The following is a 228,045-nucleotide window of genomic DNA, read 5'->3' on the forward strand; positions in this document are numbered from 1 at the left end:
GGTAGCTCGTCGGGCTCATAACCCGAAGGTCGTCGGTTCAAATCCGGCCCCCGCAACCAACTTTCTGAAAGTTCCCTTCCTGTATTGCCAACCATTGAACAATCCTTCTTGATGCTCGTCACCATCTGGTGATTGCTGCTATTTCTGACGCTTTTTCAAGACCAAAACTGGTCGTATCAACCATTTGTTGGGTATCATCAGGTATCTCTTCATGGATGAGGCACGCGCCTGTGATCACTCCCTTCACCTATCTTCCTCCTGCTATTGAAAGCCGGGATGCCACGGTGGCCGAAGCCATTGCCCAAGGGCTGCCGTTGCAACTGCTGCTGATCGCCGAAGAGCAGAAGGAGTCCTTGCTTTCGCTGCCCGCCCTTGCGGGTCTCCAGACCCAGCTTGCGCTGGGGAAAAAAGCGCCCTTTACCCTGATGCATGGCAATACCCTGTTGCAGGTGATGTTTGTGGCCGGCAGTGTGACGCGGGATCACCGCCTCTATAAACAGATCCGAGGCTGGATTGCTCCTCTTTCTGGGCTCAATGTGGAGCGGCTCGGGTTGCATCTGGAAGGCTTTTCTCCCTCCGAGCGAGTGATGCTGGCCGAAGTGATGTTGTCAGCCCTGCTTGCTGCCAATATTTCGTTGCCCACCAGCAAGCGCCGCAGCGAAATCAGCTGGAGCTACCAGCAGATCAAGGTTTCACCCGCGGTGGTGCTGGACTTGGCGCGCCTTTACAGCGAAGCGGGGGGCAACGGGCTGGCTCGCCATCTGGCGGTGTTGCCTGCCTCCGAGCTGACGGCCGCCAGCTATCGCGAGTTTGTCAGCAAGCTGGCGCAAGATGAGGGGTGGCAGTGCCATCACTATGATCAGGCGCAGCTGGCCGAGTTGGGGGCGGGGGCGTTTCTGGCTGTTGCTCGTGGCTCGGAAGACAATCAGGGAGCCATGGTCAAGCTCAGCTACTATCCACCCAAACCGGTGCGTCGCATTGCGTTGGTGGGCAAGGGGATCTGCCACGACTCTGGCGGTTACAACCTCAAGGTTTCTGGCAGCATGTATGGCATGCATCTGGACATGGGGGGCAGCGCGGTGGCGCTGGGGGCTCTCTACGCCATCAGCCGAGCTCAGCTACCCTACGAGGTACACTGCTGGCTGGCCATTGCCGAGAACCATATCGGCCCTCACGCCTATCGTCCTGGCGAGGTGGTGACTGCCATCAATGGCACCTCCATCGAGGTGGTCGATACCGATGCCGAAGGGCGAATGGTACTGGCCGATACCCTGGCGATGGCGGTGCAGGATACTCCTGATCTGCTGCTCGATTACGCAACCCTGACCGGGGCCTGCAAACGGGCGCTGGGTAGCCGCTACAGCGGCGTCTTTACCAATCGCAGCGAATGGATTACATCGCTGGTCAATCTGGGTCAGCGCAGCGGTGAACGAGTCTGGCCCTTCCCGCTTGATGACGATTATGACGACAACATCGAAAGCGAGTGGGCCGATCTGTTGCAGTGTGCGCCGGGAAGTTCGCCGGATCACATTGATGCGGCCCGTTTCCTCGCCCACTTCGTGCCCGAGCAGACCCCCTGGCTGCACTTCGACCTGAGCGGTTTTCGCAACAAGGGGGGCAATGGGGTGGTCTCCAGCGAAGTGACCGGCTTCGGCGTGCGTCTCACGCTGGATCTGCTGGCCAGCCCGCTTGGCAGAGTCGGTCGCCAAGCCTCTGAACAATCTGAATGATAACAAGGAGTTCTGTGAAACAACCAAGCTATGACTGGGTGCTGTTCGATTTGGATGAAACCCTGTTCGATTTTCCGGTCGCCTCTGCGCTGACGCACACTCTGCAGATCTATGGCGTACAGGCTGATGACGCCAGCATGGCGCAATACCACGCCCTCAACCACGGGCTCTGGCAGCAGTACAACGACGGCGAGATCGATGCAACGGCGTTGCAGCAGACCCGCTTCTCTCTCTTTGCCCAGCAGGTTGCCGCCGATCCCATGGCGATGAACAACACCTTTCTGGAGCAGATCATTGCCCTTAGCATGCCTCTCGAAGGGGTGGTCGAGACCCTGCAGCAGCTGCGCAACAAGGTGCGGATGGGGATCATCACCAATGGTTTCAGCGTGCCCCAGCGGGGGCGGCTTGGCAAACTGGGCTGGAGCGAGTGGTTCGAGCCGCTGGTGATCTCCGACGAAATTCGGGTGACCAAGCCGGCACCAGCCATTTTCCAGCACACCCTCTCCCTGATGGGACAGCCAGATCCGGCCCGGGTGCTGATGGTGGGGGATAACCCGAAAACCGATATTGCCGGGGCGGCGGCGCAGGGGCTGGCAACCTGCTGGTACAACCCGGCGCGGCAAGCGGGCGAGTGCGATGCCACCCACGAGATCCACCACTTCGCCCACCTTGCCGACATTGTGCTGGGACGCTGATAGCCAGGCTTAACCCATCACGTTATCGGTGACCAAAACGTCCTGGCAAGTTGCAACCAGGGTTGTTTGAAACAGGATTGGGTTTGCTTGAGACTGCAAGGGGAGCAGATGCTCCCCTTACTTATGAGTGTTTTCCTGTGAATGCAGGGATCTGAACTGGTAGCGATCGAGGATCTGCTGATAGTCGGGGCTCTGTTTCAATTGATCGATAGCCTGATTGATCCGCTGCAGTTGCGCTTCTGTGGTGCTCTCTTTGCTCAGCATCAGGTGAACCGGTGTCAGTTCGATATGCAGTAGAATATACAGCTTGTCCTGCACGCCATCCTTACCCTGCCACTCCTGCAGTCCGTGGGGATCCAGAATAAACCCCTGGATCCGTCCCCCTTGCAACATCTTCAGCAGCTGATCCAGCCGCAGGCGCATCTGCAGACGGGGCTGCAGCTCGGGCCTTGCCATCAACTGACGGAAGGTATTGCCATAATCAAAGCCCTTGAGCACCCCGATATGGAAGTCGGGGGTGTTGATCAACTGCTCAAGGGTGGTGATCCCGCGCCAGCGATCGGCATCTTGCCGACGGATGACGATGGCCGTCTCCTCTTCCCGATAGGGGTGGCTGAAGCGGGCATATTGCTGCCGCTCGGCGGTGATATTGGCTGACATGGCCAGTTGAACCGTGCCGAATTTCAGCTCGTGCAGCACGCGAGCCCAGGGCATTTCACTGAATTTGGCCTGATAACCGGCCCGCAGGAAGATTGCGTTGAGCAGCTCCACATCCAGTCCGCGGAGCTGTTGCTGTTCATTGCGATAACTGAAGGGCTGCCAGTCGACCCAGCCCACGACCAATGACTCTTGTGCCGTAGCCTGGCAACACAAACACCATAACAACAAGAGTCTGTACACAACGCATACCCTCGAACAGGCTGATACGGTGAGTATTGGACAGGAACGACGGAGTAACCAGTGCTGAGGGTTGAGCGGATGCACAGATGTGCATCCCTCACAGTTCGTGGGCGTGGAATCCCTTGCGATAGCGGGCTTCGCAGCGCGGGCAGCGTTGCAGGGTCGGATCCTGTTCCAGCTGTTCGATGGAAAGCGGCTCTTCACAATCGGAGCAGAGGCCATAGAGGCCGAGATCCATCTGGCAGAGTGCCGCATCGATCCGCTTGAGGCGGGCCACGCTCTGCTCAACCTTCGGCAGATCCAGCCGGCTGGTCAGTTCCACCAGTTGATCCTGCTCGCAGTGACCGACCTGTTCGGCCCACTCGTCACGGCGGCAGGCTTTAAGCTGACCGATCAGCGTTTCTCTTACTTGGGCCCAGTCTGACAGCAGGCGATTACGCCAGACAGTCAACTGTGCTTGCGTCATTTCACACACATTATCCCCCACAGGACAGACGACAGATTCGGGGCAGTATAGGGATCCGATAACTCTATCAAGATGATATGCGTCAAGTTAAACGTGGTTAGCTGTGGCTTTTGGCTGCTTGCAGCAGGGCATCGCGGATCGGATCCGTCTCTTTGAGCACCCGGATCTCCTGAAACAGCAGGTCCGCTTCGGGATATTCCCGCTTGAGATAGCTGAACCACTGTTTGATACGGCTGGGGTAGTAGTCGGCTTTTTCGCTGGCCAGATCCTGCTCGGTATAGCTCACCATCAACTGCAGTACCTCGGCCCAGCTCATGTGCGGGCAGCCGGTTTTCATCACGTTGGCCAGATTGGGCAGGGAGATGGCGCCGCGCCCGACCATCAGGGAATCGCAACCCGAGACCCTGGCGCAGGCGAGGGCATCTTTGTGATCCCAAATCTCGCCGTTGGCCGTGACGGGGATTGGCAAGGCGCGGCGAATGGCATCCACATACTCCCAGTGGGCGGGCGCCTTGTAGCCTTCACGTTTGGTGCGGGCATGAACGGCCAGCTCGTTAGCGCCGCCTTGATGAACTGCCAGGGCGTTATCCAGATAGAGATCCTTGTCATCGTAACCAAGGCGAATTTTGGCGCTGACCGGCAGATGGGCGGGCACCGCGTCGCGCACTGCCTTGACGATGCGATAGATGGTCTCGGGTTCTTTGAGCAGCACTGCGCCGCCCTTGCTCTTGTTGACGGTGGGGGCGGGGCAGCCGAAGTTGAGATCGACCCCGGGGGAGCCCAGCTCGATAGCGCGCCTGGCGTTCTCGGCCAGCCATTCGGGATGTTGCCCCAGCAGCTGGACCCGTACCGGGGTTCCCGCACGGGTTTTGCCATCTTGCAGCAGTTCGGGGCAGAGGCGATAGAACACCTTGGCGGGCAGCAGCTGATCAACGACCCGGATAAATTCGCTTACGCAGAGATCGTAATCGTTGACGGAGGTCAGTACCTCCCGCATCAGGTGATCCAGTACCCCCTGCATGGGGGCCAAAATAACGCGCATAACTGCTTTCCGAAGAGATAAGGATAAAAAAGAGGGCAGATTGTAGTGGGGTTGCGGCCCGCTGTCAGCATCCGCTCAAACTCTGTTAGGCTAGAGGGAGATAAATCACGCAAGGAGACGGAATGAAGCGTTGGTGTCTGATGGCGCTCGGGTGGCTGGCATTTGCCACCGGTATTGTGGGCATTGTGCTGCCGCTCTTGCCGACTACCCCCTTCATGTTGCTGGCTGCCGCTCTGTTTGCCCGCTCGTCGCCCCGTTTTCATCGCTGGTTGCTGACCCATCCCTGGTTTGGCCCGCCCATCGTCGATTGGCAGCAGTATCGCGGTATTCGTCGCCAGGCCAGACGGCGCGCCATTATCTTCATTTTGCTCACCTTTTCGGTGTCGCTGGCGGTGGTGCCACTGCTGTGGGTCAAGGGGCTGCTGGTTATCATAATGGTGATCCTGCTCACCTGGTTAATGCGTCTGCCAGTGCTGGAGCCAGTTGCAATGGCGAAGTGAAGTCCCTAAGCTATTGCAGCAATAATGCTATGGAGTCGGCCTGTCATTTTTGCGTGACAGGCTTTTTTATTTCCCGCAGAAGGGAATTGAGAAAAAATGGCCACCCCTGGGTCAAAAAAATAAGCGGTCAACACATGAATCCGGAAACCCTGAAATTTATCGAAGCAAGCATCAAGACCATTCCCGACTATCCGAAGCCGGGCATTCTGTTTCGTGACATTACCAGCCTGATCGAGAACGCCGAGGCCTTCAAGGCCACCATCGATCTGCTGGCCAATCATTATCGTGATCAAGGGATCACCAAGATTGTTGGCACCGAAGCTCGCGGCTTCATCTTTGGCGCGCCGGTTGCCTATGCCATGGGACTGGGCTTTGTGCCGGTCCGCAAGCCGGGCAAGCTGCCGCGCGAAGTGATCGAGGAGTCCTATGCCCTCGAGTACGGCACCGACACCCTGCAACTGCACACCGATGCCATCGTGCCCGGTGACAAGGTGCTGGTCGTGGACGATCTGCTGGCGACCGGTGGTACCGTCGATGCGACCGTCAAGCTGATCCGCCGTGCCGGTGGTGAAGTTGCCGATGCGGCCTTCATCATCTCCCTGCCGTCTCTGGGTGGCGATGCCCGCCTGACTGCCGCTGGCATCAAGGTAGTCTCACTGGTCGAGCTGGCCGGCGAGTAATGCCTCTTCGGCCCGATCCTCTGCATCGGGCCTGCATTGAACCGGTGCCCGTGCGGGCATCGGTTTGAAAATCAAGCGATCCCTCCCGCTCTGACCGATAGCCGATACAGCCAGCCCGCCATTTGTGTTAGCATCCGGCCTCAATGCCCTGTCTTCCCTGCATGATGGATTTATGAGCTATCAGGTTCTGGCGCGTAAATGGCGCCCCCATACGTTTGAACAAGTGGTAGGCCAGCAACATGTGCTGACCGCCTTGACCAACGCCCTGGATCAGGGACGGCTGCATCACGCCTATCTGCTGAGCGGTACCCGCGGGGTCGGCAAGACCACCATCGCCCGTATTCTGGCCAAGAGCCTCAACTGCGAGAAGGGGATCAGCAGCCACCCGTGCGGCGTCTGTGATACCTGCCGCGAGATCGATCAGGGCAACTTTGTCGACCTGCTGGAGATTGACGCGGCGTCGCGAACCAAGGTGGAAGATACCCGCGAGCTGCTCGACAACGTGCAGTACCGTCCGGCCCGCGGCCGCTTCAAGGTCTACCTCATCGATGAAGTGCACATGTTGTCGCGCCACAGCTTCAACGCGCTGCTGAAAACCCTGGAAGAGCCGCCCCCCTATGTGAAGTTTCTGCTGGCCACCACGGATCCGCAGAAGTTGCCCATTACCATTCTCTCGCGCTGCCTGCAGTTTCATCTGAAGAGTCTGGATCAGACCCAGATCGCTAAGCAGCTCGAATGGGTGCTGGATCAGGAGGGCCAACCCTTCGAACCGCGCGCCCTGCTGGCCCTGGCCAAAGCGGCTGACGGCAGTATGCGCGATGCCCTGAGCCTGACCGATCAGGCGCTGGCCCACGGCAATGGTAGCGTGCGCCTCGACAGCGTGCTGGCGATGCTGGGCACGCTCGATCACCGCCATCTGCACCAGCTGCTGGAAGCCATTTTGCGGCAAGATGCCCCCGCGACCATGGCCAAGATCACCGAGATCGCCACCCTGGGCCCCGATTTTGATCAGCTCCACGCCGAGCTGGAAGGCTTGCTCCATCGCATCGCCATGGCGCAGCTGCTGCCTGCCAGCGTGCAGGAGCAGGGGGCGGATGCCGATGCCCTGCTGCAACTGGCCAAGGCGATGAGCCCGGAAGAGGTGCAGCTCTGCTACCAGATCGTGCTGGGTGGCCGTAAAGATCTGCCCTGGGCTCCCGATGGTCGCACCGCGCTGGAGATGACCTGCCTGCGGATGCTCGCCTTCTCGCCCCGGCGCGATGCCCTGCATCCGGCCAGCCTCACTGCGTTGCCCCCGTCAATGACGAGCAGTGTGGCGAGTAGTGCCATTCCGGTAGCCTCCTTGCCGGGAAAGCGCCCGGCCGCTGAATCGGCCGCACTGGCACCGATCAGCGGCGCCGTGCCCGCGGTTGATGTCTCCCTGCCTTCGATGACGGATGACATCGGCAACCCCGCCGACAGCGAGGAGGAGGCGCAAGCCGCCGAGCTGTTCAGCCAGCAGGATGAGCTGCTGCGCGAGGCTGCGGGCATGGGGTATCAACCCGAGCCCGCGTTGCCACATGCGCAGCCCGATGTGCCAGCGCACTCAGCCGAACAATCTGCTGATGCTGATGATCGAGCGTCTGCCGCAGCCGATACCGACTATTCCCGTGGCGAGCCGCTGACCGCCCCCTTCGAGCCCGCGCTCGAAGCGACAGCAACGCCTGTTGCCGCTGCTGAACCGGTATCAGCGGTATCGAGCATGCAGAGCCTGCTTGGCAAGCGAAACATGCTGCGCAGCCGCCAGCGTGGTCAGGATGCCCCGGCGGCGGCGCCGCGCGCGGTGCCGGTTGCGCCAGCTCGTCCTGTCGCGCCTGCTGCTGCACCGGCCGTCGCGCAACAGCCAGCTCCGGTCGGCCAACCGGCCGGGCAGGGGATGGCGGCGATGGGTCACTATGATGATCTGCCGCCAGTGGATCTCTATGGCGACGGTTACGAGCCGCAGGGTGACAACGGGGAATACGAGGAGTACCTCAATCAGGGCTTTGCCGAGCAGACTCAGGTGATGAGCCACGCCCCTGTCACGGCACCGGCCCAGCCAACCGATCTGCCACCTTGGGATCTCGACGGGCAGCCGAGCTATCGACCCGGCGAGCGCAGCGCTGCGGCGCCTGCGGTGACGCCCGCCCCAGCGACCCAGCCACCCGTTGCCACCACGGCGGTGGCTGCTACCCCTGTGACGCAGGATGAGCCCGTTCAGCCGGTGATGGAGACCATCGACTGGGATGAGCTCGAGAGCGACAGCGAGCCGCAAGAGGGAGAGGCGACCCGCCTTATTCCCTCCTCGCTGCTCAATGGTTGCGGCGACCCTTGGGCCGAGTTGATTGCTCACACTCAGGTGGGAGGGCGGCTGCGCCAACTGGCCATCAACTCGGTGATGACGCGAGAAGGGGACAAGGTACTGCTAACCCTCAAGCCCGAACAGCGCCATCTGGTGAGCGACAAGGCGCGCGCCGATCTGGCCGAGATCATCGGGCCAGCGCTGGGTCAACCGGTGCAGGTCGAGGTGACGCTCGGTGTAGTGCCTGACCAGGAGACCCCCCTCGAGATCGAACATCGCCTTTATCTCAGGGTGCGCGAGCAGGTGACCCGGGATCTGGAGCAGGATCCCAACGTACAGTTTTTAGTTCAGCGGTTTGGTGCCGTGCTCCATCACGAGAGCATCGAGCCCCTCAACCGCTAAATTCCGTGGCCGGGAGCTTGCTTCCGGTTGAAAAGCCGTTTGGCTGTCCCCATCTAGGACAGACAAGCCCACAGCCCGGCGCTGGATGCCGGATTTCAAGACGAGAGACGACATATGTTTGGTAAAGGTGGAATGGGGAACCTGATGAAACAGGCCCAACAGATGCAAGAGCGTATGCAGAAGGCGCAGGAGCAGCTGGCTCAGATGGAAGTGACCGGTGAAGCCGGTGCTGGCATGGTCAAGGTCACCATGACCGGTAGCCACAGCGTCCGTCGCATCGAGATCGACCCCTCCCTGATGGAAGATGACAAGGAGCTGCTGGAAGATCTGGTTGCCGCCGCATGCAACGATGCCGTGCGTCGTGTGGAAGAGCAGAACAAGGCCAAGATGGGCGAACTGACCGGTGGCATGCAACTGCCTCCAGGCTTCAAGATGCCGTTCTAAGGCGACTCTCCCCGCGCATTCTTGCTCCCTTGTCGCTGGCCATTCGGGCCACGGCAAGGGGGACGGCCGAGAGACCCAAAGACGCAGCCGTTATCGCCTAGGCGATACGCTGCGTTTTTTTGTGGGCGCCATGCTGGCGTGGACGAGTTCTACTTATCCCTTCTGGGGAGAGGTTGCCACAGCGCAGGCCGATTGCGCCATGAAACGCAGCCGCCTTGCCAAGGCGGCGCTATTTGTCGATACCCGCTATCGGATATCCCGGTTTGGCGTGGCCGGGCTGGATCGGCATAATGGCGGCTTGCCGTATTGAGGAGATTGTATGAAATATATCGGAGCCCACGTCAGTGCGGCCGGCGGGGTGGAGAATACCATCGCCCGCGCCCAGGCCATCGGGGCCAACGCGTTTGCCCTCTTTACCAAGAATCAACGTCAGTGGCAGGCGGCCCCCTTGTCGGATGCCACCATTCGTGCCTTCAAGGCGGCCTGTGACAAGGCCGGTTTTCTGCCGGAGCAGATCCTGCCCCACGACAGCTATCTCATCAATCTGGGCCACCCGGATCCCGATGGTCTGGCCAAATCCCGCGATGCGTTTCTCGACGAGATGAAGCGTTGCGAGCAACTGGGGCTTTGCTATCTGAACTTCCACCCCGGTAGCCATCTCAAGCAGATCCCTGAGGCGGCCAGCCTCAAGCTGGTGAGCGAGTCCATCAACTGGGCGCTGGAGCGCAGTGAAGGTGTGACGGCGGTGATCGAGAATACCGCCGGGCAGGGGACCAACCTCGGCTGGTCATTCGAGCACCTCGCCACCATCATCGAGGGAGTGGAGGACAAGAGCCGTGTCGGGATCTGTTTCGATACTTGCCACGCCTTTGCCGCTGGCTACGATCTGCGCACCGCCGAGAGCTGCGCTGCCGTCTTTGCCGAGTTCGACCGCACGGTGGGTTTTCACTATCTCAAGGGGATGCATATCAACGGTGCCAAGTGTACTTTCGGTAGCCGGGTCGACCGCCACCACAGCTTGCGGGAGGGCAATCTGGGGGAGGCAGTATTCCACCACATCATGCATGATGATCGCTTCGATCGCATTCCGCTGATCCTCGAGACCATAGACGAGTCTATTTGGGGCGAGGAGATCAGCTGGTTGCGCAGTCTGGCGAAGTGATACTCAGAAGCGAATCAAAGAGAGGGAGCCGTGGCTCCCTCTCTGCTTTTTCCGTTATTGGCGAGCGGGCCTGCCAGCGGCGCTCCGAGCGGGTGTTACTCTGCGCGGCTCACTTCGGCATTGTTCACCTGAGCCCGGCAGAAGTGGATAAAGTGGCGCAGGGAGGTGGAGTGGTACTTCTGCTTGTGCCAGATAAGGGAGAGCTGGCGCGGGAAGCGGCGGGAGAGGGGCAGGGCGATCAGCCGCCCATCTGCCAGGCGATCCGAGGCTGCCAGCCGGGAGATAAAGGAGATGCCAAGCCCCTTCTCCACCGCCAGCATCACCGCCTCCAGGGTGTTGAGTTCAAGCCCTGGTTGCCAGCGGGGCAGCTCGGGCTGGATCTGCTGGATAAACTGCTCGCGGCTGCCCGATTGCGCTTCACGCAATACCCAGGTCTCGCCCCCCAGTCGGGAGAGGGAGAGCTCCTTCTTGTTGGCAAGCGGGTGACCGGGTGGGGCCACCACCAGCATCTCGTCCTGCAGCCAGGGTTCGGCGAGCAGGTCGGGGTGGTGGTTCTCCCCCTCGATCAGTGCCATATCCAGCTCGAAGTTGGCCAGCGCATGGCAGAGCAGGTGAGTGTTGTTGATGGTCACCTTGGGGGGGAGCCCCAGCTCCTGTTTGCTGCTGGCGAGCAGGGTAGGGAGCAGGTAGTTGCCGATGGTCTGGCTGGCACCAAGGCGCAACTGGCCGCTTGGCTCGGCATCGGGACGAAACAGGTTCTCGATATCCTGCATCCGGGTCAGCAGTTCTTCAGCAGCTGGTTGCAGCAGGCGCCCCTCGTTGTTGAGCTGCAATCTGGGGTGAATGCGGTCAAACAGCGGGGTGGAGAGCTGGCGCTCCAGCTCCTGCAGCGACTGGGAGACGGCCCCCTTGCTCAGGCAGAGCTCGTTGGCGGCAAGGCCAAGGTTTCCATAGCGGGCAATGGTGGCGAACACTTTCAGCTGCTGCAGGGTCAGTTTCATCGTGTTTGGTTTTCCTGAATGATTGATTTAATTCATTTAGATATCGTAAACGATAAGGGACCATTATCCTATCGCCATAGTCATCAATAGAAAGGTGTCATCATGATCGCAAGAACCCGTAAATCACTGGCTGCCGCCCCAACCCCTATGGCGGGTCTGGCGCTGGGCATCGCCAGCCTTGGTTGGTGTTGGGAAAATGCCGGTCACTTCGATGGCCGGATGCAACTGCTGGGCGCTGCCATCGCGGCCGTGCTGCTGGTGATCCTGACCTTCAAGTTTCTGCTCCACCCCCGCCTGCTGTTGCAGGATCTCGCTCACCCCGTGGTGGGCAGTGTTGTTCCGACCTATGCCATGGGCACCATGGTGGTCTCCAAAGCGCTGGGTATGATTGCGCCGCAAGCGGGCGAGGTCCTCTGGCTGTTTGCCGTGGCGGTTCACCTGCTGTTCCTGGCCACCTTTATCTGGCATCGCGCCAAAGAGTTTGAAATCCACCACATGGTGCCGAGCTGGTTCGTGCCGCCGGTGGGGATCATCGTGGCTGACGTCGCCTTCCCGGGTGGTCAATTTGCCCCGCTGGCCAACGGTCTGCTCTGGTTCGGGATCATCTGCTATGGCCTGATGCTGCCGCTGATGCTCTATCGCCTGATCTTCAGCCATGAAGTGCCGGATGCCGCCAAACCGACCATTGCCATTCTGGCTGCCCCTGCCAGCCTCTCTCTGGCCGGTTACCTGACCGTCAGTCAGGAGCCGTCACTGCTGCTGGTGGCCGTGCTGTTGGGGATCGCCATCCTGATGACCGGTATCATCTATCTGGCCTTCATCAAACTGCTGCGTCTGCCCTTCTCGCCGGGTTATGCCGCCTTCACCTTCCCGCTGGTGATCGGTGCCACCGCTCTGTTCAAAGTGGCTCATCTGGTTGAAGGGTTTGCGCAAGGGAGTCACTACGTCGAGCAGATCAGTATGCTGGCTCACTTCGAGCTGGGGGTGGCTACCGTGATCGTCGGGTATGTGGCACTGCGTTACCTGATGTTTTTTCTGCCGCAGCGTGATACAGAAATGAACAACGGCATGGCCCGCCAGGGTGCTCACCGTTAAGTCTTGAAGAAGATGTGACATCGGGAAATGGATAAGCAGTGCGCTCCGAGAGCGACGGGATAAACGACCAGTCATACGATGGATGGACAAAGAGCCTCCACCCTGGTTGTGTAACGAGCAAAATGCCCCGCAGTGCGGGGCATTTTTTTATGGTTTTTTGATGTGGCGCCCGTGGCGGGCTATTTGCCATGGATTTAACTGGTATTACCTGTCAGGACGACTACAATGCAGCACCACTTTTTCGCTCGACCCCAATACATGTCGTCCCAAGATCCCGTATTTGACTCCTCTTTTGAAGCCCGTTTTCTACATCCCCGCTACTGGTTCAGCTGGCTGGCGCTCGGCGTGCTGATGCTGCTCGCCTTTGTGCCGGTGCGATTGCGCGACCGTTTGGCCGAAGCCTTGGCACCGCTGGTGTTTCGTATCTCGAAAAAACAGATCTATATCGCCAGAACCAATCTGGAGATCTGCTTCCCGTACAAGAGCCCGGAAGAGCGGGATGCCATTGCACTGACCTCGATCCGGGTCGGCCTCAAGAGTCTGTTGGGATTTGGCGAGTTCACCATGCGCAGCCAGCGTTATCTGATGAGCCGGATGCAGGTGATCGGTTGGGAGCATATCGAGGCGGAGCGAGCTGCCGGCCGTCCGGTGATCCTGGTAGTGCCCCATACCTGGCCGGTGGATGCAGCCGGTTACTGCTTCACCCAGCGCGGGGTGCCGATGTGCACCATGATGAAACGGGCGCGCAATCCGGTGTTTGATTGGCACCTCAACCGGGCACGGGCCAAGAACGGTTGCCGCGTCTATGAGCGCAGCGCCGGGATCAAGGCGGTGATCAGGACCATCAAGAGCGGTCGCAGCTTCTTCTATCTGCCGGATCAGGATCATGGCCGCGAGAAGAGCATCTTCGCCCCCTTCTTTGGCTATCCCAAGGCGACCCTGCCTGCTTTGCCCCGTCTGGTGCAGGTCAGCGGTGCCAAGGCGGTGCCGCTGCTCGCCTGCTATGACGAAGCGAATCACTGCTACCGGCTGGAGATTGAGGCACCGTTCGACAACTATCCCACCGAGGATGTGATGGCCGATACCTGTCGCATGAACGATATGGTGCAACAGCAGCTGACGCGCCATCCGGGCCAGTACATGTGGTTCCTCAAGATCTTCGATACCCGTGAAGATCAGGAGGGGCTGGATGGCCTTTACGAGGCGGGGATCCAGCGGATCCGCAAGGGATTGTCGCCCCACGGTTGACCCAGAATTTGGATTGATTGAAATGGCCCCAGGTGGGCCATTTTTTATGATAACTAGTCTGATCAGTGCCTTGCAGGCTGATGGCCAGCCTCCCCAGGGTAGAAAAAAATGTCAGGATAACTACAATAACCGTTTGTTTTTGATGACTTGATGGTCGCCATGTCTGCGTTAGATCCGGTATTTGATACCTCATTTCATAGCCGCCTGCTGCATCCCAAATGGTGGGGCAGCTGGTGTGCGCTGGGCCTGCTCTCCCTGCTGGCATTTACCCCCGCGAGACTGAGGGATCGCTTTGCCGATCTGGTCTCTCCAACCCTGCTGCGTTTTTCGAAAAAGCAGGCCTATATCGCCGATACCAACCTCAAGATCTGCTTTCCCGAGCTGGATGCCGCTGCACGGCAGGCGCTGCTGCTCAAATCGATCCGGGTCGGGCTCAAGACCTTTATGGGCTTTGGCGAACTCAGCTGGCGCAGCAAGGCGCGGCTGACCCGCCGCATCAAGGTCACCGGCTGGGAGCATGTGCAAGCGGAGCAGGCTGCGGGCCGTCCGGTGATCCTGGTGGTGCCTCACACCTGGGCGGTCGACATGATTGGCCGCTACTTCTCCATGATGGGCATCGAGATGTGCACCATGATGAAGAGTCCGAAAGATCAGGTGTTTGACTGGTACATCAACCGCGAGCGGGCCAAAGGGGGCAAGGTCTATGAGCGCAGCGCCGGGATCAAGCCGGCGATCAAGTCGATCCGCGCCGGCGCCAGTTTCTTCTACCTGCCAGATCAGGATCACGGCCGCGAGGCGAGCGTGTTTGTTCCCTTCTTTGGCCGCCCCAAGGCAACCCTGCCTGCGTTGCCCAAGCTGGTGAAGCTGACCGGTGCCAGAGCGGTGCCCATCTTCGCCAGCTATGACGAGGATGAGGGACGCTATCTGCTGGAGATTGAGCCGCCGTTTGACCCTTATCCCACCGCCGATCTGCTGGCAGACGTCAATGCCATGAACCGGGTGGTAGAGATGCAGGTGGCGCGCCATCCCGAGCAGTACATGTGGTTTCTCAAGATCTTCGAAACCCTGGAGCATCAGGAGGGGGATGACGGCCTCTATGAAGCGGGGATCCAGCGTATTCGTCAGGGCTTGCCGCCCGAACCTTGAAAATTGGCCCGCTTGCGGGCCATTTTTGTTGGCACAGGCGCCTTTCGTATTTGGTCTGCTGCTGGTGGTTTTTAAGGCGAACGGGTGGACAAAAACAGCGCAAACAGGGGATAACAGGGTGTCTTATGAAAGGGAGAGGCAGGTGAGCGTGCGCGGAGCTATCTTCGAGAGCGGAAATAGGGTAAAAGGGCGGCCATGAAAATTCCAAATCGAATCCAACCTCTGGTTGATGACGGCCTGGTCGATGAGGTCGTCAGCCGGTTGATGAGCGGCAAAGAGGCCGACGTCTATGTGGTGCGCTGCGGCGACGAGATCCGCTGCGCCAAAGTCTATAAAGAGGCGTCCAAACGCAGCTTCAAGCAGGCCGTGGTCTATCAGGAGGGGCGCAAGGTGCGTAACAGCCGCAGCGCTCGCGCTATGGAGAAGGGCTCCAAGTACGGCCGCAAACAGCATGAAGAGGTGTGGCAGAACACCGAGGTCGACGCCCTGTTCAAGCTGGCGGCGGCCGGTGTGCGGGTGCCACAGCCCTATGTCTGCCTCGATGGTGTCCTCTTGATGGAACTTATCACCGATGAGGATGGCAATGTCGCGCCGCGCCTCAACGATGTGGCACTCACCCCCGAGCAGGCGGTCATCGATCACCACAAAGTGATCCGCTATGTGGTGCGGATGCTCTGCGCCGGTCTTATCCACGGCGATCTCTCCGAGTTCAATGTGCTGGTGGATGAACAGGGCCCCGTCATCATCGACCTGCCCCAGGTGGTGGATGCCGCCGCCAACAACCAGGCCAAGGCGATGCTGGAGCGGGACGTCAACAATATGCGCAACTACTACGGCATGTATGCCCCCGAGCTGCTCAAGACCCGTTATGCCCAGGAGATGTGGGCGCTGTTTGAAGATGGCAAACTCACCCCCGATAGCGAGCTGACCGGTCACTTTGAAGAGAGCCGCGCCGCCATCGATCTCGAGTCGGTGCTGCAGGAGATTGAGAGCGCCGAGGAGGAGGCCTATGCCCGTCAGGCCCGGATGAAGGCGGAGCAGGAAGACAGCTACTAACGGTCTTGCCACGTTCGCAAAAAGAGCGCCTTCGGGGCGCCTTTTTATTGCTGCTGCGGCTATGGTCGGCTGGGGCTGGGGCTGGGGCTGGGGCTGGGGCTGGGGGCTAGCTGATACATCTCCAGCCAGTTGCGATCCCCCGGATGGAAGCGCCGTCCCAGCCACACGCCACCAGCGGCCGTAATGACCTTGCGGGAAGCCAGATTATCTTCGCCGCAGCTGATCAGCACCGGCTCTGCCAGTGCCTGCTGTTGCACCCAGCGCAGCAGCACGGTCGCAGCCCCTTCGCCACGGCGAGAGGGGCGGGTTTCGTAACCGATATGACCCAGCCACTGGCGGGTTGCCTCATTGTCACCGTGACGCAGACGCAGGGTGGCGATGATCTCCTCGCCATCAAGGGCAAAATAGGTGGTAGTCGGCAGGTATCCACTGGGCAAGTTGCGCCCTTCTGCGTGATCCAGCAGGCTCTGTAGCCAGCTGTCCGGGTCAAATTGCGCCACCTGATAGAGCGGTTGTCCGTCTTCGGCGCATTCGGTGACATAGCGACGGTAAGCCGGAGCATCTGCCAGTCTGGCCGGTCGGCATTGCAGAGCGAGCACTGCGCTCATGACAGGAGCGCGCAGGGCGGCAGCGGTTGCGGCTCGTTGTGGTGGAGCTCCTGTACGCAGGCCCGTTGCCTTCCAGCCTGTTTGGCGGCGTAAAGGGCCCGATCCGCGCGCAGGTAGGCAGCTTCAAACCCCTCGTCAGGGTGTAGCGAGGTGAGGCCGATGCTGAGGCTGATGGGGCCACCGGCCAGCGCCCGGGTCGCCTCAGCGATCTGCTGTTGCAGGCTGTGACAGTAGTCGGGCAGGGTCTGCGGGTCCGCCATCAGCAGCAGGGCCAGCTCATCGCCGCCAAGCCGACCGGCCATGCCCTCGGCAGGCAGGGTATTGGTGATCACCCGACCCACGGCCCGCAGCATGGCATCACCGGCGGGGTGGCCGTGGCGGTCGTTGATCTGTTTAAAGTTGTCCAGATCGATCAGCAGCAGCTGGGCGGGGCTTGTCACCTCGCGGGCGCGCAGGGTCACCTGGCGTTCGAAATAGTGGCGGCTGAACAGGCCGGTCAGCTCATCCTGATTGGCGCGCCGCTCCAGCTTGCGCTGGGTGGTCAGCAGGGCTTGCTGCTGGCGGGTGTGGACCAGGCTCAGCAGCAGATAACTGCGGGCGATGGTAAAGAGCAGGCTGAGCAGGATCACAGGCCCGAGCAGCGGGTCGGTGAAGGAGTTGGCCGCCAGCTCCGGCTGCCAGAGATGTTTGGCGATCCGCAGCAGTTGCAACAGCAGTTGCAGGCCGAGCAGCAGAATGGCAAAGCGCAGCACCCGATAGACAGGGGCCAGCCGCTGGTAGCGCCAGAGCTGCCAGATAAGCAGTGCAATCTGCAGCGAGAGCACGCCGGAGAGTACGATGATCCGGCTATGCACATCAAAGAGGGGTTGCTGCAGGGCGGTCAGGGCAAACAAAACGAAACCACCGAGGGTAACGGTGGGCAGCAGCCAGCCCAGTTGGTCGGCTTCACGGCGAAAGAAGTGGCGCATCCCCCGTTCATAGAGCAGGGAGGTCGACATCAACAGCAGGTTGGTGCAGAGAATATTGGCAAGGGATGCATTTCCCTCAAGAGGGCGCAGCAGCAGGCAGCAAAAAGCCCCTGCGATAACCAGTTCCCCTGCTGACCAGTAGAGCAATGCCCTGATCTGGCGATGGGTGTGCCACATGGCGGCGAAAATGGTGGCGACCCCCACATGTGACAGCGTGACGAACAGCACCAGACTCAACAACTGGGCTGAGGAAAACAGACTTGGCATCAAGGGGCTCTCTGGGAAGTCACCTGTGAACGAACAGGCGATGGGGTATCGCCCGCTGGCAGTGGCCGATCACAACATGAATCCAGCCTATTATCAATTGGTTAAATGGCCGAATGTGCTCACCTTCGACTTCTTGTACGATGGCAATTGCTGACTCGATTTATCAGCGCACAAGGGGCCATTTTATTGTCTTGTCAGTCAATTTCGCTGCGTGAAAGGTGGCTGTGTTGGCGGCAGGGTGAACCCAACCGCCAGACGTTGTGCTAATTGCAGGTTGCAGCAGGCAAGCGCATGACGATGGCCTCCCTGTCCAGATGGGTCAGCAGACGGCGCACGTCGTCGAGGCGGATGATCAGAGTCGCGGTGTTGACCAACGGATGGCACTGCACCTGTTCGGCCTGCCAGATGGCCTCGTCTACCACCAGCTCTACCGCTTTTTCCCTGTCGCGCACCATGGCGAGCAGGGTTACCGAGCCCGGGGTAAGGCCGAGCACCGCATTGAGTCGCTCGGGGGAGCCAAAGCTCAGCCGTTTGACCCCGAGCATGGCTGCCAGCGCCTTGAGGTCGACCCGGTTCTCCTCCGGACTCACCACCAGAAACAGCCGCTCGCTTTTCGGGTCGCGCAAAAAGAGGTTCTTGGTCTTGGCGGCGGGCAGGTCGGGCAGCAGCCTGCTCGCCTCCTCACAGGTATACACCGGGGGATGTTCAACACGCTGGTAGGGGATAGCCAGCTGATCCAGCAGGGAATAGATTGCCACAAAGACTCCTTTTGTCGGCGAAGAGTGGTCAGAACGGGATGGGCGGGAATAACGACCGGATCGAGCTTACCAGTTTGACTCCCGCCTCGCAGCCAGCGTGACGATTGCGAGCAGGTACTGTATGAACGTACAATGGTGCTATTCTCGGACAGCCCCTTTACGCTTCATGACTGCAACCCAGCCCACCGTACCCGCCACTCCGCCCCTCGACGGTTTTATCCTGACCCGCCACGGTCGGGACGTGCGCGGTCGCAACGGGCAGGCTGCAACCACCGAAATCGTGATGTGGCTCTGGAGCGCGCAGGGGCCGGTGCGGGTGGTGGTGCCGGGGCAGGAGCCGGTGTTCTTTTTGCCACAGAGCCATATGGCAGAAGCCGCCGAGCTATTCAAAGGGGCCGGGGTGAGCGGGCGGTTTCGCCGCCTGCCGATGCACACTTTCGATGGCCGCCCTGTGGTGGGCTGCTATTTCGCCACCCTGAGTGCCTTTCACCGCGCCATCGAGCTGCTGCTTATTCGCGGGCTGGAGCACTTTGAGGCGGATATCCGGCTGCCGGAGCGGTTTCTGATGGAGCGTTTCATCACAGCTGGTGTGCGTTTCGATGGCCGGGCGGTGAAGAAGGGAGGCAAGCAGGGCTACTGGGAGGTGAACGAGGCGCGCTGCGCGCCGCAGGCGGTGACGCCAACCCTCTCCTGGGTGTCCCTCGACGTGGAGTGCGCCATGGACGGTGCCCTCTTCTCGGTCGGCCTTTACAGTGAACAGGATGCGCGGGTCATCATGATCGGCACCCCAGAATCGGATGCCGAGAGCTGGGGCACTCAGGTCCAGTGGGTAGAGGACGAGAGCGCCTTGCTGAGTGCGCTGGAGAACTGGTTCAGCCTGCATGACCCCGACCTGGTGATTGGTTGGAACGTGGTCAATTTTGACTTTCGCCTGCTGCTACGCCGCGCCGAGCTTAACAAGCGGCGGCTGCGGCTCGGGCGGGGGCGCGAGCTCTGCTTCTGGCGCTCGTCACGGGGCGATCCCCAGACTGGCAACGTCATTATCCCCGGGCGCATGGTGCTCGATGGCATCGATACCCTGAAAAGCGCCACCTGGCAGTTTGCCAGCTATAGCCTGGATGCGGTGGCGAGCGAACTGCTCGGCCGTGGCAAGGATATCGAAGATGTGGCCAATCGGGGGGAGAAGATCACCGAACTGTTCCACTCCGACAAGGAGGCGCTCGCCCGCTACAACCTGGAAGATTGCAAGCTGGTGTGGGAGATCTTCGATTTCTGCCACCTCATCCCGTTTGCCATTGAACGCGCCTCCCTCACCGGCCTGGAGCTGGACAGGGTGGGGGGCTCGGTGGCGGCCTTTACCAACCTCTATCTGCCGCGGCTCCATCGCGGCGGCTACGTGGCCCCCAATCTGCCAGCCGACGGTGGGCTCGCAAGCCCAGGTGGCTATGTGATGGACTCCAAACCCGGTCTCTATCGCCATGTGCTTGTACTCGATTTCAAGAGCCTCTATCCCAGCATCATCCGCACCTTCTGCATCGACCCCATGGGGCTCATCGAGGGGCTGCAGCATCCCGAGCACGCTATTCCGGGCTTTCGCGGCGCCATGTTCTCCCGCGAGCGGCACTTCTTGCCGGAGCTCATCGCTACCTTGTGGGCGGCGCGGGATCGGGCCAAGGCCGCCAGCAACAAGGCGCTCTCCCAGGCCATCAAGATCATCATGAACTCTTTCTACGGCGTGCTGGGGTCGGGGGGCTGCCGTTTCTATGATCCGCGCCTTGCCTCATCTATCACCCTGCGTGGCCACAGCATCATGCAGCAGACCCGCGAGTGGATTGAGGCGAAGGGGTTCGAGGTGATCTATGGCGATACCGACTCCACTTTCGTTCATCTGGGGCGCGAGACCAGCCCCGATGAGGCGGACGAGATCGGCCAGCGACTGGCGCAAATGATCAACGATAACTGGGCTGCACTGATCAAGCGCGAGTTCGATCTGCCGAGCTATCTGGAGATCCAGTACGAGACCCACTACCGCCGCTTTCTGATGCCCACCATCCGCGGCTTGGAGAAGGGCAGCAAGAAGCGCTATGCGGGGCTGGTTGGCAAGGCCAGCGAGGGGAGTGAACAGCTGGTGTTCAAGGGGCTCGAATCGGTGCGTACCGACTGGACCATGCTGGCCAAGCAATTCCAGACCCGCCTCTATGAGCTGGTGTTTCACGATGAAGATCCCAGCGGCTATGTGCGCACCATGGTGGATGAGACTCGCGCCGGTCGTCACGACGATCTGCTCATCTACCGCAAACGGCTGCGCCAGAAGCTCGAGGAGTATCAGAAGAACGTGCCACCCCATGTGCGGGCGGCGCGGCTGGCCGATGAGGAGAACCTGCGTCGCGGTTTGCCCCTGCGTTATCAGCATCGGGGCTCCATCGCCTATCTGATGACCCTCAATGGCCCAGAGCCGCTGGAGTACCGGCGCAGCGCCATCGATTACGAACACTACATAGACAAGCAGTTGCGGCCCATTGCCGATGCCATTCTGCCCTTTATCGGCGAGTCGTTCGACCGGATCTGTGGTCAGCAGCTGGATCTTTTCTGATTGGTGCAAGATGGCACTTTACTTCCCATGAATACTGTATAAAAATACAGTTATAAATCATGGAGAAGTTTCCTATGCGTCTTGAAATCATCATCGACAGAAAACATCAGATCCCGACCTCGACCATGGAGGCGCTGCGTCAGGAGCTGCTCAAGCAGCTTGGTGAAAAATTCCCCGACATCCATGTGCGGGTCGCGCCGGGCAGTGCCATGGCTCTGACCGTCAGCCGTGCCAGTAAGGAAGACAAAGAGCTGGCCGAAGCCATGGTGCAGGAGGTGTGGGAGAACGCCGAGAGCTGGATGCCGGAAGAGAATGTCGCATCCTGATCCCGCTCGGTCAGTGGATAACACGGGCGTTGGATACATGGGCGGCGTATAAACGTGCATGCCCGATAACGCACCGTTGATCCTCGGATAACAAAAAACGCAGCCAGGTGGCTGCGTTTTTTGTGGGTGGTGAGAGGTTCGCGGTGGCTTGTCTGGCTCTGGGGTGAGCCAGGCCCGTTACAACCCCGCCCAGCTTTTCAGGCTCTGCTGCTGCACCCGGCGATTGGCTTCGCGGATCTCCCCTTTGGCGCGCAGATCCTTGATTGCGAGCGGCAGGGCTGCGCGTACCTCATCGCTGCTCATCCCGGCCTTGAGGGCTGGGTGATAGGCTAGCTTGAGCAGCACATAGTCGAGGCCGGTCAGGAAACTGTCGATGCTGTTGTCATTGAAGATGGAGGGAAACACCTTGTCCGAGTCGTTGGGTAGCCCCATCACCTGGGTGAACTCCTCCACCACGCAGTCGAGAAAGCGCCCCTTGGCCCGGCTGTAGTCTACCGGAATGATGATGGTGGCACGGCTGATCTCGTGTTTTGCATTGGTTGCAAAGTTGGCCAGGCAGAGTCCCTCCTTGAGTGCCATCCCGACCGACGGATCGCCCCCCATGGTGCGGTTGGCCCAGCTCTTCATCTTGCTGTAGTCGGTCATGATCAGGGTAAGGTTGGGCTTTGCGGTCACCATGCTGATGGGGTGGCCGGTGATGCGAGCCAGATGGGCCGCCTGTACCTTCACCACATCGGCCTGCAGGGGTTTGTCGCCCGACTCGTTGACAAGCTGCAGCCGGATCGGCTGTTGCCAGCGGGCAAAACGGGTCTGCCTGGCTTCGCCATACTCCCGCTCCATGGCGATGGCCATAAAGCTCTCGGTGAGATAGCTGTCGCTCTGCCAGCGCTCATCGGCCCAGGCGCTGTGTCCCGCGAGCAGAAGCAGCAGGGCCAGCAGCCCGCGTGACGCGCAGCGGGGATGGGCTGCGCGGCCCAAGCTGGTCATTACCAAAGTGGCAATAAAGCGGGTGGCGGCAAATGACATGTTTCCTCCCTGAAACGGGTGTCAGCCTAGCGGCTGGCCTTGCCGATATCGCGCCAGGTGAGCCAGAGCCTGAGATCAAACTCCAGTTGATGATAGTCCGGCTCCATATGCTGGCAGAGCTGGTAGAAGCTCTTGTTGTGATCCTTCTCTCTGATGTGGGCCAGCTCGTGCACCACGATCATTTTCAGAAACGGGGGCGGCGCCTCCTTGAACAGGGCGGCGATGCGGATCTCGTTCTTGGCCTTGAGCTTGCTGCCCTGCACCCGGCTGACGTAGGTGTGCAGGCCGAGTGCATCCTTGATGACGTTGATCTTGCCATCGAACACTACCTTTGACAGGGGCGCCGAGCTCTTGAGGTAGCGGTTCTTCAGCTCCATGGTGTAGGCAAGCAGCGCCTTGTCGCTCTGGATCGGGTGGCTATCCGGGTAGCGCTTGGCCAGCATCTCCCCCAGCTTGCCCGCCGCAATCAGCTGCTGTACCTGTGCCTTGAGGGGGTCTGGATAGCCGCCCAGATAAGTCAGTTCCGCCATAGTGTCACTCGTTACATCAAAAAGAGCGTCATTGTAGTTATCTCGGGCGGGCTTGCCTACTGCGGGCCGCTGCTGCAAGGGGCTTTGGCGCAAGAAAAAGGGCGGCCATTGCAACAATGGCCGCCCTGCGGGGCGTATTGACGATCAGCGTCGGCGATAGAGACCCGGATCCACCTCTTCGTAGTGGCTGGTCAGGTATTGATAGAAGGCGAGATGGGAAGGGGAGCTCGGTTTTTTCAGCTCCTCGCTCACCCGGTCCGGCTTGGCGATGATGAACTTCGGAGTCTGGCGCTGGATATCGGCCAGTACCCGCTCACGCACGTCATAGGGCGGATTGACGTTGGCAAAGAAGAGGTAGGCGGAAGCCGGCTGGCGATCGGTCCAGAGATAATATTGCGGTTGGATGCCATCGACCCAGATCTTGTCGCTCGGGACTGTCTCGGCTTTGATGCGATCAACCCGTACCTGCGCCGCCGGATTGAAGGGGCGACCCTTGAGGGTCCCTTCCCAGGCGTTGTTGATCATCAGCAGCAGCATGGCCAGCGTCGCCAGCCAGGGGGTGGCACTGCGCACATCCCAGGCGCGCCAGAGGGGGATGAGGATCAGCACCGGCAGCGCCCACAGCAGGCTGGTGCCGAGTACCTCGTTGACCCGCTCGAGGGACCACTCCTTGGTGCTCCAGCCAAAGGCGAGCTGCTGGGCCAGCAGCCAGCTGGCGGTGAGTACCACCAGCGAGATGCAGAGCAGGCCGATGGCATCAGCCTGCTGTTCGCTGCGATCCAGCAATACCGCCAGCGGTAGCACCGCCAGTTGCAGATAGAGCACGTCATAGTGATCGAACACATGGCCGGAAACCGAGTTGGCGATCAGGGTGAACAGCACCCCAAACAGGGTCGCCAGCAAGGCGGGCAGATACCACTCCTGACGGCGGCTCAGCATCAGAATGATAAAGGCGGGTAGCAGCATCACAAGGCCGGTACGCAGCAGGCCGACGGCGCCCACCATGGGTGAGAAGCCATTGCCGTAGCTCCCCTCGAAGAAGATGTCGAAGGCGTAGTATTTGAAGGCCGCCAGCAGATCATGTTGCTGGAAGTAGGCGTAAAGCGGGCCGCCAATCAGCGCCAACCCCAGCAGGCTGGAGATGAGCAGCAAGATGGCGTCACGCCACTTTTCGTGCAGGCACCAGTGGCAGAACAGCACCAGATACCAGGCCCCCCAGAAGGCGCCGTTGTTGGTGCGCATCCAGGCGACGATGGCGAAGGTGAGGGCCGCCACCAGCGCCGGCCACCAGCGAAATCCCTTGTCCAGCAGCAGGGTAATAAAGGCCCACTGGGCGATGAGGGCGAGGTGGAAGGTCCAGTCCTCAGTCATGTTGCCGTAGTAGTAACGGGTGCCGTAGAGAGCCAGCACCGCCAGCATGGCGCCAAGGCGCGCCTTGAACGAGAGTCCGAGCTGGGCAAAGGCCTGCCAGCTGGCCAGCAATCCGAGCCAGCAGAGCACCCACTCCAGTGTCCAGATCCCGACAAATCCCCCCATTCGATAACCCAGCGCGTCGAGAGCGAAGATCATCGGCCCCTTGATGTCGATCATGTCGCGATAGAGCACGCCCCCTTCGCTCCACATCTTGCCCATCACCGCGAACAGCGAGGCATCAAAGCCCGGCGCCATGGCGTGGAAGAGCGGGTTGCGCAGACAGAAGAGCAGCGCCAGCAGGGCGGTCAGCAGCACGATGGCTGGCTTGATACCCGGGTTGACGCGAGGGGGAGTGAAACGGATGGAGTGATTCATGAAGTCGCCTGTTCCTGCAGCTGGTCTTGAAAGCGGGCCTATCTTGCCGAGCTAGTGAGTGCGATGCAATGGGGCGGGCCCGTGTGGGGCAAATATTCTCGAAAAAGCCCGGTTCTTGCAGGGAACCGGGCGCTGGCTGCGGCAATATTGGCCGTCAGGGGGATGTGGCAAAGCCATTCCCCCTCTGCATCAATGGATGTACTCAAGCAGGGGCGGCTGCGCTTCCAGTGTCGGCAGGTGACGGGCCCAGCGGATAAAGGCGTCGGCCAGGGTGATGCCGAGCTCCTGATTGTGCTGGGTCAGGGTCCGCGCCAGTGCGGTGTAGCCCTCCTTGCCGGAGGCGGTATAGGCGCTCGACACTCCGCGATAGACCTGTTCGGCATTGACCGCTTGCCACTGGCCGGGGGCGGCTTCCCACTCCAGTCGGGTGATGCGCTGACCCTTGGGCCGATCGGCCTGATAGGTGAATCGCACCCCTGCGGTGTAGGGGAAGCTGCCGTTGCCATTGCCGACCACGCCGTTGTTGGTGGCGTTGTCGATGGCATTTTCCAGCGCTTCCGCCAACTCGTGACCGTGCACCCGATAGAGGGTGAGGGGAATGGCAAACGGCAGCAGGCGACCGGCGATATCTGCTTCGCTCAGGGGGCCCGGCTCCAGCGAGCAGCGCACGCCGCCAGCATTGTGCAGGGCAAAGTCCACCTCGCCTACCTGTTCACGAGCGGCGGTCAGCATGGCGCGGGCCACCAGCGGGGCGAGCTGGCTACCGTGGGGCAGGGTGGCATCCGGCAGCCGCTGATGGGGCAACGGCGCCGCAAGCCGGGTGACGATGCGCTGGCTCATGGTTTCAATCTCCGGCCGATAGCGTTTGGCCAGATGTTGTTCAAGCTGTGGGTCCGGATCGCAGAAGGTGAGCCCGACAGGTGGCGTGGAGGCAAATGGCCAGGGCTGCCAGGGGAGCCACTCCAGCTGTCCCTGACTCTGCACGACGCGGCCCGACTCATCGAAGGTGAGCTCGCAGACACCGAGGCAGAGGGCGCTGTGGCCAGCGTGCAGGATAGCCACCCCGTTGTTCATCAGCGGATAGCTGCCTTCGCTTGGCAGACCCAGCGGCGCGAGATCGCCGAGCAGGCTGTGGGTGTGGCCACCGATGATGAGGCTGAGTTCGGGGAAGCGCTCGGCCAGCAGCTTGTCCTGATCCAGCCCGAGGTGGCTCAGCAGCACGATATGCTGGATCCCTTCGCGCTTGATCTCCCGCAGCACCCGGGTGAGGGTGTCGGCGACCGCGTGGAAACGGGTGTGGGGATCCGGGTTGGCGATGGCAGCCATCTGGGCGAGGGTGATGCCGAGCAGCGCAAAGGGAACCCCGTCGATCACCCGACGATGCCAGGGCTGATGGGCGTCGTAGAGGTGGGGAATATCCCACAGCCCAAGCGGCGTGTCGGCTGGCTCCTGACTGTTGTCCAAATTGGCGGCCAGCACCGGAAAATCGAGCTGGCGCAAGAACTCCACCAGCGGGCCGTTGCCCAGATCGAACTCGTGGTTGCCGAGCACCATGGCATCGGGGGCCAGCATGGCGAGCAGGTCGGCGTTGGCGCGCCCTTTGAAGCGGTTGAAATAGAGAGAGCCCTGAAAGGAGTCGCCACCGTGCAGAAATAGAAAACGCTGGCTGGCTGCTGCGGCTTTTGCACGCAGTTGGGTCAGTCGGGTCAGGAGCCGGGCATAACCGCCGCACTGGGTGCGCCACTGGCCTTCACCGACAGGGGAGAAGCTCATGGGCGCGCCATCGAAGTGGGAGTGGCAATCACTGAAATGGGCAAGTTGAACCGTAATACTCATCTCGGTCCTCCTTAGGGGGAAAATGAGCACCGAGTCTACTGCAAAGGGGGGGGAGGATACCAGCCCGGCAGGGTGCCGGGCTGGTCAATGATCAGGCGGGTACCATGATCTGGGTGGCGACAATCACCACCAGCAGGCCGACGGCGACCGGCATACTGGTGCGCTTGACCACCTCGAACGGCGAGAGTTTGCCCATCCCGGCACAGGCGACCACCACCCCGGATACCGGAGAAATGGTGCGACCCAGGTTGGAGGCTTGCAGCATGGGGATCACCAGATAGGCCGGGTTGATGCCAAGGCTGCTTGCCAGGTTGGGGATCAGCTCCACGAAGGCGTAGAAGGGGGCATTACCCGAGCCGGTGGTGAAGGCGGCCAGGGTGGTGATCACCACCAGTGACAGCATCATGATCAGGCCGCCCGAACCGAGATCCTGCGCGTGAGCCAGCAGGGTGTCGATAAAGCCGATGGTCATCAGGCCCTGGGCAAAGACACCGGCACCGACCAGCAGCATGACCACACCGGCAAAGGCGTCAGCCATGTTGCGCCAGCAGACCTGCAGACCGTCCAGCAGCTCCTTGCCATTGCGGATCCGCACCAGCTCCAGCAGGCTGGCCAGCACCATGCACATGACGATGATGGTGACGATGTCCAGCTGTGGGCCCCATTTGCCGTCAAACACCAGCACCCCGATGATGGGGGTAAAGGGGAGGATGGCGTAGAAAGCGGGGGCGGTAGTCACCAGGTCACCCGGGGCGACCGGTTCGTTGTGCTCACCGGATTTCTGGTCAAGATAACGCTGCCAGAAGAAGTGGGTCACCGCCATGCAGGCGATCGCCACCAGCGAGATGGGCAGGGTCAGCTTGAAGGCAAAATCCAGCAGCGGCATGTTGGCGGCCTGGGCGGCCATCACCACGTCCCCTGAGGTCGGTGCCAGAATGATGGCGGCTGGCGAGGCGCACACGGCCGCCGCCGCGCCACGGGAGATCCCCATGTTGACCATTAGCGGGAACAGGGTTGCCATCAACAGCACGCCGAGGCCGGTGGCGGAGCTCACCGCCAGCGACATGGCGCAGGCCACCAGATAGGCAGCCACCAGCAGGATATAGGGGGACTTGATGATGCCGAGCGGTTTGCTGGCCAGCTTGACCAGAATGGTGTTGGCACCGATATGGCTCATGTAGCCGGCGAAGCCGCACAGCACCATGATCAGCATCCCCAGTCCACCGCCACGGTCATTGAGCAGGAAGCGGACGTATTCGAAGATATCGGTTGCGATATAACCGGTGCTGACCACCTTGCTCGGTAGTACCGGCTTGCCCATCATGGCGGTGATGACCAGCAGCAGCAAGCCGCCGCTCAGCAGCACCCCGGTCGCGGAGTATCCTTTGAAAATGGCACGGCCCACCACCAGGGTGACCAGGGTGCCAACGATGAGTTCCAGCATATGTTGCCTTCTGATTGGATGAGAGTGGAGGGAGTCTATTCCGATAGGGGTAGAGTGGCGACTGGAAACAGGATGTTGTGTGAGCTAAATCAACGTTTAACCCCATGAACAGAATTAAAGAAAGGTAAAGGTACTTTACCCAGCGGGTTTGGCTACCTACCCTTGCCAGCCTTGGTTGTCTTTTGAGGCTTTTATATGGCAATTGGTGATTTTTCAGGCATTAAACGCTCTCTTTTCCTGCTTTCGATGCTATTTTCACCTACTTGCGTGTTTGCGGTAACCAATGACGGTTTTCATCAAACCGGTCCTCATCAGGCGGTCGCCATGCGGCGTCTCATGGCTCCTCACTCTTACGGCGTACTGGTGGTGGCCGAGGGGAACAGACCCCGTTTTGCCGCGCTGGCATCCAAAACCACCGAAGCAAACTGCCTGGCCCGTCATGCCATCCGGGTAGATGGGGTCGCGCTGCTGGTCACTCCGAGATTCTATGCCAGAGAGGGAAAACGGGGACTTTGCGAGCTGTGGCTCAATGAGGGGGCAGATCAGGACTTTTTTGCCAACCGCCTTAAAAATGATCATTTTATTCAGATAGATGGTCATGACATCAATGTGAAAAACTATCACCTCGACTGGCAGCACATCAGCCGTCATGCTCAATAAAAATACAGTTTTGGCCTTGTGCCATACTCTGCTCACGCAACCTGTGAGCGTGCTCTGATTTCTGGGCGCATCATTGTATTGCGCCGCCTCGTCGTCACACATAGGCTATAGCCGTCATCTGTGTGGCGGTGGGGTTCACCAAGGTTGGTACTCCGCCCGTGCAATCAAGGAAGGTAGTCTGGCATGGTCAGCAAGGTTTATGGAGTAGTGGGGGTCGGATTGTTGCTGTTGCCCCTGATGAGTCAGGCTCAGCCGAGCCGGCCGCAAGTGGTGCCAGAGTCCCGCATCAATGTCCGTTTTTATGAGGTCAATGCAACCGGTCCGGAGCAGCTTGCCCGGGCGATTGCCCAGAGTGCTCCCAAGGTGAATGGCAAGCCCGTACTCGGCAAGGCGAGTTATCAGGTGGACTGGCAGCTGGATACCGAGCAGTTGCCGGGTCGCTGTCAGCTCAACCGGGTGACGGTGACCACCAACGCCACCGTGTTGCTGCCCCGCTGGCGTCAGAGTGCTAACAGTAACGATCCTGCCCGCCAGCGCTGGGGGCGGCTGCTCTCCAGCATGTTTGACTACGAATCCCGTTTCAAGGAGATGGTGCTGCAAGGGGCCAATCAGGTGGGGGGCGCTATTGCTGGGCTACCCGGACATGCAGATTGTCAGGCACTGCGCTATGCCGCGTGGGCAGCAGGTAGTGGCGAGCTGAGCAAGGTCAAGGGACGGCTCGACGGATTCCAGCGTCAGACAGGTTACGGCGAACAGCTTGGGGTGCACTGGCCCAAGTGAGCGCTATCTCAAGACGCAATATCCAGCATCGCACGATTTGATAAATAGAATGGCCGCCTGATGGGCGGTCATTCTATTTGTTTGCAGAGTCCGGTTCAGACTAGCGCTTTGCCCTTGAGCAGCTTGCGTACCCAGTAACGGGCAGGGTGGAGCGCTTCCAGCAGATCGGCGGCCAGCGGCAGGGGATCGCCGCAGATCTCGCTGGCGAGCAGCTCGCCACAGAGCGGCGCCGAGCAGAGACCCCGAGAGCCGAGCGCACCCAGCACATAGAGACCGAGGTGAAGGGGGATCTGCTGGGCGTTGTGCTGATCATGCTGCAACTGCGCATAGTGATCCGCCAGACCTTGCAATCTGGGCACTGGCCCCACCACCGGTAGGTGATCCCGACTGGCACAACGTACCCCCACGCGCGCCTCGTTGCCGCTCACATCCACTTCGGCGGGCCAGGTTTGCTCCAGCAGGCAGGCTTGCAACCGCACCTGATTCTGGATTTGCTCCTCGGCTCGAAACTCAAGGCTGCTCTGGTTGCGGCCATAACTGGCGCCGATGCAGTGTTGATCGTTGTGCATAGGTGTGAGGTAGCCATCGTAGCAGAGCACCGTGTTGAGCTGACTCAAGCTGGCTGAGGTTGGCACATGACTCACCTGACCGCGCACCGGATAGAGCGGCAGCTCGGCAAAGGGGAGCAGTGCTGGCAATTGGTGTCCGGCGGCGACCACCAGATTGGGGGCCTGCCAGTGGCGGCCATCCTGGCTCTCTACTTGCCAGCCATCGGCCTGCTTGGCAATGGCGACTACCTCGGTGCTGAACACCACCTCAAGCAGGCCGCTGGCTTGTGCTTCTTTGATAGCGGCGCGGGTGAGATCGGCCGGACAGAGCCAGCCCCCCAGTGGGTAACTGACGCCGCTGTGGCCGCAGGGCAGGCCAACCACCTGCTCTACCTCTGATGTAGAGAGGGGATGTATCAGCTCGGGTGGGAAGGGGCCCTGGCTCATTTTCGCCAGCTTGGCTGCCGTTTTGTCGTCATAGCCGAGCTGGGCCACTCCGCATAATTCGAAAGCGATAGGATGGCGTTCGGCCAACGCCAGCAGCCGTTGGCGGGCATAGCCAAAGGCGAGGGAATAGAAGCGTGACAGGGCATCGTGCTCGCCGTTAAGCAGTGGATAGAGGGCTCCTTGGCGGTTGCCCGAGGCGCCGGTGGCCGGTTCGCCATCTGCACACAGCAACGTCACCTTGCGACCCCGCTCCACCAGAGAGAGCGCCGTCATGGCCGAGGCGATGCCGCCGCCGATGATCACTACCTCGCCAGCGCGTCCGGCAGGACGGGCATACCAGGGGGCGATGGTCTGCTGCGGCTGCTTGTCGGTGCGATCCCCCACCAGCATCTCCCGCTTGCTACCGTGGCCCTTCACCTTCTTCATGGCAAAACCGGCGGCAATCAGGCCGCGACGGACAAAACCGGCACAGGTAAAGGTGGCGATGGAGCAATTGGGACGGGCGAGGCGAGCGAGACCCTCAAACAGCTCCTGTGTCCACATCTCCGGGTTCTTGGCCGGGGAGAAACCATCCAGATACCAGGCATCCACCAGACCTTCTGCCCGGTGAGGCACCTGCGGCAGCATATCCTTGATGTCGCCAAACCAGAGATCGAGGCGAATGCGGCCACCCGCAAAATGCAGGCGGTGGCAACCGGAGACCGGCAGCGGCCATTGGGCGACAAGATCCTGACTCAAGTGGCCAAGTTCAGGCCAGGCGGCCAGCGCCTTGCGCAGATCGTCTTGGGTCAGGGGGAATTTCTCGAAACTGATGAAGTGCAGACGGGAGCCGTTGCCGGATTGAGGCGCCTGTTCCAGGAAGGCTTGCATTGTCGCCAGAAAGTTAAGGCCTGTGCCGAAACCTGTTTCACCTATCACGAAACTGTCACTATCGTGGTGCGAAAATCGCGCAGGTAGCCGATTTTGCTGCAAAAAGACGTAGCGGGTTTCACTTAGACCGTTATCATTGGAAAAGTACACATCCCCGAAGTCACTGGAGACAGGAGTTCCCGCTTCATTCCAGTCCAATCGGGCATGATGTAAGGATGTTTGACTCACGTTTTCCTCGGCTCGCGTCACAAAATCGCGGGCATTCTACGTGAAAGCAGACCAGTTTGGCAGCCGAAAGCGGGTAGACTTGGCGCCAGTTTTTCCAGACGAGATGAATTAATGAGAAGAGCAGTGATCACCGGTATCGGCGTCATCTCCAGTATCGGCAACAACAAGGAAGAAGTGCTGGCCTCCCTGAAAGCAGGTAAATCCGGCATCACCTATTCCGAGCAGTTCGAGCAGCACAACCTGCGCAGCCGTGTCTGGGGTAACATCAAACTCGATCCGTCTGAACTGATCGACCGTAAAGTCATGCGTTTCATGGGCGACGCTGCGGCCTACGCCTACCTCTCCATGCAGCAGGCCATTGAAGATGCCGGTCTGGCGGAAGATCAGGTCTCCAACGAGCGTACCGGCCTGGTGGTCGGTTCAGGTGGTGCCTCCGGCAAGAACACCTCGGAATCTGTGGACATCGCCCGTGAGAAAGGGGTCAAGCGTGTGGGCCCTTACATGGTGCCGCGCACCATGTCTTCCACCACCTCTGCTTGCCTCGCGACCCCGTTCCAGATCAAGGGTGTCAACTACTCCATCAGCTCCGCCTGTGCCACCTCTGCCCACTGCATCGGTCACGCGCTTGAACTGATCCAGCTTGGCAAACAGGATGTGGTCTTCGCCGGTGGCGGTGAAGAGCTGGACTGGTCCTCTACCATCCAGTTTGACGCCATGGGCGCGCTCTCCACCAAGTACAACGACACGCCGGAAAAAGCGTCCCGTACCTATGATGCGAACCGCGACGGTTTCGTTATCTCCGGTGGTGGCGGCATTCTGGTGATCGAAGAGCTGGAACATGCGCTGGCCCGTGGTGCTCACATCTATGCCGAGCTGACCGGTTACGGTGCTACCTCCGATGGCTATGACATGGTCGCGCCGAGCGGTGAAGGTGCGGTGCGTTGCATGAAGATGGCGATGCAGGGTGTAGGCAAGGTTGACTACATCAACACCCACGGCACCTCCACTCCGGTCGGTGATACCAAAGAGCTGGAAGCTATCCAGACGCTGTTTGGCGCCAACGGTCCCAAGATCTCTGCCACCAAGGCGATGACCGGTCATGCGCTGGGCGCTGCGGGCGTGCACGAGGCTGTCTACTCCCTGCTGATGATGGAACACGGCTTTATCGCCCCCAGCATCAACATCGAGACTCTGGACGAGAAGGCTGAAGGTCTACCCATCGTGCGTGAGTACGAAGCGGCCGAACTCAACACCGTCATGTCCAACAGCTTCGGCTTTGGCGGTACCAACGCCTCTCTGGTGTTCAGCAAGTTCAAAGGCTGATTATCCGGTTGATATAAAAAAGCGCCTCAGGGCGCTTTTTTTGTCTTCGGGATCTACCATCACTCATTGCAGAGCAGAGCATCGGCCATTGTGGAATAGGAAGAGTGGGTTGGTGGCAGATTTCAGCTCAGATGGTGGGGGGAGGTGACGCCACACCAATGAACCTGATCTACATCTCTCTAGCGGGGCAGATAGCAAGAAGGGAGCCTGAGGCTCCCTTCTTTGTTAGCGGTAATGTGATGGCTGTTGGCTAGAACCAGAAGCCGATGATAAAGGAGCCCGCCAGGGTCAGCATCACGTTGGCCACCGCATAGGTACCGGCATAACCGAGCGCCGGAATGGAGCTGTTGGCTGCCTCGTTGACCACATCCATCGCCGGGGCACAAGTACGGGCACCTGTGATGGCACCGAGCAGCAGCGCCGGGTTCATCTTGAGCACCCAGACCCCGAACAGGTAGCCGACCAGCACCGGCAAGGTGGTCACCAGCATGCCGGAGAAGAGCACTACCGTACCCACCTCGCTGAGGTGGTCGAGGATGCCGCCACCGGCTTTCAGGCCCGTGCTCACCATAAAGACCGCCAGACCGAGATCCTTGGCCAATCTGAGCGCGCCGGGCGGCACATAGCCGACCGTCGGGTGGTTGGCCCGCAGGTAACCCATCAGAATGCCCGCCAGCAGCAGGCCGACGGCGTTGCCGAGACCGAATTCGATCTGACCGAACACCAGCGAAACGGAGCCGATCAGCAGACCGAGTACGAAGAAGGTGGTGAAAGCCACCAGATCTGTGGTCTGGCTGTGGATGCTGATAAAGCCGATCTTGTTGGCCAGCAGTTTGACCCGCTGCTTCTCGCCGCTGATCTGCAGTACGTCGCCTTTTTGCAGCATGATGTTGCGATCGAACGGCATCTCGATCTGGGAGCGCACTACCCGGTTGAGGAAGCACCCTTTCTCGGTGAGGTTGAGCTCCACCAGATGGCGGCCTACCACGGAGTCATTCTTTACCACTATCTCTTCGGTGACGATCTGCAGGTCAAGCAGGTTGCGGTCGAACACCTCTTTACCGTTGCGATAGTTGACGTCTAGCTTCTCGTGGCTCTCGGGATAGCCCACCAGAGCGATCTCATCCCCTTCCTGAATGACGGCATCGCCATCGGGACTGGCCAGAATGCCGTTGCGGCGGATCCGCTCTACATAGCAGCCGGTATGGGGATAGATGCCGGTCTCCCGCAGGGTACGGCCACCGATCCAGGCTGCCAGCTCGGGGCCAACCCGATAGGCGCGGATGATGGGCAGATAGGTCTTGCGACTCTCGCTGTCGGAGAGACCCCGCTCACGGGCGATTTTTTGCGCTTCGGTATTGAGGTCGAGGCGTGCCAGCGATGGGAGGTAGCGCACCACCAGCATCAGGCCCACCAGACCCACCAGATAAGTCAGGGCGTAGCCGATGCCCATGTTGTCTAGCACCGCCTGCATATCGGTCTGATGGGGCAGGTTGAGCAGACCGCTGCGCAAGGCATCCTGGGCACCCACCAGCGCCGGAGTCGAGGTGAGGGAACCTGCCAGGATCCCCGCCGCCATGCCCGGCCCCAGATTGAAGAACTTGGCCAGCCCCACCGTCAGCAGCAGGGCGGTCAGCAAGATCACCAGGGTCAGGGTGATGTAGTGGATGCCGTCGCGCAGGAAGACGCTGAAGAAATGAGGGCCCGCTTCGATCCCCACACAGAAGATGAACAGCATAAAGCCGACGTTTTCAGTGGTGGCTGCAAATTCGAAGCCCATCTGGCCGAACAGCAGGGCGGTAAACAGCACACCTATGGTGTTGCCAATCTGAAAGTTGCCAATTCGCACCTTGCCAAGCAGCAGGCCGAAGGCCAATACCACGAACAGCAGCAGGGAGTCGCTTTGATGTAGCAGTGTCACGAAATCTATGGTCATGCCCGGAAAAACCGAGGAAAAAAGTGGGGTCGATATTGTGCCGGATCTATCCCCAATAAAGAAGCGCAATGGAGCGATTAATCGGACGTTATCGGACGCTATTTGTGGAGCCTGCGGCGTGATAGGGAGACAAGCGGATGAAATCTGGCAATTTTTGCTGTAACCGCCGTTGTCAATTAGTGAAATCTGCTGCCCGCGACCGAAGTGCTCTGGCGCAGGCCGATATTTTAGATTCTGCTGTCCAGCCGCTTGGCGGGGATCAGTTTCAGCAGATTCAACCGATGGCCGCCATGGTTGGCTGAGGGGCAAGTCAGCTTGATATTTGCCCGTTCGCCCACGGGAAAAGGGTTGGCAAAAAGATGCCTCTGAAAAGTGCCAATAGAGCCTGTCACACCGCTGTTCCGGAGGGAGCAAAAAAACAGCATAAAATCAGGTTGGCCAGCTAAATGACTCTTCGCCGGGGGCCATCAAGGGCAATCCCGCGTCCTGACAGGGCTTGCTGCACTTACCCACAGAATCTGTGGATAACCCTGTTTATGAAACTTGTTCATCGCCCTGAAAGCCGCGCCAGTACTGGGATGTAAGGGCTGTTCAAAAAATACCGGAAGAAAAATGTTTGTATAAAAATCAAATAGTTAGGTGCGACAGGAGAAAACTCTGTCGAGCCGGGACGGGTAACAAAAGGGAGCGTCAGCAGCAAGAAGGATCTTGTGCATTAAAATTGGCAAGAGAGGGCACTAAAGTGGATAACTTGCACCGAGATGGTGAGGAATTGGCTCCCCCGACTGGACTTGAACCAGTGACATACGGATTAACAGTCCGCCGTTCTACCGACTGAACTACGGGGGAACATCAGGCAAGGAGGAGCATCATACAGAAGGTGTCCGAGGTGGTCAAGCCATTCGCGGGATGATGGCACGGGTGTACCGCTGCCAAACCCTCGGTTACACTGCTCCTCTGCTGTTTTGTGTCGGGAGTGTTCATGAGCAAATTGTTCAAGTTAGCCAGCCAGTTTCAACCCGCCGGGGATCAGCCCACGGCGATTGCCCAACTGCTGGATGGCATCGAGTCAGGGCTGGCCCATCAGACCCTGCTCGGGGTGACCGGTTCGGGCAAGACCTTCACCATGGCCAACGTCATCGCAACCCTGAACCGCCCGACCATGATCCTGGCTCCCAACAAGACCCTGGCCGCCCAGCTCTATGGTGAGATGAAGGAGTTCTTCCCCGACAACGCGGTGGAGTATTTCGTCTCCTACTACGACTACTACCAGCCCGAAGCCTATGTGCCGACCACCGACACCTTTATAGAGAAGGATGCCTCGATCAACGATCACATCGAGCAGATGCGATTGTCGGCCACCAAGGCGCTGCTGGAGCGGCGCGACGTGGTGATCGTTGCTTCGGTGTCGGCCATCTATGGTCTGGGGGATCCCCAGGCTTATCTGAGCATGATGTTGCATCTCAAAGTGGGGGATGTGATTAACCAGCGGGATATCCTGCGCCGTCTCGCCGAGCTGCAGTACACCCGCAACGACATGGCGTTCCAGCGCGGCACCTTCCGGGTGCGCGGTGAAGTCATCGATATTTACCCTGCCGAATCTGACAAGCTGGCGCTGCGGGTAGAGCTGTTTGATGAAGAGGTGGAGCGCCTCTCCCAGTTCGATCCCCTGACCGGCGCTATCGAGCAGACGGTAGTGCGCTATACCATCTACCCCAAGACCCACTACGCCACCCCGCGCGAGACCATTCTGGGGGCTATAGAGCATATCAAGGAGGAGCTGCGCAGTCGCCGCGAGCAACTGTTGTCTCTCAACAAGTTGGTGGAGGAGCAGCGCATCAGCCAGCGCACCCAGTTCGACATGGAGATGATGCAGGAGCTGGGTTACTGCTCCGGCATCGAGAACTACAGCCGCTACCTCTCCGGCCGTGCGCCGGGGGAGCCGCCGCCCACCCTGTTTGACTACCTGCCGGGGGATGGTTTGCTCATCATCGATGAATCCCACGTCACGGTGCCGCAGATTGGCGCCATGTTCAAAGGGGACCGCTCCCGCAAGGAGACCCTGGTGGAGTACGGCTTCCGGCTCCCCTCGGCGCTGGACAACCGGCCACTCAAGTTCGACGAATTTGAAGCGCTGATGCCGCAGACGGTGTTTGTCTCGGCGACTCCCGGCCCCTACGAGCTGGAGAAGTCCGGCGGCGATGTGGTGCAGCAGGTGGTGCGCCCAACCGGCCTGCTCGATCCGGAGATCGAGGTGCGTCCTGTGACCACTCAGGTGGACGATCTCCTTTCCGAGATCCGCAAGCGGGTCGCCGTCGAGGAGCGGGTGCTGGTTACTACCCTGACCAAGCGGATGGCGGAAGACTTGACCGAGTATCTGGCGGAGCACGACGTCAAGGTGCGCTATCTCCACTCCGATATCGACACGGTCGAGCGGGTGGAGATCATTCGCGATCTGCGCCTCGGCAAGTTCGATGTGCTGGTGGGCATCAACCTGCTGCGGGAAGGTCTCGACATGCCGGAAGTGTCGCTGGTGGCGATTCTGGATGCGGATAAAGAGGGCTTCCTGCGTTCGACCCGCTCGCTGATCCAGACCATAGGCCGGGCGGCGCGTAACCTCAACGGCAAGGTCATTCTCTACGGCGATACCATCACCAACTCGATGAAGGTAGCCATTGAGGAGACCGAGCGGCGCCGCGCCTTGCAGCATGCCCATAACCTCAAGCATGGCATCACCCCCAAGGGGCTCAACAAATCCATTGGCGATGTGATGGACATGGGGGGCAGCCGCACGGCAGGCAAACCAGGCAAGGGGATGCGCAAGGCAGCCGAGCCGCAAGGGGAATACCATGTCCGCTCAGCCAGCGAGATTGCCAAAGAGATCAAGCGGATGGAGGAACAGATGTTCCAACATGCCCGGGATCTGGAGTTCGAGCAGGCGGCGGCACTGCGGGATCAGATCCAGCGGCTGCGCAGCGAGTTGATCGAATCATGAGCCGCAAACGCTGGCTTGTTTGGCAACGACTTCGTCGTCTCTATCAGGGCTTTCGCCATCCCGGTACCCCCTGGTGGGCGAGAGCCCTGGTTATCCTTATCCTGCTCTATGGCATCAGTCCGGTGGATCTTATCCCCGACGTGGTGCCCATGCTGGGCTGGTTCGATGATGTGACCCTGCTGCTGGTGTTGCTATGGGGCTGGGAGCGTTGTCTGCCCCCCGCAGTGCGCAGCGATCTGGAACAGGCCTCCTAGTTCACCTTTTCAACACCACACTCGACATCACTTTTTGTGCCCCCACCTTCGAAGGAAGCGGAAAAACGGTTTCATTTGAAGGTGGGCGCTGCAGGATGAAAAAGAGGCTGGCCGGTGATTGTCGCCCGAATGGCATTGGCGTAGACTCCACGCCGTTCACTTTATGGGTATGGAAAAAATGGATCTGATCCTCTTTGCAATCGACTTTATCCTGCACGTTGACGTGCATTTGAAAGAGCTGTTCGAGAACTATGGCGTCTGGGTTTACGCCATCCTGTTTCTCATCATCTTCTGTGAAACCGGGTTGGTAGTGGCGCCGTTCCTGCCGGGTGACTCCCTGCTGTTTGCCGCCGGTGCGCTTACCGTGGGCAGCGTGCTGGACGTCCATACCCTGGCGGCCGTGCTGATCATCGCTGCCGTGCTGGGCAACGTGGTCAACTACACCATTGGTCACTTCTTCGGCGAGCAGCTGTTCCGCAACCCGGACTCCAAAATCTTCCGCCGGGATTATCTGGAGAAGACCCACGCCTTCTATGCCAAGCATGGTGGCAAGACCATCATCATCACCCGCTTCCTGCCCATCGTGCGTACGTTTGCGCCGTTCGTGGCAGGGATGGGGGCCATGACCTATCCGCGCTTCCTGGCGTTCAACCTGGTTGGCGGTCTGCTGTGGGTACTCTCTTTCGTCTATGCCGGCCACTTCTTTGGCAATCTGCCGGTGGTGCGTCACAACTTTACCCTGCTGATCTTCGGCATCATTGGTATCTCCCTGTTGCCCATGGTAATTGGCGCGGTCAAGGCCAAGATGAGCACTGCCAGGGCATAATCAGAAATACGGTCAACCAGAACGAGAAGGGGGAGCCATAATGGCTCCCCCTTTTTATCTCCACGCGGGCATGACACTCAGTTGCAGCAGCGCCCTTTCACCAGATTGCCGATGGCCACTACGGTGAAGACCAACAGGTAAGCGGCGAAGATGACGACCAGCCACTGGGGCATGGAGTAACCGAAGAACTGCCAGGTGATCTGGGCACAATCCCCTTCCGGCATAAAGAGCCAAGGGAGCCACTGATCGAGCGGAGCCCAGCTCGGGAAGTCGGCAAACGGGCTGCAGACGTTGAACGGGGAGGGGTTAACCTGATAGTCCACATGCTTGAGGGCCAGCTGGAAGCCACGGAAGGCACTGTAGCCCCACAGCAACATGGCACTCCAGCGAACATACCACTTATCCGGCGCCACCATGCCGAGCAGACCAGCGGCCAGCACACCCAGGGTCGCCAACCGTTCGTAAACACACATCACGCACGGGGAGAGGCCCAGCACATGCTGGAAGAAGAGGGCGCACAACTCGAGGAACAGGGCTGATGCTGCCAACAGACCCCAGGCCAGCCGATGGGCGGCGATACGGCGGAGAAACTCGATCATCTAATTGATCTCTCAGAAAAAACAGTGGCTGAATTAGAGCAGAGCGGAACCGAAAAGAAAAGGGCCCAGAAAGGGCCCTCGGAAACCATCTCAATGGATTAATGCAGCGCTGGCTGTACCGCTGGCAGCGCACTCTCCATCACCAGCCATCCGTGCTGATAGAACCACTCGGTGGCAGGGCCAAGCAGTAATTCGACAGAGAAAAAGCCGACCAGCCCCAGCACCAGGGTGTAGGGCAGCGCCATCCAGACCATGCGGCCATAGGAGAGGCGCAGCAGCGGAGCCAATGCCGAGGTGAGCATAAACAGGAAGGCGGCCTGACCATTGGGGGTGGCGACCGACGGCAGGTTGGTACCTGTGTTGATGGCTACCGCCAGCAGATCGAACTGGGCGCGGTCGATGGCACCGTTGAGCAGAGCAGTCTTCACCTCATTGATGTAGACGGTGCCGACAAAGACGTTGTCACTGACCATGGAGAGTAGACCGTTGGCTACATAGAAAAGCGCCAATTGTTGCTCTTGTTCCGCCGAAAGAACCCACTGGATCACCGGCTTGAACAACTGCTGATCGATGATGACGGCGACCACGCTGAAAAACACAGCCAGCAGGGCGGTAAAGGGCAGCGCCTCTTCAAAGGCCTTGCCCAGAGCATGCTCTTCGGTAATACCGGTGAACGAGGTTGCCAGCACGATGACCGAGAGGCCAATCAATCCTACCGCTGCAAGATGCAGAGCCAGGCCGACGATCAACCAGATGGCGATCAGAGCCTGTACCATTAGCTTGGCCTTGTCCTGCTGGGTGCGTTTGGCATTCTCATGCAGGTTGTACTCCTCCATGATGGCGCGCACCGACTCCGGCAATTTGGCTCCATAACCGAACCATCCCATCTTCTCGACCAGCACACAGGTAAGCAAACCGCAAATAAAGACGGGGAGCGAGACGGGGGACATACGAATGGCAAACTCGCCAAAGTGCCAGCCAGCCTGCTCGCCGATGATGAGGTTTTGCGGCTCGCCCACCAGGGTGCAGACACCACCCAGCGCGGTACCGATGGCGGCATGCATCATCAGGCTGCGCAGGAAGGCGCGGAACTGCTCGAGAGCCTGATAGTGGTCTTCCTTTACTTCCTGATCATGGGTGTGGTCATGTGCATGTCCAAATCCCTTGCCGGAAGAGACCTTGTGATAGATGGCATAGAAACCGGTGGCAACGCTGATCACCACGGCAATGACCGTCAGTGCATCGAGAAAAGCTGACAGGAAGGCGGAGACCAGACAGAAGGAGAGGGAGAGCAGGATCTTGGAGCGTACGCCGATCAGCAGCTTGGTGAAGACATAGAGCAGCAACTGTTTCATGAAATAGATACCTGCCACCATAAACACCAGCAGCAGCAGCACTTCGATATTGGCAACCAGCTCATGCTTGACCTGATCGGCGGAGGTCATGCCAATCAGCACGGCTTCGATCGCGAGCAGACCACCCGGTTGCAGGGGGTAGCACTTGAGGGCCATGGCCAGGGTGAAGATAAATTCAACGACCAGCAACCAGCCTGCAATGAAAGGATCAAGGTGGAAGGCGATCGGATTGATCACCAGAAATAGCAAGATGGCGTTTTTGTACCACTGTGGTGCATTGCCCAAGAAGTTCTTGGCGAATGCCTGCCCTAGGCTTATTGGCATGATAATGGGTCTCAACTTTGTTGTTAGGATCTGCTTCTATGCAGTCAAGGATGATTCGACCTGTGCCTCCGGATGTTGGCCTTTATCTGTCTGATTCCTCGTGATTTTAATCAAAAAGCGTGACGATTATAAATGATAGCCGATGGATCTTTGCCCATGTGTCTGTTTTATAACCACCTTGTCGGGGTTGGCTGGCTCCCTCGTGGCGATTAGATATATATTCCCAACACTATATTTGCCATATGTGAGCAGAGGACTGACCTTATGCTTGCCAGCCATCATCGCTTTGATATCATTCGTCAGCCTTTTTACGCATTACAACAGAGTCAATTCATGGTTATAAAAGCGCAGAGCCCAGCTGGGTTTGCCGAGGAATACATCATCGAGTCCATCTGGAACAATCGCTTTCCTCCCGGATCTATTCTGCCCGCCGAGCGTGAATTATCCGAGTTGATCGGGGTGACGCGGACGACCTTGCGCGAAGTGCTGCAGCGACTGGCCCGTGATGGCTGGTTGACCATACAGCATGGCAAGCCGACCAAGGTGAACAATTTCTGGGAAACCTCCGGCCTCAATATTCTGGAGACGTTGGCCCGTCTGGATCAGGACAAGGTACCTGATCTGATAGCTCAGCTGCTCTCCGCCCGTACCCATATCTGCACCATCTTTATCCGCGGGGCGATCCGTCACAATCCGGAACAGGCCGCCGAGATCCTGCGTGGCGCCGATGGGGTCGAGAACAACGCACAGGCTTATGCCGAGTTCGATTATCGCCTGCACCACCAGCTGGCGTTTGCTTCCGGCAATCCGATCTACGCTTTGATCCTGAACGGTTTCAAAGGGTTGTACAGCCGGGTCGGCAGCTACTACTTCTCCGACAAGCAGGCTCGCGAGACCGCAGATGCCTACTACAAGACCCTGCTCAATCTGGCGGAGACCAAGAACCACGAAGCTGTGTTCATGACAGTGCGTCAGTACGGTATCGAGTCCGGCAAGCTGTGGACACGCCTGCGTCAGGACATGCCAAGCGATCTGTGCGACAACTGATCCCTTGCCTGTGCTGTCCAGGAAACGCGCCATCCGGCGCGTTTTTTATTCTGCCGTGTTTGTGTCTATCCTTGACTGGCGGTGGTAATTGCTTGAACTACATGGATATTTGGCCAAAAAACTTGATCCAGCGCAAATGAACCCTGCATTTATCACTTTGGTGGCATAGGACCCAACCGCTGATTCAGGTCAAATGGAGGCATCAAGAGCGGAGCCAATATCCGCCAGAAGGAACACACCTTTCACCGGATGAAGGACACAACAATGAGTCTTCTTGAACACACCATCTGGACAGTACTGGGATACGGGGCCATGCCCTTTATCTTTCTGAGCGGATTCGTGGCGGTGGCAGTGACCTGTTGCATGCTGCTGAATGCGTTCGGGGTACAGTCCGCCGAGAAGTGAGTCGCTTCTCCATGCCGCCAAATGCCAGTCTTCGGACTGGCATTTGTTTTTTGTGTCTTTTAAAGCACTTATCCCGGCAGGGAAGGGGAAATCTTTGGTCAGGATGGTCGAACCTGCCGCCGATTTTGATTACACTGGCGCCCGTATTTCCCACTCACCCTTCTCTTATCAGGTGTTCAAGGTTTTCTATGGCTCTCAAGGCAACCGTATTCAAGGCCCAGATCAGTTTGTCTGATATGGATCGCAATCTGTATCAGGACTTCTCCCTCACGCTGGCGCGCCACCCCTCCGAAACCGATGAGCGGATGATGATCCGGCTGGCGGCTTTTGCCTGGCATGCCGCTGAACGACTGGAGTTCACCAAGGGATTGAGCGCCGATGACGAGCCCGAGCTCTGGTGCAAGAACTACTCGGACGAAATAGAGCTCTGGATCGAGCTGGGCCAACCCGATGAAAAACGGCTGAAAAAGGCCTGTAACCGTGCCCGTCAGGTGGTGCTCTACCTCTACGGCGGTCGTGGCACCAGCGTCTGGTGGAAGCAGAACCAGGGCAAGCTGAGCCAGCATGACAACCTCAGCATCATCGAACTCTCCGACAGCCAGACTCTGCCGCTGACCGCAATGGTCGAGCGCACCATGCAGCTCACCTGCACTATCTCCGATGGTCAGCTCTGGGTCAGTAACGGCGCACTGGAAGTGACGCTGGATCCGGTGGTGCTGATGGGCAAACCGGCCCGCGAACTGTAACGGACGCCGCCCATGTTCAGCGCCTTGCTCAATATCGTCATCCCGGTGTTCGGTGTGGTCGGGCTCGGCGCCCTCTACGGGCGATTGCGACCGGGGGCTGCGCTCGGTTACGTCAATCGAGCCAATATCGAGCTGTTTACCCCTGCGCTGGTCTTCTCCGCGCTGGTCAAGTATCCGCTGGCACTGGCGGAGCATATGCCGCTGATTGCGGCGGGGGCGCTGGTTATTCTGTTACCCGGTCTGCTGCTCGCGCTGCTCAAACTCAAAGGGATTGAGCGGGCAGCCCTGATCTTGCCCGCCATGTTCCGAAATACCGGCAATCTTGGTATCCCCTTGATGGTGCTGGCATTTGGCGAGCAGCAACTGGGGGCCATCGTGATCCTCTTTGTGCTCTCCAATCTGCTGCATTTCTCGGTCGGCATGTTTATCCTCTCGGCCAATACCTCCCGCTGGCTGTGGCTGCGAAGCCCTGTGCTGTGGGCCGCGCTGGCCGGTTTGCTGGTGGCCAACCTGCACATTATGCTGCCGGAATATGTTGTGACCACGGCCTCGCTGCTCGGCCAGATCTCGGTGCCCCTGATGCTCTTTGCGCTGGGTATTCGCCTGATGGAGGGGGAGCTTGATCACCTTGGCCTCGCGCTCAAGTGCAACCTGCTCTATCTGCTGGCGGGGGGATTGTCGCTGCTGCTGGCGATCTGGCTGTTGCCCCTCAAGACGGAGTGGATCCCGCTGTTGATGTTGTCGGTTTCCTTGCCCCCTGCGGTCTTGAATTACATGCTCTGCGAGCAGTATCACTGTCAGCCGGACAAGGTGGCCAGTATCGTGCTCGGCGGCAATGCCCTCTCTGTGCTGGTGATCCCGCTAGCGGTTTGGTTGGCACTTCATCTGCCTGGCTAAGTCAGATTGCATCGCTGCGGCGGTGCGACTCACTGGTCAATTGCTTGATCGAACCGAGTCACAGTCGTTTGCATCTCATCCTTGCAGGGGAAAGTTAGCCTATCAGGATCAGCAAGCTCTTCCATGCCATCTCTGTCCATCATTGCCTCCGTAATATATCTGTCGTCCCCGTATCCGACCCTGAGCCCCGGGCCTAACGGCGACAGCTATAGTTGAAAAAGAGCTGACTGACACTGTTTAACCAATGCCAGTGAGGGAAACCGGATGGGCACAAGTGAGCAATCTGATCCTGTGGGGCAGGCAAAATCGCGCTATGACCCGGCATTGCCTACCGGTTATGACTGGCGCAGACACCGCCGTTTTATACTTAGTGGCGGTGGTTACAAGGCGGAATGTCGCCGTCGCAACTGGTTTCTGGAGTTGCTCAATCCGGTGCCCTATGTGGTGGTGCGAGACATAGCCATCGGCGGCATCGGCATTCTTGGGGCCATACGGTTGAAAGAGGGGGATGAGCTGGTGATTACCATTCCCTCTGGCGAGAAGCTGCGCGGTCTGGTCGTGAGATCCCAGCCAGACCCACTCTTTCCCAAACTCTATCGCACCGGTATTCGTCTGCATCGTTATCCGACGGCCGAGCTGTTTGCCCGCTGGCAAAGTTACATTCAGCCGCAAGATAAAGCGGATTTCGACCATGAGTGCCAAGTCTTGAAACAGGTACGTGGTGCGTGAACCAGATGCCATTTCAGAGGTTGTTTTCCCCACATTCAGCATGATCTGTCGATGGACTTTGCGGATTAGCAGGCTTGGCTGGCCCAAGTGATTTATCTTGCTGCATGTGTTTTCATCTTTATGTTTTTATTGAATTTTATCTGTGCCTCTGAAGTCGCGGAGGATACGGATCATTTTCCCTTTTCGTGATCCCCCCCGAAGTAGTTCCCCCTGATATCCCTTAGTATCTGGCCAGCATGACTCCCTTTAGGGGGAGGATAACAAGAACAAAAAGGAACGATGGATGAGATCCGTGAGCAACCAGTGTCTGTTGATGCAGATCCAGCCGACCATCTTGCGCTTTGCCAAGATGCTGGCGAGTGTGCTGCAGCTTGAGGTCGAAATTGTGGATGCCGATATGGTTCGGGTGGCTGGCACCGGGCCCTATGGCAAGTTCTTCGGACGTCAGCTGGAGGGGGATTCCCGCCTGCTGCGCTATGTGATTGATAACCAGCGGGAGAAGATCGTTACCCACACCAGCGATGATCCCGTGTGTGACGGCTGTACCTGCAAGGAGAGCTGCCGTGAGCGCGCTTTCCTCGGGGTGCCCATCATGGTGGACGAGCGCTGCATCGGCGTGATCAGTCTGGTGGCCTTCAGCGACGAGCAGCAGGCGCGCCTCAACAACAATCTGCAGGATGTGTGTGACTATGTGCGTCACATCTCCACCATCTTTGTGGCCAAGTTGCTCGATTCGCGCGGGCTGTCGGACGGGGTCAACAAGGTGTTCCTCAATCTGATGACCAACATGGATCAGGGCTGCCTGCTGCTCGATGACAAGAGTCAACTGCTCTACGCCAACGAGGCGGCACTCCATCATCTGGGTTGCCAGCAGGAACAGCTGCAGGGGCGCGAAGTAGGGATCCGCCCGCTTACCTTCTCCCAACAGGGGCTGAGTGGTCATCTTCAGCACATCATCACCTTTGAAGGTCGTCAGGAGCTGATCATCGGCCAGCTACACCATGTGCAGGGGCAGCAGCTCTTTCTGATGGCCTTTCACCAGTCCCACTCCGGTCAGGTTCAGGAGCCTGATCCGGATGTGCGGATCGATCAGCTGATCGGCGAGAGCAAACCGATGCGCACCCTCAAGCGGCTGCTGCACCGCATCGCCCAGAGTCCCTCCAGCGTGCTGATCTGTGGCGAGAGTGGCACCGGTAAAGAGGTGGTGGCCCGCGCTGTCCATCGCCTGAGTCCCCGTCAGGACAAGCCTTTTATTGCCATCAACTGTGCCGCCATTCCCGAACAACTGCTGGAGAGCGAGCTGTTTGGTTATGTGAAGGGCTCCTTTACCGGTGCCTCCAGCGGTGGCAAACAGGGCCTGATCCAGGCGGCCCATCAGGGCACCCTGTTCCTTGACGAGATTGGCGACATGCCGCTCACCATGCAGGCCAAGCTGCTGCGGGTGCTGGAGCTGCGGGAGGTGACTCCCATCGGGGCCAGCCGACCGGTGCCGGTGGATATTCGCATCATCGCCGCCACTCACCAGCATCTCGATCAATACATCGCCGAAGGGAAGTTTCGTGAAGATCTCTACTATCGCATCAACGTCATCCCCCTCAACCTGCCGCCGCTGCGGGAGCGGGAAGGGGACGTGGAGCTGCTGACCCACTACTTCCTCAACCTGCACACCAGCCGCATTGGCATTGTCTATCCCGGTCTGGCACCCGAGGTGATGGCGCTGCTCAAGGGGTATCGCTGGCCGGGCAACGTGCGCGAGCTCAGCAACCTCATCGAATATCTGGTCAACGTCAGCCAGGCGGGCGAGGTGATTGACGCCAGCCTGCTGCCCCCCAACATCATCCGCAATCAGGAGCCCCATCGCGTGGTGGCCCAGTCGATCCCGGTGACCAATCTGGATGCGGCGTTCAATGTGCCTGCCACAGCTCCGCTCGCCGCCACGCCGGAGAAGCTGCCTGAACCCGTTCCGGGTGAGAGCGGCCTTGAGAGCATGGAGAAACAGATGATAGAAGAGACCCTGCAGCGGCTTGGCAACAAGAAACTGGCCGCACAGGCGCTGGGGATTGGGATTGCCACCCTCTATCGCAAGATAAAGAAGTACGAGATTGCCGTGCAGAGCTGAGGCGCTGGCGGCGTTTATCCGGCCCGTGTCATTCATCGGATGGCACGGGTTTTTTTATGGGAACAAGGCTCTGCGTTATTGCCGAATTGTGCTGAACGGATTGGCGGGGCAGGGGAGTGGCTAAATGGCAGAATGCAAAAAGCCCGCTCGATGAGCGGGCTTTTAAAATTTGGTGCGTCCTAGTGGATTCGAACCACCGACCCCCACCATGTCAAGGTGATGCTCTAACCAGCTGAGCTAAGGACGCAGGGTGCGCAATGCGACTTTCTGTTCTGCAGGGAAGTGGTGGGTTTAATTGGATTCGAACCAACGACCCCTACCATGTCAAGGTAGTGCTCTAACCAACTGAGCTATAAACCCACACCTGGAATATCTGCAAAGTTTTGAAACTGAATGGTGCGTCCTAGTGGATTCGAACCACCGACCCCCACCATGTCAAGGTGATGCTCTAACCAGCTGAGCTAAGGACGCATAATCAGTGTTCTGTAATGGTGCGTCCTAGTGGATTCGAACCACCGACCCCCACCATGTCAAGGTGGTGCTCTAACCAGCTGAGCTAAGGACGCATCACAGAAAAAGTGGTGGGTTTAATTGGATTCGAACCAACGACCCCTACCATGTCAAGGTAGTGCTCTAACCAACTGAGCTATAAACCCACTTTCTCTTACTTCACTACGCCAGCGCTGCTGACGTGGTCGGCATACTACCCATGCCCCCCAAGGCTGTCAACAGGCCATACGCACAAAGGAGACTGTTTGCCCAGTTCTTGCGCAGCCTGTTGATTTTGCAGGCGAGTTGCCGCTTTTACTGGGCCCGCGACAGGGTAGTGCACGCCTCCGGCGTCGCGAAGCGACCATAGATATGGCGCAGGCGAGCCCCCAGCATCAGCGCGGCACTGGTGAGGCCGACGATAAAGCCAATCCAGAAGCCTTGCGGCCCCATCCGCGGTACCACCCAGTCGGTGAGACCCAGGATCATGCCGGTCGGCAGCCCCAGTCCCCAGTAGGCGACGATGGTGACGTAGAAGATCGCCTGGGTATCCTTGTAACCGCGCAGCGCGGCGGCCGCGACCACCTGCACCGAGTCGGAGATCTGGTAGACAGCGGCAAAGAAGAGCAGCAATGCGGCCAGCGCAATCACCTGCTGATCATCGGTATAGATGGAGGCAATCTGCTCGCGCAGCAGTACCGTCAGGGCTGCGGTGAGGGCGGCAATGCCCATCCCCAGCAGCAGGCCGGTGCGGGCTGCCACCCGGGCGTGATGAGGCTGACCCTCGCCGATGCTGTGGCCGACCCGGATGGTGACACCCACCCCGATGGAGAGGGGCAGCATAAAGACCAGGCTGGAGAAGTTCAGCGCAATCTGGTGGCTCGCCACCGTCTCGGCGCCGAAGGGGGCCAGCATCAGGGCCACCACGGTAAACAAGGTCACCTCGCAGAAGATCGCCATGGCGATGGGGAAGCCCAAGCGGAACAAGCGCCAGATCCGGCTGCCGTTGGGGCGAGCCAGCTGGGAAAAGAGGCGGATCTCGGTGAAGTGACGGGAGAGCTTCACATAGAGGATCATCGCCAGCAGCATGGCCCACAGCACGATGGCGGTAGCGACGCCACAGCCGACACCGCCGAGCTTGGGCATGCCGAAGTGACCGTGAATGAAGATGTAGTTGGCGGGAATATTGACCGCCAGCCCGACAAAGCCGATCACCATGGTGGGCATGGTGTGGGAGAGCCCCTCACTGAAGTTGCGCAGCACCTGGAACATCACGAAGGCGGGCAGGCCCCACAGGATGGCGTGCAGGTAGCCGGTGGTCTTGGCCGCCATCACAGGCTCCACATCCATGAACTGCAACGCCAGCGGGCTGTAATAAAGCGCGATCATCGCCAGCGGGGTGACGATCAGTGCCAGCCAGAAACCCTGATGAACGGCCGGGCGAATGGCTTCGCGTTTACGGGCACCATTGAGCTGGGAGACGATGGGGGTGAGCGCCATGATGATCCCCTGCACCAGCAGGATCACCGGTAGCCAGAAGCTGGACGCCACCGACACGGCAGCCAGATCGACCGCACTCACCTGACCCGCCATCACGGTATCGACGAAGTTCATGGCGACCTGGGCCACCTGGGCGACCAGAATGGGGCTGGCTAGACGGACGAGCTGCTTCGCCTCGGACCAATAACGTTGCACTGACACCTCCGAGTGGATCAGATAAGAGTAAAAAAGAGCGGAAATCGGGAAGAGCCTTTGCACTTTCGGACGAAAGTGCAAAGGGTGGGGGAGGCATTCTAGCCTGAAATTCAGCCAGGACGAAATAGTTGCCGCCCCGGCAGCGGGATCAGGCGTCTTCGTGATCGCTGATCAGCAGGTTGGCAGCGGCATAGGCAGCCTGCTCGCGCAGTTCGGCGGGCACCCGTTCATCGGCGGCGACCGAGTTGAGGGCGCGGATGGTGGCGGCGATGGCCTTCGGCACATAGCCCTGCTCGCCGGAGCCAATCTGGTTATAGGCGATACGGATCGCTTCACAGCACTCATAAACCATCATGATTTGCTTCCTTGAAAGTAAAAAGGCGAGCAAATATAGCGGTTTTGCTCCCATTTTGTCATTCTCGCGGTTGTAATTTACGGCAAGCCCGTTAGTTTGATTACCCCCTTTTCCTGTTTCGGCCTCTTCGATGCTGCTCTCTTTGCGCAACTCACTGGCGATCTTTCTGACGCTGTTTGCACTTCTCGCCCTGACGCTTAAGGATGGCGCGGACAAATATCTGGTACTCCATGGCTACTCCGTGATGGAGATGGTCTGGTTTCGCTTCTTTGTTCCTTTCCTCGGTCTGCTGCTGTTGTTGCCAAGGCGCACCATGTCGGCGCTGCTGGCGGTGGATCGCTGGCTATTGTTGCGCTCGCTGCTGTTTCTGGTCTGTGCGCTGGTCTCGGTGATTGCGCTGGCCCATGTACCGCTCAACGTCTACACCATCATTTGTCAGCTCGGTTCGCTGGCCTTCGTGGTGGCGGGCGTGATCTTTTTCAGGGAGCGTCTGACCCGGACCAAGGTGGCGGCCGTGCTGCTGGGGTTGTTTGGCGTGCTGGTGGTGACCCATCCTGACGGGGGCGACGCGAACCTCTACTATCTGCTGCCACTGGTCATTGTACTGGCCAACACCGGCTACAACCTCATCACCAAGCTGGTGGATCCACGTCTGACCACCCTCGATATCCTAATCGTCACCTGCTTCATGCTGGGGATGGTGGCAATGGTCGCACTCTGCTGGCAGCCTGCACTGTGGCGCTTTCCGGCGCTTGCCGACTGGCCCTATCTGCTGGCGCTACCAGTGGTGACCCTGCTCTCCCAATATTGCCTTATCAAGGCGATGCAGTATGCGCAGGCCTCTACTCTGGCGCCCTTCTTCTATTTCCAGATCTTTTTTTCTACCCTCTGCGGCTATCTGATGTTTGGTGAAATGCCGACCCTCAGTAGTATGGCGGGGTGTCTGCTCATCGTGCTGGCTGGCATAGTGGTCATCCATTCCCAGCACCGGACTCGTGTGCTGGCGCGGTCTGAGGCGGCGGAGCAGGTGTGACAGTTTGTACGAAACGAATTGTGTAAAAAACGGATTATGTAAAAGAAGCGGCCACAGGCCGCGATAAAAAACAGAGCGTGTTACCAGAAACAAAGAGGTGATGATGTTTACCGGAATTGTGCAAGGTGTGGCCGAACTGGTCGCCATCGAAGAGCAACCCAACTTCCGTACCCATGTGATCCGCATGCCAAGCCCGGTGTGGGGGGAAGGGTTGGCCCTCGGCGCCTCGGTCGCTCACAATGGCTGCTGCCTGACCGTCACCCGGGTCGAGGGGGAGCTGGTCAGCTTCGATTTGATGCAGGAGACCCTGCGTCTCACCAACCTCGGCCTGTTAAAGGTGGGGGACAAGGTCAATGTGGAGCGGGCTGCCCGCTTTGGTGACGAGATCGGCGGTCATGCCATGTCGGGCCACATTATCGGGATGGCGGAAGTAACCTCGGTGATCGACACACCCAACAACCGTCAGGTGTGGTATCGCCTTGCTCCCGAGCTGATGAAATATGTGCTGACCAAGGGATACATCGGCATCGACGGCATCAGTCTGACCATAGGTGAGGTGCGCGAGCGGGAGTTCTGCGTCCACCTGATCCCCGAGACCCTGGCTCGCACCAACCTGGGGTGGGTCAAGGCTGGCTGGCAGACCAATATAGAGATCGATCCCCAGACCCAGGCCATCGTCGATACCGTGGAGCGGGTGCTTGCGGCACGCGGGGGTAACTGAAAGGAAACGGCTCGGTTTCAATCCACTCATAAGCAAGGGCCTGCAGTGTGCAGGCCCTTGTTATTTACATGGTGAAAATATCCACTCAACTTTTTATGGCTCGCAGTCACAACATCTGCTCAGCTCTTTGCGACTTGCATGCAAAACAGCTGCTCGGCCTTTTGTGACTCGCAATCAAAACAGTTGCTCGTCGTCGGCATCCACAAAGAGTTGCAGGCAGTCGCGGGCTTCGTCGCGGTGAAGCCGCAGGTGGATCGGATTGCAACAGGCCATGCAATCTTCGTAAAACTCCTGATCGCCCTGGCTGGCATCCAGCTCGACCCGGGTATGGTGACCGCAGTGGGGGCAGACGATGCGCTTGCTGGTGTACTCGATCATGATAACCTCCTCGGGCCCTGAGGCCGCCTATCTACCCTGATTCTAGTCGGGTTGCAGGGGGTTAACCGCGAGCAAACGCACGTTTATGACAGAGATCAAGCCTGAGGGATGGCAAGGTGAAACCGGCTGGACTGGTCGTGTGCGATAAGCACAATCCGGTTGTGATTGACGGGTGAAAAGAGGGGAATTGCCAACGGTTGTTTGGCAATAACAGGGGGCTGGAGCCCCCTGCGGATATGAGAACGCGAGCACAGCAAGACGCCGACAGGCGCTACTTGACCCAGCTGGCCAACATGTCGGCATTGAGCTCAGCTAGCGAGCCGAGCTGGTAGTTGGCGATGGCCAAGCGTGGATCACCCACTAAAGCGGGATCCGGCACGATCAGCGCAGTCATGGAGGCCGCCTTGGCCGCCAGCAGGCCGGTAAAACTGTCTTCGATGGCCAGACAGTGTACCGGTTCCACCCCCAGCTTCTCGGCGGCGTGGATATAGACATCCGGGTGCGGTTTGCCGAAACGCTCGATTTCAGCGGAGTGCACCGCCATAAAGCGATCGCGGATGCCGAGTTTGCCGAGCACTGCTTCTACCATCGCAAAGGGGGAGGAGGTGGCCAGACCCACTTTCAGGCCGCGCGCTTCGATAAGGTCGAGCGCCTCCAGCACGCCGGCTTTGGCCTGACCTTCGGAGAGGATCAGGGTGTTGACCTGATCCAGAATGCGCTGTACCACCTCTTCCTGAGTTGGGCCGCTCCACGGGCGCAGGCGATACCAGTGGGCAACCAGCTGATCGATGCGCACACCGATGGTCGACTCACAATCCTCGACGGTGTGGGGGTGACCCAGTTCGGAGAAAACGGCGATCTGGGCCCGTTGCCAAAAAGGTTCCGAGTCGATCAGAACACCATCCATATCGAAGATCACGGCAGCTAACATCTTGTACTCCTGACAAATTTGAAGAGGGGATTATAAGCCTGACGGGGAAATGCAAAAGGGGCATTGCCATGCCCCTTGCGCCCGATCACATCGGCAAACGTTTGTTTTGCTGTGACAAAAAAAGCCCTTAGAACATCACTTCGACCTTGGCGGCCACGGTTTTGGCTTTTTCCACCGCATCCTGGCAATCCTCTGCGCGGGCCAGCGCCACGCCGAGACGGCGGCGACCGGCGATCTCCGGCTTGCCAAATAGCCGCAGCTGGGCGCCCGGCACCAGCGCCAATGCCTCACCAATTCCCTGATAGCGGATATTCTGGCTGTGCCCTTCGCGCAGTACCACGGCAGAGGCGCTCGGCCCGTACTGGGTGATGGTGCCGACCGGCAGCCCCAGAATGGCGCGCACGTGGAGGGCGAACTCGGAGAGATCCTGAGAGATCAGGGTCACCATGCCGGTATCGTGGGGGCGCGGCGAGACTTCGCTGAACCACACTTCATCGCCTTTTATAAAGAGCTCGACTCCGAACAGGCCGTAACCACCGAGGGCCTCAACCACCTTGGCCGCTACCTCTTTGGATCGGGCCAGCGCCAGCTCGCTCATCACCTGCGGCTGCCAGGATTCGCGGTAGTCGCCATCTTCCTGACGGTGGCCGATCGGCTCGCAGAAGTGAATGCCATCGACGGCGCGTACCGTGAGCAGGGTGATCTCGTACTCGAAGGGGACGAAGCCCTCGACGATCACCTTGCCACGACCGGCGCGGCCGCCTTCCTGGGCGTAGGTCCAGCTCTCATCGAGCTTGGCGAGATCGCGCAGTACACTCTGCCCCTTACCGGATGAACTCATCACAGGTTTCACCACGCAGGGCAGGCCGATGGCCTCGACGGCGGCAACGAACTCCTCTTTGCTCTGGGCAAAGCGGTAGGGGGAGGTGGGCATACCCAGGGTCTCGGCGGCGAGGCGGCGGATCCCTTCCCGGTTCATGGTGAGCTGGGTAGCGCGGGCGTTGGGCACTACCCTGACCCCTTCTTGCTCAAGGGCAGCAAGGGTATCGGTGGCAATCGCTTCAATCTCGGGGATGATGAGGTCGGGTTTGACCTCGGCGACCAGCTCGCGCAGGGCGTTGCCATCGAGCATATCCAGCACATGGGCTTTGTGCGCCACCTGCATGGCGGGGGCATTGGGGTAGCGGTCGGCGGCGATCACTTCGATGCCGAATCGTTGCAACTCGATGGCGACCTCCTTGCCAAGTTCGCCGGAGCCCAGCAGCAGGGCACGGGTGGCGCCGGGGCGGGTTGCGGTTCCAAACATACGATCTCTCCTGATGTCGATGGTCATTGTTGATGATCGCTATCGCACGAATAGCGGACAAAAAAAGAGGCACGCATGGCGTACCTCAGGAAACGGGTTTGTGAGCGCGCTGCTCCAGATGGGTCAGCAAGGTAATGGCGCCAATGATGATAGTGGCGCCAAGCCACAGACGGCCGGGGGGCGCCCAGCCAAATACCAGCCAGCCCGCCAGCACGTTCATCGGCAGCTTGGCAAAATCGAAAGGTTGTACGAAGGAGGCCTCCGCCACGCTGTAAGCGCGAGCGATGGACATCTGGGCCAGCGCCGTCAGCACGCCGGAAGCGGCTACCAGCAGCCACTGGCTCTCGCTTGGCCACTGCCACTCCGGCAGGGCCAGCATGACGTTGAACGGGGTACTGAAAATAAGCAGGTAGACCACAATGGTGTGGGATGATTCGTTGGCCGCCTGATAGCGCACCATCAGGGAGTAACCTGCCCAGAATAGCGCCGCCGCCACCGGCAGCAGGGAGGCCCAGTTGAACTCGTCAGTCCAGGGGGCAAGGATCAGCATGGCGCCGGCAAAGCCCGCCAGGGTGGCCAGAATGCGGGGGCGGCTCACCTGCTCCTTGAGCAGCAGCGCGGAGCCCAGGGTGGCAAACAGCGGTGAGGTCATCAGCAGGGCGATCCCCTGCCAGATGGGGACGGGGTACGCCAGTGCCCAGAGCCAGAGCTGGATGCCGATCACCGCCAGCAATACCCGCAACAGGTGCAACCGGAACTGATTGGTCATCAGGGATTGGCGCAAGCCATGGCGAACCAGCCAGGGCAGCAGGCAGATCAGGGCGATCAGGTATTGATGGAAGGCGACCTGGGTAGAGGCAAGGCCGAGTTTGAAGCTGACATACTGGCTCAGGCTGTTGACGGCGGCGAAGCAGAGTCCTGCCACCATCATCCAGACTGCACCGGCCAGAGGAGAGTGCCTGCGCGAGGGTATCATGGGATCCGGGTCGCTGGAAAAAAGTGCGGCGGATCATAACGGCAATCGTTTGTTCTGCCAAGGGTTGAAGCGCGGCCGCAGGGTTGGCTGGCGAGGAAGTGGCCTTGCATCAAAAAATTTGAACAAGTTGAGCATCTATTTTCGCTATCAGCAAATAAGCACAATGTTTAGAGTGACCTCCATCGACAGCAACGCTGTTCAACCGACAATCAAATGGAGTTTCACCATGGCCAATATCCTCGTACTCAAATCCAGCATCCTGGGTCAATATTCCCAATCCAACGCCCTGATCGACGGCTTCCTAGCTGACCATCAGGATGATGTCGTCACCGTGCGTGATCTGGCAGCCCTCAACCTGCCGGTGCTGGATGGCGAGCTGGCCTCCGGCCTGCGCGGTGGTGATAACCTCAATGAGCGTCAGTTGGCGGTGATCGCCCAGTCCGACGAGCTGATCGCCGAACTCAAAGCAAGCGATCTGGTGGTGATTGCGGCCCCCATGTACAACTTCAACATCCCGACCCAGCTGAAAAACTGGATCGATCTGGTGGCTCGCGCTGGCGTCACCTTCCGCTATACCGAGACCGGTCCGGTGGGTATGGTTGAAAATACCCGTGCGTTGGTGATCAGCCCCCGTGGCGGCATGCACGTCGGCAGCGCCACCGATCTGGTCACTCCCTACATGCGTACCGTGCTCGGTTTCATCGGTATCAAAGAGGTGGATTTCATCTACGCCGAGGGGATGGGGATGGGCCCGGATGCCCAGAGCAAGGGGATGGAAGCGGCCAAAGCGCAGCTTGAGGCTCTGGCTATCTAAGGGCTCTCTTTTATAAGGGCTCTCTATCCCGTCAGGGGTTATCTCTTCAAGGGGTTGCCCCACCAGATACAAGAACGCAGCCATCAGGCTGCGTTTGTTTTTTGGCTGGATGTGATTGCGACAGATGTTGCTGCTACCGAGAGTATCGCGGCAAGCTGTCGGTATAGACGTTCCGGCGGAGTCACTACTCCATCATAAAGCGGCGACAACCACGCACCAGCATCAATGCCACCGCGACCAGCAGGCCAAGCAAGAGGGTGGTCAGCCACTGTTCGGTACTTTGCGGCATGTGGGGCGTGAAGAGGCTGATCATCAACAGGGTACAGAGCGTGATCAACAGGCTCTGTCGGGTCATCAATATCATGGGGTCATCCTTGGTTTGCTCACCTGAAATGATTTTAATGCCCTCTTGTGACAGGGTGATGTATCCGTGCATCACCCTGTTGGGGCTCTTCAGACCATATCAGGTTTTTACCGCAGAGCCAGCGCCATCACTGGCGCTGTGATCCCGATCCCGCTAGCTCTCTTTATCTGAACTGTTTCTGTGCTGGCTGATAGTGAAAATCGCCGCTGGCGAGCCGAGCTTCCAGTGCAGCCTGATCGATCTCCTGCGCCTTGCAGAGATCATCCAGATCGTCATAGCGATCACGCAGCTGCATATTGACGACGCTCAGCAGCATGTTGATGTCCATGGTGGCGAACTTTTTCAAATCCATGATTATTTCTCCCGATCCAGTGATTGCAGCTGCTCGATGGCGGCGCTGACGCTGTGCAGATGCTGGCGGATCGCCTCGCGGGATTCGCTCGGCAGATAGTCTGTCAGGGTATGTTGCCAGCTGCCCGCTTCACTCTTGAGCTGCAGGAAGAGGGCGAGCCCGGCATTGGTGAGGGAGACCAGGCTGATGCGTTTGTCCTGCTCGCTGCTCTCGGTAAAGATGATCCCTTTTTCGACCAGACGGCGGATCTCGCGGGAGATGCGCACCTTGTCCATGCCGCTCGCCTCGACCAGCTCTTTCTGGCTGATGGGGTAGTTGGGGCCGAGCACCATCATCAGGCGCCATTGCGGCACGGTCAGCTGGTAACGTTGCTCATAAAACTGTTCGAAGGTATCCCGTAGCATCTCGGCGGCATGTACCAACTGATAGGGCGGGTAGTGAGCGAGTAACGCTATGATTTTTGACATATTACACCCTGCTGTGACGGCTGCATCAGATGCAGTTTCTTTTGATACTTTGACATTGATGATACGAAACTCAAGCTGATTTGTCTGACCCGGTTGCGATGAAATGTGCGGTGGCGCACGCCCTCAAGGAAAAACCGGGTCTGACCGACGGGATTTTAAGCCAACGCTGTTCAGCCTTTACGCAACCAGATGAGGGCGTTCTGCTTGAGCCAGGCCTCGCGAGTGTGGATAGCGTAGAGCGCGGCCTCGTCGCGGCTGCCCGCTTGCCAGCTTTGTGGCTCCTGTTTGGGCAGCTTGCGCTGACCCAGCAGGCAGGCCGGAATGTGCGGGTTGGCCTCGATGGCGACCAGCAGATGGGGCTTGGCTGCCTCGGCTCCCTCGGTAGCAAAGACCATCAGCGCCTTGTTGTAGAGCAACCAGCTGGAGGCTTCATCGAAGCGCACCAGCAGGGCGGCCAACGCCTGCCAATCCCCTTGCAGTGCATAGAGGGTGGAGAGGTTGTAGCGGCAACCCAGCTCATCGGCCATGCAGATTGTCAGCAGCGCCAGATACTCCGCTTTGGCCTCGTCCAGCTTGCCAAGGCGCAGCAGGCAGTCGGCACGGCCGGCTCTTGCGGCCAGCAGAGGACGCAGCTCGGGGGCACTCCAGCCGTGGCCGGCGATTTGCTGCCAGAAGGCTTCATCAAAGAGCGGAGTGGCATCGGCGATGATCTTCTCGAACCAGCCGAGGCGGGCCTGATGATCGCGGCAGCTGTCGGCCAGCTCGAACCAGGTCTGCCACTGTTGGGCCTGCTCGCTATTGAGGGCCACATCAGCGCTGGGGGCGGCCTGATACTGGTCGAGGTTGAGCAACTGGTTGAGGGCGGTTTTCATATTCTGGCGCTGTCGTTTGCAGAACTCGACAAAGGGGAGTTCGCTGGCGGCGGCGCTATAGAGCATCTGGGCCATCTGCTTGTCGCGAAACAGGCTCAGCTCGGCGGCCAGACTGAAGCGGTACTGGGTGGTCGGGTCGTTCAAATCCTTCGGCTTGGGCCAGGTGGCAAAACCCATGCTGAAGCCATAACACCATTGACCGAGGGGGTGGCTCTGTTCGAACACCTGCTCGGGGTTATCGCTGGGCAGGCGGCACTGGCTGGGCAGGGCCAGCTGGGCGTCGTCGGCTTGGGATTCCAGCTCGGCGATCAGGTGGTTGAGGGCTTCTGCGCTTTTTTCATCCAACTCGGCATCCTGTTCCAGCAGACCAGCCAGCGGGCGTTGCCAGTCAGGGGTCTCTGGCCCCACCAGACGAGCACAGAGAAAACCGTGCAGGGCCGGGTAGGTCATGTCCTGATCGCTGTGGCTCTGGATCCATTGATTAAGATGGCGGGTACGAGTGGATGGGTTCATCGACAGTTCCTCTGGATTTGAACAGCCGCGAAGTCTACCTAAAAGTGGGGTTATTTGCAGCAAATGGCCGCCTGTTTGGCGATTTAATCACCATTGGCGGATAAGATAGGGGCGAAAGGGCGGCTCGTGGTGGCTTGGGGACTAGGCCGGATCACCGCTCTTGAGGTAACATGCGCGCCCATAGGGGCCATGTTCAGTTGGCCCATCCGGGTAATGAAAAAAGAGAGCACCATGATACAGATTGGCAAGATGAACACCCTCACCGTTGTTGAACTCGAAGACCGTGGCGCCTGGCTTGCGGCCGATGAGTACGGTGAACTGCTGCTGCCCAAGCGTCAACTGCCGGAAGGGGTGAAAGAGGGGGATAGCGTGCAGGTCTTCCTCTATCTGGATGCCGATTGCGAACCGGTGATCACCACCGACAAGCCATTTGCCATGGTGGACGAATTTGCCGGTCTGAAAGTGGTCAATGCCAACAAGATTGGTGCCTTCCTCGACTGGGGCATGAAAAAGGATCTGTTTGTGCCCAGCCGCGAGCAGAACAAGCCGATGCAGGTGGGCCACGTTTATCTGGTGCGTCTGCAACTGGATAACGAAGGGCGCATGGTCGGCACCAGCCGCATCGAGCGTTTCCTGACCCCGGCCGGCAGCAACTTCAAGGTCGGTGACGAAGTGACCGCGCTGCCGGGGGAGCACTCGCCCCTTGGCATCAAGGTGATCGTCAACGGTCAGTATCCCGGCATGCTGTTCAAGAACGAAGTGTTTGGCCGGGTGATGACCGGTCGGCCGCAAACCGCTTGGGTCAAGCAGGTGCGCGAGGATGGCAAGCTCGATCTGACCTTGCAAAAGCCGGGTCTGGCGCGGGTTGATGATGCCGGTGAACGTATTCTGAGCCGGATGAAAAAGCAGGGCGGCAGTCTGGCGGTGGGTGACAAGAGCGAACCCGAGCTCATCTACAAGCTGTTCAGCATGAGCAAGGGTACCTTCAAGAAGGCGATCGGCGGCCTCTACAAGCAGGGCAAGATCGTCATCGAAGATAACGCCATCACTCTGGTGGCCACAGAGACCGACTCGGCCGTGGATAGCGAATAAGATGCCGAGCCCCTGTGTTGGCCTCTGCAAGGCGAAAGACGGGCTTTGCCTTGGTTGTGGCCGCACCCTGAGCGAGATCGGCCACTGGTCGGCGATGGATAGCAAGGCCCAGCTGGCGGTGATGGCCGAGCTGAATGGCTCGAAAAGCACCCACTGCTGTCCGGGTTGTGGCGAACCGGCCTATTGCGCCGTCTCCGCCGGTCAGACTATTGCGCAGTGCTGGTGCAGCCAGTTGCCGGTATTGCCGATGCAGGAGGCCAGCGCTTGCTGGTGCCGCCGCTGTCTGGCCAAGGCCATCGCGGCGCAGGATTAGCAGAGAGCAGAAATAAAAGAGAATACAGAAACAAGAAAGGCGCCGATGGCGCCTTTTTTATGCCTGCTGCTGGCGATGCCAGCGCACATGCACTTGATCTTCGGTCAACAGACGGGGCAGCAGGAAGGTGGCGAAGATCACCTCAAACTCATCCTGATGATCCAGCAAACCGACCCACACTTCGACCCAGCGCTCCATATCGACCGGCTCACCCAGCTCGGTCGACCAGTCGGCATTAGGCAAGGTTGCCTCCACGGCGCCACGCTGCTCAAACTCCAGGGTGATGTCGACTATTTGTTCGGGGGCCAGCATATCGGCGGCCTGCTCAAGAAACTGATCATAGGCCCATTCGACCAGCTGATCCGGGGTACGCTGTTCCATGAAATCACTCCAGATACATCGAGGTTCGCTACTGTAACAATTATTGGCTGTGGCGGCCAGACCAGTGCGCCGGGCGTGGCTGGCCTGTCCAAGTTGCCGTTGGGGGAGTATGGTTAAGGCGCGGATCATCTGGCAGGGAGTAAGGGGATGAAGCAGCGGGGACGGCGGCAACAGATCAAGCGACGGCGCGAGGCCTGGTGGTGGCACTATCTGCCACTCCACCGCGAGACGGTGGGCGGCCATCTGGGCCCACCGGAGAAACCCGATGAGCCCTGAGGATCAGTCGGCCTGATGCACCCGATTGAGGGTGATCTGGCCAAGTTGCCCCATCTGACGGCGGATCCAGACCGAGCGCTTCTGCACATAGGGTGAAGGGGGCTTGACCCGATAGCGCCACGGGTTGGGCAGGACGGCGGCCAGCAGGGATGACTCGTAGCGGGTCAAGCGGCTGGCCGGTTTGCCAAAGTAGGTGCGGGCCGCGGCTTCGGCGCCATAGATGCCGGGGCCGAACTCCACGATATTGAGATAGACCTCGAGAATGCGGGCCTTGTCCCAACCCAGCTCCATCAGCAGGGTAAACCAGGCCTCCAGCCCCTTGCGCAGGAAGCTGCGATCACTCCACATAAAGAGGTTCTTGGCGGTCTGCTGGCTGAGGGTGCTGGCACCGCGCACCCGTTCGCTGTGCTGGTTGTGCTTGAGTGCGGCGTTGATGGCATCCATGTCAAAGCCGTTGTGATCGGCAAAGCGCTGATCCTCGGCGGCGATCACCGCCAGTTGCAGCTCCTTGGAGATGGACGCCAGATCTACCCATTGATGGCGTACTTGGGTGATCTTGGCGGGCGGAAAGAGGGCCCGCTCGATACGCCAGCTCCACATCGGCGGATCGATAAAACGCAGCAAGGCGACCGAGCCGACCGAGCAGAGCAGCCCGGCCAGCGCGATCTTGCCTGCCCACCTCAACACCCGGCGCCCAAGGGATGCAGATGGGCGCACAGGGGCCACGGCAGCAGGGGCTGACTCCCACTGATAGTGGCTGGGATCATCGGGATCCGGAATTATTGGGGCAGCCATTCGATGTGGCAGAACTTCTCGTCAACACGGCGGGAGAGCAGCATGCGGGCAAACAGGTGCTCATACTCTTGTTCTTCATTGCCAAGGCCTACCCAGATCTCGGCATAGTCGGTGTCGCTCACCGCAAAACCCACGTCCGCTTCCCAGTCATCGGCCGGGTCGGTTTCGGCCAGCAGGCCGCGGTCGTTGAACTCCTGATTGAAACGGGCGATCTCCTGCTCCGGCAGGTTGTCAGAGGCCAGCTCCATAAAGAGTTCGAGGGCGGTATCGAGCAGTTCCTCGACGCTGTGCATTTCGTCATTCATAGACATAAGCGGTCTGTTCCAGAAAAGAGAAAAAGGTACCAGCACAGACACTGTCTGCGGGGCGGCGCTATTCTAGCGGTCGGCAGACCCCTTGGCGAGATGAGGCGAGCCGCTGTGACCTGTTTTTGTGCCAATAAAAAACCGGATCCTGCCAGGGGATCCGGTTTCATTGGGGGAAGGGGTCACGCATAGGGCGTCAGCTCATCCCTTCTTGTTGTCATCGGCGAAGGTGATGTTGAGCTCCAGCACTGACAGCTCATCACTCTTCTGATCCAGTTGAACGGTTATCTTCTCCGGATCAATGTTGACGTATTTGCGGATCACATCGAGGATATCCTGCTTGAGCTGGGGCAGGTAATCCGGCCCCCCTCTGGATGAACGCTCGTGAGCAACGATGATCTGCAACCGCTCTTTGGCCAGTTGTGCGGTGTTCTGTTTCTTGTTGGAACGAAAATAATCCAATAATGACATGTTTAACTCCCGAACAGTCGGCTAAAGAAGCCCTTCTTCTCTTCTTCCAGAAAACGAAATTCCTTGGTGTCACCGAGCAAACGGGAAACCGCATCGTCATAGGCCTGACCGGCATCGGACTCCTTGTCCAGAATGACCGGTTCGCCGGAGTTGGAGGCGCGCAGCACTGCCTGGGACTCAGGGATCACCCCGAGCAGCGGAATGGCCAGGATCTCCTGCACATCCTGCACGCTCAGCATGTCGCCACGGTTGACCCGGGTCGGGCAGTAGCGGGTCAGCAGCAGGTGCTCCTTGATGGGGTCTTCGCCACGCTCGGCACGGCGGGATTTGGAGGCCAGGATGCCGAGGATGCGGTCGGAGTCACGTACGGAAGAGACTTCCGGGTTGGTGGTGACGATCGCTTCGTCGGCAAAATAGAGCGCCATCAGCGCGCCCGCCTCGATCCCGGCCGGGGAGTCGCAGACAATGTAGTCAAACTTCATTTCGGCCAGCTGATCCAGCACCTTCTCGACACCCTCTTTGGTCAGGGCATCTTTATCCCGGGTCTGGGAGGCGGGCAGGATAAACAGGTTCTCGCAACGTTTGTCCTTGATGAGCGCCTGATTGAGGTTGGCTTCACCGTTGATGACGTTGACGAAGTCATACACCACGCGTCGCTCACAACCCATAATGAGGTCCAGATTTCGCAGACCGATGTCAAAATCGATGACCACTGTTTTGTGGCCACGCTGGGCTAAACCGGTACTCAGGGCTGCGCTGGTTGTGGTCTTGCCAACGCCACCTTTACCCGATGTAACGACTATGATTCGCGCCATTCTCGCTTCCTTGTAACTCTATTTGATACGGTCTATACGGAGTTGTTCATTATCCAGCCGGATATGAACCGGTTGCTGGATCAGGCCTGCCGGCAACGCATCGCTCAGCTGGAAGGTGCCCGCGATGGAGAGCAGTTCGGCCTGTAATTGCTGGCAATAGATCCGGGCTTGGGTGTTGCCCCGGGCGCCGGCAATGGCTCTGCCACGCAGGGTGCCATAAATATGAATGCTGTCGTCGGCGAGCACTTCGGCTCCCGGACTGACGGAGCCCAGTACCACCAGCGAGGTGCCGGCGGCGTAAATCTGCTGGCCGGAACGAACCGGTCCCACATGTACCTTGCTCGGGATCAAGGGGGCGGGTTCGGGAACCACCTCAGGCGCGGCTGGCGCGGGGGCAGGCTCGGGTTCCGGTTCGCTCTTGCGACTCTTGCCCGAGGCCATCACGGCCAGTCCCACCGCCTTGGCGGCTGTCTTCATCTCTTCACTGCGTGCCCCCGTGATGCCGACCAGCACAAACTCTTCGGACTCCACCAGCTCCTTGAGCTGTTCGAAATCGGGAATATGTTCCAGTCGGGAAACATTGATCACCAGCGGTGCGCAATTAAAAAAGTAGGGTGCCTGGGCCACTTTTTCGGCCAACAACTGACGTATCCGCTCAGGCTCGCCATCGCTGATATGCAACACAGAAATAGTGAAGGTGGTCCCTTTCAATTCGTTATCGCGCTCAACCATGAATCTTCCCCGAGGCAGAGATGCTAATCCGTTATTGTTATTCAATTCCTGATGTTATAGTTTGCCCCCATCAGAGGCAATAAACTCGTCGGATTATATCAATTTCCATGTTGTGTGCAGTCTATAAAAGTCGCAAAAAAGCCGAGACCTACCTTTTTGTTGAAAAAAGAGAGGATTTCTCCCGTGTTCCCGAGCCACTGCTGAGCGCATTCGGGCGTCCCGAGCTGGTGCTGATGACCAAGCTGGATCCGGCCAAGCCCTTGGGGCTGGCTGATGTCGGCAAGGTGATGGCCGCGCTGACCAACCAGGGGTTTTACCTGCAGGTGCCGCCGCCCCCCGAAAATTTGCTGGAGCAGCACAAGGCCAGCCTGAAAAAACCAGCCTGAATATCCAGCCCCGTGGTGCGTTCTGCCCAGCGGGGCTAATTCTTTGTGACTCTGCATGACGCATTCCGGCCCCGGAGAGGTGGCCTGCGATAATCCCGTGACAGGATCTGGCCAAATTAAACCCTCCCTTTGGTGATATTCACTTTTCGCTGTTTAAATAGAAAGTCAATCTGCTCCCAACTCCATATCCTCAACCTTTGCTGGCGCTCACAAAAATAGCGAGTGGCGCACGCTCATATCCTCCATTTCAACGGCTATTGGCCCATTCATCGATTATTTTCAGCCTCTTCCTTGGGCGCTTTTGGCCTCCACTGCTCGATGCGTTTTACATCAAATAGGGAGTAAAGAGGGCGATGATAACTGTGCTAAAACCAGTTTGCGCGATGCGCTGTGACCACAGTGATGAGCTAACCCCCTGTTTGCGTACTTGATTGTTTGCCCTGATCTCGAAAGTGCCACACAGATGGCTATCAGCATGTACTTCGCAAGGGTGAGCGGTAACCGCGTCTTGCCAAACAAGGGTATGACCAAAGGGGGGATATTGAGCTGAGGGGCCATCTCGATATCGATTAGTTGTGAAATCGTGACCGGGGCAAGATAGCAGGTACAGGTTTCATGTCGGGGCGTAATGTCTCTCTCAATGCATTGAGAAGAGTTAATCAAGGTATGTAATTAGAGAGGTATGCAGACAAGGCAATCCGCATTGCGGTGGTGTAGCAGGGGTATATCAGCGACAGCCCTGCTGTGAAATGGTCGGTATGCCGGTATAAGTGCCCGGCATTCCATTCGGGCAATAAAAAAGGCGGGATATCCCGCCTTTGTTCAGATGAGGGTCGTAACCCTTATTTATTCGCAGGCAACCTGCATCACCTTGATGGCCAGACCGCCACGGGAGGTTTCACGGTACTTGGAGTCCATGTCCTTGCCGGTGATGTACATGGTCTCGATCACCTTGTCCAGGGAGACGCGCGGCTTGGAGGTACGACGCAGGGCCATACGGGAGGCGTTGACTGCCTTCATGGCTGCGATGGCGTTACGCTCGATGCAAGGCACCTGTACCTGACCGGCAACCGGATCACAGGTCAGACCCAGGTTGTGTTCCATGCCGATTTCGGCAGCTTCACAGACGTGCTCCGGGCTACCGCCCATCAGCTCGGTCAGACCGGCAGCGGCCATGGAGCAGGAGACACCTACTTCACCCTGACAGCCCACTTCGGCGCCGGAGATGGAGGCGTTCATCTTGTAGAGGATGCCGACGGCACCGGCAGCCAGATAGAAACGGGTGTACTCGTCGCGGCCAACCGGCTGGATGAACTTGTCGTAGTAAGCCAGTACGGCCGGGATGATACCGGCAGCGCCGTTGGTCGGTGCAGTGACCACGCGGCCACCGGCAGCGTTCTCTTCACTCACGGCCAGAGCGAACATGTTGACCCAGTCAACGATGTTCATCGGATCGCTCGAGAGGTTCTCGTTGGTGTTGAGTTGGCGATAGAGCGGAGCTGCACGACGGGGTACGCGCAGCGGGCCGGAGAGAACACCTTCGGTACGGCAGCCGCGCTCGATACCTTCACGCATGGTGTTCCAGATCTTGCCGAACTTCTTGTAGATCTCTTCCGGAGTGTTGAAGCACTTCTCGTTTTCCATCATCAGGGCAGAGATGGAGAGACCGGTCTGGCTGCAATGGGCAACCAGCTCGGCTGCGCTCTTGAACGGATAGCGTACGGACATGTCGCCGCTGTCAGCCTTGCCGAAGTTCTCTTCGTCAACGATGAAACCGCCACCGATGGAGTAGTAGGTCTTGCTATAGACCACTTCATCTTCGATCAGGGCAGTCAGCTTCATGCCGTTTTCGTGCAGCGGCAGGGCTTCGTCGTGGAATACCATGGCGTCACGCGGGAAGCTGACGGTGTGGCAGTGCAGGCCGATCGGCAGGCGCTCGGTCTGCTCAACACGGGAGATAAACTCGGGAATGGCATCGATATCGACATTTTCCGGCAGGTTGCCAGCCAGGCCCATGATGATGGCGGTGTCGGTATGGTGGCCTTTGCCGGTCCAGGAGAGGGAGCCGTAAACATCGACATTGATCCGGGTTACATCGCGGATCTTGCCGCCCGCGCGCAGCTCGTCAACAAACTGTTTGGCCGCTTTCATCGGGCCAACAGTGTGGGAAGAAGAGGGGCCTACACCGATTTTGAAGATATCAAAAACGCTGATCATGTCACTATTACCTCAGGGTAGAAGGGGGCGGCATGCCCACTCACAGAAATTTGGGAGATCCATGGAACGCGCTTGTCAGCGCAGGTCACAGAACCAGATAACCGTAGTGTAACGGCTCCAGGCCTAAAAAAAGTTGAAATAGATCTATTTTTGTTGAATCTGAGACGCGAGTATAAAATTTATTTTTGTGCTTATCCATTTTGTTAAGCGTTTGCCCATAAAAATACCCGGCGATGCCGGGCATTTCGGAACCAAATGGAGTCATTTGCCGTTTTTTAACATTCGGTAATGTTAACGGCGAGGCCGCCACGGGCCGTCTCCTTGTATTTGGTCTTCATGTCGTTGCCGGTCTCCCACATGGTCTTGATCACCTTGTCGAGCGACACCTTGTGCTCGCCGGTGCCGCGCAGGGCGAGGCGGGCGGCATTGATCGCCTTGACCGCCCCCATGGCGTTGCGCTCGATGCAGGGCACCTGCACCAGTCCGCCTATGGGATCGCAGGTGAGGCCGAGATTGTGCTCCATGCCTATTTCGGCGGCGTTCTCCACCATGGCCGGGCTGCCACCCAGCAGTTCGGTCAGCGCGCCAGCCGCCATGGAGCAGGCAACCCCAACTTCCCCCTGACAACCCACTTCGGCGCCGGAGAGGGAGGCGTTCTTCTTATATAAGATGCCGATGGCAGCCGCGGTGAGGAAGTAGCGGATCAGCGTCTCGTCATCCACCTTGTGAACGAAGCGATCGTAGTAGTGCAGCACGGCGGGGATGATGCCCGCGGCGCCATTGGTGGGTGCGGTCACCACTCGTCCGCCTGCCGCATTCTCTTCGTTGACCGCCAGCGCAAAGAGATCGACCCACTCCATCACCATCAGCGGATCCTTGTTGAAGTTAGTCTCGCAGCTTAACTGGCGGAACAGCCCCGGGGCGCGGCGCCGAACCTTGAGGCCGCCCGGCAGCACCCCTTCGCTCTTGCAGCCACGATCGACGCAGCCTTGCATCGCCTGCCAGATCTTGCGCAGCCCCGCTTTTATCTGCTCATCGCTGCGAAAGACCCGCTCATTGGCCAGGATCAGCCCCGAGATGGAGAGGCCGCTCTCCTGACAGTGGGCCAGCAGTTGGGCGCCGCTGTCGAACGGGTAGGGAACTGGGTGTTCGGCATCGGACTTGGCAGCCTCTTCTTTGGCCGTGGCAAAGTGGCTCTCTTCAATGATGAAGCCGCCCCCGATGGAGTAGTAGGTCTGGCTGAAGCGCAGGTTTTCCTCTTTATCAAAGGCGCGCAGAGTCATGCCATTGGTGTGGGCCGGCAGGGTTTTGCGGCGGTTGAAGATGATGGCACCGGTGCGCGGAAAATGGCTTGGTTGCTCGCCTGCCAGCTGCAGGTTCTGCTCCTTTTCCACTCGAGCCAGAATGGCGGGAATCGCATCGATATCGACCGACTCCGGTTCAAAGCCCGATAACCCCAGAATGATTGCCTTGCCGGTACCGTGCCCTTTGCCGGTCTGGCCCAGCGAGCCGTAACACTCCACTTCGACCCGCGTGACCTGTGGCAGATGGCCTTGCAGCTTGAGCTGCTGGACGAAAGCATAGGATGCACGCATGGGGCCGACAGTATGGGAAGAGGAGGGGCCAATTCCGATGGAAAACAGGTCAAACACGCTGATCATGACATCAATCCGGTGATGGTTTATGTCTGTTTATTCTAGGATTTTTGACGTGGATGGAAAGCGGGGATGTGCGGTGCTGTGACATGGACACAGATAATGGGGCTGGGGATTGCCCAAGAAGGTTGAAGGGGCTGATCCCCTTCAACCGGCCTGATCAGTCGAGAAATTCGCACAGATAAGCTGTGGGGGTTTTCACTTCCAGTTTGAAGGAGGAGTGACCGGCTACCAGGAAGGATTCACCCTGGCTGTAGGTGTGCCACTCATCTTCATCAGCCAGCTGGATGGTGAGGGCGCCCTTGATCACTGTCATCCGTTCGGGGGCGGCGGTGTTGAACAGGTAGTCACCGGCGTTCATCACCCCGACGGTTGATTTCTCACCTTTTTGTTCGAAACCGATGGATTTTACATTTCCGTCGAAATACTCGTTAACTTTCAGCATCTTTACATCCCTGTGTGTACGTTTGTGCAGCCAAACTAGCACAATCTTTTGCCAGTTGTCATGGGGGATGAGGTAAAAATCGCCGAGACCGCTTTGAATCTTCACTTTTTCGCAAACTTATTAATAGCCAAGGTTAATGATTTGCTGATTTAAAACAGCAATTAAATGTGAGATAACACGCGCAAACAGGGGAATGGGCAGCCGCTCATTCCCCTGTTTGGTTAATTGCACTGGGAAAAGTGTGAATTTTGCTACATAAAGGAACATATCGTGTTAACTAAAGGACTCATTAAAAACATCGGCTTCCAGGTTGTGGTCGCCATGGTACTGGGCGCAGTGGTCGGCGCGTTCATGGGTGAACAAGCCACCGTGTTTGCACCGCTCGGTACCCTGTTTATCCAGCTGATCAAGATGCTGGTGATCCCGCTGGTGGCGGTAGCCATCCTCTCCGGCGCCGCCAATCTGGGCGCCAGCCCGGCTGCGGGCAAGATCGGTGCGGCTACGCTGGCCTTCTTCCTCGTGACCTCAGCGTTGGCCGTGTTGCTGGCGCTGGTGATGGGGCAGATCTTCAAGCCGGGTGTCGGGGTCGATTTCGCTTCCGTCGCCTCCATGTTTGGCGGTGACTACGCCGATAAAGGGGCGCTGCCGGATGCAGTCGCCACCTTGCTTGGCATGATCCCCACCAACGTCTTCAACTCCCTCAACGAAGCGAACATCCTGCAGATCCTGGTGTTCTGCATGTTCCTCGGCATTGCGCTGGCCAAACAGCCGCGCGAGCGGGCCAAGCCACTGGTCGATGGGCTCAATACCCTGGTGGATGCCTTCGTCTGGATGATCAACAAGGTGATGATCATCGCGCCGCTCGGGGTGTTCGGTCTGATGGCGGAAGCCATCGGTACCTATGGCTTCGATGTGCTGACCCTGGTGCTCAAGCTATTCGTGGTTTATGTGGCTGCCATCCTTATCTTCGGCTTCGTGGTCTATCCGCTGCTGGTGATGATGTTCTCCAACACGCCGGTGATGAAGTACCTCTCTGCCATGAAGAAGCCGCAGATCGTGGCCTTCTCCACCGCCTCTTCCATGGCGACCCTGCCGGTCAATATGGAGACCTGCGAGCATGATCTGAAAGTGACCAACGCGACCGCTTCCTTCGTGTTGCCGCTGGGTGCCACCATCAACATGAGTGGCAACGCCATCTATTACGGTCTGGTCGCCATCTTCTTCGCGCAGGTTTACAACATCGATCTGAGCGTCGGTGCCTGGGCGGCCATCATTGTGACCTCTACTCTGGGGGCGATCGGTCAGGCCGGTGTGCCGGGCCCAAGTTTCCTGGTGGTTGCCGTGCTGCTGGCGGCCGGGATCCCCATCGAAGGGTTGCCGCTGCTGTTCGCGCTGGATCGTCTGTTCGACATGATCCGCACCTCCCTCAATATCACCGGTGATGCGGCCTGTGCTGTCATTGTTGACCGCTACAGCCCGGAATATGACCCAGAGCGCTGGAACAAGGCATAACTGCTTTGGGCTGGGCTGAGATATAACAGCCTTAAGCTGACACTGCGTAACGCGAGCCCCTGCCATGATGGCGGGGGCTTTTTTATATCTGCCGGACAAGTATCAGAGCAAAGGTGTGCACAAGAGATTGCTGACGGATGTAGCTGTGTTGAATGGAGAGTACAGGAGGGGAAAACATCAGTTGTGGGCATGGGCCGTATGGCGTCAACCGGTCTGTTGTAGATGCCGGGGTAGGGGATTGTCAAACGGCGGGTAACAAAAAGGGGAGCCTTGCTCCCCTCGGATATGATCTGCTGCTGGTTCTATTCCATCGCAACAGAGTGCGGTTAAACCATCCTGGTTACACCCTTGTGGCGAAAGAAACAGCGTCAACGTGATGAAATCATATCTATGTTGACCATCTCGGCATTATTACTGAAAAGCACCAGTTGATGGCGATTAAACAGACATGGCAAAGAGGGTCGGTCCGGATTGATGCCTCTCTATCCGGCTCAGAACTGTGACAGTGAGGGCAGAGAGACAGCAACCAGGGTGAAAAACACCGTGAAAACGGCAGTAACGACAAACTCTTTCATTTTTCTCTCCCTAAGTTGTTGGTTGATGTAGTCAAGATACCATAACAAGGGGGTAAAACAAGGTGTGAATTGATAAAACAGCTGTTTTGTGTCTTCGGTTTGTTGAAATGGCTATTTTTGTCATATTGAGCTGATTTTATCACCTCATCTGGCGGGGTTAGCATTCAAGATTCTGTTTTTATGGTTATTTCATTTAAATTCAATTGGTTAATGAGCTGCTGGTTGGTTTGGTGGTGGGTTTTGTATGGGGCTCAAATGGCGTTTTATAAGTTTTCACCCTCGTAATAGTGTCATTAAGGCCATAAAAAGTGTGCAAGGCAATGATTTGACGATTCCTGACGTAGATAGCCCATCCAAAAGAAGTCTATGGAGAAAGTCTGGTTACCAACCCTTGTCACACCATCACTTTATCAGTCCGGAGTCTCCGCATTTTTACAGTAATACACTGGGTTAATAGGGAGGAGAGCGGTGCATCGGGGGGATACAGAGTGGCAGCTGGCTGTTTTATCACCGCCAATTTCCCCGTTGGCCTCGGAAGAGACATGGCCGCAGCAAGAGTGAGGTGCGCAATAGAGCAGAGGCGTATTCTCTGGCTGGGCTGGGCTGGGCTGGGCTGGGCTGGGCTGGGCGCGAGCAGCGATCTGCGTGGCCGGTGCATCTGCGTGAGTCATGTGATTGTAATTCGAGAGCAGGGCCGGAGCATGGTTGGGTAAGATATCTGAATCCCCTCTACAAGATTGAGATATAAAAAGCGGCGTATGACGAGGAGGCTGAACAAGCTCGTTTCAGGGTCGACAGAGCACAGGTTAACGCAATCCGGTTCGCAGTGATAAAACATCCACGGCAATATCGGAACGGTATCTTTGGCTGAGATCGGTTGGTGCGAGGAGGTGGACGTTAACGATCAGTCAGATGGCGCAAGGGTTGGTAATCAGGCAACCCGTATGGTGAGGGCCACACAGCGTACCGATACATCAGTTTTTGTAAGATATAAAAAACCCTCCGACGGAGGGTTTTTGTCATCAACAGCCGGTTAAACGCCGCGTGGCTTAGAACAGGGTGGTGGAGAGGTTGTACAGCTCCTGATCGAACGGACGCTTCATGTTCTCGATGCAGTCGATGATGTCGTGGTGTACCAGCTCGTTGCGCTGGATACCGACGCAGCGACCACCGTGACCAGCCAGCAGCTGCTCAACGGCGTAAGCACCCATACGGCTGGACATGATGCGGTCACGGGCAGTCGGGGCACCGCCACGCTGAATGTGGCCCAGGATGGTGGCGCGGGTTTCACGACCGGTCAGGGCTTCGATGTCCTTGGCCAGTGCGTTCACGTCGGTAACGTGCTCGCAGATGGTGATGATGGCGTGCTTCTTGCCCTTGGCTTCGCCTTCCTTGATCTGCTTGAGCAGCTTCTCTTTGTCGAAGGCGACTTCCGGCACGATCACATATTCGGCACCACCGGCAACGGCTGCGGACATGGCCAGATCGCCACAGTGGCGGCCCATGATCTCGACCACGGAGATACGGTGGTGGGAGCTGCAGGTGTCGCGCAGACGGTCGATGGCGTCAACCACCACGTTCAGAGCAGTATCAAAACCGATGGTGAAGTCGGTACCGGCGATGTCGTTGTCGATGGTGCCCGGCAGGCCGATGCAGGGGAAACCCTCTTCGGTCAGCTTTTTGGCACCCATGTAGGAGCCGTCACCACCGATGACGACCAGCGCATCGATACCGTGCTTTTTCAGGTTTTCGATCGCTTCGGCGCGCACTGCGGGGTCTTTGAAGGCAGGGAAACGGGCGGAGCCGAGGAAAGTACCACCACGGTTCACCACGTCGGAAACGCTGTGACGCTCCAGCTTGACGATGCGATCCTGGTGCAGACCGAGGTAGCCATCATAAATACCGTAAACTTCCAGGCCATGATGCAAACCGGCGCGAACCACGGCGCGAATGGCTGCGTTCATACCCGGTGCGTCGCCACCACTGGTCAAAACACCAATACGTTTGATTTGTTTGGTCATGAGTGCCTCTGGATCTGAGTTGTCAAATACGAATGTTTAAATAGACAAGCCACTTTTACTATATCGGCTTTCATATGGGATGCGGGGGCCACCATAGGAAAAGCGATACAAGAGAGGGGACGAGCCCCTCTCTTTGCCGTAATCAGCGATTACTTGGCAGCGCCAGCGATGATCTGGGAGAAGTCGTCCACTTTCAGGGACGCACCACCGACCAGGCCACCGTCGATGTCCGGCTGACCGAACAGGTCGGCTGCAGTGGCACCAGTGACGGAACCGCCGTACAGGATCTGTACTTTGGCAGCAACGGCGCCATCAAAACCGGCCAGGTACTGACGGATGTGAGCGTGAACGGACTGAGCGATCTCCGGAGTGGCAGTCTTGCCGGTACCGATGGCCCATACCGGCTCGTAAGCGATAACGGCGTTGTTGAAGGAGGCGATGCCGCAACGGTCGATAACGGCTTTCAGCTGGGTCTCAACCACGTTCTTGGTCACGCCGGCTTCGAACTGCTCCAGAGTTTCACCGATGCACAGAACCGGCACCAGGCCGCCTTTCTGGATCGCTTCGTACTTGGCAGCAACCACGTCGTCAGTCTCTGCGTGCAGGGTACGACGCTCGCTGTGGCCGACCAGAGAGTAGGTGCAACCAAAGGCTTTCAGCATGGAGGGGGCGTTTTCGCCGGTGAAGGCACCAGACTCGTGAACGTCAGCGTTCTGGGCACCGTAGGCAATCTTGCTGCCAGCGGTCAGTTGCTCAACCAGACCCAAAAAGATAACCGGCGGGCAGACGGCGACTTGCACAGAAGGATGAGCGGCAGCAGCCGGGGTCAGTCCTTTGATCAGAGCTTCTACAGAAGCTTTGGTGCCGTTCAGTTTCCAGTTACCCATTACCAGGTGCTGTCTCATCTTGTATATCTCCTAGGCATTTGATTGCGCGACATTATATGAATTGAACCGAGCCCAAGATAGCTGACCCGGCGGCAAATGACGTAATTTTTTTTCGCTTTCCTGATCCAAATCAGGAATGAAACGCTTGATCGCTCATTCGTTAACCTGCCCCCGCAAGCGAGCCCACCATACCCCAATCCATTCGTGGATGGCAGCTTCGGAATACATCAAATAACGCCCTTTGGGTAAATAACTGTAGAGCGGCTGGGGTACCTGGCTCTGCTTGGCGGTGTAGTCGGTGGGGGCTGGCACGGCCTTGAGTCCCTGACCCTGATAGAGGGCCATGGCACGCGGCAAATGAGTGGCCGAACTGACCAGCGCCACCTCTTTTCCCTTGAGGTGGCGGCTGATACTGACCGCCTCATCATGAGTGTCTTTGTTGTTTTCAAACAACGTCATTCGCGCGCGGGGAATGCCGAGGCTCTCGGCCATCCGGGCATTGACCTCGGCATTGGAGAGGGGATCCCCCGACACATAGCCGGAGAAAACCAGCTTGGCGTCGGGATAGGCCTGGGCGAGGCGCACCCCTTCGAGAGTCCGTGCCAGCGAGATATTGTTCTGCCAACTGCGCATCGGCACCGCCGGGTCGCTGACATGACCATTGCCGAGCACCACGATGGCGTCGATGTTGGGATGCTGGCTCACCTCGAACGGCGGGAAGGTTTGCTCCAGCCCGCGGGCCAGTTCATAGCTCATCGGCCGCATCCCCATCAGCGCCACAATGAGCAGCGAGAGAGTGGCCAGCAGTTTGCCGGTTTTCTGAAAACGGGTGAACCAGAGTAGCAGCAGGGCAAGCAGCAGCAGGGATAGGGAGAAGGGGAGCGGCATCAACAGCTGACCCAGCCACTTTTTGAGCACAAACACGGCAGACACTTCCTTGAGTTTTCAGCAAATTCGGGATGTGACAGAATACCTCTCTTTTTTGGGATGGCCACAACCCTGTGGCGCTAATGTTGAGTTTCTCCTTGAAGCACGATCAGAGTTTTGACGGGCGCGCCGACAAGTTCGCCCGTAACATTTACGACTCCACCAAGGGGCGCATCCGCACCACCATTGTCTGGAGCGACATCGAAGCCTGCCTGGCCCGACTTGGCAACCGACCGCTGCGCATCCTCGATGCGGGGGGCGGTTTTGGCTATTTTGCCCAGAAGCTGGCGGCCATGGGCCATCAGGTGGAGCTGTGCGATCTGTCAGCAGAAATGCTGGAACTGGCCCGCAGCCAGATCGCCGAGAAGGGGCTGGAAGACAAAATTCGTCTCATCCATTGCCCCATTCAGGATCTGAAGCAACACGTGACCGGGACCTTTGATCTGGTGCTCTGCCATGCGGTGCTGGAGTGGCTTGCCGAGCCGCGTCAGACCTTGCTGGGTCTGTTCCCTTTCGTCAATGCCGGGGGCATACTGTCGCTGCTTTTTTACAACCGTCATGGTTTGCTGTTCCAGAGTCTGGTGGTGGGCAATTTTGACTATGTGCGCCTGGGTCTTCGCAAGAAGCGCCAGACTGCGCTTACGCCCACCAATCCCCAGCTGCCGGAGCAGGTCTATGACTGGATTGGTCGCGGGGGGCTGCGCATCATCGGCAAGACCGGGGTGCGGGTGATCCACGACTATATGCGTCACAAGCAGGATCAGGTGGAGAAGTTCGACGATCTGCTGGCCATGGAGCAGCAATATTGCCGTCAGGAGCCTTTTGTCTCCCTCGGTCGCTATATCCATGTGATGGCCCAGAAGCCGACCAGCTGATTGCTCGCTGTTCACGTCGATGTGAACCATGTTTTCGATGCTACCGGATGTAGCCGCGCGCACGATTTTGCGCCCAATACAACAACGAGATGACAACATCATGATGAGTACATCCCGTACCCTGCCAGAGCGTTCTTTGCCGGAGCTAGTAGGGTGGGTCAGGCAGGAGGGGTTGGCGTTGAGCCTGCCGACCGACCGGCTGGCCTTTCTGATTGCAATCAAGACCCTGTCCGAAGATGAGTCGGATCTGTCGGAGGCGGCGCTGCACGACGCCTTTGGCTATGTCAGCAGCGCCTTCGGCCAGATGGACGAGACCCTCACCGGTCGCGCCAACAACGCCATCAACGATCTTATTCGCCAACAACTGCTGTCGCGTTTCAACACCGACATGGTGGCGGGGGAGAGCCTCTACCGCCTGTCGCGCTTGGGTGTGAGCATCGTCGACTTCTTTATGGATCAGCGTCAGGTTGACTCCATCAAGCTCTCCATTCTGCTCGAACACCTGGCTGCCGAGCTCGACACCGCCCGCAAGGCGGCGCTTGAAACCAACACCCGCGAGCAGTGGGATGCCGAGGTGCTGCCGCGCCTCACCTTCTCGCTGGAAGAGACCCTGGGGCGGATCGACCTCACCCAGCGCGCCATGGATGAACAGCAGAATCAGGTCAAAAGCGAAATCGCGGCCCTGCTGACCCAGAACTGGGTCGATGCCATTCACAGCTGCGAGAAGTTGCTGCACGAGACCGGCCAGACCCTGCGCGAGCTGCAGGATACCCTGGACGCTGCCGGCCACCGCCTGCAGGCGGGGCTGCTCAATATTCAGGAAGCAGCGCAGGGGCGCGACGATCTGTTCCACGTCGAGGAGCTGACTCACGCCTTGCAAGGGCGCCTTGACGTCATCACCAGCTGGGGTCAGCAGTGCATCGAGCTCTGGTCCCGCTACGACAGGCACGTCCACAAATTTATCCGCAACGCCATCGACATGGACAAGAACCGCGCCTTCAGCCAGCGGCTGCGCGAGTCCATCCGCAATTTCGAGCAGCACAACTGGCAGCTGCGGGTGGCCGAAGAGCCCCGTCTGCTGGAGCTGCGCGACGAAACCATCGCCATCCACGACGAGGAGGTGACCGGTGAGGTGCCCCTCGAGATGGAGTACGTCGAGATGGTGGATATCAACCAGGAGCTGGCAGAGCGTATCGAGCGCTATCTGGCCCGCTACCCCGAGCAGGGCCAGCAGCTGGACTTGGCCGATGTGCTGCGGGAATACCTGCTGGATTACCCGGCCCATGCCCACTTCGATGTGGCGCGTCTTCTGATCGACCAGGCCGTGCGCCTGGGCCATGCCAGCGGCGAGCGCGAACTGCATCGCCAACCCGCATGGAAACCCATTAACCAAGCTGGATCCAAGGTTCAGGCCTATGTCATTGATCAATACTGAGTTTCCCTTGCCGCTGCGGCTTGCAGAGGCGATTGCCAACCCCTTGTTTCCGCGCATCGACACCGCCTTGCGCTCCGGTCGCCACATCAGTGCCGACGAGTTCGAGCAGCATTCGGCGCTGGTCGAATATCACAGCGAGCTGGAGATCTTCTACGGCCGCTATCAGGTGGAGCTGATCAAGGCGCCGGAAGGCTTCTTTTACCTGCGCCCGCGCCCGAGCTCCGACATCGGCACCACTGTGCTCTCCGAGCTCGATATGCTGGTGGGCAAGGTGCTCTGCTACCTCTACCTGAGCCCGGATCGTCTGGCTTCCGAAGGGGTATTCGCCATGGCCGAGCTGCAGGAGGAGGTGCTGAGCCTCGCCGACGAGAAGCAGCTGCTGCGGATGGTCAACAGCCGCTCCGGCGGTACCGATCTCGACAAGAAGAAGTTGCTCGAAAAGATCCGCACCTCCATGCGTCGTCTGCGCCGCCTTGGCATGATCACCGCCCTTGGCAACGGGGATAAATTCCGGGTCAACGAATCGGTGTTCCGTTTCGCCGCTGACGTGCGCTCCGATGAAGATCCGCGCGCCGTTCAGCTGCGGATGATCCAGGAGGGTGAAGCCATCTTCCACGACGACGAAATGCCGAGCAGCGACTCGCTCTTTGATGACATCGAGGCGGATCTCGATGAAGAACAACTGGATCTGGAGGTATAACCGGTGCGAGGCAAGTTCAAATCCCTGACCATGGTCAACTGGAACGGCTTCTTTGCCCGGACCTTCGATCTCGACCAGCTGGTCACTACCCTTTCCGGCGGCAATGGCGCGGGCAAGTCCACCACCATGGCGGCCTTTATCGCGGCGCTCATCCCCGACCAGTCACTGCTTCACTTCCGCAATACCACGGAAGCGGGATCGAGCAGCGCCTCCCGTGACAAGGGGCTCTACGGCAAGCTGCAGCGTGGCCACTGCTACTCCCTGCTGGAAGTGATGAACAGCCGCGAACAGCGGATCTGGGTCGGCGTGCACCTCGAGCAGGTGGCCAACCGTGACAACAAGGTCAACATCACCCCGTTTGCGCTGGTGGATGTGCCGGAGAATCTGGCGCCGACCGACCTGCTGCTGGAGAAGCTCGATGACGGCAAGGGGCGGGTACGCGCCTTTACCGATCTGAAAGGGGCGGCCGCTGAGCTGGGGGCGCTGAAAGTCGCCAAATTCAATACGGTGACCGACTATCACAACTTCATGTTCGAGTTCGGCATCACCCCGAAGAAGCTGCGTGATCAAAAAGATCGCGGCAAGTTCTATCGCCTGATCGAAGCCTCCCTCTACGGCGGCATCTCCTCGTCCATCAGCCGTTCCCTGCGCGAATACCTGCTGCCGGAGAACTCCGGGGTGCGCAAGGCGTTTGCAGACATGGAGGCGGCCATCTATGAAAACCGCCGCACGCTGGAAGCGATCAAGGAGACGCAAGGTCAGCGGGATCTGTTCAAGAACCTGATCACCGAGACCACCCACTATGTGGCGGCGGACTATGTGCGCAACGCTGCCGAGAAGAGTCGCCTCTCCGAGCTGGCCCTCAAGGCGCGCCAGGAGCTGGCCGACAAGCGCCGCATTCTGGCCGAAGAGAAGCAGCGCGCCATCTATCTGGCCGACGAGGTGGAGCAGCTCACTAATCGCGAGAAACTGCTGACCGACGAGCTGGAGTCTGCCTCCGAGCATCTGGCCAAGGTGATGGCAGCCGTCAGCTTGCAGAAGAAGATCGAGATGTACCGCGCCGATCTGGCGGATCTCTCTGACAAACTCGAGCAGCAGCAAGCGGTGGTGGAGGAGATCCACGGCCAGCTGCTGGAAGTGGAAGAGCGCAAGGAGCTGGCACAGGCAGAAGTAGACAGCCTCAAGACCCAGCTGGCCGACTACCAGCAGGCGCTCGATATCCAGCAGACCCGCGCCATCCAGTACCGTCAGGCGGTGCAGGCGCTGGAGGCTGCCCGCGAGCAGTGCGAGCTGCCGGGGCTGACCGCCGAACAGGCGAGCGACACCCTGCACCAGTTCCGCGCAGCCGAGCAGAGCCTCACCAGCCGGGTGCTGGGGGCCGAGCAGCAATTGGCGCTGGCCAAGGCAGCAGTGGCCGAGCACGAAGCGGCGCTGGCGCTGCTTTTGAGCATCGCCCCCGAGACAGTGCGCGAGGCCGCCTGGCCTACCGCGCAGGCGCTGCTCAAGCGTCATATCGAAGACAAGGCTCGCATTGCCCAGGGGCAGGGGCTGCGCGCCGCGCTGGCTCGCCTCGAGAAAGAGAGCGAAAGCCAGAAAAATCTCTTCAAGCTGCGTGACGAGCTGCAGCAGGCCTCTGGCCAGCTGATTGCCAGCAGCGATGAGCTGGAGATCTTCCTCGAAGCCCAGCGCACCCGTCAGGAGGAGCTCTCCGAGCAGCAGGCCGAAGTGAACCAGCGCCGCGCCAGCCTCGAGCATCAGGGCGCCCAGCTCGGTCGCGATATTGCGGAGCTCACCAAGCTGGCGCCGCGCTGGCTCAAATCCTTCGAAAAGCTCGAGCAGCTGCGTGAACAGAGCGGTCTGCCGCTGACTACCGCCGAAGAGCTTTCGGCCGGCATGCAAACCGTGCTCGACAAGGAGCGCGAGTTCGAGCAGGAGAGCAACCGCATCGCGGCGCAGAAGCAAGCGCTGGAGCTGCAAATTCGCAATCTACAGCTGGGGGCAGGCGAGGCGGATCCGCGTCTTGCCCGCATCGCCGAGCAGGTGGGGGGGGTGCTGCTCTCCGATGTCTACGACGACATCTCCATCGACGATGCCCCTTACTACTCCGCGCTCTACGGCCCGGCTCGCAGCGCTTTGGTGGTGCTCGACCTTGAGGGGGCCATCGAGCGGCTGAAAAAGCTGGAGGATTGCCCGGAAGATATCTACCTGATTCAGGGCAACCCCGACTCCTTTGACGAGGATCTGGTGGAAGCGGACGAGCTGGGGGACGCCGTGCTGGTGCGGACCAGCAAGCGTCAGGTGCGCTTCTCCCGCTACCCCGAGCTGCCGCTGTTTGGCCGCGCCGCCCGGGAAAAGCGGATCGAGCAGCTCGACCTTGAGCGCGAAGGGCTCATCGAGGGTTACGCCAAGGCCGCTTTCGAGCAGCAGAAGTACCACCGTCTCTACGGCCACTTCCGCGACTTTATCGGTCAGCATCTGGATATCGCCTTCCGCCCCGACCCGGAAGTCGAAGTGCAGGCCAAGCAGGCCGAACTGCGCGCGCTGCAAGGTGCCATCGGCGAGTGCGACAAGCAGCTGGCCGAGGCCAAAGCGGCCGCCGCCCAGCTGACTCGCCATATCCAGCTGGTGCAGGGGATGCTGCCCTTTGCCCACCTGTTTGCCGAGACAGAGCTGGCGGCTCGCCTCGAGGCGGCACACGCCGATGTGGAAGCCCTGAAACAGGCCGAAGCCTTTATCGCCAAACACGGCAAGTCGCTGGAAAAACTGGAAACCATGGTGCAGGTGCTGCGTCAGGATCCGCAGGATCTGGCCGCGCTGCAGGCTGCCTATGATGAGGTGAGCGACCTGCTGGCCGAGCAGAAGCGCCGTTGCTACGCCCTCGATCAGCTGGTGGCCCGTCTGCCGCACTTTGCCTATCAGGATGCACAAGACCTGCTGGGCAAGGCCTCCGAGATGAGCGAGCGACTCAAAGAGAAGCTGAAAGCGGCCGAGCTTGCCGCCCGCACCGCTGGCGAGCAGCACAAGCAGATTGCCCAGCGTCACACCGAGGCGTTGCAGCTGCGCACCGCGCTTAACTCCAGCGTCGAGGCCAAGCGCCAGACCCTGACCGAGTTCGAGCAGGAGCTGGCGGCCATGGGGCTGACCCTCTCTAACGATATGGAAGAGAAGGCGCGTGCCCACAAGAAAGAGATTGAAGAGCTGCTGATCCGCACCCGTTCCCGTCGCACCAGCGCCGAGGCCCAGCTGCAGGTCACCAAGCGCGAGATCGAATCCCTCGGTGGTCGTCTCAAGCTCGAAGGCAAGGATTACTACAGCGCCCGTAAATCTCTGGTGGGTCACAAGGCGAGCTGGTCGCGGGTGGTGCGACTGGCGCGGGAGACCGACGTCGAGAAGCGCCTCAACAAACGCGAGCTGGCCTACCTCGACAGCGACGAGCTGCGCTCCATGTCGGACAAGGCCCTAGGCGCCCTGCGGGTGGCGGTGGCCCACGACGAGGCTCTGCGCGATGCGCTGCGTCTCTCCGAGGGCAACCGCAGCACCGAGCAGAAGGTCGCCTTCTACGTGCAGGTCTACCGTTACCTCAAGGATCGCATCCGCAACGACATCATCCGCTCCGATGATCCGGTCGAAGCGATCGAGGAGATGGAGATCGAGCTGGCCCGTCTGGCAGACGAACTCAAGCAGCGGGAAACCCATCTGTCGCTCTCCTCCCATGAGGTGGCGGCCAAGATCACCAACATCATCCGCCGCGAGCAGAACCGCATTCGGGTGCTCAACCAGGGCTTGCAGAACATCGCCTTCGGTCTGGTGCGCGGGGTGCGCCTCAACGTCAATATCCGCGAGGCCCACACCCGTTTGCTGACGGCGCTGGCCGATCAAACCGCCATGCACAACGATCTGTTCGCCGACAAGGAGCTCAGCTTCTCCGAGGCGATGGCCAAGCTGTTCCAGCGCCTGAACCCGCAGATCGAGCAGGGGGATCGCAGCTATCAGGTGATGGGCGACGTGCTGCTCGACTATCGCAACTATCTGGAGCTGGAGATCGAGGTGCAGCGCGGGGCCGATGGCTGGCTGCGTGCCGAGAGCGGTGCGCTCTCTACCGGTGAGGCGATCGGTACCGGTCAGGCCATCCTGCTGATGGTGCTGATCAGCTGGGAGGAGGAGTCCCGCCGTCTGCGCGGCAAGGATATCGCCCCCTGCCGTCTGCTGTTCCTCGACGAAGCGGCCCGTCTGGATGGCAAATCCATCGCCACCCTGTTCGAACTGTGCGAGCGTCAGGATATGCAGCTGCTTATCGCGGCGCCGGAGAACATCAGCCCGGAGAAGGGCACCACCTACAAGCTCATCCGCAAGGTGCAGGGCAAGCACGAGCACGTGCATGTGGTGGGTCTGCGCGGCTTCGGCTTCGCCGACGACAAGCTGATCGCCTGACTCTGATGGGCAAATAGCTGGAGAAAAGGGAGGCATTCGCCTCCCTTTTTATTGGAAAAATATGGCAAAGTAGCGGCGCAGCCTGCGATGGGATAAGGCAGCGGATGAACGGGCTTGCCCGGTTCTGGTTAATAAGTATCCCTCTTGTTGTGCTGCGTTGCGGACGCAGATCGGAGGGTGTTTGCGTGCTCTTGTTGGCAAACGAGAGCAGAAAAGTGGCCCCTTGATTGTCTCTTGGGTGCAACAGTGGTGATTTAAAGCCTGTGTTTATTGCAACAATCGCGGTGACCACTGCGTTGGCAACAGGGCTGGGCGCCATGATGGCAAGGGGCCGCCTACATTGCGGTGGCTTGCCGGTATGGGGAGAATCTCCCCGTTACTGCGACGCGAGATGATCAGCCGGGCTATCTATCCGGCAAGGTGAGCGAGGAGAAGTAGATGCGCGGCATCGGGAGAGAGGGAGTGGTGCAATCGGCCTGCAAAGGGGGGCTGTTGTTTGTCTGCCTGCTGCTGGCAGCCTGTAGCAGCCGCTATGACGAGAGCCACGGCGGCAGCTGGCGCGGCTATAGCGAGACCGGTTATGCCAGCTATTATGCCGACCGCTATCACGGTAAAAAGACCGCCAGCGGCGAGCTCTATCGCAACAATCTCAATAGCGCCGCCCATATGGAATTGCCCTTTGGTTCCATGGTGCGGGTGACCAACCTCGCTAACGGCAAGAGCGTAGTGGTCAAGGTCAATGATCGTGGCGCCTTTAAAAGCGGGCGTATTATCGATCTCTCCAAATCTGCCTTCAGTTCCATCGCCAATATTCGCGAAGGTGTTATCAAGGTAAAGGTTGAGGTGTTGTGACCGCTCGTGATGTTTCAGAATCTGCAGCTGTTTGGAAAAATCGTAATAGGGTGATTGTGCGCTAACAGGGTATCCAAAATGGCTTGAGCAGGGAAAGAGATGGATATTGAGCTGATTGATGTGTCGCAAAATGAATTTGAGCAGGTCTTTACTGCCGTCAAAGAGGGAATATTTCCCTATGTTGAGTCGCTCTTTGGCTGGGATGACCAATTTCAACGCGAGCGACTAACCAGCTCATATCTGCCGCAATGGTTTTCGTGGATCCTGCATGGGGGAGAACGCATTGGTCTGTTATGTCGCAAGCCATATGAGGATGCCCAGCATGTTCATCTGCTGATCATTTTCCCTCAGTATCAGGGGCGGCAGCTTGGCGCTGCCGTGATGGAACGGCTTCATCAGGAGGCTGAGCGTGAGGGCAAATGCCGGGTCACCTTGTCCAGCTTCACAGACAACCATGGGGCGATACGGTTTTATGAGCGCCTTGGTTACAACGTGGTCGAAGAGGATCAGGCGTTTGTCTCCATGTCCCGGCCGTTGGGCTGTGACCTCGGATTGAAAAAAGTGGTTAATGGAGAGTTGTGATGGCGATTTTGAATATTTTGACGGCTCCCGACCTCAGGTTGAGGATCAAGGCCGAGCGAGTTGAGGATATCGCTGCCGTACAGGGGCTGATCGATGACATGCTGGCAACCCTTTATGCAACGGAAAACGGGATTGGTTTGGCCGCGACTCAAGTCGGGCGTAAAGAGGCCGTCGTTATTATCGACTTGTCCGAGAGCAGGGATCAGCCGCTGGTTTTGATTAATCCACAAGTGATAAGCGGTACTGAAAAGGTGATTGGACAAGAGGGCTGTCTCTCCGTGCCGGATTACTACGCGGATGTCGAGCGTTACAGCTCGGTGGTGGTATCTGCTCTGGATCGAAAAGGCAATCCGATCACCATCGAGAGCAGCGATTTTTTGGCCATTGTCATGCAGCATGAAATTGATCATCTGGATGGCAACTTGTTCATTGATTACCTGTCACCGCTCAAGCGGCAGATGGCACTCAAACGAGTTAAAAAATCGCTCAAGTCCGCCAGCTAATGTCTGCGGATAGTGGCTGGCCGTTTTAGTTATGTGGAGAGCAGGCAGAATGAAAGTGGCAAGATGGAATGTCAGGGCACTGTTTGGCCGCAATAGCAATGAGGTGCGGGGACGTTATGGGCTGAAGGCCCTGCTGTTGCTGGGAACATTGTGGGTCGCTCTCCCCGTATCAGCCGACGAAGAGCAGTTGCCGGCCGAATATCGCCCCTTTGTGCAGCAGTTGGTCGATGCGGCAGAAGGCCGGGATCATCAGGCCCTTGCCAACCAGATGAAGTACCCCTTCAAGCAGGAGTATCCCATTCCTGCCATCAAAACCCCGGCGGAGATGCTGACCCGTTTCGACGAGGTATTTGATGACGCCATATTAAAAAGCATCGCTACCTCCCGGGTCGGGCAGGATTGGCAGACTATGGGCTGGCGCGGCATCATGCTGGGCAGTGGCGAGGTCTGGATGGATTTTGATGGCAAGGTCATCGGTATCAATCATCAGACGGCGCAGGCCGCCAAATTGAAAGCCGAGCTTATCGCCAGGCAGAAGAGCGGTCTGCATCCCAGTGTGCGGGAGTACAAGAGCCCCGCGTTGATGTGGCAGACCGAGAAATTTACCATCCGCATCGACGAGCTGGACGATGGCCACTATCGCTACGCCTCCTGGGCCAGGGGCAAGACGCTCGCCGACAAGCCGGATCTGGTGCTGAAAAATGGCACCGTCAGGGTGGAGGGGACGGGGGGAAATCATACCTACCTCTTCACGAGCGGCCCCTATCGCTACGAGTGCGTCGTCACCGTGCTGGGTGAGCGAGGCGTGCCACCGGGTGAGCTGGTGGTCTATAAAGACGACGTCGAGATAGTGCACCAACCGGTGATCAAGGTGCTGTGACAGCAAATCCACATAAAGAGAGATCAAAGAGCGGCCAGGTGCCGCTCTTTTGCTTTCACACACAGAGGGATGAGCTGCGCTAGCTTTGCGGCACCCTGACCCCTTTATCGAGATAGAGGCTGCTGTAGTTGGCCCTGTGGGTGACAAACATCACCTGATGGCGGCTACCGTCGGAGAGGATAAGGAAATCGCCCGCCTGGGCAGGGCTTTGCAAGGAGACCTCCTGCTCGGGGGCGGTCAGGCGGTCGACATCATCCTTGAAGGTGAGGGTGTAAGAGAACATATGGCGCTCCACTGCTGGCTCATATCAAACACTCCGTTGAAGGTAGTTGTTGGCAAGGGGGCGCGCGGCGCCCGATTGGCGCTGTTAGACCAAATAGCGGTGATGAGAACGTGCGTGGTTTCAGCTGGGTTGTTCTGCTGAGTTGCGCTTGAGGCGTTTACATCAAGGTCATTGGTATCAAAACGATGGTAAAGGGGCGAAAAGGAGGATGAAAAAACCGCCTTTTGGCGGTTTCTCTTATGCGATGGGCCCTACTTCAGGGCCTTCTTCAGCTTCTTGATCTTGCCTTCATGCTTGGCAATTTTCTCAAGACGAGCGGCGATCTTCTTCTTGATCTCTTTCTTGCTTGCTTTGGCCATCGGTGGCGCTCCTTTGCAGTGGGGACACATGAGGTGTCAGTGTGGGTCTTCCCTTTGACCTCCCAGAGTGCCACAGGGCTCCTTTGTGAACCAGCACTCTGTTGCTTTAATAGCCAGCGCGTTATAGCTGCAAGGGGCTGAGCCAGCGCAGTAGTTGCTGGCCAACCTGCGGGCTGGCGAGCAGGGCCATATGACTGGTGCGATAGACAATCAGGGTATGGGCGGGCAGGAAGGCAAGCTGATGGCGCGCTTCGTTGTGCTGGCCGAGGGCGCTGCGTAGCGGCACCAGTCCATCGCCAATCAGCCGGTCGGCCAGCAGGCTGCGCTTGGCGGCAGTGGTCGCGGCAATGGCATAGCAGTTGACGCCACCGGGCAAGGGGAGTGGGATGCGGGGATCGCGCAAGGGCGCGGCAAGGTCGGGTTGGGCGAGCGTCTCGATCACCTTGCCGTGGCGCAGATCCTTGATGCCAGCACTGCGCAGCCGCGCCAGTCTGACGAAGGGCTCGCTGTAGGCGGTGGTGGGCAGCAACTGCTCCAGCCAGTGACCGGCATGTTCGAGCGGCGCGCCGTGGTGTGGTGTGCCGAGAAATATCAGGTTGGCAAGGTGCGCAGGCCAGGTGAGCCCGGCCACGCCGGCATGGTGGCAGGTGCTGCGTGCAACCAGTCCCCCCATGCTATAGCCCATTATCGTTATCTCTTTGAGCTCTCCCGGCCAGTGGGCGAACAGCTGTTCCAGCAACAGGGCCAGCGCCTGCCCGTTATGTGCGATAGGCAGGCCCGAGTTGTAGCGCAGGTAAAGAGGCTGATAGCCAAGCGCGTTGGCAAGTTGCTCCCCGTGATTGATCGGCTTGCCTTGATGCTCGGTCTGCCACTGCAGATCGTTCATGCAGAGGCCATGGATCATCAGCAGCCCCCGTCCCTCACGGGGTAGATCCTTCGGCATCGCCTGCCAATCGAGGGGCTTGCCCTGATAGCGCAGGGTCATGGGGGTGGCGAGAGCATTGTGGTGTTCGACCAGCTTGTCCCCCAACACGCCGTTGAGCGTGGCGATCAGGGCCGCACGTTTCGGGGTTTCGGGGATCTGGTGGGGCGGCGGTGTGGCTGGCAGGCGGCTGAGCAGTTGGTTGATGCCGCTGCTTAGGTTGTTGGCGGCGCCATGTACCCCCTTGTAGACCAGCCCGGTGATCCCGGCTGTTTTTCCCTCATCCCGTCCCTTGAGCCCCATACCGCTCAGTACCGCCTGATGTACCGCTTCGGTGATCTCTACCGCGGCGGGCAGCGCCAGAGTCAGCAGGTGCGCCAGCTCGCGGATATCCGAAAGATGCCAGGAAGAGGATGGCGATGGGTCTGTGGCGTCGGTCATGGCAAGCCCTTGTGAAAGCGGGTGTCGCGTTGTCGTGCCGCGAAGAGCGCAGCGTATCTCAATATCAAACCAGCTTGCGCCCTTTGTAGCGGGTTTACCAGTACGGGCCATGCATGGCGGGGCTGATAAGAACCGCTTGCGAAGCCGGTCACGGTAATGACAGGGAAAATCACCTCTACTTCGTCATATGAAGCTACATGGAGAGGTGAGGATGTCGCTGTTTGATGAGATGCGGGTACAGGATTTGTGTGCACGGTTGCTCGATAGCCAGAACGAGAAGGGCTGCTCCCTTGAGAGTCGGCATGGCCGCGAGTTGAAGGAGTTGCTGCAGGCTGTGGGCGGAGTCGAGTCAGTTGGGCGCAGTTCCCGTCATATATTGACCGACGCGGGGCGGACTTTTCTGACCGGACAACTGGCACGGGCTGCGCCCCCCGAACCGGACAAGGGGGAGCAGCTGCAACGTCTGGGAGTGAGTTTGCCTGCACGGCTCAATCAGGCCTGCTTTTATGCCCTCTGGCATGGGGACAGCAAGCATCCGCGATCAGCATCCCTTGCCGCGCCACAGCTTGCGGACTTGACGCTCACGCAAGATGAGGTGATCCGCATCCGCACCCTCGAGCCGCTCTCACTGGTCGATCGGCAAGGCCAGCAGCACGATATGACGGTAATGATGGCGCTGCTGGGAGAGTTGGCGTTGCCGGAGCGGACTCTGGGCATGCTGGCGGCCATCGGCTGGCAGGGGGAACGGGTCATTACGGTGGAGAACAAGGGGGCCTTTGTTGACTACCCGCTGCAACCCGGGCAACTGCTGCTCTTTGCTCCCGGTCGCAATACCTCCCTGGCCAAACAGCTGATCCCGCTGCTGCCTGCGGGCGTGCAGTGGGCACATTTCGGTGATCTCGATCAACGGGGTATCGATATTGCCGTCGAGCTGGCGCGCGAGCTAAATCGACCGGCCATGCTCTGGCTTCCCTGTGAGCTGCAACCTTATCTGGATCACTATGCCCGTCCGGTACGCACCTTTGCGACGGACAGTGGCAAGGTGCCCTGGCGTGTGACTAAGCAGGCTGATCAGGTCGATAGTCATGGCGCGTTGGCAGGCGTTCCCTGGCTCGATAAACTGATCACAGACGGGTCTTGGCTGGAGCAGGAGGTATTGATTCTGGCGCCTCACTGGTGGAGCTGGTCATTGGAAGCGATGGGCAATCAGGTGTGAAACGGGGAGCCTGTGCTCCCCGTCATTTCGTGGTCAGCTGCTTACTTGGCGTTGATGGGCCCCTTGGTGCCGGCATCATTATCGACCCAGCCATCTTCACCCTTGATGCGGCGATCCCCCTGAATGGTGTAGATGACCATGCCATCCTTGAACACCAGCGCGCCATCGGATTTTTTGGCATTGACCTTCTTGTCGTTGACCCACACCTGATCCTTGCCATCGATGCGGATATTGGCCACGGTGGCGCCGGTTTGGGGGAAGGTGGCGATCCAGTTGCCCGTATAGGGGCTGCCGCTGGTTGCCGCGGCCGGAGCATTGCCAACACCGGCAGCCGCGTTCTCAGCCTTGGTTTTGTTGATATCGCAGCCATTGAGCTCGCTCACCTGAGTGCAACCCGAGCGCTCCAGCTTCTGCTCATAGCTCAGATTCAGACCGCCCTCCGCCGCAGGGGCAGCCGTGCCAAATCCCGCCTTGGCATTTTCCGCTTTGGTTTTGTGAATGTCACAGCCCTGCGCCTCGGTAACCTGGGTGCAGCCGGATCGCTCCAGTTGCTCGGCATATTTGGCGCTGATGGCGTAGGCAGGGGCGATCCCGAGCAGGGTCAGGGTGATGAGCAGAGCGGCATTCCTGGACATAGATAATCCCTCAAAGATGTAAGTCATGCAGGTTCTTCCGCGCAGTTGCGGCAGTGAACGTCGGGCTCTTCTGAGCATCCGAGACAGATGCGCAGCTGGCGTATTCACGTTAGCACCTTGGGCCAACCGCGCCCAGCGATGTGGCCGGAAGATAAGGCGAGAGGCGATACGGGAGTGCAGGGGAAGCGAGATAGCAGCAGTGTCAACGCTGGAGAGATCATTCCAAGAGAAAAGGTGTTGCGGGCATTATCATAATGATAACAACAGCCCCGTCGATATCATTTCAGCCCCTGAAACTGACCTTTGATGATAATTCTCACCGATGCCGAGATATCGCCTCTGATTATTATCACTCGGCTATTTTATGGCTTGGCTGATCCGCTCACCTTTTTATGGATTAAATCGCTGAAATAGCCGCTGATTTTGTGGGTGGCATCACACACTTTTGCCATTTATTAATATCTGCCTGCATTTTATTGGTTTGGCACGGTTATTGATTGCCTCATATCGACGCTAACCGACGCGCTCACCCACAACCGGGATGCTGGTGACATCGTGAGTGAAAGGGGAGCTATCCATATCTCATCCAATGATTGGGGCGAACGATGAAAGCAGTTAACGAATTAATCAAAGAGATCAGAGCACTCAAATCCAACCTGCATGAAAAAGATTTTCTGCTGACCTGGGAGCAAACTCCTCAGGAGCTGGAGCTGGTATTGAAACTGGCCGAATCCCTCAAGACCCTGCGCGCCGAAAATATCTGCACCAAACTGTTTAACAGCGGGCTCGGTATCTCGGTTTTCCGCGATAACTCCACCCGAACCCGCTTCTCTTACGCCTCTGCGCTGAACCTGCTCGGCCTGGCCCAGCAGGATCTGGATGAGGGCAAATCCCAGATCGCCCATGGCGAAACCGTCCGTGAAACCGCCAACATGATCTCGTTTTGCGCCGATGCCATCGGGATCCGTGACGACATGTTCCTCGGTGCCGGTAACGCCTATATGCGCGAAGTGGGCGCCGCACTGGATGAAGGGTTCGAGAAGGGAGTGCTGCCCCAGCGTCCGGCGCTGGTCAACCTGCAGTGCGACATTGATCACCCGACCCAGTCGATGGCTGATCTCGCCTGGTTACAGGAGCACTTCGGTAGTCTGGAGAGCCTCAAGGGCAAGAAGATTGCGATGACCTGGGCCTACTCCCCCAGCTACGGCAAGCCGCTCTCCGTGCCCCAGGGCATCATTGGTCTGATGACCCGTTTCGGTATGGACGTGACCCTGGCCCACCCGGAAGGGTATGACCTGATCCCGGATGTGATCGAAGTGGCCAAAGAGAACGCCAAGGCCTCCGGCGGCAGCTTCCGTCAGGTCACCTCCATGGAAGAGGCTTTCAAGGATGCGGATATCGTCTATCCCAAGTCCTGGGCCCCCTTCAAGGTGATGGAGCAGCGCACCGAGTTGCTGCGCGCCAATGATCACGCCGGCCTCAAAGAGCTGGAGAAACACTGCCTTGAGCAGAACGCCAAGCACAAGGATTGGCACTGCACTGAGGAGATGATGAAGCTCACCAAGGGGGGCGAGGCGCTCTATATGCACTGCCTACCGGCCGATATTTCCGGCGTCTCCTGCAAAGAGGGCGAAGTGACCGAAGGGGTATTCGAGAAATACCGTATCGCCACTTACAAAGAGGCGAGCTGGAAGCCCTATATTATCGCCGCCATGATCATGGCCCGTAAATTTTCCGCCCCGGCAGAAACTCTGGAAAATCTGATTAAAGAGGCGCAAAAGCGGGTGAAATAAATAACGGCAGGGCAGGGTGAATATTCATCCTGCCCATACTGTCGAATTCATTATTTCGAGTTTTCTCCCCGTGGTATCTGAATAACGGATCTCCCGGCGAGGCAGCTCTTTGTCAGGTAACGCCTAGTGAGGTAAGCATGTCCCAATTTTCGCTGAAGATGGATATTGCCGATAACCGCTTTTTTACCGCCGAGCCATCTCCGCTGTTTTCTCGCGCCGAAGCACAAAAGGCTCGCGCTTTTCATAAAAAACTGGCCGGTTATGAACCGACCCCATTGTGCGACCTGAAAGATCTGGCCGCCTATATCGGGGTGAAAAATATATTGGTCAAGGACGAGTCAAAGCGCTTTGGCCTCAACGCCTTCAAGATGCTGGGTGGCGTTTATGCCATCGCCAACTTGCTCTGTGAAAAATACGGGGTGGCCATCGAGGATTTCTCCTTCGATCTCATCAAACGCACCATCAAGGAGCCGATGACATTCGCCACCACCACAGATGGCAACCACGGTCGTGGCGTTGCCTGGGCCGCCAAACAGGTGGGTCAGCATGCGGTGGTCTACATGCCCAAGGGCTCGGCCCAGGAGCGGGTTGACCACATCCTCAATCTCGGTGCCGAGTGCATCGTCACCGACATGAACTATGACGACACCGTGCGCCTAACCATGAAGATGGCCGAAGAGCGCGGCTGGCACATAGTGCAGGACACCGCCTGGGAGGGCTACACCAAGATCCCGACCTGGATCATGCAGGGTTACTCCACCCTGGCCGACGAAGCGGTCGAGCAGATGCAGGCCATGGGCATCAAGCAGCCGACCCACGTGTTGCTGCAGGCTGGCGTTGGTGCGCTGGCGGGCGGTGTGCTCGGTTATCTGGTGGACTGCTTTGGTGCGAAAAACCTGCACAGTATCGTGGTCGAACCGGATCAGGCCGACTGCATCTTCCGCTCCGGTGTGGCGGGGGAGATGGTCAACGTGGGGGGCGACATGCGCACCATCATGGCCGGTCTCGCCTGCGGTGAACCCAATCCCCTCGGCTGGCCGCTGCTCAGAAGCTGCACCACCCAGTTCATCTCCTGTCACGACAAGGTGTCGGCATTGGGCATGAGAGTGCTCGGCAACCCCCTTGGCAATGATCCACGCATCATCTCCGGTGAGTCCGGCTCGGTCGGTACCGGCGTGCTGGCGGCAGTACGTCACCACCCGGATCGCGCAGCGCTGATGGCGCGCCTCGGGCTAAGTCGCGACTCCGTGGTGCTGATCATCAACACCGAAGGGGACACCGATGTGACCCACTACCGGGAAGTGGTGTGGGAAGGCAAACATCCTGCCTGCGATTAACCCCGGCTGTGAGTAACCCCTGCGAGAGCAGAGAGACGAATTGAAGAACTGATCGCGCCTCGCCAACGGGGCGCGGTAACGGGCACAGGGCGCTGCCGACGAACAGGCCGCGCACTCTCAGTTGTTATGGAGAATCACAATGAGCAAGCAAATTCCGTTTGAAATGGTGTTGGAGAAGGCCTACCAGTACAAGGCCGAGATGAGTCAGTTCCTGCGCGACATGATCGCCATCCCGAGCGAGAGCTGCGATGAAGAGCGCGTCGTGCTGCGCATCAAGCAGGAGATGGAGAAGGTTGGCTTTGATAAGGTCGAGATCGACCCCATGGGCAACGTGCTGGGCTATATCGGCCACGGCCCGCACCTGATCGCCATGGATGCCCACATCGATACCGTGGGCGTCGGCAACATGGCCAACTGGAAGTTCGACCCCTATGAGGGGATGGAAGATCACGAGATCATTGGTGGTCGTGGCGCATCTGACCAAGAAGGCGGCATGGCCTCCATGGTCTATGCGGGCAAGATCATCAAGGATTTGGGGCTGGAAGATCAGTACACCCTGCTGGTGACCGGTACCGTACAGGAGGAGGATTGCGATGGCCTCTGCTGGCAGTACATCATCGAGCAGAGCAAGATCCGCCCCGAGTTCGTGGTCAGTACCGAGCCGACCGACTGCCAGATCTACCGTGGCCAGCGCGGCCGCATGGAGATCCGTGTGGAGGTGCAGGGGGTGAGCTGCCACGGCTCTGCGCCGGAGCGCGGTGACAACGCCATCTTCAAGATGGGCCCCATCCTTGGCGAGCTGCAGGAGCTGAGCCACAACCTCGGCAACGACGACTTCCTCGGCAAGGGCACCCTGACCGTCTCGGAGATCTTCTTCACTTCGCCAAGCCGCTGCGCCGTGGCGGACAGCTGCGCCGTCTCCATCGACCGCCGCCTCACCTGGGGCGAAACCTGGCAAGGGGCGCTCGACGAGATCCGCGCCCTGCCTGCGGTGCAAGCCGCCGGTGCCGAGGTCTCCATGTACCAGTACGATCGCCCGGCCTACACCGGTCTGGTCTATCCGACCGAGTGCTACTTCCCGACCTGGAAGGTGGAAGAGGATCACATCACCGTCAAAACCCTCTCCAAGGCTTATCGCGAGCTGTTCAACAAGGAGCCGGTGGTGGACAAGTGGACCTTCTCGACCAACGGGGTCTCCATCATGGGTCGCCACGGTATTCCGGTGATCGGTTTTGGCCCGGGTAAAGAGCCGGAGGCCCACGCACCGAACGAGAAGACCTGGAAAGAGCATCTGGTCAAGTGCGCCGCCATGTACGCCGTGATCCCCATGCTCTATCTGGCCGAGCTGGACAAGTAAGGGGTCTGCCGGGTGGTGACTCTCATCACCGCCCGTCTGTCGCAAGTGTGGCAAGTGCCCCGTCTCCATTGAGGCGGGGCTTTGCTGTTTGAAGTGATGTTCGAGGTGGTGGGGATGAAACGGCTGATCAAAAACGGTGTGCTGGTCGATGCGCAGGGTGAATATCGTCAGGATCTGCTGATCGAGCACGGGGTGATCCGCGCGCGCGCCGCCGATATCGAGCCCGATGGCGAGACCGAAGTGATCGATGCCAGCGGCTGCTATGTGATGCCGGGTGGCATCGACGTCCATACCCACTTCAACATCGACGTGGGCATTGCCCGCAGTTGCGATGACTTTTTCAGCGGTACCCGTGCCGCCGCCTGTGGTGGCACCACCACCATCGTCGATCACATGGGATTTGGCCCAGCGGGGTGCAATCTGCATCACCAGCTGGCCCGATATCACGACTATGCCGCCGATCAGGCGGTGATCGACTACAGCTTTCATGGCGTGATCCAGCATGTGGATGACGCCATCCTTAATGAGATGGCCGCCATGGTGCAGGAGGAGGGGATCAGCAGCTTCAAGCTCTACCTCACCTACCAGTACAAGCTGGGGGATCACGATGTGTTGCGCGCGCTGGCCCGCCTCAAAGAGGTGGGGGCGCTCGCCACCGTCCATCCCGAGAACGATGCCGCCATCGCGGCGCGCCGTGCGGCCCTGCTCGCCGCCGGTCACCATGAACCCTGGTATCACCCGCAAAGCCGCCCACTGGAGTGCGAGGCGGAGGCGATCGCCCGGATGATCAATCTGGCGGGGCTCGCTGGCAATGCGCCGCTCTATATCGTCCACCTCTCCAACGGCTTGGGGCTGGAGTATCTGAAACTGGCGCGCCGTCAGGGGCAGCCGGTCTGGGTGGAGACCTGCCCGCAATATCTGCTTTTGGATGATTCCTGCTACTACCGGGAGAACGGGGTCGACTATCTGCTCAGCCCGCCGCTGCGCTCGCGCCGCGAGCAGGACAAGCTGTGGGTCGGTATCGCTGCGGGCGACATCGACACGGTGGCGACCGATCACTGCAACTTCTCCCACGCCCAGCGCATGACCCTCTCAGGCGGCGATTTCAGCCGCTGCCCCAACGGCTTGCCCGGGGTCGAGAACCGGATGCTGCTGCTGTTTGCCCACGGGGTGCTGGGGGGGCGCATCTCGCCGTCCCGCTTCGTGGCCCTCACCAGCGCCAACCCGGCGCGCCTGTTTGGCCTCTGGCCGCGCAAGGGCAACTTGCAAGCGGGGTCTGATGCCGATCTGGTGCTGATGGATCCCTGTGGCGAGACCCTGATCCGTCACGCCGCGCTGCACGACAACGGAGACTACAGCCCCTATGAGGGGATGCGCTGTCCCGGCCAGATCAGAATGACCCTCAGTCGCGGCGAGATAGTAGCCCGCGACGGCGAGTTTCTGGGGCGGCGTGGTCATGGCCGGTTTTTGGCCAGAGCGCCCTTTGATCCGGCGTTGGCGCCGGATCTGCACTCGCCTTGCCCCGCGGCTGCAGGCTGACAATCCGTTCGAAACACGCAGAGCAGCAAGGTTATGTGAACAACGAAAGGTGGGCCGGTATCGCGCCGGCTTGTCCCATCACTGGAGATAACAAGATGAAACAGAGAATCGTACTGGCCCTTGGTGGCAATGCGCTGGGCAACAACCTGCCCGAGCAGATGAAGGCGGTGCAGAGCACGGCAGGCACCATTGCCGACCTGATCGCCCAGGGGCATGAAGTTGTGGTGACCCACGGCAACGGCCCGCAGGTGGGGATGATCCAGCAGGCGTTCGAGGTGGCGGCCCGTCACGACCCCAAAGCGCCCCATCTGCCCATGTCGGTCTGCGTGGCCCTGAGTCAGGGTTATATCGGTTATGACCTGCAAAACGCCCTGCGCGAGGCACTGCTTGAACGCGGCATCCACAAGCCGGTCGCCACCTTGGTGACCCAGGTTGAGGTGGATAAAAACGATCCCGCCTTCCTTGACCCGAGCAAACCCATCGGCGGCTTCTTCAGCAAGGAGGAGGCCGAAGCATTGATGGCCAAGGGGGAGCGGCTCAAAGAGGATGCTGGTCGCGGCTATCGCCGGGTGGTGGCATCCCCCAAACCCGTCGATATCATCGAGAAAGAGACCGTCTCTGCCATGCTGGCTGCCGGTCAGGTGGTGATCACCGTCGGTGGCGGCGGCATTCCGGTGCTGCGCGAGGGCAATCACCTGCGCGGTGCCAGTGCGGTGATCGACAAGGATTGGGCCAGTGCCAAGCTGGCGGAGCTTATCGACGCCGACATGCTGATCATCCTCACCGCGGTGGAGAAGGTTGCCATCAACTTCGGCAAGCCCGATGTGCAGTGGCTCGATCAGCTGAGCGTGGCCGATGCCAACAGCTTTATCGCCCAAGGGCAGTTTGCCAAAGGATCCATGTTGCCCAAGGTGGAGGCAGCGCTCTCGTTCGCGACCTCCATGCCGGGGCGAAAATCCCTCATCACCCTGCTGGAAAAGGCAGCCGAGGGGATCGCTGGCAAGACCGGTACCGTGATCAGCCTGTAGCGTGCAACGCGATGACGGGGTGATAGACAGGGGGCCTTGGCCCCCTGATGTTTTTGGCTCGGGCGCTACTGTTGCTGAGGTCGATTTCCCACAGATCGTGGGCAGCCCGCCAGCACAGGGGTAAGATAGCCACCCCGATAAGGGTTGGCCCATCGGAACAAAAGGCGAAAGGCAGAGCTATGCGTGGTGAGAGATGAGTGGAAAGATCAATATGGCGGCGCTGGGGGGATTGATCCTGCTCACCGCCATCTGGAGTTACAGCTGGATCGTGATGAAGCAGGTGATGCTCTACGCGGGGGCTTTCGAATTCACCGCCCTGCGCTGCTTGTGTGGTTCATTGGTGTTGTTGCTGGTATTGGCTCTGCGCGGGCGCCGTTATCTCAAACCCACCCCGTTTCGCTATACCCTGGCCATCGCCCTGTTCCAGACCTGCGGCATGGTGGGGTTGGCCCAGTGGGCGCTTATCAGCGGCGGAGCGGGTAAGGTGGCCATTTTGAGTTACACCATGCCGTTCTGGGTGGTGATCTTCGCGGCGCTCTTTCTCGGCGAGCGGATGCGCAAGCTGCACTATCTGGCGGTCGGAGTGGCGGCCTGCGGGCTGCTGTTGGTGATCCAGCCCTGGTTGCTGCATCTTGAATCCCTCAAGAGTGCGCTCTTGGCGATCCTCTCCGGCATCTGCTGGGGGATCAGCGCCATCATCGCCAAGCGGATGTATGCCCGCCATCCCGGGGTGGATCTGATGTCCCTCACCACCTGGCAGATGATCTACGCAACCATAGTGATGGCGCTGGTGGCGGCGCTGGTGCCGGAGCGATCCATCGACTGGCAACCCTACGTGATGGGGGCGCTGGCCTATAGCGCCATCTTCGCCACCGCCATCGCCTGGAGTCTCTGGCTGTTCGTACTGAAAAAACTGCCGGCGGGTATTGCCAGCCTCAGCACCCTGGCGGTGCCGGTGACCGGTGTGCTGCTCTCCTGGTGGCTGCTCGGCGAAAATCCGGGGCCGGTGGAGGGGAGCGGTATCGCCCTTATCGTGCTGGCACTGCTGGTGATTAGCCGCAAGGGCAAGCGTTCCGTGGTGTCGGTGGCGGGGGAAACCCGTATCAAGCACGGTTGAGCCGATTGCCAGCGAAGAGATAAAAAGGGCCTGCCATCATGGCGGGCCCTTCTGGTTTTAAGAACACTCTCTTATCTGCGCTGGGCCAGATGCATCATGGCCTCCAGCACGGCGCCGCCGATGGCGCGGGCCTTGTCAGAGACTGTGGTGGCATCTGCGCGCTCGCCACGCGGGTCGATATCACCAATCTTGAAGCCGACTGGCACTTCGATGCCATCGCTGAGCAACCCTCGCACCATGCCAGAGAGGGGCGCGATAATGGGGGTATCCCCTACATGGGCGATCACATCCCCTTCCTGCACCAGATCGCCGAGCTTGATAAGGCTCTTCATCACCCCGGGGGCGGGGGCGCGCACCACCCGGCGGGCGGAGTGCCCCTCGATCACCCCGGGAATGCCGGTATTGGGCTGGGCGGGGCCCTGATAGATGACCCGGCCCAGATGGTGGCCACGGTTGGTCTCGATCACCGCATCGCAGTCGCGCCCCGCCTCAAAGCCCGGGCCAAGGGCTACCGTAATGGGGGCCATCTCCTTGTGGGTGCCGAGGTTCTGCTTGGCGAGGATGGCATCCACCAGATAGCGGGGCTTGAGCTCGGCGAGGGTGGCACAGTCGGGGTCAACCAGCAGCGGAATGATGCCCCGATCCAGCTGCTCGAACGCTTGCTCAACGCTCTCGACCCGCTTGGCGCGCACACCCTCGACACTGGTTTCACCATCGAACATCCCTTGCGCGAAGGCGACGGTGCGGCGGATCACCGTGGGTTTGTCGAGATCCAGCATCACCACCTTGAAGCCGGCATTGTGCAGGCGCAGCGCCACGCCGGTAGCGATATCGCCGGAGCCGCGCATAACCACCAGCTGATCCCGCTTGAGGCGCACATCATCCTGCATTAGACCGCCTGCCTTGCCGTTTTTCACCTGCAACAACTCGGCGAGAATGCTGATGGCGATCTCCTCGGGGGTCTCGGCGCCGATGTTGTAGCCGATGGGGGCGTGCAGCTGCTGCAGTTGCTCCTGGCTCACCCCTTGCTGGCGCAGCGCCTGGGTGAAGGTCTGCACCTTGCGCTTGCTGGCGAGCAGCCCCAGATAGGCGAGGGGACGGCTGATGAGCCGATCCAGCGCCTCCTTGTCCTGATGGTTGGTAGCGATGATGACGAAGTTGGCGGGCTCGATGGCCAGCGCCTCGATCACCGCGCTGATGGTATCGGCCTGTTTGAGGTGAGTGCCGACGGGGAAGAGATCGGGATTGAGGCTCCCTTCAAAACAGTCACCCACATGGATATCAAAACCCAGTGGCGCGGCGGCATGGGCCAGCGCCCGGTTGACGTGACCGGCACCAATGAGCACCAGCCGTGGCCGCAGGCCATAGACATCGATATAGACCGACATGGCGCCACCACAGTCCGACCCGACCGCATGTTCGCCGTTGCGGGCCATCCGGCCGTGGAAGATGCGCGGCTTGCGCTCGGCAATGGCGGCCATCGCTTCCTCGATCACCAGCCGCTCGATCATGCCGCCGCCGATGGTGCCTAGGATCTGGCCATCGGCCATTACCAGCATCTGGGCCTGATGGCGGGGGGTGGAGCCACGGCTCTCGATGATCTGGGCCATGGCAAACGGAGTGTTCTCCTGTTCCAGTCGGGCTGCGTGTGCAAACAGATTCATAAGGTACCTCTTTTCATCCTTAAAACGTCAGGGGTGAGGCTAAAGCGCCTCCCCGTGCGGAGCTGTGCAGATCAGGTGACGGATGGGGGGGGATTCGCGCACGGCCCCCTGCCAGATGGCGTGGATCTCGGGGTGGCGGCTCTGCAGCTTTATCAATTCCGCCAGCCACGACGCCTCATTTTGATAATCGCCATTGATAAACCAGATCCGGCGCGCCCCGGGCGGGGTGCCCTTGAACACCCCCTCGGGGTGGGAGAGCAGCCTGTCAAACAGTGCCCAGTCAAGTGGCTCACCCGCCGCAATCCCGCACAGGGCTTGCAATTCAGCCCAGCGGTGGATCTGCGCCGGTTCGGCATTTGCTCCCACCATGGCGCCGCCCAGCAGGGCGATCACCCAGTCACTCTGATGTGGAATGCAAGGTTCGTGCAAAGCGGGCACTTTCAATAACTTGTGATGGGCTCCATCCGCTTCGACCAGGATGAGATCGAAGCGCTGCTGTCCTTTGAGCAGGTCGATTTGGCGCAGCTCCGGCCCTGCAACCTTGCCGGTGCGCTCGTCGAGATGGCTGAACAGGGCAACCAGGGTCGGGCCATCCGGCAGAGCCTGACAGCGGGTAAGTTGACGAACGGGATCCGTCTCGATAATCAATTCCCGATAGTGTGACGGGGCTGGCAGAAACATCCGGGTGGTGGTGGTAATTAGCACCCTTTTACCCTGCTTATAAAAATATTCCGCCAGCCAGAACAGGGTGCTGGTTTTTCCGCCGGCACCACAAAGGCTAATTAGCGTGGTATGGTTGTCACTATTTTCAAGCAGTGGATTTAAAAGCGAACCAATATCCGGAAACGCGTGAATAACAGAGTGTGGCAAGGACATGGCAATGACCGAAATAAATAGCGAGGTGAATGAAAAGGTGCAGGCTCGGGGGCGTGAACAGTGTGACTGTATAATTACCGCAGCAGGTTTGTCATCCCGCATGGGGGCATGGAAAATGATGCTACCTTATGGCTCGGGGACAATTCTTGATGCAAGTCTCAAAAATGCCCTGGCCTTCTGCTCCCGGATTATTTTGGTCGTGGGTCATCGCGGGGCGGAACTCGCTGCCTGTTATGGGAATCGCCCCGACATTCTCATCGTCCATAACCCTGACTATGAGCAGGGGTTGGGTAGTTCCATCCGCTGCGCTCTGGCGGCCAGCGATGCTGACTACCTCTTTATCAGCCACGGGGATCTGCCCTGTATCCCGCGCGAGGTCTATCAACAGTTGTGGCAGACGCGCGGAGAGTTCGCTCTGCTCCCGAGCTTTGAGGGGGAAGCGGGCCACCCGGTCTTGCTGCCAAAATCCCTCGCAAGGGAGCTGGCTGCCGCGCCGGCACAGGGTTCGGTGCGCCGCTGGTTGCTGCAACGCCCACACCGAAGCATACCGGTCGAGAGTCCTGCCATCCTCTTTGATATCGATACCCCCGAGCGATATCAGGCGCTGATCCGCGGCGAACTGGAGCTGCGTTCTGCCGACGAGTTTACGACCGAGCAGGGCTGAGTCGCATCGTTGGAGCCCACTTCCCTCTGCGTGCAATGGCAGCCAGCGGGGCGGTAACACCGAGTCATCTCGCAGCCTTTGGATAAACCGAAATAGCGACGACCGCCTTTTATATAGCAGTGACTTTTAAGCAAACCCCGGCCATATTGGCCGGGGTTTGCTTGCGATAATGCTGGATGATTTTTACCCTATCAAAGTGATATTTATCGCTGCCGATTTGATACTTTTCATTTTTCTCTGGCATTGCCTTGAATAAAATTTCAAGTGAGTGAGAACCACTCTCATTAATCATAATGGCGACATGCCAAACCGCCTTCATTAATTCGAGCCATCTCACGCTTTTACCGTAAAAAATAGTTTTGTAGCTCGTTTTGTAACTGTAGTGGCCTGATAGTTGCTCTTCTCCTTGCCAAGGGGGAACACCCGTGCGGGATACCCCATTTATTCATGCTGCCAATGGGCAGAACAGCTGCAAGGAGATAGCCATGGGCGATATTATGCGACCCGTTCCGTTCAAGAACCTGCTGACCCGTATTTTCGCGGAATATAAAGAGAGTCAGAGCATTTTTGGTATTCCCGCCGCGCAATTCTATCGCAAGCAGGACGAGCGCAAGATCAAGGTGTTCGGTGAAACCTGCGAGACCCCCATTGGCCCGGCAGCCGGCCCCCATACCCAGTTGGCCCAGAACATCGTCACCTCCTGGCTGACCGGCGGGCGCTTTATCGAGCTCAAGACGGTGCAGATCCTGGACCGTCTCGAACTGGAAAAGCCCTGTATCGATGCCGAGGATGAGTGCTTCAATACCGAGTGGTCTACCGAGTTCACCCTGCCCAAGGCATTTGACGAGTATCTTAAAGCCTGGTTTGCCCTCTACCTGCTGGAAGAGGTGTTCGATCCGCGGCTCGACGGAGAGGCCAAGTCCTTCATCTTCAACATGAGCGTGGGGTACAACCTCGATGGCATCAAACAGCCACCGATGCAGCAGTTTATCCACAGCCTGATGGATGCAAGGCAAAGTCCGAAGTTTGCCGAGTACCAGCAGGTGCTGCGCGAGCTGGTGGCCGACGAGCAGTTTATCGCCGAGCTGGGGCTGGGGGCGCGCCGCGATCGTCTGCAACAGCTGGTGGATCGCATCCCGGCCGAGCTGGTGCACGGTGTCACCCTCTCCACCATGCACGGCTGCCCGCCGAACGAGATTGAGGCCATCTGCCGCTACATGCTGGAAGAGAAGGGGCTCAACACCTTCGTCAAACTGAACCCGACCCTGCTGGGCTACCCGCGGGTGCGCGAGATCCTCGACACCTGCGGCTTTGATTACATCGGTCTGAGCGAAGAGTCGTTCGATCACGACCTCAAGCTGGATCAGGCCAAGGCCATGCTGACCCGCTTGATGGCGCTGGGGGCCGAGAAGGGGCTCACCTTCGGGGTCAAGCTGACCAACACCCTGGGCACCATCAACCGCAAAGGGGCGCTGCCGGGTGATGAGATGTACATGTCCGGCCGTGCGCTGTTCCCGCTCTCCATCAACGTGGCGGCCGTGCTGTCCCGCGCCTTCGATGGCAAGCTGCCCATCTCCTACTCAGGTGGTGCCAGCAAGTTCAATATCGCGGAGATCTTCGAGACAGGTATTCGTCCCATCACCATGGCCACCGACCTGCTCAAACCGGGTGGCTACCTGCGCCAGATCGAGTGCCTCAAAGAGATCGATGCGTCGGGCTGCTGGGGCATGAGTCAGGTAGATGTGGCCAAGCTGGAGGCGCTTGCCGCCAAGGCGCTCACCATGGATTACACCCAGAAGGAGTGGAAGTCCGACGATCGTATCGAAGTGGGTGGCGGCCTGCCGCTGACCGACTGCTACGTGGCGCCCTGTGTCACCGCCTGCGCCGTGCATCAGGATATCCCCGAGTACATTCGCCTGATGGGCGAGGGGGAGTATGTCGCAGCCCTTGAGCTTATCTATCAGCGCAATGCCTTGCCCGCCATCACCGGCCATATCTGCGATCACCAGTGCCAGTACAACTGCACCCGTCTCGACTACGACAGTGCGCTCAATATCCGCGAGCTGAAGAAAGTGGCGCTGGAGCGCGGCTGGGAAGGGTACAAGGCGCGCTGGCACAAGCCGGCAGGCAGCGGTGACAAGCACCCGGTTGCGGTAATAGGTGCAGGCCCGGCCGGTCTCTCCGCCGGTTACTTCCTGGCCCGTGCCGGTCATCCGGTCACCGTGTTCGAGCGTGAAGCCGATGCCGGTGGCGTGGTCAAACACATCATCCCCGAGTTCCGCATTCCGGCCGAGCTTATCCAGCACGATATCGACTTTGTCGCCGCTCACGGGGTCAAGTTCGAGTTTGGCTGCGATCCGGCGCTCACCGTCGACAAGCTGCACGCCCAGGGCTTTACCTATGTCTTCGTCGGCATCGGCGCCGACAAGAATGGCGGCATGCGCCTCGAAGGTGGACATGATCGGGTCTACAAGTCCTTCAACTTCCTGCGCAGCTTCAATCAGGGCAAACCGCTGCCGCTCGGCCGCCATGTGGCGGTGATCGGCGCCGGTAACACCGCCATGGACTGCGCCCGCGCCGCCCTCAAGGTGCCGGGTGTCAGCGATGTGACCGTTATCTACCGCCGCAGCGAAAAAGAGATGCCCGCCTATCGCGAGGAGTATCTGGAAGCGGTGGAGGATGGGGTACATTTCTGCTTCCTCACCAATCCGGAGCGCTTTGAGAAAGATGGCAAGCTCACCGTGCGGATGATGGCGCTGGGGGATCCTGACGAGCAGGGCCGCCGCCGTCCGGTGCCCACCGAGCAGACCGAAGTGATGCAGATGGATGCCCTGATCACCGCCATCGGCGAGCAGCCTGACTGCGAGGTGCTCAAAGCCATGGGCATTCCTCTTGGCAGCGATGGCTGGCCCGAGGTGGATGGCCAGACCGGCGAAACCAGCCGTCGCAACGTCTTCCTTATCGGTGACGTGCAGAGCGGCCCATCCTCCATCGTCGGTGCCATCGGTGGTGCCCGCCGTGCCGCGGATCTGGTGCTCTCTCGCGAGCATATCGCCAGCCAGCAGAGTGAAGTGACCATCCAGCCATCGGGCAAGGATGAGATCTACCGCCGCAAGGGGAGCATCGCCGTCACCCTGGTCGACAAGAGCGAGCGGGAGGCCTTCGTGGCGCAAGAGGCGCACCGTTGCCTCGAGTGCAACTACCTCTGCAGCAAGTGCGTGGATGTCTGCCCCAACCGGGCCAACGTCGCCATCGCGGTGCCGGGCTTCAAAGACCAGTTCCAGACCCTGCACCTGGATGCCTACTGCAACGAATGTGGCAACTGCGCCCAGTTCTGCCCGTGGCAGGGCAAGCCCTATCAGGAGAAGGTCACCATCTTCAGCCTGCCCGAGGATTTCGACAACAGCCGCAACCCCGGTTTCTATCTGGCTGACGGTGGCGAACTGCGGGTGCGTCAGGATGGCGAGACCTATCGCCTGACCATAGACGCCCAGAGCCGGATCAAGGATGCGCCAGCGGCCCTTGGCGACATGTGCCGGATCATTAGCCATGTCCACGCTCATCACCACTACCTGCTGGGGGCCGTCGAGGCCTGAACGAACAACGAATAAGCGAAGGAGCACACCATGTTTATTCTGAAGAACGTCACCGCCGTCCAGCTGGAGCCGACCCGGGTGCTGGAAGGGGTGGATATCGCCATCGAAGGCACCCTTATCAAAGCGGTGGGGCCCAATCTGCGGGCCCTCTACCCGGAGGCCAACTATCGGGAGATGGGCGGCAAGCTGGTGATGCCGGGCATCGTCTGTGCCCATAACCACTTCTACTCCGGCCTGTCGCGGGGGATCATGGCCAATATCGCCCCCTGCCCGGACTTTATCTCCACCCTGAAAAACCTCTGGTGGCGGCTCGATCGGGCGCTCGATGAGGAGTCGCTCTACTACAGCGGTCTCATCTGCTCGCTGGAGGCGATCAAGAGCGGCTGCAGCGCGGTGATCGACCACCACGCCTCGCCCAACTTCATCAAGGGCTCCCTGAATGTGCTGCGCAAAGGGTTTGTGGAAGCGGGTCTGCGCGGCATGACCTGCTTCGAAACCACGGATCGCAATAGCGGTCTCGCCGAGCTGCAGGCCGGGGTAGAGGAGAACATCCTGTTCGCCCAACAGATCGATGCGGCCAAGGCCAAGGGGAATGAACCCTATCTGGTGGAGGCCCATATCGGTGCCCACGCCCCCTTCACCGTACCTGACGAGGGGCTGACCATGCTGCGCGAAGCGGTGCAGGTCACAGGTCGCGGTCTCCATATCCATGTGGCGGAAGACCGCTACGACATGGCCCACGGCCACCACCACTATGGCAAGGAGCCCATCGCCCGGCTGGACGAGTTTGGCCTTATCGACAGCAAGTCGCTTGTCGCCCACGGCATCTACCTGAGCCCGGCCGACATCGAGCTGCTCAACAGCCGCGATGCCTTCCTGGTGCATAACGCCCGCTCCAACATGAACAACCATGTGGGCTACAACATGCACCTGCCTGAATATCGCAATCTGGCGCTTGGCACCGATGGTATCGGCTCCGACATGCTCGAAGAGCTCAAGTTTGCCTACTTCAAGCACAAGGATGCCGGCGGAGCGCTCTGGCCCGACAGCTTTGCCCGCTTCCTCTGGAATGGCAACACCCTGCTGGAGCGCAACTTCGGCGCCAAATTTGGCCGCCTGGAGCCAGGTTACAAGGCCGACCTCACACTCTTCGACTACGCCGCACCGACTCCGCTGGCGCCGCGCAACCTCGGTGGCCATCTCGCCTTCGGTATGGGCTCATCCTCGGTCAACAGCGTGATGGTAGAGGGTCGCATGGTCTATCAGGATCGCGAGTTCGCCTTTGACGTCGAGCCCATTTATCAACAGGCCAGCAAGGTGGCGAGCCGCCTGTGGCAACGGATGGATCAGCTGGCCTGAGGCCACCCTCCGCACGTTTGGACTGGATTGCCCGCCCTGTGGATTTGCCCGGCGGCGGGCTGCAAGAGTAAGGACGACACATGATTGAGCAATTCTTCCGACCCGAGCAACTGGGTCAGGCTTTGGAACTCAAGGCCCGCTTTGGCAACGACGCCGTCTACATGGGGGGCGGCAGCAAACTCAACGCAGCCCCGACCCGCACCGACAAGAAGGTCGCAATCTCGCTGGACAAGCTCGGACTTGGCCAGATTGAGCAGCAGCATGGTCAACTCCATATCGGCGCCACCGTCACCCTGCAAGCCCTCAAAGATGACCCCCGTACCCCGGCCGCCCTGTGCGAGGCGCTGGGGTTTGTCTACTCCCGCCATGTGCGCAATCAGGCCACCCTTGGCGGCGAAATTGCCTGCCAGCAGCAGGACTCCCCGCTGTTGCCGGTACTGCTGGTCCTCGAAGCCGTGGTAGTGCTGGAGAACAACCAGCTGCAACCCATCGACGCCTATCTGGCCGGCCAGCGCAAGGAGCTGGTGTTGGGGGTGGTGCTGCCGGAGCCCGCGCTGCGCTGCGCCACTCGCCGCATCAGCCGCAATGCCGACGGTCTGGCGGTAATGACCGCCGCCGTGGCCCTCGATGCCCTTGGCGAGATGCGGGTCGCCGTTGCTGGCGTTACGCCGCAGCCGATGCGCCTGCGTGATGTGGAGCGCCGCGATCTGCACGATGCCGCGCTGGAGGCGGCCGTGAGCGAGCTGGTTGCTCCGCGCGAGGATCTCGGCGGCAGCGTGACTTACAAGCGCTATATCAGCGGGGTAGTGGTGGCGGATCTGCTGGTCGAGTGCCAGCAGCAGGAGGTGCAAGCATGATGGAACTCAACTTTACCCTGAACGGTGCCCTGCGCACCGTCATCACCCCGGCTGGCGAGAATGCCCAGCGGGTGCTGTTCAACCAGTGCCGGATGCACTCGGTGCGCAACAGCGACGACGGCTTTGGCTTTGCCGGCTCCGACGCCATTCTCTTCAACGGCAAGGTGATCAACGCCTCCTTGCTGATCGCCGCACAACTGGATGGGGCGCAGGTGCGCACCGCCGAGTCGCTGGGCAGCTGGAACCAGCTCAGTCTGGTACAGCAGGCGATGGTAGATGTGGGCGTGGTGCAGTCCGGCTACAACGATCCGGCTGCAGCGCTCATCGTCACCGACCTGCTTGATCGCCATCCCAACCCCACCCGTGATCAAATCGACGACGCGCTCTCGGGTCTCTTTCACCGCGATGGCGGCTACCAGCAGTTCTATCAGGCTATCGAGCTGGCCAGTTCACGGATGAAGGATCCCGATTACCTGTGCCAGATCGCCCCCGAGTTTCGCGATGATTTGCGCCATATCGGCAAGAGCTGCCCGAAAGTGGACGCCGCCAAGATGGTGCAGGCCAAGCCCTGTTATGTGGAGGATCGGGTTACTGAAGATGCGTTGATCATCAAGATGCTGCGCAGCCCCCATCCCCATGCGGTGATCACCAAACTCGACGTGAGCCGCGCCGAGGCGCTGCCGGGCGTCGTGCATGTCATCACCCACCTCAACTGCCCGGATGTGTTTTACACCCCGGGTGGTCAGAGTGCTCCCGAGCCGTCACCGCTCGATCGCCGCATGTTCAGCCGCAAGGTGCGTCACGTAGGTGATCGTGTTGCCGCTGTGGTGGCCGAGAGCGAAGCCATCGCATTGGCGGCCCTCAAACTCATCGAGGTCGAGTATCAGGTTCTGCCTGCGGTCATGACTATCGATGAGGCGATGGCCCCCAATGCTCCTCTCGTGCACGACGAGCCCATTGTCTACATGGCCGGTGCCCCTGCGGATCTGGAGCAGCAGAACGCCTGCTCGGTACGCCGTGGCGACGAGCACATGATCATCAACTTCCCCATTGGTTCCCGCCCGCACGAGAACCTGGCCGCCAGCGTCCATGGCCAGATCGGTGATGTGGCCAAAGGGTTTGCCGAGGCGGATGAGATTGTCGAGCGCACCTACGAATCGACCCAGGCCCAGCAGTGCCCGACCGAGCCGCACATCTGCTTCACCTACATGGATGGCGACCGTCTGGTTATTCACGCATCTACCCAGGTGCCCTGGCACGTGCGCCGTCAGGTGGCGCGTATCGTCGGCCTCAAGCAGCATCAGGTGCACGTGATCAAGGAGCGGGTAGGGGGCGGCTTTGGCTCCAAGCAGGATATCCTGCTGGAAGAGGTGTGCGCCTGGGCGACCAAGGTCACCGGCCGTCCCGTCACCTTCCGCTACACCCGTGAAGAGGAGTTCATCAGCAACACCTCCCGCCACGTGGCCAAGGTGAAGGTGAAAGTGGGGGCCAAGAAAGATGGCACCATCACCGCTATCGAGATGGATTTTCGTGCCAACACCGGCCCTTACGGCAACCACTCATTGACGGTGCCGAGCAACGGCCCGGCGCTCTCCCTGCCGCTCTATCCGTGCGACAACGTGCGCTTTACCGTCAACACCTACTACAGCAACATCTGCCCGACCGGTGCCTATCAGGGCTACGGCGCGCCCAAAGGCAACTTCGCGCTGACCATGGCGATTGCGGAACTTGCCGAGAAACTGGGCATCGATCAACTCGACATGGTGGAGCACAACCGGGTGCATGAAGGGGACATCCTCAAGGTGCTGGGGGCCATCGGCGAGGGCAAGATGCCAACTTCTGTGCCCCACGCCGCCAGTTGCGCCCTCGAACCCATCCTCAAGCAGGGACGCGAGCTGATTGCCTGGGATAGCCCCAAACCCGCTTACGGGGATTGGCGCATCGGTCGTGGCGTCGCCATCATCATGCAAAAATCGGGGATCCCGGATATCGATCAGGCCAACTGCATGGTCAAGCTGGAATCTGACGGCACCTTTATCGTCCACTCCGGTGGCGCCGATATCGGCACCGGCCTCGATACCGTGGTGGCCAAGCTGACCGCCGAGGTGCTCGGTTGCCCGCTCAGCGATGTGCATGTCATATCCGGCGACACCGACCATGCGCTATTCGACAAGGGGGCCTACGCCTCGTCCGGTACCTGCTTCTCCGGCAATGCGGCCAAGATGGCGGCCGAGAACCTCAAGGCGAAGATCCTGTTCCACGGCGCCGCCATGCTGGGCGAGCCGGTCGAAGACGTAGAGCTGGTTCACCCGGGCATGGTACGCGGCAAGCAGGGGGAGGTGAGCCTCGCCAAGCTGGCCCACAAGGCCGAGACAGGTACCGGCTTCGGCATTCTGGTGGGCACTGCCAGCTACATCACTTCGGAGCTTGCCTTCCCGTATGGGGCCAACTTCGCCGAGGTGGCGGTCAACGTCAGAACCGGCGAGATCCGCCTCGACAAGTTCTACGCCCTGCTCGACTGCGGCACCCCCATCAACCCGGAGCTGGCGCTCGGCCAGATCTACGGGGCGACCATGCGGGCCATCGGCCACACCATGACCGAGGAGATCTGCTACGACAGCAAGGGCATCCCGCTCACCCGGGATCTCAAGAGCTATGGCGCGCCCAAGATTGGCGACATTCCCCGCGATTTTCGGGCCTTCCTGGTACCGAGTGACGACAAGGTCGGCCCTTACGGCGCCAAGTCCATCTCGGAGATCGGGGTCAACGGCGCGGCGCCCGCCATCGCCACCGCCATCCATGACGCCTGCGGTGTCTGGTTGCGCAAGTGGCACTTCACGCCGGAGCAGATCCTGCGCGAACTGGGCAAGCTGGAGCAAAAAGTGTCGGTATAACAAAAGAAAAGGTGAGGGGCGGGCGCCAGCTCGCCCCCAGCGCCTGACGGCGGAATGAGTACTCCGCCTACATTCTGTGTGATGGGACAAACATGATGTCTAAAACAACACGCAAGCACTCGGATCTCATTTACGAGCTGGAAGACAAACCTCCGTTTTATCAAACCCTGATGGGAGCAGTGACCCATCTGCTGGCTATTTTTGTCCCCATGGTGACCCCGGCGCTGATCGTCGGCGGCGCCCTGGGCCTCTCTACCGAGATCACCGCCTATCTGGTCTCCATGGCGATGATCGCCTCCGGTATCGGCACCTGGCTGCAGGTGAACCGTTATGGCCCCATCGGTTCGGGGCTGCTCTCCATCCAGTCGGTCAACTTCTCCTTCGTCACCGTGATGATCGCCCTGGGCGGCGCCATGAAAAAAGATGGCATCCATGAGGAGCTGATTGTCTCGACCCTGCTCGGGGTCTCCTTTGTCGGCGCCTTTCTGGTGATGGGCTCCTCCTTCGTGCTGCCCTACCTCAAGCGGGTGATCACCCCGACCGTGAGCGGTGTAGTGGTACTGATGATTGGCCTGAGCCTTATCAAGGTGGGGATCATCGACTTTGGCGGCGGCTTCTCCGCCATGAGCAGCGGCACCTTCGGCAAATACGAGAACATCGGGTTGGGGCTGCTGGTGCTCTGCGTCATCGTCGCCTTCAACTGCAGCCGAAGTCCGCTGCTGCGGATGAGCGGCATTGCCATCGGCCTGATGATGGGCTATGCGGTGGCCCTGATGCTCGGCATGGTGGATTTCTCCGCCCTTGAGAACCTGCCGCTTATTACGGTACCGATCCCGTTCAAGTACGGTTTCTCTTTCGATTTTCACGCCTTTATGTTGGCGGGCACCATCTATCTGTTGAGCGTGCTGGAGGCGGTGGGAGACATCACCGCCACCGCCATGGTCTCCCACCGGGATATTCAGGGGCCTGAATTTCAAAAACGGCTCTCCGGCGGTGTGCTGGCGGATGGGTTGGTCTCGGTCATTGCCTCGGCCCTCGGCTCCCTGCCACTCACCACCTTTGCCCAGAACAACGGCGTTATCCAGATGACCGGGGTGGCCTCACGCCATGTGGGCAAGTTTATTGCCGTCATTTTGGTGCTGCTGGGGCTCTTCCCGGTGGTGGGGCGCTTCTTTACCACCATACCGTCACCTGTGATGGGGGGCGCCATGGTCATCATGTTCTCCATGATCGCCATCGCTGGTGGCCGCATCATCATCAGCCACGGCTTCGATCGGCGGGAGACCCTGATTGTCGCCACCTCCCTGGGTCTGGGGCTTGGTGTCTCCTATGACCCGAACGTCTTCAAGGTGCTGCCGGCGGGTATCTACATGCTGGTGGAGAACCCCATCTGCGCCGGTGGTATCACCGCCATCATCATGAATCTGGTGTTGCCGCAAAGCCGCAAACGCAAGGCGGCCATCAAGGATGTCGAGGCGGTGGAGGTGATCCAGCTGAGCGACAAACCGGACGTGACCTTCACGGCCCGTCCTGTCAGTACCGCGAACCGCCGCGATGAAGAGGCGCTGGCCGATGCCAAACCGGTCGCCGCCGTCCAGATCGAACGGATTTGATGGTCACAACAGAACAATAAAAAGTAGGGGAACGAGGTATGAAATACGACAACTCCGTCAAAGCCGTGCGCGGCAGCTTCTTCGACATCACCCGGGTGGTGGATCAGCCCGAGGAGATTGAGTCCAACGCCCGTCTTATCGAGGATGGTCTGCTGATCATTCGCAACGGCTGCATCGACTGGTTCGGTGAGTGGGAGGAGGGGAAAGATCGCATTCCGGCCGAGGTGCGGGTGCGCGATTATCGCGGCAAGATGATAGTGCCGGGCTTTGTCGACACCCACATTCACTATCCCCAGAGCGAGATGGTGGGGGCCTATGGCGAGCAACTGCTGGAGTGGCTCAACCGCCACACCTTCCCGGCCGAGCGGCGCTACAACGATCTCGAGTATGCCCGCGAGATGTCCACCTTCTTTATCAAGCAGTTGCTGCGTAACGGCACTACCACGGCGCTGGTGTTCGGCACCGTTCACCCCGAGTCAGTGGATGCCCTGTTCGAGGCGGCCAGCCGTATCAATATGCGGATGATCGCGGGCAAGGTGATGATGGATCGCAATGCCCCCGATTATCTGCTCGATACCGCCGAGAGCAGCTATGTGCAGAGCAAGCAGCTTATCGATCGCTGGCACGGCAACGGTCGACTGCTCTATGCCATCACACCACGATTTGCACCCACCTCGACACCCGAGCAGCTGGCGATGGCGCGGAGACTGCGCGAAGAGTTTCCCACCACCTATCTGCACACCCATCTGTGCGAGAACAAGGACGAGATCGCCTGGGTCAAATCCCTCTTCCCGGCGCACAAGGGTTATCTCGATGTCTATCACCAGCACGGCCTCACCGGCCACAACTGCGTGTTTGCCCACTGCGTCCATCTGGAAGAGCAGGAGTGGGATTGTCTGAAAGAGACCAACTCCACTATCGCGTTTTGTCCCACCTCCAACCTCTATCTCGGCAGCGGCCTCTTCAAGCTGCACAAGGCGTGGCGCAAGCAGGTGAAAGTGGGGATGGGCACCGACATCGGCGCCGGTACCACCTTCAACATGCTGCAGACCCTCAACGAGGCCTACAAGGTGATGCAGTTGCAGGGTGAGCGGCTCTCGGCCTATCAGGCCTTCTATCTGGCGACCCTGGGCGGCGCACATTCGCTCGGGCTGGATGAGAAGATCGGCAGCTTTGCGGTGGGCAAGGAGGCGGACTTCGTGGTGCTCGACCCGGTCGCCACCCCGCTGCAGCAGCTGCGTTATGACAACTCCACCACCTTGCGGGACAAGCTCTTTGTGCTGTTGACCCTGGGGGATGACAGATCCATTTATCGCACCTACGTGGATGGCCAGCTGGTGCATGAACGGGGGTAGGGGCTGGAGTGGGCTGCCGCGGCGCAGCCCCAACGAATACGGCGGCTGGCGTGCCCCACAGGGGCGCCAGTCTTGCCGCACGACAGGGGATCTCCCCGCATAGAACGTGAAATGGCCCGGTTTTTTTGACCAGCAAGGCAAACGTTTGAGTCAAGGCTGCCTGCCCTGGTCTGTCTGTCGCATCCTCTGCCACCATCGCCTGTTTCTCATCAGACTGGCGCTCGGCAGACCCGCAGATCCTGTCGCCATTTCGTCATGAAACATTCAGGCGCGTGTGAAGGAGTTGGGTATGACCCAAGCAAACAGCAGGATAAACAGCGTGGAACAGCTGGCCAATAATGACGCCAGCCAGAGCGCAGCAAAGCAACAGCCGCTCACGGCTCTTGATCGCTACTTTATGATCAGCGAGCGGGGCAGCAACGTCAGACAGGAGGTGCTGGCGGGCCTCACCACCTTCCTAGCCATGGTCTACTCGGTGATCGTGGTGCCGAGCATGCTCGGCAAGGCGGGCTTTCCTCCCGGCGCCGTGTTTGTCGCCACCTGTCTGGTGGCGGGGTTCGGTTCGCTCTTGATGGGGCTCTGGGCCAAGCTGCCGATGGCTATCGGTTGCGCTATTTCCCTCACGGCGTTTACTGCATTCAGTCTGGTGCTGGGGCAGCAGATCCCCATTCCGGTGGCGTTGGGGGCCGTCTTCCTGATGGGGGTGCTGTTTACCGCCATCTCGGTGACCGGGGTGCGTAGCTGGATCCTCGACAACCTGCCGATGGGGATTGCCCACGGTACCGGCATCGGGATCGGTCTCTTCCTGCTGCTTATCGCCGCCAACGGGGTGGGGCTGGTGATCAAGAACCCGCTGGAGGGGTTACCGGTGGCGCTGGGGGCCTTTACCTCTATGCCGGTCATCATGTCCCTGATCGGCCTTGCGGTGATCTTCGGGCTGGAGAAGCTGAGAGTACCGGGGGGGATCCTGCTGGTGATCATCGCCATCTCCATCTTCGGCCTTATCTTCGATCCGGCGGTCAAGTATCAGGGGCTGTTCGCCCTGCCGAGCCTCTCGGACGCGCAGGGTCAGTCCCTGATCTTCAGTCTGGATATCATGGGGGCGCTCTCGCCGCTGGTGTTGCCCAGCGTGCTGGCACTGGTGATGACCGCAGTGTTTGATGCCACCGGCACCATCCGCGCCGTGGCTGGGCAGGCCAATCTGCTCGATAAGGATGGTCACATCATCAACAGCGGCAAGGCACTCAGTGCCGACTCGGTCAGCAGCATTTTCTCCAGTCTGGTGGGGGCGGCCCCCGCTGCCGTCTATATCGAATCGGCGGCGGGCACGGCGGCGGGAGGCAAAACCGGCCTGACCGCTACCGTGGTCGGCGGCCTGTTCCTGCTGATGCTGTTCCTCTCGCCGCTCTCCTATCTGGTGCCCGCCTATGCCACCGCACCAGCCCTGATGTATGTAGGGCTCTTGATGCTGAGCAACGTCACCAAGCTCGATTTCGATGACTTTGTCGGGGCCATGTCCGGGCTGGTGTGCGCCGTCTTTATCGTGCTCACCTGCAACATTGTCACCGGCATCATGCTTGGCTTCAGCTCGCTGGTGATCGGCCGCATCTGCTCGAAGGAGTGGCACAAGCTCAACGTTGGCACCGTGGTCATCGCCCTGGCACTGGTGCTCTTTTATGCTGGGGGGTGGGCTATTTAGGGATAACCCGCCCGTTTGGGGTCGCACTGGCGGCCCCATTTTTATGCCTGTTTTTTTTAGCCCGCCCACGCAGGCATCACGCCTAGGCCGTCTCCGAAGTTGGGGGGGCATCGCGATACCATTTTGATAAATCCCCCTACCAGATTGATAGGCTCCCACCCTTGCTCTCCTCTCTCTGCCGCTTTTTTCACCGCTGATGTGCCCCGTTTGCTCAGGGGCTGCCCCTGGCTTGTCGCTTCGGGCAAACAAAAGCGGGCTAGATGGGATCCCCTTCACACTTCTCCCCATTGTCCTGACGATGGCGGGAAACAGGCGCATATCTTGCTGTTTTTTATGCCGGTTCCAGATTTTTCCCTTCGAAAAAAGGACTTGCATATGTCCATAGGATTACCGCTCAAGCGGGTGGATGCCGAGGCCAAGGTGACCGGCAGCGCCCGCTATACCGATGACAACATCATGCTCGGGATGCGCCACGCCAAGTACGTGCGAAGCAATATTGCCCACGGCAAGGTGCTTGCCATCGATGCGACCGAGGCGCTGGCCCTGCACGGGGTCGAAGCCGTGTTTACCCACGAGGATGTGCCCACCACCTGTTTTCGCACCGCCGGTCACGCCTGGTCTCTCGATGAGGCGAAACGGGATGTGAAAGACCGCCGTCTGCTCACCGATCATGTGCGCCACTTCGGCGATGGGGTCGCCATAGTCGTGGCGCGCGATCCGCTGGTCGCCGAAAAAGCGGCCGCGCTGGTCAAGGTGACTTACGAGCCGCTGCCGGTGATGACGGATGCCGAAAGTGCGCTGGCCGAGGGTGCCTATCCCATTCACCCGAGCGGCAATCTGCTGCGCCAAAGCCAGCTTCGCGCCAATGACCCGGAGCAGGCCATTGCGGCGGCCGATCTGCAGTTTCAGGGGCACTACCGGACCCCGGTGGTGCAGCACTGCCATCTGGAGACGGTGACCTGCTACGCCTATATGGATCAGCCGGACCACATCATCGTGGTCAGCAGTACCCAGATCCCCCAGATAGTGCGCAGCCGGGTGGCCAAATCTCTCGGCCTGCCCTGGTCGAGCGTGCGGGTGATCAAACCCTATATGGGCGGCGGCTTTGGCAACAAGCAGGATGTGCTGGAAGAGCCGATGGCGGCGTTTCTGAGCTACAAGCTTGGCGGTGTGCCGGTCAAGGTGACCCTGAGCCGGGAAGAGTGCTTTTTTGCCTCCCGCACCCGCCACGGCTTTGCCATCGACGGCAAGATGGGTCTCAACCGCGACGGCACCCTCAAGGGCTATCAGCTCGACGTGCTCTCCAACACCGGCGGCTATGCCTCCCATGGCCACTCCATCGCCAGCGCCGGTGGCAACAAGATCAGCTACCTCTATCCGCGCAGCGCCTTCGGTTATGACGCCAAGACCTTCTACAGCAACCTGCCCACCGCCGGTGCAATGCGCGGTTACGGCGCGCCCCAGGCGATTTTTGCCCTCGAGTGCATGCTGGACGATGCCTGCGCCGAGTTGGGTCTGGATCCGCTCGAAGTACGCATCGCCAACGTGGCGCGCGAGGGGGATGTCAATCAGGTCAACCAGAAGACCATCTACAGCGCCGGGTTGCCGGACTGCCTGCTGCGTGGTCGCGAGATGTTCGAGTGGGATCGGCTCAAGGCCGAGTGCTTGGGGCAGGATCCTGCGAGTCGGGTGCGCCGTGGCATCGGGGTGGCCTGTTTCAGCTACGGCTCCAACACCTATCCGGTGGGGGTCGAAATTGCCGGCGCCCGCATGCTGCTCAATCAGGATGGCACCGTCAATCTGCAGATCGGCGCCACCGAGATAGGGCAGGGGTCGGACACCGTCTTTGCCCAGATGGCGGCCCAGACGTTGGGCATTCCGTTTGAGCAGATCCGGGTCATCTCGACTCAGGATACCGACATTACTGCCTATGATCCTGGCTCGTTCGCCTCGCGTCAGAGCTATGTGGCGGCCCCCGCCATCCATCAGGCGGCGCTGCAGTTGCGGGCCCGCATTTTGTCGCTGGCGGCCCAACTCTGCCATCAGGATGTAGGATCGCTGACCCTGATCGACGGCTACGTGGTGCTGGCCGGTGCGCCGGACAAGGTGCTGATCAGCGTCGCCGAGGTGTCGGTCAACGCCTACTACCACCTCACCATCGGTGGCCAGATCACCTCCGAGGTCTCCCACAAGACCACCACCAACCCGCCCAGTTTCGGCTGTACCTTTGTCGATCTCAGCGTCGATATCGATCTCTGCAAGGTGACCATCAATCGCATCATCAACCTGCACGATGCGGGCAAGATCCTCAACCCGCAGCTGGCGGAGGGACAGGTGCACGGCGGCATGGGGATGGGGATCGGCTGGTCCCTGTTCGAGGAGATGATCATCGACGCCAAGAGCGGCGTGGTGCGCAACCCCAACCTGCTCGACTACAAGTTTCCCACCATGCTGGATTTGCCAGAGCTTGAGTGCGACTTCGTGCAGACCTACGAGCCCCAGTCGGTCTATGGCCACAAATCCCTGGGGGAACCGCCCATCATCTCGCCGGGCCCTGCTATTCGTAACGCCATTCGCATGGCGACCGGGGTGGCCATCAACGAGCTGCCCATCACCCCCAAAACCCTGTTTCGGGAGTTTGTCGCGGCGGGTCTGATTGGCGAGGGAGCAGGGGAGGAGCAACACCATGTTTGATATTGCCCGTTACTACAAGGCGCACAGTGTGGCCGAGGCGGTCGCCCTGCGTCAGGCTGACCCCGAGGCGCGCCTTCTGGCCGGTGGCACCGATGTGATGATCCAGCTGCATCACCTCAACGCCGCCTATCGCCATATCGTCGATATTCACGACTTGCCCGAGCTCAAAGGGGTGAGCGAGCTGCCTGATGGGTCGATCCGTATCGGCTCCGGCACCACCTTTACCGAGCTGATTGAAAACGAGCTGGTGCAGCGCCGCCTGCCGATGCTGGCCGAGGCGGCCGCCACCATCGCCGGCCCGCAGATCCGCAACGTCGCCACCTATGGCGGCAATATTTGCAACGGCGCCACCAGTGCTGACTCGGCGGCGCCGACCGTCGCGCTCGAGGCCGAGCTTGAGATTGCTGGCCCTAACGGTACGCGCCGCATACCCATCGCCGGTTTTCACACCGGTCCCGGCAAGGTGGCGCTGCAACCGGCGGAAATTCTGGTGGCATTCCACTTTGCGACGGATTCTCACCCCCATGTGGGCTCCCACTACTTCAAATACGCCATGCGCGATGCCATGGATATCGCCACCATCGGCTGCGCCGCCTACTGTCAGATTGAGAATGGTCACTTCAAGAGTCTGCGGCTGGCCTATGGGGTAGCGGCCCCGACACCGGTGCGCACCCCTCACGCGGAAGCTGCGGCCGAAGGGCAACCGCTGACTCGCGCCACACTGGCAGCGATTGCCGAGGCGGTGGTGGCCGATGTGGCGCCACGATCCTCCTGGCGGGCAGAGAAGGAGTTTCGCCTGCACCTTATCAAAACCCTGGCGCAGCGGGTGGTCGCCTGCGCAGTCGAACGTGCCGGAGGCAAGATCCTATGATGCAACCGCAAAGCTGTCCCGCAGTGGAGATCCAGTGCGAGATCAACGGCAAGCCTTACTCCTATGCAGTGCCGCCCACCATGTCGCTGCTCCACTTTCTGCGCGGGCAGGGGTTTATCAGCGTGAAAGAGGGGTGCAGTGTCGGTGAGTGCGGCGCCTGTACCGTGCGGGTGGATGGCACCGCTATCGACAGCTGCCTCTATCTGGCGGTCTGGGCCGATGGCAAATCCATTCGTACCGTGGAGGGGGAACGCAAAGGTAACGAGCTCTCTGATGTGCAGCAGGCCTTTATCGACGAGGGGGCGGTGCAGTGCGGTTTTTGCACCCCAGGCCTCGTGATGGCGAGCGCCGCCCTGCTCGACAAGACCGAGCGCCGTCCGCTGACCGATGCGGAGATCCGCCGCGGGCTATCGGGCAACCTCTGCCGCTGTACCGGGTATCAGAACGTGGTACGGGCGGTGAAGAAGTGCTGCAAAGGGTGATAGTTCGGGTGCCGTGAGTGGTGCGTGCCGTTGTTTGAAAAAAGGAAATCAAGCCGCCCAAAAACACAGGCCCGCCTCGAAAGAGGCGGGCCTGCTGCTGAGTGGGGTCTGGAGACATCACACTTTTGGCTGGTCGATCACCAATTTGCCTTCCTTGACCGGAATGGTGGCACCGGGGGCTTGCTTCATGCGGATCACCCCCTCCTGACCTGCGAGGCGATAGGTCACGTCATAACCAATGGTGTTGACGCTCGTATCCTGCACGGTCTTGCAGCGCTGCTCGGTGGTGGTGTAGGTATCGCCCGCCTGCATATTGCCCTGCACCTGATTACCGGCATAGCCACCCGCGACCGCCCCGGCGGCGGTAGCCACCTTCTTGCCGCTGCCGCCGCCAAACTGGTGGCCGACCACGCCACCCAGCGCCGCGCCCACCACGGTACCGAGGATCTTGTGCTCATCCTGTACCGGCTTGCGGTGGGTCACGGTGACGTTGCGACACTCCTGTCGGGGAGTCTTGATGCTCTCGGTGATCGGCTTGCTGGCGATCACCTCGGCAAAGGTGGGTTGGGGTGTAAAGAGGGAGCCGCTGGCCGCCGCCGAGAGTGCCAGGGCCGAGGCGATGCCAATACCGATACCTGTCATCATGGATCTGTTCATTTTATGGTTCTCCTGCATACCCATACGGGCTGTTCCAATCTGGCGCCATCTTGTCATAACCGGTTGGCCGGACAAGGCGAGGGGGATGGGTCTGCGACAGGCGCTGGCAAGGTCAAAAAACAGCCACCATGAAAAAGTGTCTGACTTTGGCGACAACGGACTAAAAGTGACCAGTTTCCGGCGCATGGCGGGCTTTGCCAGTGTGATAAGGAGCAATTCGAGTCGCAATTTGCAAGGCGGGCGGTGAGCAGAATGCCAGAGTGGCAAAGTGCTGACGGGGGCAGGTCAGGGGAGAGGTTTTGAACGGCGTGCTGTTCTTTGAGATGGCCACGCAAGTGGTTGATAAATGGCTCCAGCCCCATCGGATGTTGGCCGATAAGAGATCACGGCAAGCATTTTGCTTTGATTGGGTGAAGCAGAGGGTGAACGGGTCGGCAGACAACTGCGTAAGGCCTGAAATGAAGACGTTCGCCCGAGATCACCGGATCAACGAGGGGGAGATATGTCAATGTTACCCAGCTGGATCACCCCGGCCATCCAGGCCAACATCATCACGGTGCAGCAGGCCGAACGTCTGCTCTCATCCCTCTACCGGCCCCTGGCCGAGCAGGGAGAGGAGCTTCCTGCCGATATCGCCGACATCAGCCTCAAGCTCTACTGCTTCCGCCAGCAGGGGCGGGTGCGCCACTAAGGCTGACAAAAGAACACCCCGTGCCAGGCTCGGGGTGTTGTCACTCATATATCACAGGCCTATCAGGCCAACATCACTTGCGCCACCAGCATCAGGGCGCCAAATCCCAGCACAAAGCCCACCATGGGCAGCACGAACTTGACCCACTTGTTGAACTGGATGCCGAGCATCTGCAGGGTGACCAGCACCAGTCCGGTGGGGGCCAGAAACAACATGGCGTATTGGCCCCAGTTGTAGGCCGATACCACGATATAACGGGGGATCATCACGGTATCTGCCAGCGGCGCCATGATGGGCATGGAGAGCACCGCGAGCCCGGAGGAGGAGGGCACCACCAGCCCCAGCAGGGTGAACACCAGCATCTGCGCCACCGCGAACACGGCGCCATGCATGCCGGAGACCAGATCGGAGGCGTAGGCCAGAATAGTGTCCGAGATCATCCCCTGATCCAGCACCAGATTGACCCCTCGTGCCAGCCCGATGATGAGCGAAACGGCCACCAGCTCCGATGCCCCCTGAGTAAAGGCCTCGACAGCCTCTTTCTCTTTGAGACCCGAGATAAAAATGATGATGATGGCGATGGTCAGGAAGGAGGCCGCCATCTGCGGGAACCACCAGCCGGCCATGGAGACGCCCCACACCATCAGCGGGAAGGCGAGGATAAACAGGGTCAGAATGATCTTGCGGCGAAGGGTGAAGGGCACCCCTTCATCCATGGCGCCCTCTTTGAGAAAACGGGCGCGAAAACTCTCTCTGTCCTCATAGGTGTAGGAGAAGGCAGGGTTGGCCTTGATCTTCTTGTAGTACCAGTAGAGATAACAGATCACCACCAGGGTGCCCACCAGACAGCCAATGGCGCGAAAGATCAGCCCCTCGGTAAAGGGAATGCCGGCGGCATTGGAGGCGATCACCACCGAGAAGGGATTGATGGTGGAGAAGGTGGTACCCATGGAGGCGGCGAGGAAGATGGCCCCTACGCAGACGATGGAGTCATAGCCGAGCGCCAGAAAGATGGGCACCAGTATGGGGTAGAAGGCGACCGCCTCTTCCTCCAGTCCGCAGGTGGTGCCTCCCAGCGCCATTACGAAGCAGACCAGCGCCACAAACAGGAACTCGTTGCCCCGGGTTTTGCGCGACAGCGCCACCAGCCCCGCACTGAATGCGCCTGTCTTGTTGATGACGCCGATCAGCCCCCCGAGCACCAGAATAAAGACGATGATATCCGCCCCCTCTATGGTGCCCTTGACCATGCTGACTGCCACGTCACCGAGCCCCTTGGGCGCTTGCTCCAGCCGTGCATAGGTGCCGGGAATGGCGATGGGCTTGCGGATGGTGCCGTTGGTAAATTGCTCCACCGCAATATTGATATTGAGTTTTGCCAGAGCATCCTGGGTTGCGGGAAGTCGGCTTATTTCCCCCTGTGGGCTATTGACCATCAGGCTTTCACTGGCCGGATTATAAGAGAGCTTGGCATAGGCGCCCGCCGGAATTATCCAGGTCAGCGCAATGGCCAGCAACATAATAAGAAAAAGAATGGTAAATGCAGTAGGGAATTGTCTGCGTGGTGTGGTATTCGGCACGGCACACATAAAATGCTCCTTGATAAAGCAGGTTTGGGCTCGGCGGAATATCGGGTCGATAGGGTTTCTGCGTCATACATCCAAGGTACGCAAACTCACTGTGGATTGCGTAGTGATTGGCGAGAAATCTGGCCTGATATTGAACATCCGGTAGATTGTTTCACGTTGTAACCGTAACCCGTGCGCGGCTGGATGAACATGGCGCCATGCTCGCTTTATGGGATGGCTCACAGAATTTATTTGTCATGGATCTAATAGCTGATATGAAATAAAATTCATTATGCAATAACTATTTCAGCTTTCGTTTAACGTGGCTTGTCTTAAATAAATGCCATGAAAATAGTGTGCACCGAGATGAATGGAATGACATATAAAGCAGCTTTGGCGGAATAATATTCCACTATCGTCATTTTTCGTTATTCGCCAAAAACAGCCTGTGAAAAAATAGCACGCTTTCCCGTAATGAAATATTTTTTGCAACGAAAACAGGGAACCCCTGTTGGCAGCAGGCTGTTCCTGTCTAAGACGTTTTGCTAATACCTGCCGCCGCAGGCTCGCTGTTAGGCTGTCATCCCCATAAGAGACCAGTGACGGGCAGGATGCCCATGTCGCTTGCTGATCTCTGAATCATCCCGAAACTGCCCGTTTTGTGCCACCTGTGAGGAAGGAATCCGATGACAGTGCAGAACATCTATGAGCGCGACCTTGCCAAAACCGCCGCCAATTTCGAGGCCCTGACCCCCATCAGCTTTTTGGGGCGGGCGGAGCGGGTCTATCCCGACTATCCGGCGCTGATCCACGGCTCGCTGCGCCAGAGCTGGGGCGAGACCGCCCGCCGTTGCCGTCAGTTGGCCTCGGCCCTGAGGCTTCGCGGCATCGGGGAAGGGGATACCGTCTCCATCGTTGCGCCCAATATCCCGGCGATGGTTGAAGCGCACTTCGGCGTGCCCATGAGCGGTGCTGTGCTCAACACCATCAATACCAGGCTCGATGCAGATTCGATGGCCTTTATCTTCCAGCATGCCCAGAGCAAGGTGGTGCTGGTGGACAGGGAGTTTGGCCCTGTGGTGCGCAAGGCACTGGATCTGCTGAAGAGCCAGCCGCTGGTCATCGCCATCGACGATCCCCTCTACCGGGAGGGGGCGCTTATCAGTGAACTGACCTATGAGGCTTTTATTGCCACTGGTAACGGCGATGAGCCAGGCTGGTTGCCAGAGGATGAGTGGCAGGCCATCTCCCTTAACTACACCTCCGGCACTACCGGCAACCCCAAGGGGGTGGTCTATCACCATCGCGGCGCCCACCTCAACGCCATCAACAACGTGCTCTCCTGGGAGCTGCCCAAACATCCCGTCTATCTCTGGACCTTGCCGATGTTTCACTGTAACGGCTGGTGTTTCCCCTGGACGCTGGCGGCCACCGCAGGGGTGAGCGTCTGCCTGCGTCATGTGCAGGCTGCCGCCATTTATGAGGCGCTGCACGAGCACAAGGTGAGCCATTTTTGCGCGGCGCCCATCGTGCTCAATATGCTCAACAATGCCGATCCGGTGCTCAAGCGGGGGCTGGATCACCCCATCAAGGTGATGACCGCTGGCGCTGCGCCGCCCGCCACCGTGATCGCCGGTATGGAAGCGATGGGGATCGCCGTGACCCACGTATATGGCCTCACCGAAACCTATGGCCCCTGCGTGTTGTGCGAACCGCAAAGAAGCTGGCAAGGTCAGGATGCCACGGCGATCTCCCGCCTCAAGGCACGGCAGGGTGTTGCATCGCCTCTGCAGGGGGAGATGCGTGTTATCAATCCGGTCAGTGGCGAGCCGGTAGCCAAAGATGGCAAAACCATGGGGGAGATAGTGCTGCGCGGTAATGTGGTGATGAAGGGGTATCTGAAAAATCCGGCGGCCAGCGCCGAGGCGATGGCGGAGGGGTGGTTTCGCAGTGGCGATCTGGCGGTATGGCACCCGGACGGTTATGTGGAGATCAAGGACAGATCCAAGGACATCATCATTTCGGGTGGGGAGAACATCTCCAGTCTGGAGGTGGAGGACGTGCTTTATCGTCATCCCGATGTGGATGAAGCGGCGGTGATCGCCATGCCAGATGAGAAGTGGGGAGAGGTGCCCTGCGCCTTCGTGAAACTGAAAGAGGGGCGAGAGACCACCCAGGCGGAGCTTATCGCCTTTTGCCGTGAGCAGATGGCCCACTTCAAGGCGCCTAAGCGCATCATCTTCACCCCGTTGCCCAAGACCTCCACCGGCAAGGTGCAAAAATTCGTGCTGCGCAAACAGCTGGGGTAGCAGCCTGTTCGTAAGGAGCGAGCACAGCCATTCATAGAAGGGAGATTCGAGGGAGTTTGAGGGCTGCTGGCCCTCCCGTTGTATGGCTAGGGGGTCTTGCAGGCAACGCAGTTGCGGCCGCTCTGTTTGGCCTGATAGAGCATCTGATCGGCGCGGGCGTAGAGGCTCTCCATCAGCTCCCCTTCGCCATTTTCCACCAGTCCAGCGCTGATGGTGATGACCAGCTTATCTCCATCTGGCAGGGGCAGCGGGCTTTGCATCACCTGCAGGCGCAGTCGCTCGGCCAGGGATGCGGCGGCCGAGAGGGTAGTGTTGGGCAGTAAAATGGCGAACTCGTCGCCACCGATACGAGCCAGCACATCTTCGCTGCGCAGCACCGATTGCATCACCCTGCCCAGATGCATCAGCGCGCTATCCCCAAGGGGATGGCCGAAACGATCGTTGATGCACTTGAACTGATCCACATCCAGCACCATCAGCACCGAAGTGAGGTGGTGGCGCATGTCCAGACTGAGGTTCTTCTCGCACAGTTCGAAAAAGAAACGGCGGTTGTAGAGACCGGTGAGGCTATCGCGCACCGACTGCTGGTGCAGCTGCTCCTTGAGCTGGTGCAGTTCGGTAATGTCGGAGGAGATACCGATCAGGGTGGGGGTGCCATCCCCCAGCAGAAAGGGCACCTTGACCGACCAGTAGTAGTGCTGATTTCCCTCGGGATCGGTCAGCATCTCTTCCCCGGCTTGCAGCTCGCCGGTTTCGAATACCCGGTTGTCCAGTCGCCACAGCTGGCAGGCGCTGCCCGCGGGTATCACCTCATCATCTCGCCGGTTGATGATCTGCTCGGCAGGAAGGCCCAGCAGATCGGCGACCTTTTGGTTGACGTAGAGAAAGCGGTGCTGGCTGTCCTTCATATAGATATGGGCATCCACGTTGGCGAGGATGATTTCCAGCAGCTGATGCTGCTCCGCCATGCGGGCCTCAATCAGCTTGTGTTCGGTGATATCGGTGGAGATGCCGCACAGGCCGATCAGGTTGCCATCCTTGTCATGGATGGGCTTTTTAACGGTCCAGTAGCAGCGCTTTTCCCCGGTGGATTTGAGGTAGTTGATCTCCTCCTGGGCGATGGCGAGCTGCTGCTCCAGTACCAACCGGTCGTTGCGTTGAATGGTGTCGGAGAATTCGAGATCAAAAAAGGCCCGATCATCCTGCCCCTGCAACTCGGCGAGGGTGCAGCCAAAGAGATCCAGCACCGCCTGATTGGCATAGGTGTAACGGCCCGCCAGATCCTTGGTAAACATGTAGGCGTCCGTCTCGTTGAAGATGGCTTTGAGGTGATCCAGCTCATGCTGTAACTGGATAGAGAAGGGCTCATCCTTCATGGGGCTAACCATCCTTGGTTAAGGGCATCGTTGTATACAGCGCGAATATATGTACCAACGGTTTAAATTAAGCACTTCACAGGCCATGTTTCGCGTTTATTTCCGCAGGATCTGCGCCATGTCACACGATTGTCATCGTTGGTGTGGTCAAAGGAAATCAACTGAGTCCGTGGCTGTTCAGATAACCGTTTCCCCTGTATCGACCCAGTTTTGTGGGCCAGCAGCAAAGAGATTGCCCAGCAGTCAAATACGCCACTCCGAACGGCAGAAAGGGCAACAAACAGGTCTTTAATCAAACTATTTTCACTGTGTCCTTGATATCATCCTCAGCAACGCAATATGGAGAGATACGAGATGGCAGTGGCACCGTTTAATTGGGATGACGCAGTTCAGTGGGACGGGCCGGGGGCCATTGCGGGTAGCGAAGAGATCTTGAGTGCCGATCGGCTGGATCGCGCCCGCTATGCCGAATTTCTGACTAAATACCTCGCCGCCGAAGGCAAGCAACGCAACTATGTGCTCAACCTCAATGCCGAGTGGGGGGCGGGTAAAACCTGGTTTATCAAGCGCTGGTATATGGAGCTGAAAGCGCACTATCCCACCGTCTATATCGATGCCTGGCAGCAGGACTTTTCCGATGATCCCTTATTGACGGTTATCTCGTCGATTATCGATCAATTGAGAGATGCAACAGGAAATAAGGTTGCAATACCTGATGGCATCAAGTCCAAACTATTGGGTTTGCTCAAGGTGGGCGGAAAATTGGTACTCAAGTCAGCCATTAAAAAAGCTGGACTTGAAGATGGTGACTTTTCTATGGAAGGCGAAGATGCAGATAAGCTGGTTGATACACTGTGCAGCAATCACAAAGAGCGTTATGAATCTATCCAATATCTTAAAAATGAGATCCGGCAATGGGTTGAGGGAGCTGTTGGTTTAAGTGAAGGAGAACTGGACTATCCCGCATTTATTTTGATAGATGAGCTTGATCGTTGTCGTCCTTCCTATGCTGTGGAAATGCTGGAGACTATCAAGCATATTTTTGATATTCCCAAGGTGGTATTTGTGCTGGCAACAGATACCGAGCAGTTGCAGCATGCTATCAAGGTAATTTATGGAGAAGGATTTCATGCATCTGCTTATCTAAGACGTTTTTTTAGGCGGCAATTTTCCTTAAAGGAAATATCAAAAGCGTCATTCATTGAAAGCTACATGACTATTGATGATGCATCATGGGAGAACCTTTTCCCAAGATTTAAAACAATAAGCGAATTTTCATTGTTGCTATCCGTGCTCGCAGATGCCTTTGGTCTTCAGCTTAGAGATATTGAGCAATACATAGACAAAGTAAAGGCGGCAATATCAAATTTTAGTGATGATTTTGATTTAGTGATTTTTTCTATACTTCTTTTAGCCAAAGAGCATGAGCCTGACTTATATAGGCAGATAGTGAATTTAGAACTATCACTTCGAAATGATAATAAAAAACCAATATCTAATGTTGGGTTCTATGAACGATTTAAAGTGAATAGTATGTTGCAGTTTAACTTGCCTTCAGAGAGTAATGGCATAGATCTTTTAAAGACAGAAATAAGCATATCTAAATATATAAATTGTTTCTTTTATTCCATGAGACATAAAGCGCAATTAGTCGCAGAAAGGAACGCAATTGCGATAGGTGGGGTGTTGGGTCAACATCATATAGATGCATTCACAATTGCTAGCAAAGAAGAGACATTATTGGCTTATCACTTGGCGAATCAGAGTGTCAATATTAATGAGTATCAAGATCTTGTTGAGCTAGCATGCAACTTAAAATAGAAATGGGCATAAGCCCATCTCTAAATATGAATATTATTTTTGATGCCGCTCATAAAGCCGCTGCACCACATCCTGTAATCCCAGCCCCTCGTTTTGCAGCAGTACGGTCAGGTGGTAGAGCAGATCGGCGGATTCGTTGATGAGCTCTTCCCGATCCTTGGCCATGGCGGCCAGCGCCACTTCAACACCTTCCTCACCTACCTTCTGGGCGATGCGCTTGGTGCCTTTGCCGTAGAGGCTGGCGGTGTAGCTGGTGGCCGGATCGGCCCCTTTGCGGGCGGCCAGCACCTGTTCCAGCTCTGCCAGAAAACCGAGGGGTGGCAGCGGGTGACCGTGGAAGCAGGAGGTTGTCCCTTTGTGGCAGGTGGGGCCGACGGGGTTGGCGGCAATCAGCAGGGAGTCCTGATCACAGTCGGTGCTGATGGCCACGAGCTGGAGCACATTGCCCGAGCTTTCGCCCTTGGTCCAAAGCCGCTGTTTGCTGCGGCTAAAGAAGGTGACCTGACCTGTGGTCTGGGTCTTTTCCAACGCTTCGCGGGTCATAAAGCCCTGCATCAGCACCTCGCCGCTGGCGGCGTGCTGGATGATGGCGGGGATCATGCCGTCGCATTTTTCCCAGTCGAGTTGCTCGGCAAGGGGGCGCGCGCTGGCGGTTGTTTGTGTGTTATCTGAGAAGTTATTCACGGATGGCGACTCCTTCGGTTTTCAGCCAGCGTTTCAATTCGGGAATGGGGATAAGGCCCTTGTGGAACACGGAGGCGGCCAACGTCCCGTCCACATCGGCGAGGGTAAAAGCATCGCGAAAGTGTGCCATGGCACCGGCGCCGCCGGAGGCGATCAGCGGCACCTTGCAGACGCTGCGCACCAGCTTGAGCTGGTCGAGATCATAACCCTGACGCATGCCGTCCTGATTCATCACGTTCAGCACGATTTCGCCCGCGCCGCGTTTTTGCACCTCCTGCACCCAGTCGAGAGTGTGCCAGGCGGTGGTGCGGGTGCGGCTCTCGTCACCGGTAAACTGTTTGACCTGATAGTGGCCCGTGTCGGCGTCGAAGTAGGAGTCAATGCCCACCACCACGCACTGCACGCCAAAGCGCTCGGCCAGTCGGCTGATAAGCGTCGGGTCGGCAAGGGCAGGGGAGTTGATGGAGACCTTGTCGGCGCCAAATTCGAGGATCTGGCGGGCGTCTTCCACGCTTTTGATGCCACCGGCGACGCAGAAGGGGATATCGATCACCTCCGCTACCCGGCTTACCCAGCTCTTGTCCACTACCCGCGCATCGCTGGAGGCGGTGATGTCATAGAACACCAGCTCGTCAGCGCCCTCTTCGGCGTAGCGGCGCGCCAGCTCGACAATGCCGCCCATCACCTCGTGGTTGCGAAATTGCACCCCTTTGACCACCACGCCATCTTTCACGTCGAGGCAGGGGATAATGCGTCTTGCCAGCATCAGTTGCCTCCTGTGGTATCAAATGCGGGGGCTTGCCAGCAGGCGATGGCGTCACCTACCGAGAACTTGCCTTCCAGCAGGGCACGGCCAAGGATGATCCCCTTGACGCCGGAGCCCTTGAGCGCCTCGATATCCGCGATGCCGCCAATGCCGCCGGAGGCTTGAAAGGCGACGCTCGGGTAGCGGGCGCAGAGATCCCGATAGAGCTCGACGTTGGTGCCAGCCAGGGTGCCGTCACGGCTGATGTCGGTGCAGAGCACATGCTTGAGCCCGGCGGGGAGGAAGCGCTCGATCAGCGCCTCGATGGTCACACCGCTGTTCTCCTGCCAGCCTGCCACCGCGATATGGCGATTGCCCTGCTCATCGATATTGACGTCCAGCGCCAGCACGATCTGCTCGGGGCCATATTTCTCCATCCAGCTGGCTACCAGATCCGGGGATTTGACGGCGGTGGATCCAATCACCACCCGGCTGGCACCGGCGGCCAGCAGATCCGCCACATCCTGTTCGGTGCGCACGCCGCCGCCGACTTGCACCGGCGCTTCGGTGGCTGACAGCAGTTGGGTCAGCAGGGGCAGCTGGCGCGCCTTGGCATCCTTGGCTCCGTCCAGATCTACCAGATGGAGCTGCACCGCCCCCTGGGAGACATATTCGTCGAAGCGGGCCTGCGGGCTGCTGCTGTATTCGGTCTTCTGCTCGTAGTCCCCCTGATAGAGGCGAACTACCTGACCATTGATAAGGTCAATTGCGGGAATGATCATGCTAGTCACAGCTCCAGAAAATTTTGCAGCAAACGGGCACCGGCTGCGCCTGAGCGCTCCGGGTGGAATTGGGCGCCAAAGAAGTTGTTACGGGCGACAATCGCGGTAAAAGGCTTGCCATAGTCGCAGGTCGCCAGCGTCGCTTCGGTTACCTCCAGCGCATAGGAGTGAACGAAATAGAAGTAGCTGCCGCTCGGGATCCCCTTGAGCAGAGGATGGGTCTCGTCGTGTTCAATCTGGTTCCAGCCCATATGGGGCAGGCGCAGATTACCGACCTCCATCAGGCGGATCTTGCCCGGCACTATGCCAAGGCAGTCGATAAGCCGCTCTGACGAGTCATCCGTACCCATGCTCTCTTCGGAGGCCTCCGCCAACATCTGCATACCGAGGCAAAAGCCCAGCAGCGGCTGTTTGGCGGCGCGAATAAGGGGCACCAGTCCCCGTTCATTGAGGTTTTTCATGGCGGCCACCGCAGTGCCGACACCGGGCAGGATCAGCTTGTCCGCCTGCTCGATATCGGCGGCCTGGCTTGAGACCAGCGGCTGCACGCCGAGGCGCTCGAATGCCATGCGCACCGAGGCCAGATTGGCACAGCCGGTGTCGATGATGACAAGTTTTTGATTGTTCATCGTCTGCCCTTACTCATATCGATTGGCGAGATTCGCACCATCAATGCGGTGTCGATAATGACCAGCTTCTGCTTGCTCACATCCATCACAGCACTCCCTTGCTGGAGGGAAGCTCGCTCCCTTCCACCCGAATGGCCTGACGCAGGGCGCGGCCAAAGCCTTTGAACAACGCTTCCACCTGATGATGGGTGTTGCCGCTGCCCACCTTCATCTGCAATGTGATGGCCATGGCATCGGAGAGGGAGCGGAAGAAGTGGGGCACCATCTCGGTGGCCATCTCACCCACCTTGTCACGGCCAAAGCCGCTCGGGCAGTCAAACACGAAGTAGGGGCGGCCGCTGAGATCCAGCGCAGTGCTCACCTCCTGCTCGGTCAGCGGGCGCGCATCGATCACTGCCTGCACTTCATCCATCGCCAGCACGAAGCCGAAACGGCCGATGCCGCGCTTGTTGCCAAGGGCCTGACGCAATGCCTGACCGAGGGCCAGACCGACGTCTTCCACCGTGTGGTGATCGTCGATATGCAGGTCGCCGCTGACGTTCAGCTTGAGCTGGAAACCGGCGTGGGTGGCGATCTGATCCAGCATGTGATCAAAGAAGCCGATACCGGTGGCGATCTGGTTGCCGCCGCTCTTGTCTAAGTCCAGCGCCACCTGGATGCGGGTCTCCTTGGTGTAGCGTTCCACCGAGGCTACGCGGCCTTTGCATAACAGCTGATCACGGATGGCGAGCCAGTCGTGATCCTGCGGGTGGTAGCGAATACCGCCAATGCCCATATTCTCGGCAAGCTGCAGATCGGTCTGGCGATCGCCAATCACGAAGGAGTTGGCAAAGTCGATACGACCGGAGGCGAGATACTCCTTCACCAGTCCGAGGTGGGGCTTGCGGCAGCTGCAGCCGTCGGTGGGGAAGTGCGGGCAGATCAGCACCTGTTCCCACTTCACCCCTTGCGATTCAAACAGGTGCATCATCAGATCATGGGGGGGCTGGAAGTTCTCCAGCGGCAGGCTGGCGGTGCCCAGCCCATCCTGATTGGTCACCATCACCAGCACGTAACCGGCGGCCTGCAACTCGCGCAGCACCGGAATGACCATGGGCTCGAAGCGCAGCTTGGCGAGGCTGTCCACCTGCTTGTCGGTCACCGGCTCTTCAATCAGGGTGCCGTCGCGGTCGATAAACAAAAACGGGGTCTTCATCGCTACATCCTTGTCTTAAAAAGAGGGTGAGGGCAGGTCACGCAATACCGCCAGCACGGCATCCATCTCGCCCTGATAGCCGATGGTGATGCGAATGCTGTTGTCCAGACCCGGCTTGCTGGAGAAATCCCGCAGAATGATGCCGGCGGCCTTCATGGCGGCAAAGACGGTGGCGCCATCCACAAAGCGCACCAGCACGAAGTTGCCCTTGTCCTCGAATACTTCCTTCACGCAGGCAAGCTTTGTCAGCTCTGCCTTGAAGGCGGCTTTTTGCTTGTTGAGCTCTACCACTCGCTCGCGCATCAGCTCCAGCCCCATGGGGGAGAGGGCCTGCGCCGCGATCTGGGCGATGGGCTCGGGGATGGGATAGGGGGCGATCACTTTGGCCAGCATGGCGATCACCTCTGGGCTTGCCAGAGTAAAGCCACAGCGGATACCCGCCAGGGCAAAAGCCTTGGAGAGGGTGCGGGTCACCACCAGATTGGGGAAGCGGGCCAGCAGGTCCACCACGGACGCCTCGGGGCAGAACTCGATATAGGCCTCGTCCACCACCACGATGGCGCGATCACGCGCCTTCTCCAGCAGGGCGATGAGGCCGTCGCGACCCACCAGATCCCCGGTGGGATTGTTGGGGGAGCAGAGAAACACCAGCTTCACGTCACTGAGGCGATCGGCAATGGCGGGCCAGTCGGGCTGACGGTTGGCGGTCAGCGGCTGTTCGACGATGCCCACGCCACAGGTCTCGGCGCTGATGGCGTACATGCCGTAGGTGGGCGGGCAGATGAGGATCTGATCTTCACCCGCTTCACAGAAGGTGCGGATCAAGAGCTCGATGGCCTCATCGGCGCCGCGGCTCACCAGCACCTGATCCGGATTAACCCCGGCGTAGGCGGCATAGCCGTTCACCACCTCGGCCGGTTGGCACTCAGGGTAGCGGTTGAGACGGCTCCCCTCGATGGTGAAGGGATAGGCCTGCGGCGCCTCGTTGGCGTTGAGCCAGACGTGGCCCTTGCCGCCGATGCGGCGGGCGGATTGATAAGGGGTGAGGGCCCGCACCACGCGGCGCGCCAGATTGGCAATGCTCATGACAAATCCTTCTGCTGTGCTGTTGGTTGGGGCGCGGTGGCCAAGGCATTCAACCTGAGGGTGACGGCATTTTTGTGGCCATCGAGCCCCTCGGCCTGGGCGATACGCTCGACGATAGGGCCAAGGCCCTGAATACCGCGCTCACTCAGCTCCTGCACCGTGTAGCGGCGCTGATAATCGGCGAGGCCAAGGCTGGAGCAGGTGCGGGCATAGCCGTAGGTAGGCAGAGTGTGGTTGGTGCCGCTGGCGTAATCGCCGACCGACTCGGGGGTCCATGCTCCGAGAAAGATGGAACCGGCGTTCTCGAGTTTATCCAGCAGATCGCGGGGGGCTCGGGTCTGCACGATCAGGTGCTCCGGCGCATAGGCGTTGGAGATGGCACACGCCTCGGCCAGATCGTCACAGAGGATCACCAGACTGCTGCCGAGCGCCTGCGCGGCGATATCGCGGCGGCTCAACTTGGCCAGCTGGCTCTTGATCTCCCCTGCGATGGCATCGGCCAACAGGGGCGAGGTAGTCACCAGCACCACCTGGCTGTCGGGGCCGTGCTCGGCCTGGGAGAGCAGATCCGCTGCCACGAAGGCGGGGTCGGCGCTCTCGTCGGCAATCACCAGCACCTCGGAGGGGCCAGCGGGCATGTCGATGGCAGCACCGCGCCAGTCGCGGGATACCTGCCCCTTGGCTTCGGTCACATAGGCGTTGCCCGGGCCGAAGATCTTGTCCACCTTGGGAATGCTCTCGGTGCCGTAAGCCATCGCCGCGATGGCCTGGGCGCCGCCGATGGCGAACACCTTCTCGACGCCGCAGGCGCGGGCGGCAAACAGGATCTCGTCGCTGGCCGGAGACGGGGTGCAGAGCACCACTTCACGGCAACCGGCGATAGCCGCCGGAATAGCCAACATCATCACGGTGGAGGGGAGCGGCGCGCTGCCCCCCGGCACATAGAGGCCGACCCGACTGATGGGCTGGGTGCGCAGCTCGCACACCACACCGGGTTGGGTCTCCACTCTTACCACCGGCTGCACTTGTGCGGCATGGAAGGTGCGAATGTTGGCAATGGCCGCTTCGATGGCGCTTTTTATCTCGTCATCCAGTCGTGCGCAGGCTTCCTCGATTTCGGCTTCGCTGACGCGCAACTGCTCACGGGGGGCGCGCTCGAAGCGCAGGCTCAGCTCGCGCAGGGCCTCATCGCCACGGCTACGCACCGCGGCGATGATATCCCGCACTACGGCGCCAATATCGGCCTCGTCATTGAGGGCGGGCCGAGTCAGCACGTCGGCCTGCTGGGCGGGGGAGAGGGTCTTCCAGATCAGGGTCTGCATGATATCCCTTCCTTATTCCATCATTTTTTCGATGGGCAGCACCAGAATGGAGCTGGCACCGAGGGCCTTGAGCTGCTCCATGGTCTCCCAGAACAGGGTCTCGCTGGAGACGACGTGCAGGGCCACCTGATTGGTGTCACCGGCCAGTTGCATGATGGTGGGGCGCTCGGCACCCGGCAGCAGATCGGTGATGGCATCGAGCTTGTCTTTGGGGGCGTGCAGCATGATGTACTTGCTCTCGCGGGCCTGCTGCATCCCCTGAATGCGGGGCAGCAGTTTGTCGATGAGCTTCTGCTTGGCATCGGACAAGGGGTTGGGGGCCTGTACCAGTACCGCCTTGGAGCGGTAGATCACCTCCACCTCTTTCAGGCCATTGGCTTCCAGGGTCGCGCCGGTGGAGACCAGATCGCAGATGGCATCAGCCAGGCCCGCGCGGGGCGCCACTTCCACCGAGCCGCCCAGCATCACGCTCTTGAAGCCGAGCCCCTTGTCGTCAAAGAAGCGCTTGAGCAGCCCGGGATAGGAGGTGGCGATGCGTTTGCCGGCAAGGCTCGCTGGCCCTGTGTAGTTCACATCTTCCGGCACCGCCAGCGAGAGGCGGCAGCCACCAAAGTCCAGCTGCTTGAGGGTTTTGACCTCGAATGGCAGGCCCTGTGAGGCGCGAATAAGCTGCACCTCTTCCAGCACGTTTTCGCCGATGATGCCAAGATCGACCACCCCTTCCATCACCAGACCCGGGATGTCGTCATCACGCACCCGCAGGATATCGATGGGCATGTTCTCGACATGGGCGATGAGGCGCTGCTCGCGCAGGTTGATTTTCAGGCCACAGCTCTTGAACAGGGCTTGGGAGTCCTGGCTCAGACGACCGGACTTTTGCATGGCGATACGCAGGCGTTGTGTTTCCATTGCTCGATTTCCTTCTAGTCAAAAACGAAAAAACCCTCGGAAGTGGGTGCTTCCGAGGGTTTATGAATCTTGCGGTCCTTTTGGAAGTCACCAGTTAAGTGTCTTCCAGCAGTCAACCTCCTGAAAGACTAGTCGGGATGATGATGGTGGTGATGAGTCTTCAGGGTGGTGAACTTCATGTAATCAATCCTTTACAAAATAAGATGTCGTAATTGACGCCTGATTTAAACTACCTGCCTTGACAGAAAATGCAACCCGAAATTGTGATTTGATCGATTAAAGTGGCGAAAACGGTTTTCTGGTCGATAACTAGACAATAATCCCTGCAGGAGTCGCTATCATGCCCAGCCAGGACCTGTTGTTCCCCATTTTGCCCCGGGCGCCCGCTGCGCCCGGCAGCGAAGAGATCAAGCGGGAAGTGAACCAGATCAGCAAAAAGCACCAGCTGCGCAAGACCAGCACTGACAACAGTGACTCCCAGCAGCGCCAGCAGGCATATAACACGCCCGCCAAACGTGATCAGCCAAAGGCGGAGGAGGACGATCACAAGCCGGACCCCGAGCATCAGATCGATCTGTTCGTCTAGGCAGATTATCTGTCCCGCTTTTGCCGCGCTTTTGGCATAATGGCTGCTTTTGCTGCGGGACGCCCTTTTGACCATCCAGACCCTGTTCAAGCCAGATGGCCCTCTGGCCAGCCATATCGACGGTTTCAAAGCCCGCGCTCCCCAACTGGAGATGGCCGAAGCGGTCGCGCGCGCCATCAAAAGTAGTGGCCGTCTGCTGGTTGAGGCGGGGACCGGTACCGGCAAGACCTACGCCTATCTGGTGCCTGCGCTGGAATCCGGCAAGCGGGTGGTGATCAGCACCGGCTCCAAAAATCTGCAGGAACAGCTCTTCTATCGGGATCTCCCGACCATTACCGGCGCGCTCTCCTACACCCCGCCTGTGGCCCTGCTCAAGGGGCGCAGCAACTATCTCTGCATCGAGCGGATGAACCGGCTCTTGAGTGAATCTCATCTGCAAAAGCCTGAGATCCTGAACGATCTGGTGAAGGTCAAATCCTGGTCCACCGCCACCGATAACGGCGATGTGGGGGATATTCCGGGATTGCAGGAGAACGCCGAGATCCTCGCCCACGTCACCAGCACCAACGATAACTGCCTCGGTCGCGACTGCCCCTATTACGACGACTGCCATCTGGTGGTGGCACGACGCCGCGCTATGGATGCCCAGGTGGTGGTGATCAACCACCACCTCTTCTTCGCCGATATGGCGGTGAAAGACACCGGATTTGGCGAGTTGGTGCCACAGGCGCAAGTCTATGTGTTTGATGAAGCCCATCAGCTGCCGGAGATCGCCACCAACTACTTCGGCAAGTCGGTAGGCAGCCGAACAATTCAGGATTTGGCGCAGGATATCCAGCTGGCCTATCGGGCAGAGGCCCACGACATGGCCCAGCTCGGCAAGGCGGCGGACCGGCTTGCTATCGCCAGTCAGGACTTGCGTCTCGCCTTCGGGGTAGATGGCGGTCGCGGCAATACCCGCGACATGCTGCGCCAGCCGCTTTGGGGGCAGGCTTTGGCTCGTCTCAACGACGCCATCGGGCTTTGCTACGAAGTGCTCAAACTGGCTCTCGGCCGGGGTGAGCAGCTGGATCACGCCTTCGAACGGATCAGTGAACTGCGCACCCGCCTGGGTGAAGTGCTGGCGGTCAACCAGACCGGTTTCTCCTACTGGTACGACTGCTCACGGCTTCATTTCACCCTCAATCTGACGCCGCTATCGGTGGCCGAGCGATTCAGTGCCGAGGTGCAAAGACCGGAAGTTGCCTGGGTCTTCACCTCCGCCACCCTGACGGTGGATATGCGCTTTGATCACTTCAAGGCCGAGCTGGGGCTGGCAGGCAGCGCCGAGCTTATTCTCGACAGTCCGTTCGACTATGGCGAGCAGGCGCGGCTCTGTGTGCCCCGCTATCTGCCGGAACCCAACGCCTTTGGCCGTGGCGAGCAGTTGGCCAATCTGATGCTCCCCCTCATCAACAAGACGCCGGGTGGCTGTTTCTTCCTCTGCACCAGCCATCAGGTGATGCGTCAGGTAGCCGAGGTGCTGCGCCGGGAGATTGGCCGCACCGTCTTGTTGCAGGGGGAGGACAACAAGCAGCGGTTGCTCAAGGAGTTTGTCGAGAATGGCCGCGCCGTGCTGGTGGCGACCAGCAGCTTCTGGGAGGGGATCGACGTGAGAGGGGCGGCGTTGTCGTGTGTTATCATCGACAAGCTGCCGTTTGCCAGCCCCGATGATCCGCTGCTCAAGGCGCGGGTGGATGATTGCAAGCTCAAGGGGGGGGATCCCTTCGCCGAGCTGCAGTTGCCCAAGGCGGTGATTGCCCTTAAGCAGGGGGTGGGGCGGCTTATTCGTGATCGCACTGATCACGGGGTGCTGGTGATATGTGATCCCCGCATGGTCAACAAACCTTACGGTGCCACCTTTATCAAGAGTCTGCCCGCCATCCCTCGCACCCGGGAGTTGGGAACGCTGGGGAGTTTTTTCGATCGCACTGAACGCGGTGAATAAGTGTGCCGTCAGCTAACAGATTTGAACAACGGGTGAGCATATCTCGCTTGCCGGTTATGTAATTGACTGATTTTATAGAGATTGGAAAGCATGAATGAGTTGAAGATCCTGGCCGTAGATACCGCCACCGAAGCCTGCTCCGCCGCCTTGCTGGTGGGTGACAAGCTGTTCTCCCGCTGGGAGGAGGCGCCACGGGATCACACCCGAAAAATCCTGCCCATGGTTCAGGCTGTGTTAGAGGATGCCGGGATAAGTTTGAGTGACCTCGATGCCATCGCGTTCGGCCGTGGCCCGGGCTCCTTTACCGGCGTGCGAATCGGCATCAGTGTGGCGCAAGGTCTGGCGTTTGGTGCGGGTGTCCCGCTGATCGGCATCTCGACCCTGGCCGCCATGGCGCAAGGGGCCTATCGACTGGATGGCGCCGAGCAGGTGCTGACCGCCATCGATGCGCGGATGAACGAGGTCTATTTCGGCCGCTATGAGCTGATTGATGGCCGCATGCAGCTGGTGGGGGACGAGGTGGTGAGCGAGCCCGCGGCACTGGTTGACGTCCGTGGCAAGCTGGCGGGCCCTGTGACCTGCGTCGGCACCGGCTTTGAAACCTATGGCGAGACCCTGAGTGGTCTGGCCGATGAGCTGGCGGTGAGTCAGGTACGCTTCCCGGCGGCAGAAGACATGCTGCCGTTGGCCCGCGCCGCTTGGCTGGCGGGGGAGGCGGTACCGGTTGAACAAGCAACACCGGTCTATTTGCGTGACAAGGTGACCTGGAAAAAACTGCCGGGTCGCGAATAAGGGCAGGAGCGCTGACGTCATGTCGCTCTTGCCGCTCATCAGCTGCAATAAAAGCGGATGGCCCGACGGCCACGCCAGCAACAGGAGAGTGACATGATGCGTAATAGCAGAAGCGACATGATGAAACGCGGGATGGTGGTCGGGGCGCTGGCCCTGCTGCTCGGGGCCTGCAGCTCGGTTCCCAAGGAGCTGGCCTATGAGCCAGAAAACCAGCTGGTGGCCTATCAGCCCGCCCTTGGCGGAATGGAGGGCAAACCGGCCCGCTGGAGCGGCGTTATCTCGGCGGTGCACAACAAGGCGGATCAGAGCGTTATTGAAGTGGTCTATCTGCCGCTCAAGTCCAACGGTGTGCCGGAGCAGACCGAGCAGAGCCCGGGCCGTTTTCTGGCCATCATGAAGGGCTTTGTCGACCCGACCCTCTATGCCAAGGGGCGCAGCCTGACTGTGCTTGGCACCATAGGCAAACCGGTTGATAGCCAGATTGGCGAGCACAAGTACCGCTTCTCTGTGCTCAATGTGACGGGCAGCAAGCTGTGGCCGCCAGTCAAGGAGGTGGAGGTACGTTATATGGACCCCTACTTCTACGACCCCTTCTATGATCCCTTCTGGCCGAGACGGCCGCTGCGTCGCTAAGGCTTGCCATGATCAACAGCATCAAAAGCACTCTGCACGAACGTCTGCTGACCTTGGCAGATGGGCGGCGGGTAGCCCTGCTGGATAACCAGTCTGCGGAGCATGATCAGCAGGGCAAACCTCTGCTGATCGCCCTGCATGGCTGGCTCGACAATAGCGCCAGCTTCTTGCCGCTGGCGCCGCATCTGGGAGATTTTCACCTCATCTTTGTCGATCTGCCGGGGCACGGTCACTCCGATCACAAGACCCCCCCTTATGTCTTTGTCGACTGGCTGGACGATCTCTACCAGATCGTGCAGGCGGCGGGCTGGTCACGCTTCACTCTGCTCGGTCACTCCCTCGGGGCGTTGATCGCCTCGGCCTATGCCGGGGTGTTTCCCGAACAGGTGGAGCGGTTGATCATGCTGGAGGGGCTGGGCCCGCTCAGTCAGCCCGATGAGGAGGTACCTGCCCAGCTGCGACGTGCGATTTTAAACCGCAGTCGCACCCGGGAGCGCAGTGCCAACGGCTTTGCTTCCATCGATGAGGCTGTCGCCGCCCGTTGCAAAGTGGCGGATATCACGCCGCAGGCGGCGCGCCTTATCTGTGAACGGCAGCTTGAAGAGCGGGCAGGGCGCTGGTACTGGCGCAGCGACCCCCGCTTGCGGGATCTTTCACCCCTGAGAATGAGCGAAGGACAGGCTCGTGCATTGATGGTGGCTATCCGTTGTCCTGTGCTGTTGATTCAGGGGGAGCAGGGCTTTGCTGCGCTTGAAGCCCAATGGCAGGCCCGTCAGGATGCCTTCCAGCAGATCGAGCGGGTCATATTGGGTGGAAACCACCATTTTCATATGGAAAATTCGGTTGATACGGCCGTTTGTATCGTAAAGTTTTGTCAAGTTCGGTAGAATCGCCAGCTTTCAATAATTCCAGGTTTGTTTTCTCCCTCACATTTTTCTGTTGTTAATTTGCTGTTAATTGATGTTGCGCTGTGTAAATATGTGCGGCATTAGAGCATCAGCTTAAAACAACCGATTAAAATGGATGTGAACCGGGACGGAGGCAACACAGTGAGCGCACAGGTGCTAGTTATGCAGGAGAAGTTTGTGGAAAAAGTCTGGCTGAAACGTTATCCGGAAGGGGTCCCCGCCGAGATCAATCCAGACCAATACAGCTCCCTGGTCGAGATGTTCGAGTCCTCGGTAACCCAGTTTGCCGATCAGCCTGCCTTCGTCAACATGGGCCAAACCATCACCTACCGCCGGCTGGAAGAGCAGTCCCGCGCCTTTGCTGCCTACCTGCAAAACGAGCTGAAGCTGGAGAAAGGGGATCGGGTTGCGGTGATGATGCCCAACCTGCTGCAATATCCCATCGCCGTGTTCGGCATCCTGCGCGCCGGCATGATAGTGGTCAACGTCAACCCGCTCTATACCCCGCGCGAGCTGGAGCACCAGCTCAAAGATTCCGGTGCCAAAGCCATCGTCATCGTCTCCAACTTCGCCCATACCCTGGAAAAAGTGGTCTACGACACCCCGATCAAGCACGTTATCCTGACCCGGATGGGGGACAACCTGGGGCTGGCCAAGGGCACCCTGGTCAACTTCGTGGTCAAGTACGTCAAGAAGCTGGTGCCGAAATACAATCTGCCCCACGCTACCACCATGCGTCAGGCCCTCTCCAAGGGGCGTTTCCTGCAGTACATCAAGCCGGAGATCACCAACGACGATCTCGCCTTCCTGCAGTACACCGGTGGCACCACCGGCCTCTCCAAAGGGGCCATGCTGACTCATCGTAACATGATTGCCAACGTCGAGCAGTGCCTCGGCGTCTACGGCCCCATGCTGGAACGTGGCAAGGAGTTTGTGGTTACCGCATTGCCCCTCTATCACGTCTTCGCCCTTACCGTGAACTGCCTGCTCTTTATGCGTATCGGCGGTTACAACCTGCTGATCAGCAACCCGCGCGACATCCCGGGCTTTGTCAAAGAGATCAAGAAGTACCCCTTCACCTGCATTACTGGGGTTAACACCCTGTTCAATGCGTTGGTCAACAACGAAGAGTTTCAGGGCATCGCCTTTGACAAGCTCAAGCTCACCATCGGCGGTGGCATGGCGGTGCAGCGCGCGGTTGCGGAGAAGTGGAAGACGCTGACCGATACCCCGTTGCTGGAAGGCTATGGCTTGACCGAGTGCTCACCGCTGGTGAGCGTCTGCCCCTACGATCTGACCGACTACAACGGCTCCATTGGTCTGCCGGTCTGCTCTACCGAGATCCGGCTGGTGGATGACAACGGTCAGGTGATCCACGCCCTCGGCACCCCGGGCGAAATGCAGGTGCGCGGCCCGCAGGTGATGGTGGGCTACTGGCAGCGCCCGGAGGCGACCGCCGAAGTGATGCAGGATGGCTGGCTCTGTACCGGTGATATCGCCGTCTGCGACGAGCAGGGCTTCTTCAAGATCGTTGACCGCAAGAAGGACATGATCCTGGTCTCCGGTTTCAATGTCTACCCGAACGAGATCGAAGATGTCGTTGCCCTGCACCCGAAAGTGCTGGAAGTGGCCGCTGTCGGCGTGCCGCACAAGGTCTCCGGCGAGCTGGTGAAGATCTTTGTGGTCAAGAAAGATGCAAAATTGCAGGAGGACGAGATTATTGCCCACTGCCGTAAACATCTGACTGCCTATAAGGTGCCGAAACTGGTAGAATTTCGTGACGAACTTCCCAAGACCAATGTGGGCAAGATCCTGCGCCGCGTACTGCGCGACGAGGAGATTGCCAAGCAATAACCGGACTGTGGCTGCAGAAGCCTCTGCAAACCAGCACCGTCGTTATGCAAAACCGTGGGTCATCCCACGGTTTTTTCTTTTTGGCCCTGATCAACCGCGCAGGCACAGATGCACTATCAACTTATCACTCAGCAAGACGAACTTGAGCAGTATCTCGCTTCTCTGGCCGACGTTCCCCTGGCTATCGATACTGAATTCGTTCGCACCCGTACCTACTATCCCCAGCTTGGCCTGTTCCAGATCTATGACGGCGAGCATCTGGCGCTGCTGGATCCGCTTACCCTGGATCTCTCCGCCCTCTGGCAACGACTGGGCAGGGAAGGGCAGATCGCCATCCTGCACGCCTCTGGCGAAGATCTGGAGCTTATCCAGCATCAGGCTGGCCACCTGCCCAACCAGATGCACGACACCCAGCTTGCTACCGCCTTTCTCGGTTACGGCGTTTCGGTCGGCTTTGGTGCGCTGGTGAATGAATTCCTCGGGGTCGAGCTGGAAAAAGATCAGGCGCGCACCGACTGGCTGGCACGCCCGCTTACACCGCGTCAGCTCGAATACGCGGCGGCGGATGTCTTCTACCTGATGCCGCTCTACGAGAAGGTGATGGCCAAACTGCGGGAAAGCGGCAAGTTTGCCTGGTTCGAGCAGGAGTGCCAGAACCACTCCGCCCGCAAGACCCAGGGTAGCGATCCCCGTCAGGCATATCTTGACATCGTCAACGCCTGGCAACTGGGTCGCCGCGAGCTCGCCATTCTGCGCGAGCTGGCCGCCTGGCGCCAGCAAGAGGCGGTGCGCCGGGATCTGGCCCTCAATTTTGTGGTGAAAGAGCTGCACCTGTTCAAGGTGGCGGAGCGTCGTCCTGCCTCCCTGCGGGATCTCAACGAGCTCGGCCTCTCGCCCATCGAGATCAAGATCCACGGCAAGCGGATGCTCGATATTGTCGCCAAGGCGCAGCAGAGCGATCCTGACAGCTGGCCCGAGCCCATTCGCCGGCTCGTGGACTTTCCCCAGTACAAGGCCGAGCTCAAGCGCATCAAGGCCATGGTGGAAGAGAAGGCCAAGGCGAGCAATATTCCGCCCGAGCTGATTGCCAGCAAGAAGATCATTCACCAGTACTTCACCTGGAGCTGGCGGATGAACGACGAAGAGCGGGCCCGCAGCGACAAGCCGATGTTGCTGCAAGGGTGGCGTCATGAGCTGGTCGGTCACCTGCTGGCACAATAAGCCACCTTACGGTTGCACTTATAAATCAATCCTCACCCTCGGGTGGGGATTTTTTATTTTCAGGGGATATTTATGATTTAAAATGTCAGAATATCTTGCGGTCGCTTATCAAATAATTGTGGCTCAAGAACAAGAGGTAGAAATAAACGCGCTTATTTTTCATGACTGTGATGGCAATAAAAAGTTATATATCATTAATTGTCTTATTGAACTTAATAGTGAAAATTCTTACAAGATAGATAGAGGTAAGTCCGCTACCAATAAGACTGCAAACATGCAGATATGGTGATGCTTCAATAATTCCATTTCGCATGGCAGATGGGCATACTATAAAAATAGTCAACAAGAAGCACATAGGGATATTGATTGTATGCTGTCTATTTATTGCATTTCTATCATCTGGCCATATGAAAAAACCATATCTATATGCCATAACTAAAAAAATGGTGATCAACAATAGGTAGTATATAACTTGAGGCAGTACATAGGTTAGTAAGCTGCTGTAACTGGCCTGAATGGGGACAAACTCAGCTCTATATATTATTTCAAATGCAATATTAACGAGTAGTATTATTATCCCATGAATGGTTGTTGGGCGTTTGTAATCTCTGATTCTATATCTGGCTCGTGACTTCTTCAGGAAAAAAATAAATAACAATATGGCAATAGCTAAAGCAAGATACATTTTTGTTCCCAAGTTTTGATGGTCAGAGACAAATCATGGTGAATTATAAAGACTCGCTTGTACCTATAGCAATGAGGACTTCAGAAAAAAGGAAAAGGCAGCGGAACACCGCTGCCTTTTTTGATCACCAGATAGGCTGGGTCAGGTAGGGGTTGCTCACCTTCTCGCGGCCGAAGGTGGAGCTGGGGCCGTGGCCCGGGATAAAGACGATCTCGTCACCCAGCGGCAGCAGGGTCTCGGTGATCGACTTGATAAGCGTGCCGTGATCGCCACGGGGGAAGTCGGTGCGGCCTATGCTACCGGCAAACAGCACGTCGCCAACCCAGGCGAGTTTTTCGGCCTGACTCAGCAGCACGATATGGCCCGGGGTGTGGCCGGGGCAGAAGTAGACCTCCAGTTCGCACTGGCCAAGCTGCACCTTGTCACCCTGCTCAAGCCAGCGATCCGGCGTGAAGGCGGAGGTATGGGCGAAGCCGAACATCTGGCTCTGCTGGGGCAGCATGTCGAGCCAGAAGGCGTCCTCCTTGTGGGGACCGGTAATGGCGACGCCGGTCTTTTCCCGCAGCTCGGCGGCGGCACCCACATGATCCAGATGACCGTGGGTCAGCAGGATATGGGTCAGGGTCAGGCCGCGCTTGGCGATGGCCGCCAGCAGTTTGTCCGCTTCGCCGCCCGGATCGATCAGGGCCGCCTGATGGGTCTCGTCACACCAGATGAGGGAGCAGTTCTGGGCGAACTGGGTGACCGGGATCACCTCGAATTTCAACATAGAGTTCCTCTCTTGGGATGGGTCAGCCGCGCAGCGCGTTGGCATGCTGCTCGGCGAAATAGTCGAGACAGGCCTGTTTGTCACCGCGAAACACGATGCGCTCCTGCTTGTTGCCAAGCTGATAGAGATACATGGGGTCGTAGTAGCGGGTCAGCAGCAAGGTGATCCAGGCCAGATGCAGCGCGGTATCACCGCTCTTTTCCTGCTCGGTCAGGGCGGTCTGCATCAGGGCATCCAGCTCGCGGTGGGCCAGATCGCCAAGACGGCGCTTGAGGCGGGCCAGCGCATCGGTGAGGTAGGCGGCAAACAGTGGCCAACCGGCTTCCTGGCCATACATGGCTTGATAGCGCAGCCAGAGATCGTGCACGTAATCTTCGCGGATCTGCTCGGCCCGATCGATTTGCGGAACATCTACCACCACCAGCGGTGCCTGACTCATGGCCTCATGGAGGGAGAGGGGCAGGCAGCAGCGGCCGATCAGGCGACTCTCATCTTCGACCACGAAGGCATGCTCGCCCTGATGGCGGCGCTTGAGCAGTTCGATGGCCATGTTGTTTTCAAAGTTGATGTTGCTGGGCTGGCCGCCGGGCAGCTGACCAAACGACGAGCCCCTGTGATGGGCGTGTCCTTCCAGATCGAGCGCCTGGGCCACATGGTCCAGCATATGGGTCTTGCCGGAGCCGGTCATGCCGGTCAGCACACTCCAGTGACACTCTGCAGAGGCCTTGTCCTGGGTGTCGATCAGGAAGCGGCGCAGCTCCTTGTAGCCACCGGCGACGCGGGGGCGAGTCACCCCGGCATCAGCCAGCCACTGTTGTACGGTTTGCGAGCGTAGACCGCCGCGAAAGCAGTAGAGCAGGGCATCGGGCTGCTGGCGCAACTGCGCCAGCCAGCCTTCGAGTCGTTCGGCACGCACTGCTCCCCCCACCAGCTTGTGTCCAAGCTCAATGGCGGCGGCCTGACCCTGCTTCTTGAAGCAGGTCCCCACCTGGGCGCGCTCATCGTCTGTCATCAAGGGCAGGTTGGTCGAGCAGGGGAAGGCCCCCTCCTTGAACTCGATGGGGGCGCGCACATCAATCAACGGCACATCGCCTAAAAAAATCTGGGCGTAGTCCGTGGCCAGTGGCAATTCACTCATTGGACAATCTCGATAAAGCGGGAGCCCTCAAGGGGCTTGATCTGACCGATGGGCGAGAGTTCTAGGCCAGCTTCTTGCGCGATGGCGAGCAGCTCGGCTTCGCTCTCTTTACCCACGGCGACCAGCAGGCCGCCGCTGGTTTGCGGGTCGCACATGATGTTGCGGGTGCGATCGTCCATGGCATCCAGCTTGTGGCCGTAGGAGTCGTGGTTGCGCAGGGTACCGCCCGGAACGCAGCCCTCACTCAGGTAGTAATCCACCTCATCCAGCAGTGGCAGTGCCTTGAAGTCGAGGCGGGCGCTGACATTGGATCCTTCGCACATCTCCAGCAGATGGCCCGCCAGACCAAAACCGGTCACGTCGGTCATGGCGTGGACACCCGGCAGCTCGGCAAAGCGTTGACCGATCTTGTTGAGGGTGCACATGGCGTTGGGGGCCAGTTGCTCGTGTTCCGGCTTGAGCTTGCCCTTCTTCTGGGCGGTAGTGAGGATACCGATACCAAGAGGCTTGGTCAGATAGAGGGTGTCACCCACCTTGGCGGTATCGTTCTGCTTGATGGCGTCCAGGGGCACGATACCGGTGACCGCGAGGCCGAAGATGGGCTCGGGGGCATCGATACTGTGGCCACCGGCCAGTGAAATGCCCGCTTCGTGGCACACCTGACGGCCGCCGTCGATCACCTGCTGGGCCACTTCCGGCGCCAGGGTATTGATGGGCCAGCCGAGGATGGCGATGGCAACGATAGGCTTGCCGCCCATGGCGTAGATATCGCTGATGGCGTTGGTGGCGGCGATGCGGCCAAAGGTGAAGGGGTCATCGACGATGGGCATGAAGAAGTCGGTGGTGGAGACAATGCCCTGACCGTTGCCGATATCGACCACGGCCGCGTCATCTTTGCTGCTGTTGCCAACGATCAGGGTCGGGTCGTTGAAGCCCGGGATCTGGCTCTTGAGGATGGTGTCGAGTACCTTGGGAGAGATTTTGCAGCCGCAGCCAGCGCCGTGGCTGTATTGGGTCAGACGAATGGAAGACATACTTACCCCTTTTATTTGCAAACAGAGCAGAGGCTCTGTGGAGCCGTCTTGGTCAATGGGCGGCCTTGTAGTGAGGAAGACAAGAAGCCGCAAATATGGGTGGCCTCGGTGCCAACAGGGGCAGCGATGACTGGCAGTTATGAAAGACCGCCAGGCCGGACGGGGAAGAAATGGGCGACAAGGTACGCCAGCGCAGCCCCGCCAAGGGCCACAGGACGGGGCATTATGCCACATTTGCCCCTTGGGGTTCGAACAGGAATTCACATAAACAGCAGGGAATTGCCCGCACTTGCCTGTCATCGGTCTGGATCCGGCGCTGGCTGATTGATTGCAGTACAGATGCAGCAAAAAGAACGCCAAAGAGACCAACAGCACGCAACCGCCGATCTACAACAGGAGAGCTTAGTGACCACCACATTTTTGGTTAACCACCCCATCACCACGGCGCAGTTTGCGGCGTTGTTGGCGCAGACCTCGTTGGGGGCGAGACGGCCGCTGGACCATCCGGCCACCCTGCAGGGCATACTGGATAACGCCAATTTGCTGATCACCGCCTGGCAGGGCGAGACTCTGGTCGGGGTGGCCCGCTCGGTGACCGATTTTCATTTTTGTTGCTACCTCTCGGATCTGGCGGTGGCCGAGTCGGTGCAGGGGCAGGGGATTGGCAAAGCACTTATTCGCGAGACATTCTTGCAATTGCAGCCGGGCTGCAAGCTGATCCTGCTGGCCGCGCCGCAGGCGGTTGCATACTACCCCAAGCTTGGATTTAGCCAGCACCCGAGCGCCTGGGTGATGAGCAATCTGGATGAGCTGGTACTGGATGAGTTGGCATAAAACCGTCAACTCATCCAGGCAGGGCGAGATTAGCTTATCCGGCTTGCTCCAGCGCCGGTTGCCGTGACTTGCCCCAGCGGCGCAGGCGCCGTTGCAGTGGTCGCTCCAGCAGGTTGTAGCTCAAGGCAGAGAGCCCGATCAGCACCGCCAGCATCAGCAAGGTTGCCACTACCCCCAGCAGCGGATTGGTCTGGCCATACCACCACTCAGTGAGCACCGGCGCCAGATAGTGGATGAGTTCGCAACCGGTGAGCAGCATTAGCGCATGGAGCAGGTAGATGGAGTAGGAGAGATCTCCCAGCCAGTTGGTGAAGCGGTTATCCAAAAGGCGCAGCAGCGGACTCCGGCGCTCCCCCTGGGCGGCGGCAATCCAGATCAGCAGCACGTAGGAGGCGATCAGCAGCAGTGTCAGCTGCGGCGTCATGGCGAACTGCATCAGCGCGAAGGGCAGCACAAAGGCGATCAAGAGCGGCAGATCATGCTTCATCATGGGCGAGCCTTTCGCGGCCTTCACCCTCGGCAGCAGCCAGAGGCCGAGCACAAATTCACTTACCCCGCGCCCCACCGCCAACGCCCCGCTGGTGACATCCAACGTGCCGCGACTGTGCACGATAAAGGCCAGCACCGTCAGCGCCAGCAGGGGGGCGAGATGGCTCCAGCGACTGCGGGTGACTGCGAGGGGAATCAGCAGCGGGAACAATAGGTAGCTGATCCACTCTACGCTGAGGGACCAGGCGGCGAAGTTCCAGGTCAGCCCGTGATCGGTCACCACCTGCAGCAGCAGGAAGGCGCTTGGCAGCGCCTCGGCCGGGGTGAAGGGTGAACCGAAGGGCGGCATCCCTTCCCACTCCCACATCTTGAACAGGGGGCCAGCATAGAAGCCCACCCCGTGCTGTGCCTTGTAAAGCTCCCAGCCAACCAGCAATAGCAGGGTCACCAGATAGAGGGGGTAGACGCGGGTCAGCCGCAGCCAGAGAAAACGGCCATAGCTCACGGTGCGGGGCGTGCGGGTGAAGGCCTCGCCATAGACATGGGCCAGCACCACGCCGCTCAAAATAAAGAACAGGTCGACCCAGAGGTAGCCATTCTCGATGAGCTGGGTGTGGCCTGCGATCGACTCCATCCACTGGGGAAAGAGCAGCAAGCGGGCATGGAACAGCACCACCATCAGGGCAGCGATGCCCCGCAGCGGCGTTAACAGCGGCAATGATTGATTCATAACGGGATCCTTTGTGATGTTCAGCTTGGCCTGACATCGGTTTTTGTTGTTGTACCGTCCATCACTCCTGATGGGACGGTTGCCCCGGCTTGGCTGCCGCAGGCGGGATCACACTACGGAAAAGAGAGTCATACGGGTGTGATTTAAATCATAAATGTGCAGTTATTGTGCAAAGAAATTTAAACAGATAAAGACGTGGGACGCAGGCAGGGAAAGAGGAGGAGAGAGAACACCCATAAAGCAGAGAGGGTGGTCAACGGGGCGAGCGTCAGGCTTAGGCCTATAGGACGCGATGTAAAACAATCAGGCCCGCAAGGGGCCTGATTGATCACAAGGGGAGGGTGGTTGCCGATCAGCGGGCGCGTACCACCAGACCCTTGAGGTAGAAGCCTTCCGGATAGGCGGTACCGATGGGGTGATCAGACGCCTGGGAGAGCAGCTCCAGGATCTGGGCATCGCGACCGGCATCGAGCGCCGCATCGGCAACGATCTTCTGGAACAGGCTCTGCTCCATCAGGCCGGAGCAGGAGTAGGTCAAGAGCACGCCACCCGGTGCCAGCAGCTGGAACGCCAGCATGTTGATGTCCTTGTAGCCACGGCAGGCACCCAGCAGCTGCGCCTTGCTCTCGGCAAATTTAGGCGGATCCAGCACGATGACGTCGAACTTCTCGCCCTTTTCGCGGTATTCACGCAGCAGCTTGAACACGTCGTGACGGACAAACTGGGTATTGCTGGTATCCAGCCCGTTCAGCTCGGCGTTCTGGCGGGCGATATCCAGCGCATTCTGGGAGAGATCGACGTTGACCACTTCCTTGGCGCCGCCCTTGAGGGCATAGACGCCAAATCCACCGGTGTAGCAGAAGCAGTTGAGCACCCGCTTGCCTTCGGTGTACTTGGCTGCAGCCTGACGGTTGTCCCGTTGATCCAGATAGAAGCCGGTTTTGTGGCCGTTGCGAATGTCTACCTGGATCTTGACGCCGCCATTTTCCTCAATGACCACCGGCTCGTTCGGGGTCTCGCCATAGATAACGCCGGTGCGCTCTTTCAGCCCTTCCTTCTTGCGCACTGCCACATCGGAGCGCTCATAGATGCTGCACTCGGGGTAGAGGGTACGCAGTGCCTGCTTTATCAGCTCGCGCTGGAACTCGGCACCGGCAGAGAGAATTTGGCACACCAGAAAATCGGCATAACGGTCGATGGTCAGACCCGGCAGGCCGTCGGATTCGGCGGCGCAGAGGCGATAGCCGGTGAGGCCCTGACGCTTGATCAGCGGATCGCGAGACTCCTGCGCGTATTTGAGACGACGGATAAAGAAGTCGAGATCGACGGTCTCATCCTTGTCGAAGGTCCAGACCCGGGCACGGATCTGGGAGCTGCCTGACCAGGCGCCACGGGCGAGCCACTTGCCATCGTTGGCATAGATCTCGACGGTATCGCCGTCAATGGGGTTACCCTGAACCCGCTCAATCCCCTTGGAGAAGATCCAGGGGTGGCGACGCAGCAGGGATTTTTCGCGGCCTTTGACGAGATAGATGGAAGCGCTCATGGATGTTTGCCGATGGTAGAAAGAAAAGGGGCCACATTCTATGTGTAATAGGGCGGCTAAGCCAGCCTTTGCTGGTATATGGCGGAGTGACGAATTGTACGTCTGGACAACGACCGAGTGTTGCATATGCAGGATTTGCAGAATCTCAATGTTGGCGTTTCACGCTGCTTATCTTATATGCCACAGCTGGTTATGCTTGTTTTGCGTTCAATACTGGTTGTCATGTGCGCAAAATGTAGTCAGAAAAGCGTTTTAACCTTACTTTATAGTGATTTTCGCTAAAGAGTCATTTGATGATGTCGATAGTGGGGAAGACCATTTTGAATCTTTCCTGTATCGAGCTGTCCATGTCCCTCTCCATCGCTACCAATATTTCTGCCGTTAATGCTTCTCGCCATCTTGGTCAATCATCCAACACGCTGGATTCGGTATATCGACGACTCTCATCCGGCTTGCGCATCAACAGTGCCACTGATGATGCAGCCGGTTTGCAGATCAGTAATCGCCTCACCAGTGAAGTGAACGGGGTCAACACCGCTATTCGCAACGCCAACGATGGGATCTCGGTGATCAACGTGGCTGATGGTGCGCTTGATGAGTCGATGAACCTGATGCAGCGGATGCGCACCTTGGCGCTGCAGTCGGGAAGCGGTGCCAATACGGCAGAGGATCGTGTTGCTCTTAATGCCGAATTCAAGCAATTGCAGTTGGAGATGGACCGGATTGCCACAGGCACCCGGTTTGCCGGGCAGGATCTGCTGGCGGGGAGTTACAAAGGCATCTTCTCGGTTGGTGCCTATGCAGGGCAGAATACCGTCATTACCGATCTCAATGCCCAGACCAAAAATCTGGGGGAGATGGAGTGGCAAGCGCGCAGTCCGGCAGGTAGCAAACCGGGGGCATATGAGATTGCAGATCTCAAGCTGTCATCTCAGCCGGTCACCCTCAATGGCGTGACCTTTGACAAGGACTATTCCACCCTGGAAGCGTTCGTGGCAGATATCAACGGGACTATTTTCCCTAATAATCAGGGGCCGGTAAAAGCGCAACAACTGCCATTTTCAGTCGCCTCCGCAGTCGATTTATCCGCATTACCCTCCTATATCGATGTGGCGGGCCACTCTGTGGATTTGACCACGGGCATTGATATGACCGGATGGGATCCGGTCAATCCTACGCCCGAAAACGGCGATCTGATGAGGGAGGTGGTTCGGCGTATCAACAATACTGCGCAATCGGCAGGACTGGGTTTTTATGTGAGTGCCTCCAACAACAGCAATCCCGCCAACAATGAACTGACCATACATAGCTCTCAGGGAAACAGCCTTGCACTGGCCAATGGCACAACCCCTCCTGCGCAACCCGCACCACCGGCGCCTCCGGTGATCAGCAATTCCTCTCTAACCTCTCTGTTGCCCGACGTCACACCGACGACATATATCGGTCAGATGGAGCTTCGTTCATCAGGCGACAAGTATTCCAATATTGATATGCAGGGATCGAGTTTGAATGCGCTTGGTTTTTATCAAGAGGACAAGAAGAAATACACCGTTGATAACATTGATGTCCTGAGTGACGACAACGCCAGCAGGGCCATCAAAACCCTGGATGTGGGTATGAAACAGCTGGGTGTTCAGCGTTCTCGGCTCGGGGCCCAAGCCAACGCGCTGGATTCAAGGGTACGCAATCTGGCTAATGCCAATGAGAACCTCAGCGCTGCCCGCTCAAGGATCCGGGATGCCGACATGGCGCTAGAATCGGCGCGTTTGGTCAGCACTCAAATCTTGCAGCAGGCGAGCTCTTCGATTTTGAGTCAGGCAAACAGTCGCCCCAATGCGGCCCTGAGTTTGCTGCAATCCTGAGCGGTGCTGCCAGCCAGCATAGTAATTGGTCGCCATCCATTAGCACCATCAATAAAGAGAAGAGGCCACCCAGCGGGTGGCCTCTTCTCACATTGCCGCTTTTTACCGGACTTATTGTGGCAAGCGTCAGAGAGTGATCCCCTTGAGTGCCTGGGTCAGCTCGGTGGCAGTGGCTTTCAGTCCCTGAGTACCGGCTACCGAGGCGCTGGCAGACTCTTCCACCTGCGCCGCTTCATGGCGTACCTGATCGAGATTGTGGGTGATCTCGGCGGCCACCGAGCTCTGCTCTTCGCTGGAAGTGGCGATCTGGGTACTCATCTCCAGCACCGCATCGCTGTGGTTGCTCAGTTTTTCGATATCGAGCCCCACCTCGCTGATGAGTTGCTGGCTGCTGGCGGCGCGACCCACGGTTTTCTCCATGATGTCGTTCAGCGCTCCGGTGCCGGCTTGCAGCTCTTCGATCATCTGCTGGATCTCCACCGTTGCCTGCTGGGTGCGGCTGGCGAGGGTACGCACTTCGTCGGCCACCACCGCAAAGCCGCGTCCCTGCTCACCGGCGCGGGCCGCTTCGATGGCGGCGTTGAGGGCCAGCAGGTTGGTCTGCTGGGAGATGGCGTTGATGACGCTTACCACCTCGTTGATGCGGTTGGCATTGTGGGTCAGGCGCTCTACCGCACCGGAGGCATTGCCAATCTCGTCGGCTAGGGTGCGGATCGCCTCTATGGTACGGGCCACCCGGTTGGCGCCATTGGCCGCCTCTTCGCTCGATTGACGGGTCTGCTGCAGGGTGTCGTTGGCATTGCGCGCCACTTCGCGAATGGCGGCTGACATCTGTTCCATGGCGGTGGCCAGCGAATCCATGTGCTGGCGCTGGGCGCGCGCCATGTTTTCGCCTTCACTGGCGTGGTCGCGAAACTCGTCGGCGGCCATGGTCAGCGCCTCGGCAGACTCTTCGACCAGCTTGACGATCTGATGCTGGCGGTCGGTAAAGCGGTCGATGCTGCCCGCCAGGGTAGAGAACTCGTCGCGTACCGGGAAGAAGTTGAGGCGGAAGGTGAGATCACCGTCGGCCACGGTTTGCAGCGCCTTGTTGGTGGAGTAAAGGGCGCCGGAGACAAATGTCATCATGTAGTGGATCACCAGTGCCATCAGGGCCGCCAGCGCGCCAATCATGGTGAGCGTGGTGCCCTGATCATCCCACATTGAGGAGGTGCTGGTGTCGAGCTCGCCGGTCACATAGCCAGCCTGACCCGCTGGTGCGGTGAAGCGGTAGCGATCGCCCTGCTGTTCGAGCCCGCTCACCCCTTGTGGCTGGATGCGCAGATCGGCTGGCAGAGTGAGCGTTGGCTGCTGGCTGACCAGTTGCGCCGTGGTCTCGACCCGCTGCTGCAACTGCTCAACCTTGAGTTTTATCTCCTGCTCGTGGCTGTTTGCCAGCAGATACCAGCTGAGAAAGGCGATGATCAGCAAGGGAAGCCAGAAGGCGATGTGGAATTTTTCACTGATGGTGAGGTGAATGAGATAGCGGTCAACCCACCGGAATTTAACTTCTTTCATAATGGAGCTGCATCCTGCAGAGATAGAGTGTCGGGCACATTATCGTCTCGGGAATTTTTTTCTTAAGCAGAAGGTGTGAGAAATGGGAGAGCAATCGTTTGTCATTCGGGTGTGGGGGCAGGTGCAAGGGGTCGGATTTCGCTACTTCACCCGCGAGCGTGCCTTGCAGCTGGGGCTGCGCGGCCATGCCTACAACCTGGAGGATGGGTCGGTGGAGATCCTCATCAGCGGGCCGACGCAGGGGGTACAGATGATGCTGGGCTGGCTGGAACATGGCCCGCGCACCGCCCGGGTGACCCGGATGGAGTATGAAGAGGCGCTGCCGCCAAGCGGCCAGGGCTTTCATACCAACTGATCTGCCGGGGACATAATGGTTGCCGATACGCGTGATCCCTTGCTGGCGCAGGCTCGGGTGCTGGTTGCCAGCTACCGCCATGCTGCTCGCGCGGTGCGCCGTGAAGCGAGCGAAACCCATGTCCATGGTTACCGCATCGCAGCGCGCCGCATGCAGGCGCTGCTCGCATTGTGGCGACCCGCCCTTTGTCATCCAAAACTGGAACGACGGCTGCAGCGGGCCATTGGCCGACTCTCGGCCCTGCGCGATGCACAGGTTTACGCCGCGCGCTTTGGCGCGTCATCCACAATCGTCTTGCCCAAGGTGACGGTTCCCCTTTTTTCGGGCCTGCTTGCCCACTGGCTGTATGAATTAGAGCAAATTCCCGATACCTCAGGGCTGGCTCGTCACTACCGACGCCACCTTGCCCGTCGCCTCGATGGGGCATTGAGCCGACTTGATGAGCACCCGGCTGGCAACGTCTCCCATCGCCAGCAGCTGCGTCGCTGGCATCATCTGCGCCTTGAGATAAAACAGGCTCGTTATGGCGCCGAGTTACTGCTGGAGCTGGGGGCGGGGGAGGCACAGTGGGTCAGCGCCTTTAGTCATTGGCAGGAGCGGCTCGGGCAGTTGCAGGATTGGCGTCAGTGGCGGCGCGCCCTGAAAGGAAACAAACAGCAACGCAGAGTAAGGCGCAAACTAAAGCGCAAGATAGTGACGCAGTTACGCCGCCTCGATTGCCAGCAGGCTGAACTGGTGGGGCTCAAGGTGGCGATGCTGAATAGCCCGCTCTAACCATCCTGCTGTATGGTCAATGGGAGCAATCCGCAGAGTCGCAGAGACGAAAAGAGTGCAGAGACAAAAAAAGAGGCCCAGAGGCCTCTTTTTTATCGGTTCGATGCGCTTACTTGACGCGCATGCCCGGCTGGGCGCCTTCCTGCGGCTCCAGGAGCCAGAGATCCTTGCCGCCCGGGCCTGCGGCCAGCACCATGCCTTCGGACATGCCAAAGCGCATCTTGCGCGGGGCCAGGTTGGCCACCATCACGGTCAGCTTGCCTTCCAGATCTTCCGGGTTATAGGCGGACTTGATACCGGCAAACACCTGACGGGTTTCGCCGCCGATATCCAGTTGCAGCTTGAGCAGCTTCTCGGCTTCCGGTACCGCTTCGGCCTTCTTGATCAGCGCCACGCGCAGGTCAATCTTGGCGAAGTCGTCATAGGTGATGGTTTCGCTGATGGGGTCATCAGCCAGCGGGCCGCTCACTTTCGGTGCCTGCTCTTTGGCCAAATCTTCCTTGGATGCCTCGATCATGGCTTCAATCTTCGCAGGCTCGATGCGGGAGAAGAGGGCCTTGAACGGCGCAACGGCATGGTCGACCAGCGGCATCTCGATGCCATCCCAGCTGAGGGTTTCGGCCAGGAAGGCTTCGGCACGCTCGGCCAGCAGCGGCATGACGGGCTTCAAGTAGGCCATCAGCACGCGGAACAGGTTGATGCCGACAGAGCAGACAGCTTGCAGCTCGGCATCTGCCCCTTCCTGCTTGGCGATGACCCAGGGAGCCTTGTCGTCCACATAGCGGTTGGCCTTGTCGGCCAGCGCCATGATTTCGCGGATGGCGCGGCTGAACTCGCGGCTCTCATAAGCCTCGGCTATAGCGGTGCGGGCGTTGGCAAACTCGGCGTAGAGCTCGGGTTCGGCGCAGGTTGCCGCCAGCTTGCCGCCAAAACGCTTGGCGATAAAGCCGGCGTTGCGGGAGGCGAGGTTAACCAGCTTGTTGACCACGTCAGCGTTGACCCGCTGCACGAAGTCTTCGAGGTTCAGGTCCAGATCGTCGATGCGGCTGTTGAGCTTGGCGGCGTAGTAGTAACGCAGGCACTCCGGATCCAGGTGGTTCAGGTAGGTGGATGCCTTGATAAAGGTGCCCTTGGACTTGGACATCTTGGCGCCGTTGACGGTCACATAGCCGTGTACGTTGACCTTGGTCGGCTTGCGGAAGTTGGCACCTTCCAGCATGGACGGCCAGAACAGGCAGTGGAAGTAGGCGATGTCCTTGCCGATGAAGTGGTAGAGCTCGGCATCGGAGTCCGCTTTCCAGTAGCTGTCAAAGTCGATGTCGCCGCGCTTGTTGCACAGGTTCTTGAAAGAGGCCATGTAACCGATGGGGGCATCTAGCCAGACGTAGAAATACTTGCCCGGGGCTCCCGGAATTTCGAAACCGAAGTAGGGGGCGTCACGGGTGATGTCCCACTGCTGCAAGCCGCTCTCGAACCACTCCTGCATCTTGTTGGCCATCTCTTCCTGAATGGCGCCGGAGCCGCGCACCCACTCAGAGAGCCATTTTTCAAACTGCGGCAGGTCGAAGAAGAAGTGCTCGGAGTCCTTCATTACCGGAGTCGCGCCGGAGACGGCGGATTTCGGATCGATCAGTTCAGTCGGGCTGTAGGTAGCGCCGCAGCTGTCGCAGTTGTCGCCATACTGCTCCGGAGACTTGCACTTGGGGCAGGTTCCCTTGACGAAACGGTCCGGCAGGAACATGGATTTTTCCGGATCGAACAGCTGGGAGATGGTGCGGCTCTTGATAAAGCCACCATTTTTCAGGCGGCCGTAGATTAACTCCGCCAGCTCGCGGTTTTCTTCGCTGTGGGTGGAGTGATAGTTGTCAAAGCTGATGTTGAACCCGGCGAAATCTGCCTGGTGCTCCTTGGAGACAGCAGCAATCATCTCTTCCGGGGTGATCCCCATCTGCTGTGCCTTGAGCATGATCGGGGTGCCGTGGGCATCATCGGCACAGATAAAGTGCACCTGATGACCGCGCATTCGCTGATAACGAACCCAGATATCGGCCTGGATATGTTCCAGCATGTGGCCAAGGTGAATGGAGCCATTGGCATAGGGGAGGGCGCAGGTTACCAGCATTTTACGAGGATCAGTTGCCATATTACGTTCTTGATGTGCTTGTTGGGATGATAGAGTGCCGTGCATGTTACCCGAATTGGGGGTAGCCTGCCTAGGGTTGTGGCTGTGCCAACCTTGGCTGCACCTGCTGTTACGATGGCAGGCAAGCCACTGATTTGTGTGCGGTAACCGTTCACCTCAAGATAATGACAAGATAATGAGGAGTTAATGGTGATTGATTCAGTAAAACAGATCCTCGCCGAATTTAAGCCAGCAGGCTGGCACAAGGATCTGGTGGATGCCGGATTCGTTCGCGAGATCATCAATCAGGGTCAGGGGCTTACTATCCGGCTGGTATTGCCGTTTGCAGGTCTCTCGCTGCTCGATCAGCTCAAAGAGAACTACGATGCCAGACTGCGCAGTGCCACCGGTGCCGCCCGTATCGACTGGGCTCTGGAGATTGACGTCGCCAGCATGCCGAGGGCGCAGGGCCTCAATGCCGTGCAGGGCATTCGCAACATCATCGTGGTTGCTTCCGGCAAGGGGGGGGTAGGCAAGTCCACCACCGCGGTCAATCTGGCGCTGGCCCTGCAAAAAGAGGGGGCGCGGGTCGCTATTCTCGATGCCGATATCTATGGCCCTTCCATTCCCACCATGATGGGCACTCTCACAGAGCGCCCGGTCAGCCATGACGGCAAGCTGATGGAGCCGGTGATGGCCTGCGGCCTCAAGAGCAACAGCATCGGCTATCTGGTCTCCGAGCAGGATGCAACCATCTGGCGTGGCCCGATGGCGAGCAAGGCGCTGGCGCAGATCCTCCATGAGACCCGCTGGGGCGAGGTGGATTATCTGGTGGTAGACATGCCGCCGGGCACTGGCGATATCCAGCTCACCATGGCCCAGCAGGTGCCGACTTCGGCGGCGGTGATTGTCACAACCCCGCAAGATGTGGCGCTGGCCGATGCCCGCAAGGGGATCGCCATGTTCAACAAGGTCAATGTGCCGGTGCTCGGTATTATCGAGAACATGAGTTATCACGTCTGTAGCGCCTGCGGTCATCATGAGCCGCTATTCGGTACCGGTGGCGGCCAGAAGATGGCAGAGCAGTATCAAGTGGCACTGCTTGGTCAATTACCGCTGCACATCGATATCCGCCAACACATGGATGATGGCTGCCCGACGGTGTTCGGCGCACCGGAAGGAAGCCTGGCTCAGGCCTATTTGAAGCTGGCGCGCAGGGTAGGGGCTGAACTCTTTTTCAGCGCAAAACCGATTGCGACCCCGCTTTATACTGTCGCGCTGGATGAATAATCAGCTGTCGGTTACCTGATGGGGATTTGAGGGTGGGCATGGCCCACCCTTTTTCATATAATGGATCGGTTTAAACAATCCCCACTGCTCTTCTCTTTTAGGTATTTGTCATGTCTGATACTCAACATTCGTGTGTGATCATCGGTATTGCCGGCGCGTCCGCGTCTGGCAAAAGTCTTATAGCCCAGACCATTTATGAAGAGCTGGTGGCAGAACTGGGTGCAGGTCAGATTGGTGTGATCACCGAAGATTGCTACTACCGTGATCAGACCCACCTGACCATGGAAGAGCGGGTAAAAACCAACTATGACCACCCCAATGCGCTGGATCACGACCTGCTGGTTCAGCACCTGAGTCAATTGCTGAAAGGGGATGCGGTAGACATTCCCCAGTACTCCTACACCGAGCACACCCGGATGAGCGAGGTAACTCCGTTCGCCCCGCGCCGCGTGATTATTCTGGAAGGTATTCTACTGTTGACCGACAGCCGTCTGCGCGACCTGATGGATGCCTCCATCTTTATGGATACCCCGCTCGACATCTGCCTGTTACGCCGTCTGGTGCGTGATGTGCAGGAGCGTGGCCGTACCATGGACTCCGTGCTCAAGCAGTACCAGAAGACGGTACGTCCGATGTTCCTGCAGTTTATCGAGCCGTCCAAACAGTATGCCGATGTGATCGTGCCCCGTGGTGGCAAGAACCGCATCGCCATCGACATGCTCAAGGCGCGTATCCGCCACATGTTGATCGGTTAAGATGAAACAAGCCGGGTGATGCCCGGCTTTTTTAAAAGCACAATTTGTCAGGAGAGTCGCCCAATGCGTCTGTGTGATACCGATATTGAACGCCATCTGGATGAAGGCAAGATCGTCATTGAGCCACGGCCCGGGGTAGAGCGGATCAGTGGTGTCAGTGTCGATGTGCTGCTGGGTAACGAGTTTCGGGTGTTTCGCGATCATACCGCACCCTATATCGACCTGAGCGGCCCGAGCAGCGAGATGGCCGATGCCATCGATCGGGTGATGAGTGACGAGATCCACATCCCCGATGGCGAAGCCTTCTACCTGCACCCGGGTCAGCTGGCGCTGGCGGTGACCTACGAATCCGTCACCCTGCCTGCCGATATCGTCGGCTGGCTGGATGGCCGCTCTTCATTGGCGCGCCTGGGTTTGATGGTGCACGTGACCGCGCACCGGATCGATCCGGGTTGGTCCGGTCGCATCGTGCTGGAGTTCTACAACGGCGGCAAACTGCCGCTGGCACTGCGCCCGAAGATGAAGATCGGCGCCTTGAACTTCGAGATGCTCTCCGGCGTCGCGGCCCGTCCCTACAACAAGCGGGAAAATGCCAAGTACAAGAGCCAACAGGGCGCCGTTGCCAGTCGTATCAATCAGGACTGATAACTGGCAACACGGCAACGATGCAAGGGAGCACAAGGTGCTCCCTTTTTGCATCTGGAATCAAACGGATATGGGGCTGATGGTGCTGGTCGGATGAGATTGACGGGGCAGGGACGTTTTATCACCACTTTCGCCCGTTTTTCTGTCATAAAAACGTCATAAAAATGAAATTATTGGCTTAATTGTCAGCTATTTTTGCCCTTTCCCGCAATCATTGATGGCTTTAATTAATCGATGGCAAGCCGCATGAAGACTGGCTCTAGGATATTTTTTTCCAAAAAGCTCTTTTTTTTTATGGCTGAAATATTTCAATGGTGGCTATGGTGTTGGCCGCCATCTGGCATAATCCGCCGCAACTCATAAACAGGCTTTTTTTTATGTTTGAAATGTTTAGTGGTTTGGGTTTGTGGTGGTCAATCGGTTTGGTATTGGCCGTTTTTTTTGTGCTTGCCTATGAATTTATCAACGGCTTTCACGATACCGCCAACGCGGTAGCAACGGTTATCTATACCAAGGCGATGCCAGCTCACCTGGCGGTCGTTGCATCGGGGATCTTCAACTTTTTTGGCGTCATGTTTGGTGGGTTGGGTGTGGCCTATGCCATTGTCCATCTGCTGCCCATCGACCTGCTGCTTGGGATGGACTCCACCCAAGGGTTGATCATGGTCTTCTCCTTGCTGTTTTCCGCCATCGTGTGGAACCTGGGCACCTGGTTCTTCGGGATCCCGGCCTCCAGTTCACATACCTTGATCGGTTCCATTCTGGGGGTAGGCGGTGCCTATGCCTGGATCACCCATAAACCGGTGACAGAAGGGATTAACGTGGGCAAAGCAATCGACATCATGCTTTCCCTCATCATCTCTCCCACCATCGGCTTCATCATCGCGGCGCTGCTGCTGCTGGCGATGAAGCGCATCTGGACCAGCAACAAGATCCACAAAACGCCGGAAGAGCGCCAGCTGGTGGATGGCAAGAAACACCCGCCGTTCTGGGCGCGTCTGACCCTGGTGGCCTCGGCCATGGGCGTCAGCTTCGTGCACGGCTCTAACGATGGCCAGAAGGGCATCGGTCTGGTGATGCTGGTGCTGATCTGTATGGCGCCTGCCTATTTCGCACTGGACATGAACAGCCGTGCCTATGATCTGGACCGGACCCAGGATGCCAACCAGCGCATCATGGAGATCTACCAGCGCAACCAGTCTGCTCTCTCTGGCGTTATCAACTTCTCTGCACCGGCAACGGCTCAGGAAGAGCTGATGACCCACTGCTCCGCCGATGGCGTGCTGCAGGCGATGGCCACCCTGGATGCCCGTCTGGGTGCCGTGCGTACTTATGATCAGATGAGCCTGACCGACCGCCGCGAGGTGCGTCGTCTGCTGCTCTGTATCGATGACACTGCCCGCAAGGTTGCCAAGCTGCCGCTGCCCGCCAAGGAGCTGACCGATCTGGCCAAATGGCGCAAGGATCTGACCGCGACCGCTGAATACGCACCGACCTGGGTGATCGTCTCCATCGCGCTGGCGCTCGGTTGTGGCACCATGGTGGGCTGGCGTCGTATCGTTCATACCGTGGGCGAGAAGATCGGCACTACCGGCATGACCTATAGCCAGGGCATTGCGGCCCAGATCACGGCAGCAACCTCCATCGGGGTCGCCAGTCTGACCGGTATGCCGGTGTCCACCACCCATATTCTCTCTTCTGCTGTGGCGGGGACCATGATTGCCAATAAATCCGGCCTGCAGAGCCAGACTATCAAGACCATCCTGATGGCCTGGGTGCTGACCCTGCCGCTGACCATGTTGCTCTCCGGTGGCCTGTTCATCGTCAGCCACCATCTGTTTGGTTGATCTGCCGCGTTCATAACGCGCATCACAATGACAATGCTGCCCGGTCGAAAGATCGGGCGGCATTTTTTATATGCTGGATAGGTCTTGTCTCGTGAGCGCAGGAATATGGCTTGCAGGGATGTTAGGTGCGGGTCAGAAATCCCAGCCAGATTGCGGTATTGGCTCGGGTTGATCGCCTTCGCGAGCCTTGCGCCGCGCAGCCTCGACCCGGCGTTTGCGATCCCGGCACAAGCGCATCACCTCTTGTTGCTGGGCAGGGGTCATGGTGAGCCAGTTGAAACGCTCTTCGCGATTGCGCAGGCACCCCTTGCAGTAGCCTTTGTTGTTCACTTCGCAGACCCCGATGCAGGGGCTCTGCAGCGGGAATATTTCGAGCTGTTCCATCCATCACCTCTCACATCCTGTCACCTTGTTATAACCCAGCGGATCCCCTTTGGAGAAATCCTGCTTCAAGTGATTGATGTCGTTTGCTTTCCCCCTGCAAATTTGGCATCTTCCCCGCCGAGCATGGCTCTTGGCGTTATATGAGGACATATGAACAAACACGCGTACTGGCTGACCGCCGCAGTGCTGGGACTGGCCGGTTGTGCGGGCAACTCTGACAAAGCAGAAGTGCCCAAAAAACAGACCGACAACAGATGCTTTCTTAACTGCGAGGTGCCGGAAAATCTGGGCAAGCAGTATCTGGACGGGACCTTGCCAGAGGATCTGGTGAGGGTGGAGCGGGTCAATAGCCGTGCGCGTGCCGACTACAGCAAGTTTGGCCCGCAAAGCAAACTGGTATTGGAGCGCTCCGGCAAGATGACCCGCCGTTATGGCGAGCTCTATCACCAGCTCTCCCGCTGGGTAGCGAGCGGCGGCAATCCTGCCGACATCACCCGTTACGGTATCAGCCTGGCTCAGCTGGGCGGTGCTGATCGCATGGGTAACGTGCTCTTTACCGGTTACTACTCGCCGGTGCTGGAGGTGCGTCACCGCCCGGATGCCAAGTACAAATATCCCATCTATGCCATGCCCAAATGTGGCGGTCGCTGTCCGACCCGGGCCGAGATCCATCAGGGAGCCCTGGCCAACCGCGGACTGGAGCTGGGTTACAGCAAATCCCTTATCGACAACTTCCTGATGGATGTACAGGGCTCCGGCTTTGTCCACTACGGGGATGACGATCGGCTGCAATATCTGGGCTACAGCGGCAAGAACGGCCACGGTTACGTGAGTATTGGTCGGGTACTGATCGACCGCGGTGAAGTGCCCAAAGAGCAGATGTCGATGAAGGCCATCAAGGAGTGGGCCAACCGCCAGCCGGAGGAGAGCGTCAAGGAGCTGGTGGAGCAGAACCCCTCCTATGTCTTCTTCGAGCGTCGACCCACCAATGATGTGATCGGCGCAGCCGGTATCCCGTTGCTGCCGCTGGCGGCCGTCGCTGCCGACAAGACCCTGCTGCCGATGGGGACCCCGATCCTCGCTGAAGTCCCCTTGCTCGACAAAGAGGGCAACTGGACCGGCAAGCACCAGCTGCGGCTGTTGATTGCGCTGGATGTGGGCGGGGCGGTGAAGAAGGGCCACCTCGATCTCTACCACGGCATGGGCGAGAAGGCTGGCGTCGCAGCCGGTCACTACAAGCACTTTGGCCGGGTCTGGAAGCTGGGTCTGCACCACGGGCCGACTGCCGCCCCCTGGTTGTAATCCTCTGATGGGGTGGGCGTCTGTCATCGAGCGCCCGAGCAAACCCGAACAAAGATGAAGAGACAAAAAAAGCCGCCGGATTGCTCCGGCGGCTTTCTATTTTGTGAGAGTGGCAGCTGGTGGCTGCGTCAGCTCTTCTGGATATCCAGCCGGATGGCGCCGACCGGCTTGCAGCAGCAGGGGAGACACTCCCCCTGGGAGACAAAGGCGAGCGGCACATTGGGGTAGTGTACCTTGCCCGCGATGAGCGGAGTGCGGCAGGCGCCGCAATAGCCGCTGCGACACTGGAACTCCACATGATGACCGTGGCGCTCCAGGGTCTCCAACACACTTTCGCCGGGATGGGCGTGCAGCACGGCACCATCCCGGGTATGTACCCGTGGTGCCACGACCGCATGCTGTTCGGCAGGCGTGTGCGGGGCAGGGGTCAGCGTGTTGGTGGCGTCACTCACAGCTCGAAATCACCCAGGTCGTCGGCATTGACTTCGCTGTCGATCTGACCAACCAGATAGGAGCTGACCTCTACCTCTTGCGGGGCGACCTGCACGTTGTCGGAGGAGAGCCAGGTGTTGATCCAGGGGATCGGGTTTTGCTTGGTGCCGGCAAAGGCTGGCTGCAGGCCGACTGCGCTCATGCGCAGGTTGGTGATGTACTCCACATACTGGCAGAGGATGTCCTTGTTCAGGCCGATCATGGAGCCGTCCTGGAACAGGTACTCGGCCCACTCTTTCTCCTGAATGGCCGCTTCCTTGAAGATCTCGAAGCAGGCCTGTTCGCACTCGGCGGCGATCTCGGCCATCTCCGGGTCATCCTGGCCGGTGCGCATCAGGTTCAGCATGTGCTGGGTGCCGGTGAGGTGCAGCGCTTCGTCGCGGGCGATCATCTTGATGATCTTGGCGTTGCCTTCCATCAGTTCACGCTCGGCGAAGGCAAAGGAGCAGGCGAAGCTGACGTAGAAGCGAATTGCTTCCAGCGCGTTGACACTCATCAGGCACAGATAGAGCTTCTTCTTGAGCTCGCGCAAGGTGATGGTCACTTCGCGGCCCGCGACAGTGTGGGTCCCTTCACCATGCAGGTTGTAGAGGGCGGTCGCTTCGATCAGGTCGTCGTAGAAGTGGCTGATGGAGCCGGCGCGCTTCAAGATCTGCTCGTTGGTCACGATATCGTCAAACACTTGGGCGGGGGTGTTGACGATATTGCGGATGATATGGGTGTAGGAGCGAGAGTGGATGGTCTCGGAGAAGGCCCAGGTCTCAATCCAGGTTTCCAGCTCCGGAATGGAGACCAGCGGCAGCAGGGCCACGTTGGGGCTGCGGCCCTGAATGGAGTCCAGCAGGGTCTGGTACTTCAGGTTGGAGATGAAGATGTGCTGCTCGTGCGGCGGCAGGGCCTGATAGTCGATGCGATCACGGGAGACATCCACCTCTTCCGGGCGCCAGAAGAAGGAGAGCTGCTTCTCGATCAGCCGCTCGAACACTTCGTGCTTTTGTTGATCATAACGGGCTACGTTGACCGATTGGCCAAAAAACATCGGCTCTTTGAGCTGGTCGTTTTGGGTTTGGCAGAAAGTTGAATAGGCCATGGTTACCAGAATATGTGAATAGAGAAAACAGGAGAGCGGGAGCTTCATGCTCCCGCCCGGTTATCAGTTCTTGCCGTGACTTAGATTTTGCAAGCCCCGCCAGCGCAACCGTCATCTTGCAGATCGGTCTGGGCATCGTCTGCACCATCACGGGTGTTGTGATAGTACAGGGTCTTGAGGCCGTATTTGTAGGCGGTCAGCAAGTCCTTGAGCAGCTGTTTCATCGGGACCTTGTTGCCTTCGAAACGGGCAGGGTCGTAGTTGGTGTTGGCGGAGATCGCCTGATCCACAAACTTCTGCATGATACCGACCAGCTGCAGGTAGCCGTCAACGCTCGGTTGCTTCCAGAGCAATTCGTATTGATCTTTCAGGCGATCATACTCGGGCACCACCTGTTTGAGAATGCCGTCTTTGGAGGCCTTGACCGACACCAGACCGCGCGGCGGCTCGATGCCGTTAGTAGCGTTGGAGATCTGGCTGGAGGTTTCGCTCGGCATCAGGGCGGTCAGGGTGGAGTTGCGCAAGCCCACGGACTTGATCTCTTCACGCAGACTTTCCCAATCCAGATGCAGCGGCTCGTTGCACAGCGCATCCAGATCCTTCTTGTAGGTGTCGATGGGCAGGATGCCCTGGGCATAGGTGGTCTCGCCAAACAGCGGGCAGGGGCCGAACTCGCGGGCCAGCTGCACGGAGGCTTTCAGCAGATAGTACTGAATGGCCTCGAAGGTACGGTGAGTCAGGGCCAGACCGGAGCCGTCGGAGTAACGGGCACCGTTTTTGGCCAGGTAGTAGGCGTAGTTGATGACGCCTATCCCCAGGGTACGACGACCCATGCTGCCCTTCTTGGCGGCGGCAATCGGGTAATCCTGATAGTCGAGCAGGGCATCGAGGGCACGCACGGCCAGATCGGCCATCTCTTCCAGATCTTCCAGCTTCTCGATGGCACCGAGGTTGAAGGCGGAGAGTGTGCACAGGGCGATCTCGCCACTCTCGTCGTCGATGTTGTTGAGCGGCTTGGTCGGCAGCGCAATTTCGAGGCAGAGGTTGGACTGGCGTACCGGCGCCACGCTCGGATCAAACGGGCTGTGGGTGTTGCAGTGATCGACGTTCTGGATGTAGATGCGACCGGTACCGGCACGCTCTTGCATCATCAGGGAGAAGAGGTCTACCGCTTTCAGGGTCTTCTTGCGAATGGCCGGATCTTGCTCGTACTTGACGTAGAGCTCTTCAAACTTGTCCTGATCGGCGAAGAAGGCATCGTACAGACCCGGCGCATCGGACGGGGAGAACAGGGTGATGTCACCACCCTTGATGAGGCGCTGGTACATCAGCTTGTTGATCTGCACGCCGTAGTCCATGTGACGGACACGGTTCTCTTCCACGCCGCGGTTGTTCTTCAGCACCAGCAGGCTTTCCACTTCGGTGTGCCACAGCGGGTAGAACAGGGTGGCCGCACCGCCGCGCACGCCGCCCTGGGAGCAGCACTTCACGGCAGTCTGGAAGTATTTGTAGAAGGGGATGCAACCGGTGTGGAACGCTTCGCCGCCACGGATGGGGCTGCCCAGACCGCGGATGCGACCGGCGTTGATGCCGATACCGGCGCGCTGGGAAACGTAACGCACGATGGAGCTGGCGGTGGCGTTGATGGAGTCCAGGCTGTCGTCGCATTCGATCAGTACGCAGGAGCTGAACTGACGGGTCGGGGTGCGCACGCCGCTCATGATCGGGGTCGGCAGGGAGATCTTGAAGGTCGAGACCGCATCATAGAAGCGCTTGATGTAGTCCAGACGGGTATCTTTCGGATACTTGGAGAAGAGGCAGGCCGCTACCAGGATGTAGAGGAACTGCGGACTCTCGTAGATCTCGCCGGTAACGCGGTTCTGGACCAGATATTTGCCTTCCAGCTGTTTGACTGCCGCGTAGGAGAAATCCATGTCGCGCCAGTGATCCAGATGGGTGTTCAGCTCTTCGAATTCGGCCTGGGTGTAGTCTTCCAGCAGGTGCTTGTCGTACTTGCCCATGTCCACCAGACGAGCCACGTGCTGGTAGAGGTGGGGCGGTTCGAACTGGCCGTAGGCCTTCTTGCGCAGGTGGAAGATGGCCAGACGGGCTGCCATGTACTGGTAGTCCGGGGTCTGCTCGGAGATGAGGTCAGCCGTCGCCTTGATGATGGTTTCGTGAATGTCGGCGGTACGGATACCGTCATAGAACTGGATGTGGGATTTGAGCTCTACCTGGGAGACCGACACGTTGTCGAGCCCTTCGGCGGCCCAGTCCAGCACGCGGTGAATTTTATCCAGATCGATGGGTTCTTTGTGTCCGTTACGCTTCGTCACAAACAAGTTCATTGGCTGATGACCTTCAGTTGATTCCCGAAAAACCATCGCACAATGGCGCCACCCAGGCTCCGGCGGTGTGCGGGAGTTGGGTAGAGATTGTGCGATGAATCACAAGATGTAGTGTTATTTTAAGTTCGAGCTACAAGATAGTGAGGTCAGCCCGCCATTGCAATGTGTGGATAAGTGACGAGCTGTGGATAAATTGTGAGTCTTGCCCCATCAGTTAGTGACCGCTCACAGTGAGCGGGTTTTCATTCGTCCGCTCCGCTAAATGCAAGTCTCCCGATCGAAGATGGAAAATTTAAATAACTTTTTTTGCTTGCGAAATGGGGGGCTTTTTACTAGCTAACGGCGGCTGATTATCCCTTATGCAACAAGGGTCAAAAGCTGTCCAGTTGTCGCAGCCGCGGGCTCAGCGTGGCAAGGGCTTTGCATCAGATGACGGTGGTTTGTGGCCGCTTTGTGACGGCTGAGAGCTTGTCAAATGGGTATCCAACAGGCAGAAAGCTGCCTTTATTATCCATGAATAGAGGGGTGCTGGTGGCGCAGGAGGCAGGAGCTTAAAGGAAAGATGCAAGGGGCGGAGAGTCTCTTCGCCCCGTTATCACATGTCAGCCGGTAAGGCTGCGCGTTACGCCTTGGCCGTCAACTCATAGCGCAGCCAGTGGTGCAGGGCTTGCACGGTATCAAAGTGCAGATCGGCGCCCCACTGGGCGGGATCTTCCTCATCATTGAGATAGCCCCAGCCAGCGACGGCGGTGCGCATGCCAGCATTGCGGCCTGCTTCGATATCCCGCACATGATCCCCCACATAGAGGCAGTGAGCCGCCTCGACCCCCAGTTTCTCACAGGCAAAGAACATAGGGGCGGGGTCGGGCTTGCGTACTGGCAGGGTATCGGCACTGACAGTGACGCCGCAGCTGGCAAGCTCTGGCAGGGCTGCCAGCAGCGGCTCGGTGAGAAAGCCCGGCTTGTTGGTGACGATACCCCAGGGGAGCTGTTTTTCATCCAGCCACTCGATAAGATCCACCATTCCCACATAGGGGTGGGTACCAACGCAGAGATTGGCCGCGTAGTAGTCGAGCAAGGCATTGCGCAGGCGCGTGGCCCCCAGCTCTTCAAGTAGTTCGTCGCCGAGGCCCGCTTTCAGCAGCCCGAGCGCCCCGTGGGAGGTGGTCTGACGAATAATCTCGTCAGAGAGCGGCGCAAAGCCTTCGCTGATCAGGACATGGTTGACGGCGGCCCCCAGATCCGGGGCAGTGTCGAGCAGGGTGCCGTCCAGATCGAACAGCACGCAGCGCAGGGGCACAGGGTGAGAGGCGCTCATCAACCGTGCTCCGGGCGGACAAACTCCACCATATAGTTGACGTCGACATTCTTGCCGAGCTTGAAACTGTTGGAGAGCGGTGCATAGTGCACCCCGCTCATATCCCGCACCAGCAGGCCCGCTGCTTCACCCATGCGACACAGTTCGGCCGGAGTGATGAATTTTTTGTGATCGTGGGTACCCTTGGGCACCATCTTCATCAGGTATTCGGCCCCGATGATCATCATCAGATAGGATTTGGGGTTGCGGTTGATGGTGGAGACGAACACCCGACCGCCCGGGCGCACCAAGGTGGCGATGGCGCGCAGCACGGAAGCGGGGTCCGGTACATGCTCCAGCATCTCCATGCAGGTGACTACGTCATACTGGCCCGGCACTTCGGCGGCATGGGCTTCGGCGGTGATCTGGCGGTACTCGAGCTCGACACCCTGCTCCAGAGCGTGCAAGCGGGCGACGCCGAGGGGCTCCTTGCCCATGTCGATGCCGGTGACCCTGGCGCCACGGCGGGCCATGCTCTCGGAGAGAATGCCACCGCCACATCCGATATCGAGAATGCGCTTGCCAAACAGACCGCCACTTTTGTCGGTGATCCAGTCAAGGCGTACCGGATTGATTTGATGCAGGGGTTTGAATTCACCTTCCATGTCCCACCAGCGGGAGGCGATGGCTTCAAACTTGGCGATTTCTGTCAGATCGACATTGGCATCACTGTTCATTTTTCGAAGATCCTGTGGCAGGGCGCCCGCTTCTGAGTCATGGGCGCAATCTATTGTCCTGGCGGGCATTATAACGGACGGACTTTGTCACACCAGCCCGATCTGATACCCGATTTGTGGCTTAAGGTATTTGGCTCAGTGTGTTACCATGTCGCGCTGTTTAAGCCAAAGAACAACTAATTAGGGATAAGGCTTTCTATGAGCGATCTGGCCAGAGAGATCACGCCGGTCAACATCGAAGAAGAGCTCAAGAGTTCCTATCTTGATTACGCCATGAGCGTGATCGTAGGACGAGCTCTGCCGGATGTGCGTGATGGCTTGAAACCGGTTCACCGCCGCGTTCTGTTTGCTATGAACGAGTTGGGGAACGACTGGAACAAGCCCTATAAAAAATCGGCCCGTGTGGTCGGTGACGTAATCGGTAAATATCACCCGCACGGCGATAGCGCTGTGTATGACACCATTGTCCGGATGGCGCAGGATTTCTCCATGCGTTACATGCTGGTCGATGGTCAGGGCAACTTCGGTTCGGTCGACGGCGACAGCGCCGCGGCGATGCGTTATACCGAAGTGCGGATGGCCCGCATCTCCCACGAGCTGCTGGCTGATCTGGACAAAGAGACCGTGGACTGGGTGCCGAACTATGACGGCACCGAGATGATCCCGGCTGTCATGCCTACCAAGGTTCCCAACCTGCTGGTCAACGGCTCCTCCGGTATCGCGGTGGGCATGGCGACCAACATTCCGCCTCACAACCTCACCGAGATTGTCAATGGCTGTCTGGCGCTGATCGAAAATGGCGACCTCACCATTGACGAGCTGATGACCTACATCACCGGCCCGGATTTCCCCACCGGCGGCATTATCAACGGTCGTTCCGGCATCGTGCAGGCGTACCGTACCGGTCGTGGCTCCATCTATGTGCGGGCCAAAGCTGAAGTGGAAGTGGACGAGAAGACCAGTCGCGAGACCATCATCGTTCACGAGATCCCCTATCAGGTGAACAAGGCTCGACTGATCGAGAAGATCGCCGAGCTGGTCAAAGAGAAGAAGATCGAGGGCATCAGTGCCCTGCGCGATGAGTCTGACAAAGACGGCATGCGCATCGTTATCGAGATCAAGCGCGGCGAGTCCGGCGAGATTGTGCTGAACAATCTCTACAAGCACACCCAGATGCAGACCACGTTCGGCATCAACATGGTGGCGCTCGATAACAACCAGCCCAAGGTGATGAACCTTAAAGAGATCCTGGATGCATTCCTGCTGCACCGCCGTGAAGTGGTGACTCGCCGGACCGTGTTCGAACTGCGCAAAGCGCGGGATCGGGCACACATTTTGGAAGGTCTGGCGGTTGCGCTGGCCAACATCGATCCCATCATCGAGCTGATCCGCCACAGCGCGACCCCGGCCGACGCGAAAGCGGGCCTGGTTGCCAAGGGCTGGGAACTCGGCAACGTGGCCGCCATGCTGGAAAAAGCGGGCGACGACGCGGCACGGCCAGAGTGGCTGGAGCCCGAGTTCGGTATCCGTGAAGGTCAATACTTCCTGACCGAACAGCAAGCCCAGGCCATCCTTGACCTGCGCCTGCACAAGCTGACCGGCCTCGAGCACGAGAAGATCCTGGAAGAGTACCAATCTCTGCTGGATCTGATCGCCGAGCTGCTGCACATCCTGGCGAGCCCGGCTCGTCTGATGGAAGTGATCCGCGATGAACTGCTGGCCGTGCGCGAGCAGTATGGCGACGAACGTCGCACCGAGATCAGCATGTCCAGTGCCGAGATCAACATCGAAGATCTGATCACCCCGGAAGATGTGGTGGTTACCCTGTCTCACCAGGGCTATGTGAAGTATCAGCCGCTCTCCGACTACGAGGCCCAGCGCCGCGGCGGTCGTGGCAAGTCGGCCACACGGATCAAGGAAGAGGACTTTGTGGAGCGTCTGCTGGTGGCCAACACCCACGACACCATTCTGTGCTTCTCCACCCGTGGCAAGGTCTACTGGCTCAAGGTTTACCAGCTGCCGGAAGCGTCCCGTGGCGCCCGTGGTCGTCCGATCATCAACCTGCTGCCGCTGGAAGAGGGTGAGCGCATCACCGCTATCCTGCCGGTGAAGGAGTATGACGCCGAGAAGTATGTGTTCTTCGCCACCGCCAACGGTACCGTGAAGAAGACCAGCCTCTCTGACTTCAGCCGTCCGCTCTCCTCCGGTATCCGCGCCATCAACCTCAAAGAGGGCGATGAGCTGATCGGGGTGGATATCACCGATGGCAGCAACGAGATCATGCTCTTCTCCGACGCGGGCAAAGTCGTTCGCTTCGCCGAAGGCAGCGGTCGCGCTGATGCCGATGTCAGCGATGACGTTGAAACCGACGACGATGCTGGCAATGACGATGATGGCAGCGACAACGGCGAAGGCACCGAAAGCAAGGGCACCTTCAAGGGTGTGCGTCCCATGGGCCGTACCGCCGCCGGTGTCCGTGGCATCAAGCTGGGCGCCGGTGACAAGGTGGTTTCCCTCATCGTTCCGCGCGGCGAAGGTGCCATCCTGACCGCCACCGAGAATGGTTACGGCAAGCGGACTGCGTTGGCCGAATACCCGACCAAGAGCCGTGGTACCCAGGGCGTTATCTCCATCAAGGTGGATGAGCGCAACGGCAAGGTGATCGATGCGATCCAGGTCGAAGATACCGACCAGATCATGCTGATCACCAACGGCGGAACCTTGGTGCGTACCCGTGTTGCCGAGGTGAGTGTCATTGGCCGTAACACCGGCGGTGTCCGTCTGATCCGTACCGGTGAAGACGAGACCGTGGTTGGCCTGCAGCGCATCGCCGAGAGCGACGAAGACGAGAACGACGCGCTGGCCGTTGACGGTGAGGTATCTGAAGGTACCGATACTGCGACCGACACTGATGCAGTCGATGCAGGGGAAGCGGGCGACGAGTAATCGTCACCTGTTACCGAGTAACGTCTCTGATCAAAAAGAGCGACCCTGGTGGTCGCTCTTTTTATTTGTCTGCTTTTTATGACTCTACGCTGCTCTTACGGCTGGCTCACTCCTGCAGCCACATTCTGGCGCTGCGGGCGGGAATGGCGACCCGTACCCACTGGCTCTGCACGTTGACCACGGCGTCTTGGTCGAGCACGTCACGATAGTTGCGATACCAGTTCATCTCGAACCTGGCTGTATCGAGCCAATACTCCTGCTCGTAGTCGCACTTGTTGATGCCGACCAGCCCCTGTTTGTCCCGTTTGAACAGCACGAAGCAGTCACCGGTGCCGACCAGCTGCATCGGTTGGCCCTGCACCGCATTGTGGAAGCGGATCATCCCCTTGAGATCGGCGCGCTGGTAGTAATCCTGCCAGCGCAGTCCATCCTTGGCCTGGGTCTCGCCGTGATCCGAATAGACCAGCGGCGAGCCGCCATCGCGGCCGAGCAGGTAGGCATAGGCCAGCTTCTCGTCAGTCTGGCTTAAGATCTGATAGCGGAAGCCGTCGTTGGTGGGGATGTCGTGGGTCACGGCAAAGGTGACGGCGCGACTGCCCGGTAGCGCCTGACCATAGGCGCCCGGATCCGCCAGCAGGTTCATGCTGCCACCGTAACTGAAGGCGCCGCGCAGGGAGGCAAACAACGGAAAGTCATAGGCTCCCTGGCCGCTGCTGTCGAGGTAGGGTTGGAGAAAGCGCTCGTAATCGGTGCTGCCTGCGCCCCCAGTGGTGATCACCTCGCCAAACACGTGCATCCCCTGTTTGATCTCGGGGGTGAACACAGCATTGATCTGGTAATCGCTCATGTGTTTGACCGCATCGACCCGAAAACCCTTGATCCCCATCCCCTTGAGTGCTTTGAGGTAGGCCTGTTGCTGACTCACTACCCAGTTGTTGGGATCCAGATCCGGCAGCCCCTTGTCACCGGCACTGCCACAGAGTCGCCAATACTGGACATGACCCGGATCGCTCCAGTCACTGATGCACCCTTCGGGATGAAAATCCTGACCGGAGAGGAGGTTTTGCCCCAGATCGCCAAACAGTTTCTGGCGCTCGAAATAGGCCGGGTTGCTGGCGTAGCTCTGCAGCAGCTCGTTGCCGGGATAGTTGAGATCGCTGCGTTTCCAGCTTTCGTTGGCCATGTGGTTGAGCACCACATCGGCATAGACGGCGATACCCCGCGCCTTCATAGCGGCGATCAGCTGCTCGAGATCCTGCTTGTTGCCAAGAGGGGAGTCGACAAGACGCAGATCCTGCGGCTGGTAACGAGCCCACCACTCGTTGCCCGAGGACTTCAGGGGCGGCGAGATGAGTACCTGTTTGTAACCGGCCGACTTGATAAGGTCGGCTTTGGCGGTCACTTCACTGTACTTCCAGTTGAAGGCGTGAAGTATGACGTCGGCGTGCGCCAAGGGGGCGATCAGCATGCCTGCGATCGCCCATATTCCCGCTGTGTGTTTCATTATTGTGTCCCTGTTTTTATAGATGCCTGAATGGGCAACCCAGCTTTGGCGGGAACAGGGTGAGCTGCAATCCACAACCTGCAGATTTGTGACCGCTTTCAGAGTGATTTCGCCGAGTATGTGAGCGGTTTCGGCTTTTTCTCGCCATGGCCAGTTGCCTTTTTACAAGTGATTTTTTTGTCATTTCCCTGTCATTCCCAGCCGCTATCCTGCCGGGCGAGTGGTGCGTTGTTGCCATCACCTTCACCGTCAGGAGCTGCATATGACCAGTTGGATCACGTGGGAAATTTGGTGGAGCCGGGTATGGGGCGAGTCAGAGGTGCCGCAGTATGAAGAGGATGAGCACGAAGTGGCCCATGAACCCTCGCGGCTGCCGGTTGAAATGGTGCAGCAGGGTCGGGATCAGCGCGCAGGATAAGGCGTTAGCACTGCCTTTACCGTGTAGCGCTTTCTTGTCGCGACATGGCTACTTCGTTGGAAAATTCTGAAAAGCGGGGTTTCCACAGGATCTGTTGCGGCAGGCCTTCCTCTCAACCTCTTGGCACGCCTGATGTGTGAAGGGCGTGAGCAGGGGGATTAGAAGAGCGACAGCTGCTCCCCGGGGCGGATAAACCCATCCAGCCTGAGCTGAATATGACGTTTGCCCAGATCGAGGCGCTTGCTGATGAGGCGAAAGCGCTGGGCCAGCAGATCGGCAAAGTGCCCCTCACCGCGCATGCGGGTACCGAAGGCGGTACTGTTGAGCCCGCCACCGCGGCTGGCTCGCAACTGATTCAAAATAGCCTCCTTCTGGCCCGGATAGTGGGTATCGAGCCAGTCCCCAAATAGCGGAGCCAACTCGTGGGGCAGGCGGAGCAGGATGTAATCGGCGCAACTGGCGCCAGCCTCGGCGGCCGATTTGATGATCTGCTCCAGCTCCGGTTCATTGAGCCGCGGGATCATGGGGGCGGCCAGTACCCCCACCTGCACACCAGCGTTGGCCAGCTTCTCGATCACTTTCAAGCGGCCTGCGCCCGTACTGGCGCGGGGCTCCAGCTGTCGGCGCAGGGTTTCGTTCAAGGTCGTCACCGACACCATCACCTGACACAGTCCCTCTCTGGCCAGCTCGGTCAACAGATCGAGGTCGCGCAAGATCATGGCGCTCTTGGTAATGAGCCCGACCGGATGGCGGTGGGCCAGCATCACTTCCAGCAACTGCCGGGTGAGGCGATAGCGCAGCTCGATGGGTTGATAGGGGTCGGTATTGGCGCCAATGAAGATGGTCTGTGGCTGATAGGCCGGTTTGGCAAACTCCCGACGCAGCAGATCGGCTGCATTGCGTTTGGCAAACAGCTTGCTCTCGAAATCGAGACCGGGGGAGAGCTCCAGATAGGCATGACTGGGTCTGGCATAGCAGTAGATGCAGCCGTGTTCGCACCCCTGATAGGGGTTGATGGAGCGCCCAAAGGGGACATCCGGCGAGCTGTTGTAGCTGATGATACTGCGTGCATCGATCTCCCGCACCTCGGTGCCAGGCACAGAAGGAGTGAAGGTGGCATCCCAATCGGACGATTGCCAGCCGTCATCGACCGCCTCGACAAGGGGACCGCTAAAACGGTGATCGATATTGTGGGGGCTGCCTCGTCCTGCCATGGTGCGCACCGATACTGTTTATATATACAGTTATTTTGCCGGTGCCTTGGATAAATGACAACAACTGCTGAGCGAGCGGGTGCAAAAAGGGCTGTTGCAGGGATCTCTTGCTTGATTGCGGCGCTACATTTCGTTTACATAGACGAAATGAGAACTGGATCACGGAAATCATCATGAGCCCCACCACTTCCCGTTGGCTGTTTATCGGTCTGCTTGCGCTGGTTATCTGGCGTCTGCTTCCGCTCTCCACCGAGCAGGAGATGGCTGCCGCCAACCGTGCCTGGCGTACCGGTCACTTTGATGAGGCGACCCGGATCTGGTCGCCACTGGCCGAGCAAGGCCAACCTCGGGCACAGGCACTCATGGGCTGGAGTCATGAGGTGGGGCAGGGGAGCGAGCAGGATATCCATCAGGCCATCAGCCTCTATCGCCAGTCGGCGCAGGCAGGAGATCCCTTCGGCCAATATCGGCTGGCAGAGCTCTATCTGCGCGGTGTCGGGGTCAAGCGAGATCTGCGCCAAGCCTTTCACTGGATGGATCAGGCTGCCCGCAATGGTGATGTCCCGGCCATGCTGAAAGTCGGTGTGCTTCATCTGATGGGGGTCAGCGGCAGGGTCGATCTGCCTCAGGCGAAACAGTGGCTCTATCAGGCGGCACAAAAGGGCAACAAGCTGGCGCTTCAGGTGCTGCAAGAGCTGGCGTTGGCAGAGGAGGGGAGCAGTGACTTTGACTTCAACTGGCAATCCCTGCTTGGCGAATAGTCGGCAGGCGACTCATTTGACTGTAGAAAATATCTGCAAATCCGATACAGCACGCCCGACTTCTGGTAGCATGGGGCCGTTTTGGCTTGGTTTGTCACGTTAGACATGTGGTTTACGTGTCAGGCCGTCTTCGCAAAGTGCTGTGGAGAACCAGAACATCACCTTTTTGACTCTCTTTTCCATCCCGCATGTGACCTTTGGTAGGGGTCACCACTGTATAAGGAAACACATAATGCCAATCATTACTCTGCCTGACGGCAGCCAACGTCAATTTGCCCACTCTGTTTCCGTCATGGATGTGGCTGCGGACATCGGTCCCGGTCTCGCCAAGGCGTGCATTGCCGGTCGGGTAAACGGTGAACTGGTGGATGCGTGCGAGCTGATCGAAGCCGATGCTGCGCTGGCCATCATCACCGCCAAAGACGAAGAAGGTCTGGACATCCTGCGCCACTCCTGCGCCCACTTGCTGGGTCATGCTATCAAGCAACTCTGGCCCCAGACCAAGATGGCCATCGGTCCTGTCATCGACAACGGCTTCTACTATGACGTTGATCTTGACCGTACCCTGACCGATGAAGATCTGGCTGCCCTGGAAGAGCGCATGCTGGCGCTGGTAGCCAAGGATTACGACGTCATCAAGAAGAAAGTCTCCTGGCAAGAAGCGCGCGATGTATTCGAGGCGCGCGGCGAGTCTTACAAAGTCGAAATCCTGGATCAGAACATTGCCCGTGATGACCAGCCAGGTCTCTATCATCACGAAGAGTACATCGACATGTGTCGCGGCCCGCACGTGCCCAACATGCGTCACTGCCACCACTTCAAGTTGCTGAAGATGTCCGGCGCCTACTGGCGTGGCGACTCCAACAACAAGATGCTGCAGCGTATCTACGGTACCGCCTGGGCTGACAAGAAGCAGCTCAAGGCCTATCTGCAGCGTCTGGAAGAGGCCGCCAAGCGGGACCACCGCAAGATCGGCAAGCAGCTCGACCTGTATCACATGCAGGAAGAAGCACCCGGTATGGTGTTCTGGCACAACGATGGCTGGACCATCTTCCGTGAGCTGGAAACCTTTATCCGCGGCAAGCTCAAAGAGTACGACTATCAGGAAGTGAAAGGTCCGTTCATGATGGACCGCGTCCTGTGGGAGCGTTCAGGTCACTGGGAGAAATACGCCCAGGCCATGTTCACCACCCAGTCCGAAAACCGCGAGTACGCCATCAAGCCGATGAACTGCCCGGGTCACGTCCAGATCTTCAACCAGGGTCTGAAGTCCTACCGCGACCTGCCGCTGCGTATGGCCGAGTTTGGTTCCTGCCACCGCAACGAGCCGTCCGGTTCCCTGCACGGTCTGATGCGGGTGCGCGGTTTCACTCAGGATGACGCTCATATCTTCTGTACCGAAGAGCAGATCATGGAAGAGGTCTCCGGCTGTATTCGTATGGTCTATGACGTCTACGGTACCTTTGGCTTCGAAAACATCGTGGTCAAGCTCTCCACTCGTCCCGAGCAGCGTATCGGCTCCGACGAGATGTGGGATCGCGCCGAGAAAGCCCTGGCCGAAGCGCTGGAACTCAACGGTCTGAAGTACGATTTGCAGCCGGGTGAAGGAGCGTTCTACGGTCCCAAAATTGAATTTACCCTGCACGATTGCCTTGATCGTGCGTGGCAATGTGGTACCGTGCAGCTCGACTTTGCCCTGCCTGGTCGTCTGGGTGCCACTTATGTGGGCGAAAACAACGATCGCCATGTACCTGTGATGATCCACCGGGCCATCTTGGGTTCTATCGAGCGCTTCATCGGTATTCTGACTGAAGAGTACGCCGGTCTGTTCCCGACCTGGTTGGCACCGACTCAGGCTGTGGTCATGAATATCACGGACAATCAGGCCGATTATGCGGTGAAAGTAGCCAAAGCATTGAATGATGCGGGCCTTCGCGCAAAAGCGGACTTGAGAAATGAGAAGATTGGCTTTAAAATCCGCGAGCATACTTTGAAGCGAGTACCTTTCATGCTGGTCTGCGGCGATAAAGAAGTTGAAGCCGGTAAGATTGCAGTACGGACTCGTAAAGGGGCTGACCTGGGCACTTATCCTGTTGAAGAGTTCATCGCTCTGTTGACCCAGGAAGTTCAGACCCGCGGACAAAAGAAAGTGGAGGAATAAGCTATAAAAGGCGGAAAAAAACTGGGCAAGCAACCGCAAGCCCGCGCTCACCGGATCAATGAAGAGATCCGTCTGAAAGAAGTTCGTCTGACTGGTCTGGATGGTGAAGCCATTGGCATCACCTCCATTCAGGATGCTCTGAACTTGGCCGCAGAGGCCGGAGTTGATCTGGTAGAGATCAGTCCAAATGCTGAGCCGCCCGTTTGCCGGATCATGGATTACGGCAAATTCCTCTACGAAAAGAGCAAAACAACCAAAGAACAGAAGAAAAAGCAGAAAGTCGTCCAGGTCAAGGAAATCAAATTCCGTCCTGGCACTGACGAAGGCGACTATCAGGTAAAACTACGCAACCTGGTTCGCTTTCTGGAAGACGGGGACAAGGCTAAGGTCACCCTGCGCTTCCGTGGTCGTGAAATGGCCCACCAGGATCTTGGTATCAAGGTTCTGGAGCGCGTCAAGAACGATCTGGAAGAGTTGGCCGTAGTCGAGTCGTTCCCGAAAGTCGAAGGCCGTCAAGCTGTGATGGTTCTCGCACCTAAGAAGAAATCTTAAGGCCCACAAGAAATTGACTCATGGGGCAAGCCCCATGAGTTGGTTCGCCTTGCGATTTTGTTGTCACTCACAATGCGGAGTATGAAATGCCGAAGATGAAAACCAACCGAGGTGCTGCAAAGCGCTTCAAGAAGACTGGCTCGGGTCGCTTCAAGTGCAAGCACAACCACCTGCGTCACATCCTGACCAAGAAGAGTAGCAAGCGTAAGCGTCAGCTGGGACCGAAATTCATGGTTTCTGCTGCCGACCACAAACGTGTTGTCGCTTGTCTGCCGTACGCATAAGGGGGGATGTGAAAAATGCCAAGAGTTAAACGTGGTGTGACTGCTCGAGCTCGTCACAAGAAAGTAATGAAAGCCGCCAAAGGTTACTACGGCGCCCGTTCCCGTGTTTACCGCGTAGCGGTACAAGCGGTAACCAAAGCTGGTCAGTATGCCTACCGTGACCGTCGCCAGAAAAAGCGTCAGTTCCGTCAGCTGTGGATTGCGCGTATCAACGCTGCAGCCCGTCAGAACGGTCTGTCCTACAGCCGTCTGATCAACGGTCTGAAGAAGGCTTCTATCGAGATCGATCGCAAGATCCTGTCCGATATCGCCGTTCACGACAAAATGGCTTTCACCGCCCTGGTTGAAAAAGCTAAAGCAGCTCTGGTTTAATCCAGTTCTGTTATAAACGCTAAAAGGAGGCTCAGGCCTCCTTTTTTGTATCTATAACTATCTGTTTTACATTACTTTTTCCTTTCTCACGCCCATATTCTGTCCACTGTTTTACACGAGCTGCATATTTCTCCACACAAGGTGATATGTGCGAGATGACCTGTTCTACAAATGGGTTTATATGCCAACAAACTAAGTTTTTGTTTTAGTATTTCAGAAGTGGCGGTGAACAGATGAGACTCGCTTGATATAACAAAATGATTTGTAGGGAGAAAAGCCCACCTTAACTATGGTCAGCGAAGGGGCTTTTTTTGTATTATTCCACTCTTGACCTTATTTAGCCTAAAGGCTCCTGTACCGGGAGTGGTGACGAGGAAGACATGCAACAGCTTGAAGAAGTAGTCGGCCAAGCCAGAGCCGAAATTGAGGGCGTGAGCGATATCGCGACCCTCGACGAAATCCGGGTCAAATATCTGGGTAAAAAGGGCTTTTTTACCGAGCAGATGAAGGGCCTGGGTGCCTTGTCTGCCGAAGAGCGTCCCGCCGCAGGCGCCGTGATCAACCAGGCAAAACAGCAGGTTCAGGATGCGCTGAACGAGCGTCGTGAAGCGCTCGAAGTTGCCGTGCTGAACCAGAAGCTGGCCGCCGAGACCATCGATGTCAGCCTGCCGGGCCGTCGCATCGAGAATGGTGGTCTTCATCCGGTAACCCGCACCATCGAGCGCATCGAGCGCCTGTTTGGCGAGATGGGCTTCAAGGTTGCCCGTGGTCCCGAGATTGAAGACGGCTTCCACAACTTCGATGCGCTGAACATTCCGGCTCATCACCCGGCGCGTACCGATCACGATACCTTCTACTTCAATCCTGATCTGATGCTGCGTACCCACACCTCGGGCGTGCAGATCCGCACCATGGAACATCAGCAGCCGCCGATCCGCATCATTGCACCGGGCCGCGTCTATCGTAACGACTACGACATGACCCACACCCCGATGTTCCATCAGGTTGAAGGTCTGCTGGTTGACGAGCATGCCAGCTTTACCGAGCTGAAGGGCATTCTGCACGACTTCCTGCGTAACTACTTCGAGGAAGACCTGACCATTCGCTTCCGTCCTTCCTACTTCCCGTTCACCGAGCCGAGCGCCGAAGTCGACGTGATGGGCAAGAACGGCAAGTGGCTGGAAGTGCTGGGCTGCGGCATGGTGCACCCGAACGTGCTGCGTTCGGTCGGCATCGATCCGGAAAAATACTCCGGCTTTGCCTTCGGCATGGGCGTTGAGCGCCTGACCATGCTGCGTTACGGGGTCAACGACCTGCGTGCCTTCTTCGAAAACGACCTGCGCTTCCTCAAGCAGTTCAAGTAAGGGCGAGAGAACATGAAATTCAGTAAATCCTGGGTGATGGAGTGGGTCCGCACCGAGTTGAGTGACAACGCGCTGGCCGAGCAGATCACCATGGCCGGTCTGGAAGTGGACGCCGTGGAAGCAGTTGCCGGCCAGTTCAACAATGTGGTCGTGGGTGAAGTGGTCGAGTGCGCCCAGCATCCGGACGCCGACAAGCTGCGGGTGACCAAGGTCAACGTGGGTGAAGCCGACCTGCTGGACATCGTCTGTGGCGCGCCGAACTGCCGTCAGGGCCTCAAAGTGTGCGTGGCCAAAGTAGGGGCGACCCTGCCGGGTGATTTCACCATCAAGAAAGCCAAGCTGCGTGGCCAGCCGTCCCATGGCATGCTCTGCTCTTTCAGTGAGCTGGGTATCGACGTTGAAGCCGATGGCATCATCGAGCTGCCGGCCGATGCCCCCATCGGTACCGATATTCGCGACTACCTCAATCTAAACGACGTATCCATCGATGTGGATCTGACTCCGAACCGTGCCGATTGCCTCGGTATCGCCGGTCTGGCCCGAGAAATCGGCGTGCTCAACAGCGTGGACGTGGTCGAGCCGACCTGGACGCCGGCTGTTGCCACCATTGATGCAACTTTCCCGATCCGGGTTGAAGCACCAGCTGATTGCCCCCGTTATCTGGGTCGCGTCATCAAGGGGCTGAACCTGCAGGCCCAGAGCCCGCTCTGGATGCAAGAGAAGCTGCGCCGTGGTGGTATCCGCTCCATCGACGCCATTGTCGACATCACCAACTACCTGCTGTTGGAATACGGTCAGCCGATGCACGCCTTCGATCTGGCTACCCTGGAAGGGGAACTGGTGGTGCGTCGCGCCCACACCGATGAGCCAATGACCCTGCTCGACGGCAACGAAGTGAAGCTCAAAGAGACCACTTTGGTGATTGCCGATGCCAAAGGTCCTGCCTGCATGGCCGGTATCTTCGGCGGCAACCGCACCGGTGTATCCGAGACTACCACCGACATCCTGCTGGAGTGCGCCTTCTTTGCGCCGCTCTCCATCACCGGCCGTGCTCGTGCTTACGGTCTGCACACCGACTCTTCCCATCGCTTCGAGCGCGGGGTGGATCCGCAGCTGCAAGCCAAGGTGATGGACCGTGCAACTCGCCTGCTGCTGGATATCTGCGGCGGCGAAGCGGGTCCGGTCATCGAGGTCAAATCCGATGCCCATCTGCCGAAAGCGGCACCCATCAAGCTGCGTCGTAGCAAGCTCGACAAGGTGATCGGTATCAGCGTGGCTGACGCTCAGGTGGTCGAGATCCTGACTCGCCTTGGCATGCAGGTGACTGTGGATGCTGACGGTTGGACTGCGCTGGCACCCTCCTGGCGTTTCGATATTGCCATCGAGGAAGACCTCATCGAGGAAGTGGCTCGCATCTACGGCTACAACAACATCCCGAACCTGAAACCCGCCGCCTCTCTGGCGATGGTGGAGCAGGCAGAAGGGCAGGTGACCTTAAAGCGTGTGCGCGACCTGCTGGTTGACCGCGGCTTCCAGGAAGCGATCACCTACAGCTTCGTCGATCCCAAGACCCAGCAAACCCTGTTCCCGCAGAGCGATGCCATCGTGCTGCCGAACCCGATCTCGGTCGAGATGTCCGCCATGCGTGTGTCTCTGTTCCCGGGTCTGGTGCAGGCCGTGGTTTACAACCAGAACCGTCAGCAGCCGCGTGTGCGTCTGTTTGAACAGGGTCTGCGTTTCATCAAGGATGAAAGCGCCGAGAATGGCATCCGTCAGGAGCCGATGCTGGCCGGTATCATCACCGGCAACCAGAGTGACGAGCACTGGGACATCAAAACTCGCGCAGCCGACTTCTTTGATTTGAAAGGGGATCTGGAAGCGGTGCTGGATTTGACCGCCGAAGGGGCCACCTTTACCTTCGAGCGCACCGAGCACAGCGCCCTGCACCCGGGCCAGAGCGCAGCCATCCTGCGTAATGGCGAGGTCATCGGCCACATCGGCGTGATCCACCCGAGCCTCGAGAAGAAGCTGGGCCTCAAGAGCCGCGCGGTGATGTTTGAGCTGGAGCTGGACAAGCTGACCCCGGCCAAGGTGCCGGTTGCAGCCGAAGTTTCCAAGTTCCCGGCGAACCGTCGCGACATCGCCGTGGTGGTCGATCGTCAGGTTCTGGCAGGTGATGTGCTTGCGGTAATTAAAAAAGTTGGCGGAAATCAGGTAGTTGGAATAAACTTGTTTGACGTATACCAGGGTGCTGGTATGGCCGAGGACAAGAAGAGCCTAGCCATCAGTCTTGTATTGCAAGACACCCAGCGCACCCTGGAGGAGAAAGAGATTGCCGAGACCGTAGACAATGTCGTGCGGGCCCTTGGTGAAGAGTTGAATGCATCCTTGAGGGATTGATCTATGGCGCTTACCAAAGCCGACATTGCAGAGCACCTGTTCACCCAGCTCGGGATGAGCAAGCGTGAAGCCAAAGATATGGTGGAAGCCTTCTTTGAGGAAATCCGACAGGCGCTTGAGCGTGGTGAACAAGTCAAGATTTCAGGCTTCGGTAACTTTGACCTTCGTGAGAAGAATCAGCGTCCCGGACGCAACCCCAAGACGGGCGAGGATATTCCTATCAGCGCCCGCCGCGTGGTGACCTTCCGGCCTGGCCAGAAGCTCAAGGCCAGGGTAGAAAATGTTGAACCCAACGAGTGATAAAAAGCCAGGCAGATGCCTGGCTTTTGTTTTCAGATGACCAAATTCCCCATTTTTCTTCTGGGTGCCGTACTGGCACTGCCATTGCACGCCAAGCCTTTGCAGACAACAGTGCTGCCGCTGGCGCCGGCTACCCAGGCTTATGTGAATTCACTGAGCCAGCTTTCGCTCTGCTATCCTGCGACGCTTCCTCCACCATACCTGATGGCCGAGGGGGGTCTGCTCAAGGATCGTCTCGCCCGGTTGCAGGAGCTATTCCCAGTTCCCCTCGTGCTCAAAGAGTTGCCCGATTGGCAGACATTGCGCAACGGGCTCGCAGAGGGTGACTGTGACATCATTCCCTATGTCGGAACCGGCAAGAAGGCCGTGGAGGGCATGCGGTTAAGTCGTCCGATGATGGAGACCGATGCCGCCATCCTCTACAAGGGTGAAAATCTCAAACAGGCCCGCTTTCTGGTCTACTCGGTGGCAGACTCTGCCCGCCTGCTGCACGAGCTCTATCCCCAGGCACGCATTATTTCCCTAAAAAGCGGAGAGAAGGTCTACGACGCGCTGCAAAGTGGCAAGGGTGATGCCTATCTGGGGGACTATCTGCAACTGCGCTATCTGATGCGCGAGTTTCCGGCTGATGGGTTGCGTCTGCGGCGCCTGTTTGGTGAGGATCGGATCATCAGCTATCGCCTGATGATGCGTGATCAGCCTGAGTTGGCCAATCTGGTGGACACCCTGATCCGTCATATGCCCGCCGGTACTATCTATACCGATCTGGCTCGCTATCTCGATCAGGGGTCGCTATATGTCAACCAGCCCCACTTCAGCGATACCGAACAGGCCTGGTTATCCGGCCGCGGTCGCACCATTCGCCTGGTGGTCAATCCTGAGTTGATGCCCTATAGCGGCGTCAATGATCTGGGGGAGGCGAAAGGGTGGAGCGCGGATGTGCTGCGCTGGGTCACCCAGGAGACAGGCCTGAAATACAAGCTGGTGTCTGCCGCCAGCAAGGCGGAGGCCGTAGAAAAGCTGCGCCGTGGTGAGGCGGATATGATGGCCGGCTTGCCAGAATCCCCGGCATTGACGGATCAGTTCATTTTCAGCAGGATGATCTCCACCAACCGGTTTGCCTTGATCAGCAAGCGCAAGCTGGCTGCCGATCGCATTACCCAACTCAAGCGGCAGCGTATTCTGGTGCCGGAATCCCTCTACGATCCCTCCTTGCTCGCCCTGCTCGGTGATCAGGAGTGGGTTCGCACCGACGGCCTCGAGCAGGGGCTTGCCGCGATCAAACAGGGCAAGGCTGACGCCATGTTGAGCGAGCTTTATCAGCTGCAATATCCCCAGCGTACCAACTTGTTGGAAGGGCTCGATATCGAGGAGCTGGAAGATCGCTTCAGTCTTGGCTTTGCCATCAACAAGAGTCAGACCGAACTGGCCGGGGTGATGGATCGCAACCTGATGGCCCTGACCAGCACCCAGATTGACGAACTTAACCAGCGCTGGCGCCGCTTGCTCGTCGTGCAGCAGCCCGGCGTGAGCTACGCCGCCTGGTTTGGCTCCATTGCCATGGCACTGTTGATCAGCGGCATTGTCATCGGCGGGATCTGGCGCTCTCGCCAGCAACTGGCACGGGAAGTCGCCCAGCGTCACGCCGCCGAGAAGGCGCTGGCCATCGAGAGCGAGCTGCGGGAAACCATGTTTCAGGCGTTGCCGGTGCCCGTCTATCTGCGCAATAGCCAGGGCAAGGTGATCAAATCCAACAAACAGGGGCGACGTCTGGCCCTGCGCTATTCGCAGCAGTTGATGCTGCCGCCGGTGCAGCCTCAGAAGAGTGAAGGGGAGTTGGTGCTGGGGGATCAGGTCTTCGCCTATGCCCAGCATCCGCTGCGGCTGGACAAGCAGGCACCTGCCACCGATCTTATCGCCCTGTCGGATATCAGTGTGCTGCGTGAGCAGGCCCGTTTTCTGCGTCAGGCAGAGCGCCGCCTGCGCGCCCTGACCAATACCGTCCCCGGCGTGGTGCTGCAGTTTATGTTCGAGCGGGGACGGGTAGGGGGTATCGAGTTTATCAGCCGGGGCTGTTACGAGCTGCTGGGGCTGGCGAGTCAGCAGATCCGTCGTGAGCCCAAACGGGTGCTCATTATGCTGGAGCGCGAGGATCGCCGTCGGGTACGCCGTGAGATGTTCGCCATGTTGCAGGCTGGCAAACCCTTCGCGTTCACCATGCGCTATTACCATCCGACCAAGGGTCTGCGCTGGTTGCAGCTCTATGGCCGTGGCCGCAGTCAGCCGCAGGGTTGGCGAATTTATGCGGTGATGCAGGATGCCACTGCCCGGGTCGAGCAGGATCAGGCATTGCAGCACTCCCATGAACAGGCGCAACAGGCAGTTCTGGCCAAGGGGCGCTTTCTGGCCGCCATCAGCCACGAGATCCGCACGCCGATGAACGCCATGCTCGGCTTGCTGGAGTGGCTGGCCAGCACCCCTTTGTCCAGAGAGCAGGATTCGGCGCTGGCGCGGGTGCGTCAGGCGGGGGATGAGTTGCTCGGCCTGCTCAACGATGTGCTCGACTTTAGCCGCAACGAAAACAGCAAACTCTCCCTCTCGCCGCAACCCACCGATTTTGCCGAACTGTGTGAGCACGTGGCGGCAGTGCACTGGACCAAGGCGCGGGCCAAGGGATTGCAACTGCGCCTTAAGTTGGACCCGGCTCTGCCAGCCCTGCAGACCCTCGACCCTCACCGGGTACGGCAAGTGATCCACAACCTGCTCTCCAATGCCATCAAGTTCAGCCTGCGTGGGGAAGTGGTGCTGTGGGCCGAGGTGGTCGCATCGACCTTGCGCTTCGGTGTGGATGATCAGGGGCCGGGGATCACCGCCAAGATGCGCACCACGCTCTTTATGCCGTTCGAGCAGTTTGCCGTTGAAGGGCAGCTGCGGGCACCGGGCACCGGTCTTGGTCTGGCGATCTGCAAGCAGCTGGTCGAGCAGATGGGTGGTCTTATCGATGTCGAGGGACGCGTCGGCGGTGGTAGCCGCTTCTATTGCGAGTTGCCGCTGAAGCGGGTGCAGCAGGAGCCGGACTGGCTGCCCAATGTGCGGCAGCTGGCACTCTCTTTACCCCACGATGAGGCGCAAGCGCTCTCGCCCTGGCTCAGTCGCTTGGGGATCTCCACCGTCAGCAACGCCGTTGATACGCTGCAAGCGGAGGTGGACGAGAAGGGGCTCTACTATTGGGCCTGGCAAGGGGAGTCCTGGGTACCCGGGACCATCATCACCCTGCTGCAACCACGCTTGACCCCGGAGCAACCGGTGGCCGGCACCCAGCCCGGGCTCGGCATGCGGGTACTGCTGGTTGAAGATCACGATGTCAATCGCGAGCTGATCAGCCTGCAGCTGGGGCAACTTGGTGCCAGCGTTATCACTGCCGCCAACGGGCAGCTGGCGCTGGAGATGCTAGCGCAACAGGAGGTGGATTTTGTGCTGACCGATCTGCAGATGCCGGTGATGAACGGGGCCGAGCTGTGCAGGCAATTGCGTCAATCCGCCCGTTGGGTCCGTCTGCCGGTCTATGTGATCACCGCAGATCTCAGTGATCAGGCGGCACGGGAGCTGCAATCCTGCGGTTGCGATGGCCATCTGGACAAGCCGGTCGCCCTCAAGGAGCTGGCGACCTTGCTGCGCCATATTGCCAAAGAGGGGAGCAATGTTGTCGCCCCGACATCGGTCGCCTCGCTGCTGACCGATGAACTGGCCGCCCTTTATCTCAAGGCTACCCGTGATGATTTGGCCGAACTTGAGCGCTGCAGCACAGAAGAAGATGAAGTTGGCGTGAATGCTGCTTTACACAAGTTGAAGGGGGCCGCCAGAATGGTAGGGGCGACTGCGTTGGTGGCGGTCATTGAAGAGTGGCAACAGGCGCCCCATCCGATGCTGCAAGCCAGATTGAACCGGGCACTGGATGAGTTCAGCCAGCAGTTTTCAAAGAGGGCTCAAGATGATCATCACTGATGAAGAATTACTGGCGTTGCTCGATTCGGAAGAGCATGAGGCGGCAGGATTTTGCCCCATTGTGCTCTATGCCCTCGACAGCACCGCCCATGAGTTGGCCAGCACCATGACATTGCCCTCCTATGTCACGCTGCACCGTACCCGACCGGATGCCTGCTGGCAGTGGGAAGGGCTGTTTGCGGCCGGCGCCATCGCACTTTACGACCCCGCCGCTCATCAGCAGGCGGACTACTTCCCCCAGTTGCAGCAGCATGAGGGAATTTACGCTATCGGCGAGGATTGGCTGGGGGGGCTTGCCGCCAGTTACCGTAACTGGTGCAACTGGCTGGCCGCTAACAAGGTGCTGCTGCTCGAGGATCACCCGTTTCAGGGGATGCAATTGCAACAGACCATCGCCGGGTTGGGGCTCTCCTGTCAGTGGGTACAGGATGAATCGGCCTGTCTTGCGGCATTGTCGGCGGGCGACATCAGCCTGCTGGTGTGCGATCTCAGTCTGGTGGAGCAAGATGCCATCAGTCTGCTGATGAACCAGCCCCAGTTGCAGGAGGCCGGGCTGCCCATTGTGCTGCTTTCGGCCCATGAGCAGACGCTGATCGACGGTGCCCGCCGCCTGCTGCACGATGCCGGTTTCAATATTTTGGCGGCGCTGGCCAAGCCGCTTGATTGCGACGAGCTACTCAGGTTGCTGCGTCGACTCTATCTGGGCCCGCTGCGTCAGCAGCGCTTGAGCGGCCAGCGCCGCTCCATCCGCCGGTGGCAGGGGGAGGTGCAGGGTCAGCTTGGGCTGCTCTCCAGTCCCGCGACCCCTCATCCGGTCTGGCTGGCGGTAACGGGTTTACCTAGCCGCTGGGAGGCGCTCAAAGATTGGCTGACGGAGCAGTCGCGTACCCCAGCCGAACTGACCCTGCTGATCCACCGTCGTGACCACCTGCTCGGCAATGCCGATCGCTTCGCGCTGGTGCTGCAAGCCAGTCTGGCGGGGAGCAAGCTGGCGCTGCTGCTCGATAACAGCCAGCATCTGCCATTCGATCTGCTGGAGCGTTTGCCGCTGCAAGCCTTGCTGCTGGGGCAGGGGATCTTGCCGGAGATGGAGTCCTTGACCGGTGACTCCCTGCTGGGACGCTTTATGGCCCGGGTTCGGGAGCTGGGGATCGCCGTCTATCTGGATGATCCTTACAACCTGCTCGACGTCGAGGTGTGGCGAGAGCGCGGTATGACGGGGCGCTGGTAAGCCATGCCGCGCTACCTCTGCTGGCCCATGCACCGGGAGCGCCTTGGCAAAGGACTGGAGGGCTGGCCCCATCCGGTTTCCCGAGCTGCGCTGCCACTGGCGATGCAGGTATCCGGGGTGCCTTGCCTGCTGCGCGAGCTGCATGGGGTGGCGCCTGCCCGCATGCTGGCCGCTTACGATGCATTGAGTGAAGAGAGCATCTATCTGCGCTTTATGCGTCCGAAACGGACACCGCCACCGGAACAGGTGGCCCAATTTCTCAATTACCATCCCGAACAACAGATCTCGCTGTTGCTGACCGATCTGGCCGGTGAGCCGCTGGCTCAGGCGCAATCAATCCGCCGCCGCCTTCATCCCGATCGGGCGGAGTTTTCTTGCATCGTGGCGGATCACTTTCAGCACAAGGGGGCGGGGAGGCGCATTCTGCTGGCGCTGGCACTGCTGGCCAGAGCGGACGGGATCCGGGAGTGGACGGCGGAAGTGCTGGCCCAGAACCGGCCCATGCTGACTCTGCTCAAGCGCCTTGGCTTGCCGCTGACTCTGGTGACCGGACGGGAGATGGTCTTTGTCAGGCTGGATCTGTCGGTACTGGATGCCTGGTTACCCGTGCCGCCAGCGGCGCCGCTTAAGACCAAGGGCGAATAGTGACACTTTTTTCCCTGTGCTAAGGTCACATTTATTGTGCAGGGATAGACGGAGCAGCTTATGGCGCAGTCATATAAACATATCGTGATCCTGACCGGCGCGGGGATCTCTGCCGAATCCGGCATCAAGACTTTTCGTGCCTGCGACGGTTTGTGGGAAGAGCACAAGGTCGAGGATGTGGCGACCCCCGAGGGGTATGCCCGGGATCCCGAACTGGTGCTGCGCTTTTACAACTCCCGCCGCAAACAGCTGCAACAGCCCCAGGTTCACCCCAATCCGGCCCACTATGCGCTGGCCCGCCTCGAGCGACTGCTGCCCGGTTCGGTCACCCTTGTCACCCAGAACATCGACAATCTGCACGAGAGTGCAGGCAGCAAGAACCTTATCCATATGCACGGGGAGCTGCTCAAGGCCCGCTGCCCCGAGTCCGGTCAGGTGATCGAGTGGCGTGGCGATCTCCATCAGGACGAGCTCTGCTCCTGCTGCCAGTTCCCTCAGCCGATGCGTCCCCATGTGGTCTGGTTTGGCGAAATGCCGCTCGGGCTGGATCGCATCTATAGTGCGCTGGCCCAGTGCGATCTCTTTATCTCCATCGGCACCTCTGGCGCTGTCTATCCGGCCGCCGGGTTTGTCCATGAGGCGGGCCTCAACGGGGCGCACACCATCGAGCTCAATCTCGAACCGAGCGAGGTAGGTAGCCAGTTTGACGAAAAACGCTATGGCCCAGCATCCCTGCTGGTGCCCGCCTATGTCGATGAGTTGCTGGAGGCGTGCGGCATTCATCAACCGAGGCAAGTCGAGGGGCACAACTGGATGGAGATGCGCGGTCCCTGAGCTACTGTGCGACGGGACAGTTGCAATGGTTCGGTGAAATCGCCACACTGGCAACCATTAAAAAATGGGACGCAGTTGGCGCAAATTACCATGACCGCAGTAAAGCAATGGATCGCTTTTTTTCTCCTGATGCTGGCCAGTGCCAGCGCATCGGCCTCCATCCCCCTGATGACCCTGGTACTGCCAGATGGCCAGCAGGTGAGCCTCGATGAGGCGGCCCTCTCCGCCTTGCCACAGACCGAATTCACCACGACTACCCCCTGGACTCAGGGCGCCCACCACTATCGCGGGCCGACCCTGTCAGCCGTGCTGGTGGCGCAAGGGATCCCGGATGCCCGCAAGATCGCAGTCTCGGCCCTCAACGGTTATCAGCAGGTGGTGGATCTGGCCCTGTTCGACGGCGTGCCGCTGACCCTGGTGCGTCAGGAGGACGGCAAACCGCTGACCCGGCGCAACAAGGGGCCGCTCTGGCTGCTCATCCCGTTCACCACCTATCCCAAGCTGGACGTGCCCGCCATCCATAACTGCATGGTGTGGCAGGTGACCCGCATCGAGATCGTCGACTGATGGGGTTGTCCCGCCACAAACTGCTGTTGGTTGCGGTGTCGCTGCTGTTTCTGATCTCGTCGGGCAGCAGCCTCTATCTGCAGCATCGGCAGGAGCAGCTGGTCGATACCTTCTACCGCAATGTCCACTGGAACATCAGCCAGGTGATGCTCGAATCCCAGCGTTTCCTCTACGATCTGCAGCTCTATCGGGCCGGCAGAGTGACGATGGAGACCCTGAGCCTCGATTACGATCTGCTGTGGAACCGGCTCGACATCTTCCTCATCAGCAGCGAGACCGCCGAGATGCGCCAGCGGCACGGACTCGGCAAGGTGCTGGCCACCCTGTTCGAGCAGATCAAGCAGCTCGAACCCCAGATGGAGGCCGGTGTGCTGCGCGAGGGGGCTGAGCTTGCCCGCTTGCAGGAGGCGATCGCCAGCCAGACCCGTCTCATCGAACAGATAGGGGATCAGATCCTCTCCGGCCAGGAGCGGGAGCATTCGGTCAGCCAAATCCGCAACAGCCTGTTCTGGCTGCAGATCTGGCAACTGATCCTGCTACTGACCGGTGGCGCTCTGGTCGCTGCCCTCATTCGCGCCAATCTGGCGAACCGTCGGCTTGCCCTGCTCGATCCCCTGACCCAGCTTGGCAACCGCCGTGCCCTGCAGGAGCAGCTCTCTCGCGCTTTGCATGCCGGCGAGGTGAGCGCTTTGGTGGTGCTCGATCTCAAGCGCTTCAAGCAGGTCAATGATCTGCTGGGTTATCAGGTCGGTGATCGGCTGTTGCAGATGGTGGCCAACAAGCTGCAGCAGGCCCATGGCAGCCACGCTTACCGGCTCGGCGGTGACGAATTTGCCGTGGTGCTGACCAAGGCGAATGATGCGCTGGAAACCGCCATTCATGAGCTGGTGGATCTGCTCCATTTCGAGTTCGTGACCCGGGAGTGCAGCTTCGATCTGGCCTGTCGGCTCGGGGTCGCCAAGGCCCAACAACAGGATGCCGCCCGGCTGCTGGATCAGGCCATCCTAGCCCTCAACCAGGCCAAGCGTAGCCAGGAGGGGGCGATCAGCTGGTTTGAGCCTGCCATGCTGCAGCAGTTGCAGTTGAGTCAGCAGCAGCTTCATCAGCTGCGAGAGTGGCTAGCGGGGCGCGAGCCTGCACCGCTGCGAGTGGCATTGCAGGCGCTGACGGACGGGCAGGGCAACGACATGTGGCAATTGGCGCTTGAGTGGCGTGAGCAGGGGGCGCCCTGCCACATGCGCTGGCTGCAGGAGTGCGGTGTGCTGGGGCCCGTGTTGGCCCGGGTGCTGCAAGCGCACGAGGCGCAGTATGCCGATGGTCGGGAACTGCTGGTCCCGCTCGACAATCAGGCCCAGCTGACCCATCTACTGGCCTATTTGCCGGAGGCTTCCCGTACGCCGCTGGTGTTGCTGGTACCGACGCTGCAGCCGGATGGTGCCTTGCTGGCGGGATTGCGCCAGCAGGGTTGCACTCTGGCGCTCAGAGAGATTGGCAGTACCACCTCGGCGCAGCTGGCAGCCGGCTGGCCTGTCCGCTACTGGCTGCCGCAGGGTGATGAAGATGGCGAGTTGCTGCAACCGCTGGCCAGACGATTGGGGCTGGTGCCACTGCAAGTGCTTGCGGCCAGGGAGACCAGGTCGCTGGCCTGAGGGCTAAAAGCGGTATTGCATCGGCAAGAGACAAAATGAAACAAGGCGACCTCGGGGTCGCCTTGTTCGTTTATTGCCCCTGAACGTCAGGGGCGAGGGGCGCAGGATTGTCTGATCACCAGGTCAGGGTCGACGGTGATCAGGTGGTCAGCCACCGCTTCGCCGTTGATGCGAGCCAGCAGCCGGGTGACGGCGAGGCGGCCGAGCTCCTCTTTGGGCTGGTTGACGGTAGTGAGTGGCGGCGACATAAATTCAGCCAGCGCCACATTGTCGTAGCCGACAATGGAGAGGTCGCGCGGGATCACCAGCCCCGCCTGATGAGCAGCACTGATGGCCCCCATCGCCATCATGTCGTTGCAGACAAAGAGGGCTGTGGGGCGCTCGGGCAATGCCAGCAGACGGGTCATCGCCTGATGGCCGCTGGCGCAGTCAAAGTCCCCCTCCTGAATCCAGTCAGGATTGACAGTGAGTCCTGCCTCCTGCAGCGCCTGCTCAAAGCCAGCCTGGCGCTGGTTGGCGGGGGCGCGGCTGTGGGGGCCGGTGATGCAACCGATGGCGGTGTGGCCCAGCTCAATCAGATGGCGGGTCGCCAGATAACCGCCGTGGAAGGAGTTGTCGGCGATCAGATCCACATCCTCACTGACCAGCCCCCAATCCATCACCACCACCGGCAGGCTCTTGAGCCAGTCGAGCTGATTGAACACCTCTTGTTGGCCTTCGCTGCACATGATCAGCAGGCCATCGACCCGCTTGCGCAGCATCATCTTGAGGTAGGAGAGGGCTGTTTCCGCCTGCCCTTCGGTGTTGCCCAGCATCAGGTTGTAGCCCTGCTCGAAGCAGTAGCGCTCCACCCCGCGCACCACCTCGGCAAAGAAGGGGTTGCTGGAGGTGGTGACCAGCATGCCGATACTGTTGGTCTCCTTCACCTTGAGGCTGCGGGCCACCAGACTCGGGGCATAGTTGAGATCGCGCATGGCCGCAAAGACCCGTGCGCGGGTCTCCTCGGCCACAAAGCGGGTCTCGTTGATGACGTGGGAGACGGTGGTGGTAGAGACCCCCGCCAGCGCCGCCACCTCCTTGATATTGGCCATCAGTGCCCCTGTGCAGTCTGCTCAAGCAAGAAGGTGTCGACCTCCTGCTTGCTCGGGATGGAGCTCTGGGCTCCGAACCGGGTGACGGAGAGCGCCGCCGCCCCGTGGGCAAAGCGCACCGCGCTGTGGAAATCGGCACCGGCCAGTTCCGCCGCCAACAGGGCGCCGTTGAAGGTATCGCCCGCGGCTGTGGTATCCACTGCCTTGACCCGAAAGCCCGGGATGAGTTGTTGCTGCTGTGCGTTGCTGCAATAGACCCCCTGCGACCCCAGGGTGATCATCACGTCCGCAATCCCCATCTGGTGGAAGCGGGCGGCCGCCTCGCGGGCGCTCGCTTCATCGGTGACTTTCACGCCGGTCAACAGCTCGGCTTCAGTCTGGTTGGGGGTGATAAGGTCGACCAGCGCCAACAGCTCAGCGGAGAGCGGGCGGGCGGGGGCGGGGTTGAGCACCACCCGGGTGCCGTGGGCGCGGGCCAGCCGTGCAGCTTCATGAACGCTCTCGAGCGGCACTTCCAGCTGCAACAGCAGGGTGTGGGCGTCGGCGATCATGGCTTCGTGGTTTTTCACCACGGCAGGGGTGATGGCACCGTTCGCTTCGGCTGAGATGCCGATGCTGTTCTCCCCCTCATCGCTCACATAGATGATGGCGATACCGGTCGGGAGCTTGGGATCGAGCTCGACGGCGCTGACGTCGATGCCATCTTTGGCAAAGCCGCTCTTCATCTGGTGGCCGATGGCGTCATCACCGATGCGGGCGATAAAGGAGACGGGGGCGCCAAGGCGGGCGGCAGCAACCGCCTGATTGGCCCCCTTGCCACCCGGGACAACCTGATAGCTGTGGCCGGTCAGGGTTTCACCCGGGCGAGGAAAGTGGGGAACGCGCAGCACATGGTCTGCATTGACACTGCCCAGAACGACGAGACGATTCATGTTGACTACTCCTGATGCATCTTGGCTTGAACACTGTGATGGAGTGAGCTCAAGCCGGGAGGCACCTGAACGAGAGGGAAAAGGGGAGGCTAACCTCCCCTCGAGCACTTACTTGCTGACCACTTGAAGCGGTACCGGAATGGATTTCTCCACCGGCTGACCTTTCAGCACCTTGTCGGCAGTCTCGACGCCGATGGCACCGATCAGGGCCGGTTGCTGGGCCACGGTGGCGGCCAGTTTACCCTTGGCAACGGCGGCTTTGCCATCGTCAGTGCCGTCGAAGCCGACGATCATCACCTCTTTACCGGCAGCCTGCACGGCGCGGATGGCACCCAGCGCCATCTCGTCGTTCTGGGCGAACACCGCCTGTACGGTCGGATGGGCGGCCAGCAGGTTTTCCATGACGTTCAGACCCTTGGTGCGGTCAAAGTCGGCAGGCTGGGAAGCCAGCACCTGCAGCTTGTTGGCCGCCACGGCCAGGGCAAAACCTTCGCCACGGTCACGGGCGGCGGAGGTACCGGCAATCCCTTCCAGCTGGATCACCTTGGCACCGGTACCCAGTTTCTCGGTGATAAAGTCACCGGCCAGCTTGCCGCCCGCCACGTTGTCGGAGGCAATGTGAGCCTTGACCTCACCCTGCGCGGCGCCGCGGTCCAGAGTCAGTACCGGGATGCTGGCACGGTTGGCCAGACGAATGGCGTTGCCGACCGCTTCGGAGTCGGTGGGGTTGATCAGGATGGCGCCGACCTTGCGTACGGTGAGATCTTCCATGTTGGAGAGCTCTTTGGCCGGGTCATTCTGGGAATCCAGTACCACCAACTCGTAGCCAAGCTCTTTGGCTTTTGCTTCGGCCCCCTCTTTCATGGTGACGAAGAAGGGGTTGTTGAGGGTGGAGACCACCATGGCCAGGGTTTGATCGGCGGCCTGGGCGGTGCCCAGCACGGACATGATGGCGGCAGCGAGCAGGGTATTGAGCTTTTTCATCATTTCATTCCTTGTGTGTGGCTTGTCTTATCAACGATTGCTTTTGTTATCGATCATCACGGCAAGCAAGATCACGCTGGCCTTGGCGATCATCTGGTAATAGGAGGATACGTCGAGCAGGTTGAGGGCGTTATTCAGGAAGCCGATGATCAAGGCACCGATCAGGGTACCCATGATGCGGCCCTTGCCGCCCATCAGGCTGGTACCACCCAGCACCACGGCGGCGATGGCATCCAGCTCGTAACCCATGCCCGCCGTCGGCTGGGCAGAGGAGAGGCGAGAGGTAACGATAAGCCCTGCCAGTGCCGAGAGCGCGCCGCACAGACCATACACCGCCAGCTTCACCCGATCCACATTGATACCGGAGAGACGGGTGGCCGATTCGTTGCCGCCCAGCGCGTAGATGTAGCGACCGAGGCGGGTGTGGTTGAGCATGAACCAGGCGAGCAGGAAGACGATGGCCATTAGCCAGATGGGCACCGGCAGACCGAGCAGATAGCCGGTACCCAGCCAGGCGAAGTGATCGGCGCCATCACTGAAACCGGTGGAGATGGGGCGACCCTCGGTATAGACCATGGTGATGCCGCGCAGGGCGGTCATGGTGACCAGCGTCGCGATAAAGGCCTGTACCTTGCCTTTGGCAATGATGAGGCCGCTGACGCCGCCAAGCAGGGCGCCGGCACCCAGGGTGAGGGGGACTACCAGCCAGATCGGCAGCTCCATCGCCACCATAGTCGCGGCCAGCGCGCCGCACAGGGCAAGCACAGAGCCAACCGACAGATCGATACCGGCGGTGAGGATAACCAGCGTCATGCCGACCGCCATGATGGCGTTGACCGAGGTCTGGCGCAGGATGTTGAGCAGGTTGTCGACGCTGAAGAAGTTGGGATTGAGCGCGGAGACGACACCAATCAGCACCAGCAGGGCGACCAGGGATTTGTTCTCGATCCACCAGGCCTTGTTCATGATGCCGCGGCGGGGAAGGGTTTGGGTTGTCATTGTGCTGCCTCTTGCTCTGCTTGCCACTGTTTACCGACTGCCGCCGCCATCAGCTTCTCCTGATTGGCATCGCGGGTGTTGAACTCTGCGCTGATGCGCCCTTCGTGCATCACCATGATGCGATCGCTCATGCCGAGCACTTCCGGCATCTCGGAGGAGACCAGAATGATGCTCATCCCCTCCTTCTTGAACTGGTTGATCAGCTGATAAATTTCCTTCTTCGCCCCCACGTCGACGCCGCGGGTCGGCTCGTCGAGGATCAGCACCTTGGGCCTTGTCAGCAGTCCCTTGGCGATGGCCACCTTCTGCTGGTTGCCGCCGGAGAGCAGCTTTATCAGCTGATCCTGACTCGGGGTCTTGATGTTGAAGAGGCGTACATAGTCGCTCACCGCCTGCCGTTCGGCCTTGCCGTCGATCTTGCCGTTGCTGATGAACTCGTCGAGGGCGCAGAGGCTCATGTTTTCGCGCACCGACAGCTCCAGCACCAACCCATCGCCCTTGCGATCCTCGGAGATATAGGCGATGCCAGCGGCCAGACCATCGGCCGGACTGGTTGGCACCAGCGCATGACCGTCCACTGTGACTTCACCGGCACTGATGGGGCTGGCGCCGTAGATCAGCTTCATCAGCTCGGTGCGGCCGGAGCCCATCAGGCCGCTGAAGCCCAGAATTTCCCCCTGACGCAGGGAGAAGCTCACCCCGCGCACGCCGGGACCGGCCAGATCTTTCACCTGCAGGCTGACGGGGCCAAGCTCGCGCTCAAGACGCGGGTACTGCTCTTCCAGCCGGCGACCCACCATCATCTCGATGATCTTGTCTTCATCCAGATCGCTCACCGCCTTCTCGCCGATCCACTTGCCATCGCGCAGCACGGTGACCCGATCGCAGATCTCGAAGATCTCCTTGAGACGGTGGGAGATATAGACGATGCCGCAACCTTGCTCACGCAGCTCGCGGATCACCTTGAATAGCTGCTCGGTCTCGGTATCGGTCAGCGCATCGGTGGGTTCATCCATGATGATGACGCTGGCATCGAACGACAGCGCCTTGGCGATCTCCACCATCTGCTGTTCGCCGATGGAGAGATCCCCGAGTCGGGTATCCGGCCCGTGTTTAACGCCCAAACGGGCCAGGAGGGTGCTTGCCCGTTCGCGCAGCTGTTTGTGGTCGATGCTGCCAAAACGGGTGCGCGGTTCGCGACCGAGGAAGATGTTGGCGGCAATCGACAACTCCGGCAGCAGGTTCAGCTCCTGGTGGATGATGCTGATCCCCTGATCCTGAGAATCGCGCGGCCCCTTGAAGTGGACCGACTGACCGCGGTAGCTGACGCTGCCCGCATCGGCCTGATAGATACCGGTCAGCACCTTCATCAGGGTAGATTTGCCGGCGCCATTTTCACCGAGCAGGGCCATCACCTGGCCCGGATAGACCCGCAGACCCGCTTCGTCGAGGGCGCGTACACCGGGGAAGGTCTTGACGATCCCGGTCAGCTCCAGAATGGGTGAGAGGGGGGAGGTTGTGCTCATTTGCAGCTTCCTTGAAGAGGCCTTCTTTGAAGAGTGTCAGAACGCCACACCGGCGCAGAGGATCAGGTTGGCGTAGGGAGTCACCTCGCCGCTGCGCACAATCGCCTTGCTCTGGCGGGAGCGGGTCTTGAACTCCTCGTGCAGGCAGTATTCGATGGCGATGGGTTTGCCCTGGGCGGCTGCGTGGGCCTCAAGCTGATCGACCAGCGTCTGATGGGCGGCGGGGCTGATCTGCTTGATCTCGGTCGCCATGATCACCTTCTCCACCACCAGATCGGTGAGCAGGGCGGTCAGTACGGTTTCAAGGCTGGGCGTCCCCGCCATCAGCGCCAGATCGATCCGCTCCGGCCCTGCCGGAATGGGCAAGCCTGCATCGCAGACGGTGATCTCGTCGGTGTGGCCCATCTGTGCCACCAGAGCACTCAGGGGAGCATTGAGCAGTACGCCTCGTTTCATACAGCACCTCATCAGGCCTTGGCCCGTCAATCTGTGAACCGCTAGGCAACCGGTTACGCAACCGGTTGCGTCATGACGCAAAGATAGGCTTTTTACTAAGGAAGGGCCACGGCAAAACCACGGAAATGTGAAAACGATCTCAAAGGCGGGAGAAGAAGTGCAGGGGAGGAGGCAGGAAGGGTGTCAGCAGAGCCCTGACACCCTTGTTATTTATCGATCTATTGATTTTATGGTTAGTTGGCCAGTGCCTTGGCGACCGCCGGACGGCTCAGCATGCGCTGATAATGATCGGCAACCTTGGGGAATTCACTGATCTCGACCCCATCGCTTTTCAGCCAGCCCGCGACCACGAACAGATAGATATCCGCCACGCTGAACTGCTCGCCCAGCACCCAGGGGCCTGCCAGATAGTGCTGCTCAATCTGGGCAAAGCCATTGCGCATATTGCTCGCGACTTTCTGCTGCATGGCGGCAATGGCTTGCTCGTCATCGGCCCAGCGGCTGCCACGGCGACCGTGGGCGTGGGAGACATGCACGGTGGAGGCGAGGAAGCTGTTGACCTCCTGCATGCGGGCCAGCAGGAACGGGTTGTCCAGCGGTGCCAGCTTGGCTGCGGGGAAGCGCTGTGCCACATAGAGCAGCAGGGCCGGGGTCTCGGTCAGGGTGCCCTGCTCGGTGGTCAGGGCAGGCACCCGCCCTTTGGGGTTGATGGCAAGATACGCAGGGTCACGCTGCTCCCCTGCGGCGAGGTTGACGAGACGGGGTTGGAACGGGGCATTCGCTTCCAGCAGGGCAATCTGCACGGCTATGGCACAAGTGCCGGGAGCGAAATAGAGGGTCAGATCGGACATGAATACTCCTGATTGGCTCAGGCCACCCGCGATATTGGCGAAAAACGTGTTTTCCGTGATACCTCGAGGGGTCATGAAAAAAAGAGAGGGGGCAACGCTTGCCCCCCAACCAATCTACACCCCTGAGGGATGATGAAAAAGCACAGAATTAATCGGCTTTGGCCAAATTATTGTGTTCGACTATACCTAACACCCCTTGGCGAACCACGAACCAGTTGGTGCAGAAAGAATTAGTGTTGTAAGAGGCATCCAGTTTTTTCTTTGGAATTACTACTATGTACAGCATCGGTTCAGATAATAATGTCCTCCTAACATCATTACCTCAGAGTGACGGCTCCTCATCATAAAACTGATAAAAATCATCTCTATAGATAACTATCTATTCACTAAATAGGTCATCATTTGATACCATACTAATCTGACCCTTTGCTAAAGTTGTTTCGGTGCCTGATGGTTTTTAGCTCATAAGCTTGCTTGAAAGCCGTATTCCGGTTTCTGAATTTTTCGGTGGCAATTTTTCCTATGCAGGAGATTTATAATGATTAGTGTTGCAGGTATAGAAAAATGATTAACCTACTATCAATTAACAGAGCGGGAAACATAGTGACATATTAACATTTCATATGGTATGTATCAGAATGTGTTTTCTCAAGAATGTTTTAATATAGGTGATAATATACAATGAAAGATAAATATTCTAGCTTCTCAGAATTAAAGTCTTCAGAAGTTGAAGGTGCGTACAATATAGAGTTTAGAGAATTAGGTACAGCAGTTTCATTGATGGCTCCACATGCTGGAAAGATAGAGCCAGGGACATCTGAAATATGTAGAAATGTTGCCGGTAACGATTTTACATACTATTTATTTGAAGGTAATAAAAAGAGCGCAAATCGAGATTTACATATAACAAGCTCTCGTTTTGATGAGCCAGAAGGACTACGAATTGCTCGGTCTTCACAGGTAGTTGTCACTTTTCACGGGCAACAAGGTGCGACTCAATTTATAAATGTAGGTGGTTTGGCTGAACCACTTTGTAAAGCTGTTATTGATGCTTTAAATGCTGCAGGTTTTTCGGCAAGTAAGCATAGTAATCCATCGTTACAAGGATGTGATGAAAATAACATTTGTAATCAAGGAATAAGTGGTAAAGGTATACAGCTTGAAATTTCTCGGGCATTGAGAGATTTACTAAACAAAGATGCTGAATTAATGAATTTATTTTCTTCTGCTCTTAGACGCACGCTAGCTTGTCTCTAAAACGTACTTTTTAAAATCTTAATTTATGTTCTTGGGGGGCATATGGTTAAAAAAAGACTGTACGAAGAAGATCCAAACTGGTTGTATGAAACGGTTCTTCTTAAAGATGAGTTTATTGCATATAATAATTATTTTTATAAAAGAGTGAAGGCTCATCGTATAGTATTGGATACGCCTAAAGCGAAAGCGTTAGCTGCTTATACCTTGATAGAAAAAGATCTAAGAAGTTGTGCTGTTTGGTTAAATGCAATACTTAATATTCTTAAAAGTGACCCTAGACATGTAAATGCCAACGGAAATCTTGCCAATGAAGATAGAGAAACCTACAATGTTGTAAAAGGGCTATTTGTTGCTGCATTGACGATTTATGGCAAGTGTTATACAAGCTGTGAGGGACGGCGAGTTAAACTTGAGAAAAGTAACCTTGATGAAATGTATCATGAAATCCATGATGAAGCGATGTCTTTTAGACATAATTTTGCAGCCCATAGTGGTGCTAAAAAACTAGAGACAACTTCAGTTGTTGTGGTTTTGGATTCGAAATTTAATAGGCGTAATATTCCTCGCATATCAACAGAATTAATGCAACCTGATTCTTGGAGTATCAAAGAAACTAAGGATTTTATAAATTTAGTGGAGCATGTCAGAAAATTCGTTAAAGATAAGATAAGTGCATTGACTGATAAGGTTTATAAAGATGATGTGTTATCGAAAGGGAAAGAGTACTGGTATAAAAAAATATGAATCCATCTCTCTTGATCATGTTATTGCTGTTAATTGTGGTTCCACGTGAGTTTCTGCATCAAGAGTTGTTGTACTGAGAATGGTCCAGTGGTTATAAAGCGAAGGGGGCAAATATTGCCCCCTTTATCCATTAAGCCCGTGAGGGCCGATTAACCGCCGATTTAACCGGCCTTGGCCACCATGGCTTTCAGCTGCAGGAAGTACTGCTCGTAGAGGCGGGAGGCATCACCCACATCGGACTGGAATTCGCCCTTGCGCTTGATCTCGTCGCTCGGGAAGACCATGGGGTTGTTGCGAAACGCCGGGGTGAGCAGGGGAATGGCATCTTTGACCGGGGTGGGGTAGCCAATCGCCTCGGCCACCTTGGCGGCCACATCGGGGCGCATCAGGAAGTTGATCAGGGCGTGGGCCTCCTTCACATGCTTGGCCTTGGCCGGGATGGCAAGGTTATCCATCCAGAGCACGGCGCCTTCTTCGGGGTAGGTCATCTGGATGGAGGGGTATTCGCGCTGGGCGCCGTAGGCCGAGCCGTTCCACAGCATACCGATATTGACCTCACCGGCGATAAAGGGGTCGGCCGGGTTGTCGGAGTTGAACGCCTTGACGTTGGGCATCAGTTTTTTCAGGTATTCGAAGGCTTCGGCAATTTGCGCCTTGTCCTGGGTGTTGGGGCTGTAGCCGAGTTGCACCAGCGCGATATGGAACACCTCGCGGGCATCGTCCATCAGCAGCAGGCTCTCTTTCCACTCCGGTGCCCAGAGCTGCTTCCAGTTGGTCACCGGCTGCTCGATGATGTCAGTGTTGGTGCCGATCCCGGTTGCGCCCCAGATATAGGGGATGGAGTAGCGGTTTTCCGGGTCGTACTCGTGGTTGAGCAGGGTAGGGTCGAGGTGCTTGAAGTTGGGCAGCTGGGCGCGATCCAGCGGCTGCAGCATTCCCTCTTTGGCCATTTTCGAGATGAAGTAGGTGCTGGGCACTACCACGTCATAGCCGTCGCCATGGGTTTTCAGCTTGGCGTAGAGGGTCTCGTTGGATTCGTAGGTGGAGTAGATCACCTTGATGCCGGTCTCTTGCTGGAACTGCTCCAGCAGGCCGTCCGGCACATATTCCGACCAGTTGTAGAAGTAGACCACCTTGTCGTCGGCCGCGTGGGCGCTCTGGCTCAGCAGCGGGGTGGTGAGGGTGAGGGCGGCTGCCAGCAGGGCGCCGGCCTTGTGTTGGATTGTCATCAACAACTCCTTGGGGTTATGGGGCCTTGCGGCCCACCGTGACAGAGTTCGCCAAAGGTGGCGGGGGCGAAACGGGCAGGGTCAACCCTGCCGTTTGCGCAGTAACAGTTGCGCCAGCAGCACCATCCCGAGGGAGGCGACCAGCATCAGGGTGGCCAGGGCGTTGACCTCGGGGGAGACCCCCACCTTGACCATGGAGTAGATCTTGAGCGGCAGGATCTCGTACGCCGGGCCGGTAACAAAGGAGCTCACCACCACGTCGTCCAGCGACAGGGTAAAGGAGAGCAGCCAGCCCGCCATCACCGCCGGCAGCGCCAGCGGCAGTATGATGCGGCGCAGGATGATCCACTCGCCAGCCCCCAAATCCCGCGCAGCTTCCAGCATCCGCACATCAAAACCGCACAGCCGCGAGTAGACGGTGATCACCACGAACGGCAGGCAGAAGGTGATGTGGGCGATCAGCAGCGACCAGAAGCCCAGCGCAATGCCGGTCACCACAAACAGGGTCAGCAGCGAAATGGCCATCACGATATCGGGGGACATCATCACCACGAACAGCATGCCGCTCACGTACTGCTTGCTGCGAAAGCGGTAGCGAAAAAGCGCCACGGCGGTGAGGGTGCCGATCAGGGTGGCCGCGGTGGCGGTGAGGGCGGCGATGGTCAGGGAGTGCTGGGCCGCCTGCATCAGGCTGGCGCTGGCAAACAGCTTCTCATACCAGCCCAGGGTAAAGCCGCGCCAGTCGATGCCATATTTCGACAGGTTGAAGGAGTTGGCGATCAGCACCCCGATGGGTACATAGAGATAGCCAAACACCAGCAGCAAGAACAGAGCCTTCAGTGCGCGCATCATGCCAGCTCCCCCTTCTTGCTGAGCAGCTTGCCCGCCCGCCAGTAGCAGTAGACCAAGAGCGCCATCAGCACCGTCAGCATCACGCTGATGGCCGCACCAAAGGGCCAGTCACGGCTGTTGAGGAACTGGGTCTTGATCAGGTTGCCGATCAGCAGGTGCTTGGCGCCCCCCAGTAAGTCGGAGACATAGAACATCCCCATGGCGGGCAGGAACACCAGCAGACAACCGGCGATGATGCCGGGCAGGGTGAGGGGCAAAATGATCCGCACCAGCCGCTGCCAGCCGTTGGCGCCGAGATCTCGCGCCGCCTCCAGCAAACGGCCATCCAGCTTCTCGATGCTGGAGTAGAGCGGCAGCACCATAAAGGGGAGCAGCACATAGACCAGCCCGATGATGACGGCCACCTCGGTATACATCATCTGCAGCGGTCGCTCGATAAGCCCCAGATCCAGCAGCCAGCCATTGATGAGCCCCCGGGTGCCGAGCAGCACTTTCAGCGCATAGGTACGAATGAGGGAGTTGGTCCAGAACGGCACCACCACCAGAAACAGCAGCAGCGGGCGGATACGCGCTGGCAGATGGGCCAGCAGCCAGGCAAAGGGGTAGCCCACCAGCAGGCAGATGGCGGTGGCGAGCAGCGCCAGCCAGAGGGAGTGGAGCAGCACCTCGAAATAGAGGGGGTCCAGCAGGCGGCCATAGTTGCTCAGGGTAAAGAGCGGTGCGATAAGCTCGGACTCGTCACGGGTGAGGAAGCTGACACCGATGATCATCAGGTTGGGCAGGAAGACAAACAGCGTCAGCCAGCCGAGGATCAGCGCGATGGCCCCGTTGCGAAAGCCGTTGTGGGCAAAGCTGTGCGCTACCCGCAGATTAGTGAGGCTCATAGGGCAGCACCACCTCCCAGCTGTCGACCCAGTGGATCGGCACCTCCTGACCCAGACGGTAGTCAAAGTCGGGGTCATCCTCGTCGAAGAACTCTGAGATAAGCAGCTGTTTGCCGCTTTCGAGTTCGATCACCGAATCCAGCGTCGCCCCCTTGTAGTTGCGCTCGCGGATGTTGCCCCGCAGCGCGCCACTTTGATCGTCATCCTGATCGAGAATGCGCAGATCTTCCGGGCGCAGCAGCACCAGCACCTTGTCGTCAGGCTGGAACGGCAAGGTGGTATGAAGCAGACATTCGCGCCCCTCTACCTCCGCCTGCCAGATACCGGGCTCGCGCTGGCTGATCAGCTTGCCATCCATCACATTGATCTCGCCGATAAAGCGGGCCACGAACAGATTGGCTGGCGATTCGTAGATATCGCGCGGGGTGCCGCGCTGGATGATCTTGCCGCCTTCCATCACCAGGATGCGATCAGACATGGTGAGTGCCTCTTCCTGATCATGGGTAACGAAGACAAAGGTGATACCAAGGCGACGCTGCAGCGCCTTGAGCTCGCTCTGCATCTGCTTGCGCAGCTTGTAGTCGAGCGCCGAGAGGGATTCGTCGAGCAGCAGCAGGCGAGGCTTGTTGACCACGGCGCGGGCGATGGCGACCCGTTGCTGCTGCCCGCCGGAGAGCTGATCCGGGCGGCGGTTGGCCAGCTCGGTGAGCTGCACCATGGCGAGGGTCTCCTCGACCCGCTGGCGGATCTCGCTGGCAGGCACTTTCTGCATCTCGAGGCCAAAGGCGACGTTTTCAAACACCGTCATATGGGGGAAGAGCGCATAGCTCTGGAACACGGTGTTGATGTGCCTGTGTTCGGCGGGGATATGGGTGATCTCGTCACCGGCCAGATGGATGGTGCCACCATCGACCGATTCGAGCCCGGCCAGCAGGCGCAGCAGGGTGGTCTTGCCACAGCCGGAAGGGCCCAGCAGGGTAAGAAATTCACCGTCATAGATTTCAAGGTCAAGGTCAATCAGGATCACCTTGCCATCGTATTTTTTGCTGATCTTGTTCAGCGCGACAATTACCTGTGGATTGTTCATCATCCGCCAGTCTCACCCCAGCCAGTGGCCATCGTGTTGAAAGAGGGCCGCATTCTATGCAGCCAATCCATGAAATTAAAGGCTTTTTGGCCCGAATTAGCCGCAACTGCGCAGGAAAAACGGCTACGAATAGAAGACCAAATCGCTATAATGTGCCACTTGATTTGGTCGTTTTCGATATTGGATAGTCAATTGAGTAATAAAATGCGTATTGGCGGCTCCCTTGAGCAGTCTCTGAACCAGGGCTACCGCCTTGATCTGAAAGGGGTCATCCAGGAGGGATGGCAACAGACCCGCCGTACCGGATTTGGCCTGCTGCTGGCGATTGTCGGGGTGACGGCGATCTGGATCCTGCTCAGCAATGTGCTGCTGTTGCCCTATCTGGGGGATGACAGCCAGATGAATGTGGCCATGGTGCTGAGTCTGCTGATGACGGTGGTGATGGCCCCCATGACCAGCTCCCTCGATATGCTGGGGTTGCAGCAGTCGGTCGGCGTGCGCGCCCGCGCCAACCAGGTGTTCGACTTCTTCCGCCACTTTGTACGCCTCGGCATGTTGAGCCTGCTTGGCAGTCTGCTCACCAGCCTGTTTGGCCCGCTGTTCGATCTGCTGGGATTGCCCGCCGTACTCTCTTTCATCCCCTCGGCCCTGATCGGCATGGGGCTGCTCTTTACCGTACCTCTGGTGCTGGAGCGCGGCCTGACGCCGCCCCAGGCCATTCTGGTCTCTCTCAAGCTCTTTGCGCGCGGCTGGCCCAGCATTGTGCTGTTTCACGGCGTGATGACCGCGCTCTTCTTCCTGGCTCTGATCCCCATGGGGTTGGGGCTTATCTGGGTGGCACCGCTCTATTTCAACTGCAAGGGAATCCTCTATCGGGATCTCTGCGGGGTGGGGGTAGAGGTTAACGAGGTGACAGAAGGCCCCAACCATTTCAATGCATGATGCAAAAGGACGTTGAATGACCCGTCGATATGGAGTGACCAAGGTTTTGCGCCAGAGTCTGCTTGTCAGTCTCTTGCTGCCAGGGCTGGCGCAGGCTGAGTCGGTGCTGGGCCTGCAATACAGCACCTTCTACAGCCAGATGAAGACCTTTGCCAAAGGGGAGTTTGGTCACGCCAGACTGGGGTTTTATCTGACCGATCCGCAAAATGGCCAGCGCTGTGGCCTCACCTTTGCCCGGGTTGCAACCGACAGCAAGGAAGTGGCGGGCGAGGTAACGGTCGATAGCGAACTGCGTCTGCCTTTTGATGAGGATCTCAACCTCGACAAGGGGATCGTGACCGTCGGCCTGAAAGAAGAGCACGCCACATGCGATATGACGGTACAGGTGATGGCCGATGCGCCAAACGGACCCGAGCTGCCGCTGGCGGAGTTGGCGGCCCGTCAGCAGCAAATGCAGTCGCTGCTCGACAAGATGGCGGGCATGGTCGGCAAGCACTTCCTGCCGAAGATGGAAGGGGTACGCATTACCCTAGTGCAGCAGAGCGGCACTGCTTATTTGATTGATGGCGCCCGTCAGGAAGCGCTGCCCTGGCAGGAAGGCCATCTGTTGCTTAGCAATGAGCAACTGGCCGCGTTCGCTGCCGGGCAACTTCGCCTGCAGGGTGACGTGCTGCGACTGACCCCCTGGCTGCACAAAGGCTGATGCCGATGGTGCTGTCACGTTGGTAAGAGGCAGATCAAGAAAGCAAAAAAGGAGCGATTATCGCTCCTTTTTTATTGCGTGGCGTTTGCCTTGTGAGCGCGGCTTAGCGCACTTCAATCACATCCAGCATGTCCATCTCGTCGATATCCAGCAGCGGCGCCTTTGGCATCTCGGGCGGATCAAACGCCTTGTCGCCGCCATCAATGATGCCGGAGTCGCGGTTGATGCTCTTGAAGTCAAACAGCTTGTGGTCGAGCAGGTGGCTCGGGATCACGTCCTGAATGGCGGTGAACATAGTCTCGATACGACCGGGGAAGCGGCGATCCCAATCCTGCATCATCTGCTTGATGGCCTGACGCTGCAGGTTCTCCTGCGAGCCGCACAGGTTGCACGGAATGATGGGGAAGGCTTTGACATCGGCGTAGCGGATCAGATCCTTCTCTTTGCAGTAGGCCAGCGGGCGGATCACCACGTTCTTGCCATCGTCGCTCACCAGCTTGGGCGGCATGGACTTGAGCTTGCCACCGTAGAACATGTTGAGGAACAGGGTCTCGAGGATGTCATCGCGATGGTGGCCAAGGGCAATCTTGGTGCAACCCAGCTCCTGGGCTGTGCGGTAGAGAATACCGCGACGCAGCCGTGAGCAGAGGGAGCAGGTGGTTTTGCCTTCCGGTACCTTCTCTTTGACGATGGAGTAGGTATCCTCTTCGACAATCTTGTACTCGATACCGAGGGAATCCAGATACTCGGGCAGCACATGCTCGGGGAAACCGGGCTGCTTCTGATCCAGATTGACGGCAACCAGATCGAAATGGATGGGGGCGCTGGCTTTGAGGCTCATCAGTATGTCGAGCATACCGAAGCTGTCCTTGCCGCCGGAGAGGCAGACCATGACCTTGTCGCCCTCTTCAATCATGTTGAAGTCGGCAATGGCCTGACCTACGTTGCGCCGCAGGCGCTTTTGCAGTTTGTTGAAACTGTATTTTTCTTTGGCGTTCAGCTCTTCTAGCATGCTCGTAAAACCCGGGACACAAATAAGCGCGTTATTATAGCCATGTCCCGGGGGAGGGCAAGGTGCTAGGCACCTTATGATTGATTGCGACGACTGTCGACCGGGCAGCTGTAGTCCGCCGGTTTGAGGATCAGGATGTCGCAGGAGAGGCGGTCAATCACATGTTCGGCGGTATTGCCGAGCAAAGCTGCAGAAAGCCCGGTACGGCCGACGCAGCCCATGATCATCAAGGTCGCCTTGAGCTCTTCGGCCATATCCGGCAACACCTCTTCCGGTAGCCCCTCTGCTACCCGAGCCCAGAGATGACCGATCCCGAACTTGTCGGCATGGCTGAGCAGCAGGCTTTCGTGGTGCTTGCGGATCGCTTCGTTGTAGGCGTTGGGATCAAACTCTGGCAGCTCGATGGCCACGTTGACCGGGGTGCCCGGGTAGGTGTTGACCAGATAGAGGTTGGAGCCCAGCAGCTCGGCGATGTCGCTTCCTTCCTGGGTGATCCGTTCGTTGAGCAATTTCTGATCCGGATCGTCGCTTGAGCAGTTGATGGCGGCGATGATGTTGCCGCCCCGTTGCCAGTGACCCTCCTTGACCAGCAGCACCGGACAGGGGCATTTGCGCAGCAGGTGCCAGTCGGTGGGGGTAAAGATGAAGGTTTGCAGGAAGCTGTGATGGTGAGTGGCTTTGACCACCAGATCGTGGCGCTGCTCCAGTACTTCCTGAATGACGCACTCGAAGGGACGATTGTGCCAGACCACTTTCACTTCGCATTCGATCCCCTGTGCCCGATATGGTGTCAGGATCTCGTCCAGCCACTCACGTCGCTGTGAAATGACGCCGTCGCGCATCTCTTGTCGCTCGTCCACCGAGAGCATGGCAGTCATTTCATACGAGAAGTCATAGATGGTGAGCAGCAGGGTCAGATGGGCGTTTTCGTCCAGCTCGGCGACTTTGACTGCCCGTTCGAGGGCGATTTGACGCTCCTCTTCTGGATTGATAACCACCAGAATATTCTGATATTTGACCATCTTCTCCTCCTTGGAAAAGTCCAATGACAGCAGAATCTTAGCCATTACAGCTTAGCGCAGGAGGAGGGTATGGGGAACGTACCGGATCACATTCCAGAGGAAAGGATCCGGCAGGGAAAGCAGGAGAAAAGCGAGAGGGTAAGCGGAAAATCAGCCGCAGGGCGGGCGAGTTGCACCGGCCATCATGCCCAGCGCGACCTGATCCAGCACGGTAATGTATTTGCCTTTGACGCTGATGAGACCGGACTTCTGGAAACGGCCGAGCAGACGACTGATGGTCTCGACGGTCAGACCCAGATAGTTGCCAATGTCACCACGGGTCATGGAGAGACGGAACTCCTTGGCGGAGAAGCCGCGTTCGGAGAAGCGTACCGACAGATTGTGCAGGAAGGCGGCGAGGCGCTCTTCGGCATTTTTCTTGGAGAGCAGCAGGATCATCTCCTGATCGCCCATGATTTCGCTACTCATCAGACGCATGATCTGCTGGCGTAGTTTGGGCATCTTGCCGGAGAGATCATCCAGCACTTCAAACGGGATCTCGCACACCATGGCCGTTTCCAGCGCCTGGGCGAAGGAGGGGTGGGCCTGCTTGTTGATGGCATCAAAACCGACCAGATCGCCAGCGAGGTGGAACGCGGTGATCTGCTCATCCCCTTGCTCGGTGATGGTATAAGACTTGATGGTCCCGGAACGGATGGCATAGAGTGATTTGAACTCATCGCCAGCCTTGAACAGCTCTTCACCCTTCTGGATCGGCTTCTTGCGCTCGATGATGCTGTCCAGCTGATCAAGCTCGTTGTCGTTCAGAGTGAAAGGGATACAGAGCTGACTGATGCTGCAATCCTGGCAATGAATTGCACAGCCACCGCTCTGGATACGTCTGCCAGGTTTCTTTTCCGGGATCATAGGCTCATACGAATAATTGATTTATATCAAACAAGTTTACCATCAACTCATCCGTTTTGGATAGGGTTTCAAAAGGAAGCAATGCCAATCCAGAAGGTATGCACCCCGAAAAAAATGAGCAGCAGGGCACCGCCAAGGCGCAAACTGCGCAGGGTGAGCCAGTATCTCAGGCGATCGGCTAGTCCCCCGAGCGCAAACAGGGTGGGCAGGGTGCCGAGACCAAAAAAGAGCATGATGAGCGCCCCGCCGCTGGCCGAACCGGCCGCTGCGCTCCAGGTCAGCATGGAGTAGACCAGCCCGCAGGGCAGCCAGCCCCACACCATGCCAAAGGGCAATGCCTGCAGCGGGGAGGTGAAGGGGATAAATTTGCCCGCCAGCGGTTTGATACGGGGCCAAAGTCTGGCGCCGAGCCGCTCCAGCAGCAAGATCCCTTGCCACCAGCCCGCCAGATAGAGACCAAGCGCAATCATCAATAGCGCTGCCACGAGACGCAAGCCGGCAATAGCGTGTTTGCCAGCACCCAGCTCACTGGTGGTGGCGAGCAGGCCGCCCACCAGTGCACCTGCAATCACATAGCTCAGGATCCGGCCGAGGTTGTAGTTGAGCAGATAGGCGAGCCGCCCCCAGAAGTGCTGCTTGTTGGCGGGGATCGCCATGGAGAGCGCGGCGGAGACGCCACCGCACATGCCGATACAGTGGGCAGAGCCTGCCAGTCCGACCAGCAGGGCGCCGGCCAGATCAAGGTTGTGGGTCATGGTCAGCAGGCTTTACGGGTTTGTGGGCAGGTTGCTCTTCGTCAAACAGGATGTTGGAACCCTGCCGGTCGAGATCTTCAAACTGCTCGGAGCGAATGGCCCAGAAGAAGACGACCCCGGCGATGATCACAAACAGGATGGCGATGGGGATCAGGACAAAAATTATATTCATGAGAGGTACCTTGGCGTTCATCCTTGGCAAGCGTCCCCTATGGTAACCCTATTCGGGCAGGGGGCCAGCCGCTATCAGTGAGAAATGTGGCCTGCATCGGAGGCAGGCCACATTTTCAGCTATTTTTCGCCACCGGTCTCATCGGTTGAGGCGCATGGAGTTGGTCACCACGATGAGTGAACTGAGCGACATGCCCGCTGCCGCCAGATAGGGGGGCAGCCAGCCGCAGGCCGCCAGCGGCAGCACCAGCAGGTTGTAACCGATGGACCAGGCGAAGTTCTCGATGATGATCTTGCGGGTACGCATTGCCAGCACTCTGGCCTCGAGCAGTCGGCTCAGGTCATCGGCCAGCAGGATGGCATCGGCGCTGTTTTTCGCCAGATCGGTGCCACCGGCCATGGCGAACGAGGCGTGCGCCCCGGCCAGTACCGGCGCGTCGTTGATGCCATCGCCCACCATGATGCTGATATCTCCCTGGGCTTCCCGGGCCTTGAGGTAGGCCAGCTTGCCATCGGGCGAGACCCCCTTGACCAGCTCATCCACGCCCAGCTCGCGGGCAATCTCGTCTGCCTGCAGAGAGCTGTCGCCAGTCAGCACGGTAGTTTGCAGACCTGCCGCCTTGAATGCCGCGATCAGCGCCCTGGCATCGGGGCGCAGGGTATCTTCCAGATTGAAGCGGGCCAAGACCTGCTGCTCGTCGGCCAGATAGATAGCCAGACCGCGGCCGCGTTCTTGCGCCGGATCCAGCCCAAGCCAGCGGGCACTGCCGATGCGGTAGCGTACGCCATCCACCAGCGCCGTGATGCCGTGACCGATGACCGGGGTGATCTCGCGGGCGGATGGCAACACGGCGATGCTGTCGGCGGGCAGTCGGAAGGCGCGTGCAATGGGGTGTTCGGATTGCGCCTCCATAGCCCTGGCGATGGCGAGGCAGTGCGCCTCGTCAAGGTCGGCCAACGCCTGAGTCTGCGTCAGACTGATCTCCCCTGTGGTCAGGGTACCGGTCTTGTCCATCACGATCCGGTTGGCTTTGGTCAGCACGTCCAGCACATGACCACGGCGCAGCAGAATGCCGTTGCGGGTCAGATTGGCGGTGGCCGAGGTCAGCGCCGTCGGAGTCGCCAGCGACAGAGCACAGGGGCAGGTGGCAACCAGCACGGCGAGGGTGACCCAGAACGCCTGATCTGGTTGATGGAAGTGCCAGAAGGTCCAGACGGCGGCGGCAATAATCAGCAGCACCAGAATAAAGTGGCGCGACAGCTGATCCGCCATCTGGGCGATGGCTGGTTTGTCGTCGAGAGCGTGATCCTGCAGCCGCATGATCTGGGCGATCCGCGACTCTTCAATACGGTGGCTGACCCGGATCTGCAGCGGGGCATCCGTGTTGATGGTGCCGGCATAGACCTGGTCGCTTGGCTGTTTGAGCAGGGGCAGCTGTTCACCGGTCAGCATGGATTCGTTGAGGCTGGCTTGCCCTTCGACAATGATGCCGTCCGCCGGCAAGGTTGCTCCGGCCAGCACCCGTACCCGATCGCCGACCTGCAAGGTCTTGGCCGCTACCTCATGCTCTCCTTCATCATCGATGCGGGTCGCCATGATGGGCACCAGTCGCGCCAGATTGGAGCTCGATTCCGACGCCTTGCGCCGGGCCCGCAACTCGAGAAAGCGCCCCAGCAGCAGGAAGAAGACGAACATGGTGATGGAGTCGTAATAGACCTCACCGGTATTGAACACGGTGGCCCACATGGAGGCGATAAAAGCCCCGATCAGCGCCAGCGACACCGACACATCCATCGACAGGTGACCCTGTTTAAGGCTGCGCCAGGCACCCACGTAAAAGGGCTGGGCCGAGTAGATCATGATGGGGGTGGAGAGCAGCAGGCTTATCCACTTGAAGTAGACCATGAACTCATCTTCAACGCTGATGAAGAGATCCATGTAGAGAGCCACGGCGCACATCATCACCTGCATCGAGCCAAGCCCTGCCAGTGCCAGCCGGAACATATAGCTGCGCACCTCTTTGGCGTAGAGCGCCTCCTGTTGATGGGTCTGGAACGGGTAGGCGCGATAGCCGATCTGGGCAAATCCCTTGAGAATGTCACTCAGGGAGAGCTGGTCCGGATCCCACTTGATGCGAGCCCGGTGGGTGGTGGTGTTGACGTTGATGTAGCGCAGGCCCGTCAGTGTCATCAGGTGGCGTTCGATAAGCCAGGCACAGGCGGCGCAGGTTAGCCCTTCTACTGTCAGCTGGATTTCGCGAAGGGTACCGCTGTCGGTGACAAAATCCTGTTGCACTTCTGCCAGATCGTAGTGGGTGAGTGCGGCCAGCTCCTCGGGCACCAGATCCCCCTTGGTACCGGGGGCGGTGCGGTGATCGTAGTAACTGGCGAGGCCGCACTCCATGATGGTTTCTGCCACCGCCTGACAACCGGGGCAGCACATGGGGCGAACAATCCCCTTTATCTCGAGGGCATAGCCACTATTAGCGGGTACCGGCTCGCCACAGTGAAAACAGGGGGTCATGCTTTATGTCCCCCTGAATGCAGAATGCAAGCAGCAGGGGCGCTGGCGAGCACCGGCTCGCCACAGTGAGAACAGCCGGTCATGGCTTAGCGTCCTTTCGGGTCGAGTTCGACAGGGGCCAGGGTGGGCAGCTGGACGGTCTCTTGCAATCGCCACTCGTGATCGAAAGCATCGACCCGAATGTGCCACTTGCCGACCAGCGGCTTGTCGAAATGGAGGCGATAGGTGCCGCTCGCATCGGCGGTGATCATGTGTTCGCTGTCCTGACCGGCCAAGGTTGGGTGAAACAATGAGAGATAGAGAGCTTGCCCGGCAGGAATGTCGCCGCTGATGGGTTTGAGGGTCAGCTCGTTGCCGTCAACCTCCAGCCCAAAGCGGATATTGAGGGCTTCGGAGCGGTCAAACTTGCTCAAGTCCTGATTGATCTCTTTCCCTTGTTTGTAATAGTCCTCGGCCACCAGATTGACCCCATCCTTGCTGGCGATGATGGCGGTGGCGATGCTGCCGACCACGGCGGCAGTGGGGAGGGCGATGATAAACCAGGGCCAGAATTGGCGATACCACTGTTTGGATAGAGGTTGGGTCATGATTGCTACTGCCATGAAACGAATGATTAACGTGGAAGATGGTTTTTACGCAACACAAGATAACAAAAAGCCTCGAGGAGTCGAGGCTTTTTGCTGTGTAATCACGTGTTTATCACATGTTACAACGTTACGGGCGAACCTTATTTGGCAGACTGTTGATGAGACAGGCTGTAAACGTAGGAGGCCAGCAGGTGAACCTTGTCCTCACCCAGAATGTCTTTCCAGGCTGGCATCACGCCGTGACGACCGTGGGTGATGGTTTGTACCACCACTTCGCGGGAGCCACCATAGAGCCAGGTGTTGTTGGTCAGATCTGGCGCACCGACGGCAACACCGCCCTTGGCATCGGCCCCGTGGCAGGCAGCGCAGATAGCGAAGCGTGCTTCACCTTTCTTCGCTTCGACCAAGTCGACCTTGCGACCGGAGAGGCTTAGCACATAGGAGGCCACTTCCTGAACGCCATCTTTGCCGAGGATTTCACCCCAAGCAGCCATGATCCCCTGACGACCGCCCATGATGGTGGTCTTTATTTGATCAGGCTGGCCGCCCCATTGCCATTCGCTGTCGGTCAGGTTCGGGAAACCGCGACCACCTCGGGCGTCAGAGCCGTGGCACTGGGAGCAGTTCTGCAGGAACAGACGCTGACCCACTTTCAGTGCTTCCGGATCCTTGGCGATCTCGGTGATGGCACGATAGGTTTTGCCATCCGCTTCATAGGTGAGTTCACGGAACTTGGCGCCGTAGATCTCGTCAGCCTTGGCGACCTCGCGGTCATACTCCACCGCGCGACCTTCAGCCTTAGCCGATTCGGTTGCAGCCTTGGACTCTGCCAGCGAGCGCACGTCCTGGTTGGAACTTTGCCAGCCCAGCAGGCCTTTGAAGTTGCCAAGCCCCGGGAAGGCGATCAGATAGACCAGACCGGTGACGATGAAGAAGAGGAACATGTAAGTCCACCACTTCGGCAGCGGGTTGTTGATCTCCTCGATGCCATCGAAGGAGTGACCCATCGATTTGCCTTCTTCAACACCCATCTTGTCCTTGCGGCACCACATCAGCAGCAAGAAGCAGCCGAGGATGGTTCCCAGACTGATGACAGTCACAAAAATGCTAAACAGAGTGCTCATTATTGTTTCGCTCCTGCGTTCTTTTTATCAGCACCGGGTTGCTCATCATCGGCAAAAACCAGATTGGCAGCCTCGTCGAAAGAGGTCTTGCGGCGTTTGCTGTAGGCCCAGACGATGATGCCAATCATGATGGCCATCAACAGCAGGGTATACAGACCGCGAAATGTGCCGTAGTCCATTTTCGCCTCCTTATTTCAGGGCATGACCCAGTGATTGCAGATAGGCCACCAGCGCATCCAGCTCGGTTTTGCCCTTGACGGCTTCGCCAGCACCCTGAATATCGGCGTCGGTATAGGGCACACCGAAGTGATCGCGGAACAGCGCCAGCTTCTTGGCCGTCATCTCACCGGTCAGCACATTGGTATCAAGCCAGGGGTAGGCGGGCATGTTGGATTCCGGTACCACATCACGCGGGTTGATCAGGTGAACCTTGTGCCACTCGTCGGAGTAGCGGCCACCAACACGGGCCAGATCCGGACCAGTACGCTTGGAGCCCCACAGGAAGGGGTGCTCCCAGACGCTCTCGCCAGCGACCGAGTAGTGACCGTAACGCTCGGTCTCGGCACGGAACGGACGGATCATCTGGCTGTGGCAGTTGGTGCAGCCTTCGCGGATGAAGATGTCGCGTCCTTCCATCTGCAGAGCGGTGTAGGGCTTGAGGCCCTCCACCGGCTCGGTGGTTTGCTTTTGGAAGAACAGCGGGGTGATTTCAACCAGGCCCCCCAGACTGATGGCGAAGATAATGCCGACCACCAGCATGGGAACGCTTTTTTCAAATATTTCGTGACGGTTATTGTTGCTCATGGGTTGACCTCTTCAATCATGCTGGCTGGGCGACAGGTTCCAGAGAACCTTTGGGCGCAGTGATGGTGCGATAGGCGTTGTAAGCCATCAGCAACATGCCGGTGACGAAGAAGCAGCCACCCAGGAAGCGCACGAAATAGAAGGGATAGGATGCCTGCAACGCTTCAACGAAGCTGTAGGTCAGGGTGCCGTCTTCGTTGACTGCACGCCACATCAGGCCCTGCATCACGCCGGAAATCCACATGGCAACGATGTAGAGCACGGTGCCCACGGTCGCCAGCCAGAAGTGAACGTTGATCAGCTTGACGCTGTACATCCGGCCCTGGCCGAACAGGTTCGGGATCAGGTGATAGACGGCACCGATGGAGACCATGGCAACCCAGCCCAGCGCACCGGAGTGAACGTGACCGACGGTCCAGTCGGTGTAGTGGGAGAGGGCGTTAACGGTTTTGATCGCCATCATCGGGCCTTCGAAGGTCGACATGCCGTAGAAAGAGAGAGAGACGATCAAGAAGCGCAGGATGGGGTCATAACGCAGTTTGTGCCAGGCACCGGAGAGGGTCATGATGCCGTTGATCATGCCGCCCCAGGAAGGTACGAACAGGATCAGGGACATCACCATGCCCAGCGACTGAGCCCAGTCAGGCAGTGCGGTGTAGTGCAGGTGGTGCGGACCGGCCCAGATATAGAGGGAGATCAGCGCCCAGAAGTGGACGATGGAGAGGCGATAGGAGTAAACCGGACGACCGGCCTGCTTGGGCACGAAGTAGTACATCATCCCGAGGAAGCCAGCGGTCAGCAGGAAGCCTACCGCGTTGTGGCCATACCACCACTGCACCATGGCGTCCATGGCGCCGGAGTACATGGAGTAGGACTTCATGCCGGAGAGCGGCACTTCCATGTTGTTGACGATGTGCAGCACCGCAACGGTGATGATGAAGGCGCCGAAGAACCAGTTCGCCACATAGATGTGGGAGGTGGTGCGCTTCATCAGGGTGCCGAAGAAGACGATGGCATAGGCGACCCATACCACAGTGATGGCGATATCAATCGGCCACTCCAGCTCGGCATACTCTTTGGCGGAGGTGTAACCCAGCGGCAGAGAGATGGCGGCAGAGAGGATGATTGCTTGCCAGCCCCAGAAGACGAAGGTTGCCAGCGGGCCACCAAACAGTCTGGTTTGGCAGGTGCGCTGCACCACGTAAAACGAGGTGGCCATCAGTGCACTGACGCCGAAGGCGAAGATCACTGCGTTGGTATGGAGGGGCCGCAGACGACTGTAAGTCAGCCACGGGGTCTCGAAGTTGAGGGCAGGCCAGATCAACTGGGCTGCGATCAGTACGCCAACCGACATGCCGACAATTCCCCAGACAATCGTCATGACGGTAAACTGGCGAACAACGGTGTAGTTGTACTCAGGATGGTTAGTTGTATGGCTCATCGTTATATTCCGCTTCCGATGCTGCTGTTGTTTGGTTTTGTATCCGGAGGACCGGACTGGCTTCATCAGCCACCGCCGACCAGTTGTTAACATCTGTTAACGAAAGGAAAAGCAAAAGATGGCTAAATGAAAACTGCATGGGAATGATACTGAAGTGACAGGTAAAATAACAGTATAAACAGTGATATATTTGGCTCCGTCCGGTCTCGATATGGCAGTTTTTTACCTTGTTCGAGATCACAAAAAACTATTTTAATTGCATCTTAATCGGGCTGTTTTTGATGAAAGAGAGACTTACCGCACGTAAAGTTTTGCACCTCGTACTGGTATTGGCGCTGTTATTGGCGCTGATGGCCTATCGCACCTGGTTTTCGGCCGATAACAGCGTCTCTGCTGACCAGAAAAAAGATCAAATTTGTGATCTTTCCCACACCCCTTGCAGCGCGCTGATTGGTGACAAGCCGCTGACGGTCGCCATCAAGGAATTACCGCTGCGCGCCGAACATGACTTTGCCATCGCTATTAGCGGCGGCGATCCGGCCATCAAGCCGGTGAAAGCGACACTCGAAGGCAAAGATATGTTTATGGGCACCATTCCGGTGAGCTTTGAAGAAATAGACAGACAGTGGCAGGGGGTAACCCAGGTGGGGAGCTGTACATCACCCGTCATGATCTGGTTGTTAAATATCGAGTGGAGTAATGGTCAACGCCAGCAATTGGCGCTTTCCGTTGCCCGGGAATAACAGCGCAAGAGGTGGGGAGTGGAAAAAATATTTGAAATTTCCCGGCCAGGCGTTACCTTCCCCAAACCATCAGGGAGTGAAGTTCATTTAATCATGATTGAAAAACAACCGTTTTATCGCACCCTCAACCAGCAGGCCAAGGCGCTGCTGGAGGGGGAAACCGATCTTATTGCCAATCTGGCCAACCTCTCCGCACTGTTGAATCAGGAGCTGGAGAAGATCAACTGGGTCGGTTTTTATCTGTTGCAGGGCGAGACCCTGGTATTGGGGCCATTTCAGGGCAAACCGGCCTGCGTACGGATCCCGGTCGGCCGCGGTGTGTGTGGTACGGCAGTGGCAGAGGGGAGAACCCAGCTCATTGACGATGTCCACCAGTTCGACGGTCACATCGCTTGTGATGGCGCGAGCAACTCGGAAATCGTGATCCCGGTGCGCCGTGGTGGCGAGATCATCGGGGTACTCGATATCGACAGTCCGATTTTTAACCGTTTCGACCAGCAAGACCGGATTGGCCTCGAAGAAACGGTGCAAATTTTGGAAAGCATGCTCTAAGTCATTGCTAGATGGTTCGCAAAAGGCCCCAAGCTCTCTATAATGGGGCCTTTGTTGTGCTCGGGACGTGCCCGTGCGTTTATATGAAAGCCAAGGTTATACATGGAAAACACTGAGAAGCTGAAGAACAGTAAAGAGATCGTTGCCTACCTGGTCGAGAAATTCCCGGCCTGCTTCGTTGCTGAAGGAGAGGCCAAGCCGCTCAAGATTGGCATCTTCCAGGATTTGGCCGAGCGTCTTGCTGACGATGCCAGAGTCTCCAAGACCATGCTGCGTTCCGCACTGCGTCAATACACCTCCAGCTGGCGCTACCTGCACGGTCTCAAAGCTGGCCAGGCTCGCGTTGATCTGGATGGCAACCCGGGCGAGCTGCTGACCGAAGAGCACATCGAGCACGCCAAGCAAGCTCTGAAAGAGAGCAAAGAGCGCGTATTCGCCAGCCGTCGTACCAATACCAAAGAGAAGGATGAGAAGGCCAAGAAGCCCCGTCGTCCTGCTGTGCGCAAAACCGAGAAAGCTGATGTAGCTGCCAAGCCGAAAGCTGCCGCCAAGGCACCGGTCGCTGACGCTCCGCTGGTTAAAGTGGATGCCGCTACGCTGAAAGTGGGCCAGGATGTGCGCGTCGTTATGGGTAAATTCCCGGTTCCGGCAACCATCAAGGAAGTAACCAAGGACGATGTACAGGTCCAACTGCAGACCGGCATGATGGTACGGGTCAAATCAGAGCACTTGGTTCTCTAAGGAGACAAATGTTGAAGCATGGCGTAATTCGTTTTTCCCTCGTTGCCTGTAGCCTGGCGCTTGCCGGGCTTGCACAGGCCATCGAGCCGGTGCTCAAGGAGAGTGATTTGCCTGTGTTGGCTCAAGAGAGCCAACATGCTACGGCCAGCAAGCGAATTACCAATCTGTTTACCCGCTCGCACTACAAACAGTTCAAGCTGGACGATGCCTTTTCCTCCGTGATTTTTGATAAATATCTGGAGAATCTGGACTACAGCCGCAACCTGTTTTTGGCCTCTGATATCAGCCGTTTTGAAAAGTACCGTAACGGTTTTGACACCGACCTCGAAAGAGGCCGTCTGGCACCCGCCTACGAGATGTTCAACCTGAGTCAGCAGCGGCGTTATGAGCGGTTCGAATACGCCCTCAAACTGCTTGATACTCCTTTCGATTTTACCCAGACCGACAACTATGTGTTTGATCGGGAAGGGGCGGCTTGGCCCAAAGATGAAGCAGAGCTCAACGAGCTGTGGCGTCAGCGGGTCAAGTTCGATGCCCTGAGTCTCAAGCTCAGTGGCAAGGAGTGGCCCGAGATCAAGGAGCTGCTTGGCAAGCGTTACAACAACGCCATCAAGCGGATGTCCCAGACCGAGAGCGAAGATGTCTTCCAGCTCTTCATGAACTCCTTCGCTCGCGCCATCGAACCGCACACCAGTTACCTCTCACCACGCAGTGCCGATCGTTTCAACACCGAGATGAACCTCTCGCTGGAGGGGATTGGTGCCGTGTTGCAGGCGGAAGATGACTTTACCGTCATCCGTTCTCTGGTGCCCGGTGGCCCGGCTGCCAAATCCAACCACCTCAAGCCCGATGACAAGATCACCGGGGTGGGGCAGGAAGATGGCAAGATTGTCGATGTGATCGGCTGGCGTCTCGATGACGTGGTCGAGCTCATCAAGGGGCCCAAGGGGAGCAAGGTCAAGCTGGAGATCCAGCGCGGCAAGGGCGCAACTGCCAAGACCGAGCAGATCGAACTGACTCGCGACAAGGTGCGCCTTGAAGACCGGGCTGCCAAGTCCAAGGTGATTAACGCCGAAGGCAAGAAAATTGGCGTCATCGAGATCCCGAGTTTCTACGTCAATCTGCACGACGACGTGATCAAGGAGCTCTCCAGCCTGAACAAGAAGAAGATCGATGGTCTGATCATCGATCTGCGCGGTAATGGCGGTGGCGCCCTGACCGAAGCCTCCGCCCTGAGCGGTCTCTTCTTTGCCAGCGGTCCCGTGGTGCAAATTCGTGATCATATGGGCCGTATCACGGTCAATGGCGATGACGATGGCAACGTCTACTACGGCGGCCCCATGTCGGTGATGATCGACCGTTACAGTGCCTCGGCCTCCGAGATCTTCGCTGCAGCCATGCAGGATTATGGCCGTGCGTTGATTCTGGGTGAAAACTCGTTCGGCAAGGGGACGGTGCAGCAGCACCGCAGTCTCGCCAAGGTCTATGACTTCTACGAGCAGCCGCTGGGTCACGTGCAGTACACCATCGCCAAGTTCTACCGGATCGACGGTGGCAGCACCCAGAACAAGGGCGTTGCGCCGGATATCAGCTTCCCGACACCGGTTGCTCCGGAAGAGACGGGCGAAAGCCGTGAGTTCAATGCGTTGCCGTGGGACAAGATTGCCTCCGCCAACTACGAGAAACTCGGCAACTTCGCCAGCGTACTGCCCAAGTTGCAGGCGGCGCACGATGCCCGGATCGCCAAGGATCCCGAGTTTGCCTATGTGATGCAAGACATCGCCGACTACAAGGAGGAGAAAGACAAGAAGTCGGTCTCCCTCAACGAGGCGGAGCGTGTTGCAGAGCAGGCGAAACAGGATGAGAAAGCGCTCAAACGTACCAACGAGCGTCTGGCACGTCTTGGCAAGCCGGCGGTGAAGAGTCTGGATGAACTGCCCGCTGATTTTGAAGCGCCCGATGAGTATCTCATCGAAGCGGCCAATATCACGGCGGATCTGGCCAAGGTCAGCAAACGCAGCTGACAAGGCGACCTCCAATGTACAAGGGCGACTGCGGTCGCCCTTTCTTTTTGTCTGGCGTATCTGACGTAATGCAAATTGTTTGACCCCGCCAGTTGGTTGTGACAGCCTCTTTCTCGCCTTTAACAAGCGTGGAAGCAGACAATAATGACCGATCACCCCCAGGCCATGACGGCCAAATATCGCCAGGATTATCAGGCGCCGCTCTACTGGATCGACACCATCGACCTCGATTTCCAACTGCAGGAGCCGCTGACCCAGGTCACCGCCATCACCCGCATTCGTCGTAACGGCGAGCACAATGCGCCGCTCGTCCTCGATGGTGAACAGCTGACTCTCAAGAGCGTTGCCATTGATGGCATTCCCTGTGACCACTACGAGCAAGGCGAGAGCAGTCTGACCCTGTTCAACCTGCCTGCCGAATGTGTACTGACCATCGTCACCCTGCTGGATCCGGCCGCCAACACCGCGCTGGAAGGGCTTTACAAATCGGGTGATGCCTACTGTACCCAGTGCGAAGCCGAAGGGTTTCGCCGCATTACCTATTATCTGGACCGCCCCGACATTCTGGCGCGCTACAGCACCCGCATTACTGCCGACAAAGCCCAGTTCCCCTTCCTGCTCTCCAATGGCAACAAGGTCGACAGCGGTGATCTGGATGGCGGCCGTCACTTCGTGCAGTGGCAGGATCCTTTCCCCAAACCCAGCTACCTGTTTGCGCTGGTGGCCGGTGATTTCGATGTGGAGCGCAGCCACTACACCACCAAGAGCGGCCGCAAGGTGGCCCTCGAGATCTTCGTCGACAAGGGCAACCTCGATCGCGCCGGTTTTGCCATGGAGAGCCTCATCAACTCCATGCGCTGGGACGAGCAGCGTTTTGGCCTCGAGTATGATCTCGACATCTACATGATCGTTGCGGTGGACTTCTTCAACATGGGCGCCATGGAGAACAAGGGGCTCAACATCTTCAACTCCAAGTTCGTGCTGGCCAACCCGGCCACCGCTACCGATGGCGACTACCACGGTATCGAACGGGTGATCGGTCACGAATATTTTCACAACTGGACCGGCAACCGCGTCACCTGTCGAGACTGGTTCCAGCTCAGCCTGAAAGAGGGGCTGACGGTATTCCGGGATCAGGAGTTCTCCTCCGATCTGGGCTCCCGTGGCGTCAACCGCATCAACAACGTGCGTACCGTGCGCGGCCCGCAGTTTGCGGAAGATGCCGGCCCCATGGCACACCCGATCCGCCCGGATGTGGTGATCGAGATGAACAACTTCTACACCCTGACCGTCTATGAGAAGGGGTCGGAAGTGATCCGCATGATGCACACCCTGCTGGGGGAAGATGCCTTCCAGGCCGGTATGCGTCTCTACTTCGAGCGTCACGACGGCTCGGCCGCTACTTGCGATGATTTCGTGCAGGCGATGGAGGATGCTTCCGGTGTCGATCTTGGCCGTTTCCGCCGCTGGTACAGCCAGTCAGGCACCCCCGAACTGACCGTGACCGACGAGTACGATGCCGCCAGCGGCATCTATCGCCTTCATGTGAGCCAGCACACCCCGCCGACTCAGGATCAGCCGCAGAAGCTGCCGCTGCATATCCCTCTCGACATCGAGCTTTATGACGAGCAGGGTGCCGTCATCCCGTTGCAGTATCAGGGAAAGGCTATCGGCAACGTGCTCGATGTGCTGGAAGCGGAGCAGACCTTCGAATTTGATCGGGTGCCGGTCAAGCCGGTTCCCTCCCTGCTGCGGGACTTCTCTGCGCCGGTCAAGCTGCACTATGACTACAGCGACGAAGCGCTCGCCTTTCTGATGCGCTTTGCCCGCAACGAGTTTGCCCGCTGGGATGCGGCCCAGATGCTGATCAACAAAGCGGTCATCGACGGGGTGGCACGGGTGCAGCACGGGCAGGGGGTTGAGCTCTCCCAAACCCTGCTGGCCGCCTTCGTCGCTATTCTGGACGACAGCGATCTCGATTTGGCCCTCAAGGCGGAGATCCTGGCGCTGCCCAGTGAGGCGACCCTGGCCGAGCTGTTCGAGGTGGCCGATATCGATGCCATCCATCAGGTGCGCGACGCGATCCACACCCGTCTTGCCGAGGCCTTTGGCACGCGCTTGGCGGCGACCTATCAGAGCCTGCGTCTGAACGGTTATCAGGTGGTGCACGCCGACATGGCCAAGCGGGCTCTTAAAGGGGTGGTGCTGGGCTATCTGGCTGCGTTGGATGCGGAGCATGCCGATGCGCTGGTGCGCGAGCAGTACGCAACCGCCGACAACATGACCGACACCCTGGCGGCGCTGCAGGTGGCCAACGGCTATCTGTTGCCATGCCGCGCCGCGCTGCTGGCCGATTTCGAGGGCAAGTGGGCCAAGGATGGACTGGTGCTGGACAACTGGCTGCGGCTGATTGGCAGCAAACCGGCTGCCGATGTACTGAGCGAAGTGAAACAGGCGATGAGTCACCCCACTTTCAGCATTCGCAACCCGAACCGGCTGCGGGCGCTGATCGGCAGTTTTGCCATGAGCAATCAGGTGCAGTTCCATGCGGTGGATGGCAGCGGTTACCGCTTCCTGACCGATCTGCTGATCGAGCTCAACGAGGTCAATCCGCAGGTGGCCTCCCGCCTTATCACTCCGCTTATCCAGTTCAAGCGACTGGATGAGGCGCGCAAGGCCCTGATCCGCGCCGAGCTGACCCGTCTTGCCAACCTTGAGGGGCTGGCAAGGGATCTGTTCGAGAAGGTCAGCAAGGCGCTGCAGCAGTAAGTGTCGACGGGGCTGGGGCGATAACGCTCTTGCCCCACATTGATGTGCCGTGTGATCAGGAGCAAGCGTGAAGCAGTTTACTTTTCGGCTCTCATTGAGCAGTGACGAGGTGATGCTGATGTATCAGGGCCATGCCAGACGGCTGGTGGTGCGCAGCGAACAGGGGTTGACCCTGGAGCTTGGCATAGAAAAAATACGCCCCTTTGTCGCCATCAATGGTGTGCATGGCTACTTTCGGCTGAAAACCCAGGACGATTACCGCTTTATCAGTCTCGAACGCATAAATTAACAAAAATCGAACAGATTACCGACTGTTTATCTGCTTTGCGTCACTATCTATCCGGTAAACTGGCACAAAGGTAGTGGGAATTTCTGTATTTTTGGTTATTTGCAAAATTTCTCACAGTTTAAGCCGTGATCTGCACCTTGTTTTTAACATCTCGTTAGCACCTTTCCTCGCCTTCCCTTATCCAAGCCATTACACTTCGCAACAACTCTGCACCAGCGGGTAACCAGGGTGGTTGCCTCTGCGTCGGTGGTTAATGTCGTCCGATAAGGAATATAAAAATGGCATTGAAAGACGCCCCTACCTCAGTTCTGCTCGAAAACGTTCTCAGTCTGATCCATCAGAAGTTGCCCAAAAACAGCGCCTCTCTGGTCGAGCGCTTCGTTGCCAAGTTTTACGGCAACATGGCGAGTTCCGACCTGCACGATCGCAATGACAGCGATCTCTATGGTGCGGCCCTGAGCCTGTGGAATGCCCTCAATCAGCGCAGCGGTACCGATCCCTACATCCGGGTCTACAACCCCGAGCTGACCCGTCACGGCTGGCAATCGCCCCATACCATCGTCGAGGTGATCCTGCAGGACTCCCCCTTCCTGGTGGACTCCATCCGGATGGCGCTTAAACGGCTCAATATCACCGCCCACATGATGCTGCACCAACCGCTGCACCTCATTCGTGGAGCGGATGGCAAGATTGACGCCATTCTGGCGCTCGACAACACCGACGGGCAGACCTCGGTTGAAACGGCCTTCCTTATCGAGATCGATCACCTCACCAGCGAGGAGCAGATGGCCGCGCTGGCTGCCGAGCTCAACTCGGTGGCCGGTGAAGTGGCGCTGGCAGTCGGCGACTGGCAGCCGATGCTGGCCAAGCTCAATGAGATCATCGACGAACTGCCCAAGCGCAAGCACCCGGTCAGCAAGGAGGAGGTGGCCTCCTGCGTTGCCTTCCTCAAATGGGTAGCTGCCCACAACTTTACCCTGATGGGCTATCGTCGTTACGATGTCAAGGCGGTGGAGGGGGATCACGAGATCCTGCCGCAGGCGAGTTCCAGTCTGGGGCTGATGAAGAACTCCATCAAGGAGGTGGGCCAGCGCCTTGGCAACATGCCTGCCAGCGCCCGTCATGCCGCTCTGAGTTCTGACCTGCTGATCCTCACCAAATCCAACAGCAAGTCCCGGGTGCACCGTCCGGCTTATGTGGATTACATCGGCATCAAGCGCTTTGACGAGCATGGCAAGGTGATCGGGGAAGATCGCTTCATCGGCCTCTACGCCTCTTCCATCTACAACACCAGCGCGACCCAGATCCCGCTCATCAGCCATCGTCTCGAACGCATCATGGCGGCCTCCGGTCATGAGAAGGGCTCCCACGCATACAAGGCGCTGCTGAACGTGCTGGAAACCTATCCCCGTGACGAACTGATCCAGGCTCGTGAAGAGGAGCTGCTGGCCACCGGTCTTGGGGTGCTGGAGATGCAGGAGCGGGACATGCTGCGGCTATTCGTGCGCCGGGATGTCTATGGTCGTTTCTTCTCCTGCATGGTCTATGTCACCAAGGAGCGCTACAACACGGCGCTGCGGATCAAGACCCAGCAAATATTGCAGAAGTATTTTGGCAGCAACGAAGAGGTGGAGTTCAACGTCTACTTCACCGAAGGCGTGCTGGCGCGGACCCACTACATAGTGCGGGTCAACAACAACAACGTGGATGTGGATGTGAACGAAGTACAGAACAACCTGATTGAAGCGGCCCGCAGCTGGGACGACAGACTCGACTCCGTGCTGCTTTCCCACTATGGCGAGGCCCGTGGCAACGAGCTGCGCCGCCGTTTCAGTACTGCATTCCCTCGCGCTTACAAGGAGGATGTGCTGCCTGGCTCTGCCGTGGCCGACATCATGGCGCTCGATAACCTGAGCGAAGCCGAGCCGCTGGGGATGCTGTTTTACCGCGCGCAGGAGGAGGACAACGACCGTCGGGTACGGCTCAAGCTGTTCCACCGCACCGAGCCCATTCACCTCTCCGATGTGCTGCCGATGCTGGAGAACATGGGGCTGCGGGTGATCGGCGAGACCCCGTATCAGGTACGCACTCCGGGGGGCGATCTGTTCTGGATCCTCGACTTCTCCATGCTGCTGCATGGCGAGCAGCCCTTTGATCTGGCCCAGAGCCAGGAGCGCTTCCAGCAGGCGTTTGCCGCCATCTGGAACAAGCAGCTGGAAGATGACGGCTTCAACCGACTGGTGCTGGGGGCGGGTCTCACTGGCCGCCAGGTCTCGGTGCTGCGCGCCTATGCCAAATACATGCGCCAGACTGGCGTCTCCTTCAGCCAGTCCTATATCGAAGAGACTCTGACCCGCTACCCGGATATTGCCCAATTGCTGTTCACCCTGTTCGAACAGCGCCTCGATCCGGCCGGCAAGCAGGACGCCAAGGTACAGGCCAAGTTGCACGAGGAGCTGGCCGCCAAGCTGGATCAGGTGGCCAACCTGGATGACGATCGCATCATCCGCCGCTATGTGGAGATGATTGACGCTACCCTGCGCACCAACTACTACCAGCTGGACAAGGCGGGCAACATCAAGCCCTACATCTCCTTCAAACTGGCGCCGTCCAGCATCACCGACATGCCACTGCCGCTGCCGAAATTCGAGATCTTCGTCTACTCGCCGCGGGTGGAAGGGGTACATTTGCGCTGGGGTAAAGTGGCTCGTGGCGGTCTGCGCTGGTCCGATCGCAAAGAGGACTTCCGCACCGAAGTGCTGGGTCTGGTGAAAGCCCAGCAGGTGAAGAACACCGTCATTGTGCCGGTGGGGGCCAAGGGCGGTTTCTACTGCAAACAGATGCCGGTGGGGGCGCCTCGCGCCGTTATCCAGGAGGAGGGCAAGGCCTGTTATCGCCTGTTTATCCGCGGTCTGCTCGATGTGACTGACAACATCATCGGCGGCGAGGTGATCCCGCCCAAATCCGTGGTGCGTCACGATGAGGATGACTACTACCTGGTGGTCGCTGCCGACAAGGGCACAGCCACATTCTCCGACATCGCCAACGAAATAAGCCTCGAATATGGCCACTGGCTCGGCGATGCATTCGCCTCCGGCGGCTCGGTCGGTTACGACCACAAGAAGATGGGTATCACCGCCCGCGGCGCCTGGGAGTCGGTCAAGCGTCACTTCCGTGAAATTGGCGTCAACTGCCAGACCACCGATTTTACCTGCGTCGGGATCGGCGACATGGCCGGCGACGTGTTCGGCAACGGCATGTTGCTCTCCGAGCACACCCGGCTGGTGGGCGCGTTCAACCACATGCACATCTTCGTCGACCCCACTCCGGATGCGGCCAAGAGTTTTGTCGAGCGCCAGCGCCTGTTCGATCTGCCGGGCTCCAGCTGGGATGACTACAACCGCGAGCTGATATCACAAGGGGGCGGCATCTTCCTGCGCTCGGCCAAATCCATCAAGCTCAGCCCCGAGATGCAGACACTACTCGGCACCGACAAGGCCAGCATGGCGCCGAACGAGCTCATCAAGGCACTGCTTTGCCTCAATGTCGACCTGCTGTGGAACGGCGGCATCGGCACCTATGTGAAGAGCGCTCGCGAGAGCGATGCCGAGGTGGGCGATCGCAGTAACGATGCTCTGCGGGTCAACGGTCGCGATCTGCGGGCCCGCATTGTGGGTGAGGGGGGCAACCTCGGCTTTACCCAGCTCGGCCGGGTGGAGTACGCCAGTCAGGGCGGTCGCATCAATACCGATTTTACCGACAACGTGGGCGGGGTGGATTGCTCCGACAACGAGGTGAACATCAAGATCCTGCTGAACCAGTTGGTGGCGGCAGGGGATCTGACCCTCAAGCAGCGTAACCAGATGCTGTATGAGATGACCGACGACGTGGCGCAGATCGTGATCACCAACGCCTATCGCCAGTCCCAGTCTATCTCGGTCACCAGCTTCCGCGGCTCTGAACAACTGAAAGAGCAGCAGCGCTTTATTCAGGGACTGGAGCGGGAAGGCAAGCTGGACCGTGCGTTGGAGTTCCTGCCATCCGATGAGGAGCTTTCCGAGCGGATGGCGGCAGGGCAGGGACTGACCCGCCCCGAACTGGCGGTGCTGGTGGCTTACGGCAAGATGGTGCTGAAAGAGCAGCTCAACTGCCCGGAAGTGACAGACGAGCCCTTCCTCGCCAACATGCTGGTCACCAGCTTCCCGGCCAAAGTACAGCAGCAGTTTGGTGCCCAGCTGGCCGATCACCCGCTACGCGGCGAGATCATCGCTACCCGGGTGGCCAACATGCTGGTTAACGACATGGGGCTCAACTTCGCCAGCCGGATGAAGGACGAGACCGGTGCCTCGGTCGCCGAAGTGGCCTGCTGCTTTGCCATGGCCCGCGAAGTGTTTGGCATGAACCAGCTGTGGCGCGATATCGAAGGGTGCGACAACCTGGTGGATGCCCAGACTCAGCTCGAGCTGATGTTCTACAGCCGCCGCATCGTGCGCCGTGCCACCCGCTGGTTCCTGCGCGCCCGCAATCGCAGCTGGAGCATCAGCGAGAACATCGCCTTTTTCCGTCCGGCGTTCGAGACCCTCGGCACACACCTCTACGAGGTGATGGATGAGAGCGAAGTGGCCGAGCATCGTCAGGCTGTTGCCAAGTGGATGGAGAAACAGGTGCCGGAGGCCATTGCCCGTCAGGTCGCCCATATGAGCAGCCTCTTCTCCAGCCTGGATCTGGCGCAGATTGCCGCGGAGCACAAGACCGATATCCTGCGCGCCGCCAATGTTTACTATCGCCTCGGAGCCAAACTGGATCTGCACTGGTTCCTCGACCAGATCAACCATCAGCCGGTCGGCAACCACTGGCAGGCGATGGCGCGAGCCTCCTTCCGCGAAGATCTGGACTGGCAGCAGCGCAGTCTCACTTCTGTGGTACTGGAAGGGTGCAAAGATCAGGGAGAATGCGCTACCATACTGGCCGACTGGATTTCGGAGCATGAACAACTCTTGTCCCGTTGGACCCACATGTTGGCCGACTTCAAGACCACCAGCACCCACGAGTTCGCCAAGTTCTCGGTGGCCTTGCGAGAGTTGAACCTGCTCCAGTTGAATTGTCGGGCACTTTAATTGCCAGATTAAGGCATGACACCGACATTACACCCAAAGCCCCGGCCAGTTGCCGGGGCTTTCTTTAAGGAGCAAAGATGTTGTACCCCATCGCCAGGCATTTCCTGTTCAAACTCAATCCGGAACAGGCTCACGATCTCTCCATGAAATATTTGCCCCGCCTTCTCGGTACGCCACTCGATTGTTTCTTCCGCCAGAATTTGCCGAAACGCCCCGTCACTGTCATGGGGCTTTCTTTTGCCAATCCGGTGGGATTGGCAGCCGGTCTGGATAAAGATGGTGAGTGCATTGACGCGCTGGGCGCCATGGGATTTGGCTTTATCGAGGTCGGAACCGTCACCCCCAGACCCCAGAGCGGCAATGACAAGCCCCGCTTGTTTCGGGTTATTCCGGCAGAGGGGATCATCAACCGGATGGGATTCAACAACAAGGGGGTGGATCATCTGGTGGCCAAGGTAAAAGAGGCCAAATATCAGGGGGTCATCGGCATTAATATCGGCAAGAACAAAGATACTCCCATCGAACAGGGCAAAGATGATTACCTGATCTGCATGGACAAGGTTTATGATCATGCCGGTTATATTGCCGTCAATATCTCTTCCCCCAACACCCCGGGTTTGCGTTCACTGCAATATGGCGAGGCGCTGGATGAATTGCTGGCCGCCCTCAAGGTGCGGCAGCAAGAGCTGGCCGCCCAATATAAAAAGTATGTGCCGCTGGCGGTTAAAATTGCCCCGGATTTAAGCCTTGAAGAAATAGATCAGGTGGCCGCTTCGCTGGTGCG

The 228,045-nt window shown here is 58.7% G+C and carries 200 protein-coding genes, 6 tRNA genes and 1 other annotated feature (1 of these 207 only partly in view); of the genes, 108 read left to right on the top strand and 98 right to left on the bottom strand.

Annotated elements, in window-relative coordinates; all coding sequences use genetic code 11:
- Positions 1-230 precede the first annotated feature (230 nt).
- Both LRL22_RS04760 and yjjG read left to right on the top strand, forming a co-directional pair.
- The gene (locus LRL22_RS04760; RefSeq protein WP_270904958.1) at positions 231-1,730 is read left to right on the top strand and encodes a M17 family metallopeptidase; all 1,500 of its coding nucleotides are present in this window, start codon (positions 231-233) and stop codon (positions 1,728-1,730) included.
- A 14-nt stretch (positions 1,731-1,744) separates the two neighbouring features.
- Positions 1,745-2,425: a pyrimidine 5'-nucleotidase gene (gene yjjG, locus LRL22_RS04765; RefSeq protein WP_270904838.1), complete on the top strand. Its 681-nt coding sequence runs from the start codon at positions 1,745-1,747 to the stop codon at positions 2,423-2,425.
- Between the two features lie 117 nt (positions 2,426-2,542).
- Here the strand turns inward: yjjG and LRL22_RS04770 are convergent, their stop codons facing one another.
- The 3 genes from LRL22_RS04770 to dusC form a co-directional block, all read right to left on the bottom strand.
- Positions 2,543-3,262: a substrate-binding periplasmic protein gene (locus LRL22_RS04770; RefSeq protein ID WP_201913608.1), complete on the bottom strand. Its 720-nt coding sequence runs from the start codon at positions 3,260-3,262 to the stop codon at positions 2,543-2,545.
- A 160-nt stretch (positions 3,263-3,422) separates the two neighbouring features.
- A complete protein-coding gene (locus tag LRL22_RS04775; RefSeq protein ID WP_019445807.1) occupies positions 3,423-3,791 on the bottom strand; it encodes a TraR/DksA family transcriptional regulator in 369 nt (122 codons plus the stop codon).
- Between the two features lie 97 nt (positions 3,792-3,888).
- A complete protein-coding gene (gene dusC, locus LRL22_RS04780) occupies positions 3,889-4,833 on the bottom strand; it encodes a tRNA dihydrouridine(16) synthase DusC (RefSeq protein WP_270904839.1) in 945 nt (314 codons plus the stop codon).
- A 122-nt stretch (positions 4,834-4,955) separates the two neighbouring features.
- Here dusC and LRL22_RS04785 point away from each other — a divergent pair, with 122 nt between their 5' ends.
- From LRL22_RS04785 to nfo, 5 genes are all read left to right on the top strand, one after another.
- On the top strand, positions 4,956-5,333 hold the full coding sequence (locus tag LRL22_RS04785) for a YbaN family protein (protein WP_005333448.1): 378 nt from the start codon (positions 4,956-4,958) through the stop codon (positions 5,331-5,333).
- 134 nt (positions 5,334-5,467) lie between these two features.
- Positions 5,468-6,013, top strand: coding sequence for an adenine phosphoribosyltransferase (gene apt, locus LRL22_RS04790; protein ID WP_005352403.1), 546 nt, complete (start codon positions 5,468-5,470; stop codon positions 6,011-6,013).
- A 172-nt stretch (positions 6,014-6,185) separates the two neighbouring features.
- A complete protein-coding gene (dnaX, locus tag LRL22_RS04795; RefSeq protein WP_270904840.1) occupies positions 6,186-8,735 on the top strand; it encodes a DNA polymerase III subunit gamma/tau in 2,550 nt (849 codons plus the stop codon).
- 114 nt (positions 8,736-8,849) lie between these two features.
- Complete coding sequence (locus LRL22_RS04800; protein WP_005333445.1) at positions 8,850-9,179, top strand: YbaB/EbfC family nucleoid-associated protein; 330 nt, start codon at positions 8,850-8,852, stop codon at positions 9,177-9,179.
- A 319-nt stretch (positions 9,180-9,498) separates the two neighbouring features.
- The gene (gene nfo, locus LRL22_RS04805; protein WP_270904841.1) at positions 9,499-10,341 is read left to right on the top strand and encodes a deoxyribonuclease IV; all 843 of its coding nucleotides are present in this window, start codon (positions 9,499-9,501) and stop codon (positions 10,339-10,341) included.
- 95 nt (positions 10,342-10,436) lie between these two features.
- Here nfo and LRL22_RS04810 read toward each other — a convergent pair whose 3' ends face one another.
- Entirely contained in the window at positions 10,437-11,342 is a 906-nt protein-coding gene (locus tag LRL22_RS04810) for a LysR substrate-binding domain-containing protein (protein ID WP_270904842.1), read from the bottom strand.
- A gap of 102 nt (positions 11,343-11,444) precedes the next feature.
- Here LRL22_RS04810 and LRL22_RS04815 point away from each other — a divergent pair, with 102 nt between their 5' ends.
- The 4 genes from LRL22_RS04815 to LRL22_RS04830 all read left to right on the top strand — a co-directional run bounded on the left by LRL22_RS04815 (position 11,445) and on the right by LRL22_RS04830 (position 15,887).
- Positions 11,445-12,437 (top strand): TDT family transporter, encoded by a 993-nt coding sequence (locus LRL22_RS04815; protein WP_270904843.1) that lies wholly within the window; start codon positions 11,445-11,447, stop codon positions 12,435-12,437.
- 258 nt (positions 12,438-12,695) lie between these two features.
- Positions 12,696-13,685 (top strand): lauroyl-Kdo(2)-lipid IV(A) myristoyltransferase, encoded by a 990-nt coding sequence (gene lpxM / locus LRL22_RS04820; RefSeq protein WP_270904844.1) that lies wholly within the window; start codon positions 12,696-12,698, stop codon positions 13,683-13,685.
- A 150-nt stretch (positions 13,686-13,835) separates the two neighbouring features.
- A complete protein-coding gene (locus LRL22_RS04825) occupies positions 13,836-14,831 on the top strand; it encodes an LpxL/LpxP family acyltransferase (protein ID WP_005360998.1) in 996 nt (331 codons plus the stop codon).
- Between the two features lie 195 nt (positions 14,832-15,026).
- Positions 15,027-15,887: a PA4780 family RIO1-like protein kinase gene (locus LRL22_RS04830; protein WP_115522377.1), complete on the top strand. Its 861-nt coding sequence runs from the start codon at positions 15,027-15,029 to the stop codon at positions 15,885-15,887.
- Between the two features lie 59 nt (positions 15,888-15,946).
- Here LRL22_RS04830 and LRL22_RS04835 read toward each other — a convergent pair whose 3' ends face one another.
- Both LRL22_RS04835 and LRL22_RS04840 read right to left on the bottom strand, forming a co-directional pair.
- Entirely contained in the window at positions 15,947-16,495 is a 549-nt protein-coding gene (locus tag LRL22_RS04835) for a GNAT family N-acetyltransferase (RefSeq protein WP_270904845.1), read from the bottom strand.
- Complete coding sequence (locus tag LRL22_RS04840) at positions 16,492-17,730, bottom strand: GGDEF domain-containing protein (protein WP_270904846.1); 1,239 nt, start codon at positions 17,728-17,730, stop codon at positions 16,492-16,494. Before LRL22_RS04840 ends, LRL22_RS04835 begins: the two co-directional genes overlap by 4 nt.
- Before the next feature lie 25 nt (positions 17,731-17,755).
- Between LRL22_RS04840 and LRL22_RS04845 the strand changes: the two genes are divergently transcribed.
- On the top strand, positions 17,756-17,884 hold the full coding sequence (locus LRL22_RS04845) for a hypothetical protein (RefSeq protein ID WP_270904847.1): 129 nt from the start codon (positions 17,756-17,758) through the stop codon (positions 17,882-17,884).
- 109 nt (positions 17,885-17,993) lie between these two features.
- On the opposite strand, the gene LRL22_RS04850 is transcribed toward LRL22_RS04845, so the two are convergent.
- Entirely contained in the window at positions 17,994-18,488 is a 495-nt protein-coding gene (locus LRL22_RS04850; RefSeq protein WP_270904848.1) for a prolyl-tRNA synthetase associated domain-containing protein, read from the bottom strand.
- Between the two features lie 166 nt (positions 18,489-18,654).
- On the opposite strand from LRL22_RS04850, the gene LRL22_RS04855 reads away from it, so the two are divergent.
- Both LRL22_RS04855 and LRL22_RS04860 read left to right on the top strand, forming a co-directional pair.
- Positions 18,655-21,081, top strand: coding sequence for a DNA polymerase II (locus tag LRL22_RS04855; protein WP_270904849.1), 2,427 nt, complete (start codon positions 18,655-18,657; stop codon positions 21,079-21,081).
- Between the two features lie 74 nt (positions 21,082-21,155).
- Positions 21,156-21,407, top strand: coding sequence for a DinI family protein (locus LRL22_RS04860; protein ID WP_005333426.1), 252 nt, complete (start codon positions 21,156-21,158; stop codon positions 21,405-21,407).
- A 177-nt stretch (positions 21,408-21,584) separates the two neighbouring features.
- On the opposite strand, the gene LRL22_RS04865 is transcribed toward LRL22_RS04860, so the two are convergent.
- From LRL22_RS04865 to dcuC, 5 genes are all read right to left on the bottom strand, one after another.
- Positions 21,585-22,394 carry a DUF2927 domain-containing protein gene (locus LRL22_RS04865; RefSeq protein WP_425292803.1) on the bottom strand — a complete coding sequence of 270 codons (810 nt, stop codon included), beginning with the start codon at positions 22,392-22,394 and terminating at the stop codon, positions 21,585-21,587.
- A 65-nt stretch (positions 22,395-22,459) separates the two neighbouring features.
- Entirely contained in the window at positions 22,460-22,963 is a 504-nt protein-coding gene (locus LRL22_RS04870) for a M48 family metallopeptidase (protein WP_216978865.1), read from the bottom strand.
- A gap of 144 nt (positions 22,964-23,107) precedes the next feature.
- Complete coding sequence (locus LRL22_RS04875) at positions 23,108-24,751, bottom strand: hypothetical protein (protein WP_270904851.1); 1,644 nt, start codon at positions 24,749-24,751, stop codon at positions 23,108-23,110.
- 189 nt (positions 24,752-24,940) lie between these two features.
- Positions 24,941-26,587, bottom strand: coding sequence for a bifunctional metallophosphatase/5'-nucleotidase (locus tag LRL22_RS04880; RefSeq protein WP_270904852.1), 1,647 nt, complete (start codon positions 26,585-26,587; stop codon positions 24,941-24,943).
- 91 nt (positions 26,588-26,678) lie between these two features.
- Positions 26,679-28,031, bottom strand: coding sequence for an anaerobic C4-dicarboxylate transporter DcuC (gene dcuC, locus LRL22_RS04885; RefSeq protein WP_005336914.1), 1,353 nt, complete (start codon positions 28,029-28,031; stop codon positions 26,679-26,681).
- 195 nt (positions 28,032-28,226) lie between these two features.
- On the opposite strand from dcuC, the gene LRL22_RS04890 reads away from it, so the two are divergent.
- Both LRL22_RS04890 and LRL22_RS04895 read left to right on the top strand, forming a co-directional pair.
- The gene (locus tag LRL22_RS04890) at positions 28,227-28,691 is read left to right on the top strand and encodes a hypothetical protein (RefSeq protein ID WP_270904853.1); all 465 of its coding nucleotides are present in this window, start codon (positions 28,227-28,229) and stop codon (positions 28,689-28,691) included.
- 183 nt (positions 28,692-28,874) lie between these two features.
- Positions 28,875-29,471, top strand: coding sequence for a DUF922 domain-containing protein (locus LRL22_RS04895; protein WP_120414359.1), 597 nt, complete (start codon positions 28,875-28,877; stop codon positions 29,469-29,471).
- A gap of 95 nt (positions 29,472-29,566) precedes the next feature.
- On the opposite strand, the gene mnmC is transcribed toward LRL22_RS04895, so the two are convergent.
- Positions 29,567-31,585 carry a bifunctional tRNA (5-methylaminomethyl-2-thiouridine)(34)-methyltransferase MnmD/FAD-dependent 5-carboxymethylaminomethyl-2-thiouridine(34) oxidoreductase MnmC gene (mnmC, locus tag LRL22_RS04900; RefSeq protein WP_270904854.1) on the bottom strand — a complete coding sequence of 673 codons (2,019 nt, stop codon included), beginning with the start codon at positions 31,583-31,585 and terminating at the stop codon, positions 29,567-29,569.
- 90 nt (positions 31,586-31,675) lie between these two features.
- On the opposite strand from mnmC, the gene fabB reads away from it, so the two are divergent.
- Positions 31,676-32,887 carry a beta-ketoacyl-ACP synthase I gene (gene fabB, locus LRL22_RS04905; RefSeq protein ID WP_100645761.1) on the top strand — a complete coding sequence of 404 codons (1,212 nt, stop codon included), beginning with the start codon at positions 31,676-31,678 and terminating at the stop codon, positions 32,885-32,887.
- Positions 32,888-33,137: 250 nt separating this feature from the next.
- Here the strand turns inward: fabB and LRL22_RS04910 are convergent, their stop codons facing one another.
- On the bottom strand, positions 33,138-34,823 hold the full coding sequence (locus LRL22_RS04910) for an aspartate:alanine antiporter (RefSeq protein WP_005336899.1): 1,686 nt from the start codon (positions 34,821-34,823) through the stop codon (positions 33,138-33,140).
- Between the two features lie 137 nt (positions 34,824-34,960).
- On the opposite strand from LRL22_RS04910, the gene LRL22_RS04915 reads away from it, so the two are divergent.
- The gene (locus LRL22_RS04915; protein WP_162628421.1) at positions 34,961-35,125 is read left to right on the top strand and encodes a hypothetical protein; all 165 of its coding nucleotides are present in this window, start codon (positions 34,961-34,963) and stop codon (positions 35,123-35,125) included.
- A 471-nt stretch (positions 35,126-35,596) separates the two neighbouring features.
- Here the strand turns inward: LRL22_RS04915 and LRL22_RS04920 are convergent.
- A tRNA-Asn gene (locus LRL22_RS04920) sits at positions 35,597-35,672 on the bottom strand.
- 133 nt (positions 35,673-35,805) lie between these two features.
- Between LRL22_RS04920 and uvrB the strand changes: the two genes are divergently transcribed.
- The 3 genes from uvrB (at position 35,806) to LRL22_RS04935 (ending at position 38,898) form a co-directional block, all read left to right on the top strand.
- The gene (gene uvrB / locus LRL22_RS04925; RefSeq protein WP_019445830.1) at positions 35,806-37,818 is read left to right on the top strand and encodes an excinuclease ABC subunit UvrB; all 2,013 of its coding nucleotides are present in this window, start codon (positions 35,806-35,808) and stop codon (positions 37,816-37,818) included.
- Complete coding sequence (locus tag LRL22_RS04930) at positions 37,815-38,072, top strand: YkvA family protein (protein WP_108613663.1); 258 nt, start codon at positions 37,815-37,817, stop codon at positions 38,070-38,072. Before uvrB ends, LRL22_RS04930 begins: the two co-directional genes overlap by 4 nt.
- A 178-nt stretch (positions 38,073-38,250) precedes the next feature.
- A complete protein-coding gene (locus LRL22_RS04935) occupies positions 38,251-38,898 on the top strand; it encodes a DedA family protein (RefSeq protein WP_270904855.1) in 648 nt (215 codons plus the stop codon).
- Between the two features lie 77 nt (positions 38,899-38,975).
- Here LRL22_RS04935 and dsbB read toward each other — a convergent pair whose 3' ends face one another.
- Together dsbB and nhaB are read right to left on the bottom strand one after the other, a co-directional pair.
- A complete protein-coding gene (gene dsbB / locus LRL22_RS04940) occupies positions 38,976-39,497 on the bottom strand; it encodes a disulfide bond formation protein DsbB (RefSeq protein ID WP_005336895.1) in 522 nt (173 codons plus the stop codon).
- A gap of 98 nt (positions 39,498-39,595) precedes the next feature.
- Complete coding sequence (gene nhaB / locus LRL22_RS04945) at positions 39,596-41,176, bottom strand: sodium/proton antiporter NhaB (protein WP_163128499.1); 1,581 nt, start codon at positions 41,174-41,176, stop codon at positions 39,596-39,598.
- A 333-nt stretch (positions 41,177-41,509) separates the two neighbouring features.
- Here nhaB and fadR point away from each other — a divergent pair, with 333 nt between their 5' ends.
- The 6 genes from fadR (at position 41,510) to LRL22_RS04975 (ending at position 47,119) form a co-directional block, all read left to right on the top strand.
- A complete protein-coding gene (gene fadR, locus LRL22_RS04950; RefSeq protein ID WP_026034983.1) occupies positions 41,510-42,223 on the top strand; it encodes a fatty acid metabolism transcriptional regulator FadR in 714 nt (237 codons plus the stop codon).
- A 264-nt stretch (positions 42,224-42,487) separates the two neighbouring features.
- A complete protein-coding gene (locus LRL22_RS04955; RefSeq protein WP_005345965.1) occupies positions 42,488-42,628 on the top strand; it encodes a TIGR02808 family protein in 141 nt (46 codons plus the stop codon).
- A gap of 188 nt (positions 42,629-42,816) precedes the next feature.
- Complete coding sequence (locus tag LRL22_RS04960) at positions 42,817-43,374, top strand: YaeQ family protein (RefSeq protein ID WP_005336887.1); 558 nt, start codon at positions 42,817-42,819, stop codon at positions 43,372-43,374.
- A 12-nt stretch (positions 43,375-43,386) separates the two neighbouring features.
- Positions 43,387-44,271: an AEC family transporter gene (locus LRL22_RS04965; protein WP_270904856.1), complete on the top strand. Its 885-nt coding sequence runs from the start codon at positions 43,387-43,389 to the stop codon at positions 44,269-44,271.
- Positions 44,272-44,535: 264 nt separating this feature from the next.
- A complete protein-coding gene (locus LRL22_RS04970) occupies positions 44,536-45,000 on the top strand; it encodes a hypothetical protein (RefSeq protein ID WP_058056875.1) in 465 nt (154 codons plus the stop codon).
- A 283-nt stretch (positions 45,001-45,283) separates the two neighbouring features.
- Complete coding sequence (locus LRL22_RS04975) at positions 45,284-47,119, top strand: sigma 54-interacting transcriptional regulator (RefSeq protein WP_204379845.1); 1,836 nt, start codon at positions 45,284-45,286, stop codon at positions 47,117-47,119.
- Between the two features lie 170 nt (positions 47,120-47,289).
- Here LRL22_RS04975 and LRL22_RS04980 read toward each other — a convergent pair.
- The 7 genes from LRL22_RS04980 to LRL22_RS05010 form a co-directional block, all read right to left on the bottom strand.
- Positions 47,290-47,366, bottom strand: a tRNA-Val gene (locus LRL22_RS04980).
- Between the two features lie 36 nt (positions 47,367-47,402).
- Positions 47,403-47,479 (bottom strand) — tRNA-Val (locus LRL22_RS04985).
- Positions 47,480-47,513: 34 nt separating this feature from the next.
- A tRNA-Val gene (locus LRL22_RS04990) sits at positions 47,514-47,590 on the bottom strand.
- A gap of 18 nt (positions 47,591-47,608) precedes the next feature.
- Positions 47,609-47,685 (bottom strand) — tRNA-Val (locus tag LRL22_RS04995).
- Positions 47,686-47,698: 13 nt separating this feature from the next.
- Positions 47,699-47,775, bottom strand: a tRNA-Val gene (locus LRL22_RS05000).
- A 148-nt stretch (positions 47,776-47,923) separates the two neighbouring features.
- Positions 47,924-49,303, bottom strand: a complete 1,380-nt coding sequence (locus LRL22_RS05005) for an MATE family efflux transporter (protein ID WP_236342383.1) — start codon at positions 49,301-49,303, stop codon at positions 47,924-47,926.
- 148 nt (positions 49,304-49,451) lie between these two features.
- The gene (locus LRL22_RS05010) at positions 49,452-49,658 is read right to left on the bottom strand and encodes a YaeP family protein (protein ID WP_270904857.1); all 207 of its coding nucleotides are present in this window, start codon (positions 49,656-49,658) and stop codon (positions 49,452-49,454) included.
- A 130-nt stretch (positions 49,659-49,788) separates the two neighbouring features.
- Here LRL22_RS05010 and LRL22_RS05015 point away from each other — a divergent pair, with 130 nt between their 5' ends.
- Both LRL22_RS05015 and LRL22_RS05020 read left to right on the top strand, forming a co-directional pair.
- On the top strand, positions 49,789-50,691 hold the full coding sequence (locus LRL22_RS05015) for a DMT family transporter (RefSeq protein WP_270904858.1): 903 nt from the start codon (positions 49,789-49,791) through the stop codon (positions 50,689-50,691).
- 103 nt (positions 50,692-50,794) lie between these two features.
- The gene (locus tag LRL22_RS05020; protein WP_270904959.1) at positions 50,795-51,412 is read left to right on the top strand and encodes a riboflavin synthase subunit alpha; all 618 of its coding nucleotides are present in this window, start codon (positions 50,795-50,797) and stop codon (positions 51,410-51,412) included.
- A gap of 174 nt (positions 51,413-51,586) precedes the next feature.
- Here LRL22_RS05020 and LRL22_RS05025 read toward each other — a convergent pair whose 3' ends face one another.
- The 4 genes from LRL22_RS05025 to LRL22_RS05040 form a co-directional block, all read right to left on the bottom strand.
- Complete coding sequence (locus tag LRL22_RS05025; RefSeq protein WP_005336871.1) at positions 51,587-51,790, bottom strand: CPXCG motif-containing cysteine-rich protein; 204 nt, start codon at positions 51,788-51,790, stop codon at positions 51,587-51,589.
- A 271-nt stretch (positions 51,791-52,061) separates the two neighbouring features.
- Positions 52,062-52,721, bottom strand: coding sequence for a hexitol phosphatase HxpB (gene hxpB / locus LRL22_RS05030; RefSeq protein ID WP_151286893.1), 660 nt, complete (start codon positions 52,719-52,721; stop codon positions 52,062-52,064).
- Between the two features lie 127 nt (positions 52,722-52,848).
- Positions 52,849-54,027: a formate-dependent phosphoribosylglycinamide formyltransferase gene (gene purT / locus LRL22_RS05035; RefSeq protein ID WP_270904859.1), complete on the bottom strand. Its 1,179-nt coding sequence runs from the start codon at positions 54,025-54,027 to the stop codon at positions 52,849-52,851.
- A gap of 85 nt (positions 54,028-54,112) precedes the next feature.
- Positions 54,113-54,955 carry a DMT family transporter gene (locus LRL22_RS05040; protein WP_270904960.1) on the bottom strand — a complete coding sequence of 281 codons (843 nt, stop codon included), beginning with the start codon at positions 54,953-54,955 and terminating at the stop codon, positions 54,113-54,115.
- 274 nt (positions 54,956-55,229) lie between these two features.
- Between LRL22_RS05040 and LRL22_RS05045 the strand changes: the two genes are divergently transcribed.
- Positions 55,230-55,817: an FMN-dependent NADH-azoreductase gene (locus LRL22_RS05045; RefSeq protein ID WP_005336864.1), complete on the top strand. Its 588-nt coding sequence runs from the start codon at positions 55,230-55,232 to the stop codon at positions 55,815-55,817.
- Between the two features lie 184 nt (positions 55,818-56,001).
- On the opposite strand, the gene LRL22_RS05050 is transcribed toward LRL22_RS05045, so the two are convergent.
- From LRL22_RS05050 to LRL22_RS05065, 4 genes are all read right to left on the bottom strand, one after another.
- Positions 56,002-56,181 carry a hypothetical protein gene (locus tag LRL22_RS05050; RefSeq protein ID WP_043820293.1) on the bottom strand — a complete coding sequence of 60 codons (180 nt, stop codon included), beginning with the start codon at positions 56,179-56,181 and terminating at the stop codon, positions 56,002-56,004.
- A gap of 163 nt (positions 56,182-56,344) precedes the next feature.
- Positions 56,345-56,533, bottom strand: a complete 189-nt coding sequence (locus tag LRL22_RS05055) for a DUF4250 domain-containing protein (protein ID WP_019445848.1) — start codon at positions 56,531-56,533, stop codon at positions 56,345-56,347.
- 2 nt (positions 56,534-56,535) lie between these two features.
- Complete coding sequence (locus LRL22_RS05060) at positions 56,536-57,000, bottom strand: MarR family winged helix-turn-helix transcriptional regulator (protein ID WP_005336856.1); 465 nt, start codon at positions 56,998-57,000, stop codon at positions 56,536-56,538.
- A 170-nt stretch (positions 57,001-57,170) separates the two neighbouring features.
- Positions 57,171-58,385 carry a UPF0149 family protein gene (locus tag LRL22_RS05065; RefSeq protein ID WP_270904860.1) on the bottom strand — a complete coding sequence of 405 codons (1,215 nt, stop codon included), beginning with the start codon at positions 58,383-58,385 and terminating at the stop codon, positions 57,171-57,173.
- A 231-nt stretch (positions 58,386-58,616) separates the two neighbouring features.
- On the opposite strand from LRL22_RS05065, the gene LRL22_RS05070 reads away from it, so the two are divergent.
- Positions 58,617-59,477 (top strand): CvfB family protein, encoded by an 861-nt coding sequence (locus LRL22_RS05070; protein WP_005336853.1) that lies wholly within the window; start codon positions 58,617-58,619, stop codon positions 59,475-59,477.
- Between the two features lies 1 nt (position 59,478).
- Positions 59,479-59,790, top strand: a complete 312-nt coding sequence (locus LRL22_RS05075; RefSeq protein ID WP_107683055.1) for a DUF1289 domain-containing protein — start codon at positions 59,479-59,481, stop codon at positions 59,788-59,790.
- 57 nt (positions 59,791-59,847) lie between these two features.
- Here the strand turns inward: LRL22_RS05075 and LRL22_RS05080 are convergent, their stop codons facing one another.
- Positions 59,848-60,171 carry an HI1450 family dsDNA-mimic protein gene (locus LRL22_RS05080; RefSeq protein WP_005336851.1) on the bottom strand — a complete coding sequence of 108 codons (324 nt, stop codon included), beginning with the start codon at positions 60,169-60,171 and terminating at the stop codon, positions 59,848-59,850.
- Between the two features lie 147 nt (positions 60,172-60,318).
- Between LRL22_RS05080 and LRL22_RS05085 the strand changes: the two genes are divergently transcribed.
- Positions 60,319-60,447: a hypothetical protein gene (locus LRL22_RS05085; protein ID WP_019445852.1), complete on the top strand. Its 129-nt coding sequence runs from the start codon at positions 60,319-60,321 to the stop codon at positions 60,445-60,447.
- Positions 60,448-60,450: 3 nt separating this feature from the next.
- Here the strand turns inward: LRL22_RS05085 and mtgA are convergent, their stop codons facing one another.
- From mtgA to minC, 5 genes are all read right to left on the bottom strand, one after another.
- Positions 60,451-61,242 carry a monofunctional biosynthetic peptidoglycan transglycosylase gene (gene mtgA / locus LRL22_RS05090; protein WP_272546771.1) on the bottom strand — a complete coding sequence of 264 codons (792 nt, stop codon included), beginning with the start codon at positions 61,240-61,242 and terminating at the stop codon, positions 60,451-60,453.
- Entirely contained in the window at positions 61,227-61,553 is a 327-nt protein-coding gene (locus LRL22_RS05095; protein WP_005352317.1) for an HI1450 family dsDNA-mimic protein, read from the bottom strand. The genes mtgA and LRL22_RS05095 overlap by 16 nt, the downstream gene beginning before the upstream one ends.
- Before the next feature lie 195 nt (positions 61,554-61,748).
- Positions 61,749-62,018 carry a cell division topological specificity factor MinE gene (gene minE / locus LRL22_RS05100; RefSeq protein WP_005345779.1) on the bottom strand — a complete coding sequence of 90 codons (270 nt, stop codon included), beginning with the start codon at positions 62,016-62,018 and terminating at the stop codon, positions 61,749-61,751.
- 2 nt (positions 62,019-62,020) lie between these two features.
- Entirely contained in the window at positions 62,021-62,833 is an 813-nt protein-coding gene (gene minD, locus LRL22_RS05105; protein WP_005345776.1) for a septum site-determining protein MinD, read from the bottom strand.
- 18 nt (positions 62,834-62,851) lie between these two features.
- A complete protein-coding gene (minC, locus tag LRL22_RS05110) occupies positions 62,852-63,565 on the bottom strand; it encodes a septum site-determining protein MinC (protein WP_270904861.1) in 714 nt (237 codons plus the stop codon).
- A 107-nt stretch (positions 63,566-63,672) separates the two neighbouring features.
- Here minC and LRL22_RS05115 point away from each other — a divergent pair, with 107 nt between their 5' ends.
- Positions 63,673-63,951: a YcgL domain-containing protein gene (locus LRL22_RS05115; RefSeq protein ID WP_270904862.1), complete on the top strand. Its 279-nt coding sequence runs from the start codon at positions 63,673-63,675 to the stop codon at positions 63,949-63,951.
- Between the two features lie 846 nt (positions 63,952-64,797).
- On the opposite strand, the gene LRL22_RS05120 is transcribed toward LRL22_RS05115, so the two are convergent.
- The 3 genes from LRL22_RS05120 to ppnP all read right to left on the bottom strand — a co-directional run bounded on the left by LRL22_RS05120 (position 64,798) and on the right by ppnP (position 68,268).
- On the bottom strand, positions 64,798-66,168 hold the full coding sequence (locus LRL22_RS05120; RefSeq protein WP_005336844.1) for an L-serine ammonia-lyase: 1,371 nt from the start codon (positions 66,166-66,168) through the stop codon (positions 64,798-64,800).
- Positions 66,169-66,443: 275 nt separating this feature from the next.
- Positions 66,444-67,829, bottom strand: a complete 1,386-nt coding sequence (locus tag LRL22_RS05125; RefSeq protein WP_236302484.1) for an L-serine ammonia-lyase — start codon at positions 67,827-67,829, stop codon at positions 66,444-66,446.
- A gap of 154 nt (positions 67,830-67,983) precedes the next feature.
- Positions 67,984-68,268, bottom strand: a complete 285-nt coding sequence (gene ppnP, locus LRL22_RS05130; protein WP_005336842.1) for a pyrimidine/purine nucleoside phosphorylase — start codon at positions 68,266-68,268, stop codon at positions 67,984-67,986.
- 270 nt (positions 68,269-68,538) lie between these two features.
- Here ppnP and LRL22_RS05135 point away from each other — a divergent pair, with 270 nt between their 5' ends.
- Positions 68,539-69,780, top strand: a complete 1,242-nt coding sequence (locus LRL22_RS05135) for a dicarboxylate/amino acid:cation symporter (RefSeq protein WP_270904863.1) — start codon at positions 68,539-68,541, stop codon at positions 69,778-69,780.
- A 1,624-nt stretch (positions 69,781-71,404) separates the two neighbouring features.
- Here the strand turns inward: LRL22_RS05135 and pfkA are convergent.
- The 3 genes from pfkA to elyC form a co-directional block, all read right to left on the bottom strand.
- On the bottom strand, positions 71,405-72,376 hold the full coding sequence (pfkA, locus tag LRL22_RS05140; protein ID WP_005336840.1) for a 6-phosphofructokinase: 972 nt from the start codon (positions 72,374-72,376) through the stop codon (positions 71,405-71,407).
- Between the two features lie 149 nt (positions 72,377-72,525).
- Entirely contained in the window at positions 72,526-73,281 is a 756-nt protein-coding gene (gene tpiA / locus LRL22_RS05145; RefSeq protein ID WP_179903827.1) for a triose-phosphate isomerase, read from the bottom strand.
- Positions 73,282-73,416: 135 nt separating this feature from the next.
- The gene (gene elyC, locus LRL22_RS05150; protein ID WP_270904864.1) at positions 73,417-74,187 is read right to left on the bottom strand and encodes an envelope biogenesis factor ElyC; all 771 of its coding nucleotides are present in this window, start codon (positions 74,185-74,187) and stop codon (positions 73,417-73,419) included.
- Between the two features lie 101 nt (positions 74,188-74,288).
- Here elyC and cmoM point away from each other — a divergent pair, with 101 nt between their 5' ends.
- From cmoM to LRL22_RS05190, 8 genes are all read left to right on the top strand, one after another.
- On the top strand, positions 74,289-75,065 hold the full coding sequence (gene cmoM, locus LRL22_RS05155; protein ID WP_227273728.1) for a tRNA uridine 5-oxyacetic acid(34) methyltransferase CmoM: 777 nt from the start codon (positions 74,289-74,291) through the stop codon (positions 75,063-75,065).
- A gap of 100 nt (positions 75,066-75,165) precedes the next feature.
- Positions 75,166-76,500: a chromosome partition protein MukF gene (mukF, locus tag LRL22_RS05160; RefSeq protein WP_005345760.1), complete on the top strand. Its 1,335-nt coding sequence runs from the start codon at positions 75,166-75,168 to the stop codon at positions 76,498-76,500.
- Positions 76,481-77,200, top strand: coding sequence for a chromosome partition protein MukE (gene mukE / locus LRL22_RS05165; RefSeq protein ID WP_005345759.1), 720 nt, complete (start codon positions 76,481-76,483; stop codon positions 77,198-77,200). The genes mukF and mukE overlap by 20 nt, the downstream gene beginning before the upstream one ends.
- A gap of 3 nt (positions 77,201-77,203) precedes the next feature.
- A complete protein-coding gene (gene mukB / locus LRL22_RS05170; RefSeq protein WP_270904865.1) occupies positions 77,204-81,631 on the top strand; it encodes a chromosome partition protein MukB in 4,428 nt (1,475 codons plus the stop codon).
- A 438-nt stretch (positions 81,632-82,069) separates the two neighbouring features.
- Entirely contained in the window at positions 82,070-82,483 is a 414-nt protein-coding gene (locus LRL22_RS05175) for a septal ring lytic transglycosylase RlpA family protein (protein WP_236663689.1), read from the top strand.
- A gap of 99 nt (positions 82,484-82,582) precedes the next feature.
- A complete protein-coding gene (locus LRL22_RS05180) occupies positions 82,583-83,065 on the top strand; it encodes a GNAT family N-acetyltransferase (protein WP_270904866.1) in 483 nt (160 codons plus the stop codon).
- Positions 83,065-83,568 carry a peptide deformylase gene (gene def, locus LRL22_RS05185; RefSeq protein WP_270904867.1) on the top strand — a complete coding sequence of 168 codons (504 nt, stop codon included), beginning with the start codon at positions 83,065-83,067 and terminating at the stop codon, positions 83,566-83,568. The genes LRL22_RS05180 and def overlap by 1 nt, the downstream gene beginning before the upstream one ends.
- A gap of 49 nt (positions 83,569-83,617) precedes the next feature.
- Positions 83,618-84,448 carry a hypothetical protein gene (locus LRL22_RS05190; RefSeq protein WP_270904868.1) on the top strand — a complete coding sequence of 277 codons (831 nt, stop codon included), beginning with the start codon at positions 83,618-83,620 and terminating at the stop codon, positions 84,446-84,448.
- A 79-nt stretch (positions 84,449-84,527) separates the two neighbouring features.
- Here the strand turns inward: LRL22_RS05190 and LRL22_RS05195 are convergent, their stop codons facing one another.
- Positions 84,528-84,731, bottom strand: a complete 204-nt coding sequence (locus LRL22_RS05195) for a hypothetical protein (protein WP_033113256.1) — start codon at positions 84,729-84,731, stop codon at positions 84,528-84,530.
- 480 nt (positions 84,732-85,211) lie between these two features.
- A complete protein-coding gene (locus LRL22_RS05200; protein ID WP_270904869.1) occupies positions 85,212-86,453 on the bottom strand; it encodes an esterase/lipase family protein in 1,242 nt (413 codons plus the stop codon).
- Positions 86,454-86,664: 211 nt separating this feature from the next.
- Between LRL22_RS05200 and LRL22_RS05205 the strand changes: the two genes are divergently transcribed.
- Complete coding sequence (locus LRL22_RS05205; protein ID WP_270904870.1) at positions 86,665-87,669, top strand: Wadjet anti-phage system protein JetD domain-containing protein; 1,005 nt, start codon at positions 86,665-86,667, stop codon at positions 87,667-87,669.
- A 41-nt stretch (positions 87,670-87,710) separates the two neighbouring features.
- Here the strand turns inward: LRL22_RS05205 and LRL22_RS05210 are convergent, their stop codons facing one another.
- The gene (locus tag LRL22_RS05210) at positions 87,711-88,304 is read right to left on the bottom strand and encodes a hypothetical protein (protein ID WP_040070009.1); all 594 of its coding nucleotides are present in this window, start codon (positions 88,302-88,304) and stop codon (positions 87,711-87,713) included.
- Positions 88,305-88,909: 605 nt separating this feature from the next.
- On the opposite strand from LRL22_RS05210, the gene ygeW reads away from it, so the two are divergent.
- The 6 genes from ygeW (at position 88,910) to LRL22_RS05240 (ending at position 96,475) form a co-directional block, all read left to right on the top strand.
- Positions 88,910-90,097, top strand: coding sequence for a knotted carbamoyltransferase YgeW (ygeW, locus tag LRL22_RS05215; protein WP_270904871.1), 1,188 nt, complete (start codon positions 88,910-88,912; stop codon positions 90,095-90,097).
- Between the two features lie 137 nt (positions 90,098-90,234).
- Complete coding sequence (gene dpaL, locus LRL22_RS05220) at positions 90,235-91,434, top strand: diaminopropionate ammonia-lyase (RefSeq protein ID WP_040070005.1); 1,200 nt, start codon at positions 90,235-90,237, stop codon at positions 91,432-91,434.
- A 139-nt stretch (positions 91,435-91,573) separates the two neighbouring features.
- Entirely contained in the window at positions 91,574-92,791 is a 1,218-nt protein-coding gene (locus tag LRL22_RS05225; RefSeq protein ID WP_101530615.1) for a YgeY family selenium metabolism-linked hydrolase, read from the top strand.
- Between the two features lie 114 nt (positions 92,792-92,905).
- Positions 92,906-94,330, top strand: a complete 1,425-nt coding sequence (gene hydA, locus LRL22_RS05230; RefSeq protein WP_270904962.1) for a dihydropyrimidinase — start codon at positions 92,906-92,908, stop codon at positions 94,328-94,330.
- Positions 94,331-94,425: 95 nt separating this feature from the next.
- Positions 94,426-95,358, top strand: coding sequence for a carbamate kinase (gene arcC, locus LRL22_RS05235; RefSeq protein WP_270904872.1), 933 nt, complete (start codon positions 94,426-94,428; stop codon positions 95,356-95,358).
- A 193-nt stretch (positions 95,359-95,551) separates the two neighbouring features.
- A complete protein-coding gene (locus tag LRL22_RS05240) occupies positions 95,552-96,475 on the top strand; it encodes a DMT family transporter (protein WP_270904873.1) in 924 nt (307 codons plus the stop codon).
- Between the two features lie 71 nt (positions 96,476-96,546).
- On the opposite strand, the gene yqeB is transcribed toward LRL22_RS05240, so the two are convergent.
- A complete protein-coding gene (gene yqeB / locus LRL22_RS05245) occupies positions 96,547-98,139 on the bottom strand; it encodes a selenium-dependent molybdenum cofactor biosynthesis protein YqeB (protein WP_270904874.1) in 1,593 nt (530 codons plus the stop codon).
- A gap of 39 nt (positions 98,140-98,178) precedes the next feature.
- Complete coding sequence (gene yqeC, locus LRL22_RS05250; RefSeq protein ID WP_270904875.1) at positions 98,179-99,015, bottom strand: selenium cofactor biosynthesis protein YqeC; 837 nt, start codon at positions 99,013-99,015, stop codon at positions 98,179-98,181.
- 4 nt (positions 99,016-99,019) lie between these two features.
- Here yqeC and mocA point away from each other — a divergent pair, with 4 nt between their 5' ends.
- The gene (mocA, locus tag LRL22_RS05255) at positions 99,020-99,679 is read left to right on the top strand and encodes a molybdenum cofactor cytidylyltransferase (protein ID WP_270904876.1); all 660 of its coding nucleotides are present in this window, start codon (positions 99,020-99,022) and stop codon (positions 99,677-99,679) included.
- A gap of 109 nt (positions 99,680-99,788) precedes the next feature.
- On the opposite strand, the gene LRL22_RS05260 is transcribed toward mocA, so the two are convergent.
- Entirely contained in the window at positions 99,789-100,016 is a 228-nt protein-coding gene (locus LRL22_RS05260) for a hypothetical protein (RefSeq protein ID WP_124242039.1), read from the bottom strand.
- A gap of 148 nt (positions 100,017-100,164) precedes the next feature.
- Between LRL22_RS05260 and ygfK the strand changes: the two genes are divergently transcribed.
- From ygfK to xdhC, 10 genes are all read left to right on the top strand, one after another.
- Positions 100,165-103,275 carry a putative selenate reductase subunit YgfK gene (gene ygfK / locus LRL22_RS05265; protein WP_270904877.1) on the top strand — a complete coding sequence of 1,037 codons (3,111 nt, stop codon included), beginning with the start codon at positions 100,165-100,167 and terminating at the stop codon, positions 103,273-103,275.
- Between the two features lie 30 nt (positions 103,276-103,305).
- Entirely contained in the window at positions 103,306-104,634 is a 1,329-nt protein-coding gene (gene ssnA, locus LRL22_RS05270) for a putative aminohydrolase SsnA (RefSeq protein WP_270904878.1), read from the top strand.
- 80 nt (positions 104,635-104,714) lie between these two features.
- Entirely contained in the window at positions 104,715-105,491 is a 777-nt protein-coding gene (gene ygfM, locus LRL22_RS05275; protein WP_201908206.1) for a molybdopterin-dependent oxidoreductase FAD-binding subunit, read from the top strand.
- Positions 105,488-108,385, top strand: a complete 2,898-nt coding sequence (locus LRL22_RS05280; protein ID WP_270904879.1) for a molybdopterin-dependent oxidoreductase Mo/Fe-S-binding subunit — start codon at positions 105,488-105,490, stop codon at positions 108,383-108,385. Before ygfM ends, LRL22_RS05280 begins: the two co-directional genes overlap by 4 nt.
- Before the next feature lie 95 nt (positions 108,386-108,480).
- On the top strand, positions 108,481-109,998 hold the full coding sequence (locus LRL22_RS05285; RefSeq protein ID WP_270904963.1) for a nucleobase:cation symporter-2 family protein: 1,518 nt from the start codon (positions 108,481-108,483) through the stop codon (positions 109,996-109,998).
- A 38-nt stretch (positions 109,999-110,036) separates the two neighbouring features.
- Positions 110,037-111,353, top strand: a complete 1,317-nt coding sequence (guaD, locus tag LRL22_RS05290; RefSeq protein WP_270904880.1) for a guanine deaminase — start codon at positions 110,037-110,039, stop codon at positions 111,351-111,353.
- Positions 111,354-111,750: 397 nt separating this feature from the next.
- Positions 111,751-113,052, top strand: coding sequence for an NCS2 family permease (locus LRL22_RS05295; protein ID WP_197724816.1), 1,302 nt, complete (start codon positions 111,751-111,753; stop codon positions 113,050-113,052).
- 375 nt (positions 113,053-113,427) lie between these two features.
- Positions 113,428-115,746 (top strand): xanthine dehydrogenase molybdenum-binding subunit XdhA, encoded by a 2,319-nt coding sequence (xdhA, locus tag LRL22_RS05300; protein WP_270904881.1) that lies wholly within the window; start codon positions 113,428-113,430, stop codon positions 115,744-115,746.
- A complete protein-coding gene (xdhB, locus tag LRL22_RS05305; protein WP_270904882.1) occupies positions 115,739-116,617 on the top strand; it encodes a xanthine dehydrogenase FAD-binding subunit XdhB in 879 nt (292 codons plus the stop codon). The genes xdhA and xdhB overlap by 8 nt, the downstream gene beginning before the upstream one ends.
- Positions 116,614-117,099: a xanthine dehydrogenase iron sulfur-binding subunit XdhC gene (gene xdhC, locus LRL22_RS05310; protein WP_270904883.1), complete on the top strand. Its 486-nt coding sequence runs from the start codon at positions 116,614-116,616 to the stop codon at positions 117,097-117,099. Before xdhB ends, xdhC begins: the two co-directional genes overlap by 4 nt.
- 117 nt (positions 117,100-117,216) lie before the next feature.
- Here the strand turns inward: xdhC and LRL22_RS05315 are convergent, their stop codons facing one another.
- On the bottom strand, positions 117,217-117,756 hold the full coding sequence (locus LRL22_RS05315; protein WP_270904884.1) for a glycine zipper 2TM domain-containing protein: 540 nt from the start codon (positions 117,754-117,756) through the stop codon (positions 117,217-117,219).
- Between the two features lie 502 nt (positions 117,757-118,258).
- On the opposite strand from LRL22_RS05315, the gene LRL22_RS05320 reads away from it, so the two are divergent.
- Complete coding sequence (locus tag LRL22_RS05320; protein WP_005345660.1) at positions 118,259-118,447, top strand: hypothetical protein; 189 nt, start codon at positions 118,259-118,261, stop codon at positions 118,445-118,447.
- 62 nt (positions 118,448-118,509) lie between these two features.
- Here LRL22_RS05320 and LRL22_RS05325 read toward each other — a convergent pair whose 3' ends face one another.
- Positions 118,510-120,036 (bottom strand): YfcC family protein, encoded by a 1,527-nt coding sequence (locus LRL22_RS05325; protein ID WP_270904885.1) that lies wholly within the window; start codon positions 120,034-120,036, stop codon positions 118,510-118,512.
- Positions 120,037-120,701: 665 nt separating this feature from the next.
- Between LRL22_RS05325 and LRL22_RS05330 the strand changes: the two genes are divergently transcribed.
- The gene (locus tag LRL22_RS05330) at positions 120,702-122,324 is read left to right on the top strand and encodes an acyl-CoA synthetase (protein WP_270904886.1); all 1,623 of its coding nucleotides are present in this window, start codon (positions 120,702-120,704) and stop codon (positions 122,322-122,324) included.
- A gap of 86 nt (positions 122,325-122,410) precedes the next feature.
- Here the strand turns inward: LRL22_RS05330 and LRL22_RS05335 are convergent, their stop codons facing one another.
- Complete coding sequence (locus LRL22_RS05335; protein ID WP_270904887.1) at positions 122,411-123,700, bottom strand: sensor domain-containing diguanylate cyclase; 1,290 nt, start codon at positions 123,698-123,700, stop codon at positions 122,411-122,413.
- A 354-nt stretch (positions 123,701-124,054) separates the two neighbouring features.
- Between LRL22_RS05335 and LRL22_RS05340 the strand changes: the two genes are divergently transcribed.
- Complete coding sequence (locus tag LRL22_RS05340; RefSeq protein WP_270904888.1) at positions 124,055-125,521, top strand: KAP family P-loop NTPase fold protein; 1,467 nt, start codon at positions 124,055-124,057, stop codon at positions 125,519-125,521.
- A 33-nt stretch (positions 125,522-125,554) separates the two neighbouring features.
- On the opposite strand, the gene hisIE is transcribed toward LRL22_RS05340, so the two are convergent.
- From hisIE to hisG, 8 genes are all read right to left on the bottom strand, one after another.
- On the bottom strand, positions 125,555-126,205 hold the full coding sequence (gene hisIE, locus LRL22_RS05345; RefSeq protein ID WP_075115322.1) for a bifunctional phosphoribosyl-AMP cyclohydrolase/phosphoribosyl-ATP diphosphatase HisIE: 651 nt from the start codon (positions 126,203-126,205) through the stop codon (positions 125,555-125,557).
- Positions 126,198-126,971: an imidazole glycerol phosphate synthase subunit HisF gene (gene hisF, locus LRL22_RS05350; protein WP_075115321.1), complete on the bottom strand. Its 774-nt coding sequence runs from the start codon at positions 126,969-126,971 to the stop codon at positions 126,198-126,200. Before hisF ends, hisIE begins: the two co-directional genes overlap by 8 nt.
- Positions 126,971-127,732: a 1-(5-phosphoribosyl)-5-[(5-phosphoribosylamino)methylideneamino]imidazole-4-carboxamide isomerase gene (gene hisA / locus LRL22_RS05355; RefSeq protein ID WP_270904889.1), complete on the bottom strand. Its 762-nt coding sequence runs from the start codon at positions 127,730-127,732 to the stop codon at positions 126,971-126,973. Before hisA ends, hisF begins: the two co-directional genes overlap by 1 nt.
- Before the next feature lie 5 nt (positions 127,733-127,737).
- A complete protein-coding gene (gene hisH, locus LRL22_RS05360) occupies positions 127,738-128,361 on the bottom strand; it encodes an imidazole glycerol phosphate synthase subunit HisH (RefSeq protein ID WP_075115320.1) in 624 nt (207 codons plus the stop codon).
- Between the two features lie 85 nt (positions 128,362-128,446).
- Complete coding sequence (gene hisB / locus LRL22_RS05365) at positions 128,447-129,556, bottom strand: bifunctional histidinol-phosphatase/imidazoleglycerol-phosphate dehydratase HisB (protein WP_075115319.1); 1,110 nt, start codon at positions 129,554-129,556, stop codon at positions 128,447-128,449.
- Between the two features lie 15 nt (positions 129,557-129,571).
- A complete protein-coding gene (gene hisC, locus LRL22_RS05370; protein WP_075115318.1) occupies positions 129,572-130,642 on the bottom strand; it encodes a histidinol-phosphate transaminase in 1,071 nt (356 codons plus the stop codon).
- Complete coding sequence (hisD, locus tag LRL22_RS05375) at positions 130,639-131,964, bottom strand: histidinol dehydrogenase (protein WP_075115317.1); 1,326 nt, start codon at positions 131,962-131,964, stop codon at positions 130,639-130,641. Before hisD ends, hisC begins: the two co-directional genes overlap by 4 nt.
- A gap of 12 nt (positions 131,965-131,976) precedes the next feature.
- Entirely contained in the window at positions 131,977-132,873 is an 897-nt protein-coding gene (gene hisG / locus LRL22_RS05380; protein ID WP_151285979.1) for an ATP phosphoribosyltransferase, read from the bottom strand.
- Positions 132,874-132,897: 24 nt separating this feature from the next.
- Positions 132,898-133,026, bottom strand: a sequence feature (His leader region).
- Between the two features lie 187 nt (positions 133,027-133,213).
- Between hisG and LRL22_RS05385 the strand changes: the two genes are divergently transcribed.
- The 7 genes from LRL22_RS05385 to rnd all read left to right on the top strand — a co-directional run bounded on the left by LRL22_RS05385 (position 133,214) and on the right by rnd (position 140,854).
- Positions 133,214-133,459: a hypothetical protein gene (locus tag LRL22_RS05385; RefSeq protein ID WP_101324750.1), complete on the top strand. Its 246-nt coding sequence runs from the start codon at positions 133,214-133,216 to the stop codon at positions 133,457-133,459.
- Between the two features lie 67 nt (positions 133,460-133,526).
- On the top strand, positions 133,527-135,446 hold the full coding sequence (locus tag LRL22_RS05390) for an ATP-dependent DNA helicase (RefSeq protein ID WP_270904890.1): 1,920 nt from the start codon (positions 133,527-133,529) through the stop codon (positions 135,444-135,446).
- 90 nt (positions 135,447-135,536) lie between these two features.
- Positions 135,537-136,238 carry a tRNA (adenosine(37)-N6)-threonylcarbamoyltransferase complex dimerization subunit type 1 TsaB gene (gene tsaB, locus LRL22_RS05395; RefSeq protein WP_005345613.1) on the top strand — a complete coding sequence of 234 codons (702 nt, stop codon included), beginning with the start codon at positions 135,537-135,539 and terminating at the stop codon, positions 136,236-136,238.
- Between the two features lie 117 nt (positions 136,239-136,355).
- A complete protein-coding gene (locus tag LRL22_RS05400) occupies positions 136,356-136,871 on the top strand; it encodes a Slp family lipoprotein (protein WP_041202708.1) in 516 nt (171 codons plus the stop codon).
- A gap of 8 nt (positions 136,872-136,879) precedes the next feature.
- Positions 136,880-137,758 (top strand): alpha/beta fold hydrolase, encoded by an 879-nt coding sequence (locus tag LRL22_RS05405; protein ID WP_270904891.1) that lies wholly within the window; start codon positions 136,880-136,882, stop codon positions 137,756-137,758.
- Positions 137,759-137,956: 198 nt separating this feature from the next.
- The gene (fadD, locus tag LRL22_RS05410; protein ID WP_085942148.1) at positions 137,957-139,633 is read left to right on the top strand and encodes a long-chain-fatty-acid--CoA ligase FadD; all 1,677 of its coding nucleotides are present in this window, start codon (positions 137,957-137,959) and stop codon (positions 139,631-139,633) included.
- 108 nt (positions 139,634-139,741) lie between these two features.
- Positions 139,742-140,854, top strand: coding sequence for a ribonuclease D (rnd, locus tag LRL22_RS05415; protein ID WP_058059758.1), 1,113 nt, complete (start codon positions 139,742-139,744; stop codon positions 140,852-140,854).
- An 809-nt stretch (positions 140,855-141,663) separates the two neighbouring features.
- Here rnd and LRL22_RS05420 read toward each other — a convergent pair.
- From LRL22_RS05420 to selD, 3 genes are read right to left on the bottom strand one after another with little or no spacing between them, the layout of a single operon-like run.
- A complete protein-coding gene (locus tag LRL22_RS05420; RefSeq protein WP_270904892.1) occupies positions 141,664-142,308 on the bottom strand; it encodes an MBL fold metallo-hydrolase in 645 nt (214 codons plus the stop codon).
- A 22-nt stretch (positions 142,309-142,330) separates the two neighbouring features.
- The gene (gene mnmH / locus LRL22_RS05425) at positions 142,331-143,446 is read right to left on the bottom strand and encodes a tRNA 2-selenouridine(34) synthase MnmH (protein WP_270904893.1); all 1,116 of its coding nucleotides are present in this window, start codon (positions 143,444-143,446) and stop codon (positions 142,331-142,333) included.
- The gene (gene selD / locus LRL22_RS05430) at positions 143,443-144,480 is read right to left on the bottom strand and encodes a selenide, water dikinase SelD (protein ID WP_270904894.1); all 1,038 of its coding nucleotides are present in this window, start codon (positions 144,478-144,480) and stop codon (positions 143,443-143,445) included. Before selD ends, mnmH begins: the two co-directional genes overlap by 4 nt.
- 405 nt (positions 144,481-144,885) lie before the next feature.
- On the opposite strand from selD, the gene LRL22_RS05435 reads away from it, so the two are divergent.
- On the top strand, positions 144,886-145,314 hold the full coding sequence (locus LRL22_RS05435; protein WP_270904895.1) for a GNAT family N-acetyltransferase: 429 nt from the start codon (positions 144,886-144,888) through the stop codon (positions 145,312-145,314).
- A gap of 34 nt (positions 145,315-145,348) precedes the next feature.
- Here the strand turns inward: LRL22_RS05435 and LRL22_RS05440 are convergent, their stop codons facing one another.
- Complete coding sequence (locus LRL22_RS05440) at positions 145,349-146,533, bottom strand: acyltransferase family protein (RefSeq protein ID WP_270904896.1); 1,185 nt, start codon at positions 146,531-146,533, stop codon at positions 145,349-145,351.
- A 352-nt stretch (positions 146,534-146,885) separates the two neighbouring features.
- Positions 146,886-148,079 (bottom strand): class I SAM-dependent methyltransferase, encoded by a 1,194-nt coding sequence (locus tag LRL22_RS05445; protein ID WP_270904897.1) that lies wholly within the window; start codon positions 148,077-148,079, stop codon positions 146,886-146,888.
- A 293-nt stretch (positions 148,080-148,372) separates the two neighbouring features.
- Here LRL22_RS05445 and LRL22_RS05450 point away from each other — a divergent pair, with 293 nt between their 5' ends.
- The gene (locus tag LRL22_RS05450) at positions 148,373-149,941 is read left to right on the top strand and encodes a flagellin N-terminal helical domain-containing protein (protein ID WP_270904898.1); all 1,569 of its coding nucleotides are present in this window, start codon (positions 148,373-148,375) and stop codon (positions 149,939-149,941) included.
- Between the two features lie 126 nt (positions 149,942-150,067).
- On the opposite strand, the gene LRL22_RS05455 is transcribed toward LRL22_RS05450, so the two are convergent.
- Positions 150,068-151,498, bottom strand: a complete 1,431-nt coding sequence (locus LRL22_RS05455; RefSeq protein ID WP_270904899.1) for a methyl-accepting chemotaxis protein — start codon at positions 151,496-151,498, stop codon at positions 150,068-150,070.
- Positions 151,499-151,580: 82 nt separating this feature from the next.
- Between LRL22_RS05455 and LRL22_RS05460 the strand changes: the two genes are divergently transcribed.
- Together LRL22_RS05460 and LRL22_RS05465 are read left to right on the top strand one after the other, a co-directional pair.
- Positions 151,581-151,853: an acylphosphatase gene (locus tag LRL22_RS05460; protein ID WP_033113652.1), complete on the top strand. Its 273-nt coding sequence runs from the start codon at positions 151,581-151,583 to the stop codon at positions 151,851-151,853.
- Positions 151,854-151,868: 15 nt separating this feature from the next.
- On the top strand, positions 151,869-152,627 hold the full coding sequence (locus LRL22_RS05465; RefSeq protein WP_270904900.1) for a CHAD domain-containing protein: 759 nt from the start codon (positions 151,869-151,871) through the stop codon (positions 152,625-152,627).
- A 109-nt stretch (positions 152,628-152,736) separates the two neighbouring features.
- Here the strand turns inward: LRL22_RS05465 and metG are convergent, their stop codons facing one another.
- Positions 152,737-154,770 (bottom strand): methionine--tRNA ligase, encoded by a 2,034-nt coding sequence (metG, locus tag LRL22_RS05470; protein ID WP_270904901.1) that lies wholly within the window; start codon positions 154,768-154,770, stop codon positions 152,737-152,739.
- A 186-nt stretch (positions 154,771-154,956) separates the two neighbouring features.
- Between metG and apbC the strand changes: the two genes are divergently transcribed.
- The 4 genes from apbC (at position 154,957) to LRL22_RS05490 (ending at position 159,286) form a co-directional block, all read left to right on the top strand.
- On the top strand, positions 154,957-156,039 hold the full coding sequence (gene apbC, locus LRL22_RS05475; RefSeq protein WP_270904902.1) for an iron-sulfur cluster carrier protein ApbC: 1,083 nt from the start codon (positions 154,957-154,959) through the stop codon (positions 156,037-156,039).
- Positions 156,040-156,149: 110 nt separating this feature from the next.
- A complete protein-coding gene (udk, locus tag LRL22_RS05480; protein WP_041207717.1) occupies positions 156,150-156,794 on the top strand; it encodes a uridine kinase in 645 nt (214 codons plus the stop codon).
- Positions 156,795-156,857: 63 nt separating this feature from the next.
- Positions 156,858-157,439: a dCTP deaminase gene (dcd, locus tag LRL22_RS05485; protein ID WP_005336719.1), complete on the top strand. Its 582-nt coding sequence runs from the start codon at positions 156,858-156,860 to the stop codon at positions 157,437-157,439.
- Between the two features lie 377 nt (positions 157,440-157,816).
- Entirely contained in the window at positions 157,817-159,286 is a 1,470-nt protein-coding gene (locus LRL22_RS05490) for an inorganic phosphate transporter (RefSeq protein WP_128816432.1), read from the top strand.
- Positions 159,287-159,418: 132 nt separating this feature from the next.
- Here LRL22_RS05490 and LRL22_RS05495 read toward each other — a convergent pair whose 3' ends face one another.
- On the bottom strand, positions 159,419-159,670 hold the full coding sequence (locus tag LRL22_RS05495) for a DUF1289 domain-containing protein (RefSeq protein WP_005336715.1): 252 nt from the start codon (positions 159,668-159,670) through the stop codon (positions 159,419-159,421).
- Positions 159,671-159,820: 150 nt separating this feature from the next.
- On the opposite strand from LRL22_RS05495, the gene mltA reads away from it, so the two are divergent.
- The gene (mltA, locus tag LRL22_RS05500; RefSeq protein WP_203119121.1) at positions 159,821-160,972 is read left to right on the top strand and encodes a murein transglycosylase A; all 1,152 of its coding nucleotides are present in this window, start codon (positions 159,821-159,823) and stop codon (positions 160,970-160,972) included.
- A 128-nt stretch (positions 160,973-161,100) separates the two neighbouring features.
- Here the strand turns inward: mltA and yfaE are convergent, their stop codons facing one another.
- The 5 genes from yfaE to ubiG form a co-directional block, all read right to left on the bottom strand.
- Positions 161,101-161,424, bottom strand: a complete 324-nt coding sequence (gene yfaE / locus LRL22_RS05505; RefSeq protein WP_203119123.1) for a class I ribonucleotide reductase maintenance protein YfaE — start codon at positions 161,422-161,424, stop codon at positions 161,101-161,103.
- Positions 161,421-162,554, bottom strand: coding sequence for a class Ia ribonucleoside-diphosphate reductase subunit beta (gene nrdB / locus LRL22_RS05510; protein ID WP_005336708.1), 1,134 nt, complete (start codon positions 162,552-162,554; stop codon positions 161,421-161,423). The genes yfaE and nrdB overlap by 4 nt, the downstream gene beginning before the upstream one ends.
- Positions 162,555-162,634: 80 nt before the next feature.
- Positions 162,635-164,902: a class 1a ribonucleoside-diphosphate reductase subunit alpha gene (nrdA, locus tag LRL22_RS05515; protein WP_005352124.1), complete on the bottom strand. Its 2,268-nt coding sequence runs from the start codon at positions 164,900-164,902 to the stop codon at positions 162,635-162,637.
- A gap of 622 nt (positions 164,903-165,524) precedes the next feature.
- Entirely contained in the window at positions 165,525-166,220 is a 696-nt protein-coding gene (locus LRL22_RS05520) for an HAD family hydrolase (protein ID WP_270904903.1), read from the bottom strand.
- Positions 166,220-166,936, bottom strand: coding sequence for a bifunctional 2-polyprenyl-6-hydroxyphenol methylase/3-demethylubiquinol 3-O-methyltransferase UbiG (gene ubiG, locus LRL22_RS05525; protein ID WP_128816429.1), 717 nt, complete (start codon positions 166,934-166,936; stop codon positions 166,220-166,222). The genes LRL22_RS05520 and ubiG overlap by 1 nt, the downstream gene beginning before the upstream one ends.
- 198 nt (positions 166,937-167,134) lie before the next feature.
- Between ubiG and gyrA the strand changes: the two genes are divergently transcribed.
- Positions 167,135-169,882, top strand: a complete 2,748-nt coding sequence (gene gyrA / locus LRL22_RS05530; protein ID WP_267529330.1) for a DNA topoisomerase (ATP-hydrolyzing) subunit A — start codon at positions 167,135-167,137, stop codon at positions 169,880-169,882.
- A 106-nt stretch (positions 169,883-169,988) separates the two neighbouring features.
- On the opposite strand, the gene LRL22_RS05535 is transcribed toward gyrA, so the two are convergent.
- A complete protein-coding gene (locus tag LRL22_RS05535; protein ID WP_270904904.1) occupies positions 169,989-171,386 on the bottom strand; it encodes an alpha-amylase family protein in 1,398 nt (465 codons plus the stop codon).
- Between the two features lie 262 nt (positions 171,387-171,648).
- Here LRL22_RS05535 and LRL22_RS05540 point away from each other — a divergent pair, with 262 nt between their 5' ends.
- A complete protein-coding gene (locus LRL22_RS05540) occupies positions 171,649-171,804 on the top strand; it encodes a hypothetical protein (protein WP_005336695.1) in 156 nt (51 codons plus the stop codon).
- Positions 171,805-171,962: 158 nt separating this feature from the next.
- Here LRL22_RS05540 and LRL22_RS05545 read toward each other — a convergent pair whose 3' ends face one another.
- On the bottom strand, positions 171,963-173,018 hold the full coding sequence (locus LRL22_RS05545; RefSeq protein ID WP_158112574.1) for a PA0069 family radical SAM protein: 1,056 nt from the start codon (positions 173,016-173,018) through the stop codon (positions 171,963-171,965).
- A 173-nt stretch (positions 173,019-173,191) separates the two neighbouring features.
- Between LRL22_RS05545 and LRL22_RS05550 the strand changes: the two genes are divergently transcribed.
- From LRL22_RS05550 to LRL22_RS05615, 14 genes are all read left to right on the top strand, one after another.
- Complete coding sequence (locus tag LRL22_RS05550; RefSeq protein ID WP_162895350.1) at positions 173,192-173,779, top strand: tetratricopeptide repeat protein; 588 nt, start codon at positions 173,192-173,194, stop codon at positions 173,777-173,779.
- 232 nt (positions 173,780-174,011) lie between these two features.
- Positions 174,012-175,940 carry a threonine--tRNA ligase gene (gene thrS / locus LRL22_RS05555; protein WP_005336690.1) on the top strand — a complete coding sequence of 643 codons (1,929 nt, stop codon included), beginning with the start codon at positions 174,012-174,014 and terminating at the stop codon, positions 175,938-175,940.
- A 21-nt stretch (positions 175,941-175,961) separates the two neighbouring features.
- Entirely contained in the window at positions 175,962-176,492 is a 531-nt protein-coding gene (gene infC / locus LRL22_RS05560; protein WP_196783562.1) for a translation initiation factor IF-3, read from the top strand.
- A gap of 86 nt (positions 176,493-176,578) precedes the next feature.
- Positions 176,579-176,776: a 50S ribosomal protein L35 gene (gene rpmI / locus LRL22_RS05565; protein ID WP_005336688.1), complete on the top strand. Its 198-nt coding sequence runs from the start codon at positions 176,579-176,581 to the stop codon at positions 176,774-176,776.
- Between the two features lie 15 nt (positions 176,777-176,791).
- Positions 176,792-177,148, top strand: coding sequence for a 50S ribosomal protein L20 (gene rplT, locus LRL22_RS05570; protein WP_005336687.1), 357 nt, complete (start codon positions 176,792-176,794; stop codon positions 177,146-177,148).
- A 380-nt stretch (positions 177,149-177,528) separates the two neighbouring features.
- A complete protein-coding gene (pheS, locus tag LRL22_RS05575) occupies positions 177,529-178,512 on the top strand; it encodes a phenylalanine--tRNA ligase subunit alpha (RefSeq protein WP_005336686.1) in 984 nt (327 codons plus the stop codon).
- Between the two features lie 12 nt (positions 178,513-178,524).
- Positions 178,525-180,912, top strand: coding sequence for a phenylalanine--tRNA ligase subunit beta (gene pheT, locus LRL22_RS05580; RefSeq protein WP_270904905.1), 2,388 nt, complete (start codon positions 178,525-178,527; stop codon positions 180,910-180,912).
- A gap of 3 nt (positions 180,913-180,915) precedes the next feature.
- Positions 180,916-181,212, top strand: a complete 297-nt coding sequence (ihfA, locus tag LRL22_RS05585) for an integration host factor subunit alpha (RefSeq protein ID WP_005300715.1) — start codon at positions 180,916-180,918, stop codon at positions 181,210-181,212.
- A 15-nt stretch (positions 181,213-181,227) separates the two neighbouring features.
- A complete protein-coding gene (locus tag LRL22_RS05590; RefSeq protein ID WP_270904906.1) occupies positions 181,228-185,217 on the top strand; it encodes a response regulator in 3,990 nt (1,329 codons plus the stop codon).
- A complete protein-coding gene (locus LRL22_RS05595) occupies positions 185,204-186,448 on the top strand; it encodes a response regulator (protein WP_069527574.1) in 1,245 nt (414 codons plus the stop codon). The genes LRL22_RS05590 and LRL22_RS05595 overlap by 14 nt, the downstream gene beginning before the upstream one ends.
- Before the next feature lie 3 nt (positions 186,449-186,451).
- Positions 186,452-187,093: a GNAT family N-acetyltransferase gene (locus tag LRL22_RS05600; RefSeq protein WP_075114655.1), complete on the top strand. Its 642-nt coding sequence runs from the start codon at positions 186,452-186,454 to the stop codon at positions 187,091-187,093.
- Between the two features lie 60 nt (positions 187,094-187,153).
- Positions 187,154-187,927 carry a Sir2 family NAD+-dependent deacetylase gene (gene cobB / locus LRL22_RS05605; RefSeq protein ID WP_005336680.1) on the top strand — a complete coding sequence of 258 codons (774 nt, stop codon included), beginning with the start codon at positions 187,154-187,156 and terminating at the stop codon, positions 187,925-187,927.
- A gap of 90 nt (positions 187,928-188,017) precedes the next feature.
- The gene (locus LRL22_RS05610; RefSeq protein WP_270904907.1) at positions 188,018-188,494 is read left to right on the top strand and encodes a hypothetical protein; all 477 of its coding nucleotides are present in this window, start codon (positions 188,018-188,020) and stop codon (positions 188,492-188,494) included.
- On the top strand, positions 188,494-190,143 hold the full coding sequence (locus LRL22_RS05615) for a GGDEF domain-containing protein (RefSeq protein WP_270904908.1): 1,650 nt from the start codon (positions 188,494-188,496) through the stop codon (positions 190,141-190,143). Before LRL22_RS05610 ends, LRL22_RS05615 begins: the two co-directional genes overlap by 1 nt.
- An 86-nt stretch (positions 190,144-190,229) precedes the next feature.
- Here the strand turns inward: LRL22_RS05615 and LRL22_RS05620 are convergent, their stop codons facing one another.
- From LRL22_RS05620 to LRL22_RS05650, 7 genes are all read right to left on the bottom strand, one after another.
- On the bottom strand, positions 190,230-191,234 hold the full coding sequence (locus LRL22_RS05620; protein WP_270904909.1) for a substrate-binding domain-containing protein: 1,005 nt from the start codon (positions 191,232-191,234) through the stop codon (positions 190,230-190,232).
- A complete protein-coding gene (gene rbsK / locus LRL22_RS05625) occupies positions 191,234-192,166 on the bottom strand; it encodes a ribokinase (protein ID WP_124929418.1) in 933 nt (310 codons plus the stop codon). The genes LRL22_RS05620 and rbsK overlap by 1 nt, the downstream gene beginning before the upstream one ends.
- Before the next feature lie 108 nt (positions 192,167-192,274).
- Complete coding sequence (gene rbsB, locus LRL22_RS05630; protein ID WP_005360585.1) at positions 192,275-193,150, bottom strand: ribose ABC transporter substrate-binding protein RbsB; 876 nt, start codon at positions 193,148-193,150, stop codon at positions 192,275-192,277.
- 30 nt (positions 193,151-193,180) lie between these two features.
- Positions 193,181-194,149, bottom strand: a complete 969-nt coding sequence (gene rbsC / locus LRL22_RS05635; protein WP_261999935.1) for a ribose ABC transporter permease — start codon at positions 194,147-194,149, stop codon at positions 193,181-193,183.
- Positions 194,146-195,675, bottom strand: coding sequence for a ribose ABC transporter ATP-binding protein RbsA (gene rbsA / locus LRL22_RS05640; RefSeq protein ID WP_270904910.1), 1,530 nt, complete (start codon positions 195,673-195,675; stop codon positions 194,146-194,148). Before rbsA ends, rbsC begins: the two co-directional genes overlap by 4 nt.
- A 36-nt stretch (positions 195,676-195,711) precedes the next feature.
- Positions 195,712-196,131: a D-ribose pyranase gene (gene rbsD, locus LRL22_RS05645; protein WP_270904911.1), complete on the bottom strand. Its 420-nt coding sequence runs from the start codon at positions 196,129-196,131 to the stop codon at positions 195,712-195,714.
- 233 nt (positions 196,132-196,364) lie between these two features.
- On the bottom strand, positions 196,365-196,982 hold the full coding sequence (locus LRL22_RS05650) for a glutathione S-transferase family protein (protein ID WP_270904912.1): 618 nt from the start codon (positions 196,980-196,982) through the stop codon (positions 196,365-196,367).
- A 681-nt stretch (positions 196,983-197,663) separates the two neighbouring features.
- Between LRL22_RS05650 and LRL22_RS05655 the strand changes: the two genes are divergently transcribed.
- Together LRL22_RS05655 and LRL22_RS05660 are read left to right on the top strand one after the other, a co-directional pair.
- Positions 197,664-198,239 carry a poly-gamma-glutamate hydrolase family protein gene (locus LRL22_RS05655; protein WP_270904913.1) on the top strand — a complete coding sequence of 192 codons (576 nt, stop codon included), beginning with the start codon at positions 197,664-197,666 and terminating at the stop codon, positions 198,237-198,239.
- A 42-nt stretch (positions 198,240-198,281) separates the two neighbouring features.
- Positions 198,282-198,983: a hypothetical protein gene (locus LRL22_RS05660; RefSeq protein WP_270904914.1), complete on the top strand. Its 702-nt coding sequence runs from the start codon at positions 198,282-198,284 to the stop codon at positions 198,981-198,983.
- Between the two features lie 161 nt (positions 198,984-199,144).
- On the opposite strand, the gene LRL22_RS05665 is transcribed toward LRL22_RS05660, so the two are convergent.
- The 4 genes from LRL22_RS05665 to potA form a co-directional block, all read right to left on the bottom strand.
- The gene (locus LRL22_RS05665; RefSeq protein ID WP_270904915.1) at positions 199,145-200,212 is read right to left on the bottom strand and encodes an extracellular solute-binding protein; all 1,068 of its coding nucleotides are present in this window, start codon (positions 200,210-200,212) and stop codon (positions 199,145-199,147) included.
- 81 nt (positions 200,213-200,293) lie between these two features.
- The gene (gene potC, locus LRL22_RS05670; protein WP_270904916.1) at positions 200,294-201,064 is read right to left on the bottom strand and encodes a spermidine/putrescine ABC transporter permease PotC; all 771 of its coding nucleotides are present in this window, start codon (positions 201,062-201,064) and stop codon (positions 200,294-200,296) included.
- Positions 201,061-201,948 carry a spermidine/putrescine ABC transporter permease PotB gene (gene potB / locus LRL22_RS05675; RefSeq protein WP_019446371.1) on the bottom strand — a complete coding sequence of 296 codons (888 nt, stop codon included), beginning with the start codon at positions 201,946-201,948 and terminating at the stop codon, positions 201,061-201,063. The genes potC and potB overlap by 4 nt, the downstream gene beginning before the upstream one ends.
- Positions 201,935-203,038 carry a spermidine/putrescine ABC transporter ATP-binding protein PotA gene (potA, locus tag LRL22_RS05680; RefSeq protein WP_270904917.1) on the bottom strand — a complete coding sequence of 368 codons (1,104 nt, stop codon included), beginning with the start codon at positions 203,036-203,038 and terminating at the stop codon, positions 201,935-201,937. The genes potB and potA overlap by 14 nt, the downstream gene beginning before the upstream one ends.
- 201 nt (positions 203,039-203,239) lie before the next feature.
- On the opposite strand from potA, the gene LRL22_RS05685 reads away from it, so the two are divergent.
- The gene (locus LRL22_RS05685) at positions 203,240-203,977 is read left to right on the top strand and encodes a hypothetical protein (RefSeq protein ID WP_005351939.1); all 738 of its coding nucleotides are present in this window, start codon (positions 203,240-203,242) and stop codon (positions 203,975-203,977) included.
- A 16-nt stretch (positions 203,978-203,993) separates the two neighbouring features.
- On the top strand, positions 203,994-204,680 hold the full coding sequence (locus LRL22_RS05690; RefSeq protein WP_270904918.1) for a DUF2987 domain-containing protein: 687 nt from the start codon (positions 203,994-203,996) through the stop codon (positions 204,678-204,680).
- 103 nt (positions 204,681-204,783) lie between these two features.
- Here LRL22_RS05690 and ttcA read toward each other — a convergent pair whose 3' ends face one another.
- The 11 genes from ttcA to ccoN all read right to left on the bottom strand — a co-directional run bounded on the left by ttcA (position 204,784) and on the right by ccoN (position 215,026).
- The gene (gene ttcA, locus LRL22_RS05695; RefSeq protein WP_005336634.1) at positions 204,784-205,692 is read right to left on the bottom strand and encodes a tRNA 2-thiocytidine(32) synthetase TtcA; all 909 of its coding nucleotides are present in this window, start codon (positions 205,690-205,692) and stop codon (positions 204,784-204,786) included.
- A 74-nt stretch (positions 205,693-205,766) separates the two neighbouring features.
- A complete protein-coding gene (gene uspE / locus LRL22_RS05700) occupies positions 205,767-206,714 on the bottom strand; it encodes a universal stress protein UspE (RefSeq protein ID WP_270904919.1) in 948 nt (315 codons plus the stop codon).
- Between the two features lie 150 nt (positions 206,715-206,864).
- A complete protein-coding gene (locus tag LRL22_RS05705) occupies positions 206,865-207,620 on the bottom strand; it encodes an FNR family transcription factor (RefSeq protein ID WP_005351934.1) in 756 nt (251 codons plus the stop codon).
- A gap of 68 nt (positions 207,621-207,688) precedes the next feature.
- Positions 207,689-208,375, bottom strand: a complete 687-nt coding sequence (locus LRL22_RS05710) for a sulfite exporter TauE/SafE family protein (protein WP_270904920.1) — start codon at positions 208,373-208,375, stop codon at positions 207,689-207,691.
- Complete coding sequence (ccoS, locus tag LRL22_RS05715; RefSeq protein ID WP_005336630.1) at positions 208,359-208,547, bottom strand: cbb3-type cytochrome oxidase assembly protein CcoS; 189 nt, start codon at positions 208,545-208,547, stop codon at positions 208,359-208,361. The genes LRL22_RS05710 and ccoS overlap by 17 nt, the downstream gene beginning before the upstream one ends.
- 138 nt (positions 208,548-208,685) lie before the next feature.
- Entirely contained in the window at positions 208,686-211,070 is a 2,385-nt protein-coding gene (locus LRL22_RS05720; protein WP_270904921.1) for a heavy metal translocating P-type ATPase, read from the bottom strand.
- Between the two features lie 86 nt (positions 211,071-211,156).
- Positions 211,157-211,657, bottom strand: coding sequence for a FixH family protein (locus LRL22_RS05725; RefSeq protein ID WP_270904922.1), 501 nt, complete (start codon positions 211,655-211,657; stop codon positions 211,157-211,159).
- Positions 211,658-211,797: 140 nt separating this feature from the next.
- Complete coding sequence (ccoP, locus tag LRL22_RS05730; protein ID WP_019446377.1) at positions 211,798-212,781, bottom strand: cytochrome-c oxidase, cbb3-type subunit III; 984 nt, start codon at positions 212,779-212,781, stop codon at positions 211,798-211,800.
- Positions 212,781-212,960, bottom strand: a complete 180-nt coding sequence (locus tag LRL22_RS05735; protein WP_005336620.1) for a CcoQ/FixQ family Cbb3-type cytochrome c oxidase assembly chaperone — start codon at positions 212,958-212,960, stop codon at positions 212,781-212,783. Before LRL22_RS05735 ends, ccoP begins: the two co-directional genes overlap by 1 nt.
- A gap of 10 nt (positions 212,961-212,970) precedes the next feature.
- Positions 212,971-213,585 carry a cytochrome-c oxidase, cbb3-type subunit II gene (gene ccoO / locus LRL22_RS05740; RefSeq protein ID WP_005336618.1) on the bottom strand — a complete coding sequence of 205 codons (615 nt, stop codon included), beginning with the start codon at positions 213,583-213,585 and terminating at the stop codon, positions 212,971-212,973.
- Between the two features lie 16 nt (positions 213,586-213,601).
- Entirely contained in the window at positions 213,602-215,026 is a 1,425-nt protein-coding gene (gene ccoN, locus LRL22_RS05745; RefSeq protein ID WP_005336616.1) for a cytochrome-c oxidase, cbb3-type subunit I, read from the bottom strand.
- Between the two features lie 281 nt (positions 215,027-215,307).
- On the opposite strand from ccoN, the gene LRL22_RS05750 reads away from it, so the two are divergent.
- From LRL22_RS05750 to pyrD, 8 genes are all read left to right on the top strand, one after another.
- Positions 215,308-215,769, top strand: coding sequence for a hypothetical protein (locus LRL22_RS05750; RefSeq protein WP_270904923.1), 462 nt, complete (start codon positions 215,308-215,310; stop codon positions 215,767-215,769).
- Between the two features lie 93 nt (positions 215,770-215,862).
- Entirely contained in the window at positions 215,863-216,321 is a 459-nt protein-coding gene (locus LRL22_RS05755; protein WP_227096538.1) for a GAF domain-containing protein, read from the top strand.
- Between the two features lie 102 nt (positions 216,322-216,423).
- A complete protein-coding gene (proQ, locus tag LRL22_RS05760; protein WP_005351923.1) occupies positions 216,424-217,062 on the top strand; it encodes an RNA chaperone ProQ in 639 nt (212 codons plus the stop codon).
- Positions 217,063-217,070: 8 nt separating this feature from the next.
- Positions 217,071-219,086: a carboxy terminal-processing peptidase gene (gene prc / locus LRL22_RS05765; protein WP_005351922.1), complete on the top strand. Its 2,016-nt coding sequence runs from the start codon at positions 217,071-217,073 to the stop codon at positions 219,084-219,086.
- 144 nt (positions 219,087-219,230) lie between these two features.
- Positions 219,231-221,855: an aminopeptidase N gene (gene pepN, locus LRL22_RS05770; RefSeq protein WP_270904924.1), complete on the top strand. Its 2,625-nt coding sequence runs from the start codon at positions 219,231-219,233 to the stop codon at positions 221,853-221,855.
- 67 nt (positions 221,856-221,922) lie between these two features.
- Positions 221,923-222,144: a DUF2835 domain-containing protein gene (locus LRL22_RS05775; protein ID WP_033136823.1), complete on the top strand. Its 222-nt coding sequence runs from the start codon at positions 221,923-221,925 to the stop codon at positions 222,142-222,144.
- A gap of 278 nt (positions 222,145-222,422) precedes the next feature.
- A complete protein-coding gene (locus LRL22_RS05780; RefSeq protein WP_270904925.1) occupies positions 222,423-227,261 on the top strand; it encodes an NAD-glutamate dehydrogenase in 4,839 nt (1,612 codons plus the stop codon).
- A 77-nt stretch (positions 227,262-227,338) separates the two neighbouring features.
- A protein-coding gene (pyrD, locus tag LRL22_RS05785) for a quinone-dependent dihydroorotate dehydrogenase (RefSeq protein WP_005336601.1) crosses the window boundary here: on the top strand, positions 227,339-228,045 show its 5' portion. It continues 304 nt past the right edge of the window; 707 of the gene's 1,011 nt are visible here — the first part of the coding sequence; its start codon is at positions 227,339-227,341; its stop codon lies off the right edge, out of view.

It is taken from the genome of Aeromonas sp. PI_26 (genome assembly GCF_027854445.1).
Lineage (GTDB): Bacteria > Pseudomonadota > Gammaproteobacteria > Enterobacterales > Aeromonadaceae > Aeromonas > Aeromonas veronii.

What these genes read in the sequence shown, in the direction of transcription:
- LRL22_RS05540 (WP_005336695.1), top strand. Translation starts at nt 171,649, where the DNA reads ATGACCAGTTGGATCACGTGGGAAATTTGGTGGAGCCGGGTATGGGGC.
- LRL22_RS05750 (WP_270904923.1), top strand. Translation starts at nt 215,308, where the DNA reads ATGAAAGAGAGACTTACCGCACGTAAAGTTTTGCACCTCGTACTGGTA.
- LRL22_RS05095 (WP_005352317.1), bottom strand. Translation starts at nt 61,553, where the DNA reads ATGTCTATGAATGACGAAATGCACAGCGTCGAGGAACTGCTCGATACC.
- LRL22_RS05240 (WP_270904873.1), top strand. Translation starts at nt 95,552, where the DNA reads ATGAGTGGAAAGATCAATATGGCGGCGCTGGGGGGATTGATCCTGCTC.
- LRL22_RS05085 (WP_019445852.1), top strand. Translation starts at nt 60,319, where the DNA reads ATGAAGCAGCGGGGACGGCGGCAACAGATCAAGCGACGGCGCGAGGCC.
- LRL22_RS04860 (WP_005333426.1), top strand. Translation starts at nt 21,156, where the DNA reads ATGCGTCTTGAAATCATCATCGACAGAAAACATCAGATCCCGACCTCG.
- LRL22_RS05620 (WP_270904909.1), bottom strand. Translation starts at nt 191,234, where the DNA reads ATGGCCAATATCAAGGAGGTGGCGGCGCTGGCGGGGGTCTCTACCACC.
- LRL22_RS05520 (WP_270904903.1), bottom strand. Translation starts at nt 166,220, where the DNA reads ATGAGCGCCTCTCACCCTGTGCCCCTGCGCTGCGTGCTGTTCGATCTG.
- LRL22_RS05660 (WP_270904914.1), top strand. Translation starts at nt 198,282, where the DNA reads ATGGTTAAAAAAAGACTGTACGAAGAAGATCCAAACTGGTTGTATGAA.
- mtgA (WP_272546771.1), bottom strand. Translation starts at nt 61,242, where the DNA reads ATGGCTGCCCCAATAATTCCGGATCCCGATGATCCCAGCCACTATCAG.
- LRL22_RS05450 (WP_270904898.1), top strand. Translation starts at nt 148,373, where the DNA reads ATGATGTCGATAGTGGGGAAGACCATTTTGAATCTTTCCTGTATCGAG.
- LRL22_RS05780 (WP_270904925.1), top strand. Translation starts at nt 222,423, where the DNA reads ATGGCATTGAAAGACGCCCCTACCTCAGTTCTGCTCGAAAACGTTCTC.
- pfkA (WP_005336840.1), bottom strand. Translation starts at nt 72,376, where the DNA reads ATGACCAAACAAATCAAACGTATTGGTGTTTTGACCAGTGGTGGCGAC.
- LRL22_RS04965 (WP_270904856.1), top strand. Translation starts at nt 43,387, where the DNA reads ATGTTCAGCGCCTTGCTCAATATCGTCATCCCGGTGTTCGGTGTGGTC.
- LRL22_RS05420 (WP_270904892.1), bottom strand. Translation starts at nt 142,308, where the DNA reads ATGTTGAAATTCGAGGTGATCCCGGTCACCCAGTTCGCCCAGAACTGC.
- def (WP_270904867.1), top strand. Translation starts at nt 83,065, where the DNA reads ATGGCGATTTTGAATATTTTGACGGCTCCCGACCTCAGGTTGAGGATC.
- LRL22_RS04875 (WP_270904851.1), bottom strand. Translation starts at nt 24,751, where the DNA reads ATGAATCACTCCATCCGTTTCACTCCCCCTCGCGTCAACCCGGGTATC.
- dsbB (WP_005336895.1), bottom strand. Translation starts at nt 39,497, where the DNA reads ATGATCGAGTTTCTCCGCCGTATCGCCGCCCATCGGCTGGCCTGGGGT.
- prc (WP_005351922.1), top strand. Translation starts at nt 217,071, where the DNA reads ATGTTGAAGCATGGCGTAATTCGTTTTTCCCTCGTTGCCTGTAGCCTG.
- ygfM (WP_201908206.1), top strand. Translation starts at nt 104,715, where the DNA reads ATGATTGAGCAATTCTTCCGACCCGAGCAACTGGGTCAGGCTTTGGAA.
- LRL22_RS04880 (WP_270904852.1), bottom strand. Translation starts at nt 26,587, where the DNA reads ATGAGTATTACGGTTCAACTTGCCCATTTCAGTGATTGCCACTCCCAC.
- ccoP (WP_019446377.1), bottom strand. Translation starts at nt 212,781, where the DNA reads ATGAGCACTCTGTTTAGCATTTTTGTGACTGTCATCAGTCTGGGAACC.
- hydA (WP_270904962.1), top strand. Translation starts at nt 92,906, where the DNA reads ATGAAACGGCTGATCAAAAACGGTGTGCTGGTCGATGCGCAGGGTGAA.
- xdhA (WP_270904881.1), top strand. Translation starts at nt 113,428, where the DNA reads ATGTCCATAGGATTACCGCTCAAGCGGGTGGATGCCGAGGCCAAGGTG.
- gyrA (WP_267529330.1), top strand. Translation starts at nt 167,135, where the DNA reads ATGAGCGATCTGGCCAGAGAGATCACGCCGGTCAACATCGAAGAAGAG.
- LRL22_RS05550 (WP_162895350.1), top strand. Translation starts at nt 173,192, where the DNA reads ATGAGCCCCACCACTTCCCGTTGGCTGTTTATCGGTCTGCTTGCGCTG.
- cobB (WP_005336680.1), top strand. Translation starts at nt 187,154, where the DNA reads ATGGCGCAGTCATATAAACATATCGTGATCCTGACCGGCGCGGGGATC.
- LRL22_RS05545 (WP_158112574.1), bottom strand. Translation starts at nt 173,018, where the DNA reads ATGGCAGGACGAGGCAGCCCCCACAATATCGATCACCGTTTTAGCGGT.
- proQ (WP_005351923.1), top strand. Translation starts at nt 216,424, where the DNA reads ATGGAAAACACTGAGAAGCTGAAGAACAGTAAAGAGATCGTTGCCTAC.
- LRL22_RS04810 (WP_270904842.1), bottom strand. Translation starts at nt 11,342, where the DNA reads ATGAAACTGACCCTGCAGCAGCTGAAAGTGTTCGCCACCATTGCCCGC.
- LRL22_RS05210 (WP_040070009.1), bottom strand. Translation starts at nt 88,304, where the DNA reads ATGTCCAGGAATGCCGCTCTGCTCATCACCCTGACCCTGCTCGGGATC.
- LRL22_RS05440 (WP_270904896.1), bottom strand. Translation starts at nt 146,533, where the DNA reads ATGAATCAATCATTGCCGCTGTTAACGCCGCTGCGGGGCATCGCTGCC.
- LRL22_RS05175 (WP_236663689.1), top strand. Translation starts at nt 82,070, where the DNA reads ATGCGCGGCATCGGGAGAGAGGGAGTGGTGCAATCGGCCTGCAAAGGG.
- apbC (WP_270904902.1), top strand. Translation starts at nt 154,957, where the DNA reads ATGGTGATTGATTCAGTAAAACAGATCCTCGCCGAATTTAAGCCAGCA.
- LRL22_RS04775 (WP_019445807.1), bottom strand. Translation starts at nt 3,791, where the DNA reads ATGACGCAAGCACAGTTGACTGTCTGGCGTAATCGCCTGCTGTCAGAC.
- LRL22_RS05685 (WP_005351939.1), top strand. Translation starts at nt 203,240, where the DNA reads ATGCGTATTGGCGGCTCCCTTGAGCAGTCTCTGAACCAGGGCTACCGC.
- LRL22_RS05655 (WP_270904913.1), top strand. Translation starts at nt 197,664, where the DNA reads ATGAAAGATAAATATTCTAGCTTCTCAGAATTAAAGTCTTCAGAAGTT.
- LRL22_RS05650 (WP_270904912.1), bottom strand. Translation starts at nt 196,982, where the DNA reads ATGTCCGATCTGACCCTCTATTTCGCTCCCGGCACTTGTGCCATAGCC.
- xdhB (WP_270904882.1), top strand. Translation starts at nt 115,739, where the DNA reads ATGTTTGATATTGCCCGTTACTACAAGGCGCACAGTGTGGCCGAGGCG.
- ccoN (WP_005336616.1), bottom strand. Translation starts at nt 215,026, where the DNA reads ATGAGCCATACAACTAACCATCCTGAGTACAACTACACCGTTGTTCGC.
- nhaB (WP_163128499.1), bottom strand. Translation starts at nt 41,176, where the DNA reads ATGCCAATAAGCCTAGGGCAGGCATTCGCCAAGAACTTCTTGGGCAAT.
- dcd (WP_005336719.1), top strand. Translation starts at nt 156,858, where the DNA reads ATGCGTCTGTGTGATACCGATATTGAACGCCATCTGGATGAAGGCAAG.
- LRL22_RS05125 (WP_236302484.1), bottom strand. Translation starts at nt 67,829, where the DNA reads ATGATCAGCGTGTTTGACCTGTTTTCCATCGGAATTGGCCCCTCCTCT.
- LRL22_RS04895 (WP_120414359.1), top strand. Translation starts at nt 28,875, where the DNA reads ATGGTCAGCAAGGTTTATGGAGTAGTGGGGGTCGGATTGTTGCTGTTG.
- hisB (WP_075115319.1), bottom strand. Translation starts at nt 129,556, where the DNA reads ATGAAGACCCCGTTTTTGTTTATCGACCGCGACGGCACCCTGATTGAA.
- ygeW (WP_270904871.1), top strand. Translation starts at nt 88,910, where the DNA reads ATGAAAGCAGTTAACGAATTAATCAAAGAGATCAGAGCACTCAAATCC.
- LRL22_RS04955 (WP_005345965.1), top strand. Translation starts at nt 42,488, where the DNA reads ATGAGTCTTCTTGAACACACCATCTGGACAGTACTGGGATACGGGGCC.
- LRL22_RS05065 (WP_270904860.1), bottom strand. Translation starts at nt 58,385, where the DNA reads ATGAACCCATCCACTCGTACCCGCCATCTTAATCAATGGATCCAGAGC.
- tsaB (WP_005345613.1), top strand. Translation starts at nt 135,537, where the DNA reads ATGAATGAGTTGAAGATCCTGGCCGTAGATACCGCCACCGAAGCCTGC.
- LRL22_RS04855 (WP_270904849.1), top strand. Translation starts at nt 18,655, where the DNA reads ATGACTGCAACCCAGCCCACCGTACCCGCCACTCCGCCCCTCGACGGT.
- LRL22_RS05195 (WP_033113256.1), bottom strand. Translation starts at nt 84,731, where the DNA reads ATGTTCTCTTACACCCTCACCTTCAAGGATGATGTCGACCGCCTGACC.
- mukE (WP_005345759.1), top strand. Translation starts at nt 76,481, where the DNA reads ATGTCATTGATCAATACTGAGTTTCCCTTGCCGCTGCGGCTTGCAGAG.
- hisD (WP_075115317.1), bottom strand. Translation starts at nt 131,964, where the DNA reads ATGCAGACCCTGATCTGGAAGACCCTCTCCCCCGCCCAGCAGGCCGAC.
- hxpB (WP_151286893.1), bottom strand. Translation starts at nt 52,721, where the DNA reads ATGTTAGCTGCCGTGATCTTCGATATGGATGGTGTTCTGATCGACTCG.
- dusC (WP_270904839.1), bottom strand. Translation starts at nt 4,833, where the DNA reads ATGCGCGTTATTTTGGCCCCCATGCAGGGGGTACTGGATCACCTGATG.
- rpmI (WP_005336688.1), top strand. Translation starts at nt 176,579, where the DNA reads ATGCCGAAGATGAAAACCAACCGAGGTGCTGCAAAGCGCTTCAAGAAG.
- LRL22_RS05015 (WP_270904858.1), top strand. Translation starts at nt 49,789, where the DNA reads ATGCTGCTCTCTTTGCGCAACTCACTGGCGATCTTTCTGACGCTGTTT.
- dcuC (WP_005336914.1), bottom strand. Translation starts at nt 28,031, where the DNA reads ATGCTGGAACTCATCGTTGGCACCCTGGTCACCCTGGTGGTGGGCCGT.
- LRL22_RS05535 (WP_270904904.1), bottom strand. Translation starts at nt 171,386, where the DNA reads ATGAAACACACAGCGGGAATATGGGCGATCGCAGGCATGCTGATCGCC.
- nrdB (WP_005336708.1), bottom strand. Translation starts at nt 162,554, where the DNA reads ATGGCCTATTCAACTTTCTGCCAAACCCAAAACGACCAGCTCAAAGAG.
- rbsD (WP_270904911.1), bottom strand. Translation starts at nt 196,131, where the DNA reads ATGAAACGAGGCGTACTGCTCAATGCTCCCCTGAGTGCTCTGGTGGCA.
- LRL22_RS05710 (WP_270904920.1), bottom strand. Translation starts at nt 208,375, where the DNA reads ATGACCCACAACCTTGATCTGGCCGGCGCCCTGCTGGTCGGACTGGCA.
- minD (WP_005345776.1), bottom strand. Translation starts at nt 62,833, where the DNA reads ATGGCGCGAATCATAGTCGTTACATCGGGTAAAGGTGGCGTTGGCAAG.
- selD (WP_270904894.1), bottom strand. Translation starts at nt 144,480, where the DNA reads ATGTCTTCCATTCGTCTGACCCAATACAGCCACGGCGCTGGCTGCGGC.
- LRL22_RS05325 (WP_270904885.1), bottom strand. Translation starts at nt 120,036, where the DNA reads ATGTGTGCCGTGCCGAATACCACACCACGCAGACAATTCCCTACTGCA.
- potC (WP_270904916.1), bottom strand. Translation starts at nt 201,064, where the DNA reads ATGATGCGCGCACTGAAGGCTCTGTTCTTGCTGCTGGTGTTTGGCTAT.
- hisF (WP_075115321.1), bottom strand. Translation starts at nt 126,971, where the DNA reads ATGCTGGCAAGACGCATTATCCCCTGCCTCGACGTGAAAGATGGCGTG.
- LRL22_RS05340 (WP_270904888.1), top strand. Translation starts at nt 124,055, where the DNA reads ATGGCAGTGGCACCGTTTAATTGGGATGACGCAGTTCAGTGGGACGGG.
- mukF (WP_005345760.1), top strand. Translation starts at nt 75,166, where the DNA reads ATGATGAGTACATCCCGTACCCTGCCAGAGCGTTCTTTGCCGGAGCTA.
- pheS (WP_005336686.1), top strand. Translation starts at nt 177,529, where the DNA reads ATGCAACAGCTTGAAGAAGTAGTCGGCCAAGCCAGAGCCGAAATTGAG.
- LRL22_RS05020 (WP_270904959.1), top strand. Translation starts at nt 50,795, where the DNA reads ATGTTTACCGGAATTGTGCAAGGTGTGGCCGAACTGGTCGCCATCGAA.
- LRL22_RS05460 (WP_033113652.1), top strand. Translation starts at nt 151,581, where the DNA reads ATGGGAGAGCAATCGTTTGTCATTCGGGTGTGGGGGCAGGTGCAAGGG.
- LRL22_RS05330 (WP_270904886.1), top strand. Translation starts at nt 120,702, where the DNA reads ATGACAGTGCAGAACATCTATGAGCGCGACCTTGCCAAAACCGCCGCC.
- ssnA (WP_270904878.1), top strand. Translation starts at nt 103,306, where the DNA reads ATGTTTATTCTGAAGAACGTCACCGCCGTCCAGCTGGAGCCGACCCGG.
- LRL22_RS04800 (WP_005333445.1), top strand. Translation starts at nt 8,850, where the DNA reads ATGTTTGGTAAAGGTGGAATGGGGAACCTGATGAAACAGGCCCAACAG.
- ygfK (WP_270904877.1), top strand. Translation starts at nt 100,165, where the DNA reads ATGGGCGATATTATGCGACCCGTTCCGTTCAAGAACCTGCTGACCCGT.
- LRL22_RS05405 (WP_270904891.1), top strand. Translation starts at nt 136,880, where the DNA reads ATGATCAACAGCATCAAAAGCACTCTGCACGAACGTCTGCTGACCTTG.
- LRL22_RS05205 (WP_270904870.1), top strand. Translation starts at nt 86,665, where the DNA reads ATGTCGCTGTTTGATGAGATGCGGGTACAGGATTTGTGTGCACGGTTG.
- LRL22_RS05490 (WP_128816432.1), top strand. Translation starts at nt 157,817, where the DNA reads ATGTTTGAAATGTTTAGTGGTTTGGGTTTGTGGTGGTCAATCGGTTTG.
- LRL22_RS05445 (WP_270904897.1), bottom strand. Translation starts at nt 148,079, where the DNA reads ATGAGCGCTTCCATCTATCTCGTCAAAGGCCGCGAAAAATCCCTGCTG.
- LRL22_RS05720 (WP_270904921.1), bottom strand. Translation starts at nt 211,070, where the DNA reads ATGACCCCCTGTTTTCACTGTGGCGAGCCGGTACCCGCTAATAGTGGC.
- LRL22_RS05115 (WP_270904862.1), top strand. Translation starts at nt 63,673, where the DNA reads ATGTTGTGTGCAGTCTATAAAAGTCGCAAAAAAGCCGAGACCTACCTT.
- LRL22_RS04840 (WP_270904846.1), bottom strand. Translation starts at nt 17,730, where the DNA reads ATGCCAAGTCTGTTTTCCTCAGCCCAGTTGTTGAGTCTGGTGCTGTTC.
- ccoS (WP_005336630.1), bottom strand. Translation starts at nt 208,547, where the DNA reads ATGAATATAATTTTTGTCCTGATCCCCATCGCCATCCTGTTTGTGATC.
- LRL22_RS05495 (WP_005336715.1), bottom strand. Translation starts at nt 159,670, where the DNA reads ATGGAACAGCTCGAAATATTCCCGCTGCAGAGCCCCTGCATCGGGGTC.
- dpaL (WP_040070005.1), top strand. Translation starts at nt 90,235, where the DNA reads ATGTCCCAATTTTCGCTGAAGATGGATATTGCCGATAACCGCTTTTTT.
- yqeC (WP_270904875.1), bottom strand. Translation starts at nt 99,015, where the DNA reads ATGTCCTTGCCACACTCTGTTATTCACGCGTTTCCGGATATTGGTTCG.
- potA (WP_270904917.1), bottom strand. Translation starts at nt 203,038, where the DNA reads ATGATGAACAATCCACAGGTAATTGTCGCGCTGAACAAGATCAGCAAA.
- LRL22_RS05285 (WP_270904963.1), top strand. Translation starts at nt 108,481, where the DNA reads ATGTCTAAAACAACACGCAAGCACTCGGATCTCATTTACGAGCTGGAA.
- LRL22_RS05665 (WP_270904915.1), bottom strand. Translation starts at nt 200,212, where the DNA reads ATGACAATCCAACACAAGGCCGGCGCCCTGCTGGCAGCCGCCCTCACC.
- LRL22_RS05295 (WP_197724816.1), top strand. Translation starts at nt 111,751, where the DNA reads ATGATCAGCGAGCGGGGCAGCAACGTCAGACAGGAGGTGCTGGCGGGC.
- LRL22_RS05465 (WP_270904900.1), top strand. Translation starts at nt 151,869, where the DNA reads ATGGTTGCCGATACGCGTGATCCCTTGCTGGCGCAGGCTCGGGTGCTG.
- LRL22_RS04830 (WP_115522377.1), top strand. Translation starts at nt 15,027, where the DNA reads ATGAAAATTCCAAATCGAATCCAACCTCTGGTTGATGACGGCCTGGTC.
- LRL22_RS05385 (WP_101324750.1), top strand. Translation starts at nt 133,214, where the DNA reads ATGCCCAGCCAGGACCTGTTGTTCCCCATTTTGCCCCGGGCGCCCGCT.
- hisH (WP_075115320.1), bottom strand. Translation starts at nt 128,361, where the DNA reads ATGAACAATCAAAAACTTGTCATCATCGACACCGGCTGTGCCAATCTG.
- rbsC (WP_261999935.1), bottom strand. Translation starts at nt 194,149, where the DNA reads ATGACAACCCAAACCCTTCCCCGCCGCGGCATCATGAACAAGGCCTGG.
- LRL22_RS04785 (WP_005333448.1), top strand. Translation starts at nt 4,956, where the DNA reads ATGAAGCGTTGGTGTCTGATGGCGCTCGGGTGGCTGGCATTTGCCACC.
- metG (WP_270904901.1), bottom strand. Translation starts at nt 154,770, where the DNA reads ATGGCAACTGATCCTCGTAAAATGCTGGTAACCTGCGCCCTCCCCTAT.
- dnaX (WP_270904840.1), top strand. Translation starts at nt 6,186, where the DNA reads ATGAGCTATCAGGTTCTGGCGCGTAAATGGCGCCCCCATACGTTTGAA.
- ccoO (WP_005336618.1), bottom strand. Translation starts at nt 213,585, where the DNA reads ATGAGCAACAATAACCGTCACGAAATATTTGAAAAAAGCGTTCCCATG.
- LRL22_RS05335 (WP_270904887.1), bottom strand. Translation starts at nt 123,700, where the DNA reads ATGAAGGATGAGCCCTTCTCTATCCAGTTACAGCATGAGCTGGATCAC.
- apt (WP_005352403.1), top strand. Translation starts at nt 5,468, where the DNA reads ATGAATCCGGAAACCCTGAAATTTATCGAAGCAAGCATCAAGACCATT.
- mltA (WP_203119121.1), top strand. Translation starts at nt 159,821, where the DNA reads ATGAACAAACACGCGTACTGGCTGACCGCCGCAGTGCTGGGACTGGCC.
- LRL22_RS04890 (WP_270904853.1), top strand. Translation starts at nt 28,227, where the DNA reads ATGGCAATTGGTGATTTTTCAGGCATTAAACGCTCTCTTTTCCTGCTT.
- LRL22_RS05060 (WP_005336856.1), bottom strand. Translation starts at nt 57,000, where the DNA reads ATGTCAAAAATCATAGCGTTACTCGCTCACTACCCGCCCTATCAGTTG.
- LRL22_RS05610 (WP_270904907.1), top strand. Translation starts at nt 188,018, where the DNA reads ATGACCGCAGTAAAGCAATGGATCGCTTTTTTTCTCCTGATGCTGGCC.
- potB (WP_019446371.1), bottom strand. Translation starts at nt 201,948, where the DNA reads ATGAGCCTCACTAATCTGCGGGTAGCGCACAGCTTTGCCCACAACGGC.
- LRL22_RS05590 (WP_270904906.1), top strand. Translation starts at nt 181,228, where the DNA reads ATGCCTGGCTTTTGTTTTCAGATGACCAAATTCCCCATTTTTCTTCTG.
- rbsK (WP_124929418.1), bottom strand. Translation starts at nt 192,166, where the DNA reads ATGAATCGTCTCGTCGTTCTGGGCAGTGTCAATGCAGACCATGTGCTG.
- LRL22_RS05725 (WP_270904922.1), bottom strand. Translation starts at nt 211,657, where the DNA reads ATGACCCAACCTCTATCCAAACAGTGGTATCGCCAATTCTGGCCCTGG.
- LRL22_RS05755 (WP_227096538.1), top strand. Translation starts at nt 215,863, where the DNA reads ATGATTGAAAAACAACCGTTTTATCGCACCCTCAACCAGCAGGCCAAG.
- fabB (WP_100645761.1), top strand. Translation starts at nt 31,676, where the DNA reads ATGAGAAGAGCAGTGATCACCGGTATCGGCGTCATCTCCAGTATCGGC.
- LRL22_RS05040 (WP_270904960.1), bottom strand. Translation starts at nt 54,955, where the DNA reads ATGGTGGCAGGACTCTGCTTCGCCGCCGTCAACAGCCTGAGCCAGTAT.
- LRL22_RS04865 (WP_425292803.1), bottom strand. Translation starts at nt 22,394, where the DNA reads ATGACCAGCTTGGGCCGCGCAGCCCATCCCCGCTGCGCGTCACGCGGG.
- hisC (WP_075115318.1), bottom strand. Translation starts at nt 130,642, where the DNA reads ATGAGCATTGCCAATCTGGCGCGCCGCGTGGTGCGGGCCCTCACCCCT.
- LRL22_RS05280 (WP_270904879.1), top strand. Translation starts at nt 105,488, where the DNA reads ATGATGGAACTCAACTTTACCCTGAACGGTGCCCTGCGCACCGTCATC.
- LRL22_RS05045 (WP_005336864.1), top strand. Translation starts at nt 55,230, where the DNA reads ATGGCCAATATCCTCGTACTCAAATCCAGCATCCTGGGTCAATATTCC.
- uvrB (WP_019445830.1), top strand. Translation starts at nt 35,806, where the DNA reads ATGAGCAAATTGTTCAAGTTAGCCAGCCAGTTTCAACCCGCCGGGGAT.
- LRL22_RS04825 (WP_005360998.1), top strand. Translation starts at nt 13,836, where the DNA reads ATGGTCGCCATGTCTGCGTTAGATCCGGTATTTGATACCTCATTTCAT.
- LRL22_RS05735 (WP_005336620.1), bottom strand. Translation starts at nt 212,960, where the DNA reads ATGGACTACGGCACATTTCGCGGTCTGTATACCCTGCTGTTGATGGCC.
- LRL22_RS05315 (WP_270904884.1), bottom strand. Translation starts at nt 117,756, where the DNA reads ATGAACAGATCCATGATGACAGGTATCGGTATTGGCATCGCCTCGGCC.
- nfo (WP_270904841.1), top strand. Translation starts at nt 9,499, where the DNA reads ATGAAATATATCGGAGCCCACGTCAGTGCGGCCGGCGGGGTGGAGAAT.
- xdhC (WP_270904883.1), top strand. Translation starts at nt 116,614, where the DNA reads ATGATGCAACCGCAAAGCTGTCCCGCAGTGGAGATCCAGTGCGAGATC.
- LRL22_RS05010 (WP_270904857.1), bottom strand. Translation starts at nt 49,658, where the DNA reads ATGATGGTTTATGAGTGCTGTGAAGCGATCCGTATCGCCTATAACCAG.
- ubiG (WP_128816429.1), bottom strand. Translation starts at nt 166,936, where the DNA reads ATGAACAGTGATGCCAATGTCGATCTGACAGAAATCGCCAAGTTTGAA.
- LRL22_RS05075 (WP_107683055.1), top strand. Translation starts at nt 59,479, where the DNA reads ATGCCGAGCCCCTGTGTTGGCCTCTGCAAGGCGAAAGACGGGCTTTGC.
- LRL22_RS05225 (WP_101530615.1), top strand. Translation starts at nt 91,574, where the DNA reads ATGAGCAAGCAAATTCCGTTTGAAATGGTGTTGGAGAAGGCCTACCAG.
- LRL22_RS05400 (WP_041202708.1), top strand. Translation starts at nt 136,356, where the DNA reads ATGATGAAACGCGGGATGGTGGTCGGGGCGCTGGCCCTGCTGCTCGGG.
- LRL22_RS04970 (WP_058056875.1), top strand. Translation starts at nt 44,536, where the DNA reads ATGGGCACAAGTGAGCAATCTGATCCTGTGGGGCAGGCAAAATCGCGC.
- mocA (WP_270904876.1), top strand. Translation starts at nt 99,020, where the DNA reads ATGACCGAAATAAATAGCGAGGTGAATGAAAAGGTGCAGGCTCGGGGG.
- hisG (WP_151285979.1), bottom strand. Translation starts at nt 132,873, where the DNA reads ATGGAAACACAACGCCTGCGTATCGCCATGCAAAAGTCCGGTCGTCTG.
- LRL22_RS04815 (WP_270904843.1), top strand. Translation starts at nt 11,445, where the DNA reads ATGATCGCAAGAACCCGTAAATCACTGGCTGCCGCCCCAACCCCTATG.
- LRL22_RS05070 (WP_005336853.1), top strand. Translation starts at nt 58,617, where the DNA reads ATGATACAGATTGGCAAGATGAACACCCTCACCGTTGTTGAACTCGAA.
- rbsB (WP_005360585.1), bottom strand. Translation starts at nt 193,150, where the DNA reads ATGAAAAAGCTCAATACCCTGCTCGCTGCCGCCATCATGTCCGTGCTG.
- ttcA (WP_005336634.1), bottom strand. Translation starts at nt 205,692, where the DNA reads ATGCTAGAAGAGCTGAACGCCAAAGAAAAATACAGTTTCAACAAACTG.
- LRL22_RS04910 (WP_005336899.1), bottom strand. Translation starts at nt 34,823, where the DNA reads ATGACCATAGATTTCGTGACACTGCTACATCAAAGCGACTCCCTGCTG.
- rbsA (WP_270904910.1), bottom strand. Translation starts at nt 195,675, where the DNA reads ATGAGCACAACCTCCCCCCTCTCACCCATTCTGGAGCTGACCGGGATC.
- LRL22_RS04870 (WP_216978865.1), bottom strand. Translation starts at nt 22,963, where the DNA reads ATGGCGGAACTGACTTATCTGGGCGGCTATCCAGACCCCCTCAAGGCA.
- LRL22_RS05025 (WP_005336871.1), bottom strand. Translation starts at nt 51,790, where the DNA reads ATGATCGAGTACACCAGCAAGCGCATCGTCTGCCCCCACTGCGGTCAC.
- rplT (WP_005336687.1), top strand. Translation starts at nt 176,792, where the DNA reads ATGCCAAGAGTTAAACGTGGTGTGACTGCTCGAGCTCGTCACAAGAAA.
- LRL22_RS05180 (WP_270904866.1), top strand. Translation starts at nt 82,583, where the DNA reads ATGGATATTGAGCTGATTGATGTGTCGCAAAATGAATTTGAGCAGGTC.
- fadR (WP_026034983.1), top strand. Translation starts at nt 41,510, where the DNA reads ATGGTTATAAAAGCGCAGAGCCCAGCTGGGTTTGCCGAGGAATACATC.
- tpiA (WP_179903827.1), bottom strand. Translation starts at nt 73,281, where the DNA reads ATGAGACAGCACCTGGTAATGGGTAACTGGAAACTGAACGGCACCAAA.
- rnd (WP_058059758.1), top strand. Translation starts at nt 139,742, where the DNA reads ATGCACTATCAACTTATCACTCAGCAAGACGAACTTGAGCAGTATCTC.
- LRL22_RS05190 (WP_270904868.1), top strand. Translation starts at nt 83,618, where the DNA reads ATGAAAGTGGCAAGATGGAATGTCAGGGCACTGTTTGGCCGCAATAGC.
- pepN (WP_270904924.1), top strand. Translation starts at nt 219,231, where the DNA reads ATGACCGATCACCCCCAGGCCATGACGGCCAAATATCGCCAGGATTAT.
- LRL22_RS05615 (WP_270904908.1), top strand. Translation starts at nt 188,494, where the DNA reads ATGGGGTTGTCCCGCCACAAACTGCTGTTGGTTGCGGTGTCGCTGCTG.
- LRL22_RS05120 (WP_005336844.1), bottom strand. Translation starts at nt 66,168, where the DNA reads ATGATCAGCGTTTTTGATATCTTCAAAATCGGTGTAGGCCCCTCTTCT.
- LRL22_RS05050 (WP_043820293.1), bottom strand. Translation starts at nt 56,181, where the DNA reads ATGATATTGATGACCCGACAGAGCCTGTTGATCACGCTCTGTACCCTG.
- mnmH (WP_270904893.1), bottom strand. Translation starts at nt 143,446, where the DNA reads ATGAGTGAATTGCCACTGGCCACGGACTACGCCCAGATTTTTTTAGGC.
- LRL22_RS05690 (WP_270904918.1), top strand. Translation starts at nt 203,994, where the DNA reads ATGACCCGTCGATATGGAGTGACCAAGGTTTTGCGCCAGAGTCTGCTT.
- LRL22_RS04930 (WP_108613663.1), top strand. Translation starts at nt 37,815, where the DNA reads ATGAGCCGCAAACGCTGGCTTGTTTGGCAACGACTTCGTCGTCTCTAT.
- ihfA (WP_005300715.1), top strand. Translation starts at nt 180,916, where the DNA reads ATGGCGCTTACCAAAGCCGACATTGCAGAGCACCTGTTCACCCAGCTC.
- minC (WP_270904861.1), bottom strand. Translation starts at nt 63,565, where the DNA reads ATGGTTGAGCGCGATAACGAATTGAAAGGGACCACCTTCACTATTTCT.
- LRL22_RS05080 (WP_005336851.1), bottom strand. Translation starts at nt 60,171, where the DNA reads ATGGAACAGCGTACCCCGGATCAGCTGGTCGAATGGGCCTATGATCAG.
- LRL22_RS04835 (WP_270904845.1), bottom strand. Translation starts at nt 16,495, where the DNA reads ATGAGCGCAGTGCTCGCTCTGCAATGCCGACCGGCCAGACTGGCAGAT.
- LRL22_RS05320 (WP_005345660.1), top strand. Translation starts at nt 118,259, where the DNA reads ATGTCAATGTTACCCAGCTGGATCACCCCGGCCATCCAGGCCAACATC.
- minE (WP_005345779.1), bottom strand. Translation starts at nt 62,018, where the DNA reads ATGTCATTATTGGATTATTTTCGTTCCAACAAGAAACAGAACACCGCA.
- pheT (WP_270904905.1), top strand. Translation starts at nt 178,525, where the DNA reads ATGAAATTCAGTAAATCCTGGGTGATGGAGTGGGTCCGCACCGAGTTG.
- hisA (WP_270904889.1), bottom strand. Translation starts at nt 127,732, where the DNA reads ATGATCATTCCCGCAATTGACCTTATCAATGGTCAGGTAGTTCGCCTC.
- purT (WP_270904859.1), bottom strand. Translation starts at nt 54,027, where the DNA reads ATGTTTGGAACCGCAACCCGCCCCGGCGCCACCCGTGCCCTGCTGCTG.
- ppnP (WP_005336842.1), bottom strand. Translation starts at nt 68,268, where the DNA reads ATGCTGAAAGTTAACGAGTATTTCGACGGAAATGTAAAATCCATCGGT.
- LRL22_RS05055 (WP_019445848.1), bottom strand. Translation starts at nt 56,533, where the DNA reads ATGGATTTGAAAAAGTTCGCCACCATGGACATCAACATGCTGCTGAGC.
- LRL22_RS05200 (WP_270904869.1), bottom strand. Translation starts at nt 86,453, where the DNA reads ATGACCGACGCCACAGACCCATCGCCATCCTCTTCCTGGCATCTTTCG.
- LRL22_RS05595 (WP_069527574.1), top strand. Translation starts at nt 185,204, where the DNA reads ATGATCATCACTGATGAAGAATTACTGGCGTTGCTCGATTCGGAAGAG.
- LRL22_RS04915 (WP_162628421.1), top strand. Translation starts at nt 34,961, where the DNA reads ATGAAATCTGGCAATTTTTGCTGTAACCGCCGTTGTCAATTAGTGAAA.
- LRL22_RS05705 (WP_005351934.1), bottom strand. Translation starts at nt 207,620, where the DNA reads ATGATCCCGGAAAAGAAACCTGGCAGACGTATCCAGAGCGGTGGCTGT.
- guaD (WP_270904880.1), top strand. Translation starts at nt 110,037, where the DNA reads ATGAAATACGACAACTCCGTCAAAGCCGTGCGCGGCAGCTTCTTCGAC.
- arcC (WP_270904872.1), top strand. Translation starts at nt 94,426, where the DNA reads ATGAAACAGAGAATCGTACTGGCCCTTGGTGGCAATGCGCTGGGCAAC.
- LRL22_RS05600 (WP_075114655.1), top strand. Translation starts at nt 186,452, where the DNA reads ATGCCGCGCTACCTCTGCTGGCCCATGCACCGGGAGCGCCTTGGCAAA.
- lpxM (WP_270904844.1), top strand. Translation starts at nt 12,696, where the DNA reads ATGTCGTCCCAAGATCCCGTATTTGACTCCTCTTTTGAAGCCCGTTTT.
- LRL22_RS05455 (WP_270904899.1), bottom strand. Translation starts at nt 151,498, where the DNA reads ATGAAAGAAGTTAAATTCCGGTGGGTTGACCGCTATCTCATTCACCTC.
- LRL22_RS04960 (WP_005336887.1), top strand. Translation starts at nt 42,817, where the DNA reads ATGGCTCTCAAGGCAACCGTATTCAAGGCCCAGATCAGTTTGTCTGAT.
- LRL22_RS04975 (WP_204379845.1), top strand. Translation starts at nt 45,284, where the DNA reads ATGAGATCCGTGAGCAACCAGTGTCTGTTGATGCAGATCCAGCCGACC.
- udk (WP_041207717.1), top strand. Translation starts at nt 156,150, where the DNA reads ATGTCTGATACTCAACATTCGTGTGTGATCATCGGTATTGCCGGCGCG.
- LRL22_RS04935 (WP_270904855.1), top strand. Translation starts at nt 38,251, where the DNA reads ATGGATCTGATCCTCTTTGCAATCGACTTTATCCTGCACGTTGACGTG.
- uspE (WP_270904919.1), bottom strand. Translation starts at nt 206,714, where the DNA reads ATGGTCAAATATCAGAATATTCTGGTGGTTATCAATCCAGAAGAGGAG.
- thrS (WP_005336690.1), top strand. Translation starts at nt 174,012, where the DNA reads ATGCCAATCATTACTCTGCCTGACGGCAGCCAACGTCAATTTGCCCAC.
- yqeB (WP_270904874.1), bottom strand. Translation starts at nt 98,139, where the DNA reads ATGAATCTGTTTGCACACGCAGCCCGACTGGAACAGGAGAACACTCCG.
- nrdA (WP_005352124.1), bottom strand. Translation starts at nt 164,902, where the DNA reads ATGAACTTGTTTGTGACGAAGCGTAACGGACACAAAGAACCCATCGAT.